Here is a 226,922-nt window from a genome sequence, read left to right on the forward strand (position 1 = left end):
ACGGTCGGGTACGGGTGGAGTGCGTGGATGCCACGGTGTCGGTGTCGTACGTCCCCGGGTGGACCGTCATCGCCGTGACACGAGAATACGGGCGCATCGGCGTCGATGCGGTTCCGGCGGACGCCGCGGGACTCGAACGTGTGCTGCCCGGTGAAGCGGATGCACAGGCCTGGGCGCGTGCGGAAGCCGTGCTCAAGGCCGACGGACGGGGTCTGACCGTCGACCCGGCACAGGTCGTCGTCGAAGAGGGCGCGGACGGGTGGCGGGCATGGATCGTCGAGCACCCGGGCGACCGGGACTCGACGGCCGAATGGCGTGGGTGGGACCTCGACGGCCCCGAGGGTGTCGTGGCGGCGGTCGTCGTCCCCCGATGACGTTGTCGAGGCTATAGGGCCGACACACCGGCCCGCGGCCCGACGAGGTGCTGAGCCCGGCGAGGTGCTGAGCCCGGCGAGGACACCGGCCCGCGGCACCCGCCCGCGGCACCCGAGGTGGCTGAGCCCGTCAACGCCACCGGCTTACCGCGGCCACGCTGACCCTTGCGTCCGACCCCTCCTCCCCACCGCCGCGGATTACCCATCTGTCCCCGCCCATCCCTCACGACCCGGTCCAATGTCGGAGGTCGTCGCTAGCATGCACACATGCACTCCGACACCGTCTCCGCACCCCCGCCAGACCCTCCCCCACCAGACCCACCCCGCTCATCGCGACCCCTCACCGCGGTGCTTGACGACGTTCTCCGCACGGGCGCTGCCCTCGCCGCCGCCGAGGTCGCCCGCACCCGCGCGCTGGCGGAAGCCGGGCACCTCGCCCTCGACGTGATGGCCGACCAGCGCGCCACCGCCCGCGCCGCGGAGCTGGCGTTACGGGAGGTCGCATCCGAACTCGCCGCCGCCGAGCACCTCTCCGACCGCACGATGCAGACCCAGATCGGGCGGGCGATGATCCTCGTCGACGACTACCCGCACACCCTCGCCGCATGGGAGGCGGGGGCGATCACCCGCGCCCACGTGCACGCGATCCTCGACATCGGGGCCCCGCTCCCCGTCGACGCCCGCGGGGAGTTCGACCTGCTCGCCGTGACCACCGCCGAGAGCCTCAGTCCCGGCCGGTTGCGCTCCCGCCTGGCGATACTCGCCGAACGCCTCCACCCCACCACGATCACCGAACGCCACCACCGCGGCCGCGACACCCGCAGCGTGCGCATCGTCACCGGCGAAGACGGCATGTCCGACCTCATCGCCACCCTCCCCACCGTCCTCGCCGTCAGCATCTACGACCGCCTCACCCAACAGAGCCGGGCGATCATCGACGCCCGCACCGGGGGAACGTTCGCGCTTCCCGACACACAGGACACCGCACGCCACAGTGCCGGAAGACCGGCGGCACCAACCGACACCACGACCCGCGGAGAAAGCACCGCCACCGTCGTAGCGACGGATGAGCGCACCACCGCACAGCTACGCGCCGACATCCTCACCGACCTGCTGCTCACCGCCGCACCCGAAGCCGACCCCACCCGCACCGACGACGGCCCCGGCACCCTCGGCACCATCCGCGCCCGCATCCAGGTCATCGTCCCCGCCCTGACCATGCTCACCCCCGACCGCGAGAACCTCGACCCCGCCGAACTCGTCGGCCACGGCCCCCTCGACGCCGACACCGCCAAAACCCTCGCCGACACCACCCCCCTCCCCTGGGACCGCGTCATCACCCACCCCCTCACCGGGGCCGTGCTGCACACCGACACCTACCACCGCACCACCGCCATCGACCGCCACCTCCGCGCCCGCGACCGACACTGCCGCTTCCCCGGCTGCACCGTCCCCGCCACCCGCAGCGAAGTCGACCACACCCACGACCACGCCCTCGGCGGCGAAACCACCATCACCAACCTCGCCCACCTCTGCCAACGCCACCACACCCAAAAACACCTCACCCACTGGACCGTGAAACAACTCCCCGGGGGAGTCCTCGAATGGACCAGCCCCACCGGCCGCACCTACACCGACGAACCCCTCCCCTACTCCCCCGCCGTCCGCTTCCTCCCCGACAACCCACCCCCACCCGACCCAGAACAGGGCCCCGCACCCTTCTGACACCCGACATCCGCTTCTGCCTAGGCGCACGAACGACACGCCCGCGCCCGAGGGACGCCGCGGCTCGCCGCCATTCCCGCGCAGCTGGGTGAAGGGTTGTCCCGGCGTCCGGCGTCCGGCGTCCGGCGTCCGGCGTCCGGCATCCGGCGCGCTGACACGCCGGCGACCCGACATCCCCGCATCCGGCGCGAAGGCGCGGAGGCGCGAAGGCGCGAAGGCGCGAAGGCGCGAAGGCGCGGAGGCGCGAAGGCGCGAAGGCGCGGAGGCGCGAAGGCGCGGAGGCGCGGAGGCGCGGAGGCGCGGAGGCGCGGAGGCGCGGAGGCGCGGAGGCGCGGAGGCGCGGAGGCATTATGAATGGTGCATGCTCCTCCCGGACGAAGCCCTCCCCGCTCTCCCGTCGCGTACGGCCGACCTCGACGACGACTTCGCAGAAGGGTTCCCCGATCCCTCCCGCTGGATCAGCTCGTACCTGCCGCACTGGACCGATGCCGAGCGGGCAGCGGCCCGGTGGAATGCCGAGGCCGACGGCGTCCGGCTCCGGATTGACCAAGATCAGCGCGACTGGCGTCCCGAGGACGCTCCCCTGCGAGTGTCCAACCTGCAGACGGGGCTGTTCGCGGGAGAGAAGGGATCGCATCGCGGCATGCACCGCCACCGCGACGACCTGACGGTACGCACGGAGGTGCCCACTTCGCTTCTGTTCATCCCCACCCGGGGTCGCGTCGACGTCACACTGTCTGCCACCCGGGACAGCGGATGCATGGTCGCCGCGTGGCTCGTCGGGACGGAGCACCTCTCACCACGCGATGCGGGCGAGATCTGCCTCTTCGAGATCGACGCCGACGCCGTCACCGACACCGAAACCCGCGCCCGCAGCGGAATCAAGGCGCATCACGACCCTCGATTGGCGACCGACATGGCCGAGGTCTCGCTTCCCTTCGACGCGGGCCGGCCGCACACGTGGACGGCCGTTTGGGGCGACGGCGAGACGATCATCGGGTGCGAGGGCGTCGTCGTCCGACGCATCGCCCAGGCCCCCGACTACCCGCTGGCGCTCATGATCGACATCTTCGAGGTCGATGCCGCCGTCGGCCCGTACCCGAAGTCCTTCGTCGTGCACCGGGTTCGTGGCTGGAACGGGTGACCCGCCCGGAATCCCGCGCGAGTCAGGGTCGCGACGGCAGAGCTTCGGAATCGATCCAGCGCGACAGCACCGCGGCGGCATCCGGTCCGCCCGCTCTCTCGACGGCGACGCGGAAGTCGTCGGTCGTGACCAACCCGTGCCGGTGCTCCGACGTCCACGAGCGCACCAGGTCGAAGAACGCCTGGTCGCCCAGAGTCCGACGAAGAGCGTGCAGTGTCAGTGCTCCGCGCTTGTAGACGCGGTCGTCGAACATGTCGTCGGGACCGGGGTCGGCCAGGAGCAGATCGCGGGGCTTGGCGGCGAGGCGCGCGTAGTGCTCGGCGACACAGGTCTCGACGGGGGTGCCGCCCGAGGCATCCGACCACAGCCACTCGGCGTAACAGGCGAAGCCCTCGTTGAGCCAGATGTCGCGCCAGCGCGCGATGCCGACGCTGTTCCCGAACCACTGGTGTGCCAGCTCGTGCGCCACCAGACGCTGAGCCGCCGGTACGAGATGGTTCATGCCGAAGACGGCGAGCCCCTGCGCCTCGAGCGGGATCTCGAGCTCGTCGGCCGTGACGACCAGCGAGCAGGTGTCCTGCGGATAGGGCCCGAAGAGCCGGTCGAACACGCGCAGCATCTCGGGCACCGCTGCGAACGCACGATCGACCGCCGCGCTCAGCGACGGGGGCGCGGTGACGCTGATCGACGGCACGGCATCCACTCCCCCACCGACGAGCGGTCGGGTGCGGTAGCGGCCGACGTGGACGGCTGCGAGGTACGTCGCGGTGGGCACGTCGGAGGTGAACGTCGCTGTCACGCGTCCGCCGCGCCGGGTCGTGGGACCCGCGACCCCCGTCGCCGCCACCGTGTAGCCGTCGTCGACGGTGATCTCCATGCGCATGCGCGCTCGATCGTCGGGACGGTCGTTGCACGGGAACCAGGTCGGCGCACCGATCGGCTGGCCCGCCACGAGCGCGCCGTCGGTCAACTCCTCCCACCCCACCGCTCCCCAGCGCGAGCGTCGCGGGGCCGGAGCGCCCGCGTACGCCACCTCCACCTCGAACACGTCGCCCGCGGCGAGCGGTCGCGGGGGCGTCACGCGCACCACGCGCGGACCGGCGGCGAATCGGGCCGCCGCCCCGTCGACGCGGACGCGCGACGTGCGCAGCCCCACGAGGTCGAGCGCGAACGAGGTCAGCGGCTCTCGCGCGACGGCCACGATGGTCGCCGTCCCCTCGAGGCGGTTGGTACGCACGCGATAGCCGAGCGCGAGGTCGTAGGACCTCACGTCGTACGACGCGTCACCGCTCTGCGGGGCGTAGGGGTCGGTCGTGCTCACGTCGTCGACTGGTAGGCGCGAACCTTCACCGCGCGCCAGGGTCCGATGGGGTTGCCACTCCAGCGCGAACCGACCGGAACGGTCTCGCCGCGCATGACGAGGGAGGCGGGGCCCACGGTGGCGTGCGCCCCCAGCGTGGATGCCGGCAGCACCACGCTGTGCGGGCCCAGGGTCGCCCCGGGTTCCAGCTCGACGGTGTCCATGCTCATGATTCGATCATGGAACAGATGCGTCTGAACGACGCATCCGCGGTTGACGGTTGACGCATCGCCCAACGTGACCAGGTCGGGTTCGGGCAGCCAGTAGCTGTCGCACCACACGCCCCGTCCGATCTTCGCGCCGAGGGTCCGCAGCCACACGGCGAGCGCCGGCGTCCCCGACGCCGCGCGGGCGAACCAGGGCGCCGCGACCATCTCGGTGAACGTGTCCGACACCTCGGTGCGCCACACGAAGCTCGACCACAGCGGCTGCTCCCCCGCGCGGATGACGCCGACGATCGCCCACTTCGCGGCGGTCGACACCCCGGCGGCGACCGCTCCGGCGGCCAGCAGGACGACGCCCGACAGCAGGAGCGTCCACACCGGTCCCGCGGTCTCCCACAACGCCGCGAGGGTGAACAGCACACCCAGACCGATGCCGCAGGTCACCACGACCGGCACGAAGCGGCAGAGTTCCCACAGGGTACGAGCCAGGCGCAGACCCGGTCCGGGGTTGTACGTGCGGGAATCGTCGACACCGGCCGACAACCGACGCAGCCGCACCGCCGGCGAACCGAGCCACGACGACCCCGCCTTGGCTTTCAGCGGAGCGGCCGACAGCACGGCGACGAGCCCGTCGCGCGGAACGCGGTGGCCGGGGGCGGCCATGCCGGAATTACCGAGGAACGCGCGCTTGCCGATGCGCACCTGTCCGATCCGCAACCATCCGGCGCGCAGTTCGTAGGAGGCGACCATGGTGTCGTCGGCGAGGAACGCACCGTCCTCGATGCGCGCCATCGAGGGGATGAGCAGGACGGTGGATGCCTCGACGTCGCGGCCGACGCGCGCGCCCAGCATCCGGAGCCACACGGGGGTGCACAACGACGAGTAGAGGGGGAAGAGGATCGTGCGGGCGGCATCCAGCAGTCGTTCGATGCTCCACGCCTGCCACGCGACCCGGCTGCGTACCGGATGCGTGCCCTCGGACAGACCGATCGAGAGCAGGCGGACGAGCAGGACGACGGATGCCGCGAAGACCAGGCCCGTGAGGGCGACGCCCGGAACGAGCCAGATGAAAGCCCGACCCGCCGCCTCGGCGAGCGAGTCGGCGCCGCGCATACCCTGGGCCACGACGAGTCCACCCACGGTGAATGCCGCCAGCGGCAGCAGGGCGAGCGCGACCGCGGACGCGGCGTAGGCCCACAACCAGCGCGTCGGCGCCGGCGGACGCTCGGTCGGCCATCCCTTCGCGGTGCCGCCCACGCGCACGGCGGGCGAGCCCGCCCACGACTGATCGGCCTTGACTCGACCGAACACCGCCGAACCGGGCGCGATCTCGGCGCGACGGCCGATACGGGTGCCGGGGGCGAGGGTCGAACGCGCGCCCACCGTGGCATCCGCCCCGATCCGCACCTCGCCGATGCGCACGAGGTCACCGTCGATCCAGTACCCCGTCAGATCGACCTCCGGCTCGATGGACGCACCGTCGCCGACCTCGAGCATGCCCGTGACGGGCGGCAGGGCGTGCAGGTCGACGTTGCGGCCGATCCGTGCGCCCAGTGCCCGGGCGTAGTACGACACCCAGGGGGCTCCGGCCAGGCCCACGGCGTCCACCTGATCGGCGATCTGCTCGGCCAGCCAGAGCCGGATGTGCACCCACCCCCCGCGGGGATAGTCGCCCGGACGAACGTCCGCCAGCAGAAGACGAGCGGATGCCACGGCGATCGCCATGCGCCCGAACGGGGTCGCGAACACCAGCAGACCGCCCACGAGCACGGGCCAGGGCACGCTGGGCAGCACGTCCAAGCCCGGGACGAGCTCCAGGATCGCGGAGGCTGTCAGCAGGTAGAGCAGCCAGCGCACCCCGGAGAGGATGAACAGGGGCGCGCCGAGGAGCGTCTGCGCCCACTGCGTCGTGCGGGGTGTGGGCGCGGCACGGTGGAACTCCGCAGGCGCCTCGTCGGCGAGCTGCGGCCCCAGCGCCTTGGCCATGGCGCCCAGACGCGGTACGTCGTAGATGTCTGCCACCGAGAACTCCGGCACCCGCGTACGGATGCGCGAGACGAGTTGCGCTGCGGCGAGCGAGCCGCCGCCGAGGTCGAAGAAGTCCGTCTTGCGCTCGGTCACGGGAAGACCCAGCACCGCCTGCCACTGCTCGGCGAGCCAGCTCTCGTCGGCGGTGAAGTCGGTGGCGGCGGGGGCATCCACACCCGGCAGGGGCCACGGCAGCGCGGCGCGATCGACCTTGCCCGACGTGCGGACGGGCAGGGCGTCGACGACGCCGAGGAGGGGGATCGTCGCCGCGGGGAGCCGCTCGGCGAGCGCCGCACGGGCGGCCCCCCGGTCGAGCTCCACGCCCTCGTCCATGACGAGGTAGCCCACGAGCACCGGCACGCCGGCCTCGGTCGAGCGGACGGCGACGGTGGCTGCGCTGACCCCCGAGAGATCCTGCAACGCCGACTCGACCTCGCCGAGCTCGATGCGGCGCCCGCCGACCTTGACCTGGTCGTCGGCGCGCCCCTGGAAGACGAGTCCCTCGGGCTCGAAGCGCACGAGGTCACCGGAGCGGTAGGCGCGGTCCCAGCCGAGGGTCGGCATGGGCGCGTACTTCTCGGCGTCCTTCGCCGGGTCGAGGTACCGCGCGAGGCCGACGCCGCCGATGATCAGCTCGCCCACCTGGCCCTCGGCGACCGGGAGGCCCTCGGCATCCACCACGGCGAGCGCCCATCCGTCGAGCGGCAGGCCGATGCGCACGGGCAGGGAACCATCGAGCGGGGCGGCGCAGGCGACGACCGTCGCTTCGGTGGGGCCGTACGTGTTCCACACCTCGCGCCCGTCGGCGACGAGCCGCGCGGCGAGTTCGGGCGGGCACGCCTCGCCGCCGAAGATCAGCAGCCGCACGTTCTCGATGGAGTCCGCCGGCCACATCGCCGCCAACGTCGGAACGGTCGACACCACCGTGATGCCCTGGCGCAGCAGCCAGGGCGCGAGATCCTCACCGGAGCGCACGAGCGACCGGGGCGCCGGCACGAGGCACGCCCCGTGCCCCCACGCCAGCCACATCTCCTCGCACGAGGCGTCGAACGCCACCGACAGACCCGCAAGCACGCGGTCGCCGGGGCCGAGGGGCTCCTGCTGCAAGAAGATGCGGGCCTCGGCCTCCACGAACGCCGCGGCCGAACGGTGCGAGACCGCGACGCCCTTGGGAACGCCGGTGGAGCCGGAGGTGAAGATGATCCATGCGTCGTCGTCGACGGTGGGCGGGGCGACGATGGGCACCGCGTTGGTACTCGGGTGGGGCGCGTCGCCGTCGTACAGCCGCACGAGGTCGGCATCCTGCGCGACGAACTCCCCCTCCCCCGCGACGATGCCGCGAACGCCCGCCTCGCCGAACACGAGGCGGGCACGGTCGTCGGGATCGTCGGCATCCACCGGGACGTAGGCGGCCCCGGCCGCCATCACCGCGAGGATCGAGACGTACAGCTCCTTCGATCCGGAGGGCATACGCACGCCGACCCGGTCGCCGCGGCGGACCCCCGCCTCGTGCAGGGCCGCCGCAGTCCGCCACACGCGCGCCAGGAGCTCGCGATAGCTCAGGGCGCCCGAACCGTCGTCGATGGCGGAGGCCTCCGGATGCCGAGCGGCGACGTCGGCGAGGAGGTCGATGAGGGTGCGCGCGGCGGGCGCGGCACCGATGCGATCGAGGGAAGCCTGGGCGGCGGAGGCGGGGATCGTCACGGAGGTGAACAGTACAGCGCCGAGGGAAACACCCCGGAATGGCGGGGCTGGTTCACCGCCCGTTCACCCGAGGGGCGCACTCTCTTAAGGATCGCTGTTTAGCGTTCCCGGCGAGTCCCCAGCGGGGCTCACCTCACAGCTCCCGATATCCCGAAGGACTTTCATCGTGAAGATCACTCGCTTCGCCCAGCTCGGCGCGCTCACCGCCGTCGCAGCTCTCGCCCTCGCCGGCTGCGCCGCGAACGAAGGCGGCGGCAGCACCGGCGGCAGCAGCAGCGACACCGGCTCGAACCTCTCGGGCGAGGTCGCCAGCGGTGGTGCGTCGTCGCAGGAGGTCGCCGTCCAGGCGTGGACCGCCGGCTTCCAGACGGCCAACTCGGGCGTCACCATCACCTACGACCCCTCCGGCTCGGGCGCCGGTCGCGAGTCCTTCCAGGCGGGCGCCTTCCCGTTCATCGGTTCGGACCGCGCATTCAACGACGAAGAGGTCGCGGCGGGCGGCTTCGGCGCCTGCGCCGACGGCTCGGGCATCGTCGAGCTCCCGACGTACATCTCCCCGATCGCGGTCATCTTCAACCTCGAGGGCGTCGACTCGCTCAACCTCGACGCCGCCACCGTCGCGGGTCTGTTCGCGGGCACCATCACCAACTGGAACGACCCGGCCATCGCCGCCCTGAACCCGGGCGTCACGCTCCCCGACCTGGCCGTCACCCCGGTCCACCGTCAGGACGACTCGGGCACCACCCAGAACTTCACCGACTACCTTTACCAGGCCGCCCCCAGCGTCTGGACGTCGGAGGCCGACGGCGAGTGGCCGCTCACCTCCGGTGAGGCCGCCAACGGCACCTCGGGCGTCGTCTCGGCCGTGTCGGGCGCCAACGGCACCATCGGTTACGCCGACGCCTCGCGCGCCGCGCAGGAAGGTCTGTCGACCGTCGCCATCAAGGTCGGCGACGACTTCGTCTCGTACTCGCCCGAGGCCGCTGCCGCGATCGTCGACGAGTCGCCGTTCGTCGAGGGCCGCGCCGACGGCGACCTCGCCATCGAGCTCGAGCGCACCTCGCAGGAGGCCGGTGTCTACCCCATCGTCCTGATCAGCTACATGATCGCGTGCGAGCAGTACAGCGACAACAACACGGCCTCGATCGTGAAGTCCTTCCTCGAGTACGTCGCGAGCGAAGAGGGTCAGACCGCCGCCGCCGACGCCGCAGGTAGCGCCCCCATCAGCGACTCGCTCCGCGAGCGCGTCAACTCGGCGATCGACCTGATCGTCACCCAGTAATACCCCTGAGACCCGGCCCGGAGCACACGAAGGCTCCGGGCCGGGTTCTCGCCCGTTCTAGACCCGAGACAGGACGACATGACCACCACCACGGCTCCGGCGCCACAGAAGCCGAAGCAACGCCCGGGAGACCGCGTCTTCTCGGGTACCGCCCTCTTCGCCGGCTCCATGATCCTCGTCACACTCGCCGCGGTGACGATCTTCCTCGTCGCCCAGTCGATCCCTGGATTCACCGCCACCAGCGAGAACGCGTCGATCCTCAGCAGCGACTTCTGGTCGTACGTGGGCCCCCTCGCCTTCGGCACGATCTGGGCGTCCATCCTCGCGCTCATCATGGCCGTGCCCCTTTCGGTGGGCGTGGCGCTCTTCATCTCGCACTACGCGCCCCGCCGCTTGGCACAGGGCCTCGGATACGTCGTCGACCTCCTGGCCGCCGTGCCCTCCGTCGTCTTCGGCCTGTGGGGCATCCTGGTGCTCGCGCCGGCCATCCAGCCGGTCTACGCCTGGCTCAACACCAACGCGGGCTGGTTCCCGTTGTTCTCCGGAACGGTCTCGGCCACCGGCCGAACGATCCTGACCGCCGCTGTCGTCCTCGCCGTGATGATCACCCCGATCATCACCGCCATCTGCCGCGAGATCTTCCTGCAGACGCCCGTCCTCCATGAGGAGGCGGCCCTCGCCCTCGGCGCGACGCGCTGGGAGATGATCCGCATGGCCGTCTTCCCGTTCGGTCGCAGCGGCATCGTTTCGGCGTCGATGCTCGGCCTCGGCCGCGCGCTCGGCGAGACGATGGCCGTCGCGCTCGTCCTCTCGGCATCCGGAGTCGTCACTCTCCAGCTGTTCACGTCCGAGAACCCCAGCACCATCCCCGCCAACATCGCCCTGACGTTCCCCGAGGCCTACGGCTTCAACGTCAACGTGCTCATCGCAACGGGTCTCGTGCTCTTCATCGTCACCTTCGCGGTCAATGCGCTGGCGCGCTACATCGTCAGCCGCCGCAAGGAATTCTCGGGAGCGAACTGACATGACCGCCACGTCCACTGCGCCGCGCACCCCGGCGACCGCGACACCCACGCGTTCGACCAACAACCTCACCAGCGGTCGCCTCCCCTCGTGGGCTCCGTGGGTCACCCTCGCCGGCAGCGCGGGCCTCTCGGCCCTGCTCCTGGGCATCGTCTCCCTCGCCGCCGGCGGCCCGTTCAACATCGCGGGATGGGCGGTCGTCGCCGCCATCCTGTACCTGGTCCTGATCACCACCATCTCCACGATCATCGAGGGGCGACGCAAGGGCGTCGACCGTCTGGTGACGGGCGTCGTGGTCATCGCCTTCGGGATCGCCATGGTCCCGCTGGTCTCGGTGGGAGTCACGGTCGTCACCAACGGCGTGAGCGGCATCAGCGCCGAGTTCTTCAACTCGTCGATGCGCAACGTCGTCGGCGAGGGCGGCGGTGCCCTGCACGCCATCATCGGCACGGTGCTGATCACGCTGGCCGCAGCCGTGATCTCGATCCCGATCGGCATCTTCACCGCCATCTACCTGATCGAGTACGGCGCCGGCAAGCGTCTCGCGCACGCGATCACCTTCCTCGTCGACGTCATGACGGGCATCCCGTCCATCGTCGCGGGCCTGTTCGCCTACGCGCTCTTCGCCCTCTTCCTCGGCCCCGGAATCCGCATGGGCATCATGGGCGCGATCGCTCTGGCGGTGCTGATGATCCCTGTCGTCGTGCGCTCGACCGAAGAGATGCTGCGGCTCGTCCCCAATGAGTTGCGCGAGGCGTCGTACGCGCTCGGCGTGCCCAAGTGGCTCACGATCAGCAAGGTCGTCCTGCCGACGGCCGTGGCGGGTATCACCACCGGTGTGATGCTCTCGATCTCGCGCGTCATCGGCGAGACCGCACCTTTGCTGCTGACCGCGGGTGTGGCCACCTCGGTGAACTACGACCTTTTCAACGGCCGCATGATGACGCTGCCGGTGTTCGCCTACTCCCAGTACATGAACCAGGGCATCCCCGCGTCGGCCTTCATCGACCGCGCCTGGGGCGCGGCCCTGGTGCTCATCGTCATCGTCATGGTGCTGAACCTCGTCGCGCGCGCCGTGGCGAAGTTCTTCTCCCCCAAGCTCGGCCGCTGACCGCGGCACGTCGACCCGACCAGAAATCACCCGAGGAATCGTGTCCAAAAGCATCGAAGTAAACGACCTGAACGTCTACTACGGCGACTTCCTCGCTGTCGAGGGCGTGTCCCTCGACATCGAGCCCCGCACCGTCACCGCCTTCATCGGCCCGTCGGGTTGCGGCAAGTCGACCTTCCTGCGCACCCTCAACCGCATGCACGAGGTCATCCCCGGCGCTCGCGTCGAGGGTTCCGTGCTGCTCGACGGCGACGACCTGTACGGCTCGGGCGTCGACCCCGTACTGGTGCGTCGTCAGGTGGGCATGGTGTTCCAGCGCCCGAACCCGTTCCCGACGATGTCGATCCGCGAGAACGTGCTGGCCGGGGTGAAGCTGAACAACCGCCGCATCGCCAAGTCCGACGCCGACGCGCTGGTCGAGAAGTCGCTCAAGGGCGCGAACCTGTGGAACGAGGTCAAGGACCGCCTCGACAAGCCCGGCTCGGGCCTGTCGGGTGGCCAGCAGCAACGTCTGTGCATCGCACGCGCGATCGCCGTGTCCCCCGACGTCATCCTGATGGACGAGCCCTGCTCGGCACTCGACCCCATCTCGACCTACGCGATCGAGGAGCTCATCGGCGAATTGAAGAGCGAGTACACCGTCGTCATCGTCACGCACAACATGCAGCAGGCATCGCGCGTGAGCGACAAGACGGCGTTCTTCAACATCGCCGGCACCGGCAAGCCCGGCAAGCTCATCGAGTACAACGACACGTCCACGATCTTCACCACGCCGTCGGTGCAGGCGACCGAGGACTACGTCTCGGGCCGCTTCGGGTAAGCACCCGACCCCACGCGAAAGCCCTGCTCCGGCGGGGCTTTCGTCATTTCCGGATGCCGAGCACCGGCGTCACCTGACGACGACGCCCTGCCCCGGGCGGCGGGCGCGGCGGATCAGTCCCGGGGACTCAACAGGTAGGCGTTGAGCTCGTCGCTGAAGGCCCGGTCGATCGGGAGAGCCCGCCCGTCCACCGCGGAGACCGGGGCTGCGAGACGCACGCTCGACAGCAGCCACGCGGCCTCCGCGTCCGCGAGCTCGGCGACCGAGACCGTGGCGTAGTCCGTGGCGAAACCCCGCCGTTCGAGGTGCGCGAACAGACTCACCTGCGTGGTGCCGTGCAGGATGCCGACGCTCGGCGCGGGTGTCACGAAGCGCTGACCGACGCGCAGGACGACGGATGCCGTGGGTGCCTCGAGCACGAAGCCGTCGCTGCTGACGAAGACCGCATCGTCGGCCCCGCGGCGTTTCGCCTCGCGGATGGCGGCCATGTTCGTCGCGTACGACAGGGTCTTGGCCCCGAGCAGCAGCCACGGCGCGCGGGCGGGCACGTCGAGGGCGTAGCCGCGGTCGAGGGTCGCGACGCGGACGCCGTCGATGCGCGCCGCCGTGTTGTCGGGCGCGTCGGCGAGGGTGATCCAGGCGGTCGGTGCGTCGGTCCCCTCGACACCCCGGCTGAGCAGGAGCTTCATCACGTTCTCGCCCCGGCCCGCCTCACGGGCCACCGTCACGATCGCCTGTCTCCATTGCGCGAGATTCGGCGCGGGCAGATCGCACAGCTGGGCCGAGTGGGCGAGGCGCTCGAGATGAGGCTCGACCTCTTGCGGGTGGGCGTCGACGACGCCGAGCGACTCGAAGACGCCGTCACCACGTTGGGCGCTGAGCTCGCCGATGGGAAGAGCGGGAGCGAACGGGTCGATCGCGCGGAACGTGTCGACGAAGGACTCCCTCCGCTCGACGGATGCCGCGGGGTCGATGCGGAGAGCGGAGCGCCAGGCCATGCAGCGAGCCTACGCGGCGGTTCTGACACGCCCGGGGCTTGTCAACGGGGCCGCGAGTGGGAATGACTCGGGCTCGCCCTTGTTACACTTTCCTAGCCGGGCCGCAGTAACCCCGGGCTCCATCTTTTGCCGCTCTGAGCGGCCATGCGCCGAGAGGCGTTCTGCGGTCCGGCACCCAATCCCCTCCAGGTAGGACCCTGTGCGAATCTCGCACCCGGCTCGCCGACCCGTCGAGAAGACCGCGAGCCCCCGTCATCCGGTGCGCTGCCGCTCGAAAGCCCCGCCGAGTCAGGTGAGCGCGTCGCGACGCCACAGCGCCGCGCATGCCGACAGGTCTTCGGCGTAGGTCGCCAGGCGCAGGGCTCGCGTGGTCAGCGCGCTCGCGCGCTCCGACTCCGTGTTCTCGTAGTCGTCCGCGAGGTGGGTGGAACCCGCTGCCTGCACGCGACAGAAGGCGGCCGCGCGATCGAGAGCGACGGCGAAGTCGCCCTCGAACAATCCGCGCAGGATCGTGTCGATGAGGCGCACCAGCTCCTCGGGCCCCGCGGGTGCCGGGGCGCCCGCCACCACGGCATCCACCGTGGCGATCTCGACCCGGCCGCGCTCGTACAGCAACGCCGCGGTCGCCGCGTCGTCATGGATCATGAGCTGCAGCAGGTACAGCCGCCAGAGCGCGCCCGGAAGCGAGCGGGCGGGCGAACGCGACCACAACTCGGCGATGTCGTCGATGCCGTGATCGTCGGTGAAGGCTACGAGGCGCTCGACGACGTCGACCGAGGGATCGGCACGCACGCAAGACAGAAGCGCGTGAGCCGTGCTGTGGGCCACCCGCGACACCTCGGCGGGATCGTCCGCCGCGAAGAGGCGGTCGAACAGTTCGGCGGGGCGCCGCACCGGCTTGTGGAACTCGCGAGAGGAATCGCTCATCCATCCAGGCTAGGCGGTCCCCCACCGCCCGCGGGTCGGGACCCGCCCCCCGGCCGGGCCCCGCCTCGGGTGGTCGTGTCAGGCCGTGGCGACGGCGACGACCGGGTCGGTGCTCGGTGTTCCGTCGGGCGACCCGCCCGCCGGCTCGATCGTGACCGCGATCACGTCACCGGCGTGCATTTCTCCCTGCAAGACAGCGGTGGCCTTGCCGTCGGCGTCGGGCTGGAACGTCCCTGCCGCGATCGGGGTCTCACCGCGGACGAACCACAGCTCGTACGTCGTGCCGTCGGCAAGCTCCGGCATCCCGTCGGTCACCAGCACACTCTGCCCCGTCGACGGCGACCAGTGCGCCGTCGCGACGGTTCCGTCGGACATCGTCGCCGAGGCCGACTGCGCGTCGGGGGTGTCCTCGATCTGCTGCAGGGCGACGACCGCTGCGGGAGGCGCGAAGAACTGACTGACGGTCACCGCACCGAATCCGAGCACCAGCACGGCCGCGAACGACGCGGCGAGGGCGAACCATCGCTTCGTCCCCCATCCCGTGCGGCCGGACGAACGGAGGGCGACGGGCTCACGCACCGTCGCCGCCGGGGCGATGCCCAGAGCAGCGAAATTCTCGTCTTCCGCGGAGCTCCGCACCTCCCGTGGCTCTGCTGACTCCTGCGGGAGCTCCGAGATGCGGGCGAACAACGACGCGCGCACGGCGGACGGCGGCTCGACCGGTTCGACGGAGGCGCTGAGAGCGGCGACGGTGTCGACCGCTCCGCGGACGTGATGGTCCCACTGTGGATTGCCCGCGAGAGCCTCCTGGTACGCGCGTTCATCTGCCTCGGATAGCGCATTCAGCGCATGTCCGACGGCGAGGTCGGCGAAATCCCTCTCGTTCACTTGTCCACCCCCATCTCCATCCTCAAACGCGACAGACCGTCACGCATCCTGGTCTTGACCGTACCGAGCGGCGCCCCGACGAGGGTCGCGATCTCACTTTGGCTGTACCCACCGAAATAGGCCAGCGTGAGCGCTTCCTTCTGAGCTTCGGGGAGCGTCGCCAGTGCATCGACGACGCGCCGCCCTTCCATTTTCAGTTCGACTTTCTCGGACACGTTGTCGTAGGCGACATCCATATCCCGGAAGCCCGCGCGTACGTCCCGATCCACGCTCGACTGCGACGACCGCACGCGGTCCACCGCTCGTCGATGCGCGATCGTGAGTATCCACGATCTTCCCTGGCCTCTATTCGGAGTGAACTTCGCAGCGGATTGCCAGATCTCGAGGAAGACCTCCTGCAGCACCTCTTCGCTCTGCGACCGGTCGACCAGGACGCGCCGGATGAGACCGAAGGCGCGGGCGGCGAGGGAGTCGTACACCTCGGCGAAAGCAGCACGGTCGCCGTCCGCGACACGCAGCAGCAGGGTGCCGATGTGATCGACCTTCTCGAGCCCCTCGTCGGGCAGGTCGAAACCGTCGATCACCATGGCATCCATCATTCCGTACTGCCGGGACGATTCCTGTACGCGCGCGCGAGCACGCGAAAGGTCTGCCCGAACCGTTACATAGGCCATCCCCTCGGCGATTCCCACGAACCGAGAAATATTCCAAAGAGTATTTTCAGCACTCTGATCTGGGTTTTCCCGATCTCAGGATGCCGAGGAACGACCGGATGGGAAACATTCCGCAATCCGTTCCCCGAGGGGTCCCGAAGACCCTGTGTAAGCCGCTCCACGGCGAACCGCCCCTCGCACCGGGGTGTCCTTGACGGGTCGCAGACGCGATCCGAACGATTTCGGAGGAATGTCATGCTCACCAATAAGAAGCCTGTCGTCGCCGGTCTCGCCCTCGTTCTGGGCTCGGCCTTCGCTCTCACCGCATGTTCGGGCGGCACCACCTCGGGTGGCACGACCACCGAGGAGAGCACCGCCCCCTCGATGGAGGCGTCGCCTTCGATGTCGGCCTCGGCATCCGCGATGGACCCGGCCGCCAACCTCGTCGGCCCCGGTTGCGCCGGTTACGCCGAGACCGTCCCCTCGGGTGCCGGTTCGGTTGCGGGCATGGCCGCTGACCCGGTCGCCGTCGCCGCCTCGAACAACCCGCTGCTCACCACGCTCACCGCGGCGGTCAGCGGACAGCTGAACCCCAACGTGAACCTGGTCGACACGCTGAACGGTAGCGAGTTCACCGTCTTCGCACCGGTCGACGACGCTTTCGCCAAGATCGACGCCGCGACCATCGAGACGCTGAAGACCGACACCGACCTGCTGACCTCGATTCTGACCTACCACGTGGTCCCCGGCCAGATCGCCCCCGACGAGATCGACGGCACCCACACCACGGTCCAGGGCGCCGACGTCACGGTCGCCGGCTCGGGCGACTCGATCACGGTCAACGGCACCTCGAACGTCATCTGCGGTGGCGTTCAGACGGCCAACGCCACGGTGTACCTCATCGACACGGTGCTGATGCCCCCGATGTAATTCCTCGACGCGTGAGCGATCACGCGCTCGACCGATCGATGACCGATCGGATCTGACGGCGAGAGCCGGACCCCAGGCGAGGGGGTTCGGCTCTCGCTCTTTTCGTGCGTCAGTCGGCGCCGACGACGCGCACCATCTCGTCCTGCACGATGCGTGCCGCGGTGGGGCCGGCGTTCATGAACCACGGGTCGAAGTCGACGGCGACGGTACGACCGCCCACCACGGCGTCGAGCGTGGGCCACAGCGGCGCCTCCTCGATGAACGCGATGCCCTGGCCCGTGCCGGCGTAGAACACGTGGTCCGCATCGGCGAGGTCGATCTGCTCCGCGCTGACCTCCTGCGACGTCTCGTCGAACTGCTGGGATGCCGGGCGACCGAGCCCGAGGTCTTCCGCGAGACCACCGGCGAAGGAGGGCACGCCCATGATGCGCGTGCGATCGCCCGTCGACTGCAGGAATGAGACGGTCGGCTCGCCCTCCGCGTGGGTCGCGGCGAACGCCGCGCTGTCGGACTGGAGCGAATCCAGGATGCCGCGCGCCGCGCCTTCGTCACCGAGCGCGTCGGCGATGAGCAGGAAGTCGCTTTTCCAGTTCACCCCGTTGCCCTTCGTCACCACCGTCGGGGCGACCGCGGACAGTGCGTCGTAGAGCTCCGCGCCCCGCGTGGCGTTGATGAGGATGAGGTCGGGGGCGGCCTGGGCGATCGCCTCGAGGTCGGGCTCCGTGCGCTGACCGATGTCGGTCATGGCGGCGAGCGCCGAGGCATCCTGGGGGAAGGCGTCGAGCAGGTACTGCGGCACCAATCCGCTGTTCTCGGCGCGGGTGGCAGCGGCGGGCACCGTACCCAGCGTGAGGAGCGCGTCGAGCTGGCCGGTGGACACGATGGCGATGCGGGACGGCCGTGTGGGGATCTCGGTCACCCCTTCGAAGTGGGTGACATCGCGGGGGTAGACACCGTCGGGCTCGGTCGAGCCCATGCCGGGCTCCAGGTCGCGCGACACGACCCACTCCCCCGTGGCGCCGGCTTCGGCGTCGACGGTGGATGCCGGAGCGGCGGCGCCGGCGCAGCCGGCGAGCGCAAGGACGGCCACTGCTCCGAGGGCGGCGGCGAGTGGACGAAAACGGGCGGCGATGGACGGGGAACGAAGCTTGGTCACCTACTGAGGGTATCCTTACCTTCGTGATCGATCTGTCCGCGGCCGCTCAGCCGGCGACCGCGGCGCATCTGCTTCACCGCCGCCGGAGGGCGCGGCGGCGTGCGACCGGGCTGACCCTCGTCGCGCTCGTCATCCTGGTCGGGCTCGTCGTCGCGAGCCTCGCGGTGGGGTCGCGCGCTCTCGCCCCGACGGATGTCATCTCCGCGCTGTTCTCGGGTCAGCGGGACGCTGTCGGCGTCATCGTCTTCGACCTCCGCATCCCCCGCACGCTCACTGCGCTGCTCGCCGGATCGTGCCTGGGGGTCGCGGGAGTGCTGATGCAAGCCGTCACCCGCAACCCCCTCGCAGATCCCGGTCTGCTGGGCGTCAATGCCGGGGCGGCGGTCGGCGTCGTCGTCGCCATCGCGTTCTTCGGCGTGGGCACCGCCGCCGGATACGTCTGGTTCGCTTTCGCCGGAGCGGCGGGAGCGGCTCTCCTGGTGAACGCCGCCGCACGGCCGGGGCGGCGCGGCGACACGGTCGGCCTCGTTCTGGCGGGGGTGGCGCTCAGCGCGTGCCTCGGCGCGGTGGTCCGCATCATCACGCTCGCCGACGACGACACGTTCGAGTCGTTCCGTTTCTGGGCGGTCGGGTCCTTCGAGCGACGCGACCCCGACGTCGCCGCCCAGCTGCTGCCGTTCGCGATCGCGGGGGTCGTCCTGGCCGCGGCGGTCGCCCGCGGGCTCGATCAGCTGCAGCTCGGCGCCGACCTGTCCCGTTCGCTCGGGGTGTCTCCCGCGCTCGTCGTCGTCGTGGCCGGTACGGCCATCACCCTCCTCTGCGCGGCAGCGACGTCGGCCGCGGGTCCCCTGGCGTTCATCGGACTACTCGTCGCCCACATCGTCCGCGGTGTCGTCGGCCGCGGTGTGCGCACCTCGCTCCCCCTGGCCGCGTCGGCCGGCGCCGCGCTCACCCTCGCCAGCGACGTGATCGGTCGGGTCATCGCTCTTCCAGGCGAGGTCGAGGCGGGTATCGTCGCCGCATTCGTCGGCACTCCCCTGCTGCTGTGGCTCGTCGTACGGAAGTCGTCGTGAGGCGCCCTGCCGTCGCGTCGCGACACCGTCGGTACGCCATCGCCACGGCGGCGACCGTCGTCGTGGCGGTGCTCGCCGCCGCCGTCGGCGTGACGACCGGGTCGTTCCAGGCGTCGCTCGGCGACGTCGCCTCGGCTCTCACCGGCAGTGCCGACGGCCGCACGAACGTGGTGGTGATGGGGCTGCGGGTGCCCCGAGTCGTCGCGGCCCTGTCGATCGGTGCGGCCCTGGGGCTGGCCGGCGCGGTCTTCCAGACGCTCGCCCGCAACCCTCTCGCGAGCCCCGACATCGTGGGCTTCACCGCCGGATCCGCCACCGGCGCCCTGGTCGGTCTCATCGTCATCGCCCCCACCGCTTCCCCCGCCGCCGGCGCGTGGATGGGCGGGCTGCTGACGGTCGTGGTGGTCATGCTCCTGGCGCGCAGCGTCGGCGTCTCGCGAGAACGGACGATCCTCGCGGGTATCGCGCTCTCGACGCTGCTCGGGGCGGTCAACGACTACCTCCTCACCCGCGCGCCCGTCGAGATCGCGCGCAACGCCGACCAGTGGTTGCACGGGAGCCTCGCCGCCACCTCCCTGGATGACGTCGCCCTTCTGCTCGGCGCCCTCGGCATCCTGAGCCTGGTGCTCACCCTCGTGCACCGCGACTTCCGCGCGCTGGAGCTCGGCGACGACACGGCGCGCTCCCTGGGCGTGCGGACCGGCCGCGTGCGCCTGCTCCTGGTCGTGGTGGCGGCACTGCTGACGGGAACGGCCACCGCGGTCTCCGGTCCGATCGGCTTCATCGCTCTGGCGGCGCCGCAACTCGCCCGCCGCACGCTCGGCACCAGCGGCATCCCCCTGTTCGGTTCGGCGCTGACCGGTGCGGCGATTCTCGTTATCGCCGACGTCGTCGCCCAACGCGCACTCGCGCCCCTGCAGATCCCGGTGGGTCTGCTCACCGGCGTCGTGGGGGGCGCCTACCTCTTCTGGATCGTCGCACGCACCCGTCGATGAGCACGAAGCCGCGGCCGCTCCCGGTAGGCTGGGTGCATCAGGGCCTGTAGCTCAGTTGGCAGAGCATCGGACTTTTAATCCGCGGGTCGAGGGTTCGAGCCCCTCCGGGCCCACCACTTCCCCCACTCGCACACGAGTTCTCGGGATCGGCGCGAGACCAGCCGCTACGCAGCTAGAGACAGAAGCCACGCGTAGAGGCCCATCGAGGCCCCGTAGACGGCGATCAGGATGCCGAAACCCAGAGCCTGCGCGCGCCAGCCCGGCTTCGGCTTCAGCCACCACGCGAACATCTTGAACACGCGCGGCATCACGAACCACCCGAGCAGCTGGGTGCTGACGAAGTTGCCGACGAACAGCGACAGCCAGAACGGGATGGCGTGCGGACCGTCGAACAACGGCGTGCTGACGAAGTAGCCCCACCCGAACACGATCGGATACAGCGCCGCCAGCACGAGCAGGTTGTTCTTCATCACCGATTCGCGAGCGGTCTCACCCGCCGGCGTCCAGAAGTCGAAGCCGAAGCTCGACGCGGCGACCGACAGGTCGGCGTTGAACCGCTCCCCCTCCTCGAGGAGACGCTTGCGCTCCGGCGAGTCGATCCAGGTCGCGAGGTTCTCCGCCGTGTCGAACGTGAGGATGACGACCCACGCGTCTTGCACACCGGGAACGGGACGCTGGATCCGGTGGCCCCGGAAGCCGCGGAATTGCGCCTCGACGTCGGAGATGCGCTTCTGCCACGCCAGGTAGTCCGCCTCGAGAGCCGGGGGAACCGTGGACGAGATGAGCACCGAGACGTCATCGCCGGATGACGGGTTCTCACGGAACAGCGTCACCTCTTCGTCGATGACCTCGACGTCGGAGATCTGCTCGTAGAGTTCCCGCCGGGCGGAGCTGTCGAGCCACGCTCGTGCGGCAGCGGCGTCGGTGAAGCGCTGGACGAGTGTCCAGTCGTCCCTCGACTCGCTCGGGGAGATGACGGTGCTGCCGAGATACCCCGGCGTACCGGTGAGGGCTCGGCCCGATCGCTCCAGCCACCCCTCGAACGCCTCGACGTCGCGGGCGGCGACCTTTCGGTGGGTGACGAGGGTGACCGCCGTGTCGTCGGCGCCCGACACCTCCCCCGACGTGGGCCGTTCGTCCGCGACGGCGAGGCGTTGCACCGTCAGCCCTTCTTATAGAGACGTACGCCGGACACCCAGGTCTCGTCGACGTTGCGGTCGTCGCCGACCATCATCACCGCGAACAGCGCGTGCGCGGCCTCCGCCATCGTGGTCGGCCCCGCTTCGTCGAAGAAGAGGGACTGGTGCCACGGCATCGCCGAAGGACCCGCGTTCCAGTCGAGTGCCACGAAGTCCGCGGACTTCCCGACCTCGAAGTTTCCGACCTGGTCGTCGATGTACAGGCCCTCCGCGCCACCTAGGGTGACCGACCAGAACGCCCGGTAGGGCGAGAGCTTGCTGCGCTCGGACGCGGCGAGGTCTTGCGTGACGCGGTTGGTCGTGCCGTCGAGCAGGGTGTTGCCCAGCATCCCGACCTTGTAGGCCTCGTCGAGGACGTGGATCATGCTGAACCGGTTGCCGCCGCCCATATCGGTACCGAACGACATCTTGACGCGCCGGTCGGGGTCGGTCGCCTTCCCCAGCCGGAAGATCCCGCTGCCCAGGAAGAGGTTCGAGCACGGGCAGAACACCACCGCGCCGCCGCTGTCGGAAAGGCGTCCGAATTCATTGTCGGAAAGCCAGACCGCGTGTCCGCCGGAGAATTTCGGGCCGACGAGATCATATTTCTCGTACACGCCGAGATAGTCCGTGCAGTCCGGGTGCGCCAGGAGGAGGTTGGAGATCTCCAACGGATTCTCCGAGATGTGCGTGTTCACCCAGAGATCGGGATGCTCCTGCTTCAGCCGTTGGCAGGCCTTCAGCAGCTCTTTGCTTGCACCGAGGGCGAATCGCGGGGTGATCGCATAACGGCTGCGACCCACGCCGTGATATTTCGCGATCATCGCCTTGCTGTCGTCATAGAACTGTTCGGGCGTGCTCGTCGAGCCTTCCGGCGCGAACTGATCGATGCCGGTCACCCCGCTGATCACCAGCATGTCGCGCCGCGCGGCGGCCTCGAAGAACTCCTCGACGGCAACGGTGGAGGTCGTCGTGAACGCCTGCACGGTCGTGGTTCCGCCAGCGAGCATGTTCTCGAGGAACCGCTCCGACCCGGCGCGCGCGTATTCACGGTCGCTGTAGCGGGCCTCCTCGGGGAACACGGTGTCGATGAGCCACGGCAGGAGCTGCTGCCCGAAAGCACCCAGGGCCCGCGTCTGCGGAACGTGCACGTGGCCGTCGATGAAGCCGGGAGTGATGATGCGCCCGCGGATCTCCGTGATGTCGAGGTCGGGATGCAGGGGGGACACTTCGTCGAACGGGCCGAATGCGACGATCAGACCGTCCTCGATCACGAGGAGACCATCACGGAGGAATCGAGCCGATTCCTCTTCTCTGCCGACGTGCTTCCACGGGTCGTCGATGAAATCGAAGAACGTACCGCGAATTCCAGAAGTGACGATGATCGCGCCTTTCACAGAGGTCCAATTAATGTCCGCGCCGGATGCCCCAATACTCTCGGCAGGCCAATCGGGCGCCTAGCGTCATAGTGGCATAGAACCGCTTAGGCCCGGGAACAAATTTGGGCGAACGATGTACGACCGCCGCGACTCACCGTGGAGGCGAGGCCGACCGCGGCGGGACCCTAACGAACGACGACCGCCGTCGGCGCCGACGTCTGCTGCGCCGAGGTGAAGCCGATCTTGCTCCCGGTGACGGTGACGGTGATCCGTTTGCCGACCTGCGTCATGGCGACCTTCAACGTCTTACCCGTCGCACCGGCGATGTCGACACCGTTCGCTCTCCACCGGTAGGTCAGGGTGACCGGGCTGGGTGTCCACGTGCCCGGCGACGCGGTCAGGGTCGACCCGAGCCTCGCGGTGCCGCTGATGGTGGGGGTGACCGCGCCGAGTGTGCCCGCCGTGACGCGCGCCGTCGGCAGCGACGTTGCGGCATCCGCTCCGTCCGGAGCCGAGACCGTGACCGAGATGCGCTTGCCGACCAGCGTGCCCGGAACGGCGAACGAGGCGCCCGTCGCGCCGGAGACGGCGGCGCCGTCGGCCCGCCACTGGTACATCACCGCCACATCGCGCCCGGAGACCGCCACCAGGGTCGAACCCGCCGTGGCGGTGCCCGTGATCGTCGGGATCGACGGCGCCGGAGGGTCGGAGCGGTACACCGCGACGTGCTCGACCGACATCGTGCCCCCGGAGGTCTTCGGCACCGACGCGCTGTCGCACCCGCAGACGCCGTTGGGCAGCCCCCCGCCGATGGCGAGGTTGAGGATGAGGAAGAAGTCGTTGGGGATGGCGGCATCCCACGCGCTTTCGCCGACCTCCGCCTCCTCCACGACGTGGGTGCTGACGCCGTCGACGAAGAACTCCAGCCGTTCCGCCCCGGGCTCCGTGCGATCGATGAGCGTCGAGTACGTGTGGAATCCGGTAAGGCAGGATGCGCACTCCAGGAGGCCGCTGGTGATGCCGAAGGGCTCGTCGCAGGCGCCCCCGTCGGGAAGGTCGCAGTGCAACGTCTGAATGAGCTGTGGCGTGCCGTTCACCGCCTCGAGCATGTCGAGCTCTCCCGTGCGCGGCCAATCGATCTGCGCGTTCGCGTCGCGACCGAGAGCCCAGAAGGCCGCCCAGTACCCGGTCGGATCGGCGACAGCGGGCAGACGAACGGATGCCGTCATCAGCACGCGTCCGCCCGCAGGTGCCGAGAAGGACTTGTCGGCGGTGATGATCCGCCCCGAGGTCCACGCACCGGACGCGTCGCGGAGAGCGCGGATGCCGAGGGCACCGGTCCCGTCGAGGAACACGTTCGCGGTGGACGCGGTGGTGCGGTCGATGGCACCCGTCCCCCACGTGCCGATCTCATGCTGGCGCGGGAGCGCTGGCCATGACCGGCTTCAACTCGGTGTGGCTCGGTCTCGCAGCCTTCGCCCTGATCGCTGCCGGCACCGCGGTCATGCGCATCGTCCCCCGCCGCACGCGCGAGTCCTGAAGACACGACCCCACCACTCTTAGACGGCCGTCGGCGCTCCCGCGTCGACGGCCGTCGCTCTGTGGACTGCCGCGCCCGGCATCCACCGGTTCTGAAAGCCAATACCCCCCCCGATTCGGCGACGACCACCGCGTTGTTCGAAGCGGGCCTTCGTCAGCAGCCGACTCTCACTATCCGAGACACGGGCGAAGCAAGGGACTTCTCGAATACGGGTCACTCGGGCGGCGGTGCGAGGATGTGGGCATGGCATTCGGGATGGCCCGGAACGTGCTGCGCCCCGCGGACTCCGCACGCGCGGATCGCGTGACGTACGTCGAGCTGTTCTTCGACCTGGTCTTCGTCCTCGCGTTGACTCAGCTGTCCGCCTACCTCTTCGAGAATCAGACCCTGCTGGGGGCCTTGGAGGGCGCCGTCATGGTGTGCGCCCTGTGGTGGGCATGGGTGTCGACCACCTGGGTGACGAATTGGCTCGACCCCATGAAGCTGCCCGTCCGCGGGGCCGTGATCGTGCTGGCCTTCGTCGCCCTCGTGGTGAGCGTCTCGATCGCCGAGGCCTTCGGCGACCGCGCGTGGGCATTCGCAATCGCTTACGTCATCCTTCAGGTGGGGCGCACAGGGTTCATCGTCTGGGCGACAATCCGCCACGACCGCGCGGTCGCCCGCGACTTCGCTCTCGTGCTCGGCTGGACGGTCGCCAGTAGCGCCCTGTGGATCGTCGGCGCGCTGCTGCCCCTCACCTGGCAGTTGCCGTTCTGGGCCGCGGCACTCGCTGTCGAACTGGCCGGTACGGTTCTGGGGTTTCCTGTCCCGGGCCGAGGCAGAGTGATGCTGCAGTCCTGGGATCTGTCCGGCCCCCACATCGCCGAGCGCACAGCGCTGTTCGTCCTCATCGCCCTGGGCGAGGGGTTGCTCGTCACGGGCTTCGCTTTCGTCGAGAAGGAGTCGTCCACGTCATCGATCGCCTCGATGGTGACGGCGTTCATCGCCGCAGCGGCCACCTGGTGGATCTACTTCGACCACGGCGAGCGCGTCGGCGCCGAAGCCATCGAGGCGTCCGATGAGCCGGGCCGGCTCGCCCGCACCGCCTACACCTGGGTGCATCTTGTGATCATCGCGGGCATCGTGCTGATGAGCGTGGGCGACAAACAGATGCTCACGCTCCCCGACCAGCGCGGTCTCGCGACCACGGTCGTGATCGTGGGCGCGCCGGTCCTCTTCCTCTTCGGCACCGTGGCGTTCCGTCGCGTCCTCGAGGGCCGCTGGTCGCGACCTCAGCTCCTCGGTCTCCTCGCTCTCGCCGTGCTCGCAGGTGTGGCATCCGTCGTCCCGGTCTTCGATGCGCTCAGGCTGTCGATCGTGACCGCGATGCTCCTGGTGGGTGTCGCTGCGGGCGAGACCGTCGAGCGCGTCCGTCGCGGCCGTCGCGCCGGCGGATGAGTCATCACCCGCTCGCGGAGACCGACCGGACGACTCATGCCGCTCCTCAGCCGAGCAGCGCCACCCCGAACGCGGCGACCACCTCGCGCACCTCCCCCAGGTAGCGCTGAGCCTGGTCGGTCAGCGGGATGGCGCTGCGTCCGATCCAGCCGATCTCGATACGCTCGTCGACCTCCAGCGGCACCGCCACGATCTCTGGATCGAGGTCGTCGCTGATGATGCCCGTCGAGATGGTGTAGCCGTCGAGGCCGATCATGAGGTTGAAGATCGTCGCGCGGTCGGACACTCGGATCTCTTGAGGGCTCGACAGGGTCGAGAGGATCTCCTCGGCGAAGTAGAACGAGTTGTTCGCCCCCTGGTCGAACGTGAGTCGCGGTAAGCCGACGAGGTCGGCGAGGGTCGCGCGCGAACGGGATGCCAGGGGGTTCCGCCGCGAGACGAAGATGTGCGGCGCAGCGACGAAGAGCGGGTGGAAGAGCAGCCCCGAATCGCGCAGCAGCTTGTCGAGCACGTTGCGGTTGAAGTCGTTGCGGAACAGGATGCCGAGCTCGCTGCGCAGCGTCCGGACGTCTTCGATGATGTCGAACGTCCGGGTCTCGCGGAGTGAGAACTCGTACTCCGCGGCATCCGTCGCCTTCACCATGCGGACGAACGCGTCGACGACGAAGGAGTAGTGCTGCGCCGAGACGCCGAGGAGTCGCCGCGACGGCGGGCGGCCGAGATACCGCTGCTCGAGCAGCTCCGCCTGCTCCACCACTTGACGTGCGTACCCGAGGAACTCCACGCCGTCGACGGTGAGCGTCACCCCGCGGGCGGATCGGGTGAGCAGATCGCGCCCCACCCGCGTCTCGAGGTCGCGCATCGCCGCCGACATCGTCGGCTGGGCGACGAACAGCAGGTCGGCTGCGGCGCTGATCGATCCCTCGGCGGCCACCTCGATGAAGTACTGGAGCTGCTGCAGCGTGATGCCGCTCATCCGCTTGGCCATAGGTTGAGGCTATAGCAGGGCATAGCGTCACGGAATTACCCGATGCCCCCTCTCACGCTGCACGATGTGGGGACCGACTTCTTCGAGACCGGGCCGGTCTCCCCATTCCCCGGATTGGCATCCCCATGTCGAACGACATCACGTTCCGCATCACCACCACCCGTTTCGACGAGGACTACGCACCCGCCGAGGGGTCGCGTGTCACGACGAACTTCGCCAACCTCGCCCGCGGGGAGGGTCGTCAGCAGAACCTGCGCACCGCCCTGTCGATGATCGACCGTCGCCTCAACGACCTCGCGTCCGACGACCCGGACGGCGAGCGGTATCGCGTCGAGCTCGACATCGTGTCGGTGCAGCTGCAGTTCGCCGACGGCGCCGACGAGGAGTTCCCGGTCATCGAGGTGCTCGACGTGCACATCCTCGATACGCACACGGGCGAGCGCCACCAGGGCATCGTCGGCAACAACTTCTCGTCCTACCTGCGCGACTACGACTTCAGCATCGTGCTGCCCGCAGCGCAGGCAGCCGCGGGCGGATTCTCGGTGCCCGGTGACTTCGGCGACCTCCACGGCAAGCTGTTCTCGCACTTCCTCGACTCCGCGGCCTATCGCGAGCGCTTCCCGCTCGCGCCCGTCATCTGCATCAGCGTCTCGACGAGCCGCACCTACCACCGCACCGGCGTCGTGCACCCCGTGCTGGGCATCGAGTACGCGCAGGATGCCACCTCGTCGCTGACCGACGAGTACTTCGGCAAGATGGGGCTTCAGGTGCGGTACTTCATGCCGCGCGGCAGCGTCGCGCCCCTGGCGTTCTACTTCCGGGGCGATCTGCTCGCCGACTACACCGACCTACAGCTGATCGGCACGATCAGCACGATGGAGACCTTCCAGAAGATCTACCGCCCCGAGATCTACAACGCCCGCACCCCCGCCGGCGACGTCTACCGTCCCAGCCTCGAGGCACCGGACTTCGAGCCGACCGAGGTGACCTACGACCGGGAAGAGCGCAGTCAGCTCGCCGTCGTCCAGGGACGCTACGCCGAGGAGCATTTCGTGAAGCCGCACCGCGCGATCCTCGACCAGTGGGCCGCCGACTACGCGCTGGCCGCCCGATGACCCGCGAAGGATCCACCGTCGTGTCGACGCTCCTGCCCACCTCGACCGTCGGAAGCCTCCCCAAGCCCGCGTGGCTCGCCAAGCCCGAGGTGCTGTGGTCGCCCTGGGAGCTCGAGGGCGATGTGCTCGTCGAGGGGAAGCACGACGCCCTCCGTTCCGCGGTACAGGAACAGGAGCGCCGTGGCCTCGACATCATCAGCGACGGCGAGCAGACCCGTCAGCACTTCGTCACGACCTTCATCGAGCACCTCGAGGGCGTCGACTTCGAACACCGCGAGACGGTTCGCATCCGTGACCGGTACGACGCGAGCGTGCCGACCGTCGTCGGGGCCGTCAGTCGTCGTGGTCCCGTCTTCGTCGACGATGCCGCCTTCCTCCGCGCGCAGACCGATCGGCCCATCAAATGGGCGCTCCCCGGCCCCATGACGATGATCGACACGCTCGCGGACCGCCATTACCGCAGCCGCGAGAAGCTGGCGTGGGAGTTCGCCACCATCCTCAACCAGGAGGCGCGCGAGCTCGAGGCCGCCGGGGTCGACATCATCCAATTCGACGAGCCCGCCTTCAACGTCTTCTTCGACGAGATGAAGGACTGGGGCGTCGCGGCCCTCGAGCGTGCGGCCGAGGGCCTGAACGCCCAGACGGCCGTGCACATCTGCTATGGCTACGGCATCAAGGCGAACACGGACTGGAAGGCCACGCTCGGATCGGAGTGGCGACAGTACGAGGAGTCGTTCCCGCTGCTGCAGCAGTCCACCCTCGACATCGTCTCGCTCGAGAGCCACCGCTCGAACGTGCCGATCGACCTGATCGAGCTCATCCGCGGCAAGAAGATCATGCTCGGCGCCCTCGATGTCGCCAGCGAGCGCATCGAGACGCCCGAGGAAGTCGCCGAGACCCTGCGCCGCGCGTTGCGGTTCGTCGACGCCGACAAGCTCATACCCAGCTCCAACTGCGGTATGGCGCCGTTGCCGCGCCAGGTCGCGTTCGACAAGATCAGCGCCCTCTCCGCGGGCGCGCAGCTGCTGCGCGACGAGGTCACCGGCGCGGCATCCTGACCGACGCCTCGATCGAAGCAAGCGAGGGATGCCGCGGTATCCGCGCCGGGGGCGGGCTCCGCGTTCGGGGTCGACAGGATGCCGTGGCGCCCTGGGCCGCCGGAGAGCGCGGACCGGGACCGGCATGGCAGAGTCGAGGCATCCCGCTTACGCCATTCGAGGAGCACCATGCCCATCGACGCCGACGACCCCCGCCTGACCTCTCCGTTCGAGGCCGCCACCACCCGCTACGACGACGTGCCTTTCCTGCGCGCAGGCTCCAGCGGCATCCCGCTCCCCCGCATCTCGCTCGGGCTGTGGCAGAACTTCGGCAGCGCGCGTCCGCTCGACACGCAACGCGAGATCCTGCGGCACGCGTTCGACCGGGGCGTCGTGCACATCGACCTCGCCAACAACTACGGTCCGCCGTACGGGGCGGCGGAGTCGACCTTCGGAACCGTGCTCGACAGCGACCTGCGCCGGTACCGTGACGAGCTGTTCGTCTCGACCAAGGCCGGATACGACATGTGGCCCGGTCCCTACGGCGACGGCGGGTCGCGCAAGTACCTCGTGCGCTCGCTCGAACAGAGCCTGATGCGCATGCGCACAGACCATGTCGACGTGTTCTACTCGCACCGCGTCGACCCCGACACGCCGATCGAAGAGACCGTGCACGCGCTCGCCGACATCGTGCGCAGCGGCAAGGCCCTCTACGCCGGCATCTCCAACTACCCCGCCGACCTCACCCGCCGCGCGCACGAGTTGCTGGCCGCCGAGGGCGTGCGCCTGTTCATCCACCAGCCGCGGTACTCGCTGTTCGACCGCACCCCGGAAGCCGAGCTGTTCCCGACACTGCGCGAGCTCGCCGTCGGCAGCGCCGTGTTCTCGCCGCTCGCGCAGGGCCTGCTCACCGCGAAGTATCTCGACGGGACGGTGCCGGCCGACTCCCGCGCCGCCGACAGCCGGTTCCTCGACGCCTCAGCGCTCACCGACGACTATCTCGAGCGCATCCGCGGCATCGACGGCGTCGCCCGTGAGGCGGGCCTCTCGATCCCGCAGCTCGCCGTCGCCTGGGTGCTGCGCGATCCGGTCGTGACCACAGCGATCATCGGAGCCTCGCGCACGAGCCAGATCGACGACGCGGTCTCCGCCAGCTCCACGCCCCTGGCCGACGACGTGGTCGCAGCCCTCGAGCCGTTCGCCGCCGGAGCGGGCGAGCGCATCGCCTGAGTCCCGGCACAGCACACGCGAACGCCAGGCGCAAGCGTGGCGGCGTCCGTCGTCCGATCCTGTCTGCTGGAGTCTCCAGACGCGACAGAAGGAGGCGCCATGGGTGTCGGACGATGGATCGGAACCGGAGCGGTAGGACTGGCCGGGGCGGTGCTGGCACGCACGGCGATCGGGCGTGCGGTCGCCGCGGGCACCGTCGCGTATCGGGTGTGGAACGACCCGAAGGTGCAGAAGGTGCGGCGCCGGGTGGTGACCAAGCTCGCCAAGCAGCGTCGCGCGCGCTGACCGGGCGGTGTTCCCCTCGCGTTCACCACGGTCTCGTAACCTGAGGCCACCGGAACGCGAGGGGAGCCACGGATGCCGAGGTCGCTGGGGGCACGGATCGGCATCGGCGCGGCGGTGGCCGGTGTCATCACCCTGGGAGGGGCGGGGGTGGTCCTCTTCGGCTGGGCGGTCGATGAGACCCATTTCGATCGCCCGAGCGCGGAGTTCGACGCCCTTCGCGCGGAGATCGCGGCGGTCGAGGGCGTTGATGTCGCTCACAGCGAGCGATGGGTGGAGGCGCCCACCTTCTCGGATCCGTCGTCGGCGGTCTTGCTGAAGGTTCGCGCCGACGCATTGCCCGACCTGCTCGCCCTCGCCTGTGCCAGCACCTACCCCGACCCCGTGTCCTGGGCCGTCGAAGTGGACACGCTGGCTCGGACGCGCATATCGCTCTTCTCCGACGCGGGGCGCGGCTGCCTCGATGTCGGCTTCGACCCCCTTCCCGCGGTCGCGGAGATCGACCGCTCAGCTCCGGGGGCGCAGGTGCAGGCGGCCGTGATGGAGAACGGGATGTTCACGCTGTACTCGCTCGACGACGCCTTCGAAGAACTGATCCCGCTCGTATCGCGCGCGGAAACAGTGCGCGACGCGGCCGGTCTGCCCCGCGCCGGGGCCATCGAGGTGGCGGGGTCGCGTCTGGGCGTCGCGGTCGGGCCCGGAGAAGGGCCGGCTTACGAGCAACTGCTGACCCGTCTCATCGACGACCACGACGTCACGTCCTTCTTCTCCCCCGCGGGCGGAACGCCCATCGACGGCGTCGAGAAGGTGCAGGTCACCGCACCCGAACGGCATCACGCGGCCGTCGAGGCCGCGATCGCCCGCTCGACTCTGCCCATCGCCGGACTGCCGGTCACGTTCCTTCCCCAATGAGGGCGGGCCGCGATGGCCGGGATCGTCGTGGCCATCCCGCCCGATGAGGAGGAGCATGCCGGTCGCTTCAGTCGACCGCGTCGCGATGAGGCGTCAGGGCACGCGATTCGCGCCGTCGCGGTGGACGGGCAGTGGCGTCAGGGGTTTGGTCACCCCGAAGGCGAAGGTCGTGTCGATCGACGACAGTGCGGGGATAGCCCGGAGGTGCTCGCGTAGGAGACGCTCGTACTCCTCGAAACTGGGGGTCACCACGCGCACGAGGTAGTCCCAGTCGCCGGCGAGCAGATGCGCTTCGACGATCCACGGAATGGCGCGCAACCGATCCTCCACCGCGTCGACGGTCGAGCCCTCGTGCGAGGCCAGACGCAGCCGCACGAAGGCCGTGATCTCGAGGTCGACGGCCTTCGGCGAGACCACCGCGCGGTACCCGGAGATCACGCCCGTATCTTCGAGACGCCGAACGCGGCGCAGGCATGGCGATGGCGAAAGCCCGACGCGATCGGCGAGTTCCTGATTGGTCAGACGGCCGTCGCGTTGCAACTCGGTGAGGATGAGTAGATCGATCGCGTCCAGGCCGCTCATAAAGCAGATTCTGCCAATCTGATCGGCTTAGAAGCAATATCCGCAATCGTGTGCCGCCCCTCTTTTCCTACGCTCACAGGGTGACGACGTTCGCCTTCCCGAGCCCCTCCGCGTTGTCGCGGCGGACGATGGTCGGTGTCGCCGCCCTCGCCGCCGTCGTCTGCCTGTGGTCGTCGTTCGCGTTGTCGACCCGCGCGCTCGAGACGACCGGGATGAGCATGGGGGATGCCGCGATCATGCGCTTCGGGGTGCCCGCGATCGCCCTCGCGCCCTGGATCCCCCGGACGATGCGGCACCTGCGCGGCGAGCACGCGAGCGTCATCGCACTGGTGCTGCTCGCGGGACTTCCCCATTTCCTGCTCTTCGCGTGGGGGGCGCACCTGACCTCCGCGGCGCTGACCGGCCTGCTCGTGCCCGGCACCGTGCCCCTGTTCGTCACGGTGCTGCTCTTCCTCGCGTTCCGTTCACCGATCCCCCGCCGCCGTCTGGTCGCCCTCGGTGCCATCGTCGCCGGCGTCGCCGTGAGCGCCACCCTCACCGGCGGCCCCGCCGGTGAGGGTGGGATCGCCGTGCTGATGGCCGCGGGATTGGTCTGGGCGGCGTACACGATCGGGCTGTCGCGCACGCGACTCGATCCGCTCGGGGTCATCGCCCTCGTCTCCCTCACCTCTCTCATCGCGGCACTCGTGCTCGCCGCGGCGGGAGCACTGCCGTCTCAGCTGTTCAGCGGCACCGTCGACGTGCCCGCGTGGGGGGCGTATGCCCTCGTGCAGGGCGTGGGCACCGGGATGCTGTCGACCGCGTGCTACGTCGTGGCGGTGAAGAACCTCGGAAGCAGCATCACCGCCGCAGCCGGCGCCCTCAGTCCCGTCCTCACCGCGGTGGTCGCCGTCCCCCTCCTCGACGAGCCGCTCACGGTCGGACTCGCCGTCGCGCTCGTGCTGATCGTGTCGGGGGTCGTGGCGTTCGCGCTGGCCCCGGCCGGCGCGGCGCGGCCCCCGGCCGCCGACCGCCGGCGCTGACCCCGCCACGCCGACGACAGCGCGAGCGAGCGAAGCGCGGGCCGCGGGCACGGCATCCGATCACCCCTCCGCTCCGAACAAGATACGAGGCGGGGTCGCGCGTGCGTGGCACCCGGGAACGAGGATGAAATGACCACCGACACCGCGGCTCGCACCGACGACGTGACCAGAGTGCGCCGCCCGCACGCGTGGATCTGGGCAGCTCTCGCCGGCATCGCATCCGCCGCCGTCCTCCTGGCGGTCGCGGAGCTGTTCGCCGCCCTCGTCGCCCGCTCGGCCAGCCCGGTGCTCGCTGTCGGTTCGTTCATCGTCGACATCGTGCCGCGCCCACTGAAAGAGCTCGCGATCACACTGTTCGGCGAGACCGACAAGATCGCCCTCCTCGCGGGCGTCGGCGTGGGTGCGGCCGTCGCCGCAGCCGTGGCCGGGATCGTGCAGTACCGCTTCCGCCCGGTCGGCGCGGTACTGATCGGCATCGGCGGAGCGCTCGCCACCGCCGCCATCATCACCCGCACCGGAGCCGGAGCCCTCGCGTGGCTGCCCCCGGTGCTCGGTACGGTCGCCGGGATCTTCGTCCTCGTCTTCTCCGTCGCGCGCCTGAAGCGGTGGGTCACGGCGGCCCGCGAGAGCGACGCGCGGACCGCCGGCACGAACCGCCGCCAGTTCCTGCTCTTCACCGGCATCTCGACCGTCGGCGCCGTCATCGTCGGCGTCGGTTCGCGCATCCTCAACGCCACCACCTCGTCGGTGGCCGCGGCACGCGATGCGCTACGGCTCCCCGCGGCTCGCTCCACCGTCGCGGTTCCCGACGGGGCGAGCTGGCAGATCGACGGCCTCACGCCGATCATCACCCCCAACGACGACTTCTACCGCGTCGACACCGCGCTGACCGTGCCCAATGTCGACCCCACCACGTGGAGTCTGTCGATCGACGGCATGGTCGACACCCCGATCGAGCTGAGCTTCGACCAGCTGGTGGGAATGGGCCTCGACGAGTACGGCGTGACCCTCACGTGCGTCTCGAACGAGGTCGGCGGCGGTCTCGTCGGGAACGCCATCTGGACCGGCGTGCCCATCCGTGACGTCCTGCGCATGGCGGGCGTGCAGGCCGACGCCGACATGGTGCTGTCGGAGAGCGTGGACGGGTACACGGCATCCACCCCCCTCTCGTCACTGACCGACGACAACCTGGACGCCATCTTCGCGGTCGCGATGAACGGCGACCCGCTGCCGTTCGAACACGGCTTCCCCGTGCGCATGGTCGTTCCGGGCCTGTACGGGTACGTGTCGGCGACGAAGTGGGTCACCAAACTCACCGTGACGCGCTTCGATCGTGACGAGGCGTATTGGACTCCGCGCGGGTACTCGGCCGAGGCGCCCATCAAGATGTCCTCGCGCGTGGACACCCCCAAGATCGGTGCGCCCGTCACCGCCGGTGCGATCGTCATCGCCGGCATGGCCTGGGCACAGCCCGTGGGTGTGGCGAAGGTCGAGGTCAGCATCGACGACGGCGACTGGCAGGAGACGCAGCTGTCCACCCCCATCAACGACCAGTCGTGGGTGCAGTGGAAGCTGGACTGGAACGCCGACCCCGGATCGCACTACATCGCGGTGCGCGCGACCGACAAGCAGGGCAACCTGCAGGTCCAGGACCAGGCCCCGATCGCCCCTGACGGATCGAGCGGCTGGCAACGCACGCTGGTCACCGTCTCGTCGTAACGGAGCAGACGGGCACCGGCGTCACGGTGTCAATCGCTGTCGGACGAAGCGGCCGCTCGGGCATGATCGCTGTATGCCTTCCGTACGCACCCTCCTGACCGGCGGTGTGCCCGCGTGAGCGCCGTGCCCGGCGGAGAGCCCGGTTCGACCGTCCCCGCCCCGCACGCTCTGACCAGCATTCGTCGATCGATCCCACGCGATTGGGACGAGCAGGTCGACCTGTTCGCGATCGTCAAGCTCGACAGCGGCGGGTTCGTGCGCGGATGGAACTTGGGCGCCGAACGCATCAAGGGCTACACCGAAGAGCAGATCATCGGATGCCACTTCTCGCAGTTCTACCGCGAGGACGCCCGTCACCGCGGCGTGCCCGACCAGCTGCTCGCCGCCGCTCAGCGCGACGGACACGTCGAGGACACGGGCTGGCGTGTCCGCAACGACGGCAGCGAGTTCTGGGCGCGCGTGACCATCTCGGCGATCCGCAACGACCAGGGCCAGGTACTGGGGTTCGTGAAGATCGTGCGCGACCTCACGAGCGAGAAGCGGGCGTCCGACGACCGCGCCGCCGCCCGGCGTGCCGTCGCCCATGATCTGCTCTCCCCCGCGACGGCGCTGCATGAACACCTGGCGCTGCTCGGCGAAGAACTGGGTTCCGACCATCGCGTGCTGCGGCTCGCGGCGGAGGCCGCCGATCGCATCCTCGCGGTGGCCGAGACGCTCGGGGGCGTCGCCGACGCCCACGCACGGCAGGGCCGGCGGAGCGAGACCTTCGCCGTGGTCGCGCGCGACGCGGTCTCGATCGTGCTTCCCGGTGACACCCACGGCCGCGTCGTGTTCGGACAGATGGATGCCGTACCCGTCTGCGCCGACGTGCGGGGACTGCGCAACGCCGTCGCGCACGTGCTCGAGAACGCCGCCAAATACTCCGACGACGTCATCGACGTCGACGCTTACGAAACCGACGAGGGCGCCGCCGTGCGCGTGCACGATCGCGGCCGCGGCATCCACGCCGACGATCTGGTCACCATCATGCAGGGGGGCCGCCGCGGACGATCCGTCGATGCGGAGGACGACGGTCACGGAAGCGGGCTGACGAACGCGCAGCGCATCGTCGGCGAGCACGGTGGCATCCTGCGCATCACCAGCGTTCCGGGCGAGGGGACGACCGTGACGATCACGATCCCCCGCACCGACGACTCGCTGTCGTGCTGACCGGGGTTCAGCCCTCGGACACGGCCAGTTGTGCTCCTGCGGCGGCGATCTCGGCCAGTGCAGCGTCACTCGATTCGGCATGGACGCCCGCGACGAGATCGGTGAGCACGCGCACGCGGCGTCCGGCCGCCAGCGCGTCGAGAGCCGACGCCCGCACGCAGTAATCGGTGGCGATACCGACGACGTCGATGTCACGGATGCCATGGGCGCCGAGGATCTCCGCCGCGGTCTCGCCGTCGTCCGACACGCCCTCGAAGAGCGAGTAGGCGGGCTTGCCCTGCCCCTTCTTGAGGTGGTGGGTGACGCGCGTGGTGTCGAACACGTCGTCGTACGCGGCGCCATACGTGCCGCCGACGCAGTGCACCGGCCACGTGTCGACGAAATCGGGCTCGGCCGAGAAGTGCCCGCCGTTGTCGTCGTCGCCGTTGTGCCAGTCGCGCGAGGCGACGACGAGCGCGTACTCGACGGCGTGGGCGTCGAGGTAGCGCGAGATGCGCTCGGCCACCGCGTCGCCTCCCTCGACCCCGAGGGCGCCGCGCTCGGTGAAATCGTTCTGCACGTCGACGATGAACAGGGCACGGGTCATGCGTCGAGCCTACGCGCGCGCCGTCCGGTCACGCCCCGCCCGGGGACGTCGCGGTCGGCCGCGTCGGCATCCCTCCGGCCCAGCTTCGACGGCCACCAGATCCGGCGGCCGAGGTCGTAGGCCAGCGCCGGCACGAGCAGGGAGCGCACGACGAAGGTGTCGAGCAGCACTCCGAAGGCCACGATGAAGGCGATCTGCGCGAGGAACAGGATCGGGATGACGCCGAGGGCCGCGAAGGTCGCGGCCAGCACGAGTCCTGCCGAGGTGATGACACCGCCGGTGGCGACGAGTCCGCGCAGGATGCCGGGCCGTGTGCCGTGCACGACGGATTCCTCTCTCACGCGCGACATGAGGAAGATGTTGTAGTCCACGCCCAGGGCGACGAGGAAGACGAACCCGTACAACGGCACCGACGGGTCGGCGCCGGCGAAGCCGAAGACGCCGTCGAACACCACCGCGCTCACCCCGAGCGCCGCACCGAACGACACGATCACCGTGCCGATGAGGATGAGCGGCGCGACGACCGACCGCAGCAGTGCCATCAGGATGAGCAGGATGACGACGAGCACGATCGGGATGATGAGCGTGCGGTCGCGGATCGACGTGTCGACCGAGTCGATGTCGGTCGCCGTCACACCGCCGACGGTCGCGGTGTCCTCGCCGAGCTCGGCGGTCAGGGTCGCGCGCAGTTCGCGCACCGTGTCGTCGGCGGCCGCCGAGTCGGCGGTGTCGGCCAGTGTCGCCGCCACCAGCACCTCCCCGTCGGAGACGGTCGGGGCGGGAGCGGGGGTTCCGGGCGGACCGAACGCGGTGGTCTGCAGAGTGCCCTCGGCGGCCGTGACGGGCGCCTGGCCGCCGGGCGCATCGGACGAGAGGATCCCGATGCTGTCGATTCCCGAGGTCCGCTCGAGCACGGCGACCGCCTCGGCGGCACGGTCCTCCGGCACCAGCACGTAGGCCGGGCTGCCCGAACCGCCCGGGAAGTGCTCGGCGAGGGCGGTCTGGCCATCGCGCGCCTCCGAAGCGCCGAGCACCAGATCGCTGGCGGGAACGCCGTCGGCGCGCAACTGCGTGACGCCGACGCACGCGGCCAGCAGCACGAGCGTGCACACGATCCACACCGGGCGCGCGCGTCGCGCGACGAAGCGCGCCTGGCGCGGCCAGAGACCCTTCGCGGGTGCGGTGAGATCGGCGGGCAGCGCGGCGGCTCCGGGCTTCGGCGCGAAGGGCCAGAAAGCGGCACGGCCGAAGAGCGCGAGCAGCGCGGGCAGGAAGGTGAGGGCCGAGAGCACGGCGAACGCGATGCCGATCGAGGCGATCGGGCCGAGCGCGCGGTTGGTCGCGAGATCCGACAGCAGCAGGCAGAGCAGTCCCGCGATGACCGTTCCCCCCGACGCGAGGATGGGCTCCACTGCTCCCTTCCACGCTCGCACCGTTGCATCCCATCGACGCTCGCCCGCCCCGATCGCCTCACGGAACCGCGCGACGTAGAGCAGGGCGTAGTCGGTGGCGGCGCCGATGACGAGGATGAACAGGATGCCCTGCACCTGTCCGTTCAGAACGACGATGCCGGCGAAGGCGAGCCACCACACCGTCAGCAGCGCGACGCACAGTGCGAACACCGATGTCAACAGCACGAGGATCGGCAGCAGCGGCGAGCGGTACACGATGACCAGGATGACGAACACCGCCACGAGCGCGACGATCAGCAGAAGACCGTCGATGCCGAGGAAGCCCTTCACGAGGTCGGCCGTGAAGCCGGCGGGGCCGGTGACCCAGGCATCGAGACCGCCGGGAACGTCGTCGGCGACCACCTCCCGCACCCGTTCGACCACCTCACGGACCTCGCCGGAGCTGTCGATGGGCACGAAGATCTGCGCCGCCTGCCCGTCGTCGGAGACGACCGGCGGTGAGGCGTCTCCCGCCACCCCGTCGATGCCGGCGATATCGGTGGCCAGCGTCTGAAGGGACGCGACCTGGGAGTCGCCGAGGACGCTGCCGTCTGCGGTGGCGGCCACGACGATGGCGGGAATGGTGTCGCCGCCGGTGAAGTCCGTCAGCCGCTCGCTCACCCGCGTCGCGTCGGCCGACTGCGGCAGGAACGACGACTGATCGTTCGTGGCGACCTCATCGACCTTTCCGAAGAACGGCCCACCGATCGACCCTCCGATGACCCACAGAAGCACGAGCAGGCTCGGGATGCCGATCCGGAGCCAGCGCGAGACGCGCACGGCGCCGTCGGCGCGCCGCGATCGGCGGAGGGTGGGGCGGAGCGAGTCGGACATATCACTAGCTTATCTAGCGACATGCGCGTCGCGCCAATTTCTCAGCCGCGGACGAACAGCATCACGATCGACACGATGAAAGCCACGAGTCCCAGCGCCAGGACCCCCGCCGCCAGGAGAGACATGAATCGCACGAGCGGCGACGAGCGCGTCAGGCGCATCCGGTGCTCGCTCCCCCGCCGGTAGAAGATGTCGATCATGTCGACGGGTCCGATCTTGGCATCGTCGTGCGCCGACAGTGCCGCCTCGTTCACGCCCCCGTCGTGGTCGAACCACCGCACGACCCGGCCTTCGTCGACATGCTCCACCACGGCCCGGGCGGGGAGCCACGTGCCGTCGGCGAGCAGGAGGAACACCGCGGCGAGGGCGAGCAGCAGCCCCGCGCCCAGGCCCACCCACGTGAAGATCTCGATGAGGGCGTCGATCGCATTCGACACGGGGACTCCAGCGGGTAGCGGACGGGCACGACCGTCGTGGGGGCGGGTTGTCAGCCTATCGGTCGGGTTGGCCGGTCCCCGGCGCGGCCCGGCGCGGGGCCTGCGGTCGCGCGCAGGAGCAGAAGCTGCGACGTACGGTCGCCCGTCGGGATCACAGCCACCGCTCGCCGGGCGCGCGCCGGGGCGGAAGGCCGGATGCCGGACCTCGCCGACGAGAAAAGGCCCCCACCCGGTGGAAGCGGGTGAGGGCCTTCGGAGCCGCCTAAGGGAATCGAACCCTTGACCTATTCATTACGAGTGAATCGCTCTGCCGTCTGAGCTAAGGCGGCACGTGCGCGCTGTCGCGTGCACGATCATCGAGTTTACATGCTCCAGCGCGCTCGGACGCACACGCCCGGTAAGGCGATCAGTAGTCGCCGCTCGCGGACCTGTCGGCGAGGATGTCGCGGCTGGACGACAGGCCCAGGCGCGTCGCTCCGGCGGCGATCATCTGCTCGGCGGCGCCGCGCGTGCGCACGCCACCCGACGCCTTCACCTCGGCCCGATCGCCGACCGTGCGCTTCATCAGCTCGACCGCGTGCACGCTGGCGCCGCCGGCCGGGTGGAACCCGGTCGAGGTCTTGACGAAATCGGCTCCTGCGGCCACCGCCGCCTCGCACACGGCGACGATGGCCTCGTCGCTCAGCGCCGCGGACTCGATGATGACCTTGAGCACGGTCGGCGCCGGGGCGGCGTCGCGCACGGCGCGGATCTCGGCCTCGACGAGGTCGTAGCGCCCCTCGACGGCGGCACCCACGTCGATCACCATGTCGATCTCGTCCGCTCCGTGCGCGACCGACAGCGCCGCCTCGGCCGCCTTGATCTCGGCGTGGTGCTTGCCGCTGGGGAAGCCGCAGACGACGGCGAGCTTCAGACCCGCGGGCACTTTCACCGGCAGGAACGACGGCGAGATGCACACGCTGTAGGTGCCCAGCTCGGCGCCCTCGGCGATGAGTCGCTCGACGTCGGCGCGAGTGGCCTCGGGCTTGAGCAGGGTGTGGTCGATGTACGTCGCCAGGTCGGCGGTGGGCGCGGTCATAGGGGTCTCCTCGGGGTGTGACGAACCAAGCGTAGGTGAGGTCGCTACTCGCAACGCAGCCCCGCCTCGGGCACAGTGCCGTCGACGAGGTAGTCGTCGACCGCACCGTTCACGCAGGCGTTGCCCTTGTTGTAGGCGAGGTGGCCCTCGCCGACGTAGGTGACGAGCACGCCCTGCGAGAGCTGCTCGGCGAGCGCCTGCGCCTCGGTGTAGGGGGTGGCCGGGTCACCGGTGGTGCCGAGGACGACGATGGGCGGCGAGCCGGGCGCGGTGATCTCGGCGCGCGTCCCCGTCGGGGGCGCGGGCCACGCCGCGCAGGGGTCGGGACCCACCCAGTAGGGTGCGACGACGGGGGCCTCCCGCTCGAGTTCCGCCTCGAGCGCCTCATCGTCGGTGTCGGCTTCGTCGGGGTAGTCGACGCAGTTGTATGCACGCAGCGCCTGAAGGGTGTTGCTCGGGTACTGCCCGTTCTCACGGCCGTTGTAGAAGTCGGCCAGTTGGAAGGCGACCGACGCGTCGCCGTTCTGCGCGTCGGTGAGGGCGATGCGCAGATACGGCCAGCTCTGGTCGCTGTACAGCGCGGCGAGGACGGCCGTCACGAGGGTGTCCGCGCCGAGTATGCGGCCGTCGCCATTGGTCAGCGGCCGGACGTCGACCCGCTCGAGCAGCGCGGTCAGATCGCTCATCGCGTCGTCGACGGAGCCGGCGAACGGGCAGTCCGAGCGCGTCAGGCAGTCGGCCATGAAGGAGCGCAACGCGTTCTCGAAGCCCACGGCTTGAGCGATGCCGCTCGCGCTCCCGGGAAGGCTCGGATCGATGCCGCCATCGAGCACCATCCGCCCGACCCGTTCGGGGAACAGGCCGGCATAGGTCGCTCCGAGCAGCGAACCGTACGAGAAACCGAGGTAGGAGAGCCTCGCATCGCCCAGCACCGCGCGCAGCAGATCCATGTCGCGCGCGGCGTTCTCGGTCGAGATGTACGGGAGGATGCCGTCGCTCCCCGCCTCGCACGCCTGGGCGAAGTCAGCCTGCCGCTTCTCGAGGGCCGCGTTGCGTTCGTCGCTCCCCCGCTTCCCCGGAGGGATGTCGTAGAGGAAGGCGTCCATACCGGACGCGTCGTAACAGGTCACGGCCGAAGACTGCCCGACACCCCTCGGGTCGAATCCGATCACGTCGTAGGAGGCGGTGAGGGTCTCATCGGCAACGAGCGAGAGCGAGTCGCGCACGGTGTCGACTCCGCTCACGCCCGGTCCCCCGGGATTGGTGAGAAGCGATCCCCGCGGCTCACCCGACGTCGCACGGTGGCGGATCACCGCCAGCTGCAGGTCGCCGGCCGACGGATCGGCGTAGTCGCGGGGGGCGGTGACCGTCGTGCAGTCGAAGCCGACACCGCCGCAGTCGCTCCACGCCAGCGCCTGGCCGTAGTACGGCAGGAGGGACGCCTCGACGCCGTCGGTCTGCGGGGCGAGCGAGCGCCCCGTGTCTGGCGCCATCGGCGGGATCTGGGCGTAGAGACACCCGCTCAGCGCGAGGGCCAGACCCGCCATCCCCGCGATGACGGCGGTCATTCGGCGGCGCAGGCTCACGGCGCCGAGCCGTTCGCCACGGTGATCATGAGGCTCTCGAGTGCCAGCAGCGGGGCGGCGTTCTGTTCGAGGTTGCGGCGCGTGACCGAGATGCGATCGAGCACCCCGAGAGTGCGGGAGGGCGTCCACTCGGCCGCGAGGGCGCGCAGGGCGTCGATCCGCTCGCTGTTGACGAGATCACCCTCTCGGCCGTACTGGATCATCACGACATCGCGGAACAGCGACTGCAGGTCGGTGAGCACCCGGTCGATACCGTCGCGGAGGCTGCGGGTGGCCCGGCGCTTCTGGTCGTCTTCGAGGGCGTTGACCTGCCCGCGCACCGACGGCGGCACGGCGGCGCCCTCGACGACGCCGAGCATGCGCAGCAGCGACCGGCGCTCCTCTTCGTCGCGGGTGGCCGTGAGGGCCTTGGCGTCGTCGGTGGCCAGGCGCACCATACGACCCGCGACGTCGACGGCGTCGCCGATGCCCCGCACCGCGAGGACGGCGGCGAGCGTCTCGGCACGGCGTGCCCGTGCGTCGTCGTCGGTCGCGAGACGTTGGGCCATACCGATGTGGCGCTGCGCGTGGCGAGCCGACTCTTCGGCGATCTCGGCGGACACGCCGGTGCGCTCGACGATCAGCGCCGCGACGTCGGCGACAGACGGTTCGCGCAGTCGGAGTACCCGCACCCGTGAGCGGATGGTGGGCAGCAGGTCGGCGTCGCTCGGCGCGCAGAGCACCCAGACGGTCTTCTCGGGCGGTTCCTCGAGCGCCTTCAGAAGCACGTTGGATGTGCGCTCCGACATGCGATCGGCGTCTTCGACCACGATCACGCGGTGCCGACCGAGTGACGGCGCGAAGGATGCGCGCTCCACGAGGCGACGGGCCTCGTCGATCCTGATCACGACCTGTTCCGTGCGAAGTGCCGTCAGATCGGGGTGCGTGCGCGCGAGCACCTGCCGTTGGGCGCGCTCGTCGCCCGGGTCGGCGATGAGCGCGGCGGCGAACGCGTAGGCGAGGGTGGAGCGCCCCGACCCGGGTGGACCGGTGATGAGCCACGCGTGCGCGAGGGAGGCGGGAATGGACGCCGCCGCACGCAGCGTCGCGACGGCCTCGTCTTGCCCCCACACGGCGTCCCACGGGAAGGGCGCCGTGCCGACGGCCTGCGGGGACGTATCGAGGGCGACGGACATGGGCTCCAGCCTAACCGCGGGGTCCGACACCGCCGCTGGCGTTCGGCTGTGCAAACCCTCGGCGACGTGGGCGGGCCGTGGTCTGCGGACCTCAGCCCAGACGCTCTGCGACCGCCTCGCGCACGAGGGCGGCGAGGTCGTCGGGGGCCGCTTCCGCGTCGAGCACGAGGAAACGCCGGGGCTCGGCGTCGGCCAGGGCGAGGAAGCCGGCGCGCACGCGCGCGTGGAAGTCCTCTTTCTCCGCCTCGAGCCGGTCGAAGGGTTTGTCGTCGGCGTCGAGACGGCGGCGCGCAGCGGCCGGGTCGAGGTCGAGGAGCACCGTCAGGTCGGGGAGAAGCCCGTCGGTCGCCCACAGCGAAAGCGCGCGCACGTCGTCGGCGTCCAGGATGCGGCCCGCCCCCTGGTAGGCGACGGAGGAGTCGAGGTACCGGTCCTGGATGACCACGTCTCCGCGTGCCACGGCCGGCCGCACGTGCGTGGCGATGTGATGCGCGCGATCAGCGGCGTACAACAGGGCCTCGGCGCGTGCATCGATGTGGCCGCGGTGATGAAGGACGATGTCGCGAATACGCACACCGACCTCGGTTCCGCCCGGCTCGCGGGTACGCACGACCCGTCGGCCCTGCTCTGCGAGCCACCGCTCGAGAAGCGACGCCTGTGTGGTCTTTCCCGCGCCGTCTCCGCCCTCGAAAGTGACGAACAGCCCCGGCCCCCCGGCCGCCGCCGCCCGGGGGGCGTGCAGCGGCCGGGTGAGGTCGTCGGTCACGAGGTCTTCGCCGGCGCCCTGCGCGGGGTCGTGGTCGCCGCAGCCGTGGTCGCGGCAGCCTTGGTCGCCGCAGCCGTCTTGGCCGCCGCCGTCTTGGGCGCCGCCGTCTTCGCCGCCGCGGTCTTCGTCGCCGCGGTCTTCGCCGCCGCGGTCTTCGTCGCCGTCGTGCGAGTCGCCGTCGTCTTCGTGGCCGCGGTCTTCGCCGCCGCCGTCTTCGTCGCCGCCGTCCGAGTCGCTGTCGTCTTGGTCGCCGCCGCCGTCTTCGTCGCCGCCGTCTTGCGCGCCGGGGCCGCCTTCTTGGGAGCCGGACCCTTCGCCCGCTTGTCGGCGATGAGTTCGATCGCACGCTCGAACGTGATCTCCAACGCGTTCTCACCGCGGGGCACCGTGGCGTTGGTCTCACCGTCGGTGACGTACGGTCCGAATCGGCCGTCCTTGAGCTTGATCGGCTTGCCGCTGACGGGGTCGGCGTCGAACTCCTTCAGCGCGCTCGATGCCCGGCGTGCGCCGTACTTGGGTTCCGCGTACTTGGCGAGCGCCTCCTCGAGGGTGATGTCGAAGATCTGCTTCTCGTCGTCCAGCGAGCGGGAATCCGTCCCCTTCTTCAGGTACGGACCGAAGCGCCCGTTCTGCGCGGTGATCTCCGCGCCCGTCTCGGGGTCGGTGCCCACGACACGCGGGAGCGAGAGCAGCTGCAGCGCGGTGTCGAGGTCGATGGTGTCGACCGACATCGAACGGAACAGCGACGCGGTGCGGGGCTTGGGAGCCACTTCCTTCTTCGCCCCACGCTTCTTGGGCTGCTCGACGACCTCGCCCGTTGCCTGGTCGACCTCCTCGGGCTCCTCGGCATCCACTTCTTGCACGTAGGGGCCGAAGCGGCCGTCTTTCACGACGACGAGCTTTCCGTTCTCCGAGTTCTCCCCCAGCACCCGGTCACCCGCTACGGGAGCGTCGATGAGTTCCTGCGCCTTGGTGGGGGTGAGTTCGTCGGGTGCGAGGTCTTCGGGGATGTTGACGATCCGCGGCTTCGCCTCGGCATCGGCCGCCGGATCGGTGACCTCGAGGTACGGCCCGTACTTGCCGAAGCGCAGGGTCGCGGTGTCGGTGATGCGCGTGGAGTTCAGCTCACGCGCATCGATCTCACCGAGGTTGTCGACGATGTGCCGCAGACCCACCTGCTTGTCCGAGCCGAAGTAGAACGACTTCAACCACTCGGTGCGGCGCTGCTCTCCGCGCGCGATGGCGTCGAGGTCGTCTTCGAGGGCGGCGGTGAAGTCGTAGTCGACGAGGTCGGCGAAGTGCTCCTCGAGCAGCCGCACCACGCTGAACGCGAGCCAGCTGGGAACGAGGGCCTGACCGCGCTTGGTGACGTACCCACGGTCGAGGATCACGCCGATGATGCTGGCGAAGGTCGACGGGCGACCGATCCCCTTCTCCTCGAGCGCCTTGACCAGGCTCGCTTCGGTGTAGCGGGGCTTCGGCGACGTGCTGTGGCCCTTGGGCTCCACGTCGCTGACGGCGAGTTCGTCGCCCACGGCGACAGCCGGGAGCGACTGGTCGGCGTCGTCGTCGTTGCGCTTCTCGTCGGCGCCCTCTTCGTACGCCTCGAGGAAGCCCTTGAAGGTGTACACGGTTCCGGATGCCGTGAACTCGGCGACCTGGGCCCCGGCATCCACCGTGAGGGTCACCGTGGTCGTCTCGTACTTGGCATCCGCCATTTGGCTGGCGACGGTGCGCTTCCAGATGAGGTCGTACAGCTTCTGCTCGTCGCGGTCGAGCGACGACGCGAGCGACGCCGGCGTGCGGAAGGTCTCACCCGAGGGACGGATGGCCTCGTGCGCCTCCTGCGCGTTCTTCGACTTGCTCTTGTACACGCGGGGGTTCGCCGGCACGGCTTTGTCGCCGTAGAGGGCGACGGCCTGCGCGCGCGCCGCCGAGACGGCCTGACCCGAGAGGGCGACCGAGTCGGTACGCATATAGGTGATGAAGCCCTTCTCGTAGAGCCGCTGAGCGACGCCCATGGCGTGCTTGGCGCTCATGGAGAGCTTGCGACCGGCCTCCTGCTGCAGAGTGGAGGTGGTGAAGGGCGCGCGAGGGCTTCGCGTGCCCGGCTTCGCCTCGACCTTGGCGACGGTGGCGCGCCCGGCCGCGGTGATGGCGTCGGCGAGTGCGCGGGCCCGCGTCTCGTCGAGGACGACGACGGCCTTCTTGAGCTGACCGAGGTCGTCGTAGTCGCCGCCGCGCGCGATGGGTGCGCCGTCGAGGCGGTTCAGTCGCGTGGTGAACGATGAGCCCGATCGCGAGGCCAACGCCTCGACGTCCCAGTACGAGGCCGAGACGAAGGCCATGCGCTCGCGCTCGCGCTCGACGACCATGCGCGTCGCCGCCGACTGCACACGACCGGCGCTGAGCGCGGTGCCCTCGCGGCCGGAACCGACCTTGCGCCACAGCACGGGCGAGACGTCCCAGCCGTAGAGGCGGTCCAGCACACGACGCGTCTCCTGCGCGTCGACGAGAGAGACGTCGAGGTCGCGCGTGTGCTCCGCGGCGTCGCGGATGGCGTCCTTGGTGATCTCGTGGAAGATCATTCGACGGACGGGCACCTTGGGCTTGAGCACCTCGAGAAGGTGCCATGCAATGGCCTCGCCCTCGCGATCACCATCAGTGGCGAGCAGGACTTCGTCGGCGCCCTTGAGTGCGCGCTTCAGCTCGGCGACCGTCTTGGTCTTGCGGTCGTTCACGACGTAGAAGGGATCGAAGTCGTTCTCGACGTCGATGGAGTACTTGCCGTACGCCGCCTTCTTGTCGGCCGGGATCTCTTTCTTCGACGCCAGGTCGCGGATGTGACCGACCGAGCTGAGCACCTCGTAGTCGTCGCCGAGGTATCCCTGGATCGACTTCATCTTCGTCGGGGACTCGACGATGACGAGCTTCTTGCCGTTTGCCACTGGGGTCCTTTCGTCGATGCACACCATACACACGCCTCCCTGTTCGGGTTCCGGGAGGTCTCACGGGGCGGACGCGTCGGGGGGTCCGGCCCGGGAGCGCGCATCGAATGGAATTCCACCGTACGCCCCACCGACGGAGATGGTGGCGATGAGACCCTCCAGATCGCACCGGACCAGACGGACCGCGTGCGCCGCGGCGATCCGTCCGGCCTGCTCGCACGGCGCGCCGGGCACCGCCCCGCTCGCGGCGTCGGCCGCAGCGAGCGCGGCGGCGTCGGCGACGCCGGCCACCCGCTGGGCTTCGATCGCCGCGGCGCCCGCGATCCCGAGCGAGACGGTCACGGCCACCAGCGTCGCGACGACACCGACGACCGAGACGCTACCGGCCATCACCGGCCTCCATCGAGCGCGCACGCACGTGCCGTGACGGCCGGCAGCGCCGGTCCCGCCGGAACCGGTGCCACGGCCGCCACGCACACCAGCCCGTCGTGACGTTCGACGGACGCCGTCCCTCCGGTCTCGGCGATGCCGACGAGGGCGTCGGTGTCGCCGCGACCGAGCAGGCGGGCGGCTTCCGTCGCGGCGTGTTGCAGACGCACGGTCGCCGCCGCCGATCCGAGGACCCCGACGCCGAGCGCGAGAACGATGATCACGGCCGGGAGGGCCACCGCGAATTCCGCGGCGACGGCTCCCCGGTCGTCGAGCAGCCGCCGCGTCATTGCACGGTGAGGGCGCGGCGGACCAGATCGGTCAGGATGCCGCGGACTTCGTCGCTGCGCATGATGACGACGAGCAAGCCGGCGAAGGCGACGGCCGCCATCGTCGCGATGGCGTACTCGGCCGTCGCCGCACCGCGATCGTCGAGGAACAGCGCGCCGGCGCGCGCGGTCGTCAACAGCGGCACGTCCGCTACCGGGCGCTGCGGACGGAACGGGTGGGGAAACGCGGTCATGGAGAACTCCTGGGGTCGAAGTGAGGGAGGTGAGGGAGGTGCGTCGGGGGGGCGATGGGGGTGAGAAGTCACGGAAGGGCCCCGGACCTCAGGATGCCGAGCATCATCGGGGCGACCGCGAGAAGGAGGAACGCGGGAAGCGTGCAGATCCCGAGAGGAAGCAGCAGCCGCGTCGACAACCGTGCCGCCGCCGTGCGTCCCGCTGTTCGTGCGCGCTGTCGGGCGAGCCAGGCGTCGGCGCGAAGCAGCTCCGCGGCGGGGACCCCGGCTCGGTGGGCGAACGCGACCGTCTGCGCCGCGGCATCGGGCGAGTCGACCGGCGGGCGAGAGCGCAGCGCGCTGTCCACCAGCGAGCGTGCGCGGTCAGCGGACACTCCGGCGGAGAGGGCGACGGCCCACAGTTCGGCGCGGAGCCCCGGGACCGCCGTGGGCGGCCGGGCGCGGCGCAAGAGCCGTCGTGACCACGACTGCGCGATCACGATGAGAGTGCTGCCCGATGCGAGGCAGGCCATTCCCGCCGGGTCGGAGAGCAGGATGCCGACGGAGTCGAACCCGAGGGCCATCCCCATCGGCACACCCAGGACGGGTAACCAGCCCAGGAGCTTGGCCGTGGCGGCAGGCTCCGCCAGGGCGACGCTCACATCGGCCACGACCTCGGTGGCGTCGCGGAGGGCGCCGCCCACCGCCCGGAGCGTATCGGCGAGGGGTGCGCCCGTGTGAACCGCGACCGACCAGACCGCAGCGACGTCGGTCCATGACACCCCAGCCCCAGCAAGCACGGCGCCGACGTCGTCACCTTCGGCGGCGGCGCGCGCGGCCGCGCGGCAGACGGGGTCTCCGGTGTCGGCGAGGTGCCTCCAGGCATTCGCCGGGGTCAGGCCGGCCGACAACAGGACCGCGAGGCGCATGATCGTCTCGATCGGGTCGGCCGGAGTCGCGTCGAGGCCGTCGCGTGCGGCGGTTCTCACGGCCATCGCTCGGGCTCGATCGTGATGCGTCCCGCGTGCGCGGCGGGGCGCCCCCACCCGCTCACGCGCCGCCGCCCGGCGATCCGCTCGACGTGGACGACCGCGTCGATGGCGCTGACCGTCTGTCGCGCCGTGGCCGCGGCATCCATTCCCGCGAGCGCTCCGAGTGCCTCGAGCCGGGCCGCCACGTCGGTGAGGCCGCTCGCGTGCAAGGTTCCGGCCCCTCCGTCGTGACCGGTGTTGAGCGCCATGAGCAGCTCTCGCAGTTCCTCGCCGCGACACTCGCCCACGACCAATCGGTCAGGTCGCATCCTCAGGGCTTCACGGACGAGACGGGCCAGCGGTATGCCGCCGGTACCCTCGATGTTCGGCTGCCGAGCCTCGAGGGCGACGTGGTGCGGGTGCGCGGGGCGCAGTTCGGCCACCTCCTCGACCGTGATGATGCGCTGCGTGGACGGCACGTGCGAGAGCAGGGCCGACAGCAATGTCGTCTTCCCGGCCCCCGTGGCTCCCGTGATCAGCACGTTCTCGCGACGCTCCACCATGCTCTGAAGGTGTTCGCGTTGGCCCCGGGAGAGCATGCCGCTGCGTTCGAGGTCAGACAGATCCGGCGCGTCCCAGCGCGGTACGCGCACCGACAGCGTGGTTCCGCTCGCGGCGACGGGGGCGAGGACGGCATGCACGCGCACCCCTCGATGGAGGCGGACGTCGACGCACGGCGAGGCGTCGTCGAGGTGCCGCCCGCCCAGCGCGATGAGGCGGACGGCCACGTGGCGCACCTCTATTTCGCTCGCGCGCCACGACGACACGCGTTCGGCTCCGTCGCCCCGGTCGACGAAGAGGCCACGGTCACCGTTGATGAAGAGATCGGTGACGGCGGGATCGTCGAGGAACGGGCGCAGGAACGCCAGCGCCGGATCCCGCCAGGCGGCGGAGGCGGGGTCGGGGTCGATCGGATGGACCGGAGCGAGCGAGGGCATGCCGACGACCGTAGGGACCATGCCTGGCCCGCCGTCGGCGAAGACATGCCATCCGTGGACGGCCGCGAGAATGCGACACCTGGGGAGGGGCCTCGGCGAACCACCCACCCCGCCGACGCAGAATCAGGGACGGAGCCGCAAAAGGAGGAGGCGGCATCCCGTCAGTGGGGGGCGAGGGATGCCGCCGTGCGGCCGGAGGAATATTGGGGGGCTCCCCCCGGACGCAAATGCCGGAAGCGATGTTCGGGCTCGTTTAGATTACGCGTGCCGAAAACTCCGCACCAACTCGACGCACCTATTCACCGCGATATATCACCTGTTTCGCCGAACTCGGGATGCCAACTATCGGAGGTGGCCCCCGTCGGAGGGGCTCGATAGCGTGACCCAGGTGAAGACGCCGTGCGCTGACGCGGGCGTCACGTAACGCGAAGGAGCGCCGCGATGAGCAGCCAGATCGACCACCTCCTCTCCGAATCCCGCCGGTTCCCGCCGTCGGCCGGATTCGTCGACAACGCCGTGGGCGACCGCGCCCTGTACGAACGCGCGGCCGCCGACCGCGAGGGATTCTGGGCCGAACAGGCGCGCGACCTGCATTGGCACAGGCCTTTCACGCAGGTGCTGGATTGGTCGAATCCGCCGTTCGCCGAGTGGTTCGCCGACGGCGAGCTGAACGTCTCCTACAACTGTCTCGACCGACACGTCGAGGCGGGCCACGGCGACCGCATCGCCCTGCGGTGGGAGGGAGAACCCGGCGACTCGCGCAACGTCACCTACGCCGAGCTCACCGAAGAGGTAAAACGCCTCGCGAACGTGCTCACCGGTCTCGGTGTCGAGAAGGGCGACCGCGTCGCCCTCTATCTGCCCATGATCCCCGAGGCGATCGCCTCGATGCTGGCGGTTGCCCGCATCGGCGCGGTCCACTCGGTCGTCTTCGGCGGATTCTCGGCCGACAGTCTCCGCGCCCGTATCGACGATGCCGGAGCGAAGGTCGTGATCACCGCCGACGGCGGCTGGCGCAAGGGCAAGGTCTCGCCCCTCAAACCCGCAGTCGACCAGTCGCTCTCCGACCGCAACGGCTCCGGCATCCAGGAGACCGTCGAGCACGTCATCGTCGTCAAGCGCGGGGGCAACGAGGTCGAGTGGACCGAGGAGCGCGACCTCTGGTGGCACGACGTCGTCCCGCAGGCGTCGTCCGAACACGAGGCGCAGGCCTTCCCCGCCGAGACGCCTCTGTTCATCTTGTACACCTCGGGTACGACGGGGAAGCCGAAGGGCATCCTGCACACGTCTGGCGGATATCTCACGCAGGCGGCGTTCACCAACCGCGTCGTGCACGACGTCCACCCCGAGACCGACGTCTACTGGTGCACGGCCGACATCGGCTGGATCACCGGCCACACCTACGTCACGTACGGCCCCCTCGCCAACGGGGCGACGCAGCTGCTGTACGAGGGAACCCCCGACACGCCGCACCCCGGTCGCTGGTGGGAGCTCATCGAGAAGCACGGCGTGACCATCTTCTACACGGCGCCCACGGCCATCCGCTCGTTCATGAAGATCGGCCGCGACGTTCCGCAGAAGTTCGACCTGTCATCGCTGCGTCTCCTCGGGTCGGTGGGCGAACCCATAAACCCCGAGGCGTGGGTCTGGTACCGCGAGATCATCGGTGCCGATGAGACACCGATCGTCGACACGTGGTGGCAGACCGAGACGGGCGCGATCATGATCTCGGCCCTCCCGGGGGTGACGGAGACCAAGCCCGGTTCCGCACAGGTGCCGCTGCCCGGCATCTCGATCGCCGTCGTCGACGACAGCGGCGAACCCGTCGCTCCCGGCAGCGGCGGCCTGCTCGTCGTCACCGAGCCGTGGCCCAGCATGCTCCGCGGCATCTGGGGCGACCCCGACCGCTATCGCGAGACGTACTGGGACAAGTTCGCCGACAAGGGCTACTACTTCGCCGGCGACGGCGCCCGTCTCGACGAGGACGGCGACGTCTGGCTGCTCGGACGCGTGGATGACGTCATGAACGTCTCGGGACACCGCCTGTCGACGGCCGAGATCGAATCCGCGCTCGTGGGGCACGAGGGCGTGGCCGAAGCGGCCGTCGTGGGGGCCTCCGACGAGACCACGGGTCAGGCGGTGGTCGCATTCGTGATCATCAAGAGCCGCTACCTCAAGCAGAAGCCCGTCGACGGTCTCGGCGACGAGCTCCGGCGGTGGGTCGGCGAGCAGATCGGGCCCATCGCCCGCCCGCGCGACGTCTACATCGTCGGCGAACTGCCCAAGACCCGCTCGGGCAAGATCATGCGCCGCCTCTTGCGCGATGTGGCCGAAGGCCGCGAGGTCGGCGACACCACGACGCTGGCCGACACCGCCGTGATGAGCGTGATCAGCGGCCAGGTGAAATGACACCGTCGTTGCGTGGATGCCGGGTGACCGGGCATCCACGCAACGACGAGCCGCGCGGCATCACCGCCCGCAGACACGAAGACGGGGCCGTTCATCCGAACGGCCCCGTCTCGTCGTTATCAGATCGAGCGGCGGCGACGCAGCAGCAGGATGAATGCACCGGCGGCGAGGACACCGGCGGCGATCAGCGCGATCGGCAGCAGCGAGGCGCCGGACATACCGGTCGTCGCGAGCGAGCCCTTACCGGACTGACCGTTGCCGGCCGGCACGGGAACCGCGGTCGCGGTGGCCGTCGGCGAGGCGGTCGGTGCAACCGTCGGCGTCGAGGTGGCCGTCGGCGTGGCGGTCGGCGTCGGGCCACCGGTCGGGGTCGCGGTCGGCGTCGGCGTGGACGTCGGCTGAGCGGTGGGCGTCGCGGTCGGCGTAGCCGTGGGCGTGGCCGTCGGCGTCGCGGTGGGCGTCGCGGTCGGCGTGACAGTCGGGGTGGGCGTCGGCGTCGGCGGCAGGTCGCAGCCGATCACGGTGACGCGCGAGTCCCACGCCGTGATGACGCCCGAGGTCCACTCCGGGTCGCCGCCACGCGAGGACGAACCGAAAGCGACACCCGCGGTGGTGTCGAGGTCGCTGCAGTCGTACCCGTCGAACGACGCCGACCAGGTCCACGTCTCACCGGGCGCGAAGCGCTTCTCGCTGAAGGTCTCGATCCACCCGTTGGTCTGGGCGACCGTCGCCGAGCCGTACGCGGTGACGGCCGAAGTGTTCTTCGCCCAGACCGCGACGTCGACCTCGTTGGGCGTGGTGAAGTCCAGCGTGACCCGAACATCACCCGTGATGTCGGCCGCGTAGGCAGCGGGGACGCTGATCCCGGCACCGACCGCGAGGGCGAGCGCCGTTGCGCCGGCCGCCCAGAATTTCGTCGTCTTCTTCATGTTTCCCCGTTTTCCCCTAAAGAATGTGCCCCCCACAGCACGTGGAAGGCGAGCGCAGGTGCGCTTCCCCGTAAATACCCTAATCATTCGATGGGCATATTCTGAAAACCGAAATGACACGCTAGGTTACGCTTTCGCTTCCTGGCACTGCCGTCGGTGATCAGGCGACGGTGAAGACGACCTCGACCTCGACCGGGCTGTCCAGGGGAAGGACGGGCACACCGACCGCAGAACGCGCGTGCGCGCCGGCCTCGCCGAAGACCTCGCCGAACAATTCGCTCGCCCCGTTGATGACGGCCGGCTGGCCGGTGAACTCGGGAACGGATGCCACGAAGCCGGTGAGTTTGAGCACGCCGCCGAGGTTGTCGACACCCCCGACCACCGCGGCCGCCGCCGCGATGGCGTTGAGCGCGCACTGACGGGCGTACGACCTGGCATCCGCCGGCGAGACGAGGCCCTCGGACTCACCGACCTTGCCCGTCGCGGGGAGGGCGCCCTGCACCATCGGAAGCTGGCCCGAGGTGTACACGAGATCGCCGTGGCGCTTCGCCGGGATGTAGGCGGCAACGGGGGGAACGACGGCCGGCAGGTCGACGCCGAGTTCGGCGAGGCGCTCGGAGACGGTCACTGCTGGCCTTCGAACTGGCGCGCGGCGACCTCGGCGGCGCCCAGGCCGGCGTTGGCGGTACCGCCGCCGGTCGGACGCTTGAGATAGGCCACGAGTCCCCCCTCGGGGCCGGGCACCACCTGCACGAGCTCCCACCCCTGCTTGCCCCAGTTGTTGAGGATGGCGGCGGTGTTGTGGATCAGCAGCGGAGTGGTGAGGTATTCCCACGTGGTCATTGTCGGGCTCCCGGCGATGGCTCGGCGCGCAACGATCGTGCGCGCGGACGGATGGCGTACGCGCGCGAGCGCACGCCTTCAAGGCATCGCCCAGCAACGTCGCTTAGCATCAAGCCTATGCCCGAGAACAAACGTACGGCTAGCGGTGCCCTCGGCGGCATCCTGGGCCTCGTCGGACTCAGCGCGGTCGCCGGACTCCTGGTCACCGCAGCCGTCACGCCGGCCATCGCCGTTTCCGGTGCCGCTGCCTCCAGCGCCATCACGATCTTCGACAAGATGCCGAGCTATCTGCAGCCCGACGAGCTCATGCAGCCCACCACGCTGACGGCCGGTGACCGGGTGCTGGCGAAGTTCTACGACCAGAACCGCTCCCCCGTCACCTTCGAGCAGATCGCGCCCGTCATGTACGACGCCGTCCTGTCGTCGGAAGACCCCCGCTACTACCAGCACGGCGGTGTCGACCTGATCGGCACCACGCGCGCGCTGCTCAACAATGCCGCCAGCGGCGACACGCAGGGTGGCTCCTCGATCAGCCAGCAGTACGTGAAGAACGTGCTCGTGCAGCGTTGCGAACGCGACGCGAAGGCCGTCGAGCCGACCGAGACCGACCCGGTCGGCAAGACGCGTGATGAAGCCCTCATCGAGTGCGCGTCCGCCGCCGTACAGGCCGAGGGCGCGGCGGGCTACCAGCGCAAGCTGCAGGAGATGCGCTACGCGATCCAGCTCGAGAAGGAGTACTCGAAGGACCAGATCCTTCTGGGCTACCTGAACATCGCGAACTTCGGCGGTGTGACCTACGGCATCGACGCCGCCGCCAAGCGTTACTTCAACATCTCGGCGTCACAGCTGAATGTCGGACAGTCAGCGGTCCTCGCCGGCATGGTGCAGAACCCCAACCGCTTCCGTGTCGACAAGCCGGACGGCTCGATCATCGATGGAGACGGAACGGCGTATAACAAGCAGCCCGACGGCTCGATCGACGACGTCGATCAGAGCACCATCCAGGCGCTGTACACGCTGCGCGACAACGGCGAGATCACGCAGGAGCAGCTCGTCGCCGCGGCCGATGGATACAGCGAGACCAAGGGGCGTCAGCTCTACGTGCTGAGCCGCATGGAGGCCGACGGCAAGATCACGCACGAGCAGTACGTGCAGTTCGCGGTCGAGCCCATCACGCCGCAGCTGTCCGAGACCGAGCAGGGCTGCGGCTCGTCGGGTGCCGCGTACTTCTGCCAGTACGTCGTGTCGACGATCCTCAACGACCCGGCCTTCGGCGCCGAGGTCGACGACCGCGTGCGCGCGCTCCGCCAGGACGGTCTGACCATCCAGACGACACTGGACTGGCGCATGCAGGATGCCGCGCAGAACACGATGAACGAGAACACCCCCGAGAGCATCGACGGCATGAAGTTCGGGTCGACGGCGGTGAGCCTCGAGGCCAAGACCGGCCGCGTCCTCGCCATCGCGCAGAACACGAAGTTCACGCAGGACCCCGAGCTGGCCCTGTCCGACCCGTCGTACAACTCCATCGTGTTCGCCGGCGACTCCACCAATGGCGGTTCGATCGGTTTCCCGGTCGGATCGACATTCAAGCTCTTCACACTCGTCGACTGGCTTGAGAAGGGCCACTCGCTCAACGAGTCACTGAACGGTCGCCTGCGACCGGTGCCCAACATGACCAACTCGTGTTCCGGAAACTGGGTGAACCAAGAGAACACGACCATCAACAACTTCGCGCGCAACCAGGGCTACGTGGGCACGCCGATGATGTTCACCCGTGACTCGCTCAACACCGGCTACCTCGCGATGGCGGCGGAGCTCGACCTCTGCGACATCGCCAAGGTTGTGAAGAAGCTCGGCGTGCAGTCGGGAACCGGCGAAGACATCCGGATGGAGAACGCCAACGAGGTGATCGGCAGTGACAACGTCTCGCCCCTCGCCATGGCCGGAGCCTTCGCGACCGTCGCCAACGGCGGCACCCACTGCCAGCCGAAGGTCATCGACAAGGTGACCACCGCTGAAGGCGAAGAGAGGCCCGTCCCCGAGCGGAAGTGCGAGGCGGCCCTCACCCCCGAGATCGCCGCGACCACCGCGTACGCCCTCCAGGGCGTCATGCAGCGCGGTGGCACCGGCGTCGACGCGAATCCCGGCGACGGTACGCCCGTATTGGGCAAGACCGGCACGCACGAGGGCTTCCAGACCTGGATGATCGAATCGTCCACGAACGCGACGACCGCCGTGTGGGTGGGCAACTGGGACGGCGACAAGGACCTGTTCGGCGAATACGCCAAGGGCAACCAGCTCAGCAGCATGCGTTACGTGCTCGCCCGCGACATCCAGAGCGCCGCGAACGAGTTCTACGGCGGCGACCGGTTCCCTGACCCGGTCTCGAACCTGCTGCGCACGCAGCAGCGCGATCTGCCCAACGTCGTGGGTCAGAGCATCGACAGCGCCCGGTCGACTCTGACCGGCGCCGGCTTCCGCGTCAGCGTGGGCGACCCCGTCGACTCCTCGTCCGGTGAGGGAACCGTGGCCGCGCAGAGCCCCAACGGGGGCTCCGCTCCGGCCGGATCGACCATCACGATCAACCCCGGCAACGGCCAGACCGGCACCGTGCCGAGCGTCGATGGACAGACGGTGAATGCCGCCCAGGCGGCGCTCTCCAGCGCGGGGTACACCAACATCTCCATCGGAGCGTGCCAGCGCGACGCCAACGCCCCGGCCGAGGGTCAGGTCGTCAGCACCAACCCGGCGGGCGGCACCGCCGCCAACAGGAACACGGCGATCGCTCTGTCGGTCGTGGCGCGGGAATGCCCGTGACGCGTCCCCTGGTGACCGCCGCCCTCGCACCCCTCGGGGTCGCGGGGGCGGCGGCCGTCGGGGCCGCCGTCTGGGGCGTCGGCGTCGAGCGTTACCTCTTCACGGTGCGCTACCACGCGCTCCGGCTGTTGCCGAAGGGTGCCGAGCCTGTCCGCGTGCTGCACGTCTCCGACGCTCACATGGCGCCGTGGCAGCACCGTAAGCAGGAGTGGATGGCGCGCCTGGCGGAGCTCTCCCCCGATCTCGTCATCAACACCGGCGACAATCTCGGACACCGCGACGGACTCACCGGCATTCGGACGGCCCTGTCCCCCCTCCGCGGTGTGCCGGGTCTCGTCGTGCACGGCTCGAACGACTACCAGGAGCCGGCTCCGCGCAACCCGTTCCGTTATTTCATCGGACCGTCAGGGCACCTGCCGGCGCACAAGCATCTCGACGTCGACGCGCTGGATCGGTTCTTCACCGACGACCTCGGGTGGAGCATCCTCGACGACACGGCCGTGTCGCTGGAGATCAAGGGACTGCGCGTGACCGCCTTCGGCGTGAACGACGGCCACCGCGGCTGGGATCACCCCGAGCTGATCCCGCCCGTCATCGAGACCCTGGATGCCGCCGACATCACCCTCGGCGTGATGCACGCGCCCTACCGGCGCACGCTCGACACGTTCACCGACTTCGGTGCCGACGTCCTGCTGGCGGGCCACACGCACGGTGGGCAGGTGCGCGTGCCGTTCAGCCGGAACGCGCTCGTGTCCAACTGCGACATCCCGCTCGACCAGGCCCGAGGTCTCAGCGAGTGGACGCACGATGGACGCACGGTGCCGTTGAACGTGAGCGCGGGTCTCGGCCATTCGATCTACGCGCCCGTGCGGTTCGGGTGCCGCCCCGAGGCGACCCTCCTGACGCTGCTGCCCCGCTGAGGCATCCTCCCCACCCGCGCAAGGGGCCGATCCATTCACGGATCGGCCCCTTGCCTCGTTTCCGCGCGTGCGACCTGATGGACGATCGAGTCTCTTCGAACGAAAGGGACTCCTCGCATGCATCACCCACCTCCGTCACATCGACGAACTCTCGCCGCGCTGACCGTCATCGCGGCGCTGCTGGGCGGTCTCGGCCTCACCCCGGCCGCCCACGCCGCTGATCGTGGCACCGGCTTCGGCACCTGGGCACCGCTGTCGCGCACCGGCTGGCACGGTTCGATGCGGGTCGGCGATGTGCACACCTACTGCATCCATCCCGGTCTCCCCGTCGCCACCGATCCCACGACCGACCGCGGTGTCTCGTCGGACGTCAACGGCCTGAGCCCGCAGCAGCTGGTGTCGATCAACCACCTGGTCAGCACCTACGGACAAACCGACGATCCCGTGCAGGCCGCCGGTGTCGGGTGGGCCGTCAAAGCGATCGTCGACCGTGACACCACCCTTCACTCCTGGGGCTACACCGGCGACAGCTTCCCCGAGGCGATCGACTACATCATGCGTCGAGCCAGCCCCGAGAACAGCGTGGCCGTGCAGGACCGGGCGGTGCACTACCTCGCCGAGGCCGAAAGCATCGCCGTTCCACGCGTCGGAGGTGCCCTGGCGGTGACGACGAGCGACGACGACGCGACCCGCGGCACCGTGACCGCCGATGTGGATCCGTCGGCCACGGGCACCCTGCACCTCGACAACGCCGTGTTCGCCGACTCCGGTCGAGGCGATCGTACGGACGTGCGCGCCGGACAGAGCTACGACATCATCGCGCCCGCGTCCTCGTCCGACGACGGCCGTCCGTACAGCGTTCGGGCGACGGGGACCTTCTCCGTGCGCTCCGCCGCGATCCACTACTTCTCCACGCCCGGACAGCAGGAATCCGCGGGGCCCGCCGGCCCCACGACCTTCACGCTGTCGGCAGAAGACGCGGAACCCCGACTCGTGCGCTTCTCCCCCCGCATCGAGACGACCGCGCGCATCAAAGACGGTCGTTTCATCGATCGCGTCAGCGTGTCGACCGCCGACGGCGTGTGGCCACGCCATGCCGACGGTTCGTTCGTGGCGATAGCCGCGACCGCCGACGTGTATCGAACGGGCGCCTATCCGGCCGAATCGACCGAGATCCCGTCGAACCTCGACCCCGTGATGCGTCTCGACCTGCGAACGGACCCGAGAACCGGGCCCGGCGCCTACGAGGTCACCTCGGAGCACCTGCCCGGACCGGGTGTCTACACGGCCGTGTGGCGCGTCGATCGAGCGGATCAGGATGCCGACGCCCTCGCACATCTCCCGCTCGATTACCTCTGGCAGGAGCGATTCGCCTCCCCCGCGCAGACCGAACAGCTCACGCCCACGCCCCCTCCGAGCGATCCGACATCGTCTCCCACCCCGCCGCCCGCTGCCGCGATCCCGCCGGCTCCCGTGGCCTTTCCGTCCGCCGCGCCCACGGCCCTGGCGATGACCGGTATGTCCGCGGCGTCGCTGGGAGGGGCGGGAGGTGCGGCCGCCGCGGCGATCGGGATAGGGATCATCGCCTGGAGTGTGGCGCGGCGCCGATCCACTCCGAGGATCTGAACACGTCGGGCGCCTGGTCGGGCCCCGCGATCTGATCCCTCTCGGTGCCCCTGCGGCCGCCATGATGGGCCGCATCGATCATGCCGACGGCTCCCCGTTCGCGGCCGTCCTCGTCACCCCGCGTCGAGGACGGCCGCGAACCGCCTCCCCCGCGGCGGGCGTGGCCCAGATCGGGGCCTCGCGAATGTCCCGCGACTCGCCCGAACCTCGGCTCTGGTTCGGAACCGGGCCGGAACAGGGTAGACTTTTCAAGTTGCTCACGGGGTGTGGCGCAGCTTGGTAGCGCGCGTCGTTCGGGACGACGAGGCCGCAGGTTCAAATCCTGTCACCCCGACCAATTGAGAAATCTCCAGCCGCTCGTCGAGGGGTTGTGAGGTTCCAGCAACAGAGAGCCTCCCGCGGATCGCGGGGGGCTCTTCTGCTCAGGTAGGTAAGCCATCGGCATCGATCGGGACGGTCGACTTCGGCGGGGACTGCAGCACCCCTCAGCCGACCATCGCCATGATCACCCTCGGTCCGACGAAGGCGGGTGAGCCCGCCTCACTCTCGGTCACCCGGGATCCACCCGACGGGGTCGTGACACGCTCCCCCGTAGAATCATCGTGGGCCGTCTGCGGCTCCGCGCCGTGCGCGCCCGGATGGGCGTCGACCGCACCGCGACCCCGAGACCTCCAGGAGAACCGTGTCCGACGCCTCGCCCCGCCTCGTCGCTTTCGACCTCGACGACACCCTCGCCCCGTCGAAGTCGGCCATCGACCCCCGCATCGGCGATCTGTTGCTCGCCCTGGCGGAGCGCGTCGAGGTCGCGATCATCTCGGGGGGACAACTGCAGCAGTTCCGCACGCAGGTCGTCGAGCGTCTGCCGCAGGCCGCGCCCGCACTGCTCGCGCACTTCCACCTCATGCCCACCTGCGGCACGCAGTACTACCGCCTGACCGCCGAGGGCATCGAGACGGTCTACGCCCATTCCCTCACCGACGACGAGAAGCAGCGCGCACTGTCGGCCGTCCGCGAAGAGGCCGAGCGACTGGGCCTGTGGGAGGCGGAGCCGTGGGGCGACATCCTCGAGGACCGCGGCTCGCAGATCACCTTCTCGGCCCTCGGGCAGTCCGCTCCGCTCGAGGCGAAGATGGCGTGGGACCCCACCGGCGAGAAGAAGAACAGCCTGCGTGAGGCGGTGGCCGCCCGTATTCCCGACCTCGAGGTGCGCTCGGGCGGTTCCACGTCGGTCGACATCACCCACCGTGGCATCGACAAGGCCTACGGCATGAACAAGCTCGTCGAGGCGACGGGCATTCCCCTCGACGACATGCTCTTCGTGGGCGACCGCCTCGACCCCGACGGCAACGACTACCCGGTACTCGCCATGGGCGTCGAGTGCCAGGCCGTGCACGGATGGGAAGACACCGCCGCGTTCCTCGAGAAGCTCCTGCCGACGCTTCCCGAACGCGCCGGAGAGTAAACGCGACGACCACGGCCCGGGTGCGCCGCCGCGGTCCGACTGCTCGCGGCCGTTCCATCCAGCCCCGCGATCCCGGTCGCGGACACTCGACGGCTCCAGTCCACCCGCGCAGTCGTCGAACCACGCAGGAGTCCACCCGCGCGGTCACCGGACGGCGCCGCGGCCGGCGGGATGGCGTGGCATCGCCAGCCCGCCCGCGGCGCGAAACCCTCGACTACCTCAGAGGATCTGACCGATCGGCTCGCGCTTCTCAGCCTGGAAGCGGTCTTCGGTGCGGCCATAGGCCCAGTACCCCGACAGCGACACCTGATCGCGCGCCAGCCCCCACCGGCCGAAGACGATGTCGCGCAGCGCCTTCATGCTCTCGCGCTCCCCGTGCGCGAACACTTGACCCCGCCCGTCGGACGGTTGCCATTCGGCCACCGCGTCCGCCAGGACCGGGGTCGCACCGGCCTCCGCTCGACCGCGATGCACCCACACGATGCGCACCCCGGCCGGGGCGACGAGATCGAGCTGCTCTTCGGCGTTCTGCACCTCGAGGAACGCCACCCCGGTGGCATCCGGTGCCAGGGCTTCGAGAGCCGCCGCGATGGCCGGGATGGCCGACTCGTCACCGATGAACAGGTGCCACGCCGCGGCCCTGTCCGGCGCGTAGCCCCCGCCGGGCGACGACACCACCAGACGGTCGCCGGGTTGTGCGCGCGCGGCCCAGGGGCCGGCCAGCCCCTCGTCTCCGTGCACGACGAAGTCGATGGCGACCTGATCGCCGTCCACCGCGCGGACCGTGTAGGTGCGTGTCACGGGGAGGTCTTCCGGAGGGAGGGTCTCGCGGAGCGCGGCGAGATCGTAGGGCGGTTCGAGACCGAGCTCGGGCTTGGCGAAGGTGATCTTCACGTAACGATCGGTGTGCGGGCTCTCGCGGAACGCGGCGAGGTCATCGCCGCGGGCGTGGATGCGCACGAGGTGCGGACTCAGTCGCTCGGTCGAGACGACGTGCAGGATGTGCTGGGGACGCGGCGGACGCGCGGGTCGATCTGTCACGGGGGTCCTCCTCAGGCGGTGGTCACGATGGCGGAACCGGCGACGTCGGCACGCTGAGCCTGCGCCACCTCGGTGTAGTAGCGGGTGATGTGGGAGCGGACGGCCTCACGTGCTTCGTCGGCCTCGCCGCGCGACACCGCGTCAACGATGTGCCGGTGCTCGCGCCGCAGCCGGTCCACCACCGTGGGCCACGCATCCAGGCGGGAGGCGCCCGCCCCCGTGTACGCCTCGATGGAGCTGCGGAGTCCGGCCATCATGGCCGAGATCACGGCGTTTCCCGACACCTCGGCGAGGATCTGGTGGAAGCGCGCGTCGAGGGCGAGGAACTCCTCGGGTGTCAGGCCGTCGGCATCCATCGCCCCCAGCACGTCGTGAACGCCGGAGAGGTCGACGTCCGCCTGCGCGAGGCGCTCGGCGACGTCGCATTCGAGCACGATGCGCGTGCGCACGACGTCGGCCAGAGGGAAGCCGTTGGCCGCCACCTGCAGCCGCAGGAAGGCCGCGAGGCCCCCGCGGGGAGTGGTGACGATCATGGCCCCCGCCGTGGGCCCCGAGCCGGTCGCGGTGCGAACGACGCCGAGCACCTCGAGCACACGGACCGCTTCGCGGACGCTCGATCGGCCGACGCCGAGCTGTGTGGCGAGTTCTCGTTCCGGTACCAGCCGGTCGCCGGCCGTCAGACGTCCGTCGCGCAGATCGCTCTCGATCCGCTCGAGGACGACCTGCCACGCTCGCGGTGCGGTGCTGGCCATGGCATCCCCTGTTCGACCGGTCGTGCGGTGTGGCCGGACCACACCACCCTACGCGCGGCTGATCAGGCGTCGGCCGCCGTGACGTACCCGGCGGGGTTGGTGGTCTGCCAGTTCCAGTAATCGCGGCATGCGTCGTCGATGGACAGGCGCGTACGCCACCCCAGCAGCTCGCCGGCCTTCGTCGGGTCGCAGTACGTGGCGGCGACGTCGCCGGGGCGGCGGTCGAGGATCTTCTTCGGCAGGTCGTGGCCCACCGCCTTCTCGAAGGATGCGACGAGCTCGAGCACGCTCACCGGGCGGCCCGTGCCGAGATTGAACACCTGGTGTCCGGGCTGCGCGCGCTCGAGGGCGGCGACGTGCCCCTCGGCAAGGTCGACGACGTGGATGTAGTCGCGCAGCCCCGTGCCGTCGGGGGTGTCGTAGTCGTCACCGAAGACGCCGATCTCGTCGAGCGTGCCGATCGCGACGCGCGAGACGTAGGGCATCAGGTTGTTCGGGATGCCGGCGGGATCTTCGCCGATGAGGCCCGACGGGTGCGCACCCACCGGGTTGAAGTAGCGCAGGACCGTGACGTTCAGCTCGGGGTTCACCCGCGCCACGTCGGCGAGCACGACCTCGTTCATGCGCTTGGACTTGCTGTACGCGTTCGAGAGGTCGACGCTCGTGCTCGACTCCTCGGTGAACGGCAGGTCGGCCGGATCTGAGTAGACGGTTCCGGTACTGGAGAATACGAACGAGCGGATGCCGTGGGCGAGACCCACCCGCAGCAGCGCGAACGTGGTGTCGAGGTTGTTGGAGTAATAAGCCAGCGGCTTCTGCGTCGACTCGCCGACGGCCTTGAACGCGGCGAGGTGGATGATCGCGTCGATCGGGCCGTGCTCGTCGAACGCGGCGGCGACGACGGCATCATCGGCAGCGTCTCCGACGACCAGCGGTGCGGGCTTTCCGGTGATTTGCTCCACCCGTTCGGCGGCGACGGCGTGCGTCCCCGACAGGTCGTCGAGCAGGACGACGTCGTGGCCGGCCTCGAGCAGAGCCACGGCCGTGTGAGTTCCGATGTAACCGGCACCGCCGGCCAGGAGTACGCGCATGCCCCCAGGCTATCGGTCAGCGGCGACACCGCTCGCAAGCGTCGGCTCCGCGAGACCGATGACGAGATCAGCGCCCGTCGAGCCGCCCGCCGGATTCGCGCAGGTAGCAGACGGCGCACATGGATTCGTACGTGACCTCGCCCTGGATCTGCCCTTGGTCGATGGCGACCTGGTCGCCGTCGAAGACGAAGCGACCGCCGACCAGACGGGCGTTGAAGATCGCCTTGCGACCGCACCGGCAGATGGTCTTGAGCTCCTCGAGGCTGTGAGCGATCTCGAGCAGTCGTGCCGAACCGGGGAAGGCCTCGGTGCGGAAGTCGGTGCGGATGCCGTAGGCGAGCACCGGGATGCCGTCGAGCACGGCGACGCGCAGAAGGTCGTCGACTTGCGACGGGGTGAAGAACTGCGCCTCGTCGACGAGCAGGCAGGCTACGGGTGCGTGTCCCGCGGCCGCCTGGAAGACCTCGCGGAGGTCGTCGTCGGGGCCGACGAGGAAGTCGACCGCACGCATCACCCCGAGACGGCTCTCGATCTGGGCGGCACCCTTGGTGTCGATCTCGGGCTTGGCCAGCAGCACGCGCTGACCGCGCTCCTCGTAGTTGTACGCCGCCTGCAGCAGGGCCGTGGACTTGCCCGAGTTCATCGCCCCGTAGCGGAAGTACAGCTTCGCCACGTTTGCCTCAGGGGTTGATCGCGAGCGCGCGGGCGGTGGCATCGAGCTCTTTACGAGCCACCTCCGGACGCGTATTCAGCGTTTCGCCGTAGCTGGGGATCAGGTCGCGCAGGCGCGGCTCCCACTCGGGCATGCGCTCGGGGAAGCACGTCTTGATCAGGCCCAGCATGATCGACACGGCCGTCGACGCGCCCGGAGACGCCCCGAGGAGCCCGGCGATCGAGCGGTCCTCGGAGGTGATGACTTCGGTGCCGAACTGCAGCACGCCACCCTTGGCCTTGTCGCGCTTCATGACCTGGGCGCGCTGACCGGCGTCGAGCAGCTCCCAGTCCTCGTCCTTCGCGGCGGGCATGAAGACGCGAAGGCTCTCGACCTTCTTCGCGTGCGTCTTGAGCAGCTCGCCGACGAGGTACTTGATGAGGCTGGGATTGTCGATCGCCACCTTGAGCATGGGCCCGATGTTGTGCGGGCGAACCTGCGTGACGATGTCGAGCATCGAGCCGTTCTTCAAGAACTTGGGGCTGAAGGTGGCGAACGGGCCGAAGAGCAGGGCCGACTCGCCGTCGACGACGCGGGTGTCGAGGTGGGGCACCGACATGGGCGGGGCTCCGACCGAAGCCTGCGAGTAGACCTTCGCCTGATGCTTCGACACGATGTCGGGGTTCGAGGTCTTCAACCACTGCCCCCCGATGGGGAAGACGCCGTAGCCCTTGATCTCGGGGATGCCGGAGCGCTGCAGAAGCTTCAACGCCCAGCCGCCCGCGCCGACGAAGACGAACTTCGCGTTGATCGAGCCCGGGGTGCCGCCGATCACGTGGCGATACGAGACCTCCCAGGTGCCGTCCTTCTGCTTCTTCAGCTTCTTGACGTCGTGATTGGTGACGACCTCGACGCCCTTCTCACGGAGGTTCGCGAAGAGTTGCCGCGTGAGCGAGCCGAAGTCGACGTCGGTGCCGGCGGGCACACGGGTCGCGGCGAACGGCTCCCCCTTGCGACGCTTCTGCATCAGCAGTGGCGCCCACTGATTGATGACGCGGGAGTCCTCGCTGTACTCGATGCCGGCGAACAGCGGCTGCTGCCTGAGCACTTCGTAACGCTTGCGGAGGAACGCGACGTCTTTCTCGCCGCGGACGAACGTCATGTGCGGGGTCGCGTTGATGAACGTCGACGGCTCGTCGAGCACTCCCTCGGCCACGAGAGACGCCCACAGCTGACGGCTCTGCTGGAACTGCTCGTTGATCGTGACCGCCTTGGCGGGGTCGATCACGCCGTCCTTGCCCTCGGGCGTGTAGTTGAGCTCGCACAGCGCCGCGTGACCGGTGCCGGCGTTGTTCCACGCGTTCGAGCTCTCCTGCGCGACGTCGCTCAGGCGCTCCAGCACCGCGATCTTCAGATCGGGCTGGAGGTCCTTCAGCAGCGTGCCGAGAGTGGCGGACATGATGCCGCCACCGATGAGGAGAACATCGACGTTTTCAGTCACCCGTTGATTCTAGGTGCGAGCCGTGAGGTGTCTCGACATCGAGAGATCGGTCGGTTCGATGTCGAGACAACCCCGGTTCACGGCATCCGGATGCCGTCTGCTCAGACGCGCGTGGAGAGCTTGTGCGCGACGATCTCGGCGATCTGCACCGCGTTCAGCGCCGCACCCTTGCGCAGGTTGTCGTTGCTGATGAACAGGACGAGACCCTTGCCCTCGGGCGCAGACTGGTCGGCGCGGATGCGGCCGACGTAGCTGGGGTCGGTGCCGGCGGCCTGCAGCGGCGTCGGCACCTCTTCGAGCTGCACGCCAGGAGCGTCGGCAAGGAGCTCGCGGGCGCGCTCGGGCGTCAGGTCGCGGGCGAACTCCGCATTGATGCTGAGCGAGTGGCCCGTGAAGACGGGGACGCGGACGCACGTGCCCGCGACGCGGAGGTCGGGCAGCTCGAGGATCTTGCGGCTCTCGTTGCGCAGCTTCTTCTCTTCGTCGGTCTCGTTCTGGCCGTCGTCGACGAGGTTGCCGGCGAAGGGGATGACGTCGAACGCGATCGGCGCGACGTACTTCTCGGGCGCGGGGAAGTCGAGAGCGGAGCCGTCACGGACGAGTCGCTCGACGTCGCCCTGGGCGAGGACGCCCTCGACCTGGCCGAGGAGCTCCCGGGCTCCGGCGAGACCCGATCCGGACACGGCTTGGTAGGTGCTGACGATCAGGCGCTCGAGGCCGGCCTCGGCGTCGAGCACCTTCAGCACGGGCATGGCGGCCATGGTCGTGCAGTTGGGGTTGGCGACGATGCCCTTGACGGCCTGGTCGATCGCGTGCGGGTTGACCTCGCTCACGACGAGGGGCACCTCGGCATCCATGCGCCATGCGCTGGAGTTGTCGATGACGAGAGCGCCCGCCTCGGCGAAGCGGGGGGCGTGCGCGCGGCTGCCGGTGGCGCCGGCCGAGAAGAGCGCGACCTCGACACCCGCGGGGTCAGCCGTGGCGACGTCTTCGACGATCACCGAGTGGCCACCGAAGTCGATCGCGGTGCCGGCTGAGCGGGCCGTGGCGAACAGGCGCAACTCGCGGATCGGGAATGAGCGTTCGCTGAGGATCTCGAGCATGACGGTGCCGACCTGGCCGGTGGCGCCGACGACGGCGAGGGAGATTCCGGAATCGGAGATGCGGGTCATGCGAAGTACCTCGGGTGTTCGGGGGCGGATGCCGCGACGACGGCGTTCGGGTCAGGGTAGCGCGGGGGGCGGTGGGACGCCGACCAGACCGACACAACGCAGGAGAACTGTCGCTCCGCTGCCCCAGATCGGCGGGAATCCACCGTCGTGCGCGGCCTCGGAGGGAGAGAGTCCTGCGTGGTGTCCGCGCGGTGCGGTACCCGGGCGACGGGCGCTACTCCGGTTGGGACCCCTGGCGGGGGTGAGTGGGGCGGCGGACGCGACGCCGGCGTCAGCGACCGGTGCCGGCGTGGACGGTCACTTCGTCGTCGCCGTCGAGACCGTACGCGGTGTGCACGAGGCGAGCGGCCTCGGCGAGGTCGACGCCGCGCACGACGACCGAGATGCGGATCTCGGAGGTCGAGATCATCTCGATGTTCACGCCCGCCATGCTCAGCGCCTCGAACAGCGTCGCCGAGACACCGGAGTGCGTGCGCATGCCGGCACCCACGACCGACAGCTTGCCGATCTGGTCGTCGTGCACGAGGCTCTCGAACCCGACCTCGGACTGCTCGGCGGCGAGAGCGCGAAGGGCGGTCGCGGCATCGGTCTTGGGGAGCGTGAAGGAGATGTCGGTGCGGCTCGTCGCAGCAGCGGACACGTTCTGCACGATCATGTCGACGTTGGCGCCGGACTTGGCGACGATCTTGAAGATGTCGGCCGCCTTGCCGGGGACGTCGGGAACGCCGATGACGGTGATCTTCGCCTGGCTGAGGTCGGTGGCGACGCCGGCGACGATGGGCTCTTCCATGGTGTCTCCCTCGGGGACGAGCGGTGAGGTCTTCGAGGCGTCGAGCACCCAGGTGCCCTCGCCCGAGCTGAAGGTGGAACGCGCGTGGATGAGCACGCCGTGGCGGCGGGCGTACTCGACCGCGCGGATGTAGAGGACCTTCGCGCCGTTGGCGGCGAGCTCGAGCATCTCTTCGCTGCCGACGCGGGCGAGCTTGCGGGCGAGGGGGACGACGCGCGGGTCGGCGGTGAAGATGCCGTCGACGTCGCTGTAGATCTCGCACACGTCGGCCTTGAGCGCCGCGGCGAGCGCGACGGCCGTCGTGTCGGAACCGCCGCGGCCGAGCGTCGTGATGTCGCGGGTATCGCGGTTGAAGCCCTGGAAGCCGGCGACGATGACGATCGCGCCCTCATCCAGCGCCTCGCGCAGACGTACGGGGGTGACGTCGACGATGCGGGCCGCGCCGTGCGTGGCGTCGGTGATCATGCCGGCCTGGCTGCCGGTGAACGAGCGGGCTTCGAACCCCATCGAGTGGATGGCCATGGCCAGCAGAGCCATCGAGATGCGCTCACCGCTGGACAGCAGCATGTCGAGTTCGCGGGGCGCGGGGATCGGCGCCACCTGAGCCGCGAGATCGAGCAGCTCGTCGGTGGTGTCGCCCATGGCGCTGACCGCGACGACGACCTCGTGACCGGCGCGACGCGTGTCGACGATGCGCTTGGCGACCCGCTTGATGCTCTCGGCGTCGGCGACGGACGAGCCACCGTACTTCTGGACGATCAGAGCCATGAGGGGAACTCCCGGGAGGGGCGTGCGTCGGAATACCACGACGGGGCGCCCGGATGCCGCGCCCGAGGGTTCATCTTACGGAACGGCGTATACGCGCCCGTACATGATCCACCATCCCCGCCATGCGATCGACCTCGTGCGCCCCCGGGCCGACTCCCGAGCGGTCGCGACTAGGATCGACGGGTTCCACCCCCTCCCCCTGGAGCGATCACATGCCGCTCACCCCCGGCCACTGGCTGTCCTCGCTGCGTCGCCTCACCCATACGGCCGACGCGGCATCCCTCGACACGACCCTCCTCCCGGTCATCGACGAGGCGCTGGCCACCCGCATCCTCGACCTCGCCATCCGCATCGGCGAGACGATGCTCGTCGTCGGGGCACCCGCGAACGAGGTGACCCTGACGATCGTGCGCGTGTGCGGGGCGTACGGGCTCGACCCCGTGCACGTCGACGTGACGTACAACTCGATCACCATCGCGCACAGCCGCCCGGGGGCGAACCACCCGACCACCTTGCTGAGGGTAGTCCGCGGGTCGGTGCCCGACCACGCGAAGTTGCAGCGCCTGCAGGCACTGGTCACCGAAATCACCGGCGGACTCGCTCTCGACGACGCCATCACCCGCTGCCGCGCGATCAGGCGACTGCCGTTCCGCTACCGCCCGGCCATCGTGATCGTCTCGCAGGCGTCGCTCGCCGCCGGCGTCGCGATCATGTTCGGCGCCAACTGGCTCGCGCTGGTGCTGTCGTTCATCGCCGCAGCCCTCGCCGCCACGACCCAGCACGTGATGGCCCGTGCGCGAATGCCGTACTTCTTCGCGCAGATCGCGGGCGGTTTCGTGCTGACCGTCGTCGCCGCCCTCTCTCCCCTGCTGCGCTACACCGGCCTGGATGCCGCCATAGACATCCGTCCGTCGGTGATCGTGGCATCCGGGATCGTCCTCATGCTCGCGGGGCTCACCGTGGTGGGAGCGGCACAGGATGCCATCGACGGGTTCGCGCTGACGGCGACCGGGCGCATCCTGGAACTCACGACGCAGACCCTCGGTGTGGTGCTGGGCATCCTGGCCGGGCTCGAGACCGTGCGCGTGATCGGGCTCGGCATGTCGCCGCCCTCCAGCGCCCTGCCGCTGGGACCCCTCACCGTGCAGTTCGTCGGCGCCGCCGTGATCGCCATCGCCGTCGCCGTCTACAACGGCGCCGGTACCCGGATCATCGTCGTCTCCGCCGCCCTCAGCCTCGTCGCGTGGGCCGGGTACGTGGGCGCGACGTCATTGGGCTTCGAGGTGGCCGCCGCCAGCGGTGTGGGCGCATTCGTCGGCAGCTTCGCGGGCATCGTGGTCGCCTACCGCCTGCATGTGCCGTCGGTGGCCATCACGACCGCCGCCATCCTTCCGCTCGTGCCCGGTGCCGCGGTGTTCCGCGGACTGCTCGGCATCGTGGAGTCGGGCGACGACGCAGCCGTGCTCATGACCGGCGTCACGACCCTCGCCGGCGCGGCGACCATCGGCATCGCCCTCGCCGTGGGGGCCTCGCTCGGCATCTACCTCGGCCAGCCCGTGCGCGCGACGCTGTCGAGCGTCACCCGGGTCAGAGCGCGGGCGCGCGGGTAGTCGCCGAGGCTTCGGATCGGCCGGAGGCGTCGGCGTCGGTGCGATGCCGCTTCGTCGTGCACAACGGCGGGTGGCACCCCCGACGCGCCGCGAACAGGCCCCGCGGCAGGGCGTGTCGGTCCAACGGCCCGCTGTCGTGCACGGATTAGCCGAACGGAGTGGCGGCAAAGCACAACGACGGACGGCACCGGCGACACGCCACGACAGGGCGGACCGACACGGCGTGTCGGTGAAACGACCCGCTGTCGTGCACAGCGGAACGGCCGGAGCCGCGGGGCGCACCGGGACGGGCCTGTCGGGATCGGAGGAAGAGTCTGCCGGCCCGAGGAGTGACACCGGTCAGAGCGTGCGGCGACCCTCGAATGCGCGACCGAGGGTGACCTCGTCGGCGTATTCGAGGTCGCCGCCGACCGGCAGGCCGGATGCCAGGCGGGTGACGCGGATCTCGAGGGTGTGCAGCAGGCGGCTGAGGTAGGTGGCCGTGGCCTCGCCCTCGAGGTTGGGGTTGGTGGCGAGGATGACTTCCTGCACCGTTCCGTCTGCGAGTCGTTTCATGAGTTGCGTGATGCGCAGGTCGTCGGGGCCGATGCCGGCGATGGGGCTGATCGCCCCGCCGAGCACGTGGTACAGCCCGCGGAACTCACGCGTGCGCTCGATCGCCGCGACGTCTTTCGCGTCTTCGACGACGCAGATGAGGACCGGATTGCGTCGCGGGTCGCGGCAGATCGAGCAGCGATCCTGCTCGGACACGTTGCCGCAGATCTCGCAGAACTTCACCTTGTCGCGGATCTCGCCGAGCAGCGTGGACAGGCGTGAGACATCGAATGACGGTGACTGCAGGATGTGGAACGCGATGCGCTGCGCCGACTTCGGGCCGATCCCCGGGAGTCGGCCGAACTCATCGATCAGGTCTTGCACGATGCCGTCGTACATCAGCTGAACCTCGTCGGGGGCTCGTAGGGCTCGTCGCGCACGTAGGTGGCACTGAGCACCTGGCGGACGACCGCCTCGCCGTACCGCTGGACACCGCCGCGGAGCGGGGCCATGCGCGGGACGACCACGGGGGGCAGGGGTGCCTCGACATCGTCGGCCGGCGGGATCACGTCGTCGTCGTCGACCTCGTCGGGTGCGGGCACCGAGGGGGTCACCTCACGCGGCGGGAGCACCACACCGGGGTGAACGGCGAAGGTCTCGGGCGTCGCGGCGGCCTCGTCGGGCTCGTCGTCGACGGCCAGAGCCGTCGACGCGAGACCGGCGGACGCAGTGTGGCCGCCGAGGGGGGATGCGGCAGAGGGCGCGCCCGTCGTGGGGGCACCTGCCCCGGCGACGTCGGCGGACGGAATCGGGGCGACAGCCCACTCGGTGACCGATGCGGTGTACGGCGCCGCCGATCGTGGAGCGGAGGGAGCGCTCGCGGATGCCCCGCCGCGAGGGGCGTCGGATCCGGCCGCGGGGCCGCGCGGCGGTGCCCCGGGACCGGAACCCCCCGGACCGTCGCCGTCGAGGCGCGCGAGATACTTCACGCGGACGCCGAGCACGGTCTGGATGGCATGGCGCAGGTCTTCGCTCGCACCCCCGTCGGGCGTGCGCGTCTTGAAGGCGTTCAGGTCGCCGGCGGCGCGGAACGACAGGGTCAGCACGTCATCGTCGAAGGCGCGCACGGTGGCCGTCGACACGACGAGCCACGACGCACGGCTCGCGACCTCGAGCTGGGCGAGGATCTCCGGCCATGCGTCGCGAAGATGCCCGAGCTCGATCGGGCCGACGGGTGTGACCGGCGGGGTCGGGGCGGTGGCCTCGAGAGGTGAGACGTCGTCGGTGGCTGCCTCCGACGCCGCGGGCGCGGGAACTGATGCAGTGTCGTCGGCGGCGGCGGGCGGTGCGGTGTCGTCGGCGGCGGCGGGCGGTGCAGTGTCGTCGGCGGCGGCGGGCGGTGCAGTGTCGTCGGCGGCGGTGGGCGGTGCGGCGGCTGCACGCGCCCGCGCCGCAGCCGGTTCGAGGTCGCCGGACGCGGGCGCCGTGGAGTCGGGATCGGCCGCCTTCTGCGGCGCCGAAACCGCGGGATCGGGAGTGCGGCCGGAATTCGCCGTGGTGTCGGGAGTGGGCGCGGCGCCCGAGTTCTCGGTCGTCTCGGGAGTGGGCGCTGTGTCGAACGGGTGCGCGTCGGCGGCAGCGGCTCGTGGGGCGGGCGCTCGCCCGCGGCCCCCGGGCTCGGCCACCGGTTCGGGATCATCGAACGGAGGCGGCGCGTCGTCGTCGGTGAGCGGCGGCGCGTCGTCGTCGAACGCGCCCCGCCCGGGCGTCGTCTCGGGACGCGCGGGTGCCTCCGACGGACGCGAGGATGCGTCCGACGGCTGCGGGGAAGCCGGCGAAACGGTCTCGGCAGCGGTGGCCGGCGCGGAAGAGGGCGGTGCGGTTGCGCCGGGCGACGCGATCGCCGGCGTGGCGACACCCGAAGTGGCGACACCCGGCGAGGCGACGGCGGGCGCCGCGACGCGAGGCGCGGCCGGAGCGGCGGTCGACGCACCCGGAGAGGCGATCCCGGTCGACGCGAAGGAGGGCGACGGGCCGGACGGCGAAGCCACGCGCGGAGGCGACACGCGCGAGGCACCTGACTGGGGCGCGGCCCCACCGGGCGACGCGATCGCCGGAGTCGCGACGCGCGGCGACGCCGGTGCGGCATCCGTTCGTCCGGGTGCGGCGATGTCGGCGGCGGGTGAGGCGGGTCGGCCGGTGGCCGGAGCGAGCTGCGGCGCGGACGACGTGGTGCCGCGCGCCGCCTCGAGGTCGTGGGCCGCAGCGGGCGAGGTGCCCTGCGACACCCCCGCGTGGGTGAGCACGCGAGCGACGAGCAGTTCGAGTTGCAGGCGCGGGGAGGTGGCGCCCGTCATCTCGTCGAGCGCGGCCACCACGAGGTCGGCCGTGCGCGAGAGGCGATGGACGCCGAAGGCCGTCGCCTGACGCGCCATGCGCTCGAGTTCGTCGTCGGGCACCCCGCGCAGCACGGCGGACGCCCCGGCGCCGGTCGCCGCGACGATGATGAGGTCGCGGAGCCGCTCGAGCAGGTCGTCGACGAAACGGCGCGGATCTTGCCCGGTCTGAACGACCCGGTCGACCGCGGCGAAGGCTCCCCCGCCGTCGTTCGACGCGAATGCATCGACGACCTCGTCGAGGAGCTCGGAGTGGGTGTAACCGAGCAGGGCGACGGCCCGCTCGTAGCGGACGAGGACGTGGCCGGCCGGTTCAGTCCCCGAACCTGTCGACGGGTCGGAGCCGGCGATGAGCTGATCGAGAAGCGAGAGCGTGTCACGGGGCGATCCGCCGCCGGCGCGCACGACGAGCGGCAGCACACCGGCTTCGACCCCGACCCCCTCGGTCTCGCACAGCTCGTTGACGTACTCGAGCATGGCCGCGGGCGGGACGAGGCGGAACGGGTAGTGGTGCGTGCGCGAGCGGATCGTGCCCAGCACCTTCTCGGGCTCGGTGGTGGCGAAGATGAACTTCACGTGAGCGGGGGGCTCTTCGACGAGCTTGAGCAGGGCGTTGAAGCCCTGCTGCGTGACCATGTGGGCCTCGTCGAGGATGAAGATCTTGAACCGGTCACGAGCGGGAGCGAAGATCGCGCGCTCGCGCAGATCGCGGGCGTCGTCGACACCGTTGTGGCTGGCCGCGTCGATCTCGACCACGTCGAGCGATCCGCCGCCGCCACGACCCAGCTCGACGCAGCTGTCGCATGTGCCGCAGGGGGTGTCGGTGGGGCCGGCTGCGCAGTTGAGGCAACGGGCGAGAATGCGGGCGGACGTGGTCTTTCCGCAGCCGCGCGGACCCGAGAACAGGTACGCGTGACCCACGCGATCGCTGCGCAGCGCGGTCATCAGCGGCTCCGTCACCTGCGACTGCCCGATCATCTCGCCGAACGCCTCGGGGCGGTATCGGCGGTACAGGGCTGTCGTCACCCGAACAGCCTACGGCGTCCCTCCGACATCGCCTCCGCGGCCTCGTCCGACCGGGTCAGAAGTCTCGACAACGCGCCGCGAGCGCAGGCCCCGCGACCGCGCGGCTCGAAGGCGCAGCGACCGCGCGAGGCGAACGCCCAGCGACGCGGGGCTAGCGGAGGACGAGGGACGAACGGAGGACGCCACAGGCACCCAGGTCCTCCCGCGGCCCCCGACCCTCCGCCTCTCACTGACGCGGGCGTCCTCGCGCATCCGCGGCCACCCGCACCTCACGGCCCGACCGCCCGCCCCTCACGCCCGGAGACGCGGCACGCCGGTAACGCCGCACGCGGTGACCCCCCGAGCAGGGAGCCGCCACGTGCGCGGGTCAGAAACCCCCGTCGAGGCCGACCGCGATGGGGCCGTCGTCGTCGTTCACGACCGGGATCGTCGCCGTGACGATGGGCACCGACGCCGACAGCAGCGTGCCGTCCTCGCGCACCGAGCCCTCGAGCTGACGGATCGAGGGGCGGCCCGGACGCACCGGACCCTGCCCGTGCAGCGCCACGCGCACCGTCTCTCCGGGAGCGACGGTGTAGTCGACACCGCGCACCGCGAACGCGACGGGCGCGCCTTCCTCCCCCGCACGCAGCGTGAGCGCGTTCGTCGTGAGGGTGACGTTGAGCCGCGTCCCGTGCCAGTGCAGCACGTACGACAGCTCGGGCCAGTCGGCGGGGAGGCGCGGATCGAATGTGAGCCGTCCGAAGTGGTCGCGCATACCGCCGAAGCCGCTGACGAGCGCCGTCCACACACCGCCGGCCGACGCCACGTGCACGCCGTCGGCAGCATTGTGGTGCAGGTCGCCGAGGTCGACGAACGCGGCCTGACGGAAGTACTCCAGAGCCAGGTCCTGGTAGCCCACCTCGGCGGCCAGGATCGACTGCACGACCGCCGACAGCGTCGAGTCACCGGTGGTCAGCGGGTCGTAGTACTCGAAGTCGGCGAGCTTCTCGGCATCTGTGAAGTGATTGCCCTGCAGGAACAGAGCAAGGACCACGTCGGCCTGCTTGAGCACCTGGTAGCGGTAGATGACCAGCGGGTGGAAGTGCAGCAGCAGGGGGCGCTGGTCGGGAGGGGTGTTCTCGAGGTCCCAGATCTCGCGCTCGAGGAACACGGCGTCTTGGGGGTGGATGCCGAGGGCCTCGCTGAAGGGGATGTGCATCGCCTCGGCGGCGCGCTCCCAGCGTTCGGGTTCGGAAGGGTCGAGGTTCATGCGCTCGGCCATGTTCGCGTACGCGTCGGGGTCGTTGTCGGCGAGGTAGCGGACCGTGCGGGCGGCGAAGCGCAGGTTGAAGCGCGCCATCACGTTGGTGAAGAGGTTGTCGTTGACGACGGTCGTGTACTCGTCGGGACCCGTCACGCCGTGGATGTGGAACGAATCGTGCTCGCCGTCGTCGGCCGCGTCGCTCGAGCGCCAGAAGCCCAGCGTCGACCACAGGCGCGCGGTGTCGACGGCGATGTCCACGCCCTCGCGGGCGAGGAACTCCTCGTCGCCCGTGGCTCGCACGTACTTCGCCAGGGCGAAGGCGACGTCTGCGTTGATGTGGTACTGCGCGGTGCCGGCGGCGTAGTAGGCCGATGCCTCTTCGCCGTTGATCGTGCGCCAGGGGAAGAGCGCCCCGGCCTCGTTGAGCTGGTGAGCGCGCTTGCGCGCCGCGGGCAGCATCAGATAGCGCATGCGCAGGGCGTTGCGTGCCCAGAGGGGCGACGTGTACGCCAGGAACGGCAGCACGTACACCTCGGTGTCCCAGAAGTAGTGCCCGCTGTATCCCGACCCGGTCACGCCCTTCGCGGGAACGCCCTGGCCGTCGGCGCGGGCCGCCGCCTGCGCGAGCTGGAACAGGCACCAGCGCGTGGCCTGCTGCAGATCGCCGTGTCCGCCGATGCGCACGTCGGAGCGCTCCCAGAAGTCGGCGTACCAGTCGATCTGCTGGGCGAACAGGCCCTCGATGCCCGTCTCGACCGCACGGTCGAGCGTGCGGCGGCACCGATCGAGCAGTTCACCCGTGGGGACGCCCCGCGACGTGTGGTAGCTGACCAGCTTGGTGATCGTGGTGGGGACGCCCGCGCGCGCCTGCACGCGGTAGACGTTCTTGGCGATGTCGGGCTCGATGAGTCGCCGCGCGGTGTACTCGTTCTGCGTGTCGATGAGGTGGTCGGCGATGACCGCGAGCGTCATGTTCGACTCGCTGACCTCGTAGCTCAGGGCCGAGCGATCGCCGTCCTGCCAGTACTCGCGCGGCTGCAGCACCCGATCGCTGAGCTTCTCGGTCTTCCGCGGGTCGAATCCGGCCTTCCGGGACGCCATCGGCGAGCCGCCGTAGATGCCCTCGCCGTCTTGCCGGTTCAGCAGCTGGCTGCTGACGGTGACGGGCGCGTCGGCGTCGAGCACGGTCACGGTGAGCCGCAGCACGGCGAGGTGCTTCTCGTCGTACGAGACGAAGCGCTCGTCTTCGATGCGCACGCGCTTGCCCGAGGGGGTGACCCACAGCAGGCTCCGGCGCAGGATCCCCTGGCGCATGTCGAGCACGCGCTCGTACTCGCGGACGTCGGCGACGTCGAGCGAGAGCGGCTCGTCGTCGACGTAGACGCGCAGAACCTTGGCGTCGGGCGCGTTGATGATGGTCTGGCCGACCTCGGCGAAGCCGTAGGCCTGCTCGGCGTGGCGGATGGGGAACGTCTCGTGGAACCCGTTGATGTAGGTGCCCTGCTCGAGGGCGAACCGGCCCTCGATCGAGTTGCCGCGCAGGCCGAGATAGCCGTTGCCGACGGCGAAGAGGGTTTCGGTGACCCCCACGTCGTCGAGCGAGAACTGCGTTTCGACGAGGCGCCACTCGTCGACGGGGAAGCGATCGCGATCGATCATCGGGGGTGCCTTCCGGTGGCCGGTTCTGAGTCGGCGCGAGACGGCGGCATGCCGCTCGTGCGGGTGGAGCTCGGGTTCGCCGCTCGGGGACGGCGAGGGGGTGTCGCGTGCAGGCGACGGCTCAGTCTACGAACGCGGCGAGGTCGTCGACGACCACCGTCGCACCGGCGGCGGCCAGGTCGTCGGCACCGACACCTCGATCGACGCCGACCACGACGACGTAGCCGGCCGCCGCAGCGGAGCGCACCCCGCTCAGGGCGTCTTCGACGGCGGCCGAGCGGGCCGGGTCGACGCCCAGCATGCGGGCGGCCTCGGCGAACACGTCGGGGGCGGGCTTGGATGCCAGGTGGTCGCGCTCGGCGACCACGCCGTCCATGACGACGGGGAACCGGTCGCGGATGCCGGCGGCCTCGAGCACCTCGACGGCGTTCTTGGAACTGGAGACGACGGCGATCGGCGTGCCCGCGGCTTGCAGCACGTCGAGCAGGGCGATCGAGCCCGGGTAGGGCTGGATGCCCTCGCTGCGCAGGATGCGCGAGAAAACCACGTTCTTGCGGTTGCCGACGCCGCAGACGGTGTCTTCGGACGGGTCGTCGGAGGGGTCTCCCCAGGGCACCTCGACGTCGCGGCTGCGCAGGAGCGAGGCGACGCCGTCGTAGCGCTTCTTGCCGTCGACGTACTCGAAGTAGTCGCGATCGGTGTACGCCGGCTCGATCCGCCACGCGGTGAAGAGCTCGTCGAACATTTCTTTCCACGCCCGCATGTGCACCTCGGCGGTGGGGGTGAGCACCCCGTCGAGATCGAACAGGACGCCTTCGAAGGTCGTGAGGTCGGGCAGGTCGCGGCTGTCGGTCACGGCGGGCTCCAGATCGGGGTGCGGTGGCGCGGGCGCCCGGAGCGCCGCCTCCCCAGCGTACTGGCGGGTGCGGCGCCCGGGCGTCAGCGGGTCGGCACCGACAACGCGCGTCCGCCGATCCAGACCTGCGACGGATGCCATCCGGCATCCCACTGCACGAGGTCGGCGACCGCGCCCTCGGCGACGTGGCCGATGTCGGAGCGCCCGAGCGAGCGCGCGGCGTTCTCGGTGCAGGCGGCCAGCACGACGGCGGGGTCGATTCCGGCTCCGATCATGCGACGCACGCCCTCGTCGAGGACGATGCCGGCCCCGGCGATCGTCCCGTCGCGACGACGACCCAGGCCGTGTTCGTCGTTGGCCACCGGCTGCCCGCCGAAGTCGAGCCACTGGCCGGCGTCGAGGCCCGCCGTGGCGATCGCATCGGTGACGCCGACGGTACGCCGACCGGCCGCGGCGAGCACGAGCGAGACGACGCGGGGTTCGAGGTGCTGCCCGTCGATGATCGTGCCCACGAAGAAGCGGTCGTCCGTCAGCACGGCTCCGGGGACGCCCGGTTCGCGGGGCTTCAGCGGCCGCTGCGCGTTGAACACGTGCGTGGTCATGGTGGCACCCGCGTCGCCCGCCGCGTGCACCTGCGCGGCGGTGGCGTCGCTGTGGCCGACCGCGACGATGTACCCCTCGCCGGTCAGACGGCGAATGGCGGCGAGGGCGCCGGGCAGCTCCGGCGCAAGGGTCACCGTGCGTAGCGCGTCGCGCGCCGCCGGGCGTTCGAGCAGGGTGTCGAGGTGCGATCGCTCGGGCATGAGCATGCACTCGGCACGGTGAGCGCCTTTGCGCGCGGGCGAGAGGAACGGCCCCTCGAGGTGCGTACCGAGGATCCTGGCGACGGGCTCGTCGGCGAAGGCGTCGCGCGCCCGTCCCACGCGCTCGAGGGCGGTGACGGTCTCGGGCAGGGGTGCGGTGATGACGGTGGGCTCGATGCCGGTCACGCCGCGCGCGGCCAGACCCGTCAAGAGCGTCTGCCAACCGGACTCGTCGGCTCCCGCGACATCGACGCCGAACGAGCCGTTGACCTGGAGGTCGAGCAGGCCCGCCGTCACGACCCCGTCGACGACGTCGTGATCGACGCTCTCGTCCCCGGTCGCGGGGCGGATGCGGTCGATGCGTCCGGCGGCGACCTCGATGACGACGGGACCCACGAACGCTCCGCCGATCAGGGCGCGAGCGGCCCGCAGGCGCATCACAGCCCCTGTCCCACCGGCTTGCCGGCGTAGGTCGTGCGGTAGTAATCGACGAAGGCGAGCTGGCGGGCGGCATCCTCATCGACCACGACGGTCGCGTGCGGGTGGAGCTGCAGCACCGACGCCGGCCACCGCGACGACAGCGGACCCTCGACGGCCTCGCGAACCGCCTGCGCCTTGGCGCGGCCGAAGCCGAGCATGACGGCGTGGCGGCTGTCGAGGATCGTGGCCAGCCCCTGTGTGAGGCAGTGGGTGGGGACCTGCTCGACATCGCCGCCGAAGAAGCGCGCGTTGTCCTGTCGGGTGCGCGTGGTGAGGGTCTTCACGCGGGTGCGGCTGGCCAGGCTCGACATCGGCATGTTGAAGGCGAGGTGCCCGTCGGATCCGATGCCGAGGATCTGCAGATCGATGCCCCCGGCATCCCGGATCATCCGTTCGTACACCGGCCCCGCGTCGAGGGGGGCGGCATCGAGATCCCCCGGTCCGACGATCGCTCCGAGTGCGAAGTCGACATGCTGCTCGAGTTCGGCGCGGATGAACTCGCGGTACCTCTCGGGGTGCCCGGGGGGCAGGCCCACGTATTCGTCGAGCAGGAACGCCCGCGCCTCGGCGAAGCTGAGCCCCTCCTCGCGGTGACGGCGCGCGAGCTCGCGGTAGATCGGCAGCGGGGTCGAGCCGGTGGCCAGGCCCAGCACCGCCGTGGGCGTCCGCTCGAGGAGGGCGGTGTAGGCGTCGGCGACGACGCGCGCCGCCTCTTCGGGGGTCTCGACGACGACGACCTCCATCAGAGCGCCTCGAGGATGTCGTTCTTCAGCGCCTCCGCGCGGGGGCCGAATACGGCCTGGACGTTGTCGCCCACCTCCAGCACACCGGCGGCACCGAGCTGCTTGAGACGCGCATGGTCGACGAGGGCGCGGTCGGCGACCTCCATGCGCAGTCGCGTGATGCACGCGTCGACGTGCACGAGGTTGTCGCGGCCGCCGAACGCGGCGATCAGCTGCTCCGTCGTCGACGGCTCCGCGACCGCCGCGGCCGATGCGGCGCGCGTCTCGGAGGCGGATGCCGTGACCGGCTGCGATGCGCCCGCCACGGAGCCGGTGGTGTCGGCGTCCACCGCGGGAGCATCCCCCGTCGGGGCGGAGAGGTCCTCACGACCGGGGGTACGCAGGTTCCACTTCTTGATGACGAAGCGGAACAGCAGGTAGTAGACGGCGAAGTAGACCACGCCCATGACCACCAGGAGCCAGACGTTGTTGGCCGCAGGGGCGGTGCCGTAGAGGAGCAGGTCGAACAGGCCCGCCGAGAACGAGAAGCCGAGGTGGATGTCGAGCAGGTAGGCCACCGCGAGCGAGATGCCCGTGAGCAGCGCGTGGACGACGTACAGCGGGAATGCGGCGAACATGAAGGCGAACTCGAGCGGCTCCGTGACGCCGGTGAGGAAGGCCGTCAGGCCCGCCGCGCCCAGGATGCCGATGGCCGCCTTCCGCTGCGAGGGGTTGGCGAGGTGGATCATCGCGAGCGCCGCGGCCGGAAGACCGAACATGAGCACGGGGTAGAACCCCGCGGTGAGCGCCCCGGCGGTGGGATCCCCCGCGGCGAAACGCGTGAGCTCCCCCGTGACGACGCTGCCGTCGCTCTCGGTGTACGACCCCTGCAGGAACCAGACGTAGGAGTTGAGGATGTGATGCAGACCCACCGGGATCAGCATGCGGTTGGTGAAGCCGTAGACGAAGGCCCCGATCGCGCCGGTGCCGCCGATGAACGCTCCCAGGCCCGAGAGCCCGGTGTTGAAGATCGGGTAGAAGTAGCTCAGCCCGAATGCGACGACGAGGCTCGCAAGCGAGACGACGATGGGAACGAACCGGCGTCCGCCGAAGAAGCCGAGATAAGAGGGCAGTTCGATGGTGTGATACCGATCGAACAGCCACGCGGTGAGCAGCCCGATGACGATGCCGCCGAAGACGCTGTAGTTGATCTGCACCTGGTCGCCGGCCGCCGTCGTCTGACCCGCGAGCACGACCGGCGACATCACCGTGAAGACATTCGCCAGCACGAGGTATCCGACCACGGCCGAGAGCGCGGTGGAGCCGTCGGCCTTCTTGGCGAAGCCGATGGCGACACCGACCGCGAACAGCAGCCCCAGGTTGTCGAAGAGTGCGCCTCCCGCGGCGCTCATCGCCTGGAAGAACGGGCCGATGACCGGCAGGTCGATCCGACCGAGCAGGTCGGGTTGGCCGAGTCGGAGCAGGATGCCGGCCGCGGGCAGCACGGCAATGGGCAGCATCAGGCTCTTGCCGAGGCGCTGCATCTGGGCGAATCCAGGGATGCGGCGGCGGGCGACGGGGGCGGTGGCGGTCATGGAGGGTTCTCTCTCGACGGTGAAGGAGTGGATCAGACGGACAGGAGCCGGGCGCCGGGCAGGACCTCGGCGCCCTCGGCGCCTACGACCGTGACCTCGTCAGCCGAGCGCTCGAGCACCACGACCGGGACCACGCTGGAGAGCCCCGCGGCGCGGATGGCGGGGACGTCGTAGGCGATGACCGGGGTGCCCGCGCTCACGCGGTCGCCCTTGGCCGCGAAGGCCGTGAAGCCCTGCCCCTGGAGCTGGACGGTGTCGAGGCCCAGGTGCACGAGGACGGCGAGTCCGTCGTCGGCGACGACGACGAAGGCGTGCGGGAACACCTGCAGGAGGGTGCCGTCGATGGGGGCGACCGCATCGACCACCTCGGCCGGCGGGTCGATCGCGACACCGGGCCCCATCGCGCCCTGCGCGAAGAGCGGGTCGGGAACGGCCGACAACGGAAGGACGGTTCCCACGAGCGGGGACAGGATGTCGGGCATGGACACTCCTCGATGAGACGGCGGGTCAGCGGTACGCACCACCGAACGCGCATAGGCTGGGAGGTGAAACACTTGCCCGCCCCATGGTCTGCTCGCTGGGTCGTACTGGTACGTACCAGTGAAAGTAGTCGCCGGAGCCGACCGTGTCAACACCGAAAGCCGACGTCGTCATGACCCGTCTCCGCGAGGCCGACGCCCCGACCGCCGCCGTCACGCCCGGACCCGTCCCCAAGCACGCCCAGCTGCGCGCCATCCTCCTCTCGGACATCGGCACCACGTGGCCCGCGCACGCGGTCATCCCATCGGAGCGAGAGCTCTCCGCCCGACACGGCGTCAGCCGCGCGACCGTCCGCGAGGCGCTGCGTCAGCTCATCGAGGAGCAGAAGCTCTACACCGTGCAGGGGAAGGGCACCTTCGTCGCGGGCGAACGTGTGCAGTCGCACCTGCACCTCGCCTCCTTCACCGAAGACATGCGCCGCCGCGGCATGGTGGCGACGACGCTCGTGCGGCACATCGAATCAGCCGTGCCGCCGCTCGACGTTCGCGCAGCTCTCGCGCTGAACGACGGCGAGACGGCCTGGTGCATCGAGCGCCTGCGTCTGGCCAACGGCATCCCGATGGCTCTCGAACTCGGCTGGTACTCGCCTCGCGTCGCACCGGACCTCGGCGAACGGGAACTGAGCGGATCCCTCTACGGCGTGCTCGCGGAGCGATACGGCGTGCGCATCGACGCCGCCGAGCAGACGGTGTGGGCGGAGACCGTCAGCGGCGACACCGCCACCTCGCTCGACGTCGTCCCGGGGTCGGCGGTGCTGGTGTTCCGGCGCACGTCGCGCGCGAGCGGCATCCCCGTCGAACACGTCACGTCGTGGTACCGCGGCGACCGCTATCAAGTGCATATGGCGCTGGCCGGCGTCTGACGGCTGCCACCGGCCGGATCGATCGTCGGGCTGGTCCGGCGTCAGGCCGTGACCGACAGCGTCTGCCGGGCGATCTCGAGTTCTTCGTCGGTGGGCACCACGAGGACCTCGACGCGCGAGGCGTCGGTGGAGATGCGACGGATGCCGCGCTCGCGGCGGGCGTTGCGCTCGGGATCGATCTCGACGCCGGCGAATCCGAGCGTGGCCATCGCCTCAGCCCGCACGGCGGCCGCGTTCTCGCCCACACCGGCCGTGAACGAGATGACGTCGACACCGTCGAGCTGAGCGAGATAGGCGCCCGCGTAAGCACGGAGGCGGTGGATGTAGACATCGAAGGCGAGCTGGGCGGCCGGGTCGCCGGCGTCGCGTCGCTCTCCGATGTCGCGCATGTCGGACACCCCGGCGAGGCCCAGCAGGCCCGAACGCTTGTTGAGGAGGGTGTCGAGATCGGCGGTCGACATGTCGGCGCGACGCGCCAGCTGCAGGAGCACCGCCGGGTCGAGGTCGCCCGAGCGGGTGCCCATCACGAGGCCCTCGAGCGGGGTGAGGCCCATCGACGTGTCGATGGATCGGCCCCCCTCGATCGCGGCGACCGATGCGCCGTTGCCGAGATGGAAGACGATCTGCTTGAGCTCGCCCAGCGGCCGCCCCACGAAGGCGGCAGCGGCCTCGCTGACGAACTTGTGACTCGTGCCGTGGAAGCCGTAGCGACGGATGCGATGGGCTTCGGCGACCTCGCGGTCGATGGCGTACGTATAGGCCTCGGGCGCGAGCGACTGATGGAACGCGGTGTCGAAGACCGCGACGTGGGGGACGTCGGGGAACGCCTTCTTGGCCGCGACGATGCCGGCCAGGTTGGCCGGGTTGTGAAGCGGTGCGAGCACCGAAAGCTCGTCGATGTTGATCTCGACGAGCGGGGTGACGACGGTGGGCTCGAAGAAGCGCGCTCCGCCGTGCACGACGCGGTGCCCGACGGCGACGGGAGCCCGCTCCTCGAGAGAGGGGCCGTGCGCGGCGAAGGCCTCGAGCATGACGGCGAACCCCGCGGTGTGGTCGGGGATCTCGCGCTCGATCGTGTACGTGGCGTCGGTCACGGTCGGCGCGGGGCCGTCGGCGTCGGCCAGCGCGGCCGCCTTGACGGTGTGCGTCGCCGTCCCCCCGGACCCAGAGCCCGTCGAGGGTTCGCCGATGCGCTCGACCAGCCCGGATGCGAGCACGTGCTCGTGCTCCATGTCGAGCAGCTGGTACTTGAACGACGACGAACCGCTGTTGACGACGAGGACGACGCTCACGACGCGCTCCTTTCTGCGGGAGCCTCGGTGGCCGGGCTTCCCTGAGCCTGGATCGCCGTGATCGCGATGGTGTTGACGATGTCGTCGACGAGCGCGCCGCGCGAAAGGTCGTTGATGGGCTTGTTCAGGCCCTGCAGGACGGGACCGATGGCCACCGCGCCCGCGGAGCGCTGCACGGCCTTGTAGGTGTTGTTGCCGGTGTTCAGATCGGGGAAGACGAACACCGTCGCGCGTCCGGCCACCGCGGAGCCGGGCATCTTGGCCCGTGCGACGGCCGCGTCGGCGGCCGCGTCGTACTGGATGGGCCCTTCGACCAGCAGTTCGGGGGCCCGTTCGCGCACGAGAGCGGTGGCGCTGCGCACCTTCTCGACGTCGGCGCCCGTGCCGGACTCGCCCGTCGAGTACGACAGCATCGCCACGCGGGGGTCGATACCGAACTGCTCGGCCGTCGCCGCCGACGAGACCGCGATGTCGGCGAGCTGCTCGCTGGTGGGGTCGGGGATGACGGCGCAGTCGCCGTAGACGAGCACACGGTCGGCGAGCGCCATCAGGAAGACGCTCGAGACGACCGAGACGCCCGGGGCGGTCTTGATGATCTCGAAGGCCGGCCGGATGGTGTGGGCCGTGGTGTGCGCCGCACCCGAGACCATGCCGTCGGCGAGACCCAGGTGCACCATGAGGGTGCCGAAGTACGACACGTCGGTGACCGTGTCGGCGGCCTGGGCGTGGGTGACGCCCTTGTGGGCGCGCAGCCGCGCGTATTCGGTGGCGAACTTCTCGACGTACACGGCGTCGAAGGGGCTGAGCACCTCGGCATCACGGATGTCGATACCGAGCTCGATCGCCCGCCCGCGCACCTCGATCGGCTCGCCGAGGATGGTCAGATCGGCGATGCCGCGCGCGAGCACGGTGGCCGCGGCGCGGAGCACCCGGTCATCGCTTCCCTCGGGGAGGACGATGCGGCGCTTGTCGGTGCGGGCGCGGTCGACGAGGCCGTACTCGAACATCAGCGGGGTGACCACGCTCGGGCGCGCGACGCCCAGCTCGCGGGTGAGCTGCTCGGTGTCGACGTGGCGCTCGAACAGCGCGAGGGCGGTGTCGTAGCGGTGCTGGGAGTCGGCGGCGAGGCGCCCGCGGGTGTTCATGATGCGCACGGCGGTGTCATAGGTGCCGAGGTCGGTGGCGATGATCGGCAGGGGCGAGCCGAGGCCGTCGATGAGGCGCACGATCGCGTCGGGCAGCTCGAACCCGCCGTTGAGCACGATGCCCGCGAGCGAGGGGAAAGTGCCCGAGGCGTTGGCGAGCAGGGCTGCCAGCAGCACTTCGGTGCGGTCGGCGGGGATCACGACGACCGCGGATTCCTTCAGACGCGGCAGCACGTTGACCATCGACATGCCCGCGACCACGACGCCCAGCACTTCACGGGTGAGCAGCGCCGGATCGCCCTTGATCAGCTCGCCCTCGACCGAGCGCAGCACGCCGCGCATCGAGGGGGCGATGAGGAAGCGGTCTTCGGGCAGCGCCCACACCGGCACGTTGCGTCGCTCGGCGGACCCGCCCGCGACGGCGGAGTCGACTACCGCGGTGTCGACGACGTGACGCACGGATGCCACGACCTCGTCGAGGAGATCGGCGTCGGCGCGGTTGGCGATCACCGCGAACAACGCCGCGCGCTCGTGCTGCAACTCGGAGATGGCGAGCGAGGCGATCTGCCCGACCTCTTGCGGGGTGCGGGCCACGGATAGGCCCAGCGTCTCGCTGTGTCCCTGCTGCGCGCGGCCTCCGAGCACGAGCAGTACCGGCGCCCCGAGGTTGGCGGCGATGCGGGCGTTGTACGCGAGCTCGGCGGGGCTGCCCACGTCGGTGTAGTCGCTGCCGATGATGACGACGGCGTCGCACTGCGCCTCGACCGCCTTGTAGCGCTCGACGATGCGCGCGAGCGCCGCATCGGCGTCGTCGCGCACGTCGTCGTAGGTGACGCCGACGCAGTCGTCGTACGCGAGGTCGACGCTGTCGTGGTCGAGCAGCATCTCGAGCACGTAGTCGCGCTCGGCGGTGGAACGCGCGATCGGCCGGAACACCCCCGCGCGCGGCGTGACGCGGCTGAGCGCGTCGAGCACGCCCAGCGCCACGGAGGACTTGCCCGAATGACCTTCTGCCGACGTGATGTAGATGCTCTGCGTCACGTGCCCCAGCCTATTGCGGGGGCCCGACATCGCTCGGGGGTTGTTTCGTCGTCGAGTGATCAGGGGTGCCGCGCGTCTAGGCTCGCGAGCGTGACCCCCTCGGCTCCCCTCCCCGGCACCACCGTCCCCGACCACCGCGGCCGGAGCGGCCTGCACCTGACCGGTCGCGACCTCGACCGCAACCCACGGGTGATCGTCGATGACGTCGAGTTGCTGGCCGCCGGCTGGCACGTGCTGCGCGCCACGACGTACCGTTACCGCGGCGACGACGGGGAGTGGGTCACCCAGAAGCGCGAGACCTACGACCGGGGCAACGGCGCGACGGTCCTCCTCTACGACCCCACGCGGCGCACCGTGCTGCTCACCCGGCAGTTCCGCTATCCGGTCTACGTGAACGATCACCCCGACGGCATGCTCATCGAGACGGCCGCGGGGCTGCTCGACGACGACGACCCGGTCACGGCGATCCGTCGCGAGGCCGAAGAGGAGACCGGTGTGCGCGTCGACGACGTGCAACACGTCTTCGACGTCTACATGAGTCCGGGGTCGGTGACCGAGCGACTGCACTTCTTCGCTGCGGCCTACGACGGCTCCACGCGACGCGGCGACCGCGGCGGCCTCGTCGAAGAGGGCGAGGAGATCGAGATCATCGAACATCACATCGACGACGCGCTGACGATGATTCGCAACGGCTCGATCCAGGACGCGAAGACGATCATGCTGCTGCAGTGGGCCGTACTCGAGGGGCCCTTCGCCCGGGGCTGAGGGTTCGACATCCCTCCGCGGGCAAAGAAAAAGACCCTCCGCGCACCCGGTAGAGCCTGGTTACCCTTGCTACGTTTCCGTCCTGGGGGAGTTGGCCTGGATGCCGCCACGCGGAGAGCCGAGTACAGCCTACCCGACCCGCGGCGCTCGTCCCGCCCGCGGCATAGGGCGGAGAGCACCGGGCGGGTCGAGTACCGGGCGCGGACGCCCGTCACACCACGAGCGGAGCGAGGGCGTCGGCTGCCGGACGCAGGGCCGCCAGCACCGTGTCGGGCTCGTCGACGCGATGACGTGGTCCCGAGAAGCCCAGCGCCCCCGCGAGTCGACCCGCGTCGTCACGCAAGGGAACCGCCAGACAGCCGGAAGCCGCCGCCAGCTCGCCGCTCTGGCGCGTCGCCCCCCACCGCGCGAGATCCGCACGGGCGGCCTCGGCGGCCGCGCTCTGCGCGGAGGGATCGTCGACCAGCATCAGGCGCCCGAGCGCGAAGCGCCCCGGCTCCCGCGTGAGACGGGCGTGGTCGGACAGCGGGAAGTCGGGGTCGGCATCGACGACCACGATGCGTCCATTGACGAAGAGGACGACGTGCACTCCGCCGCGCACACGGTGACGGGCGTCGTCGACCACCGCCCGCGCGGCCGACGACAGGCGCACGGGCGGAGCGGCCACCGCGGCCAACTGCGCGACCTTGGCCCCCAGCGCGAAACCCGCGAGATCCGGAGTGCGCACGAGGAACTCGTCTTCGACCAGCAGGTTCAGCAGCCGGTAGGTCGTCGCGCGCGGCAGACCCAGCTCGGCCGATAGGCGTTGCGCGGTGACGCCCGCCCCGAGGTGCGCGACGGCCTCCAGCACCGACAGCGCCGAGTGCACGGCGCCCGGTTGGCGAGCGCTGAGCGCCGGCGCCGTGCGCTCACGCATCGCTCGACGGCCTCGGCGACGGCACTCCCCCGAGGACCTCGGACGCGGTCGGCTCGTCGTACGCGCCGATCGATCCCGACCCGTGCCGTCGCCGCAGCACGATCACGATCACCCCGAACACCACCGCGATCACGCTGACCACGGCGAGGCCCACGCCCCCGGTCGCGGTGTCGTCGACGAAGAACGCGATCAGGGCCGCCGTGAGGGCCGCGGCCGAGAAGGCGGCTACGACCGTCGGGAGAAGCGTGAGCTCGCCGATCCGGCGCAGGAACACCGGGGCGGCCACGCACACCAGGATGTAGGCGACGATGTAGCCCGCGGCCCCGACCGACAGTGTCGCGTGCATGGCGTCACGCATGTCGACACCTCCGCCCATCAGCAGCAGCGGCACGGCCGCGATGAGCGGGAGGGCGAGAGAGACGGCGGCCGCGGGCGTGCCGAAGCGCCGGTGCGTGGCGCCGAAGCGCGTCGGGAGCACACCGTCGCGGCTCAGCGCGAACAGCACGCGTACGAGCGCGGTGGTGGAGCCGATGGCGCACGCGACGAACGACGCGGCGATGCCGACGTCGGCGATGACCCCCCACCCGCCCAGGCCGTAGGCGGCGGCGAGGTCGTTCAGCGGCGAGGCGGACGCGGCGAGGTCAGCCCCCAGCGCATCGAACCCCGCGACCTGCGTCACGGCCGCGAGCACGAAAAGCGCACCCGAGATGACGACGGTGCCCGTGATCGCCCGCGGAACGTTGCGCAACGGCGAGACGGCCTCGACCCCCAGCGTCGTGGCCGACTCGAACCCGACGAACGCGGTGACGGCGACGACCGCTCCGGCGGCGAGGGCGACGGCCTCGCCGCCCGTCGAGGGCATCGCGAGCACCGAACCGACGTCGAGCGGGCCGACGTACAGCAGGAGGACTCCGAGCAGAACCACGATGAGCGCCACCGACAGCACCTCCACGACGAGAGCGACGCGCGCCGACACATGGATGCCGCGGACGAGCACGAACGCCACGATCGCCGTCTCGACGACGACGGCACCCGCCGCGACGAGCGGTCGATCGAGCGCGGGCCAGAGCCCGGCGAGCAAGTACGTGCCGTAGTAGGCGCCGCCGAGCAGGGCGAACATGGCCACGGCCGCGTAGCCCGTGACGATCGCGGCTCCGGCGGCCAGACCCGCGCGGGTTCCGAGGCCGCGGGCCGTGTAGGTGTACAGCCCGCCGGCCGCGGCGAACCGTCTCGCGAACTGCGCGACAGTGCGGGCGACGCCCAGGCTCAGCACCGCTGCGGCGACGATGGCCGCCACGGTCATGCCCGGTGCCACCCCGGCCACCAGCAGCACCACCGTGGTCGCGGCGGCCGCGGGAGCCACGGCTGCCACCGACTGCGCCGCCAGGTCGAGGACCCCGATGCGCCGCCGCTCCAGGCCGTGCAACGGCGAGCGCTCGCCGAAGCCGGCGACGGGAGCGGGCCGCGCGATGGCGCGGGAGAGTGCGGTCATGTCATCTCCGTCGGGATGAGCCGACGGTACGCCGCGGCGGTTGCGGCTCGGCGACACCCGTGTTTCAGGGGCGTGTCCCCCGAATGAGACGACCGCCGCCGTCGGTCTCAGTCGCGGGAACGACACCTTCACGCGCCCCTCACGGTCGCGCAACGGCGGAGGAGCACTGTCGGTTGCACACCCGAACCCGGAGGAACCGATATGACCCAACTCGAATCGCAGGGGGTGGCGGCGTCGGCGAAGCGGACCCTGCAGGGCTCCCTCGGCGTCACCGCCATCGTCTTCATGGTCGTCGCCGCGGCCTCACCGCTCACCGTCGTCGGCGGCGCCGCCCCCCTCGGCATCCTGATCGGAAACGGTGCGGGCTTCCCGACGCTGTACGCCGTCAGCGCCGTCATCCTGCTGCTGTTCGCGGTGGGCTTGGCCGCGATGACCCGGCACGTGCCGCGGCCCGGCGCCTTCTTCACCTACATCGGCTACGGCCTGGGCCGGCCGTCGGGCCTCGCCGCCGCGTGGACGGCGATGCTGACCTACACGACCATCCAGGTGTCGGTGTACGGCTACATCGGCTACCTCTTGAGCATCACCGTCGTGTCGCTCGGCGGACCCGCGGTGGCGTGGTGGCTCTACGCGCTGTTGACCGTCGGACTCGTCGGCATCCTGGGCTACCGGCACATCGACCTCTCGAGCAAGGTGCTCGGCGTGCTGCTGGTGGCCGAGGTCGCCATCGTGCTGGCGCTCGTCGCCGCCGTGGTGGTGAACGGCGGACCCGAAGGGTTGAGCGCCGCCCCCTTCGAGCCGGCCAACGTCTTCAGCGGCTCCCCGGGCGTGGGTCTCATGTTCGCCATCGCGGCCTTCATCGGATTCGAGGCGACGGCCATCTTCCGCGACGAAGCGCGCGATCCCGACCGCACCATCCCCCGGGCCACGTACGGCGCGGTCATCGGCATCGGCATCTTCTACACGCTGGCCTCGTGGGGCCTGGTGATGGCCTGGGGGCCCGGCGGGATCATGGAGGCCGCCGCCGATCCCGGCACCCTCATGCTCCGCACCGTCGCGATCTATCTCGGCACCGTAGGCGAGATCGTCGTCAACGTGCTGCTGCTGACGTCGATGTTCGCGTGCGTGCTGTCGTTCCACAACGTGCTCACCCGCTATCAGCACGCGATGGCGGGCGCGGGGGTGCTGCCCGACCGCGTGGGCGCCGTGCACGCGCGCCACCTGTCGCCCCACGTCTCGTCGATCGTGCAGACCGCGACCGCGGGCGTGCTCACGGTGGTGTTCGCCGTGCTGAACCTCGACCCGCTGCTGCAGGTGTTCACGTGGTTCGCCGGGGTGGCGACCCTCGCCATCGCGGTGCTGATGGCGGCGACCTCTGTCGCGGTGATCGTCTACTTCGCCCGCACCCGCGCCGATCGCCGGGTGTGGAACACGATCGTCGCCCCCGCGCTGGGCTTCCTGGGGCTGCTGGCGTCGGCGGTGATCATCGTCGTCTACTTCCCGATCATGGTCGGCGACGTCGACGGCGACGGGGCTCCGGTCTTCGGCGCCGTGACGTGGTCGCTGCTCGGACTCGTCGTCGTCTTCCCGCTGCTCGGATACGCGCAAGCGGCGTGGATCCGTCGCCGGCGCCCCGCCGCCTACGCGAAGCTCACCGACACCATCGCCGGGTGATTCCGGATGCCGCGGCGCCCGCGGCGCCTCCCCCGACGCCGCGGCATCCGGCGCCGCTGTTCCCCCCGACCCCGTTCCGACCGTTCCACCCGAGAGAGACACCATGACCCTCACCGATCCGACCGCCACCGCTTTCGTCGCCCCCGCCGCGCCCGCCCACCCCCTCGCCTCCCTCACCTCCGCCGAGATCACCGCCGTCCACGCCATCGTCGCCGGCCTTCCCGGCGTCGACGAAGCCACCCGCTTCGCGTACGTCGGCCTCGAAGAGGCCCCCAAGGGCGCGGTGCTGGCGTGGGAGCGCGGTGAGGCTCCGTCGCCCGAGCGCCGCGCCCGCGTGCAGCTGCTGAACCTGCGCACGGCGCACTCGCTCGACCTCGTCGTCTCGCTCGCGTCGGGCGCCGTGCTGCGCGAGACCGAGCTCGACGGCTCCGACGGACAACTCCCCATCCTCGACGCGGAGTTCGAGGAGGTCGGCGTCATCGCGAACGAGAGCGAGGTCTGGGTCTCCGCCCTCGCCGCGCGGGGCCTGACCACCGCCGACGTCGTGCTCGTACCGCTGTCGGCGGGGCACTACGGCTACGAGAACGAGGTGGGTCGACGGGTGCTGCGCACCTTCGCGTTCCGGCAGGATCACCCCGCCGACCACCCGTGGGCCCACCCCGTCGACGGCCTCACCGCCTACATCGACGTCGCCGACCGCCGCGTGATCGAGGTCGTCGACACCCCCGGTTTCACCGTGCCCGAGACGCACGGCAACTACGACGACCCCGAGTTGCAGGGCCCGGCGCTGGAGGGCCTGAAGCCCATCGTCATCACCCAGCCCGAGGGGTCGAGCTTCGCCGTCGACGGCGAGCACGTCACGTGGGGCGAGTGGGATCTGCGCATCGGCTTCGACACCCGCGAGGGCCTGATCCTGCGTCAACTCTCGTTCGCGGGGCGCCCGGTGATGTACCGCGGTTCGATCAGCGAGATGGTCGTGCCCTACGCCGACCCCGCCCCGAACCGGTTCTGGCAGAACTACTTCGACACCGGCGAGTACCTGTTCGGCCGCTACACGAACGAGCTCGAACTCGGATGCGACTGCGTCGGCGACATCACCTACGTCGACGCCGTGCTGTCGGACGAGAACGGGATGCCGCGCACCGTCCGCAACGCGGTGTGCATGCACGAGGAGGACTTCGGCACCCTCTGGAAGCACACCGACATCTTCACCGGAGCGAGCGAGGTCCGCCGGGCCCGCCGCCTGGTCATCTCGTTCTTCACCACCGTGGGCAACTACGACTACGGCTTCTACTGGTACCTCTACCTCGACGGCACGATCGAATGCGAGGCGAAGCTCACCGGCATCCTGTTCACGTCGGCCTACCCGGGCGAGGGCTACCCCTACGCGTCGGAGGTGGCACCGGGACTCGGCGCCCCCTACCACCAGCACCTCTTCTCGGCCCGGCTCGACATGACCGTCGACGGCGTGGCGAATGTCGTCAACGAGATCGACGCGGTGCGCGTGCCGATCTCGGCGACCAACCCCGCCGGCAACGCCTTCACCAAGAAGGTGACGGCGATCACTTCCGAGAAAGTCTCGGGTCGTCTCGCCGACGGCGCGGTCAGCCGTGTCTGGCAGATCGCCTCGACCGAGAAGACCACCGAGCGCGGGCAGGCGACGTCGTACATGCTCTTCCCCACCGAGACGCCCGTGCTGCTCGCCGACGACGACTCCTCGATCGCCGCGCGCGCCGCCTTCGCCACGAAGAACCTGTTCGTGACGAAGTACGACCCCGACGAGCGCTACGCCGCCGGCGATTTCGTCAACCAGCACCCGGGCGGTGCCGGCATCCCGGCCTTCATCGAGGGCGACGAGCCGCTCGTGGGCGAGGACGTCGTGCTCTGGCACACCTTCGGCCTGACGCACTTCCCGCGTAACGAGGACTGGCCGGTCATGCCGATGGATTACGCGAAGTTCACGTTGAAGCCCTACAACTTCTTCGAGCGCAACCCGGTGCTCAACGTGCCGGCACCGGCGAGCACGCACTGCGCCCCGATGGCCCACACGGACGCGCACGGGCACGGTCCCCACGCGTCCGACGAGCCCGCTTCCGGATGCCACTGCTGAGGCGATGAGCGAGATCCTCCACGCCTGGGCGGTCGCGCCCGCCGCGGTCGGCGCCTGCTGTCTGGCAGCCGACCGCGCGCGGGTGCGGCCGCCCGAGGTCGCGGCATCCGTGCTCATGCTGCTGGCGATGCTGGATGCGGCGGTGGCGGGCCTCGTCGCGCCGGTGTACTGGACGGTGGTCCTGCTCGCGGCCGCGCTGGCCCTCGCCATCTGGCGGCGGCCGCGTCAGAAGCGGGCACCGAGGGTGTCCGCGCTGATGACCGCGCACACCACCCTGGGGATGGTGGTGATGGCCGCGCTGCAGCTCGGCATGGGCGGGCCCGCCGCGTCCCACGCGCATGGTCCGGGGCTCGGACCCGTGCTCGCGGGCGCTGTGATCGGGTACGTCGGCTTGTCTCTTGCGGCCGTGCTGAAGATGCCGGCGCGGCTCGATCGGGCCCAGATCGCCGCGATGGCGGCATCCGTGGTCCTGATGGCGGTCGCGGCCGTGTGACCCCGGTCGCGCGGAGGCCACGGCAACGCTTCGGCCGCTCAACGCACGGCGTCGGCCGCGACGAGGGGAGGACCCGGGACGAGTGGAGGAAGCCGCCGCCGCATCCCTCCTCCCCGCACCCCCGTCCTCCGCCGGTCACGCGCCGGCGCGACACGACACGCAGCCGAGGAGAAACCGGGAACGGAGGACCGTGCCCACGGCAACCCTCCTCCGCTCCCGGAATCTCCTCCCGCGCGCCGAAGGGCGCGGCAGAGACCAGCGGAGGAACAGGAGCGGCGCCCCCACCAAGCGGTGACGCGCACGCGCCACGGAACGGGCGCGGCGGGCGTACGACGGTGCGACCGGGGGCGTCGCGCTCCCCGGTCGCACCGGTCTCGTTCGCGCCCGCGGGCGCCGGCGGTCAGCGCTTCAGCCGCAGCGTCACAAGCTGGAACGGACGCAGGTCGAGCTCGACGGCGCCGCCCGAGACGCTCGTCACCGCCGCGGCGTCGACCTCGCGCTCGAGCAGGTCGGTCTCCGTGACGCCCGACACGTCGAAGCCCGCCTCGAGGTGCGCCCGCGTCCGCTCGCCCAGCGCCTCGTACAGCCGCACGACCACGTCGCCCGAGCCGTCCTGCGCGAGCTTGACGGCCTCGACGACGACGCCGGGCACGTCGATCGCGACCAGAGGCGCGACCATGGTCTCGGCGGCATCCGTCACCACGCGCGTCGGCAGATTGGTGCGATAGCCCTCGGCGACCGCGTCGACCACGTCGGCTCCCACGACGATGCCGACCTCGAGGTGATGCGCGCCCTGATCCTGGCCCGGGTCGGGGAACATCGCCGAACGGATGATCGACAGCCGCACCAGGGAGTACGTGCCACCGGCCTCGCGTTCGTGGCGGGTGATGTCGTGTCCGTAGGTGGAGTCGTTCGTCACGGCGACGCCGAAGCCCGGCTCGGCCACGCGCACCCAGCGGTGCGCGGCGGTCTCGAAGCGCGCCGAGTCCCACGACGTGTTCGTGTGCGTCGGGCGCACGATGTGCCCGAACTGGATCTCGGATGCCGCCCGGTCGGTGTGCACGTCGACGGGAACGCCGAGCTTGAGCAGCTTCTGCCGCTCATGCCAGTCGACGTCGAGCGACAGGCGCACCGTGCGGGAGCCTTCGGCGAGAGCGATGCGCTGGCCGATCGTGGAGTCGCCGACGGTGCGCTCGACGACGATCGCGTCGCCGTCGACCCGCACGCTGTCGGCGGAGTCGAGAGGCGTCGCATGACGGCGGTAGGTCTCGTCGATGTCCCACGCGTCCCACTGGGTGGGGGTGTCACGGAACACCTCGAAGAGGCCGGCGGTCCGGCCCGCGGGAACGACCTCTCTCCCGGATGCCAGATCCACGAGCGAGACGATCAGCCCGCGGCCGTCGATCTCGGCGCGGACGATGCCGTTGTCGAGGACGAAACCCTCGCCCTCGACGCGCGGGGCGACGTCGGCCGCGGGGGTCGCCGGGGCGATCGCGAGGGCCGGAGCCCCGGCGCGGCGGTGCGGGGCCGCATTGGCGACGATCGCACGGTCACCCGTGCCGACGAGGGCGCGGAGACTGGCGGAGATGACCTGCTCGAGCTCGGCCGCGATCGCTTCGTAGTTGCGCTCGGCGTCCCGGTGCACCCAGGCGATCGAGGTGCCGGGCAGGATGTCGTGGAACTGCTGCAGCAAGACCAGACGCCACAGCCGCTGGAACGTCTCGGCCGGATAGGCCGCTCCCGTGCGCACGGTCGCCGTGGCCGCCCACAGCTCCGCCTCGCGCAGCAGGTGCTCGCTGCGACGGTTGCCCTGCTTGGTGCGCAGTTGGCTCGTGTAGGTGCCGCGGTGGAACTCGAGGTACAGCTCCCCCGCCCAGACGGCGGGATCGGCGTATTCGGCCTCGGCCGTCTCGAAGAACTCCCGCGGGGTGGAGTGCTTCACGATCGGGGCACCCTCGAGGGAGTGCGTGCGGGCGATCGTCGCGGTCATCTCTCGGGTGGGCCCGCCGCCGCCGTCGCCGAAGCCGTAGGGAAGCAGCGAGGTGCGGGCGCGGCCTTTGTCGGCGAAGTTGCGCTCGGCGTGCGCGAGGTCGGCCGCGGTCACCTCGGAGTTGTACTTGTCGACGGGCGGGAAGTGCGTGAAGATGCGCGAGCCGTCGATGCCCTCCCAGCGGAAGGTGTGGTGCGGGATGCGGTTGGTCTCGTTCCAGGAGATCTTCTGCGTGAGGAACCAGCGGGCACCCGCGGCCTTCATGATCTGCGGCAGGGCGCCGCTGTAGCCGAACGAGTCGGGCAGCCATACCTCTTCGGTGTCGATGCCGAACTCGTCGAGGAAGAACGTCTTGCCCTCCACGAACTGGCGGGCCATCGCCTCGCCGCCGACCATGTTGGTATCGGACTCGACCCACATGCCGCCCACGGGCACGAAGCGCCCCTCGGCGACGCGGGCCTTCAGCCGCTCCCAGAGGGCCGGGTAGTGCTCCTTCATCCACGCGAACTGCTGCGCCGAGGAGCTCGCGAAGACGAACCCGGGGTCTTCGTCCATGAGTGAGAGCACGTTGCTGAACGTGCGTGAGACCTTTCGGGCGGTCTCGCGCACGGGCCAGAGCCACGCGGAATCGATGTGGGCGTGACCGACCGCGTGCAGCACGTGGGCACTGGATGCCGCGGGCGCGGCCAGCAGAGGGGCCAGCACGTCGCGACCGGCCTGTGCCGTGCCGGCGACGTCGTGGGGATCGACTGCGTCGATCGCGGCATCCATCCCCTCGATCAGGGTCGCGCGGCGGGCGGAGGTCGCATCGAGCTCGGCGATCAGCCCGTGGAGCAGGCGGAAGTCCTGAAGCAGGTCCCACACCGCCATGTCGCGCAGGCCGATCGACATCTCGCGGAGCGTGTAGAGAGGCGCGTCGCCGGCGGTGGCGGGATCGCCCACCGCCGTGGGCTCGAACGTGAAGAGGCTGCCCACATCGGGGTTGGAGGCGGCCTCCACGAGCACGTCGACACGTCCCTCGGCGTCGATGGCCGCGGGGGTGGCGTTGTTGAAGGGTGAGATGCCCTTGATGGGGGCGCCCTCGCGGTTCCAGATCAGCGCCTCGCACTGGAAGCCGCTCTGGCCGGCCGTGAAGCCGAGGTCGACGACGAGCTCGGCGACCGTACCTTCGGGCAGGGCGCCGTCGGCGTCGCGCCAGTCGGCGGGGACCTCGCCGGAGACGGCGAACCACGTGGTCCCCCACGCCCGGCCCCACGGCGTTCCGATCGTGAAGGGGCGGTAATCGGCATCCCGAGCCTCGTCGAAGGGAACGGGCTCGCCGGGCGCCTCCCACGCGGAGACGGTCAGGGGACGGCGGGCGCGATAGACGGCCGGGGCGAGGCGCTCGCGGATGAAACGGTCGATGCGCATCTCGGTGAGCGCGGTGCGGTCATGCATGAAATGTTCCTTGTCTGGGGGGACGAGTCAGCCCTTGACCGCGCCGGCGAGAGCCGACGGGCCGCCGAGTCCGCGCTGCACGAGCACGTACAGGCCGAGGACGGGCAGGGAGTAGACGATCGAATAGGCCGCGAGCTGGCCGTAGGCCACCGCCCCGAACGACCCGAAGAAGTTGAAGATGCTGACGGCGGCCGGCTGGTAGTCGGGGCTGAGCAGCAGCACGAAGGGCACGAAGAAGTTCCCCCACGCCTGGATGAACGTGAAGATGAACACCACGGCGATCCCGGGACGCATGAGCGGCAGCACGATCTGCACGAGCGTGCGCAGGGAGCCCGCGCCGTCCATCCAGGCCGCGTGCTCGAGCTCGACGGGCACACCGTCCATGAAGTTCTTCATCATCCAGATCGCGATCGGCAGGGCGCTCGCGGTGAGGAAGAGGATCGTGCCCCCGATGGAGTCGATGAGGTTCAGCTGCACGAACAGGCTGTAGACCGGCACCATGATCGCGGTGATCGGAAGGCACGTGCCGAAGAGCACCGCATAGAGGAAGGGCTTGCCGACGCGCATCTTGTATCGCGACAGCGGGTACGCGGCCAGCGACGCGAGCACGACGGTGGCGACGGCCGTGCCGCCCGCGAGCAGCACGCTGTTCCACAGCGGCAGAAACAGCAGGTCGGGCTTCATCACGGCCGCGAAGTTGTCGAGCGTGACGACCTCGGGCATCTTGATCGCCAGCGTCGGCTGCGCGTCGAGCGACGCCGTGACGAGCCAGATGAGCGGGACGACGAACAGGATGCCGACGACGATCAGCAGCGTGTTGCTCAGCACGCTCAGCGCGCGCGTGCGCGGCGACGACAGAGACGCCTTGGTCTTCTTCGGGGCCCGCGAGACGGACCGGCTGCGACCCGTCACTTCGGGGAGTGTGGTGGTGGCACTCACGACGAGACCTCCTCGCGCAGCGCGCGGACGTAGAAGAACGAGAACACCGCACCGATGAGCAGCATGATCGTGGCGATGGCCGTGCCGTAGCCCAGCTCCCCGAATTTCAGACCCTGCTGGTAGGCGAGGATCGGCAGGGTCGTGCTCGCGTTGCCGGGGCCACCGCCGGTCATGACGAAGATCAGTGTGAAGACCGAGAGGGTCTGCAGGGTCACGATCATCGAGTTGGTGCCGATGGTGGAGCGGATCATGGGGATGGTGATGAAGATGAGGCGCTTGATGCCACTCGCGCCGTCGACCTCGGCGGCCTCGGTGATCTCGGGCGGCACGTCGGCGAGGGCCGCGGAGTAGACCATCATCGAGAACGCCGTGCCACGCCAGATGTTCGCGAAGATCACCATGAGCACGGGCATCGTGAACAACCAGCTCACCGGTTCCGCGCCGAAGAGGGCGAGGATGCCGTTGAGGGTGCCGTTATCGCGGAAGAACGCGTACGCGGCGAACGCCGCGACGATCTCGGGGAGCACCCACGCCGTGACGACGATGGTGCCGACGACCGCGGTGACGACGCGGTTGCCCGAGCGCATCATGAGCGCCAGGGCGAGGCCGAGCACGTTCTGCCCGATGACGGCGGAGAAGAACACGAAGACGATCGTGTTGATGACCGAGACGGGGAAGTCGGGGGCCTTGAAGAGCTGGGTGTAGTTGTCGAGTCCGATGAACTCGCTCGCGACGGCCGTCGAACCCGAGAGGGTGGCGTTGGTGAGCGAACCCCACAGCGACACGAGGATCGGTCCGAGCAGGAACACCGCGAGCAGAAGGGCTGCGGGGAGAAGGGGGAGCGCCCGGGCCGACGACCGGAGGCCGCGCGTCTTCACGCGCGACCCCCGGCCGGTTCCGGTCGCCCCGGTGGAAGCCAGGGCGGTCACGGTCAGCCCTTCTGGGTGTTCTCTTCGCCGACGATGCCGATGACGGCCTGGTCGTAGGCGGCGGCAGCGTCCGAGACGCTGGACTGACCGGTCATGACGGCCTCCATGGCGACCTGGATCTGGTTCGAGATCTTGTCGTAGTCCTCGGTCGCGGGACGGAAGTGCGTGGTGTCGACGAAGCTCGAGAAGGTCTCGAAGCTCGGGTTGGCGTCGAGGTACTCGCTGGACTCGGCGACGTCGGCGCGCACGGCGATCTGGCTGTTGTCGATGCCGTAGGCGGTGGCGTTGTCCTTGTTCACCGCGGTCGAGAGGAAGTCCCACGCGGCGTCGGCGTTCTTGGTGTTCTTGCCGATGGCGAGGGTCCAGCCACCCGACATGCTCGTCGAGCCGGGAGCCTGGCCGTCCTGGGTCGGCATGGCGGCGATGCCGAGGGCGTCGCTCCACTCGGGCCACGCGGCCGAACCGCCTTCGACCCACGCGGCAGACTGCCATGAGCCGTCGAGCGCCATCGCGAGCTTGCCCGAGGGCAGCCAGTCGGCGGTCACGCTGGTGAAGATGTTGGGGTCGAGAGCCTGCTGCAGCGACGGGCCGAGGCCGCCCTGGTAGACGTCGGAGACGAACTGCAGCGAGTCCTTGAAGCCCTGGCTGCCGACGACCCACTTCTTGCTGTCGGTGTCGTAGAGGGTGTCCTCGGTGCCGTAGAGCAGCATCTCGAGGCCCTGCATCGACGCTGCCTCACCGGCGGTCTTGCCCGAGTAGACGTTGAGCGGGATGACGTCTGGGTTCGACGCCTTGACCTTCTCGGCGGCGGAGAGCACATCGTCCCAGGTCTTCGGCTGCCACGGCACCGAGATGCCGGCGGCGCTGAAGATGGCCTTGTTGTACCAGAGGCCTCGGGTGTCGGTTCCGAGCGAGACGCCGTAGGTCTTGCCGTCGGGACCGAGGCCGGCCTGCTGGGCGCCCTCGGCGAACTGCGACCAGTCCTCCCATGAGGCCAGGTAGTCGTCGAGGGGCAGCAGGTAGCCGGCGGCCGCGTCGGACTGGATCTTGAACGTGTCTTCGTACTGCACGTCAGGAGCGGTGCTGGCCGACTTGTTCATCAGCGCGAGCTTCGTGTAGTAGTCGGCGCCCTCGGCCTGGATCGGGACGAGCTCGACGGTCATGCCCTCGTGCGCGGCCTCGTACTGCTCCTTCGCCGTCTCCATCAGCGTCTGCATCGCGTTGAAGGTCGCCGTGGTCTGGTAGGCCACTCGGATGGTCGTGCTGTCGCCCGCGTCGGCGCTGCCGCCGGAGCAGCCGGCCAGAGCCACGGTCAGGGCGGTGGCGGTCAGAAGACCGCTCGCCATCGTCAGTTTCTTCATGGAAGCTCCCTTGCTCGGGTGGAGACACCGCGTCGCCAGGAACTTTTATAAATCAAATGGACTAACTCGGCAAGTCCGCGTGTGGTCCTCTCGGTAACGATCCAGCCACGGACGCCTGTGAACCGCGGAAAAACGCCTCAGAGGGCGATCATCATGCGAGCGGGTCGCGCCGCGAACGCGCCGTCGAGCAGGAGACAGGCGGCGCCCACCGCGGCCACATCGAGGCCGACGAGAGAGCGGCGGACCACGATCGCCCGCGTCGAGGTCGACACCGGATCGCTGGCCACCCGGGCGGCCACCGTGTCACCGAGCACCCCGGCGAGACGCTCCCAGACCGGGCCGCCGAGCACGACCTCGTCGACGTCGAGGAGGTTGTTGGTCACTACGAGGGCGCGCGCGATCCGCTCCCCCGCGCGCTCCAGCACCTCCACCGCCCGCGAGTCGCCCCGGCGCGCACCGTCGACCAGGCGGTCGAGGTGGGGGCGCGTGTCCCCCGCGTCGCCCGGGTCGTACCCGGCTTCGGCGAGGAGCACGCGCGGCTCGATCGACACACCGAGGCACCCTCGCGACCCGCACGCGCATCGCGGTCCGTCGGGGTCGACGACGACGTGGGCGATGCCGCCGGCGTTGCCCGTACGCCCGCGCACCGGCGCACCGGCGATGGCCACGCCGAGCCCCACGCCGGCGCCGTAGTACAGGAACATCGCGTCGGCCAGCCGGTCGGAGCGGTCGAACCACATTTCACCGATCATCGCCGCGGTGACGTCCTTCTCGACGAGGACCGGCAGCCCGGTCACCGCGCCGAGGTCCTCGCGGACGTTGACGTTGTGCCACTGCGGCAGGAGGGGAGGGTCGAGCAGGCGCCCGCCCCGGGCGTCGAAGGGGCCGGGAGCGGCCACACCCACACCGAGCACGAGATCGCGGGAGATGCCCGCGCGCTCGACGATCGTGTCGACGGCAGCGCCCACGGCATCCACCAATTCGGCGGGGGTGGCGTGAGGTGTGCGCGGGATCTCGTCGTGCACGATGACCTCGCCCGCCATATCGACGACGACGATCGTGTCGACGACGGGGTCGAGGTGCACCCCCACCGCGAAGCGGGAGCGGGGGTCGAGCTTCAGCAGCGTCCGGGGCTTGCCGGGGCCCGAGATGACCTTGCCCGCCTCGACGATGAGCCCCTCGTCGGCGAGACGCCGGGTGACGTTGCTCAACGTCTGGGCGCTCAGACCTGTGCGGGCGGAGAGTTCCACCCGGCTGAGCCCCTCGGGCGAGCGGCGGATCAGGTCGAGCACCAGCGTCTGGTTGTACTCACCCACCGCGGGCAGGTTGGATCCCGTACGCATGGCCCCCGCCTTCGTTCGCCGGTCCGCGGCGCGGCCCTCGCCATTCAGGGTACGCCCGCCCTGCCGGGGCGCAGGGCTGCCCTGCGGGGCGCCGGGCCGCCTGCGGGGCGCCGTGCCGCCCTGCGGGGAGGAGGCTGCGCGTCAGGACTGCAGAGCGAGGGCGGCGGCCCCCAACAACGGGCCGTCGCCGTCGAGGCCGGAACCGACCACACGGCAGCGACGCGCGTACGCGTGCAACGACGCCGCCTGGGCTGCCTCGCGCACCTGATCGATGTAATCGGGCGCCACGTGCGAGAAACCGCCGGCGATGGCGACGGCCTCGAGGTCGCACAGGGTCGCGGCCGAGGCGATGGCCTGACCGACGGCGGTGGCCGAACGCGATACGGCCGCGAGGGCGATGGGGTCGCCGGCCGCGTGCGAGGCGGCGAGGTCGAGCCCCGTCTCGCCCTCCCAGCCCTGTGCGCGGGCCCACGCGACCGTGCCGGGGCCGGCGGCGACGGCCTCGAGAGTGGATGCCACGACTTCGTCGCCCTCGATCGTGCGCACGAAGATCTGACCCAGGTGCCCGGCGTTACCGCTCGCACCCGTGGTCGGCTGCCCGCCCATGACGAATCCGCCGCCCACGCCCGTCGACACCACGATCGCCATGGCGTCATCGCAGCCGACCAGGGCACCCCGCCAGTGCTCGGCGAGCGCGATGCACGTGCCGTCGAGGGCGAGATGGATCGGGCCGTCGACGAGGCCCGCGAGCACGTCATCGATGGCCAGGCCCGCGGCCAGCGGGAGGTTCAGCGGCGACACCGAGCGCGAGGGCAGGTCGACCGGGCCGGCGCTGCCGACGCCGATCGCGCCGACTCGGGCGTCGGGGGCGGCGGCAAGGGCTGCGATCGCGGCCTCCCGGACATGGCGCGCGACCTCGTCGCGGTCGGCCTTCCGCCCGGTCGTCCGCCGCGAGACGCTCTCGCGAACGACCTCGCCGTCGAGGGAGACGAGGGCCGCATCGACTTTGGTGCCGCCGATGTCGACGGCGAGCACGTGCGTGTAAGCGGGAAGGGACGGGGTGGCTTCGGACATTCGCGGGGCTCCTCGGGTGGACCAACGCTCCCCGATCCTAGGGGCCGGTGCATACGCCGAGTGACGCCTGAACGTCCTGCGCAATCGAGCCCCGGTGCCCGCAGCGCGGGTTACGATCAGGTCACGGTTGCAAGGGGGCGCCTCTACCCGCGACACACCTCTGCCCCGCGAGACAAGGGATGCCATGGACGAGACGGTCACGCCCGAAGCGGCATCGCGGCTGCGCCGCAGCGATTCCGCCCCCGCCCGAGGGGTGCTGGACGCCCCGCTCGACGCGGACGAGTTCGCCCGCCTGACCGGGAAGATCCTCGCCTCGGTGGGGCAGGTCATCGACGGCAAGCCGCACGCCGTGCGCAGCGCCCTCATCGCCCTCCTCGCCGAGGGACACCTGCTCATCGAAGACGTGCCGGGAGTCGGCAAGACGATGCTCGCCCGGGCGCTGGCGGCCACGATCGACGCCGACGTGCGTCGCATCCAGTTCACCCCCGATCTCCTGCCGGGTGACATCACCGGCGTATCGGTGTTCAATCCGGTGCAGCGGCACTTCGAGTTCACGCCCGGCGCGGTGTTCGCCCACATCGTCATCGCAGACGAGATCAACCGCTCCTCCCCTAAGACGCAGTCGTCGCTGCTCGAGGCGATGGAAGAGCGCCAGGTGACCGTCGACGGACGCACGCACGTGCTCCCCTCGCCGTTCCTCGTCGTCGCGACCCAGAACCCGTTCGAGATGGAGGGCACCTACGCCCTCCCCGAGGCGCAGCGCGACCGGTTCCTCATGCGCATCTCGATGGGGTACCCGGATGCCGCGGCCGAAGCGCTCATGCTCCGCCAGCGCGACGCGGTCAACCCGCTCGACGGCCTGACCCCGGTCGCCTCGGCACGAGAGGTCACCGCGATGATCGCCTGGGCGCGCGGCGTGCACCTCGCCCCCGCGCTCGAGGAGTACGTCGTCGCCCTCGCGCAGGCCACGCGCAGCCACCCCGACATCCGTCTCGGCGCGAGCCCGCGCGCGACCCTGCAGCTCGTGCGCGCGGCGAAGGTGCGCGCCGCGCTCGACGCCCGCTCGTATGTGATCCCCGACGACATCACCGAGCTGCTGTCGCCGGTTTTCGCGCACCGCCTGATCCCGAACCGGTCCGCCGCGGGCGGGCGAGCCGGGGCCGCCGTCGTGGTCGAGGCGCTCGAGCGTATCGCCGCGAGCGTGCGGGTGCCCCTCGCGCCGCGTCCGTGAGGTCGGTGGTGCGACGCCGGTGGCCCTTCACCCTGCGCGGGACGGGGGCGCTGCTGCTCGCGGCCGCGGCGTTCATGATCGCCGAACGAGCCGGCATCCCGGAGCTGCTGTATTTCGCGACCCTGCTGACAGCCCTCCTGGTGGCCGCGGCGATCGCCCTCCTGCTCACGCGCGGTGGGGGCGCCGTCACCCGCGTCGTCTCCCCCGACGTCCCCGAGGTCGGCGGCACCGCGACGGTGACCGTGCGAGCGGGGATGCGCAGCGCCCTGCCGAGCGGCCCGGGCCGGTGGTCCGATGCTCTTCCCCCGGGCCTCGCGGGCCGCGCTGAGGGCACCTCTCCGGCCACCGGGTCGGCACTGTCGGGCACCGGCGCCTCCGTGCAGGTGCGCTACGACATGGTCGGCGTGACGCGTGGCATCCATGCTCTGGGGCCCCTCGAGGTGACGACCACCGATCCGTTCGGACTGCTGCGGCGACGCCTCGCTCTGGGACGCACGACGCCCGTGACGGTCGCGCCCGCCATCGTCGACCTCGCCCCGCTTCCCCGCGCCTCGGGCGAGGCCGGTGGCGGCCGGCAGACGACGACGCTGCAGCTGGGGCAGGGGTCTGACAACCTCGTCGCGCGCCCGTACGCCCCGGGTGACTCGATGCGCCGCATCCACTGGCGCGCGACCGCTCACCGCGACACCCTCATGGTGCGCCAGGAGGAGCAGGAATCGAGCCCGGCGGCCACGGTGGTGCTCGACCGCGCGCTCTCGCGATGGACCCCGCTCGCAGCGAGCGCCCCGGGCGCCGATGAGGCCTTCGAGACGGCGGTGACGGCCTGCGTCTCGGTCATCGCGCGCCTCGTGCACGAGGGGTACACCGTCGACGTCGTCGACAGCGACGGCAGTCTGCTGATCGATCCGGTTGAGGGCGGCGACGACGGAGAAGCGCGGGCCGCAGCGGCCGGTTTCGCCACCCTGCGCGCTCGTACCGACGATCCCGCACGCCGCGTGGTGCCGGCATCCGCCGCCGCCCTGACGGGTCCCGTCGTGGTGATCACGGGCACGCTCGAACCCGACGACCGCACCGCACTGGGGGCCGTGGCCCACCACTCGGCGCTGCCGGTGCTGCTCGTGGTCGCCGAGCGGGCAGAGATCGAGGGCCTGCGGGCCGGAGGATGGAAGGCCGCCGTCCTGTGGCCCGGGGGCGACGTGGCTGCGGCGTGGGACGACGCGATGGAAGAGGGGTACGCCCGTGTCGACAGCTGACGTCACGGTGCTGCGCACCCCGCGACGGCGGCGCGACGCGATGCTTCTGACCATCGGACTGTTCGCCGCGATCGCGAGTGCCCTGCTACCGGTGTTCTCGGTCATCGCCCCGGGGCCGTGGGTCGCGGGGGCCGTGTTCGTCACGGCCGCCGTCCTCGGGGCGGGACTGCTCGTACGCGTCGGACGACTGCCGGCGGTGCTCGCGAGCGTCATCGAGGTCGCGGTGGGCATCGTGCTGCTGACGGCGATCTTCGGCCGCTCCACCGCCCTGCTCGGGGTCATCCCCACCCCGGCGACGTTGGCGTCGGTGCCCGACCTGCTGGCCGCGGCGTCGGAGGAGATCCGTGTCGGTGTCGCGCCGGTGGACGCGCAGACGGGTCTGTCGTTCCTGTTGGTCGGCGCCATCGCCGGCCTCGCGGTGGTGCTCGACCACGTCGTGCTGACCGCCCGGATGCCGCTGCTGGCCGGTGTCGGCCTGGTCGCGGTGTCGTTGATCCCCACGATCGCCATCCCCTCCGACATCGACATCGCGGGATTCGTGCTGCTGGCGGCGGCGCTGCTGTTCCTGCTGCGCATCGACACGCGCGCCCGCGCGGCGACCGCGTCGTCGCGATCGGAGTCCCCGCGCGTGCGGGGTGTCTCGGCGACCGCTCTGGGCGTCGCCGCCGTCGCCGTGATCGTCGCGGTGGTCGCCACCCCGCTCCTGCCCCAACCGGATCTGCGCTTCGCGACCGGGGGCAGCGGCGGCATCGGCACGACCATCAACCCCAACCTCGAGCTCGGCAACGACCTGCGTCAACCGCGCGAGGTCGAGGTGCTCTCCGTGCGCACGACGGCACCCACGGCTCCGTACCTCCGAGCGGTGACCCTCTCGCGCTTCGACGGCGCCGTGTGGCAACCCGACAGCTCCGACACCGTGCCCGTTCAGGCCGAGGGCGCCGTATTCGACCCGGTCGCCGTCGCCGAGGGCGTGACCGTCGAGGACTACGACACCACGGTGACCGTCGACCAGCTCGACAGTCCGTGGCTGCCGGTGCCCTACCCCGCCTCCACCGTGACCGGACTCACCGGGGACTGGCTCGGGATGCCGCAGAACCGCACGGTCGTCACGCGCGCGGGGTCCACCCGCGAGCAGGTCTACGAGGTGCAGGCCGACGTGCCGCGGCCGACGCTCGAGCAGATCCGCTCGAGCGCGGTGGGGGGACCCGGTCTCGACCCGTCGCTGACGTCGTTGCCGGACGACGTGCCCGCCGTCATCGGTGACACCGCGCGCGAGGTCACCGCGGGCGCGCAGTCCCCCTACGACCAACTGCTGGCATTGCAGACGTGGTTCCGCAGCAGCGAGTTCCGCTACTCGCTCGACGCCCCCGTCGAGTCGGGCTTCGACGGCGCGGGAGTGGATGCCGTCGCCGACTTCCTCGAGGTGCGCGCGGGCTATTGCGTGCACTACGCCTCCGCCTTCGCCGTGATGGCCCGCTCGCTCGGCATCCCCGCGCGCATCGTCATCGGCTACCTCCCGGGAACCGCGTCGAGCACCGCGCAACAGGGCGGCACCGAGTACACGGTGAGCTCCAGCCAGTTGCACGCGTGGCCCGAGGTGTCGTTCGAGGGCATCGGATGGGTGCCCTTCGAACCCACCAACAGCCTCGGCGTGCCGACGAACTTCGCGTCCGGATCGGGTTCGGGCGGATCGGGGACGACCGACACCCCCGAGCAGGATGCCGCCTCCCCCGACGCGCAGCCCTCGACGGCGCCGTCGCAGGCCGGGCGCCCCGACCTGGGCGAGCAGGACGGCCCCGGCGTCTCCGCCGGACAACGGTCGTCGACGACGTGGGTCGCGCCGACTCTGGTCGCCCTCGCGTTCGCGCTGCTGGTGTTCGCACCCTCGGTCGTGCGGGTGTTGCGGCGTCGTCGCCGGCTCACGGCCGCCGGCGCGGGCGACCCCGTCTCGGCGTGGCGGGCCCTGCAGGAGGAGGCGGTGGACCTCGGCATCCCGGCCTCCGGAGCCGAGTCGCCCCGCGCCTTCGCCGCGCGTCTGACGAGCGATCACGGCGTCGACGCCGACGACGTCGGTGTGCTGCGTTCGGCGGTGGAACGCGTCAGCTACGCCGAAGACGCCGTGGACCCCGCGAGCGGACCCGCCCTGGTCGCCGCGGTCGACCGAATCCGCGTTCGTCTGCGAGCGGATGCCTCACGGACGCGGCGCCTGGTGGCGAGCCTGTTCCCGCGCTCGCTCGTCGTGCGCCCGGGTGCGGTCGAGGCGGAGCGCGAGACCGTCGGCAGCTGACGGCGCTGGGCCCGCCGAGAGGAGGGTAATCGGCATCCGGGGCGGGGCGCCAAGGGAAAGGCGATGAGCCCCACCCCCTGCGGGGTGAGGCTCATCGGGTGGCGGAAGTGACAGGATTTGAACCTGCGAGGCGAGTTACCCCGCCTACATGGATTCCAGCCATGCTCCTTAGGCCGCTCGGACACACTTCCAACAGGAGAGCTTACACGGCGACGGACCGTTACCCCGCCGCAGCCGGGACCGCGTCGTCAGACGGGATCGACCGATCCGAGGCCGGCCACGATGCCCCGCACGTCTTCGGGATCGAAGGCGTCGTCCGACGCGGCGAGCTCCGCCGGCGTGAACCAGCGCACGTCGACGATGTCGTCCTGCTCACTGGCGGTCCAGGCATCCCGGGCGATCTCGAAGCGCGAGGTGCGCAGCACGAAGTACACCGCCGTACGGCGCTCGTACTCCTCGGCCGGGGGGAGCTCGATGTCGCGGAAGGCGACCGGCTCGCCCACGCCATCCACCCGGAGACCCGTCTCCTCGTGCAGTTCGCGCACGGCAGCGGTCGCGGCATCCTCTCCGGGGTCGATGCCCCCGCCGACCGTCAGCCAGCGCGCGGGACGCACGCGGCGGCCCCAGTGCTGCTTCATCAGCAGAAGCGCCCCGTCCTCGTCGAAGACGAGGACTCGGGCCGTTCTGCGGGTCTTCGGCTCGCTCGCCGTCGTGTCGTCGCTCACGTCAGAAGTCTTGCAGAGCGCGTGCGGGGACGCGCCGAGGAGCTGCCCGGATGCCACGGTCGCGCCCGGGACGGGAGGAGAACCCGCGACGGGAGGACCGAGCGACTCCGCGGCATCCTCCCCTGGCCGGGTCTCCTCCTGGGCGGTACGCGTGCCGGCACGGTCCGGCCCGGGACACGGCCAGCCGCACGGGCTCAACCGCGCAGGCGCTCCTCGAGCCCGGCGCGAACCGCCGGCCATGGCCGGTACACGGCCAGCCGCACGGGGTCAGCCGCGCAGGCGGTCCTCGAGCCCGGCGCGAACCGCCGGCCACTCCTCGCGCAGGATCGAGAAGTACAGCGTGTCGCCGACGCTGCCGTCGGACGCGATGCGGTGGTGGCGCAACCGCCCCTCGGGCGTGGCCCCGAGACGCTCGATGGCCCGGGCGCTCCGCGCATTGCGCGCGTCGCAGCGAAGCGCCACGCGGTTCAGACCCCACGCGTCGAAGGCCTGCCCCAGCAGCAGCATCTTCGCCGCCGGGTTCGTCCTCCCGCCCTGGAAGGCGCGGCCGTACCACGTCGTCCCGACCTCGACCCGCCCCTGCGTCGGCGCGAAGTCGTAGAACGTGGTCGACCCGCGGATGCCGCCGGTCTCGGCATCCCGCACCGTGAACGCGAACATTCCCGGCGTCTCGCGCTGCTGCGCGACGCGGTCGGCATAGACCCGCGCCGAGTCGGGCCACGACGTCGTCATCCCGGCCCAGATCGCGGCGTCGGTGAGCGCCCACGCCTCGGCGGCGTCATCGGGATGCGCGGGGGTGAGACGGATGCCGTGGCCCTCGAGCACGAGGTCGTGGGCGGTCACCGCGCCTCCAGTTGCGCGACGAACTCGTCGGCGGCGTCGAGCTTGCGGCGCAGATCATCGCGGCGCGTGACGGCTTCGTCGCGGATGTCGGTCAGGCGGGCGGCGAGGACCGCATCGGAGGGGTCGGCGTCGAGCCCGTCGACGACGGCGAGCAGTTCGCCCATCTGCTCGAGCGAGTACCCCAGCGGCTTCATCCGGCGAATGAGCAGCAGCCGCGACTCGTCGTCGGGGGTGTAGAGCCGGAATCCGCCGTCGCTGCGCGCAGAGGGCCGCAGCAGGCCGATCTCGTCGTAGTGGCGGAGCGTGCGGATCGACAGCCCGGTGCGCTCGGCGAGTTCGCCGATCTGCATCGGTCGGTGGGCGGTCATGGCATCCCCCGTTCCGCAACCCTCTCGTTACGGTAGAGTTCGTAGCGGTCGCGATCGCGACCCCCCTATTCTTCCCCGTGCCGACGCGGGTTCCCTCCCACCTCTCGGAGCATCCTCATGACCGACGTCCTCGCGCGCCCGCGGCCGGAACCCACCGTGCTGCAGGCCCTGCGCTCCCCCCGCCTGCTCACCCGCGAGGTCCTCGCGGGTCTCGTCGTCGCCATCGCCCTCATCCCCGAGGCGATCGCCTTCTCGATCATCGCCGGGGTCGACCCGCGGCTCGGTCTGTTCTCGTCGTTCGTGATGGCCGTCGCGATCGCCTTCCTCGGCGGACGGCCCGCCATGATCTCGGCCGCGACCGGGGCGATCGCCCTGGTCATCGCCCCCGTCGCCCGCGAGCACGGGGTCGACTACCTTCTCGCCACCGTCATCCTCGGCGGCCTCCTGCAGGTGGTCCTGGGGCTGCTGGGCGTCGCAAAGCTCATGCGCTACATCCCCCGCAGCGTCATGGTCGGCTTCGTCAACGCGCTCGCGATCCTCATCTTCACCGCCCAGGTGCCGCAGCTCATCGGCGTGCCCTGGGCGGTCTACCCGATCGCCGCGGCGGGGCTCCTGATCATGTATCTGCTCCCCCGCCTCACCAAGGCGGTGCCGGCGCCGCTCGTCGCCATCGTGCTGCTGACGGGCGCGGCCGTGGTGTTCGGCATCTCGGTGCCGACGGTGGGCGATCAGGGCGCGCTGCCCGAGAGCCTGCCGGCGCTCCTGATCCCGAACGTGCCCTTCACCCTCGACACCCTCGCGATCATCTTCCCGTTCGCGGTGGCGATGGCCATCGTGGGGCTGCTGGAGTCGCTGATGACCGCGGCGCTCGTTGACGACATCACCGACACCCCCTCCTCGAAGACGCGGGAGTCGCTCGGTCAGGGCGCGGCCAACGTACTGTCGGGTCTCTTCGGAGGGATGGGCGGCTGCGCGATGATCGGCCAGACCATGATCAACGTCAAGGCCTCGGGCGCCCGCACCCGCATCTCGACCTTCCTCGCCGGCGTCTTCCTGCTCGTGCTCGTGCTGGTGTTCGGTGACATCGTGGCCATCATCCCGATGGCGGTGCTCGTCGCCGTGATGATCGTCGTCTCGGTCGCGACCTTTGACTGGCACAGCATCCGTCCGTCGACGCTGCGCCGGATGCCGCTGAGCGAGACCGTCGTGATGGTGCTGACGGTGGCGGTCACGGTCTGGACCCACAACCTCGCGATCGGGGTCGGTGTCGGCGTGATCGCCGCGGCGGTACTGTTCGCCCGGCGCGTGGCGAACCTGACCACCGTGACGCGCACGGTCGAGGCCGACACCGCCCGCTATGTCGTCGAGGGCGCACTGTTCTTCGCCTCGAGCAACGACCTCACCACGAAGTTCGCGTACCACCACGACCCGGGGCGGGTGGTCATCGACCTGACGCGCTCGCACGTGTGGGACGCCTCGACGGTGGCGGCACTGGATGCCGTGCAGACGAAGTACGCGCATCTCGGCACCACCGTGGAGCTCGAGGGTATGAACGCCGCCGCTCGGCGGTTCCACGGGCGCCTCACCGGGGGGCTCGGCGCGGGCCACTGACCGCGGCCACCCACGGGTGTCGCGGAGCCCGTCGAGAGGACCGGTACCGGACGCGTCGGTGACGGGAGGAGATACCGGGACGGGAGGATGCCGACACCCGGCAGCACCCTCCGCTCACCGGATCCCCTCCGCTCCGCCCCGCCGCACCCGTTCCGAGCCGGGGCGGCGGCCGATGTCAGGAGCGCAGCGTGGTGGAGGGCGTTTCGCCGAACTCGCCGCGGTACATCGCGGCGAAGCGTCCGAGGTTCGAAAAGCCCCAGCGCGCGGCGATGGCGGCGACCGTCTCGACCGACGGGTCCGCGCTGCGCAGTTCCGCGCGCGCGGCGTCGAGGCGCACCCGGCGCAGGTACTGCATCGGCGTGCGGCCGGTCGCCGCGCGGAAGGCGTACTGCAGTCCCCGAGGAGACAGCCGCGCCGCCTGGGCGATGTCGGCCAGCACGACGGGCTCGGCGGCATGCGCCTCCACGTAGGCCTTGGCACGACGCACCGGGGCGGGCAGCGGGCGCGACGGACGGCCCGCGGCGAGCGCATCGGTGAAGGTGGTGGGGAAGGCGAGAAGCGACGCCTCGAGCATGAGGGTGCGGGCCTGCTGCTCGATGATCGGGGTGCGCTCGGGCGAGCGAAGCAGCACGTCGCGGGTGTACTCCCACGTGCGCGTCCAGTAGCGCAGCCGCTGCTCGTTGACCGGCGCATGCCCGGTTGCCCGCACACGCAGCGTGTCGTCGCCGGAGAGCCGGCGTGCGGCCTCGTCGAAGTCCGATCGGGCGAACGACACGGCGGTGCCGGCGATACGACCGGCGAACGTGAACTCGATCGGGCGATCGACCACCATGAACGGCACCGCGGTGTCGATGCGTTCGCGCCGGTACGTCCCCGTCACCCGGGGACCGGCGAGACGTCCGACCACGACCTGGTCGAGCGGGTCGGACTCGACCAACATCGTGGAGCCCATCGTCCAGTCGCAGAATCCGAAACCCGGCTCGGAGGCGGCATGCCAGGCGAGCGCCGGCTGGATGGCCTCGGCTCGCGCGATTCGCGCACCGGGGACGATCGTCTGCCATAGGTGCTCGACGGTCTCAGCGTCGCGGGTTTCGATGTTGGTGTGCTCCACGAGTGTTTCCTAAATCGTCCGAGAATGTGCGGCAAGACCATTGCGTCGTCCGACGCGAGGACATATGGGAACGCTCTCACGCGGTCGGCGAAGCGGCCCGCGATCGACATCGATGCCCCCGCACCCGCACTCCACCGTAACCTTTGAAATGGCTGTGGTGCGCATTCGGCATATGTGGCCGCAACGCGCGCCATTCCGTCCGCCAGGCGCATTGTCCGTCCGCCGTCTTCGCGCGCACGGCGAGGAGGAGAAGGCTCCGTAAGCCGTGAGAGCGGCACGGACCGTGTCGTCGTCGTTACCCGGCGTGGGTGGTCGCGCGAGCTTTTCGGCGCGGCTCCCGTGACCCCGCGCAGACACGCTCGGCGCCCGCCATAATGAGGGGGGTTGCCCGTCAGGGCCCGCTCTCGAAGGGATGCCGATGCCGTTTCGCACCATGACGACGCTGCAGTCCTGGGTCGATGATTTCCGCGCCCTCGGATACGACGACGCCGACATTCTGCGCGTCATTCCGCAGGACGTCGGAGAAGGCGAAGACGCGGGCTTGATCGCGGCTCGTCTGCGCAGCGTGTCGACGACGTTCTACGTCGCACCTGGCGCGGCCGAGGGGTCGACGGAGTGGTCTGTTACCTTCGAACCGCGCGAAGACGCCGCGCCCCTTCCCGCGGGGCGTGTGATGGCGCTGTCGGGTGAGCTCGCGACGCTCGCGGCACTGTGCTCCTTCCTGCAGGCGCGGTCCGAGGCGTTCCTCGCCGCACGCGGCGCCTGAGGACGCCCGTGCGCTGACGCGCTGACGACCCGTCGGTGCTGCCCGCCGGAGCAAGCGACGAGGCGGTACCGTGCGGCGACGACGGCCTGGTCCACAGGCCGGTCCGGACTCCCACCGATCGAGATCCGGCGGCTCAGCCCGCAACCGTGGCGACGATGCGCTCGATCAGCTGCGCCATCCGTCGCGCCTCGGCCGGATCCACCGCGGCGATCGCGGACTCGATATCGGCGTCGAACGCCCGCAGTGACGACCATGGCGGCGCGTCGAGGTCGACGGTCGCGGTGATGTGGTTGACGCGACGGTCGTCGTCGTCGAGGTCGCGACGCACCGCGCCGCGCTGAACGAGACGATCGATGAGGGTCGTCACCCCCGCCGACGTGATGCCGAGGTGGTCGCGCACGTGGGAGGGCCGGGCTCCCGGATTCTCCGCGACGAAGAGCAGAGCGCGCGCGTCGAGCTCGTTCAACCCCAGTGCGCGACGCGCCTCGGCCGCGGCCGTTCGTCGCGCTTCGTCGTAGGCCAGCAGGGATCGACCGAGTGCCGACCCGGTCACGGGCGACGAGGAGGTCTCGGATGAGGTCTGCACGACCCACGATCGTACCCAGTTCGTACAAGTACGCGCGCGTCTTCCGTTCCGCGCGTCGCAAGCGGGAGCGGTCGGTGAACGGACCGACACCACGTCGGGCGGTGCAGAGACGCCATGCGGACGCGGGGCCAGGGCGAAACGGCCGCTCCGTCCCGTATCCCAGACCGCGCGCACGCACGAGGACGCGACCACCTCGCGATGCCCCGCGCCGCTTCGCGCAGGGGCCGCTTCGCGAACGGGCCTCTGCGCAGCTCGCCGCCGATGTCAAGCGGGCCGCGGGCGGCCTCATCCGGGGATATGACTATGACCAACAGCGCCCCGCGACAAGACGGGGACTCGACCCGTCGGGAGACGGGCGGACATCCCGTCGGGAGACGGGAGCGAGGAGAACACCATGATCTACGGACAGCACGGCGGACAGCAGGCACGCTCCGGGTGGAGCACCGCCATGTCGGCCGCCATGGGCAGCGGCATCGTCCCGCGTTCGACCGAAGAGCCCGGGGAGCGCACCACGGCGCGCTGGCCCTGGTCGCGCATGCGCGACGCGGGCACGGCGACGGAGGCAGCGCCCCGCGCCTGAACACCGCAGGCCCCATCCCCGGCGCGTCGACTCCCACCCCCGCGGAGTCGGCGCGTCGGCTCGTTATGGGGAGGCATCGAGCGCGGCTCCGGCGGGTGTCGACGTCTCGCCCCGCGTGTTGTCCCTCGCGGCGACCGTCCGCGGGCGTGCGGCCCGCCCATCGGTCCGTGCGTCTATCCGCGGAGAGCGGCGACGATGCGCGAGCGCGCGGCTGCGCCTGCCCGAGTGGGAAGGAGCGGGAAGTCATGCACGGCGCCTGCGCGTTCGAGGGAGGTGACCTCGACTCCGGCCGCCCGGGCCTTCTCCACGAGGAGGCGGGCGTCGGGGTTCAGGATGTCTCGCGTGCCCGATGCGATGAGCAGGGGGCCGAGGGCGTGCAGATCACCGAAGAGCGGGCTGACGACGGGGTCCGTGAGGGGGAGGTCGCCCGCCCACTTCGCCGCGAGGACGCGGCAGCCGTCGACGCCCAGCCAGGGATCGCTGGGCAGGACGTCCGGGATGCGGGGATTCGAGATCGTGAGGTCGAGGGCCGGAGCGATGAGGACCGTGCGGATTCCCGCGATGCCGGCGTCGCGAAGCGCGAGTGCGGCCGAGAGCGCGATCTGACCCCCGGCCGAGTCCCCGGCGAGGTGCACGAACGGGCCCGATCGCCGCAGCGCCGTGTGCAGACGGAGCATCAGCGCGTTCGCCTCCTGTGCGTCGCCGTACGGGAGCAGGCGCCAGATCGGCACGGTCACGGTGACCCGCGCCTCGGCAGCGATCTGGAAGATCAGGGCCCAGTGCTGTGATCGGATGGTATTGATCCACCCTCCGCCGTGGGCGTAGATGACGTGCCCCGAGGAACCCCCCGACCTGGGCGACACGGTGTACACCGGTGTCGCTCCGTCGCGATCGACGGTGATCGAGACGTCGGATCGCACCCGTGCGGGCGGGCCGTAGGCAGCCGGCCGCAGAGCTCGCTCACGGATGGCGTCGTGAGCACCCTGGACGGTCCGGAACGGCCTGTTGGCGTGAGTGAGGCGCAGAAGCGCGGGGAAGATCGCCTCGGGAAGGTACATCGGCCGTCTCCTTCATCGGGGGTGCCATGGTCCACCCCTGGGCGTGCGAGGGGTGCGAGCGTGCGCTGATTGTGTCAGACCATCGCGCGGATCACCCGTCAGCTCGTCCAGGCGCCGTGCGGCGCGGTCGGTCGACCGGGGCGGGAGCGCGCAGCCGGTAACCACGTGCGCGGGCGTTCATTCGATGGTCGCCCAGGCGTAACCCACGACCCGGGTCGGACCCTTCAGCATGGGACGACCGCGACCGCGGTGCTGGCATCCCGACCCGGAGGCGACCCGATGACCCGACCCGTCCGTGTGCTGTCGCTGTACGAGGGCTTCTTCGCCGGTGGAGCGCGCATCCTGCACTCCGACGTCGTGGCGGGTCTGACCCGCGACGGGTCGCAGCAGCATCGCGTGCTGTCGCTGACCTCGGCCGCGCGCCGCGACGCTTCCCTGCAGCTCGCTCGTGACGACGGTCGCTTCCGCCGCCTTCGCACCGCGGGCGTGCGGATCGACACGTTCGATCGCGTCGCCGGGGATCGTCCCCTCGCACCCGAGGACTTCACGGCCGCCGAGTTGGCCCGCGCGGCGTCGCTCTTCTCCGAGGCCGACGTGGTGCTCTCGCTCAAGGAGCAGCCCCTGAGCCTCGTCGTCGCGCTGCAGCGTGCGGGTCTGCTGCCCGACCGCCCGATCGCGGCGTGCCTGCACCGCTCCGACCCGACCCACTCGGGCCCGGCTCTCGGATGGCTGGCCGATTCGGCCGCGTCCGGTGCGGTGACGGCGACGATCGCGTGCGCCGAGTCCACCTCGGACGCCTACGCACGCGCCGGGGTCGCCGCCGCGACCTCGTGGGTCATCGACAACGGCATCGACACCCGCCGTTTCCGTCCGGGGACACGCGCCGAACGCGCTCGCATCCGTGCCGGCCTCGGCATCCCGGAGGCGGCGCCCCTGATCGTCCTGGCCGCGCGGTTCGACGCGATGAAGGACCCGGGTCTGTTCCTGCGGACCGTCGCCCAACACGCGCGGCGCACCCCCGACGCGCACTACGTCGTGTGCGGGGCGGGCATGACGTCCGACAACCCCGCCTTCCTCGCACTGCGGGCCGAGAGCGGTGTGGGGCCGGAGGTACCCGTCCACGCCCTGGGCCTGCGCGAAGACGTGCCCGAGCTGTACCGCGCCGCCGACATCGTCGCCCTCACCAGTGCGTACGGTGAGGCCTCGCCCCTGTGCCTCGTCGAGGGTGCGGCATCCGGAGCCGTGCCGGTGACCACCGATGTCGGCGACGCCGCGCGCGTCGTCGCGGGCTTCGGTGTGGTGACCGCGCGCGACGAAGCGGCGATCGTCGCGGCGTGGGACGACGTGCTGGAGCGGCGGACGATGCTGCGCGCGGCAGCGCTCGCCGCGCGTGGGCGTCTCGACCGGCGCCGCATGATCGACGACTACCGCGGGGCGATCACGGGCCTGCTCCAGCCCGCGGCCCTGGCCGCCTGAACCCGGCACCCCCGGCGCAGCGGCGGCGTCACGGGGTGGGCGCGTTGATACGCCGGATGCCGCGGCCCGCCACCGCGGTGCAGAGCGCGCACACGACCGCCGTCGCCCCGAGCAGTACCCACATCGGCGCGAACGCGCTGAGGGCCGCCAGCGCCGCCGGCAGGAGGAACCCCAGATACGTCAGCGAGTAGTACGCCGCCGTGATGCCCGCAAGATCCTGAGGTTTCGCAAGCGTCTGGGTCGTGGACAGGCCGAAGACCATCGCGAGCCCGTAGCCGGCGCCGAAGACGGGCGCGGCGGCGAGCACGATCCACACCTGCTGCGAAGACGCGGCGACGAGCAGCAGGAGCGCACCCGTGGCGATGAGGGACCCTCCGACGAGGCCCATTCGTCCGCGCAAAAGCGCTGCGAGGTGACCGGAGAAGAACTGCGTCACCCAGCCGACGCCGAGCGTCATGACCGTCACGACGGTGGCGAAGCCGACGGTGAACCCGGGGATGCGTCCACTCACCAGGCTCGGACCGACCGCGAACGACAGCGCCGGCGCCGCGAACACCCAGGGAGCGAGCGGGAGGACGACCCTCAAGAACGTCGATCGTGCCGGTCGGGGCACGCGGAGGTTGCCGAACAGCCGCGTCACGCCGGGGTCGAACGGACGGGTCTCGGACGCCCGCAGCACGAAGAGAACCGCGACGACGCACGCGGCGATCTGCACGAGGTAGGGCAGCACCGCGGGCCAGGGGGCCCATTGGGCGAGGGCCCCGCCGATGCCGGCGCCGCCCCCGAAGCCGATGGTGAGCATGCCCGCCGCGCGCCGGGCGCCCGCGGTGGAGCGACCCTCCGCGATGGACAACTCCTTGATCCACGACGTGCCGACGACCATGCCGGCCGCGACGCTGAGGCCGCAGATGAAGCGTCCGACGCAGAGCCCCGCGAAGCTCGCGCTGGAGCAGGCGAGCACGATGCTTCCGACGACGCCGAGCGCCAGACCCGCCAGCAGCACCGGTCGCCGACCGTACCGGTCGGACCAGGCACCCGACAGGGCGAACCCGGGGATGATTCCGACGACATAGGCACCGAGCAGGATGTCGACCTGCACCTGAGAGAACCCCTGCACGAGCCGGTAATACTGCATGAGGGGCAGGAAGTGGTTTCCACCCCAGCCGAGGACGATGAGCGCCGGGGCGACGAGCAGCCACGACCGGGCGGGGCGGACGTCAGTCACGGGGCCTCTCACGTGGTGTTTCTCGGGCGCCGACTCGCACCGGCGCGGTCGCGCGCAACCCGTGCGCGCCCGGCAGCCGCCGGTCGATCAATCCTGCGAGTCGGGCTGGTAGACCTTGCGGAACGCATCTTTGCGCGCGATCTTGCCGCCGCGGAACTCGTAGATGTCGCAGCCGCGCGTGGTCAGGATCGTTCCGTCGGGGCCGGGTCCGGTGAACGACCAGGTGGCCGCCCCTCGGCGCCCCGCGATGATCGGGTGCTCCTCTTCGTGACGTTCCTGCCCGGTGTCGAAGGCCAGCATGAGCGCGAACCCCTCGCGCACCTGTTCCCGGCCCGTCCACGTACGCCCGGGCTCGGGCCCGACCGATGCGCTGTAGACGCAGTCGTCGGTGACGTGGCTCATCAGCGCCTCGAGGTCGCGACGGGTCCAGGCGTCGCTGAACGCCGCCAGGACGTCCGGGGTCATGTCGCTCAGGCTGTTGTCGGGGGTGGAGTCGCTCATGAGTGAACTATGGCACCGGCGCGGCGTGATGTCCGTGAGAAGTTCGCGGCGAAACGGGATCGGCGGCGCCCGCTTGCGGACATGTCCGCACTCGGACGCGTCCGGGGTCGTCGGTTCGTACCGGGGGCGCCCCCGAACCGGCCCTCCCCGGCCCCATCGTGCGGATGCGTCGCCGCCACGGCTCCGCGACTTCGCGGCACCATAGACGCCGTGCACACGGCGCGCCATCCCCGCACCGGGTGTCCCAAGTCGTGCCTATGGTGAGTCATGACCGCGCGCATCCTCTCGATCGGCACGGCCCTCCCCGATACGCGCGTCGAGCAGTCCAGCCTGCGCGACCTGTTCGCCGCACAGCCCGGCTTCGACCGCATGAGCCGGCGGCTGGTGGGGGCGGCGTTCGACGCCGCCGCGATCGACACCCGTCACGTGGTGCTGCCGCAGCTGGCCGGACGCGACGGCGACGGCCTCGGCGTACGCGAGGGCGACACCCTGCTCATGCCCTCCACCGGCGCCCGCAACGACGAGTACCGCCGTACCGCACCGGGCCTGTTCGCGGAGGCGTCGCGCCTCGCGATCGCCGGATCGGGGTACGACGCGGATGCCGTGACGCACGTCGTGACGGTCTCGTGCACCGGCATGTTCGCCCCGGGCCCCGATTACCACCTCGTGCGCGACCTCGGCCTGACGCCGACCGTCGAGCGCTACCACCTGGGCTTCATCGGCTGTGCGGCGGCCATCCCCGCGCTGCGGCTGGCGGCGCGCATCATCGGCGCCGACCCGGCGGCGGTCGTGCTCGTCGCCTGTGCGGAGCTGTGCTCGCTGCACTGGCAGACCTCGTCGCACCCCGACCAGATCGTCGCCGCATCCGTGTTCGCCGATGGCGCGGGCGCCGCGGTCGTGGCATCCGGAGACTCCTCCCACGACGGCCTCGACCTCGACGTCTTCGCCACCCACGTGACCGACGAGGGCGAGAAGGACATGTCCTGGACCGTGGGCGACTCGGGGTTCGAGATGACCCTGACCCCCGAGGTGCCGCGCATCATCGGACGAGAGATCTCGGCCATCGCCGCCGACGTGGTGGGCGACCTCGCCGACGTCGACGCGTGGGCCGTGCATCCGGGTGGGCGGAGCATCCTTGATCGGGTGGAGAACGCCCTCGGGTTGGATGCCAGCGCGCTCGCCGCCTCGCGCGACGTGCTGCGCCGGCACGGGAACATGTCGAGTGCGACGCTGCTGTTCATCCTGCGCGACCTGCTCGCCGACGCCACCCGCATCGAGGGCGACCGGGTCGCGGCACTGGCGTTCGGTCCGGGCCTGACGGTGGAGGCGGCGAAGATCACCGTGCGCCGCCCGTCGGTGTGAACCCCGCCGCCCGTCCGCGGGGGCTCTCGCGGCGCGACACCGAGCTCGTGGAGCTCATGGACGACCCCGACTGCGACCCGCAGGCCCTCGCCGCCACCTACCGCCGGTTCGATGTGGTCAACCGTCTCGTATCGGCGTGGGGGCGGGTCTATCGCACGCGCCTGGCGCCCGAGCTGCGGGCGCTCGGTCGCCCGGCCCGCGTGCTCGACCTCGGCTCGGGCGGAGGCGATGTCGTCGTGCGCTTGGCCGCCCTGGCCGCGCGCGACGGTCTCGACGTCGAGTGGGTGGGCGCCGATCCCGACCCCCGCGCGCACGAGGCCGCCCGGGCACGGCAGCGATCGGGCGTACGGTTCGTGGCCGCGGGCTCGCGCGAACTGTTGGCGGCGGGTGAGCGGTTCGACCTCGTCGTGAGCAATCATGTGCTTCACCATCTCGACGCCGGGGGGCTGCGCTCGTTCGCCGACGACTCGCTCGCCCTCTCGCGCGGCTCGGTTCTGCACGCCGACATCGCGCGCGGGCGACGGGCGTACGCCCTGTACGCCGTGGGTATCACCCCTCTCTCGGTCGGCACCTTCCTGCGCGTCGACGGGCTGCGCTCCATCCGGCGGAGCTATCGCGCGCCCGAGCTGGCCGCTGCGCTCGGCCCCCCGTGGAGGGTGGAGTCGCCCGCACCGTTCCGGGTACTCGCCGTCGCACGGGGACTGGCGGATGTCGATGCCTGAGGTGCTCGTCGTCGGCGCGGGGCCCGTGGGCCTCGCCCTGTCAGCCGATCTCCGCTCCCGCGGAGTCGACGTCCAGGTCGTCGAACGTCGCGTCGATGTGGGCGGCGGAACACGCGCCATCGGTATCCACTCCCCCGCCCTGACGCTCCTCGAGGCGTGCGGCGCGACCGACGGCATCCGGGCCGAGGCCGTGCGGATCGACCGCGGCGAGGCGCGCGCCGACGGACGGGTGCTCGCCGAGATCCGGTTCGAGAGTCTGCGCGCTCGGCATCCCTATGTCGCCGCGCTCCCCCAGGGCGACACGATGCGCGTGCTGACCGGCCTGGCGCCACCGGTCCGAGGCGGGACCGCCGTCCAAGCGCTGCGGCATGACGGCGGCGGCGTGCGGGCCGAGGTGTCGGGTCCGGACGGCCGGAGCGAGATCCGGGCCGCGGTCGTCGTCGTGGCATCCGGGTGGGCGGGGCGCGAGCTCGTCTACCGCGAGGGCGCCGTTCGGACGCACCACTACCCCGACCGCTACGTCATGGCCGATGTCTCGGCATCCGGGGGTCCGGTGGCGCGGGTGCACCTCGAGCGCGGAGGCGTCGTCGAGTCGTTCCCGCTGCCCGGCGGTCGCCGACGACTGGTGGCGTGGGCAGGGTCGAGCGAGGTGACGGATGCCGACGCCTTCCTGCGCGACGCGGTGGCCGCCCGCACCGGGGTCGATGTCGACATCGCCGCGGCCTCCACGTTCGGCGTGCGCCGTGCCGTCGCCCCGGCCCTGCGGCGAGGGCGCATCGTCGTCGTGGGCGACGCCGGACACGAGGTCAGCCCGATCGGCGGGCAGGGGATGAACCTCGGGCTGCTCGACGCCCTCACCCTGTCGCCGCTGCTCACACCGTGGGTGCGTCGGGGCGACGACACCGGACTCGCCCGGTGGGAGCGCGACCGCCTCGCGTCGGCCCGGCACGCGGCACGGCTGGCGTTCCTCAACACCCTGCTCGGGCGCGCGGCGGGGCCGATGGCGCACGCCGTGCGGACGGGCACGCTGCGGTCCCTGCTGCGGGGACCCGGTGGCGCGGCCTTCACGCGCGCGTACGCGATGCGCTTCGACCGGGCGGCGCGGGGTACCTGACGGGTCTCGGGATGCCACGTCGTGCACAACGGCGGGCAGTCAGGGCGACACGCCGGAGACCGGGACGCCGGAGCGGCGTGTCGGGGACCCCGCCCGCGGTTGCGCACGCGGCGGCGTGCCCAGGGCGACTCAGACGACGACGAGCTGAACGGCCAGCAGCAGGGCGGCCAGCATCGTGAGCTGGAAGACGGCGCGACCGGGACGCTTCACGATCACCAGCACGGCGGTCGCCAGCGCCACGGCCACGACAGCACCGAAGAATAGGATGCCGATGAGGCTCGAGCCCCCACCGAGCAGCACCGCCATCGCGCCGACGACGATCCCCGCGGCGGCGAGCAGCACCGACGTGCGAGCGCCGAGCCGGTGCGGAAGGCCACGGACGCCGGTGCGGCGGTCGTCATCGAGGTCGCGCACGACGTTGGTCAGGTGGACGGCCGCCCCCAGCGCGGCGCCCGCGGTCGTCGCCCACGGCGCCGCGAGCGCGGGCATCGATGACGACAGCGTCGCGAACGACGGGAACAGCCCGAAGCTCAGCAGGAACGGCACGATCGAAAACGGCGTCGACTTCAGGCCCGCGTTGTAGGCCCACGCCGAAGCCAGGGCGATCGCGTGGGCGGCGACGAATCCGGGCCCGAGCGGCAGCGAGAGGAGCAGCGCGACGCCGACCGCCCCCCCGCCGACGGCCAGCGCCCGGTCGGCGGTGACCGCTCCCCCGGCGATCGGTTTGTCGGTGCGGCCGACCGCGGCATCCCGCGTCGCGTCGATGGCGTCGTTCGAGAGGCCCACCGACACCTGACCCGCGAAGACCGCGGCCACGAGCAGCACAAGGCGTCCGGGGGCGACGCCGGCGGCGACGCCGAGCGCGAGCGACAGGATCGTGACGACGAGCGTGGGGCCGGGGTGCGTCGACGCCCACAGCGCCCCGAGGACACCCGCGCGCCCGCGGGGCGTGCGAGCGAGGGGCGGCTTCGCCGCGGCATCCGTCACCCGATGACGCTACCGCGGGCGAGCGGAGGAGCGGGCGGTAGCCGGTCCGGCATCCCGCCGCGGTGTCCGCGCGGAGGCGCTCCCCGCCGCAGGTTGTAGGGGGCGCTCGCGTCCAGGCCCGCACGTACCACCGGCGGGGCCGCGCTTCGCCCACACGTGCCACCGGCGGCGCCGCGCCCCGCCCACACGTACACAACCGCGGGGACCGCGGGCGACACGCCGCTCCGGCGAACCATTGCACGGCGTGTCGTCAGAACACACCGCTCCTGTGCACCGGACGGGCGCATACGAAGCGATGCCCCGGGAGCCGCCGCGGCGAACCCCCGAGGCGTCGGAGGTCTCTCAGAGGTCCTCGGGGGCGAGGTCGCCCTGGCCCTCTTCGCCGAGCTCGACGACGCCCGGGTCCTGACCCTGAGAGTCGGTGCCGGTGTCGAGGGGGTGGATGTCCTCCAGCGGGATGTCGCTGTCGTCGGCGGGGATCTCAGCGGGGTCGGCACCCGTGGCGGTGGCCGGGTTGATGTCCTCGGGGTCGGCCCCCTCGTCGAGGGCCGTGGTCGCGTCCCACTCGGCCTGCGCCGGGTCGAGCGCGGGGTCGGGCTCGATGGACGTGTCGCCGTCGCGCAGGGGCTGCACGCCCGCGAGCCCCGCGTCGGCGGCGGGGGTCGTCTCGGCGGTGGTCGGGTCGATCGAAGCGTCGCTCATGGGGGGTCCTTCCGTCGGACGCGGGTCGCCGCCAGGATCAGCGGTGCTCTCATCCCACACGCCGGGCCCGGCTCCCCCCCGCCCCTTGACACGCGCCGGGCGCGGTCCGTCATGCCCGGACCACCCCACCGGTCGCGCGCCACAGTCGGCGGCGAGGTCGCTGTCAAGGCGCTGGCGCCGCGCGGCACCGCAGACGAGCGTGAGGGAGACGAGAGGATCCCCCATGAACGACTCCCGCCCCACCGCGCCTGAACAGATCGTCATCATCGGCGGTGGCAACGCCGGGCTGTCGGTCGCCGGCCGCCTGCATCGCGCCCGCGTCGGAGAGATCACCGTGATCGAGCCGCGCGAGCAACACGTGTTCGCGCCCCTGCAGTCCCACATCGCCGGCGGTGCCGCGCGCGCCTCCGAGGCTGTCCGTCGTCAGGCCGACGTCATCCCTTCGGGGGTCCGGTGGGTGCGCGACGAGGTCTTCACCGTGGATGCCGACGCGCAGCGCGTGCACCTCGTCTCGGGCGAGCACCTCGATTACGACCAGCTGGTGGTCTGCGCCGGCATGCGCATGGCCTGGGAGCAGGTACCCGGTCTCCCCGAGGCCATGTCTGAACCGACCGGTATCTCGAACTACGACTACGACCTCGCCGCGAAGGCATCCCCGGTGCTCCGCGACCTGCGCGCGGGAACCGTCGTGTTCACGCAGCCGCCGGAGCCGGCGTCCTGCGGCGCCGCGGCACAGAAGCCGATGTACCTGGCATGCGACTGGTGGCGATCGATCGGCGTGCGCGACGACATCCGCGTCGTGTTCGTGTGCCCCGACCCCGTGCCCTTCGGCATCCCCGCCATCGATCGGGAACTGCAGCGAAAGCTCGACGAGTACGGCATCGAGGTGCGCTACAGCCGCGAACTCCGCTCGGTGGATGCCGGAGCGGGCACGCTCGTGATCGGTCATGGTGACGCGGAGGAGACGCTGTCGTACGACGTTCTGCACGCGGTCCCGCCGCAGCGGGCGCCGGAGTGGATCGCGGGGAGCGGTCTGGCGGCATCCGACGATCGGCACGGGTTCGTCGACGTCGACCCCGAGACCTTCCAGCACGTGCGCCACCCCGAGGTGTGGTCGGTGGGGGATGCCGCCGCCGTCGCCACCCGACGCTCGGGCGGGGCCATCCGGCAGCAGGCGAAAGCGCTGGTGAAGAACATGAAAGCCGTGCGCGACGGTGGTACGCTCTCAGCGAAGTACAACGGCTACAGCGTCGTGCCCTTCACGGTGTCGCGCGGCACCGTGGTGTTCGCGGAGTTCGACCGGGAGGGACGGCTGCAACCGACGGTTCCGTTCTGGCGCTCGCTGTACCGTGAGCGCCGCCTGTCGTGGATCGCCGACCGCCGCATCCTGCCGTGGGTGTACTGGCACCTGATCCTGCGCGGCCTCGCCTGACCAGGATGCCCCCGTCCCCGCCGCCGCGGTCTCGGTAGGGGCCGTCGCTGCATGCACGCAAGGGGTACGCCGTCAACGCGACGCCTGTGGGTGCCCCGCCGCTGCCACGCTGGGTGCTCGGGCGGCCCACGCACGCTGACGGTGCTCGACCGCTGCCACGCTGGGGGTGCCCGGGCGTCGCACGCACGCTGTCGGTGCCCCGCCGCGGCCACGCTGGGGGTGCCCGGGCGTCGCACGCACGCTGTCGGTGCCCCGCCGCGGCCACGCTGGGGGTGCCCGGGCGCGCACGCGCGCTGACGGTGCTCGGCCGCCGCTCCCGCCGAGGGTGCCCCGCCACTGCCACGCATAAACGCGATTCGCGTCCATAAACACGCGCACATCGCGTTTCCACGCGCAGATCGTGTTTATGCGGGTGACCACCGCGGCACCGCCGCTCCCGCCGGGCGCGCCCCACCGCCGTTCCCTCGGGCGCGCCCCACCGCCGTACCCGCGGGGGTGGCGCACCGCCGCTCCCGCCGAGGGTGCCCCGCCACTGCCACGCATAAACACGATTCGCGCCCACAAACATGCTCACACCGCGTTTACACGCGCAGATCGTGTTTATGCGGGTGACCACCGCGACACCGCCAATCCCGCCAGGCGCGCCGCACCGCCGTTCCCGCGCGCGCCCCACCGCCGTTCCCGCAGGGCCGGCGCGCGTATAGGGCACGAACGCCGATCCCTCAACCCCGGGGGGCGTCTGCCGCACCGCGCGAAGACTGGGGGCAGCCCCGGAACCTATACGAAAGAGGACACCATGGCACAGGTCATCGAAACCATCGACGTCAACGTTCCCGTGCGCGTCGCGTACAACCAGTGGACGCAGTTCGAGGAGTTCCCTCACTTCATGAGCTTCGTCGAGTCGATCACGCAGAAGACCGACACCCTCACGCACTGGAAGGTGAAGATCGGCGGAGCCGAGCGCGAGTTCGACGCCGAGATCACCGAGCAGCACCCCGACGAGCGCGTCGCCTGGAACAGCGTCGGCGGAGACGAGAACCACGCCGGTGTCGTGACCTTCCACCGTCTGTCCGACGACGAGACGCGTGTCACCGTGCAGATCGACTGGGAGCCCACCGGCCTCCTCGAGAAGCTCGGCGCCGTGTTCGGCGCCGACGACCACTCGGTGAAGAAGGACCTCGACAACTTCAAGGAGTACATCGAGTCGCGTGGTGCCGAGTCCGGCGCCTGGCGCGGCGACGTCAGCTGACGTCACCCCTCCACGCAAGCCGGGCCCGTCCATAATGGACGGGCCCGGCTTCTGTCATTCGGGGATCACCACTGCGGGTGGATCTCCGCCCGCAGGCGCCGGTCGTACACCTCGCGCACGACCGCATCGAACGCGGCCAGGTCGAAGTCGCCGTCGAGAAGGTCGGCGGCCGCGGCGTTCGACGCCGCCTGGGCCACCGAGCGCGCGCCCGGGATGACCGAGGTGATCCCCTCTCGCGACGCGATCCATGCCAGAGTCGCGGCGGGCAGCGTCACACCTTCGGGCAGCGACGCCTTCAGCTCGTCGGCCGCGGCCACGCCCTCGTCGAACGGCACCCCCGAGAACGTCTCGCCCTTGTCGAAGGCCTCGCCGTTGCGGTTGTAGGTGCGGTGGTCGTCCTTGTCGAACGTCGTGTCAGCGGTGTATTTGCCGGAGAGCAGGCCGCTCGCCAGGGGAACGCGTGCCAGGACGGCGACGTTCTTCTCGACCGCGAGCGGGAGCACCTCGTCGAGGGGCTTGAGGCGGAACGGGTTGAAGATGATCTGCAGATTCGTCAGGTTCGGCCGGCGAAGCGCCGACAGAGCCTGGTCCATCGTCTCGACCGACGCACCGTACGCCGCGATGACCCCCTCGGCCACGAGCTGGTCGAGCGCCTCCCAGGTGGCGTCGTCGTCGATGACGGCCGAGGGCGGGCAGTGCAGCTGCACCAGGTCGAGCGTCTCGGTGCCGAGCAGGCGCCGCGATCGGTCGAGCCAGCCGCGGTAGTTCTCGATCGTGAAGTGCTCGGGCGACTGCTCGGCGCGCCGGCCCATCTTGGTCGCCACGGTGATGTTCGCGGCATCCGTGCCGCGCAGGAACTTTCCGATGATCTCTTCGGAGCGCCCGTCGCCGTAGACGTCGGCGGTGTCGAACAGCGTCACCCCCGCGTCGGCCGCCGCCGCGAGCACCGCGAGCGCGTCGTCTTCGCTCACCCCGCCCCAGTCGGGGCCGAGCTGCCAGGTGCCGAGGCCGATGGCCGAGACCTCGCGGCCGGTACGGGAGAGGGGACGCTGCTGCATTGCGGTTCCTTTCGATGCTTCGTCGAGCCTATCCAGCCCCTCCGATACCAGGGCCGCGCGGGAACGGATGCCGCGGTGCGACCCAGCGCAACCCCGGCCCGCCCCACCGGCGCCGCGCCTAACGTTGCGGCACACCCACGGAAGGACGACCATGAACACTCCCGCCGACCGCCTGCCCGGAGCAGACGAAGAGAACCTCGTCCCCGAATCGGACGGCCTCACCGCCGACGTGCCCGCGGGCGCCGCCGGCGCGGACTCGGGTGCCGTCGGCGCCGTCGGGATCGATCCCGACGACGAAGCGAGTCTGCAGAACATCTCGAGCCAGAACGACCTTCCCGGCGTGGGGACGCGCGCAGCGGACGGTCTGACCGAGCGCGGCACGGATCACGGCGACGGCGGCTCCACCTCGCGCCACACCGAGGACACCGACGGCGAGGCGGACGCCGCCGATGCGGACGACGATCCCACCGACCGCGACCGCACCCCGGCTTCCCCGCCGGTGCGCGACGGGGGCGAGCCCCACGTCGACGCCGACGACCCGATCGCGAAGTTCCAGCCCGGTGTCGGCCGCGATTCCGCGGCCTCCAGCAAGATCGCCCAGGGACTCGGCGACTCCGACGACGACTGAGCCCTCGCGGGGCGAACACCTCTTCGCACGGGCGTGCGGGGCGGGCACCTCCCCGCGCAGGGCGGCGACCTATCGCGCCAGGCGCAATGCGTCCTCCGCGAGGTGGAACAACGTCGGCGTCGCCGCCGAGACGGCCGCCACGTCCGCATCCGCCATCATCAGCACCACCGTCGCCTCGCTCGCCTCGTCGCGAACGAACCAGCTGCCGGTGACCACACCGCGACTCGACCCGCCCTTGAAGGCCACGTACGGCCAGGATCCGACGTCCAGCCCCTGACCGGGGTTCTCGCTCAGGATGCCGAGCACCTCGGCATCCTGAGTCTCCTGGAGCGCGCGGTGCACGGCGGCGACGTCGGCGGAGGAGGCGAACCACTCGAAGCCCTGCTGCCACACCGGGGTCGTCACGTCGGCCACCGCGACCGCCAGTGGCGCGGCATCGATGCGGTCGAGGAGCGCGCGCCTGCCCGCGTCGTCGGCGGCATCCCACTCGGAGCGCACGGCGGCGTCGCCGTAGCCGAGCGTGAACAGCTCCTTCGTCGAGAGGAACGGCGCGAGCGCCGACGGGTCCGCGTGGCCGCTGCGCGCGACCGCCGCCTCGACGCGCTCGCGCCCGAGACGGCCGATGAGCAGGTCGGTGGCGGTGTTGTCGCTGATGCGGATCATCGCCGACGCCGCCTCGCGCACCGATACCTCGGTGCCGGTCGGGGCGTCCTGCAGCTCACCCGAGGGCAGGCTCCGATCGGTGTCACCGAGCACGAGCGTCTCGTCCCAGGCCAGGTCGCCGGAGGCCACGGCATCCGCCACCGCCAGCAGGACGTACAGCTTGAACACCGAGGCCAGCGGCGCCGACCGGTCGGGGTCGATCGAGACAACGTCGGCGTCTCCGCGCCGCACGAGCGCGCTCACCTCGCCCGGGAGTTCGCGGAGGCGCTGCTCCAGCTCCTCCCACGACGTCGAGGGCTCCCACGGCGCGGCGACGGGGCCGAACACCATGCCGGTGATGCGGTCGTTCCCATCGATCGAGAGCGAGAGGTCGAAGGGGTCGCCGACCGACCCGGCGAGCGTCGCCACGGCCTGCGTCTCGGTGCCCTGGTAGGCCGTCACGGTGAACGGGGCCGCCGGACGGATCTGTCGGTTGAGAAGTTCGGCGACGTCCTCGGCCGACACCTGGGACCGGAAGTCCTCGTGCAGCACACGTGCCCATTCGCTCGCCGTCGTATCGGCCTCGGCTTCGAGCACGTCGATGATCCAGGTGACGCGCTCCCCCACCGGGGTCGACGGCACCTCCACGGATGCCGCCGCGGAGGCGGGGGCGTCGGAGGCGGCGCTCGTGCACGCGGTGAGGGCGGCGACGGCGACGAAAGAGAGGGCGGCGGCCAGGCGACGGGCGAGAGTCACGGGGATCCTTTCCGGGGGGGGGGGACGTCCCACGCTACGGAGCGGCCGGCGGCCGGACCTCCCTCGCGAGACGGAGATGCGCCAGGCTGGAGCGATGGACGATCTGCGGCTGGAACCGCTCGCCCCGAGCCTCGACGACTATCTCGAGCTGCGCCGTGAATCGGGCCTGACGCCCAAACGCCCTGAGCAGGGGGCACCGGCTCTGGTGAACAGCTGGGCCTGGCGGCGCATCGTGGATGCCACGGGCCGATCCGTCGCGATGGGCCGCGTCGTGGGCGACGGCGGGTGGTACTTCCTCGTCGCCGACATGGCGACCCTGCCCTCGCACCAACGGCGTGGACTCGGGCGCCGCATCCTCGAGGACCTTCTCGCGGAGATCCGCGCGAAGGCCCCCGAGGGGGCGTACGTGACGCTGCTGGCCGATCCGCCGGGTCAGGCGCTGTACCGGAGCCTGGGTTTCGAGCAGCCGACCAACGGCTCCGTGACGATGCACATGCTGCTCGCCTGACCCGCCGGCGGCCACATCGCACCGTGCCAGCGCGAAACTCCGCGGGGCAGCTCCCAGAGCCGGTGCCGCGGCGGAACGAGCCGGTGCCGCGGACGCGAGGGCCGGTGCCGACTCAGCGCGACGCGGCCTCACGCCGCTCGGACGGCGACACGCGTCTGGCGCGCCACCCGAGCAGCAGGTCGATCGCGACGAACACCGCGAGGGTGAAGCCGACCAGCGGCAGCACCAGCCCGATCGCCACCGCTGCGACGAGCACCGCACCGATACCCCACCACGGCGCATGTCGCAGCATGCCCCGCGCGGGCGCGGTGGCGAGCCCCCGCGTCGGCCGCCGCTTCCACCACATCGCGTAGCCCAGCACGACCAGCGCCGCGATACCGATCGCGAGGGCGAACAGCACGAGCTGGTTGGCGAGCCCGAACATCGTGCCCATATGCAGATCGACGCCCCAGCGGGAGAGCTTGGCGAGCAGGGGGTAGTCGGCGAAATCGACCCGGTCGGTCACCCGCATGGTCGAGGCGTCGATCGCCACGGCATCCACCTCGGTCGGGAAACTGCGGTGGATCTCCTGCACGACCCACGCCATCCCCTCTGCCGCGGGCGGGCGGATCTCGAGGTCGCCGGAGGTCACGTTGACCGTGCGGGCGACCGCGAGGACCTCGTCGAAGGTCTCGGCGTCCGCGGCGGAGGCGGGCTCATGCGCTCCCCCGTGATGGGCGTGCTCGCCGGCCGCGGCCGAGCCGTCGAGGGTCGTCACCAGCGCCGGTGTCCCCGACCCGACCGCCGCGCGCAGGTCGGCCACGTTGGCTCCCGCGTACGTCGACCACGTGATCCCGGTTGCCGAGAGGAACAACGCGCCCAGCACGACCCCGACCCCGATTCCCGAGTGCCAGCGCATCAGTCGCCGATAGCCCCGCACCCGACGGGTCGATCGCCGGCGCGTGGCCAGGAACCGCCCGATCCACAGGCCGAGCCCCGCGAGCGCGACGATGCCGAGCCAGGATGCCGCGAGCTCGCTGTACCAGCGGCCGACGTCGCCCAGGTGCAGCGAACGGTGCAGGTCGCTGATCCAGTGCCGCAGCGGCAGCGCGCCGCTCGTACCGTAAGCGGGGAGGTCGCCCCGGATCTCCGTGGTCGCGGGATCGACGAAGACCGCCCGCGTCGTGCTCTCGGGCAGGGCGTCGTCGGCGAACATCACCCGGGTGGTGTCACCCGCCGCGGGTGCCGGGCGCACGGCCACGGGCGTACCGCCTCCGACGTACGCCTCGGCGGCGTTGATCTGATCGGCCAGGGGCCTGACGGTCTGCGTCGACGACGCGGTGAGCTCGTGCGCGTACATCGCTTTCTCGAGGGTCGGCGTGAGGGCGTACAGCGTCCCGCTCAGAGCGGCGACGAGGATGAACGGCCCGACGAAGAGCCCGGCGAAGAAGTGCAGGCGCCGCAGGAACGGGAGGAACCAGCCCGAGCGGGGGTGGTCGGGCGAGACGGCGGCACCCGTGGACGGGGAGTGGGTCGCGGTCACGGGAGGACCGCCGGGATGGGGAACAGAGGAGACATCTGCGAGATCACTTTCCAGGTGCGGAGCACCCGTCATCCGGCGGCCACGAGGGCAGCACCGGGACCGCGCCGCCCGCGCGATGACACGCGGGTCATCGCGGACGGCGGGCACTCATGGGTCGAATTGCGCCCGGTGAGGACGCGGAACAGCCCCCGCGGGCGCACGACGGCACCCGGCACGGCGACCGACCGCCCCACCGCTCGAACGGGCGGGGCGGGACTCAGGATGCCGCGACCGGTGGTCCCCGACGAGCGCTCGCTCGCACGACGACCGTCGAGACCGGAGTGACGACGGCGACGATCGCGGCGCGCACGCACCGCACCGGGACCGGAACGAACGCGCTGACGCGGACGCGCGCCCGCACCCAGGCGACGCAGGCGCACGCCAGCGCCCGCAGCCCCGCCAGTGCCCGTTCGCCGCGGTGCAGGGCCAGCGTCGTCACGACGGCGGCGACGAGGTGCCCCACCGCCATGTCGGCATCCATGGCGAACGCCGGGGCCGACGAACCGCCCGCCACGACGGGGATGACACCGCCGTGCGCGTGGACACCGGCAGCGAGGTCGTAGCTGCCGAGCACGAAGAGGGCGTGGAACAACGCTTGGCTGACCGCGACCGACAACCCCAGCCGCCACGCCGACAGCCGCCGACCGGCGAGCGCCACGCAGACGACGAACGACAGGGCGAGCGGCACCACGATGCCGACCGGGCCCGGGACCGCTCCCCCCGCCGACACGTGCGACACGAGCGCGACGAAGCTGGCGAGGGATGCGGCGACAGCTCCGCGCGCGACGCGCGCGCCCCGGTCGTGTCGTCGCATGGCATCCATTGTGTCAGCCGGGTCGGCGGCATCAGGAGCGCGCGCCGCGGGGGCCTAGGCTGAATCCACCGACCCCAGGAGGACGCCGTGACCCGACCGCCCACCGCGCGCCGCGTCGTGATCGCCGGGGCGAGCGGCTTCGTCGGACGGGCGCTGACGCGGGCGTTCGAGGACGACGGGTACGACGTCTTCACCGTCGGCCGGACGGGGTCCGCCGTGTGGGGAGACGCCGCCGCGATCTCGCGTCTCGTCGACGGCGCCGACGTGCTGGTGAACCTCGCGGGCAAGATCGTGTCGTGCCGGTACACCGACGCGAACCGCGACGAGATCCTGCGCTCCCGCGTCGACACGACCCGTGAACTGCACGCGGCCGTCGCCGCGGCCGCGCATCCGCCGCGCGTGTGGATGAACGCCTCCACCGCCACCGTCTACCGGCACGAGACCGAACGCGGCAACGACGAGATCGACGGGGTCATCGGCGAGGGCTTCTCGGTCGACGTGGCGACGAGCTGGGAGCGCGCCCTCTTCGCCGGCGACCTGCCCGCGACCCGGCGGGTGGCGCTGCGCATGGCGATCGTCCTCGGAGACGGGCCCGCGACCCGCATGCTCTTCGCGCTCGGACGCCTGGGGCTCGGCGGACCGCAGATCGACAGCTGGTGGTTCCCGCACCGCCGTTACCGCGGCATCGGCGCCCACCCCACCGGCGCGGTGTTGTCGAGCTGGCACCGCACGTCGGGGAGACAGCGCTTCAGCTGGATCCACATCGACGACGTCGTGGCATCCGTCCGCTTCCTTCGCGACCGCGACGACGTCTCGGGACCGATAAATCTCGCAGCACCCGGCGTCAGCGACAACCGCACTTTGATGCGCGAGATTCGGCGCGTGGCCCGGATGCCTCTGGGGCTCCCGGCCTTCCGGTGGATGCTCGACCCCGCCATGGCCCTTCTTCGCAACGAACCGGAACTGGTCCTGAAGAGCCGGTGGGCGGTTCCGCGCGTGCTCACCGAGGCGGGCTTCTCCTTCAGCTACCCGGAGCTCGGTTCCGCGCTCGACGCGGTTGCCGCCTCGCGCAGGCCGCGGGCACGCGACTTGTTCTCGGTCTGAATCGATTCCCCCTGACCCGAAGGAGCCGACCCCGCGTTCGCGGTCGGTGAGCCCGGAGGACAGCGAGAACGACGGATGCCGTGTCCGCGGCGGGCCGCGTCAGACCTTCCGGCGGACGAAGCGCAGGACCGCCATGACGGCCCCGACGATCAGGATGATGAGGCCGATCCACAGCAGGAACTTCACGGCCTCGACGAAGATGCCGAGGAAGAGCAGCACGAGACCGACGATGACGAGAAGGATGGCGAGAGCAGGCATGACCACAGCCTGCGCCGACGCAGATTCCTCTTCCATGGCCTTGACACCTCGGCACGTGCGCCACAGGGCACCTGTCAAGACCGCTGCGGCGGCGCCCGGGCGGGTCTAGCGTCGACCCACCACGATCTAGGAGGCGGCAATGGCTGAACGCGATGTCAACGGACACGGCACGGGACCCGAAGAGGGCGAGTACACCGATCTGCAGCTGCCGGACGGGACGGCCGATCGCGGGAGCGCCGACCTGCCGGGCGAGTACGTCGACCGTCAGAACGTCGACGGCACCCAGGAGCGACCCCGGTCCGACGAGGCGGGCGCGTATACCGATGTGCAGCTGCCGGGCGGCGACGAGTCGCGCGAAGACATCGACGATCCCGGCGAGTACACCGACCGCGATCGGTGAGCCGCTCAGCGGTCCAGCGTGGTCTCGGGCGCTGAGCCGTATGCGGCGCGGTACGCCGCGACGAACGCGGCGCGGTCGAGGAAGCCCCACCGAGTGGCCACCTCGTCGACCGTGACGCAGGTCGGATCCGCATCGATGAGATCGGCGTGCGCCGCGCTCACGCGGGCGGCCGCGAGGTACTCCTCCGGGTTGTCGGCGAGTTGGCCGTTGGCGACGAAAGCGCGCCGCAGGCCCAGGGTCGATGTCCCCACGGCCCGAGCGGCGTCGTCGACCGTGATGGCCAGCGACGCATGATCGTCGATCCACGCCATCGCCGAGGTGTAGATCGACGCCTGCTCCAAGGCCGAGGCACGGCGTTCCCGGGGGTCGCCGGCAAGGGGGAAGGCCTCCAGGGTCGCGGCTACCAGCGACCGTCGCACGTGCGCACGAGCGAGGGGCTCCGCCATCACCGGCAGTTGGGTCTGCGCCCAGCGGACGGTGGCGAGCCAGTAGTCCCGCATGCGCCGCGACACCGGCTCGGCTCCGGCGAAACGCACGTTCAGAGACTCGTCGCCGTAGATCGCTCGCGCCGACTCGGTGAGCCAGGCCACGTCGAAGGCGACGAGCTGCACCGTGGTGTGGCGCGGGCGTCCCACGAGCTCCTGCCCGGGTTGCACGAGGCCCGGATCGACGCTGTAGTCCCCCGACTCCGAGCCGACGACCCAGGCGTAGCCGGGGGTCGAGGTCGCGAAGTAGAAGCGATCCGCCTCGTAGACCACCTCCGCCCGGCACGCCCACGTCAGTCGGCGCATCGAGAACGCGCCGTCCCCCACCGCATGCTCGGCGAACGACGCCCGCTCCGCCTGGACATCGACGCGGCCGTAGTGCTCCTGCAGCCAGGCCTGCGTCGCGGCGAGGTCGGCGGTTCGGACGCTCGTGTCGAAGAAGTCGTTCATGGGGAGATTGATCGACCGGCGAAATGCCGGTGCTTCGGTGCCCATGATAGTTAACCTGACACCTCATCCCCTTCCGGAGGAACTCGCATGTCGAACTCGCCGTCCATCCGCCCCGTCACCCCTGACGACGCCGGGGAAGTGCTCACCATCCAGCGCGCCGCCTTCGTGAGCGAAGCCCTCATCTATGGCGACCCCGATATGCCGCCGCTCACGCAGACCCTCGAAGAGCTGCGGGCCGAACTCGTCGAGAACCTCGGCTGCGTCGCCGTGACGGAGCAGCGCATCGTCGGGGCGGTGCGGGCGCGCCTCGATGGCAGGCTCCTGCTCATCGGGCGCCTGGCCATCGCACCCGATCAGCAGGGCGAGGGCCTGGGAACGCTACTCCTCGACGCGGTCGAGCAGCGCGGCCGCGAGGCCGGCGCGACCGAGGCCGAGCTGTTCACCGGGGGGTTGAGCGAGGCCAATCAGCGGCTGTACGAGCGGGAGGGCTATCACCGCACCGAGGAGACGGCCGACGGCGAGATCTTCTACCGCAAGGCTCTCGCCTGACTCCACCGGTGGCTTCGACAGGCTCAGCCACCTGTCCATGCGCGGCCCCGGGCCGGGCGCCGCTCCCCCGAGCCGCACACAGGTCCCCGGGCCGCGCATGAGGCCCTGAGGCGCGCACAGGTCCCCGGGCCGCGCATGAGGCCCTGAGGCGCGCACAGGTCCCTGAGCCCGTCGAAGGGACCGAGAGCCCGTCGAAGGGACCGAGACCCGCGCACGCAGAAAGGAGCCGCCGCCCGCACCCGGACGACGGCCCCTTCCTGCGCGGCACTTACGGCGTCGGCATCCCGCCGTTGACGTTGAGCGTCTCACCGATGACGTAGCTCGACTCCGCCGACGCGAGGTACACGAACGCCGGCGCGAGTTCGGCGGGCTGGCCCATGCGCCCGAGCGGGGTCTCCTCGCCGAACTCGTCGACCTTCTCGTCGGGCTGACCGTCGGTGACCTGCAGGGGCGTCCAGATCGGTCCCGGCGCCACCGCGTTCACGCGGATGCCCTTCGGCGCGAGCTGCTGGCCCAGCGCCTTGGTGAAGGTGTTGATGGTCGACTTCGTCGAGGCGTAGTCGACGAGGATCGGTGCCGGCGAGTACGCCTGGATCGACGTGGTGTTGATGATGGTCGAGCCCGGTGCGAGATGCGGCACGGCCTCTTTGCAGATCCAGAACATCGCGTAGACGTTGGTCTTGAACGTGTCGTCGAACTGCTCGTCGCTCAGCGTGGTGATGTCTTCGTTGAAGATCTGCTTGCCGCCGTTGTTGACGACGATGTCGAGGCCGCCGAGGCCCTCGACCGCTTCCTTCACGAGCGTCCGGGCGTACTCGCGCTCGCGCAGGTCGCCGGGGATCTGCACGACGGTCGCGCCTGCCTCGCGGAGGATGCCGGCGATGCGGTCGGCATCCACCTTCTCCTCGGGCAGGTACGACATCGCGACCGAGGCACCCTCTCGGGCGAAGGCGATCGCGGTGGCGGCACCGATGCCCGAGTCGGCGCCGGTGATGAGGGCCTTGCGACCCTTCAGGCGCTCGCTGCCGACGTAGGTGTCCTCACCGAGGGCGGCCTTGGGCGTGAGCTCGGCGTCGAGACCGGGCTCTTTCTGGTCCTGCGACTGCGGGTCGATGTCCGCGTAGAGCTTCGTCGGGTCGGTGAACGTGTACTGCGTGCTCATGGCGAGTCCTTTCAGGGGGATGCCGGGGCGGAACCGCACCGGCGGGGGTCAGTGTCCGCGGAGGTCGGCGTCGTCGACGAGATCGCGGATGACGAGAGCGGCGTTGATCAGTGCGAGGTGGCTCAGCGCCTGCGGCAGATTGCCCCAGAATGCGCCGTCGGCCTCGGCGATCATCTCCGAGTAGATGCCGACGTCGTTGCCCTGGGCGACGAGCGCGTCCATCGCATCGATCGCTTCGCCGTGGCGCCCGACGCAGGCCAGGGCCGTGGCCCGCCAGAAGGCGCACGCGACGAACGTCTGCTCCTCCTGGTCCATACCGGTGTAGCGGTACACGAGATGGGTGTCTGTCGTCAGGCGCTCGGTGATGGCGTCGATCGTCTTCGACATCCGCACGCCGCGGTCGAAGCCGGTGGGGGCATGCAAGAGCACCGACGCGTCGAGGTCGTCGCTCCCCGGCGCGAGCGTGTAGGCCTCGAGCTTCTCCGACCAGCAGTGCTCCTCGACCCAGCGGTGGATGCGGTCGCGCTCGGCGCGCCACCGGTCGCCATTGTCGGGGATGTGCCCGCCGTCGGCCAGCCACTGGGCATCGTCGAGCGCCTTCCAGCAGCCCATCTTCGAGGAGGTGTAGTGGCGCAGCTCGGGCAACTCCCACATCCCGGAGTCCTCGCGACGCCAGAGGTCGCAGGTGCGGTCGGCCACGTCGGCGAGCAGGCGCCCGGTCTGCGTATCGAGGCGGTTTCCGGCTTGGACGTACGTGCGGCACAGCGCGATCAGGTCGCCGTAGACGCCGAGCTGCAGCTGTCCCTGGGCGGGGTTGCCGGTGACGACGGGCTGGTTGCCGTTCCATCCCGGAACCTCGTGCTTCTCGAGGCCGATCTCGGCGTCACCGTCGAGGGTGTACATCACCTGCACCTCGGGACCGTTCTTGCGGATCGTGCGCAGCAGCCACGAGATCGCGGCATGCGTCTCTTCGCGAAGGCCGAAGCCCACCCACGCGTGCGCGGTGTACGCGAGGTCGCGCACCCAGGCGTAGCGGTAGTCCCAATTCTTCCCGCCGCGGGGGTTCTCGGGGAGCGATGTCGTCGCCGCGGCGGCGATCGCGCCGGTCGGGCTGAAGAGCAGCAGTTTCAGCGCGAGGGCGCTCCGCTGCACGTCATCAGCCCAGGGTCCCTCGTACGAGAACTCGTCCGACCACATCGTCCACCCGTCGACCGTGCGGTCGATGCCGCGATCGACGTTCTTCGCGTCCGGAACACGAAGGGGCTCGCCCTCGGTCGCGGCGATGACGAGCAGGTGCCGCGACCCCTTCGAGGTGGTGAAGCCGCCGTCGATGCTCTCGTTCCGCGAATCGGGTGCTCCGTGGATGCCATGCTCGTGCCCGACGACGGCGAGCGAGACGTGGCCGATGCGCATGATCGAGAATCCGTCGATACGTTCGGTCCAGGGCGACGCCGATCGCAGCATCGTCCCCGGCTGCACGCACCATGCGAACTCGACCTCGCCCTTGACCCCGTCGACGCGTCGGGCGAGTTCAGCCCACGGGAGGCGACCGGCGATGCCGGTGACCATGGCATCCGTGAGGGTGGCCACGCCCGTCGCCGTGGTGAAGGTCGTCTCGAGGACGTTGGTGCGCGGGATGTAGCGTCGCGTGACTTCGTACTCGCCCACCGGCGCCAACTGGATGCAGCCGCCGGCCGACTCGTCGACGAGTCGCGCGAACACCGGCCGGGAGTGGATGTTGGGAAGCGGCAGCCAGTCGACCGACCCGTCGAGCCCGATCAAGGCGACCGTTCGACCGTCGCCGATGGCCGCGTAATCGCGCAGCGGTCGAGACGGAGCAGGAGGGGTGGTTGTCACGTACTCACGCTAGGAACGGCTCGGCGGCCCCGAGGCGGGGTTGTCGAATCGATTCCGAGCGGCTACGGAGACCCCGGGCGGCGCCGGTACTCCGCCGCGCTGGACCCCGCAACCCCCGCCGCAGGGCCCGCAACGCCGCCTAACGTCGCTGATGACTGTGAGTGAAAGGAACGCGCATGTCCACCACTACCAAGGACGCCCCCACCAAGAACCGCCGTCGTCCCGCCCGAGGCGGGAGCGGCCCCGAGACCACCGACGAGCAGAACGCCGAGAAGGGCTTCCAGGCGTCGGAGCAGTTGACGGACGCCCTCCAGGCCGTCCTGGTCGACCTGATCGAGCTGTCGGTCCAGGGCAAGCAGGCCCACTGGAACGTCGTCGGCAAGAACTTCCGCGACACCCACCTGCAGCTCGACGAGATCATCGACGCCGCGCGCGAGTTCGGTGACGAGGTCGCCGAGCGCATGCGCGCCCTGCACGCTCTGCCCGATGGCCGCAGCGACACCGTCGCCGAGACCACCACGCTCCCCGAGTTCCCGCAGGGCGAGGTCGACACCGCCGAGGTCATCGACCTCATCACGGAACGTCTCGACGCGACCGTGGGCACCGTTCGCGACGTGCACGACGATGTCGACGACGAAGACCCCACGAGCGCCGACATCCTGCACAGCGTGCTCGAGCGCCTCGAGCAGCTGTCGTGGATGGTCAGCGCCGAGAACCGCGTCGCCCGCAAGTCGTAAAAGCGACCGAGGACACCGGATGCCGGGGCCCCAGGGCCTCGGCATCCGTCGTCGTTGCGGTGCCTCCGGGGACTTCGACGGGCTCAGTCCCCTTTGTCATGCGTGAAGGGCGGCCCCTGAGCCCGCCGAGGGGTCAGCCCCGTGCGATGAGGAACGGAGGGTGAGGACCTTCGATTCGCGCCAACGTGATCTTGACGTCCATGAGCGTCGCACCTACCTCCGCGATTCGGCGGTCGACGTCCGCGAATCGTCGGTCGACCTCGGCGAATCGTCCGTCGACCTCCGCGAATCGGCGGTCCACCTGCGCGAATCGCTCGTCCGTGCTCGCCTCGAGACGATCGAAGCGTCGATCCACGCGATCGAAACGCTCGTCCGTGCGCCGCTCCAGCCGTGCCAGCATCCATTTCATTCCGCCCAGGATGGCGACGGCGAATGTGAGGAAGAACGCGGCGAGCGCAACGAACGCCTGCACGGTATCGAGGGTCACGGGCGGTCCTTCCTGTTCACGGGATGCGTCGAATGTATGTCACTCCGCCGACGACGAGTCATGTGCACGTGCGATGTGCGGAGAATTTCACCCGAACCGTGCGTGTGGAGGAACCGTCAGAGCCGCAGCACCTCGGTGACCCGCACCATCGCGGTGCCCTCCTCCTCGGAAGCCGCGAGGTCGACCTCCGCCCGGATGCGCCAGTCGTGGTCGCCGGCGGGGTCGTCGATGATCTGCTCGACCCGCCAGAGGCCGTCGGCGGCCAACGACTCGTCGATGACGACGAGGGCCGAGGAGCGCGCCGCTCCCCCGGTGCCGATGCCGTCGTGCTCGTCGAAGTACGCATCCAGCTTCGCGGGCCAGTCGACGTCGGGGTCGAGCTCGACGAGCTCATCGTCGCGTTGGAGCGCTGCGAGTTGCACCCGGCGGAACATCTCGTTGCGCACGAGCACGACGAACGCGCGCCGGTTCGTGAGGATCGACGGCGGCGCCGGCGGGACCACGGGGGCGGTCGGGTCGTCGGCCGGGTTGATGAGCTGCTCCCACTCGTCGACGAGGCTCGAGTCCACCTGGCGCACGAGCTCTCCGAGCCAGGCGATGAGGTCGAGCAGGTCGGGCGTCTGCGCGTCGACGGGGACGGTCTGGCGGATGGCGCGGTAGGCGTCGCTGAGGTAGCGCAGCACGAGCCCCTCGCTGCGGGCGAGCTGGTACAGCGAGACGTACTCGCCGAACGAGCAGGCCCGTTCGAACATGTCGCGCACGACCGACTTGGGGGACAGCTCGAAGTCGCGGATCCAGGGCTGGCTGGATGCGAACACCTCGTACGCCTGCGCGAGAAGGTCGTCGAGGGGCTTGGGCCAGGTGATCTCCTCGAGCAGCTCCATGCGCTCGTCGTACTCGATGCCCTCGCGCTTCATCGCCGCCACGGCTTCCCCGCGCGCGCGGAACTGCTGCTGCGACAGGATCGGGCGCGGATCGTCGAGCGTCGCCTCGATCACGCTGACGACGTCCAGCGCGTAGTGGCCCGTGCCGACCGACGACGCCGGGGGCGTGGCATCCGGTGCCCATCCGAGCTCGACCTCGGGGTCGAGCATCTCGATCGCCGCGAGCGCGAACGGTGACAGCGGCTGGTTGAGGGCAAAGTTCGGCTGCAGGTCGACGGTGAGCCGGATGCCGTCGGGCCCCGCTTCGACCACTCCGGCCTGGACGAGCGTGCGGAAGATCGCGATCGCTCGGCGGGCGAGCTCGTACCGGCGGGTGGGCGACTCGTGGTTGTCGAAGACCAGGGAGCGCACGTTCGCGAACACGTCGCCGCCGCGCGCGATGACGTTGATGAGCATGGCGGCCGACAGCTTCATCTGCGGCTGCAGCGGCTCGGGTTCGGCGGCGACGAGACGGTCGTAGCTCTGCTCGGTCCAGTTGACGAATCCCTGCGGTGCCTTCTTGCGCACGATCTTCTTCTGCTTCTTCAGGTCGTCGCCGGCCTTGAGGATCTGAGCGGCGTTCTCGATCTCGTGATCGGGCGCCATGACCACCACCGTGCCGGCGGTGTCGTATCCGGCACGGCCCGCGCGACCTGAGATCTGGTGGAACTCGCGCGCCGAGAGCTGGCGCATGCGGGTGCCGTCGTACTTGGTCAGCGCGGTCATGAGCACGGTGCGGATGGGCACGTTGATGCCGACGCCGAGGGTGTCGGTGCCGCAGATGACGCGCAGGAGCCCGCGTTGCGCGAGCGTCTCGACGAGCCGTCGGTACCGCGGCAGCATGCCGGCGTGGTGCACGCCGATGCCGGCACGGACGTACCGCGACAGCGTCTTGCCGAACCCGGTGGTGAAGCGGAACCCGCCGATCGCCTCCGCGATCTCGTCGCGTTGCTCGCGGCCGATGATGCGGATCGACGACAGCGCCTGTGCACGCTCCATCGCCGCGGCCTGCGAGAAGTGCACGACGTAGATCGGCGCCTGCCTCGTGTCGAGCAGCTCCTGCACGGTCTCGTGCACGGGAGTGCGCGCGTACTCGAAGTGCAGGGGCACCGGACGCTCGACGCCGGTCACGCGCGCGGTCGGCCGGCCGGTGCGGCGCGAGAGGTCGTCGGCGATGTCGGTGACGTCACCGAGGGTCGCCGACATCAGGATGAACTGCGCGCGCGTCAACAGGAGGAGCGGCACCTGCCACGCCCAGCCGCGGTCGGCCTCGCCGTAGTAATGGAACTCGTCCATGACGACCTGGTCGACGTGCGCGTCGGCCCCCTGGCGGAGGGCGAGGTTCGCGAGGATCTCGGCGGTGCAGCAGATGATCGGCGCATCCGCGTTGACCGACGAGTCGCCCGTGACCATACCGACGTTCTCGGCTCCGAAGATGTCGACGAGCGCGAAGAACTTCTCGCTCACGAGCGCCTTGATCGGGGCGGTGTAATAGGTGCGACCTCCCCGGGAGAGGGATGCCGCGTGCGCCGCGACGGCGACCAGCGACTTGCCCGTGCCGGTCGGGGTCGACAGGATCACGTTCGCCCCCGACACGATCTCGATGACCGCCTCGTCTTGCGCGGGGTAGAGCGTCAGCCCGCGGGAGGCCGCCCACTCGACGAAGCCGAGGTACACGGCATCCGGATCGCTGCCGGTGGGCACGTGCTCGAGGAGGGGGGTCACTCCCCCACCCTCTCATCCGCCGGGTGGCGGGGCCCTTCGACAAGCTCAGGGACCACCCCCTCCCGCAAAATCAGGGACCAACCCTTCGACAAGCTCAGGGACCATCCTGCCGAGGTGGCTGAGCCCGTCGAAGCCACCGATCCGCTTCCCCGCCTCAGCCTCCTTCGGCGAAGACGCCCACGTTCTCACCGTCGAAGACGAACTGCACGCTGGTGCCGATCGGGAAGCGGTCGATGAACGGCTCCGGCATCCCCTCCGCCACGACGAACTCCACGGTCGCAGGGAAGATCCCCGCACCGCACCCGCCGTAGACGAAGTTGCCGCTGACCCCGCGCGCGCCGCGTTCCGCGACCTCGGAGGAGTCGAGGAGGTACACGCACGGACTGCGGTTCTCGGTTGCATCGACCTGGGCGAATCCCACGAACGCGGTCACGCCGTAGAAGTCCTTGAACGCGCGCTCCGCGCCCGTGCGCTGGCCGAAGATCGATGGGGTCTCGGTGTCGGGATCCTCCTCGAGCGTGCCGACCTGCGGAGCGCCCACCGAATTCGACACGGGCAAGAAGGTCACGCTGAGCGCCGTCCCGGCGCTCGCCAGCGCGGTGACGACCGCGAGCGAGATCGCCCACGCCCACACCTGACGCCGCGATCGCACGAGGGGGCGACGCTCGCGCGGCACCTCGTCGTCCTCGACCTCGGATTCTCCGGGGCCTTCCGCACCGTCGTCTGCACCGGACGCCGTCGGCTCGGCCGGGTCGTGCGGCGCCGGTGTCTGCGGCGGGGGCGAAAAGCGCTCGCGCCGCTCGAGTTCTTCGAGGGCCGAGAGCCGCTCCGACGCCGCCGGGTCGCCGGCGATGTCCGCGTCGGGACCGTAGGCCCGGGCACGCAGGCGACGCAGCTCGTGGCGTACGTCGTCGTCCATGCTCTGAATGGTTCCACACCTCGAAGGGGCCGGGGCCATCTGGCGGTCCATGCGCGGGAATAGACCGAGACGACCCGCGTTGCACCTCGTATGCGCTCCTTCGGCACACTCTCCTTCGGCCATTACGGCCCCCTCGGCGGCGGGCACCACCTGACCGCCGGTGACTCGATGCTGCAGGCGATCGACCTCGCCCAGGGCATGGACGACCTCGGCGTCAACGGCATCTCGTTCCGCGTGCACCACTTCGCCCGTCAGCAGGCGGCTCCTATGCCCCTGCTCGCCGCGATCGCCGCCCGCACCTCACGTATCGAGGTCGGCACCGGTGTCATCGACATGCGTTATGAGAACCCGCTCATGCTCGCCGAGGAGGCGGCATCCGTCGACCTCATCAGCGGCAACCGACTCGCGCTCGGCGTGAGCCGTGGTTCACCCGAGAGCGTCGTGCGTGGCTACGAGGCGTTCGGCTACACCGGGTCCGACGACCCGCGCGGCGGCGACATCGCCCGCAAGCACTTCGACCTCTTCCTCCGCGCGATCGACGGCGAGGGCCTGGCCGAACGCGACCCGCACAGCCCCTTCGGCGGCGGAACCGGCCTGCAGCGCATCGAGCCGCACTCCCCGGGATTGCGTAAGCGCATCTGGTGGGGCGCCGGCACGACGGCCACCGCCGAGTGGGCCGGTCGCCTGGGTGTCAACCTGATGTCGTCGACACTGCTCACCGAGGCCGACGGCACGCCGTTCGACCTCCTGCAGGCGCAGCAGCTCGACGCCTTCCGTGCCGCCTGGCGCGAGGCCGGCCACGAGGGCGAGCCCCGCACGTCGGTGAGCCGCAGCATCTTCCCGATCGTCACGGCCGAAGACGAGATGTACTTCGGCGGATCGGCGGGCAACGACCAGATCGGCGTCATCGACGGCATGCGCTCGACCTTCGGCAAGACCTACGCGGCCACCCCCGACAAGCTCGTCGAGCAGCTGCTGAACGACGCGGCGGTGATGAGCGCCGACACCTTGATGCTGACGATCCCGTCGCAGATGGGCGTGGAGTTCAACCTGCGCCTCGTCGAGAACTTCGCCACGCACGTCGCCCCTGCGCTCGGATGGCAGTCGACGCTCGCACCCGTCTCCGTCTGAGCGCCGTCGACGGCATCCGGTTCTCACACGAGCCTCGGATGCCGTCGGTGGCCCCATCGTGACAACCTGGAGAGATGGACGCACTGACTCAGCTCGTTCTTCTCGTCACACTCGCGGCCGTCGCGCTCTACGCCCTGTATTGGACCGTACGCCGGGCCATCCGCGACGAACTCACGTCCACCGGCGGGCGGGACGATCCGCCCGCCGGTGGACCGGGGACATGACCAGCCTGGCTCAGCGCTGGCCTGCAGCGGCGCGCGAGCGCGCGATGGTCTGCGTCACGAGGTACTCGCCCCACGCCACGGCGTAGGCCCCGAGGGCCGCCCACGTCCAGGTCGACGGGAGGAGCCCGACGAGGCCGAGCAGGGATGCCACGGTGAGAGCCGTGACGACGATGAGCACCGGCAGCACGACCCGCTCCCCGACCGAGGGTCCGGCGACCCACCAGGTCGCGAAGATCGCACCCGCCGTGGCGACGAGGAGGATGACCGGGGTCCACCACGACCCGAGCGCACCCATGGTCATGGCCGCGCCCACGCCCGCGATGGCGAGCGAGGCCGTCCGAAGCGACCGGGTGGTCATGGACCGGTCGGCGGGCGTGCGGGCGGCAGGGGTGCGGGACGCAGAGGGAATGACGGGCTCCTTCACGAAACGGGGTCGCTTCCCAGCGTAGACAGGATGCCGACGACGGGGCTGTCTACGGTGGACGAATGACCCTCACCCTGACCCGCGTCGAGGCCGGTGTGCGAGACCGTGACGCGTTGACCGCCTTTCTGACCGGGAACATCTTCCCCTTCCACGTGCGCGAGCGACTCACCGTCGCGCAGGTCACGGCGGACATCGACGCCGGACGCTGGGGCGATGACCGCACCGAGGCGTTCTGGATCGACGACCATGAGCGAGGCCACATCGGTCTGCTCCGCCTCGACGACCTCGGCGATCCGACGGCGGTGGTCGACCTGCGTCTCGCGGAGCGGTGGCGCGGCAGGGGCGTAGGCGCGGGCGTCCTCACGCTCGCCGTGGAGCACACGTTCCGCACGCATGCCGGCGTCGTTCGCGTCGAGGGTCATACGCGCGAAGACAACATCGCGATGCGCCGCACGTTCGAGAAGAGCGGGTGGGTGCGCGAGGGCTGGTTCCGAGACGGCTGGCCCGTGATGGGCGGCGCGCCCCTGGCATCCGTCGCCTACGGCGTGCTGCGTCGCGACTGGGCGAGCGGTGAGACGACGCTCGTCCCCCGCGATCCCGGGGTGGGTGCCCTGAGCCCGCGCACACGGGATGCCGAGACCCTCATCACTGACGCGTGGGCGGCCGAGGAAAGTCTGCTGGATCCTGCTGTCAGATCCGACGCCGACGAACTGCGCCGTCTGCTCGCCGACGACTTCACCGAGATCGGTCGGTCCGGACGACGGTGGACCCGTGACGACATCATCGTCGCCCTCGCCGCTGAGACGACGAGTGCCCGTCCGCCGACCATCGAGGAGCGGGAGAGCCGGCTGCTCGGACCGGAGACGGTTCTGCTGACTTACCTTCTACGAGCCGACGACCGCGTCAGCCGGCGATCATCGGTGTGGCAGGGCGATCCCCGTCCCCGCTGCGTCTTCCACCAGGGAACAGCGGTGCACGACTGACTCAGGGAGCAGAGGGGAACGAGGGCCGCGCGACAGGCGCGGCCTCGGGGTTCGCCCGGCGAAACGCGGCGAGATCGCGCACGTTCTTCTGCACGGCGACAACGGCGAACAAGCTCATCGCGAAACCGATGCCGTAGAAGCCCTTCTCAGAGAGAAGGAGCTCGGCGTTCCAGAGGCCGATCACCATCAGGGTCAACGACACCAGCAGCATCCCCCATGCCACGCCGAGGTACGCGCCGGTGACGGGAACGTCTTCGGCGCGGTCGCGCACCGCCTTCTGCACGCTGATGGCGGCGAAGAGACCGAGTAGGAACACCGCCAGGAAGAACCCCTTCTCCGACAGCAGCATCCGGGCGTTGTACAACCCGACGAAGTACACGGTGGCTCCCAGTCCGAGCGCCACCCACGACGCTCCGACGAACGCTCCGGTCGGTCGACCGAGCATCTGCTGCTTCTGGATATCCGACATGGTCCCCACCCTTCATCCGTCCCCCACGGGAGACATATTCCGTGGCGGAGAACCTAGCGCTGGCCACATGCTGGTGGAGACATACGAGCGAATCTGTGGATAGACCTGGGTGGGGGGAAACGGTCTGCTCCCGTCCGCCGTCCGCGAACTCCGTTCGCGAGGCGGCGGCGACGGTGGTTGGCTGGCGCGCATGCGACGCATACTCATCCTCGGTGGAACCGCATGGCTCGGCCGCGCGATAGCGGCGGCCGCGGTCGCGTCCGGCGCCGACGTGGTTTGTCTCGCCCGCGGTGAGGCCGGTGCGGTCATCCCGGGCTCACGACTCGTGCGCGCCGATCGACGCTCCCCGGATGCCTACGACGCGCTCGACGGCGAGTGGGACGACGTCGTCGAACTGTCATGGGACCCGGAGTTCGTGGCATCCGGACTCGACGCCCTCGCCGACCGCGCGAAGCACTGGACGCTCGTCTCGAGCGTCTCGGTGTACGCCCGCTCCGACATCCCGTTCGCCGACGAGGATGCGGATCTGGTGGAGCCGGCCGATCTGTCGCAGTACGCGGATGCCAAGGTGCACGCCGAGCGGCTCACCGCGGCGCGCCTGGGTGATCGCGCTCTGCTCGCCCGCGCGGGCCTCATCGTGGGTCCGGGCGACCCGACCGATCGCTTCGGCTACTGGCCGGCCCGCTTCGCCCGGGGAGGACGGGTGCTCACCCCCGATCCGCACGGGCGGTACGTGCAGGGCATCGACGTCGACGACCTCGCCGCCTGGATCGAACGCGCCGGCACAGCGGGCGTCACCGGGCCGATCAACGCCGTCGGCGAGGAGTACCCGCTGGCCGCGGTCCTCGCGGCGGCCGCCGACGCAGCGGGAGTCCCCGGCGACACGGCTGCGCTCGACGACGCCACGCTGACGGCCCGCGGTGTGCAGCACTGGATGGGTGCGCGCTCACTGCCGCTGTGGCTCCCCGCCGAGGCGCGGGGCTTCTCGCGGCGCAGCGACGCCGCCTTCGTGGCATCCGGTGGTCTGCGGCGGCCGCTCGCCGAGACGATGCGGCGCACGCTCGCGGATGAACGGGCGCGCGGTGTGGATCGCCCCCGCCGCGCGGGTCTCACGCTCGGCGAAGAGGCGGAAGTCCTGGCAGCGACGTCTCGCTGACGGCGGTCACCTGAGACGTCCCCCGAAGCGGTCGGGTGTCGGCACGGCGGTGCCGACGGGGTGATCGCCGGTCAGCGCCCGATACGGTCGGCGGCGGAGCGCGGCGGCGCCGAGGCCACCTCGAGTCGGTCGAGACCACGCAGCGACGTCCAGATCAGCTCCTCGCCCTTGGCCGCGTGCTGCGAGGCCCGCACGGCCCGCTCGTCGGCCCACGAGTTGAGCACGTGGCCGCTGTGTCCCCGGACGTGCTCGAGGACGACGTCGGGGAGCCCGGCGGCGCGGCGGGCGTCTCGAGCGGCGATGAGGGCCTCGAGGATGCCCTGGTTGGCGACGGGCTTCTTCGCGCTGGTGACCCACCCGCGACGGCGGTGACCGTCCATCCACGACGAGTACGTGTCGATGGCGTACTTCGAGTCGGCCTGCACGACGAGTTCGCGCACGTCCGCGTGATCGGTGATCGCGTGCAGCAGGCCGAGGAGTTCGCCGATGTTGTTGGTCCCCGCGGGGATGGAGCCCGCCGCCCAGTGCCCGTCCTCGCCGACCCAGGCCCAGCCGGCCGGTCCGGGATTGCCCTTGCAGGCTCCGTCGGTGGCGACGACATAGCGATCGGAAGGGGCGGGGGTGAGGGGTGCGGACGCGGGCGAACTCATCCCCCTAGTCTCCCCTCTCCCCCGGATCGACCCAGCCAGGTGACCTCGGGGGTGAATGGTGCCGCCCCTCCGCGGGCGGGGTGGGCGGACGGCGACCGCGCACCTTCATGCCTGTGGAAACCTGACCCTTCCGCGCCCGCCGCCCCGTCGAGAAGGACCGCCGTCATGTCGCCCGATTCCCCCGCGCGCCCCCATCTGCATCCCGCCGCCGTCACCGCCCTCGCGATCGCCGGTGCCGCCATCGTGGGCGCCGTGGGATTCCTCGTCTGGCTCCTCGCCCAGCCGGTCGACCCCAATGCCGAGGCGACGCAGCGACTCGTTCAGTGGGAGGAGGTCTTCGAGAGGTATCGGGCCGCCCACGGCGCCCTCCCCGACATGCCGTTCGGCGGGTACTGCCTGGGCGACGGCTTCCCCGTCGGCACCGGCAGCACGGCCAACTGCCGCGACTACGAGAGCACGACGTACTACACGCAGGACGCCAGCGCCTCGCTGATGGACGCGCTCCAGTCGGTCGGCGAGCTCCCGCGCGGCGCGACGACACCGGTGCGCGGCACGGTCGGGCCCTACGCGATCTACGACGAGGCGGGCGTGCGACTGCTCACCTCGGAGAACGGCACGTGCGAAGCCCCCGCCGCCGAGGTGTGGAACGACGGCGAGGGCCTCTTCGTGTGTCAGATCCTGTTGGAGCGCTGAGGCTCCGGCTCAGTCGCGCCCGCTCTCGGCCTTCTTCTGGCCCGCCTCGAGCACGTCACCCGCGGGAAGCTCCTGGTGACCGCCGAACTGCAGGCGCATCGCCGAGAGCACCTGGTTGGCGAAGTGGTCCTCGCCGCGCGAGGCGAAACGCTCGAACAATGACGCGGCCAGCACGGGCACGGGAACCCCGGTGTCGACCGCGGCCTTGACCGTCCAACGGCCCTCGCCCGAGTCGGATACGCGACCGGCGAGCCCGTCGAGAGTGGGGTTCTGCGAGAGAGCGGCTGCGGTGAGGTCGAGCAGCCACGACGAGATGACCGACCCTCGTCGCCAGAGCTCGGTCACGCGGGCGGTGTCGATGTCGAACTGATAGTACTCGGGCTCTTCGAGGGGGGCGATCTCGGCCGAGTGCTCGCCCTGGTGGAGGCCCGCATCGGCGTTGTTCAGGACGTTGAGGCCCTCGGCGAGCGCGGCCATGATGCCGTACTCGATGCCGTTGTGCACCATCTTCACGAAGTGACCGGCACCGGAGGGACCGCAGTGCAGATAGCCACGCTCCTCGGTCGTGAACTCGCCGGTACGGCCCGGCGTACGCTCGACCTCACCGGGTCCGGGGGCGATCGTCCGCAGCACGGGCTCGAGGTGCGTGACCGCCTCCTCGTGACCGCCGACCATCAGGCAGTAGCCGCGTTCGAGACCGAAGACACCACCGCTGGTTCCGACGTCGACGTAGTGGATGCCGCTGTCGTTCAGCTTCGCCGCGCGGCGCACGTCGTCGCGGTAGTTCGAGTTGCCGCCGTCGATGATGATGTCGCCGGGCTCGAGCACCTCGGCGACCTGGTCGACCACCTTCCCGGTGAGACCGGCGGGGATCATCAGCCACACGGCACGGGGCTTGTGCAGTTTCGAGGCGAGGTCGGCGATGCTCGTCGCTCCGGTGGCGCCCTCTGCGACGAGTGCGGCCACGGCATCCTGATTCACGTCGAACACGACGCAGTCGTGACCGTCCTTCATGAGCCTGCGGACGATGTTGGCGCCCATTCGTCCGAGTCCGACCATGGCGAGTTGCATCCGTACCCCGTTCGTCGTGGATCACGGACCGCGCCGCGCGGCCCCTCCGCGAGTCTAGGAGCCGACCGGGGGGCCGGGCATCGGTGCTAGCCCTGGAAGTCGTCGGGGTCGACGTCGTCGAGGAAGCGGCGGAACTCCTCCACCCTCTTCTCCTCGGCCGATGCGTCGACCTCGACCGCCTCGTCGGGCACGCCCGCCTCGGCGAGGACGTCGTCGGACACCCAGATCGGCGCGTCGACGCGGGCGCCGAGGGCAATGGCATCCGAGGGGCGGGCATCGAACGTGCGCTGTCCCGCCGGGGTGTCCAGCACCACGCGGGCGTGGAAGGTCCCCTCGTCGAGGTGGGTGACCTCGACGCGATCGACGGATGCCGACAGCTCGCCCAGCATCGCCGTCATGAGGTCGTGCGCGAGCGGACGCGGCGACGGCGTGCCCTCGATCGCGACGAGGATCGACATGGCCTCCTGCGGGCCGATCCACACAGGCAGCACCCGGTCGCCGTCCGCGTCGGTGTCGACCGGCTTCAGCAGGATCACGTGCTGCTGGGCCGGGTCGAGGGCCACTCCGACCACACGCACCCGGATCATCCGCCCATCGTACGGTGCTCCCCCCGCTCCGCGGTGCGGGCCCACGCACCGCACGGGGCGACCTCAGCGCAGGATGCCGAGCGCCCGCGCCGCCGACACCGCCGCCGTGCGGGAGGACACGCCGAGCTTCGAGAACACGTGCGCGAGGTGCGACTTCACCGTCGCATCGGTGATGTGCAGACGACGGGCCACATCGGCGTTGGACGCTCCGCGGGCGACCAGACGCAGCACCTCGATCTCGCGCGCCGACAACGTCACCCGCGGTTCGCGGAGGCGCGCGAGCAGGCGGCCGGCGATGGAGGGGGCCAGGGCGCTCTGGCCGGAGGCCGCCGCGCGGACGCCCGCGAGCAGCTCGTGGGGAGGGGCGTCTTTGAGGAGGTACCCGCTGGCCCCGGCCTCGACGGCCCCGAGGATGTCGCCGTCGGTGTCGTAATTGGTCAGGACGAGCACGTAGGGCGGCGCGTCGAGAGCGCGCACGCGCCGGGTGGCCTCGGCACCCGCGGCGCGATCGCCGAACTGCAGGTCCATGAGTACGAGCTCGGGTGCGAGCTCGTCGGCGAGGGCCACGGCCTCATCGGGCGTAGCGGCCTCGCCGACCACGTCGATGTCGGCCTCGGCATCCAGGAGCGCCCGCACGCCCGCCCGCACCACCGGGTGGTCGTCGGCGATGACGACGCGGATCACGGCGCACCGGCCGGCAGCGTCGCCATGATCGTCGTCCCCGCGCCGGGGGCGCTGACGACGTCGAGGCGACCGTCGAGCTGGTCGACGCGTTCCCGCATGGCGCGCAGGCCGAAGGAATCGGTCGCGGATGCCGCCCGCTCGGCCACGCGCGGATCGAACCCCGCGCCGTCGTCGGCGATCTCGAGACGCACCGCGTCGTCGGTCCGCTCGAGTCGGATGCCGACGCGGCCGGCGCGAGCGTGCTGCGCGACGTTCGCGAGAGCACCCTGCGCGACGCGCAGCAGGGCCGTCTGCGCATCCATGGGCAGCGCCGGCTCCCGCGACACCTCGACGGTGACCGCCACGCCCTCGCGCGCACCCCAGCCCTCGGCGAGGCGGTCGAGCGCCGCCCCCAGTCCGCTGTCGAGGCTCGGGGGCGCGAGCTCGCGGATGAAGCGCCGGGTCTCGGCGAGCCCGTCGGCAGCCGTCCGCCGTGCGAGGCGCACGTGCCCTATGCCGGGGCCCGTGGCATCCGCCCGCTCCGCCGCGTGCAGCAGCATCTGGATGCTCGACAGGCCCTGCGCCACGGTGTCGTGGATCTCGCGGGCCAGGCGCGCGCGTTCGGCGAGCACCCCCTGCTCGCGTTCCGCCGCGGCGAGCCGGTCGCGCGTGGCGATCAGTTCGGTCATGAGCGCCTCGCGCTCGGCCGCACGGCGCTCGAGGGCGGCGTAACCGAGGCCGATCAGCAGGGCGACCCCCGCACCGACCACCGGCCCCACGACGCCGCCGACCGTCAGGCCGCCGTGCACGGCGAAAGCCCCGATGGTCAGCGCGGTGGTGGCCACGACCGCGAGCGGACCGCCCACCCCGGGGAGCAGGTGCAGGTAGAGGAAGAAGAGCGGGAAGACGAGGTAGGCCGCCTCGGGAACGAGCCACACCAGCGCCGCCCACACGACGGTCAGCGCCGCGAGCCATGCGATCGCGGCGGCGGAGCGGCCCGTGCGCGAGAGCGCGATGCCGAAGAGGTAGAGCACGCCGAGCACTCCGGCGAGCAGCAGGGCGATGACCGGCGCACCCGTCAGCAGCACCCGCACCACGACCAGCGCGAGCAGTCCGCCGAACAGCACGTGCAGACCCGCGCGAAGGCCCGCGAAGACGGCGGCGAGGGTGCGGTGGGGCATGTCGGAGTCCAGGCTACGGATGCCGCGGCCCCGGCGGATCATCCGAAAGGTGGAGAGGGAGTTCGCCCGGGCCGCCGATGACCCGCTGACGTCTCACCACGAGGCTGGGGGAAGCCGGCGAGATCCACCGGCGGAAGGAGGCGACGTGTACGTCGCATGGCGCGATCTGCGGTTCGCCCGCGGGCGATTCGCCCTCATCGGGGCGGTCGTCGCCCTCATCACCCTGCTCGTCGGCTTCCTCTCGGGGCTCACCGGGGGACTCGCCGCGCAGAACGTCTCGGCCGTGCTGGCGCTGCCCGGTGACCGGCTCGTGCTGCAGCCCGACGGGGACGCCGCGGCCACCTTCGCCGACTCGGCGATCGACGACGCCACGGTCGCCGCGTGGCGAGACGCCGCGGGCGTCGATCGCGTCGACGCGGTCGGTATCCGGCAGACACGCGCCGAGGGCCCGGGGGCCGCGGGCGCCGTCGCGCTCTTCGGCATCGACGCGGGGACCCGCTTCCCCGCCCCCACCCGCGACGGCGAGGTCGTGCTCTCGGCGGGAGCCGCCGAGACGCTGGGAGCCGCCGTCGGCGACACGGTCGCGGTCGCGGGGTCGACCTATGCGATCTCGGCGATCGGCGACGACCTCTCGTACAGCCACACCCCGGTCGTCTCTCTCACCCCGTCGGCCTGGCGCGCGCTCGACGAACGCCTCGGCGGCACGGGTACCGCGACCGTGCTCGCCGTCTCGGGGGAACCCGCGTGGGACACCGTCGCCGCCGACACCGGCACGGTGGCATCCACCCCGCTCTCGAGCCTGTCGGCGTTGCCCACCTTCCGCTCCGAGATCGGTTCGCTGGCCCTGATGATCGCGATGCTCTTCGGCGTCTCGGCGCTCGTGGTCGGGGCGTTCTTCACGGTCTGGACCATGCAACGCGCGGGTGACATCGCCGTGCTGAAGGCCCTTGGGGCGAGCACCCCGGCGCTCATGCGCGACGCGCTCGGTCAGGCCCTCGTCGTGCTCGTGCTGGGGGTCGGGGTCGGCATCGGGCTCACCGCAGCCCTCGGGGCGCTCGCCGGTGGAGCGCTGCCGTTCGTCCTCGGTCCGCTCACGACCCTCGCCCCCGCGCTCGTCATGATCGCGCTGGGACTGATCGGTGCGGCCGTGTCGCTGCGCACCGTCACCAACTCCGACCCCCTCACCGCTCTCGGGAGCACACGATGATCCTTCTCGACGACGTCACCCTCACCTATCCCGACGGCGATGCGCGCGTCACCGCGGTCGACCACGTCACGCTCGAGGGCCGCCCGGGGGTCCTCACCGGAATCACCGGCCCCTCGGGCTCCGGCAAATCGAGCCTTCTCGCCCTCGCCGCCACCCTGGTGCGTCCCGACTCCGGCCGCGTCGTCGTCGACGGCGTGGATGCCACCGACCTCAGCGCCGCGGGGCGCACGACCCTCCGCCGCGAGCGCATCGGAATCGTCTTCCAGCAGCCGCAGCTCCTGCCCGCCCTCACCGTCCGCGAGCAGCTGCGCGTGATGGCCGAGCTCGGCGGGCGGGGCCGACGGGAGCGGCGCGCCGAGGTCCGCGGACGCGTCGACGAGCTGCTGGATGCCGTGGGCCTCGGCGCCCACGGCGATCGCCGACCCGCCCAGCTGTCGGGCGGGCAGCGCCAACGCGTCGCCATCGCCCGCGCGCTCGTGCACGACCCGCGCGTGCTGCTCGTCGACGAGCCGACGAGTGCGCTCGACACGGCACGCGGCGCCGAGATCATGGCGCTGATCGCCCGCCTGACCCGCGAGCGGGAGACGGCGACGCTTCTCGTCACCCACGACCTCGTGCACGCGGGGACGCTCGATGAGACGGTGGAGGTCGTCGACGGACGGGCCCGCCTCGTCGCCGCGCCGGTCTGAACCCGGCGCGGTGGACTTCACCAGCCGAAGCTGTTGAACCAGTCCCGCCGCCGGTCGGCCTCTTCACGCGTCTCGTCGCCGCGCCATGAGTCGTGCGCGGCGAGCACACCGTTCACGGGCACGACGAACGCCCAGCAGACCGGGCAGAGCGCTCGCCCGCCGGGATAACCGTCGGGCAGGGTGGGAGCCGGCGCCGCCGTCTCCCCCGCCCCGGTGCACGCGGGCGGGTCGGCCTGCAGATCGCTCCACAGCAGACGTCCGCCCGTGCGGTGGTGGAGGCCGCGGTGGCCGTCCTCACGGGTGCAGATCTCGCCGTTTCTTCTGCTCAGGCACAGCCTCCGCGCGGCGCCCGGCAGTGCCGCCAGCGTTCTCGTCATCCTCCGATTGTCTCCGCTGAGAGCGCAGCGGGGGCAAAGCCGGGATGCGCACGGGGGGATGTGGTCCGGTAGGGAAAGGTTCGGTGGTCATCTCCGACCACCACGGGTACGACGATTGTGCATGTCGACCTCCTGACGTCCCGAGCATCTCTCGTCGGGAGTCGGGAACCGAGGGGGTTGACAGAATGAGGGACGACGTCAGGCATACCCCACGGGGGTATCATTGCCGCCATGCACGGATACGAGGGCAACAAAGACGACCTCTTGAAGCGCCTCCGCCGCGCGGAGGGACAGGTGCGCGGCATCGCGCGCATGGTGGACGACGACCAGTACTGCATCGACATCCTCACCCAGGTGTCAGCGGTGACCAAGGCTCTCGAGAACGTCGCCCTCTCGCTACTCGACGACCATCTGTCGCACTGCGTCGCCGAGGCTGCGGCCCAGGGCGGGCCCGTCGCCGAAGAGAAACTGAAAGAAGCCAACCAGGCCATCGCCCGGCTGGTCCGTTCGTGAAGGAGACTCCTATGACCGAGCAGCGTATCGACCTCGGCCTGACCGCCACGACTCCCGCGTCCGGCGGATGCGGCGACGGGTGCGGGTGCGGCGCCGGGGGCGTGGCATCCACGCCGACGACGCAGGCCGCGACGAGCGAGCTCCGCGTCGAGGGCATGACGTGTGGCCACTGCGTGCGCGCGGTCACCGAAGAGCTGACCGCGCTCGACGGCGTCGAAGTCGTCGACGTCGAGCTGCACGACGGAGGCGTTTCGGTGGTACGCATCGCATCGACGGGGGCGGCGAGCGAGAACGACCTCGCGGCGGCGATCGACGAGGCCGGTTACACACTCGCGCGCTGAGCGGCCGCGCGCCGGCGTCAGAGGACGCGGCGAACCAGCACGTCCACGGCCGCGTGGAAGGTGACGTGTTGCGACACTTCGACCGCCCTGTCGTACCGTGCTCCGCCGAGGGCGACGAACACCGCGCCCACGACCTCGACGTAGCCGACGATGTAGCCGCCGCGGCTGACCTCGTAGAGGTCGAGGTCGATCCGCGTCCAGGGGATCTCCGTCGGAGCCACAGTCGACACCGTGGGAACGGGACCGGAAACGAGGGGACGGGCTGCCTTCGACGAACCCCGGCGGCTGAGCGGTACTTCCATGACCATGCGAGAACTCCTTCGGTCGTCCGGGGTGTTCTCAGAGTGGATCGTCGCGCTGGAAAGTGTCCCGGGCTTGACGGATTCTCACCACCGCGTTAGCCGTGCGCTACCCGGCTGAGCGGGCCGGTCGGCCGCGACGGGGACGGTCCTCGGACAGCTCGAACGGGGTCGCTCCGGCCGTGAGCGCCGCGACCTCGTCGAGCCATCGCAGGTCGGCGTCGAGCCGCGCGCGCCGGGCCGCACGAACGATCGCCGCGGGCACGGCATCCGGGTCTTCGGTCTCGGACTCGGCCAGGGCCGCACGAACGGCCGCGCGCTGGATGGACAGGATGCCGTTGATGTCGGCACCCGGCAGCGTCACCGCCAGGGCGATCTTCAGCGCGACGTCGTCGCGTCCCTCGGCGAGCGATGCGGTGGACAGCCACGCGCGGGCCTCGATGCGCCCGGCTTCTGTCGGCTCCCACAGCACGCGCGCCTCGTCGTCGACGCCGGCGCCGGTCACCAGCCCGTCGCGCTCGAGGCGCTCGAGCGTCGTGTACACCTGCCCGACGTTGACCCGCGCGCCCGTGCGCCGCTCGTACTCGGCGCGCAGCTGGGAGCCGTAGCAGGCGCCGCGATCGAGGATCGCGAGCAGGCTCTGACGGACGGACACGGACGCCTCCTGGCGGGTCGGAAATGACTTGCCCAGTATATCGTTCGATGCCGAGGGATCCCCCGACGCGCCGCAGAACCCCGGCGTACCATGTGGTCTGACCACACAATCCGGTTTGATCGGAGGCTCCCGATGGAGTGGCTCGACCCCCTCGCCCTCGCCCGCTGGCAGTTCGGGTTGACGACGCTGTATCACTTCCTGTTCGTGCCCCTGACGCTGGGGATGTCGCTGATCGTCGCCGTCTTCCAGACCGTCTGGTACCGCACGGGAGACGTGCGCTGGCTGCACATCACGCGCTTCTTCGGGAAGATCTTCCTGATCAACTTCGCCATGGGCGTGGTCACCGGGATCGTGCAGGAGTTCCAGTTCGGGATGAACTGGTCGGCGTACTCGCGCTTCGTCGGCGATGTCTTCGGCGCACCGCTCGCCTTCGAGGGGCTGCTCGCATTCTTCCTCGAAGCGACCTTCATCGGCCTGTGGATCTTCGGGTGGGACAAGCTCCCCCGCCTCGCCCACCTCGCGAGCATCTGGATGGCGTCGATCGGCGCCACCCTCTCGGCGTACTTCATCATCGCCGCCAACGCCTTCATGCAGAACCCGGTCGGCTACCAGATGTCGGCCGAGGGCCACCGGGCCGAACTCGTCGACTTCTGGGCCCTGCTCACCAACCCCGTCGCCCTCGCCGCCTTCCCGCACACGATCTTCGCGGGCTGGATGTTCGCCGCCATGATCGTCGTCGCCATCTCGGCCTGGCACGTGTCACGCGGACGCAACACCGACATGATGCGCAAGACCCTGCGCTTCGGCCTGTGGTCGACGGTGGTGTCGTTCGTGCTCGTCGCGATCGTCGGCGACCAGCTGAGCCTGGTCATGGTGGCCACCCAGCCGATGAAGATGGCCGCGGCCGAGGCGACCTTCAACACCGTCTGCGGAGCGGATGCCTCGTTCTCGATCTTCACGCTCGGAACCCCCGACGGCACGAGCGAGCTGTTCTCGATCCGGGTGCCGTTCCTGCTGAGCCTGCTGTCGACCCATTCGCTCGACGGGTGCGTCGAAGGCATCAACGACCTCAACACCCTCTACAGCCAGCAGCTGTTCCCCCAGTTCGCCGACCAGGTGGACGGCAACTTCGCCCCCGTGCTGTGGGTCACCTACTGGGCGTTCCGCTGGATGATCGCGCTCGGCGGCGTCGCCGCGCTGGTGTGCGTCGCGGGCCTGTGGGTCACCCGCAAGAAGGCCACCCGCCCGGTCGCGCCGTGGATGTGGCGAGTCGCCATCTGGGCCGCCCCCCTGCCGATGCTCGCCAGCCTCGTCGGCTGGGTCTTCACCGAGATGGGTCGTCAGCCCTGGATCGTGTTCGGGCTCATGCTCACCGAGGACGGCGTCTCACCCAGCGTCCCCGGCTGGAGCGTGCTCATCTCGCTCGTGGCCTTCACCCTCGTGTACGCCACCCTGGCCGTCGTGGAGTTCGGACTCATCAAGACCTACGCACAGAAGGGCCCCGACCCGCTGCCCAACCCGGATGCCGTGCGCGACGACTCCGTCGAGAACACCCCTACCACGGTCTACTAGGAGCACCTCATGGACCTCGCATACCTCTGGTTCTGGATCGTCGCCTTCCTCTTCGTCGGCTACTTCGTTCTCGACGGTTTCGACTTCGGCGTCGGCATGTCGATCCCTTTCCTCGGCAAGGACGACATCGCCCGCCGGCAGATCATCAACACCATCGGCCCCGTGTGGGACCTCAACGAGACGTGGGTCATCGTCGCCGGTGCCGCCCTGTTCGCCTCGTTCCCGGAGTGGTACGCGACGCTGTTCAGCGGGTTCTACCTGCCGCTGCTGGCGATCCTCTTGGCCCTCATCGCCCGAGGGGTGTCCTTCGAGTACCGCCATCAGCGCGACTCGCTTCGATGGAAGCGCGGCTTCGACCGCATGATCGTCGCCGGCTCCGCCGTGCCCGCGTTCCTCTGGGGCGTCGCGTTCGCGAACATCGTGCAGGGCGTACCCCTGGATGCCGACCACGAGTACGTCGGCACCGTGCTGACGCTGCTGAACCCGTACGGCATCCTGGGCGGGCTCACGACCCTCTCGCTCTTCTTCCTCCACGGCCTGTACTTCGTGGCGCTGAAGACCGACGGGCAGGTGCGCGCCGACGCCCGACGCCTGGCCGGTCGCGCCGGCCTCGTCACCATCGCCCTGGCCGCGCTGTTCCTGGTGTGGACGATCACGAGTGCCGCGGACGCGCCGCTCTTCCTCGGGGTGGTGGGCCTGTCCGGACTGGCCGCGCTCGCTCTCGTCGGCTCCTGGGTCGCGAACACCCGCGACCGCGAGGGCACCGCCTTCACCCTCGGCGCGGTGACGATCGTCGCGGCCGTCGCCGCGCTCTTCTTCGCCCTCTTCCCCAACGTCATGCCCTCGACCCTGGCCGAGGGGTCGAGCCTCACGATCGACGACGCCTCGAGCACCGACTACACGTTGACGATCATGAGCTGGGCGGCCCTGATCTTCCTGCCGCTGATCCTGGCCTACCAGGGCTGGACGTACTGGGTGTTCCGCAAGCGCGTGACCCGCGCCCGCATCGAGAAGGCCGCGCTGGTGGCGCATTGAAACCCGTCGACCCGCGGCTCCTCCGCTATGCCACCGCCTCCCGCGGCTTCCTCGCCGTCACCGCGGCGATCGTGCTCGCGCAGACCGGCGTCGTCGTCGGGTTCGCGTGGACGCTCACCCACGCGCTGGTCGGGGCGATCGAGGGCCGGCCGCTCGGCGAGCTGTGGGGCGACGTCGGGGTCGCGGCATCCCTCGTTCTTCTGCGCGGGCTCCTCATGGCGGCCTCGGAGCGCGTGTCGGCGCGGGGAGCCGCTGCGGCATCGCTGCAGCTGCGCGCGGCGATCATCTCGGCGGTCGGCAGACTCGGTCCCGGATGGCTCGCGCGGCGGAACACGGCCTCGCTCTCGCTCACCGCGGGGCACGGCCTCGAGGCGCTGGACGCGTACTTCGGCCGGTACCTTCCGCAACTGGTCGCCACCGCGATCACCATGCCTGTGCTGATCGGCGCGATCGCCCTGGCCGATCCGCTCTCGGGTCTCACCGTCGCCTTGACGATCCCGCTGATCCCGCTCTTCATGGTGCTGATCGGTCTCGCCACCCGCGGCGTCCAGCAGCGGCAGTACCGCACGCTCGGGCGCCTTGCGGCGCGCTTCGCCGACACCGTCGAGGGCCTCGGCACACTCAAGGCGTTCGGCCGGCAGCACCGGGCCGCCGACTCGATCGAGACGATCACGCGCGATTACAAGCGCGAGACGATGACGGTGCTGCGCGTGTCGTTCCTCTCCGGGTTCGCGCTGGAGTTCCTGGCATCCATCTCGGTCGCCATCATCGCCGTGACCATCGGCTTCCGCCTCCTCGCGGGGGATCTCTCGCTGCTCGTCGGGCTCTTCGTGCTGCTGCTGGCGCCTGAGGCGTACCTGCCGCTGCGTCAGGTGGGCGTGCAGTTCCACGCGGCCTCGGAGGGGGTTGCTGCGACGGAGGAGATCTTCGACGCGCTCGACGCCGCGCAGGTGGCCCCGACCCCGGATGCCGCGGACTCGGCGCCCGGATCGACGCTGGAGCTCCACGAGGTGAAGGTCGACCGAGAGGGGGTCGCCCTTCCGCGGGTGTCGCTGTCGGTCGGTCCGGGCGAGGTCGTGCTCGTGACGGGGCGGAGCGGCGTGGGGAAGTCATCGTTGATCGCTGCCGTGCTCGGCTACGCCGCGCACGACGGCGAGATCCGCGTCGACGGGGTCGCCGTGCCGCACGCGCGCTCGTCGGTGGCGTGGGCCGGGCAGCGGCCGGGGCTCGTCTCGGGCACCGTGGCCGAGAACGTGGCTCTCGGATCCGACGCCGATGCGGACGCGATCGCCGCCGCCCTGGCCGGTGCCGGAGCCGCGGGCATCGATCCCGCCGCGGTCCTGGGCGCCGGTGGCTCCGGCCTCTCGGGCGGCGAGGCGCAGCGCGTGGGTGTCGCCCGCGCGCTGTACCGGGCCCGGGTCGTGGGGGCGCCGGTGCTCGTGCTCGACGAGCCCTCGAGCGCCCTGGATGCCGCCGCCGAGGCGCACCTGTGGGCGACGCTCCGCCGCGAGGCCGACCGCGGCCGCGGCGTGCTGCTCGTATCGCACCGTCTGTCGGCGCGGGCGATCGCCGACCGCGTCCTGGAGCTCACCTCTTCGCGTGAGGGGTCGGAGATCGTCGCTCCGGAGGGGCTTCAGGCGGCGATATGCGACCCTTCGCGCTCAAGGGCGGGCGCGGGGGCGGGGGTGCGGTCGTGAACGCCCGCGTCCGCGGCATCCTGAGATCCGCGATGCCCTCGCGTCGGCGCTTCGCTCCCGCGGTGCTCGCCGGCTTCGGCACCGCGGCGAGCGCGATCGCGCTGCTCGCGGCGAGCGCGTGGCTCATCGCCCGAGCGGCGGAGCAGCCGCTGGTGATGTACCTGTCGATGGCCGTGGTCGGGGTGCGGGCGTTCGCGCTGTCGCGGGGGGTCTTCCGCTACCTGGAGCGCCTCACCGGCCACGACGCCGCCCTGCACCAGCTCGCCGGGGTGCGCGCCGACCTCGTGCGCGAGATCGTGCCCCTCGCCCCCGACGGTCTGGGGCGTGCCCGTCGAGGCGGGCTGCTCTCCAGCGTCGTCGACGACGTGGAGGAGCTGCAGAATCTGCCGCTGCGCGTCGTGCTGCCGCTTTCGGTCGCCGTCGTCACCTCCCTCGCCGCCGTCGTCTTCACGGCGCTCATCTCGTGGCCCGCCGCCCTCGTGCTGCTCGGGTGCCTGGTCGCCGCATTCGCCGTCGCGGTAGCCGTGGGCTGGGCGGCCGGAGCGCGCGCCGAGCGGTCGATCGCGCCGCTGCGCGCCGCCGTCGCCGACGCCGTGCACGACCTGCTGACGAACCTCGACGTGCTCACCGCGTACGGGGCTCTGGATGCCGCGACCGCCCGCATCCGCGCCGCAGACGTGGCGCTACGCCGGGCGGTCGTCCGCCGCGGCGGGGCGCAGGGGCTCACCTCCGGAGCCGTGTCGGGGCTCGCCGGCATCGCATCCCTCGGCGCCCTGCTCGTCGCCGCCCCCGCGGTGACCGGCGGCACGCTGTCGGGGCCGGGGCTGGCGGTCGTCGTGCTGCTGCCGATGGCGGTGTTCGAGGTGTTCGGCCCCGTGCCGCTCGCCCTGGCGTCATGGCGGCAGGTGCGGGCCGCCGCCGGTCGCATCGCCGAGGCGGTGCCCGAGCGAGTCCCCGACGGTCTCCCCCAGGACGAACCGACCCCGACGGGCGAGGCCCCCTCCCTGGGCCGGGGGCTCGAACTCCGCGGCATCCGGGCCCACTGGCCGGCGCGGGGCGACGCCGACGGTGACGCCGGGCGTCTCGTCGGCGTCGACCTGAACGTCGACCCCGGCGAATGCGTGCTCGTCACCGGACCCAGCGGTGCGGGCAAGACGACGCTCGCTCACGTGCTCGCGCGCTTCCTCGACTACGAGGGGTCGTACACGATCGACGGCGTCGAGGTGCGCGACATCTCGGGCGACGATCTGCGCCGCACCATCGGGCTCGTCGAGCAGGCACCGCACCTCTTCGACGAATCGGTGCGGCAGAACCTGCTCTTCGCCCGCGAGGCGGCGAGCGATCCCGACCTCTGGGACGTTCTCGCCCGCGTCGGCCTCGACTCCTGGGCGCGCGAGCGCGGCGGACTCGACATCCCCGTCGGCGACCGCGGCGCCCTCGTCTCGGGAGGGCAGGCGCAGCGCCTCGCCCTGGCTCGCGCGCTGTTGCGCGGGTTTCCGGTGCTCGTGCTCGACGAGCCGACCGCGGGCGTGGACCCCGCGGCATCCGATGCCCTTCTGCGCGACCTGCTCGGCGCTGTGGGGCGCGAGCAGGCGGTGGTGCTCGTGTCGCACGTGGAGGTGCCGGCAGGGCTCGTGGATCGCGAGGTGCGTCTGGAGGGCGGGCGGGTTGTGAGTACGCGCAGCATCCTTCGCCGCTGACGGCGCCGAGACTCAGCGCTGCGGCGGGAGCACGAACCCCTCGGGGAACTCGTTGCTCGAGACAGAGCCGTTCTGATCACCCACGCTGAGGATGGTGTGCGCGTCGATGTTGAGCGTGTCGCCGACGTACAGCGCCTCTCCGTCGCGGCGCGCGAAGTTCACCCAACGCAGCCACTGCTCTCCGACGCACAGGCGAGCACCCACCGTCGAGAACACATCGTTCTCCGCCACGACGTAGGCGACCGGTACCCCGGTGGCGTTCACGATCGTCTCCCCCGACGCGTGCGGCATCGGCCCCCGATCGAAGGGGACGGCGAGCGTCGCTCCGCCGAGCTGTTCGATCTGGCCCGGGTCGGACAAGACCTCCGGGAACCGGGCCGCCTGACACGGGTCCGGCTCACCCGGGAGGGCGAAGTCCGTCTCGACCGGCATTGCGGGCACCTGAGCTGCGCGGGTGATCTCGGGCCTCGCCGTGACGGGCGGCTGGGCTGCGGGCGGGGTAGGCGTACACCCGGTGACGATCAGCCCGATCGCGCACACGGCGAGCACCGCCCCACCTCGCCTCATCCCCATGCGTTGAGTGTAGGGGCGCGCCTGTGCGACACGACGCCCCCGTGTCAGGATGCCGCCCGGCCCTTCACTCCGACCCACCTCAGGATGCCGGCACGAACCGCACGCACTCCGGCGCGATCGACCACCGCACGTCGTCGCCGGGGCGGAGCCCCACCGCCTCGCGCGGTGAGACCTCGGCCGCGCCGACGTCGAGCACGACACGCACGCCGGTCGGGGTCGACTCCAGGTGCGAGACCCTGGCCGGCGCCCCCTCCCCCAGGCGTGCGTCGGCCGCGCGGAAGACGGCGGCCAGCGAGAGGCCGTCTCTGGCGGCGAGCGCGCGTGACGCGGCATCCGTCGACTCGAGCCGCAGCCCCTCCCGCACGAATGCTCCGCCCCGGGCGACCCCGACCACGCGCTCCAGCCCCGCGATCTTCGCGGCCACCTCGGTCGCCGCCGCCGCCAGCACCTCGCGCACCGGTCCCTCCTGCGTCACCCGCCCCCGCTCGACGATGAGGAGCCGGTCCGCCAGGGCGGCGGCGTCGACGGCGTCGTGCGTCACCGCGATCGTCGTGACCCCGTCGAGGCGCTCGCGCAGCATCGCCCGGATCTCCGAGGCCGTCACCGCGTCGAGGGCCACGAGCGGCTCATCGAGCAGCACGACCCGCGGCGCAGCCGCGAGGGCTCGGGCGACCGCAACGCGCTGCTGCTCGCCGCCCGACAGCTGCGTGGGACGACGATCGCCCGCGCCCGGGAGCCCCACCCGCGCCAACCACTCGTCTGCTGAGGTTCGAGCGACGGATGCCGAGACCGCGGCCGCCCTCGGACCGAAGGCGACGTTCTCGCGCGCGGTGAGGTGCGGGAAGAGCCGGGCATCCTGCCCGAGCAGCACGATGCCGCGGTGCATCGGGGCGGTCCGCACACGCGGAGGGCGGTCGAGCACCCGTCCGTCGAAGACGATCTCGCCGCCGTCCAGCGGCGTGAGCCCGGCGAGCGCGCCCAGCACCGTCGACTTGCCGGCGCCGCTGCGGCCCATGAGGGCAACGGTCTCTCCTGCGGCCACCTCGAGGAAGACGTCGACCTCGAAGTCCCGACGACGCACGACGACGTGGGCGCGGAGCGCCGCGGCATCCCGATCACCCTCGTCAGCACGCGCGGGCGACCCGGGCACCGCGGCATCCGGAGAAGATCCCGCGCCGCCGTCGACGCGACCGCCGCCGCCATTCATCGCCCCACCCCCGGCCGCCACCCGCGCACGAGCAACAGCACCGCGACCGCCGTCACCAGCAGCAGCAGCGACAGCGCCACGGCCGTGCCCTGCGAGACCCCCGCGCCGTTGAACGCGGTGTAGATCGCGAGCGGCATCGTCTGCGTCACGCCGGGGCGGTTTCCGGCGAACAGCGCGGTCGCGCCGAACTCTCCGATCGCGCGGGCGAAGCACAGCACGACACCGGCGACGATCCCCGGTGCGGCGAGCGGCAGGGTCACGCGCCGCAGGATCGTCGCGCGCGACGCGCCGAGCGACGCCGCGGCACGCTCGAACTCGACCCCGGTGCTGCGCAACGCGCCCTCCACGGCGAGCACGAGGAACGGCAGGGCGACGAACACCTGCGCGAGCACCACCGCGGGAGTGGTGAAGGGCAGCCCGAGCGCGCCGAACCAGCCGTTCCGCCCGAAGAGATAGAGCAGCGCGACGCCACCGACCATCGGCGGCAGCACGAGCGGCACGGTGACCAGCGCCCGAAGCAGCGCCGCGATGCGAGCGGGGCTCCGCGCGATGACAACGGCGAGAGGGACGCCGACGATCGCGCAGAGCGCCGTCGCCACCGCCCCCGTCGACAGCGACAGACCGAGGGCCGACAGCGAGGCATCCGAGGTGATGTCACTCCACAGCGTCGCCCACTCGACGCGGACGATGAGCGCCGTCAACGGCACGAGCAGGAAGAGCAGCCCGACGACCGCCGGCGCGATCAGCCAGCGCGGGACGTACCCCGCCGCTCTCATGGTGCTTGGAAACCGGCGTCGGCGAGGATCTGCTGCCCCTCTTCCGACAGCACGAAGGTGACGAACGCGGACGCCGCATCGGGGTTCTGCGCCTCGGTGAGCGCAGCGATCGGGTAGCGGTTGACGACCGCGTCGGCGCCCTCGGGCACGATCGCTTCGACGTCATCGCGCCCGACGACGTCGGTGGCGTAGACGAGCCCGGCGTCGGCTTCGGATGCCGCGACCTTCGTGAGCACCGCGGTCACGTTCTGCTCCGAGCTCGCCGCGCTCACGCTCACGCCCGCGTTCGACAGCAGCGTCGCCGAGGCCGCACCGCAGGGGACCTCGGGCGCGCAGAGCACGGTCGTGACGCGCGCGAGGTCGGCGAGGGTCCGGACACCGCCGGGGTTCCCCTTCGGCACGGCGATGACGAGGGTGTTCCCCGCGAACACCTGAGGGTCCGGCGCCTGGGCGGTGACCTTGGCCATGTTCTTCTCGTCGGCCGAGGCGAAGACGTCCGCGGGAGCACCCTCGCCGATCTGCGTGGCGAGCGTGCTCGATCCGTCGTAGACCGCGCTCACCGTGACGCCGGGGTGCTCCTGCTCGAACGCCGTCGCGATCTCATCGAACGAGCGCTGCAGGGAGGCCGCGGCGTAGACCTCGACGGTTCCCGACAGCTCACCGGACGACGCGGCGGATCCGGATGCCGCGGGGGCGGCGGGAGCGGCGGCGGCGCACCCGGCGAGGAGAGCCGCCGCGCCCAGAAGGGCGAGAAGACGGACAGAGCGAGACATGGCATCCTTCCGGCGACGCCGGAGGACCGCCACCGCCCCCATTATTCCGCATATGCGGACTCTTGGCCGCTACGAGGCCGCTTTCACAGCGAAGTGCATTTCGCTGACATCTCGGTCGCAAGCTGAAACCGCTCCGTCAGCCGGGTGCACCCTCGCGGGCCCGACCACGGAGCCGCCACTCCGAGCGCGAGGGGTGGACCGGCGAGTCCTGGCACGACCCCGCGCAGCGCGGTAGGAACAAGAGATGCGAGCGACGATATGAGCGACCTGACCGGCCTGGGCGACTTCCTCCAACGCCGCCGCGAGTCCCTGCAGCCCGAGGATGTCGGGCTCGCGCGCGGCGTGCGACGACGGACGGCGGGCCTGCGTCGCGAGGAGGTGGCCCTGCTCTGCCACATGTCCACCGATTACTACGCCCGTCTCGAACGCGGCACGGGTCCTACCCCCTCGGAGCAGATGCTGATCTCCCTCGCGCAAGGCCTGCACCTCAGCCTTGCCGAGCGCGATCACCTCTTCCGGATGGCGGGACATCAGCCGCCCTCCCGCCACTCCGGCACCGAGCACGTCAGCCCCGGGATGCTGCGCGTGCTGGACCGTCTCGACGACACCCCCGCCGAGATCGTCTCGGAGCTCGGCGAGACCCTGCGCCAGAGCCGCCTCGGGGTCGCCCTCCTCGGCGACGCGTCGCGGCGCACGGGTCCCGCGCGGAGTCTCGGGTACCGCTGGTTCACCGATCCGACCACTCGCATCGCCTACCCTGCCGACGAGGTCGCGGTCCTCTCGCGGGTCTATGCGGCGGGGCTGCGCGAGCTCGTCGCCGCGCGCGGACCGCACTCCCGACCGGCGCGATTGGCCGACGACCTCCGCGCCGTCAGCGAGGAGTTCGCGGCGCTGTGGGACGCGCACGAGGTCGGCGCCCGGCCGCCGGAGATCAAGCGGTTCCACCACCCCGACGTCGGCCATCTCGATCTGTCGTGCCAGACCCTGCTCGACCCCGACCACTCGCACCGCCTGCTCGTCTACACCGCCCAGCCCGGAAGCGAGAGCGCCGAGAAGCTCCGCCTGTTGGCCGTCATCGGCGCGCCCTCCACCGCAGCGCGCTGAGGCTGCCCGGTTGCGCTTCCCCACGACGTGCGGCGCTGAGGGGTGGACCGCCGATCAGCGGCTGAGCGGGCACTGGCCCGCTCAGGGCGCGGGCGAGAGCATCGAGACATAGACGCGAAAGGACCGACCATGTCCCCCACCTCTCCTCCCCTCCGCGGCCGTCTGGCCGTCGTCACCGGTGCCAGCGACGGCATCGGCACGGTCATCGCGACCCGCCTCGCCTCCCTCGGCGCGGAGGTCGTCCTGCCCGTCCGCTCCCCCGAGAAGGGCCGCCGCGCGCTCGACGCTCTGCGCAGAGAGGTCCCGGATGCCGAGGCCTCCACGCGCACGCTCGACCTCGCGAGTCTGGACTCGGTGCACGCTCTCGTCACCGAGCTCCGCGGGGAGGGGCGGCCCGTGCACCTGCTCGTCAACAACGCCGGCGTGATGACCCCACCCGACCGGCAGACGACCTCCGACGGCTTCGAGCTGCAATGGGGCACGAACCATCTGGGTCACGCGGCCCTCACTCTCGGCCTGCTCCCGCTGCTGCGCGAGGGTCGCGCGCGCATCGTGCACCAGACGAGCATCGCGGCCCGCCGGGGGCGTCTGCGCGAGGATGCCATCGACGCCACTCCGTACGACGCGATGGCCTCGTACACGCAGTCGAAGATCGCCATCGGTCTCTTCGCCCAGGAGCTCGAACGCCGCAGCCGCGCCCAGGGATGGCAGATCACCAGCACCCTGGCGCACCCCGGCGTCTCGCCCACCAACCTGCTCGCGGCACAACCAGGTCTCGGCCGCTCGCGCGAACTCGGCGCCCGCCGTGTCATCCGGCTGCTCTCGCGCCTGCACGTCACCGGCACCGTGGCATCGGCCGCCGAACCCGCCGTGCTCGCCGCAACCGCTCCGGCATCCAGCGGCACCTTCTTCGGGCCCTCACGGCTCGTCGGCGGCCCGGCCCGCCCGATCGCGCTGTGGGAGCCCTTCCGCGACGCCGGCGACGCGCGGAAGCTCTGGGACCTCACCATCGACGGCATCGGTCCGCGATTCGCCGTCTGACGCTCGAGCGCGCGGCTGCGCCGGTACCCCGCCGCGCGGGCCTTGCCACGCACCACCTCGGTTGTGGGTGGCGTGATGCGCGCCTCAATCGCGCGGAGCCTCCACCGTCACGACCGTCGCCTTGACCGACGCCACCGCGAGCGAGCCGGGCTCGAGCGCCAGCTCGTTCGCCGCCTCGGCCGACATCAGCGACACCACCCGGTGCGGACCGCACTGCAGGTCGACCTGCGCCATCACCCCGTCGATCTGCACGCGGGTGACGATCCCGACGAACCGGTTACGAGCGCTGGAGGCGATGCCGGTCGGGTCATCGGGCTCGTCGGCGAGAGCGACCGCGCGCTTGGCCAGGGCGGCGCCGGGGATCTCCACCGGCGAGGACCCCGTCGTCGGAAGCACGCCCTGGTCGATCCACCGACGCACCGTGTCGTCGCTCACTCCGAGCAGTCGAGCGGCCGTCGCGATGCGGAAGGTGTTCGGCATCCCCCGACCGTAGCGCCTGAGTCCGCCGGGGCGTGGGACGGTCACGGGGATGACACAGGGGGTGCGTTCGGGGCTCCTGACGTTGTGCGCCGCCTCGGGTGTGGCGACGGGGTTTCGCACCGAGGGGACTCGCAGTATCGGTCTGCCGCCGACCACTCCGCCGGTGAGCGCCGGGAGGCTCAGCCCGCTCTCGGGTATGACGGGGAGGCGTCCCACAACCCCCACTCGATGGTGAGTGTGGGACGTACGGTTGCCGCGAAGCTAACCGGTGATGAGGGGGAACGATGAGCGCGCGTGGTGTGGCGGTAGTAACGGGAGGGTCTGCGGGCCTGGGGCGGGCGATCAGTCGGGAGCTGGCGGATCGGGGGTGGGATGTCGCCGTGCTGGCGCGAGGCGAGGACGGCCTGGCCGCCACCGTGCGAGAGATCGAGGCGCGGGGACGCCGGGGATACGCCGTCAGCACTGACGTTGCGGACTGGGACGCCGTCGACGCGGCCGCGTCGGCGATCGAGGACCAGCTCGGTCCTATCGACCTGTGGGTGAACAATGCCATGGCGGGCACCATCTCGGAGTTCCTCGACACGTCCGTCGAGGACTTCGATCGAGCCACACAGGTCACCTACCTGGGGGTCGTGAACGGCACGCGTGCGGCGCTCAGCCGGATGACTTCTCGCGGGACGGGGCACGTCATCCAGGTCGGTTCGGCCCTCGCCCATCGCGGGATCCCGTTGCAGGCGGCCTACTGTGGCGCGAAACACGCCGTCCATGGCTTCACCGATGCCGTTGTCGCGGAACTCACGCACAATCACAGCGACGTAGCGGTGTCACTGGTGGACATGCCCGCGCTGAACACGACGCAGTTCGGCTGGGTCAAGTCGAACTTCCCCGAACACCCCCAGCCCGTGCCTCCCATCTTCGAACCCGAAGTCGGCGCACGTGCGATCGCGGACGTTGCGGACGTTCCACGTCGACGCACGTGGGTGGGCGAACCCACGGCGGCCACCATCCTCGGCGCGCGATTCGCCGGCCGGTTCCTCGACTGGTTCCTCGCGAAGACCGCGTACAGCGGGCAGGTTGAGACGGGCAAGCCTCGCTCTACGCAGCCCGCGAACTTGTGGGAGCCCGTCGCAGGCGACCACGGCCCTCGAGGCATATTCTCCGACGACGCCCACTCCTTCAGCCCCCAGACGTGGGCCATCCGCCACCGCCGGCCCGTCTTCTCCACCCTCGCCCTCACTCTGGCCACCGCGGTCGGGGTGACGGCCGCGGCAGCCAGACGACGCTAGCCACCGCATCCGGGGATCCCCCGACCGACGTTCTCAGCGCGTCCGTCAACCCACGAAGTTCCCCCACTCCGTCTCGACCCGCCCCCGCCCCCGCGCGGCTGACCTAGGCTCAAGCCATGGATGCCGACCACGCACACGCGACATCGCGTCCGGTGTCCGTGCCGCTCGGCGCCACCGTCACCGCGGCGGCAGGCCCGGCCGCGCAGCTCGGCGCGATCCGTTCCACCGGAGGGCCCCGACCGGCAGATCCACAGCGGCCCGGACCGCAGCGCGAACCCGGCCCTGTCCGCGCCACCGGCGCCCCGACCGACGGCGGCCTGCAAGACCGCTTCGGTCGCGTCGCGACCGACCTGCGCGTCTCTGTGATCGACAAGTGCAACCTGCGCTGCACGTACTGCATGCCGGCCGACGGGATGCCGTGGCTCCCGCAGTCGCAGTTGATGAGCACCGACGAGATCCGCCGCATCGTCCGCGTGGCGGTGCAGTCGCTCGGTGCCGAAGAACTGCGCATCACCGGCGGCGAACCGCTCGTGCGCAAAGACCTCGAGTTCATCATCGCCGGCATCCGCGCCGACAACCCCGACCTGCCGATCTCGATGACGACCAACGCCGTCGGCCTCGACCGCCGCGCGCAGGCGTTGAAAGACGCGGGGCTCACGCGCGTGAACGTCTCGCTCGACACCCTGCACCCCGAGACCTTCGCCGAGCTCACCCGCCGCCCCCACCTCGACAAGGTGCTCGCCGGCCTGCAGGCCGCCCGCGCGGCCGGCCTCGGGCCCATCAAGATCAACGCGGTGCTGCTGCGGGGCATCAACGACACCGAGGTCGTGCCGCTCGTCGACTGGGCCGTGTCGAACGGCTTCGAGATGCGCTTCATCGAGGACATGCCGCTCGACGGCGATCGTTCGTGGAGCGCGACCAACGTCATCCCGGCGCGTGACATCCGCGCGGCCATCGAGCAGAGCTTCAGCCTGACCGCCGATCCGCGTGGCCGGGGCGCCGCCCCCGCCGAACGCTGGGAGGTGCGCCGCCACGGCGAGACGACGCTGGCCGGACACGTGGGCATCATCTCCTCGGTCACCGAGCCCTTCTGCGCCGCCTGCTCGCGCACGCGGGTCACCGCCGACGGTCGCATCCGCTCGTGCCTGTTCTCGCACGACGAGACCGACCTGCTCACCGCGCTCCGCGACGGCGCCGACGACGAGGGGCTCGCGCAGATCTGGCGGGACGCCATGTGGGCCAAGCCCCGCGCCCACGGCTCCGACCGCGTTGGACTCGCACGCCCCGATTTCGTGCAGCCCGAGCGCACCATGAGCGCGATCGGCGGATGAGGCCGCTCGTCGAGCCCGTGGCCGACCTCGCCCCGGAGGAGCTCATCCGCACCGCCCGTCACGCCGTGCTCACGGGCATCGGCGAGGAGGGGCAGCGTCGCCTCGCCGCCGCCCGCATCGCCGTGGTGGGTGCCGGCGGCCTCGGCTCCCCCGTGCTGCTCTCGCTCGCCGCGGCCGGGGTGGGCGAGCTCGTGATCATCGACGACGACACGGTCGAGCGGACGAACCTGCAACGCCAGCTCGCGCACCGCGTTGCCGACATCGGCACCGCGAAGACGGCATCCGCCGCCCGCGCCGTTCGCGACCTGTCGCCGCTCACCGTCGTTCACGAACGAAACCTCCGGCTGACCTCCGACAATGCCCTCGAGCTGTTCGCGGGTGCCGACCTCGTCATCGACGGCAGCGACACGTTCGACACGCGCGAGGCCGTCGCAGCGAGCGCCGAAGCCCTCGGCATCCCCCTCGTCTGGGGCGCGGTGCAGGAATGGGCGGCGCAGGTGACGGTGTTCTGGTCGCATCCGCCCGAGGGATACGCGGCAGTCGTCCTCGGCGACCTCTTCCCGCCCGGTTCTGCCGGTGATCCCCCGACGTGCGCCCAGGTCGGCGTGCTCGGCTCGCTGTGCGTCCAGGTCGGCGGGCTTCTCGCGACCGAGGCGATCAAGCTCGTCACGGGAGCGGGCGAGCCCCTCCTCGGGCGCCTCGTCGTCATCGACGCGCTGCGCGCCCGGCACGACGTCCTCCCGCTCGCCGGGGCGCGGCGACCGTGACCCGCCGGTTTCGCTCGCTGACAGTCCCGGCATCCGTCTCATCTCCGTCCGGAAGGTTCCCCTCGTGACCGCCCTCCTCACCGTCGAAGAGCACCGCGCCCGCGTGCTCACCGCCGTCGCCCTGCTGCCCGCCGAGTCGGTGCCGCTGTCGGAAGCGTCGGGCCGGACCCTCGCCGAACCGGTGCTCGCGGCGCACGACCTACCGGGCTTCGACAACTCCTCGATGGACGGTTTCGCCGTGCGCTTCGCCGACGTCGAGGGAGCGGATGCCGGGAACGCCGTGACTCTGCGCGTGGTCGCCGACCTCCCCGCCGGCACCGCCGACGACCCCGCGCTCGCCCCCGGCGAGGCCGCCCGCATCATGACGGGTGCCGTCGTCCCCGCCGACGCCGACGCCATCGTGCCGTTCGAGGACACCGTCGGCGGACTCGCCGATTCACTGGGCGCCGTGACCGTGCTCCGCGCGCCGACGGCCACCGGCGCGTTCATCCGCCGCCGAGGCGGCGACACCCGCACCGGCGACACGGTGCTCTCTCCCGGTGAGCGTCTCGGCGCGTTCGCCCTGGGTGCCGCTGCGGCCGCGGGCGTCGACACGGTCACCGTCACGCGCCGCCCCCGCGTGGCGATCATCTCCACCGGTAGCGAGCTGATCGCGCCCGGCCACGCGCCCGGCCGCGGTCAGACTCCCGACTCGAACGCGACGCTGCTCGCGGCCGTCGTCGCCGACGCCGACGCCGACATCGAGCTCGTCGACCGTATCGGCGACGATCCCGCGGGCATCGACGCCGTGCTGGCGCGCGCCACCCGCGCCGATGTCGTCGTGTTCACCGGCGGAGTGAGCGCCGGTGCCTACGAGCCCGTTCGTCTGGCTCTGGCTGATCGCATCGCCTTCGACAAGGTCGCGATGCAGCCCGGCAAGCCGCAGGCCTTCGGTGTTCTGGATGACGGCCGGTTGGTGTTCGGGCTCCCCGGCAATCCCGTGAGCGTGGCGGTGTCGTTCGAGGTGTTCGTGCGTCCGGCGCTGCTCGCCCTGCAGGGGCGCACCACCGTCGATCGACGTCTCGCCCGGCTCACGGCATCCGAGAGCTGGACGACCCCGCCCGGCCGCCGCCAGTACCTCCCCGCCGTCGTCGATCTCGTCACCGGCACCGTCCGCCCGGCCACCGCGGGTGGTTCCGGATCGCACCTGGCCGCCTCGCTCGCGCGCGCCGGGGCGTTCGCGATCGTGCCCGCCGACGTCTCCGCGGTGTCGGCGGGCGACCCGCTCGATGTCATGCTGATTCCATGACCTTCACCCACCTGGATGCCGCGGGCCACGCCCGCATGGTCGACGTCACGCTGAAGCAGCCCACCGTCCGCACCGCGACCGCTCGCGGTTTCGTCCGGTGCGCACCCGAGGTCGTCGAAGCCCTCCGCGGCGGCACCGCCCCCAAGGGCGACGTGCTGGCCGTGGCCCGCATCTCCGGCATCCAGGCCGCGAAATCCACGCCTGCCCTCCTCCCCCTCGCGCACGTCATCGGCGTTCACCGCGCCTCGGTGGATCTCGCGATCACCGACGAAGGGGTCGAGATCGAAGCCACCGTCGGCACCGCCGACCGCACGGGCGTCGAGATGGAGGCGCTCACGAGCGTCTCGGTCGCCGCGCTCGCGATCGTCGACATGGTGAAGGGCATGGACAAAGGCACCTTCATCGAGAACGTGCGCATCGTGTCGAAGACCGGCGGCAAATCCGGCGACTGGGTGCGTCCTGGGGAGGAATCGTGAGCGTTCGCGTCCGCTACTTCGCCGCCGCCGCCGAGGCCGCCGGCACCGATGCCGAGGACCGCACCGAGTCGACCCTCGTGGCCCTGCGCACCGCGGTCGTCGTCGACCACCCCGCGCTCGGCGGCATCCTGGACCGCTGTGCGGTGCTCGTCGACGGCACCCGGCACGACGACGACGCCCCGCTCGCGGATGTCACCCACGTCGACGTGCTGCCGCCCTTCGCCGGCGGCTGAGTCGCGCGGCGGACGAGTGCACCGCCGCCTCCACGCGCACGTTCCACGCACAAACGCGCGGATCTCGCACGACACGGCCGAAAGCCTGCGAGGAAGACGCGCCTTACGGGCAGCGCAGCGCTATCCCCCCAACCCCTTCCACGCCGTCGTGCCGTCGGCTTCGACCTGCCGCTTCCACACGGGCAGGTCGGTCTTGATGGTCTCGATCACACGTCGGCAGACCTCGAACGCCTCCGCGCGGTGACCGGATGCCACGGCGATCACGACCGCCGCCTCGCCGACGCCCAGGCGCCCCACCCGGTGGCTGACCGCGACGATCGCGTCGGTCCCCTCGGCCGCCGCGGCGGCGATGCGGTGCAGAGCCTGCTCGGCGTCGGGGTGCGCGCTGTACTCGAGCGCGATGACGGCGTCGGACGCGTCGGGGTCGGTGTCGCGCACGCGCCCGACGAAGGTGGTCACGGCTCCCGATGACGCGTCTTCGACAGCGTCGAGGTGCGCGTCGAGATCGAGCGGCGTCTCGGAGAGGCGCGCGATGCGCACGGAGCCCCGAAGAGGAAGGTCGGACGGCGAACCGCTGTCGGGCGTGGTCATGCGTGGTCTCCTCCGGCGAGTTGGTCGAGCACGTGCGGCGCGACCTCCGCGATCACCGCGACCCCGGATGCCACGGCTCGGGTCGACCCGGGCAGGTTGACGATCAGCGTGCCCGGGTCGACGATGCCGGCGAGCCCCCGGGAGATGATCGAGAGAGGGGTGTCGGACAGGCCACGACGGCGGAGCTCTTCGGCGATGCCGGGAAGCTCGCGGTCCAGCACCCGGGCCGTGCCCTCGGGTGTACGGTCGCGCGGTGCGATGCCCGTGCCGCCGGTGGTGACGACGAGCCCGGGGCCCGCCGAGACGGCTGCGCGCACGGCGCTCTCCACGCTGTCGGCACCGTCGGGGACGACGATCGCATCGGCGCAGTCGAACCCTGCCTCGCGCAGCAGCGAGACGGCGAGCGGACCACCCCGGTCTTCGCGGAGTCCGGCGGCGGAACGGTCGGAAACGGTGATCACCCGGGCGGCATGCGGCACGGGATCAGCCTAGGCGCGCCAGGATGTCACAGGCCCCGCGGGCGGGCGACACCGCCGTCACCCGCCGATCGTCTCGACCTCGGGCACCTCCGGTGCGATGCGGCCCGCCTCGGACTGCGGCTCGGGGTCTTCGCGCTGCACGTGCTCGGCGGCAGCGGTGATGCGTCGCGCCATGCCGCTGAAGATCAGCCCGTGGAACGGCAGGACCGCGAGCCAGTAGAGCCGCCCGGCGAGACCCGTGGGGAAGAACAGTGCACGCTGGTCGAAGCGGGCTCCGTCACCCTCGGGGGTCGCACGCAGCTCGAGCCATGCCCCGCCGGGGACCTTCATCTCGGCACGCAGCCGCAGCAGGCTGCCGGGTTCGATGGCCTCGACGCGCCAGAAGTCCAGCGCGTCGCCGACGGTGACGACCGAACGGCTGCGGCGTCCGCGCGCGAGGCCCACGCCGCCGACGAGCCGGTCCATCCAGCCGCGGATCGCCCAGAGCAGCGGCGAGGAGTACCAGCCGTTCTCTCCGCCGATCCCCTCGATCACCGACCACAGCTGCTTGGCGTTCGCCGTCGTCGTCATCGAGCGCTTGTCGGTGTAGACCAGACGGCCGGCCCAGTCGGGGTCGCTCGGCAGCGGGTCGCTCGGAACGCCCGAGACCTCGGCATCCAGCCAACTGGTCTCGATGTCGTCGTTGTTGACGCGCCTCATCGCCAGGCGGACCGCCTCGCGGTAGGGCATGAGTCCCGCCTCGGGACGCGGGATGAGGTCGTCGACCGCGCGGTCCTTGACCACGCAGTCGTTCTGCAGCGACTCCACGAGCGGGCGCGCGATCGCCTTCGGAATCGGTGTGACGAGGTTGACCCAGTGCGACGCGAGCCGCGGCGTGAGCACGGGCAGCGACGCGATCGGACGCTGGTTCAGGCCCGCTTCGAGGGCGTAGCCGTTCATCATCTGCCCGTACCGCAGCACGTCGGGTCCGCCGATGTCGACGGCCCTGTTGACGTTGGGCGCCACGCGCGCCGCCCCCAGCAGGTAGTGCAGCACGTCGCGCACCGCGATCGGCTGGATGAAGTTGCGCACCCACTTCGGCGCGGGCATGTACGGCAGCACGTCGGTGAGGTGACGCACCATCTCGAACGACGCGGAGCCCGAGCCGATGACGACACCGGCCTGCAGCACCAGGGTGGGCACCCCGCTGGCGAGCAGGATGTCGCCCACCTCGACGCGAGAGCGCAGGTGGGCCGAGAGGGGCGTGTCGAGCGGGTGCAGGCCACCGAGGTACACGATGCGACGCACGGATGCCGCGGCGGCCGCATCCGCGACGGTCTGCGCCGCGCGCCGGTCGGTGCTCTCGAAGTCGCGGCCGCCGCCCATCGAGTGGATCAGGTAGTAGACGACGTCGACGTCTTGCACGGCCTCGGTGACGGCCGAGGTGTCGGTCGCATCACCCTGTACGACCTCGACGTCGCCGCCCCACGGGAACGCCGTCGCGCGCCGGGGGTCGCGCGCGAGTACGCGCACGCGGTAGCCCGCCGCGATCAGGCGCGGAACGAGGCGCCCACCCAGATATCCGGTGGCGCCGAGCACGAGGGCGCGCGGTGCCGAGCCGTCGTCACGGGGCTGCGCGACGAGGGCGGGTTCGCGGCCGGTGGGTGTGGTCAGCTCGCTCATGCCCGTCACCGTACGCCGGGCCTCCGACATCCCCGGGGGCTTGACGGCGGCGCTAGGGTGGGCGCGTGATCGACGCGTCCCCCGGCCCGCTCGCCGAGGCCCCCGCCGGATCCTTTCGCGGTCGCGTCGGAGCAGGGGCTCGCCGGTGGCTGGGCATCCGTTACGGCCGGGCCCCCGTCGGGGACCTCCGGTGGCGCACGCCGCGCGCCGCGCACGACGCGGTCGAGGAGGTCGACGCCGTTTCCTTCGGCGCGGCGTGCCCGCAGCCGCCCAGCCCCCTGCCGCTCGGCGACGGCATCGCGCAAGATGAGGATTGCCTGTTCCTCAACGTCTGGGCTCCGGATGCCGAGACACCGTCGCCCCGCCCGGTGATGGTATGGGTGCACGGCGGCGCATACGTGTTCGGTGCCGCGAGCCAGCGCACCTACGACGGCGCTCGTCTGGCCGTGGCGGGCGACGTGATCGTGGTGACCCTGAACTACCGCCTGGGCACCCTCGGCTTCCTCGGTATCGACGCGGCTCTCCCGGGCGCCGGGTTCGAGGGCAACCTGGGCCTTCGCGACGTCCTCCTCGCGCTGACCTGGGTGCAGCGCAACATCACCGCGTTCGGCGGCGACCCCGATCGGGTGACGCTGTTCGGCGAGTCCGCGGGCGGCGGCGTCGTCACGACGCTCTTGGCCACACCGTCGGCATCCGGACTCTTCCACCGCGCCATCGCCGAGTCGTCGCCGGCGTCGAGCGTCTACGGCCGCGAGCGCGCGGGCAAGGTCGCGACGCGGTTCGTCCAGTCGCTCGGTGTCGACCCTGATGCGCCCGACGCCGCCCGCCAACTGCGGGAGATGAGCCCCGCGACCCTGGCGGCGGCCGGTCAGCGCCTCTTCGCCGAGGTGCCCGAGCACGACCCGGGGACCCTCGCGTTCGCCCCGACCATCGACGGCGACCTCGTGCCCGAGGCGCCCGTGACGGTGCTGCGCGAGGGACGTGGACTCCCCGTGCCCCTGATGATCGGCACGAACAAAGACGAGGCGTCGCTCTTCGTCTACATGAAGTCGCCGCTCATCCCCGTCACCGGCGACCGCATCGAGCGGATGTTCGCCGACATGGCCGCCGAGAACCCCGACGTCGTGCTGCCGGAGCGCTCACAGGTGCTCACCGCGTACGAGCACGTCCGCCATCGCGCGCTGGGCCTCGGCATCGCCGGCGACATCGGCTTCCGCCTGCCCACGCTGTGGGTGGCCGAGGGTCACGCCGCCGTCGCGCCCGTGCACCTCTACCGCTTCGATCACTGCACACCGTTCTTCCGTCTCGTGCGCCTGGGCGCCACGCACGGCAGCGAGCTGATCTACGTGTGGGGCACCCTCGACGGTGGTCCGAAAGACCCGACCTTCCGCCTCGGAGGGCGCCGCGCCGGAGAAGAGCTGTCGACGCGGATGCAGCAACGCTGGAGCGCGTTCGCGTACGGTCGGGCGCCATCGGCATCCGGTGCCCCCGACTGGCCCGCGTACACGGTCGACTCCCGCGCAACTCTCGTCATCGACCGGAACGACCGCGTCGTCGACGACCTCGACGCCGACCTCCGACGTGCGTGGGGTGACGGCGTGCTGGCCTTCCGCTAGCACGACCCCGCCCCCGGTGCCCCGACTGGCGACCTCGCGGCGATCGGGGTAGGGGTAGAAGAATGAACGAGAACACTCCCTCGGCATCCCCCTCCCCCCGTCTCGAGGTCGACGACGTCATCGTCGTCGACACGAAACGCGTGCGCACCGCCATCGGCGGCACCGTCGTCGGCAACTTCATGGAGTGGTTCGACTTCGGTATCTACGGTTACCTCGCGTTGACGCTCACCGCGGTGTTCGCCTCGGACGTCCCCGACCCGTGGGGGCTGCTGGTCACCCTCCTGGGTTTCGCGATCTCGTTCCTCGTGCGTCCTTTCGGCGGTTTCGTCCTCGGCCCCCTCGGCGACCGCATCGGTCGGCAGAAGGTGCTGTTCCTCACGATGGCGATGATGGCCACGGCGACCGCGCTCATCGGCATCCTGCCCACCTCCGCGCAGATCGGGCTGTGGGCGATCGTGCCGCTGTACCTGTTGAAGATGGTGCAGGGCTTCTCCACGGGCGGCGAGTACGCCGGAGCGACCACCTACGTCTCGGAATTCTCCCCCGACCGCCGCCGCGGCTTCTGGTCATCGTGGCTCGACGTGGGCTCCTACGTGGGCTTCGCCGCGGGCGCGTCGGCGGTGGCGCTGACCACGGCCATCACCACCTCGATCTCGGGCGAGAACGCCATGGTCGAGTACGGCTGGCGTATCCCGTTCCTGCTCGCCATCCCGCTGGGCGTCGTGGCGATCTACTTCCGCCTGCGGATCCCCGAGACGCCGGCGTTCGAACAGGCCGGCACCCACGAGGCCGACGCCGACGACCCGATGGCCCGCCAGGGCCTGGTCGGCATCGTGCGCCACCACTGGCGCGCGCTGCTCATCGGCATCGCGCTGGTGGCCGCCACCAACACCGCCGGCTACGCACTGACCAGCTACATGCCCACCTACCTGGAGAAAGAGGTCGGCATCTCCAACATCGCGGCAGCCGTTGCGACGGTCCCCGTGCTGCTGGTGATGTCGGCGACGCTCCCGCTCATCGGGCGCCTCAGCGATCGCATCGGTCGCAAGCCCGTCTACGCGATCGCCGCGGGCTCCGCGCTCGTGCTGCTGGTGCCGGCGTTCCTGATCATGCAGATCGGCGAGCTGTGGGCGGTGATGATCGCGCTGTGCATGGCGGCGGTGCCGGTGGCGTTCTACGTGGCGATCTCGGCATCCGCCCTGCCTGCGCTGTTTCCCACGGCATCCCGCTTCGGAGCCATGGCCGTCGCCTACAACGTCGCCGTCTCGCTGTTCGGCGGAACGACCCCCCTGTTCAGCCAGGCCCTCATCGACTGGACCGGAAACACCCTCATGCCCGCGTTCTACATCATGTTCTTCGCGGCGCTGGGGCTCATCGCCCTGCTGTCGATGCGCGAGACCGCCCGACGGCCGCTGCTCGGCTCGATGCCGACGGTGGAGACCCCCGCCGAGGCGGAGGCCATCGTCGAGCGGCAAGACCACGACCCGCTCATCGACACCTCGACGATGCCGCTCGCGGTCCGCCGGCCCTGAACCGCACCCCGCCACCACGGGAACCGGTCGGATCGGACGGAATCGGATGCCACACCCCTGGCATCCGATTCCGTGATCACGCCCCGACACGATGACGTCCGCACTACCGCCCCCGGCACGCGAGCCGGCGGCGCGACGCGTTCAGCGCCGGCGACTGTTGCCGAACAGGCCGCGGATCACGCCCGACACGATGCTCTTGGTCGCCCCGCGCCCCAGCAGCCCGTCCAACCCGGGCGTGGGTGCGCTCGCTCGGGATCGCGGCGCCGACGTGGACTTCAGGATCCGCTCGTACTCACGCTGCGCCTCCTTCTGCGCGGCGGCGTTGCGCTTGTCGATCGCGGCCTTCTGCTTGGCGTACTCGGCCTCGTCGGCGGCGGCCTTCTTCGCCCGTTCCTCCGCCTCGCGGGCCTCGGTCGCCGCCTGCATACGCGCGCCGAGGATCTCGCGCGCCGACTCGCGGTCGATGGGTGTTCCGTAGGTGGAGAAGAGGGGGGATGCCGACACGGCCGAGGCCATCGCGTCGGCGGCGATCGGCGACATCGACGCCCGCGGCGCGAAGATGCGCGTCCAGGCGACGGGGGTCGGAGCCCCCCGCTCGCTCATCACCGTGATGATCGCTTCCCCCGTTCCCAACTCCTGCAGCACGCGCTCGAGGTCGTAGCCGGAGTCCGGGTAGGTGCGCACCGACGCGCGCAGCGCCTTCGCGTCGTCGGGGGTGAAAGCGCGCAGGGCGTGCTGAACGCGCGAACCGAGTTGGGCGAGGACGTCACCGGGCACATCCTTCGGCGTCTGCGTGACGAAGAACACGCCCACGCCCTTGGAACGGATCAGGCGCACGGTCTGCGTGATGGCGGAAAGGAACGCCTTCGATGCGTCACGGAAGAGCAGGTGCGCCTCGTCGAAGAAGAACACCAGCTTGGGCTTGTCGACGTCGCCCACCTCGGGCAGCACCTCGTAGAGCTCGGCCAGCAGGTACATCAGGAACGTGGAATACAGCTCCGGACGGGATGCCACATTCGGCACCTCGAGCAGACTCACGATGCCGAGGCCCGCGGCATCCGTCCTCAGGAACACGCGCACGTCGAGTTCGGGCTCGCCGAAGAACGATTCCGCGCCCGCGGCGGAGAAGGCGACCAGCTCGCGCAGGATCACCCCCGCGGTGGCGGCCGACAGCCCACCGATCCCCTTGAGCTCCACCTTGCCCTCGTCACCGGTGAGGTAGGTCAGCACGGCGCGCAGGTCCGACAGGTCGACGAGGGCGAGGCCCTTCTCGTCGGCGTAGTGGAAGACGAGTCCGAGGCTCGACTCCTGGGTGGCGTTCAGGCCCAGCACCCGGCTGAGCAGCAGGGGCCCGAAGCCCGATACGGTCGCCCGCACCGGGATGCCCGAGCCCACGTCGTCGCCCAGCGCGTAGAACTCGGTCGGGAATGCCCGCGGCGACCAGTCCTGGCCGAGGGCGGCCGTGCGGGCGGCGAGTTTCTCGCTCGGGGTGCCGGGGGCGGCGACACCGGAGAGGTCGCCCTTGATGTCGGCCGCGAACACGGGCACACCGTTGTCCGACAGTTGTTCGGCGAGCAGTTGCAACGTGCGCGTCTTGCCGGTGCCCGTCGCCCCCGCCACGAGGCCGTGGCGGTTGACCATGGCCAGCGGGATGCGGACGGGAACGGATGCCACCGGCCCCCCGTTCATCAGCACCCCGAGGTCGAGCGCGGCGCCGTCGGCGGCGTACCCCGCGGCGATGCCGGCGACCTGCGCCGGGGTGAGCGGAGCATCGGATGCCGCGGACGCAACCGGTGCGGACGCGGCGGGGGCCGTTGATGCCGATGTCTCATCTTCGGAGCGCTGTGCGTCGGCCGTCGGCTCAGGTGCCGTGTCGCTGCTTCCCTCCGCTCGCCCCGCGCGATCCGCCGCGCCGCCGGCCACCGCGCCGCCGTCCGAGGCGCCGCCAGCCACCGCGCCGCCGTCCGAGGCGCCGCCAGCCACCGCACCGCCGTCCGAGGCGCCGCCGCCCGTCACGCCGCCGCCCGCCGCGCGCACGCGTGCGGCCGCCGCTGCGGCCTCCGCCGCGGCGAGATCGGCACGCGCGCGGGCCAGGCGCAGTTCGGCCTCGGCCGCCTCCGCCTCGGCCCTCAGCCGTGCCACCTCGGCATCGGCTGCGGAGGGAACGGGGGCTGCGTCGCCGGGCTCGCTCATGGGCGTCAGCCTACGGCGAGGCCGCCGCCTCGGCATCCGTTCTCCGGGCGCGTCGAATCGTCAACCGATCCTCATCACGGGCGCGCAGGCGCGAGAAAGCCGCCGCGAACACGAGGGCTGCTCCGGCCCCCACCAGCGCCCCGCCGATCGTGTCCGACAACCAGTGCGCGTGCAAATACGTCCGACTGAATGCCATCAGCACGACCCAGGCGACCCCGACGATCCGCACCCACACGTGGGGGAACAGCACCGCCGCGACCACCGCGATGGTCGCCGCGTTCGCTGTGTGGCCCGAGGGGAAGGAGCCGTAGTCGCTCAGGATGAGGATGTCTTCCGGGCGCGCCCGGCCGAAGGTCTGCTTGATCACCTGCACGAGCAGGGCACTACCCACCGACGCGGCGAGGAAGTACACCGCCGACCATCGTCGTCGCGACAGGAACAGTGCCGCAGCCCCCAGCAGCGGCACGATCAGCACCGCGGTGAGGTGGCCTCCCACGGTGTCCATCACGAGGGCGAACACGTACACCGGCTGCGAGGGCGCCGCAGCGAACAACTGGTTCCACCACACGTCGATGGCGAACGGGCTGGGTCCGCGGAAGAACACCCACGCCCCGAGTCCGCACGCGAGAGCGATGAGCACGACACCCACTACGGCTCGGAAGCGCTGCGGACGCATGTCGAGCACGACCTCGATCGCGCTGTCGCCTATCGACCTGTCATCCATCGACTCATGATGCCGTCTCGGGCGGCGCCGCGGAATGGTCGCGCGCGCGGGCGGGCACTCGCTCGTGCTCTGCTACTGTTCGCCGCGGCAAGAGGTGCCTTCGACAACGGATGCCCGAAACCGCACGTGCCGACGGCGCTTCACGACAATCGACCCGCGCGGTGGCGGGCACCTCATCCACCGACGATCGCCCGACCCGGTGGATGCCGGGAACCGCGCGTGCGGCTCGTGCACCCGCCCCGGCCGGATGCCGGCACGCACTCCGTGCGACCCCGCACGTCTCAGGGCGTCAGACGCTCCACCGTGCGCGGACGCACGAGCGTCCACAACGCGATCACGCCGATCACGGCGCAGCCGACCATGACCGACGCCATCGTGGTGGCGGTGATACCGGAGCCGGTTGCGAGCAGTCCGACGAGCGGTGAGATGACACCCGCGACGCCGAAGTTGGCGGCACCGATGATCGACTGCGCCGTACCCGCCGCCTTGCCGTGCCGGTCGAGCGCGAGCACCTGCGCGCAGGGGAAGGTGAACCCGCACGCGGTCATGAAGAAGAACAGGGGGATGATCGTGCCCCAGAGGCCCAGTCCGAGCTGGTCGGTGAGCACGATCGTTCCACCCGCGAGCACCAGCACCGCGGTCGACACCGCGAGCACCCACTGCGGCCCGAAGCGGGCGGCGAGGCGCGACGCCACCTGCACACCCACGACCACGCCCACCGAGTTGGCGGCGAACAGCACGCCGTACTGCTGCGGGTTGAAGCCGTACGTCACCTGGAAGAGGAACGAGGATGCCGAGAGGTACGAGAACAAGCCGCTGAAGGCCATCGCGCCGATGACGAGCACGCCGATGAACACCCGATCGCGGAAGACGCTGCCGTAGCGCTGCCAGACGGTCGTGGCGCCCGGGCCGCCGCGGCGAGCCGGCGGCAGGGTCTCGGGGATGAAGATGATGGCCGACACGAGCATCACGAAGCCGTAGATCGCGAGCACCACGAAGATCCCGCGCCAGTTCATCACCAGCAGGAGCGCCGAACCCGCCAGCGGCGCAAGCACGGGAGCGACGCCCGAGACCATCGCCATGCGCGAGAGCATGACGACCAGGCGGCGGCCACCGAACAGGTCGCGGATGATGGCCGCGGCCACGACGCCACCGGCGGCGGCGCCGGCGCCCATCAGCACGCGAGCGACCGAGAGGGTGCCCAGGGTCGGTGCGAGCGCTGCGAAGACGCTGGCGGCCACGTGCAACGCGGTGACCGAGAGCAGGGGCAGTCGCCGCCCCACCTTGTCGCTGAGGGGTCCGACGATGAGCTGCCCGAGGGCGAAGCCGATCATCGTGCCGGTCAAGGTGAGCTGAATGGCCGCGGCCGTGGTCTGGAAGTCGGCCTCGAGCACGGGGAACGCCGGCAGGTACAGGTCGATCGTGAACGGACCGAGGGCGGTGAGCGCGCCGAGCAGCACGATGTACAGCACCCGCCGCGACGACGGGATGGCGTCGCCCGGATGCAGCACGATCGGCGCAGTGGCCGGGTTCTTACCCAGCGTCCGGATGGCCCCGGTGGTGGTGGGGGCGGGGCGCGAGGGCGCCGTGGAGGGAGTGATGACGGGGTGGGAGGAAGTATCGAGCACGCGTCTGGTTTCGTTTCGTCACGCCGGACAGCCCGACGCTGTCGGGCTGAGAAAGTGGGGGGATCATCGAACCTCGAATCGATTCGACATCGTCATACTATCGCGACTCCCCCGCCTGCCACCATCCCGGCTCGGGGGTTCCTCCCAGGCCATCGGCCCATTCGCCCGAATAGGCTGGACGTGTCGGCGGACGCCGATGTGTCCCGCCCCGAAGAGAGACAGAACACAGCGCATGACCTCCCCCTCCGATAAGCGAGCGAGCGGCAACCCCGCCAAGCAGGCTCAGATCGACCTCACCGTCAAGCAGCAGCGCGAGCAGAAGCGCCAGGAGAAGCTGGCCGAGTACCAGAAGCAGGTGGCGCGTCGTAAGCGCGGCAAGCTCGTGTGGTGGGTCGTCGGCTCCGTGGCATCCGTTGCTGTGATCGGTCTGGTCGTGGCATCCTTCGTCTTCGCCCCCGCTCCCGCTCCCAGCTACGAGGCGGGCAATTCCACGGGGCAGGAGATCGGCGGCGTGGAGACCTTCGAGAACCGCTCCGACCACGTGCAGGGCACGGTGACGTACGAGCAGAACCCGCCCGCCGGTGGCCCCCACAACCCGTACTGGCTCAACTGCGGTGTCTACACCGAGCCCCAGGCGAACGAGAACGCGGTGCACTCGATGGAGCACGGCGCCATCTGGGTCACCTACGATCCGGCACGCGTCGACGAGGCCGGTATCGACGCCCTGAAGGCCGTGATGCCCTCCAGCTACGTCATCCTCTCGCCGTACTCCGGTATGGACACCGCCGTCGCGGTCAGCGGTTGGAACCACCAGCTCAAGGTCGACGACCCGGCAGACCCGCGCATCAAGGACTTCTTCACCGAGTTCTGGCGCAGCCAGAACGTCCCCGAGCCCAACGCCTCCTGCTCCGGCGCCATCGACGGACCGGGCAAGGCCTGAGGTGAGCGACGACGCTCCGGCGGCGCGTCCCGCGGTCCGTTGGATCGTCGTCGCGGTCGTGGCCGTCGCGGTTGTGGCCGTGGCCTTCGCGATCGGACGCTTCACGGCGTTCGGCGCGACGGCCGCGCCCGCGCACCCGTCCGAGACCTCGGCCGACGCGGGCTTCGCCCGCGATATGCAGGTGCATCACACGCAGGCCGTGCTCATGGCGATGGAGATCTACCGCAAGACCGACGACGACGAGCTGCGCACCCTCTCGTACGACATCGCGACCGGTCAGGCCGGTCAGCGCGGCGAGATGTACGGGTGGCTCGTCGAGTGGGGCCTGCCGCAGGCGTCGAGCCAACCCCTCATGACGTGGATGGAAGCGTCGGGCGAACACAGCCACGGCGACACCGCGGCGCTCACGCAGGAGCAACTGCTCGCCGAGATGGGAATGGCCTCGGACGCCGAGCTCGATGAGCTCAGCGCTCTCCAGGGCCAGCCCGCCGACTGCCTGTTCCTCGGCCTGATGATCCGCCACCACCAGGGCGCGATTCCCATGGCGCAGGCCGTCATCGAGCTCGGCGACGACCCGCGGGTGAAAGAGGTCGCTGGCACGATCGTCAGCGGGCAGTCCGCCGAGATCGACGCGATGACCGACATCCAGTCGCGCCTCGGCTGCAGCGCCTGACCCGCCCACGGCGTCGGCCTCCGCGGCCCCGGTTCGTCGCCCGCGCGTCCGCGGTGCAAGACGCCCCGCCCCTTCACGCATAAACACGATTCCTGCGCAGAAACACTGCGCCACCGTGTTTATGCGCACGGATGCCGTTATGCCTGCCCCAGCCGCTACGGCCCGCCGCCGGCCGCGCGGGCGCCGCAAGCCGCAAGCCGCGCGCCGCAAGCCGCGCGCCGCACAAACACGATCCCTGCGCAGAATTACTGCGCCACCGCGTTTATGCGCACGGATGCCGTTTACGCCTGCCCCAGCCGCCACGGCCCGCCGCCGGCCGCGCGGGCGCCGCAAGCCGCAATCCGCGCGCCGCAAGCCGCGCGCCGCGCGCCGCACAAACACGATCCCTGCGCAGAAACACCGCGCCACCGCGTTTATGCGCACGGATGCCGTTTATACGGGCGTAAGACCGGTCGAAGCCGCCGCGTCGGAGCCAGTTGGGGAACCGCCTGGCGCACACGTCGGAGCTCGTCGGCGGTACCGCCCCGAGCACACGTCGGCACCCGGCGCGGAGCACCGCACACGCGAAGGGCGCGGCATCCCCTCGGATGCCGCGCCCTTGGCGTGTAGTCGCGCCTCAGCCCTTCGTCGCGCCCGCCAGCAGACCGCGCACGAAGAAGCGCTGCAGCAGGAAGAACACGATCAGCGGCACGAGGATCGAGATGAACGTTCCCGCCGACTGCAGGAACCACTGGTCGCCCCAGGTTCCCGACAGAGAGTTCAACGACTGCGTCAACGGGAGAGAGGACGATGGCGCGAAGATCGTCGCCACCAGCAGGTCGTTCCAGACCCAGATGAACTCCAGCACCGCGAACGAGGCCAGGGCGGGAGCAGCCAGCGGCAGGATGAGGCGGAAGAACACCTGCCCGTGACCGGCGCCGTCGACGCGCGCGGCCTCGATGACCTCGGCCGGGATCTCTGCGATGAAGTTGTGCAACAGGAAGATCGCCAGCGGCATCGCGAAGATCACGTGCGCGATCCACACGGTGGCGAAGCTGTGCTCCACACCGCGCAGGTCGAAGCCCGGGAAGATCGTGACGTCGTTGATGGTCAGTCCTCGCGAGAACAAGCTGAGCAGCGGCACGAGTGCCATCTGCAGCGGCACGATCTGCAGCGCGAAGATGAAGATGAAGAAGAAGTTGCGACCCTTGAAGTCGATCCAGGCGAAGGCGTACGCGATGAGCGAGGCGATCGCGAGGGCGAAGAGCACGACCGGGATCGTGATCGCCAACGAGTTCAGGAACGACTGCGCCAACGTCAGGGCGGTGCCGCCCGATGTGAGTGCGAGGCGGTAGTTGTCCAGCGTGAACGCCGGGTCGACGAAGACCGTCCACCACCCGGTGGACTGCGTGTCGGATCCGGGACGGAACGACGTGATGAAGAGACCGAACGTCGGGATCGTCCAGAAGAAGGCGATCACGACGGCGGCGATCGTCGCGCCCTTCGAGGTCAGGCGCTTGCGCGCCATCGCCTCGTGCTTGCGCGTGTCGCGGGCGACCTGACGCGCGGTGCGGGTGTCGGTCGTGGGTTCGAGCACCACGGTGGAGGTGGTCATCGCACTTCCCTCTGCTTCCGGATCTGGCGCACGTTGAAGATGATCAACGGCAACACGAAGACGAACAGCACCACGGCCAGCGCCGCGGAGTGTCCGTAGCTCTGGAACCGCTGCTGCTGGTTGACCATCTCGAAGGCGAGCACGGTCGAGTCGTTACGACCGCCGGTCATGACGGCGACGATGTCGTAGATCTTCAGCGCGCCGATGGCGATGGTGGTGAGCACCACGATGAGCGAGGAACGGATGCCGGGGACCGTGACGTTGATGAACCGCTCCCAGGCGCTCGCGCCGTCGAGCTCGGCTGCTTCGTTCTGCTCCGGCGGCACGGCCTTGATGGCGGCCGAGAGGATGACCATCGCCAGGCCCGTCTGGCTCCAGATGAACACGACCACGAGCAGGAGGGTGTTCACCAACGGCGCCGCCGACAGCCACGAGATCGGCTGCCCGCCGAAGGTGGTGACGATGGCGTTCAGGATGCCGAGCTGGTCGCCCTGGCGGAAGTCGTAGACGAACTTCCAGATGATGCCGGCACCGACGAACGAGATCGCGAAGGGCATGAAGATGAGCACCTTGAGGTACTTCTCCCCCGCGGCGCGGTCGATGAAGACGGCGTACGCGAGACCGATCGCCGTCGCGATGGTCGGCGCGAGCAGCACCCAGATGAGGGTGTTGATGACCGACCAGAACCCTTCGGGGTTCGTGAAGGTCCAGATGTAGTTCTCCAAGCCGACGAAGTTCTCACCGGTCTTGTCGAAGAACGACTGGAAGAAGGTCGTGATCGCCGGGTACACCAGTCCGAGCAGCAGGAGTATCGCCGCGGGAGCGGCGAACAGGATGAGCTGGAACAGGTAGCCCGCGCCCTGGCGGGAGCGGTAGTCGGCGTAGAACAGGATCGCCCCGAGGAGGATCGCGATGCCCAGCACGTAGATGACGGCGTTCTGGTAGGGGCGCAGCAGCATGAATGCCAGCACGGGGATGACGAAGCACGCCGCCAACCGCAGCCAGAAGTATCCCTTGCCGGATCGCGGCGCGTATTCGATGAGCAGCAGCAGGATGCCGACGACGGCACCGAACGCCACGAGGACGAGCGGGATCTGCACGATGGGGCTGAGACCGCCGAGCCAGATGAAGAAGCTGTTGAGCGAGAACCCGAGCGTGGTCGGCCTGGTCTCCGCCGGCGCGCGGGTGACCATGAAGAGGAAGAGGGCCACCGCCAGGATGAGGCCGACGAGGACCACGAGCAGCGTGGTGCGATGAGTGGCCGCGGAGCCGCGTGACGCGGGCTTACCCCGTCCCGTCGGCGGTGGCGACGCCGCCGGCGTCGTCTCCGCGTTCTTGATGTCGGTCATGACGTCCCTCCCGAACACGTCTTCGTGCTCATCGATCAGTGCCCGGATGCCGCGTCGGGCAGGTTAGAAGTATGGACCGGATGGGCCGCCCGCGCACCGCGGGCGGCCCATCGATCGGTCACATCGATCAGTTGTTGTAGCCGGCCTGGATGTCGCTGAGCACCTGGTCGGTCGGCGTACCGTCGATCCAGCTGACCATGCCCTTCCAGAACGAGCCCGAGCCGACGGTCGCCGGCATCAGGTCAGAGGCGTCGAAACGGACCGTGGTGCTCGGGTCTTGCAGCGTCTGCATCGCCTCCGTGAGGAACTCGCTCGAGGCGAGCGACGGGTCGGCTCCCTTGTTGGCGGAGATCACGCCGCCGAGCTTGACGCGGGCGTCGGCGAACTCGGGCGTCGACATGAACTCGACGACCTTCTGCACGCTCTCGTCCTCGGAGAAGGCCGCGACGAACTCGCCGCCACCCTCGACCGCGAGCTCACCCTCGGTGACGCCCGGGGTCAGGAACGCGTAGACGTCTCCGTCGGGCGCGATGGTCGGGGTCTGACCGGCCGCGTTGGTGACCGTCAGGAAGTTGGCCGAGAGGAACGACGCCTGGTGCGTCATCGGGCAGCTACCGTCGGCGACCTTCGCGGCGACGTCGGCGAAGGCGGTCGAGTTGATGCTGCTGACGTCGCCGAAGCCGGCGTTGACGTACGCAGGGTTGAGCAGGATGTCGCCCACCGCGTCGAAGGCCGCCTTGATCTGCGGGTCGGTGAATGCTACCTCGTTGGCGACCCACTGGTCGTAGACGTCGGGGCCCGAGAGACGCAGCACCATGTCTTCGACCCAGTCGGTGCCCGGCCAGCCCGAAGCGGCGTCGGAGGCGAAGCCGGCGCACCACGGGGCGGCGCCGGTCTTCTGCTGGATGGTCGCGGTGAGGGTCATGAGCTCGTCGAGCGTCTTGGGGATCTCGACGCCCCACTCGGCGAACTTCGCCGGCGAGTACCAGATGTAGCCCTTGAGGTTGGCGAGCATCGGGGCGGCGTAGAACGTGCCGTCCTCGGTGCCGTACGACTTCCAGTCCTCGCCCCAGTACTCGTCGACGTTCGCCGAGACGGCGTCGGAAGCCGGCTGCACCTCGTTGGTGCCGATGAGGGTCTTCAGCAGACCCGGCTGCGGGACGATCGCGATGTCGGGGGCGTCGCCACCCGAGACCTTCGTGACGATGTTGCCTTCGAAGCCCTTGTCACCGGTGTAGACGACCTCGATGCCCGTGTCCTGCGTGAACTGCGCGAACGTCTCGTTCAGCGCGTCGGCCTCGGTGCCGGTGATTCCGCCGGAGATGCGGACCGTGGTCGCGCCCCCACTCGATCCGCTCGTGCCGCCACTGTCGCCTTCGGCGCAGCCCGCGAGCGCGATCGCACCGATCGCCAGCAGCCCGACGGGCGCCAGCATGCGAGTCCGCTGTGACATACCCATGTGGTCTCTCCTCTTTGAGTTCTATGGTGCATCGGATCCAGTAGGGAACCGATTCCAGGCAACCGTAGAGGCAATTCACAAGAGTCGCAACCAGCGTCAGGTCACGAACCGATAACTGGCGTATTTCCGCCGCCCACATCGTGCACGCGCCCCCGGAACCGGTTCCACTTTGCCGCGATGTTGGATACTCTTCTCGACGTCGACACGGACGTCGACCCATCACGAGGAAGTCCACGCATGAGCGGAATCGCTGAGGTGGCACGCCTGGCCGGCGTGTCCAAGTCGACCGCCAGCCGCGCCCTCACCGGCGGCGGCTACGTCTCCGACGGCACGCGCCGACGCGTCGCCGACGCGGCGGCATCCCTGGGATACGTCCCCTCCACGAGCGCGGTGAGCCTGGCCACCGGCCGCACGCGCACGATCGCGCTGATCGTGCCCAAGGTGAACCGGTGGTACTTCGGGGCGATCGTCGAGGGCGTCGAACGCACCCTCATCCCGCTCGGCTACGACGTGACCCTGTACGTTGCCGAACCCGGCTCGAACGACCGGGAGAGCCTGTACTCGACCTACCTGGCACGCAAGCGCTTCGACGGCATCATCGCGGTCGCCCTCGAGCCCGACGACGCCGACCTCGAGCGCCTCGCCAACATCGGCAAACCCGTCGTCAGTATCGGAAACGCCCTCTCCGGCGTGCCGACGCTCGGGCTCGACAACATCGCGATCACCCGCATCATCACGCAGCACCTGATCGCACTGGGGCACACCGACATCGCCTTCGTGGGCAGCACTCCCCCGACGGACGCCCCTGCGAAAGACGTCGACGAGCGCTCCATCGGGTATCGCAACGCAATGAACGACAACGGCCTGGCCGTGCGTATCCGAAACGTCCCCTCCACCCTGACCATCACCGATGCGTACGCCGCGGCGGCCTCCTTCCTCGCCGACGCGGCGTCGCGTCCGACGGGGGTGGTCGCCGCGTGCGACGAGGTCGCGATCGGCGTGATCATCGCGGCACGGCGCATGGGGATCTCGGTGCCGACCGAGCTGAGCGTCGTGGGCATCGACGGGCACGATTACGCCGAGATGTTCTCCCTCACCACGGTCGAGCAGTTCCCCCTGGCACAGGGCATCGCCGCGACACGCATCCTCGTCTCCCTGATCGAGGGCACCGGCGACGCCCCCCGTCGCACCGAGGCCGAGACGCGCCTCGTCGTGCGCGCGTCCACCGCGCCCCCGCGCTCCGCCTGAGACGACGGAGACCCCGGATGCCACGGCGTCCGAAGCCCCTCGTGCGAGACGACGAAGACCCCGGATGCAACGGCATCCGGGGTCTCCGCATCGTTTCGGATCAGTCGCTCTGGCGTACCGCCCGGCGACGCGCGAGCACGCCGAGCCCGAGCAGCGCGAGCGCTGCGAGGAGGCCGGCACCCATCCAGCCCGTGTCGGTACCGGTCATGGGGAGCGAGCCACCCGTGCCCGGTGTGCCGCCCTGGCCCCCGCCGCTGCCCGTGCCGGAGCCCGCGCCAGAGCCCGGACCGTCGCCGCCCGCGAGCGCGCCGACCTGGATCGGAACCGTCACGTCGGTGCCGCTCGGCTGTGCGCTGAGCTGCAGCACGACCTCGCCCGTGGCGTCGGCGGGAACGCCGAGGGTGACCGTCGCCGCACCGTTCACGACGGGGAAGTCCGCGGCCGCCCGCGCCCCGGCTGCCGGACCCCACGTCGCCGACAGCGACGTGTTGGCCGGAGCGCCGAGCGAGGTGAGGTCGAGGTTCGAGACAGCGACGGTGACGTCGCCGCCCGGCTCGACCTCGGCGGGCACACCCGAGACCTGCACCGCACGCGCGGTGAAGTCGGGGGTGAGGCCGGGGTTCGCCTCGAGATAGGCGATCCACCCGTCGCGGTCGATGAGGCCGGAGTCGCGCGTGTCGGCGCCCTGTCCGAGGACCGCGAAGGCGTCACCGCCCTGCAGGAGGAAGCTGAACGAGCCGACCCGGTACGTCGCCGCCGGGTCGACGGGAGCCCCGTCGATCCAGATGCCGGTGATGCGCTGACCCGCGCCCCGTGAGACGTCGTACGTGACGCGCACGTTCTCCGAGACACCGAGGGCGAGGTCGCGGTCGCGGCCGGCAGTGTCACCCCACTGCTGCTCGAGAGCGAGTCGCAGCTGTTCCCCGGTCAGGGTGGTGGTCCACAGGTTGTTCACGAACGGCAGCACGGCGTTCGCCTCGGCCAGTGTGATGACCCCGTCGCCGGCGTACAGGAGTTCGGCGCGCAGACCGCCCGGGTTGACCAAGGCGATCTCGGCCCCGCCGCGCGCGGGGTCGGCGAGGGTGTCACGCAAGGCATCGGCGACCAGGCCACCGAGTGCCGACTGCTTCGAGCGGTCGTCGCGCTGGCCGCCGGTGTAGACACCGTCGACGTACGAACCGCCCCGGAAGGCCGTGGTGATGTCGGCGGTGACCGACCCCACGGGCTGAGCACCGACTCGGTCGGCCTCGGTGCGCGCGAGCTTCACGATACGGTCGACCTCTTCCACGCGCGGGTAGGTGGCGATCAGCTCGGCATCCAGGGCAGCGCTGTTCGCGGCGGTCTGCTCGGGATTGTTCGGCACGGTCGCCGCGGCGAGGCGCGGCACGTTGCGCGCGGAGTAGTCGACAACCTCGCCGTTCTCCTCGTCGACGGTCAACACGATCTCTCCGATGTTCTCGCCGTAGCTCCCGGTCTGAACGATGGGGCGTGTCCCCTCACCGCCCGGGATCGGGGCGTTCCACGCGTACTTCTGGTGGGTGTGACCGGTGAAGATCGCGTCGACCGCGGCATCCGTGTCGTTCACGATCTTGGCGAAGGCGCCGCCGGCGGCCACCGCTTCTTCGATCGTCTCGCCCGTGGAGTCGCCTTCGGCGGCGCCCTCGTGGTACTCGGCGACGATGACGTCGACCTGGTCCTTGATCTCGGCGACGACGCGGTTCACCTCGGCCACGGGCTCGCGGAACTCGATGCCCTCGATACCGCCGGGCGAGACGAGCTGCGCCGTCTCCTGCGTGACGGCGCCGATGACGCCCACGCGCACCCCGTCGACCTCGAAGATCGCGTACTCGTCGAGCAGTGGCCGCCCGTCCTTGTAGACGTTCGCCGCGAGGTACGGGAAGTCGGCGGAGTCGGACACGCGCCCGGTGAGGTCGGCGGCGCCCTTGTCGAACTCGTGGTTGCCCGCGGCGGATGCCGCCAGCTCGAGCGCGTTCAGCACCTCGATGGTCGGCTCGTCGTCGAAGTACGCCGAGGCGAACAGCGACGCCCCGATGTTGTCGCCATTGGAGAGGAACAGCGTGTTGTCCTCACCGGCTTCGGCGCGTAGTTGCTCGATGGTGCCGGCGAACTTCACCGTGTTGGCGTCGATGCGACCGTGGAAGTCGTTGATGCCGAGCAGTTTGACCTGTGTGACGCCGAGATCGAGCCCGACGACGACCGGGTCGTGGTCGCTGGAGCGGTAGGGCGAGGCCTCGTAGAAGTTCAGCACGTTGTAGTTGAAGCGGCTGTACTCGAGGGCGAGCGCCTCGACGGCGTTGATGCTCCAGATGTCGGTACCGGTGACGAGCTCCCGTGCCGACGGCGACGCCAGCACGTGGTCGAGCGAACCGGACTGACCGCTGAACGAGTACGAGTACTCGCCCGTGCCCGCTTCGAGGGGCTCGAAGCCGTACTCGCGGAGCTTCTGGATCGGGTCCTCCTGCGTGTACGCGTTGAAGTCGCCGAGCAGGAACACCTCGTCGGTGCCGACCTCGGCCGCGCGGGCTTCCGCGAACTTCCCGAGGGCGTCCGCCTGGCGCACGCGGTCACCGTTGAAGGCACCCTGGACGCCATTGGCGTTGTCACCGGTGGCGGCGGGACGACTGTCGCCCTTGGACTTGAAGTGGTTCACGATCGCGAGGATCTTGGCATCCGGAGCGGAGACCGGGGCGAAAGCCTGCGCGAGCGGCTGACGAGCATTGCGGAATGCCGGGTCATCGAGGATGACGCTGTCACCCGACGGCGCGACGACGGCCTTCTTGTAGATGAAGGCGGTGCGGATGACGTCTTCGGATGCCGGAAGCACGGCGGCCGAGGGAACGAACGCCCACTCCGACGAGCCGAGCGCGGCGTTGAGCGCGTCGACGAGGGTCGACAGCGCCTCATCGCGGTCCTTGCCGAAGGCGGCGGAGTTCTCGATCTCTTCGAGCGAGACGACATCGGCACCGAGTCCGTTGATCGCCGCGACGATCTTGTCCTGCTGACGTTGGAGGTTCTCGGCGTCGGCGGCACCACGGGGTCCCGGAGCGGGGCACGTGTCGGCCGTGATGGGGTTGCCCTCGCGGTCCTTGTACGTCGAGGTGCAACCGACGTTCTCGGCGGTGGTCGTGAAGTAGTTGAGCACGTTGAAGCTCGAGATCTTCACGTTTCCGCCGACGTCCTCAGGCGCCGCGGTGCGGGTGTTCCCGAAAGTCGCCGGCTGCACACCGCCCGCGTTGTCGACGGTCAGCTGCTGCGTCGGCTGGAACTTCCACGCGTTGTTGCGGAAGTCGAGGATGATCGGCGTCTCGAACGACACGGGGGCACCGACGCGCACCGGCTCGGTGAGCGAGACGTACGGCAGCGGGATGCCCTTGTTGGCGTCGTTCAAGAAGTTGATCGACGCACCATCGTCGAGGACGACCGCGCGCGCGTTGTTGTCGGCGACGGCCGCCACGTAGGCGGGTGTGTCGGGGCGCGCCACGTCGGTGGGGGTGCGCAGCGGCGTCACGCCGGCCGCCAGACCCACCTCGGCGTACTGATTGGTCGAGTAGGTGTTGGTGACGGTGAAGTCGCCCTGCGGCTCGAGGAGCATGCCCTCGAAGCGCTCGCGCTCCTCGTCGGTCTTCGGCCATGAGACCTTCGCGGGCTGCACGGCGGCGGCCTGCTCCGTCAGGATGCCGACCGCGGCGCCGTCGGCGGTGATCTGGGTCTGGCCGGCGAATTCGGTCGCCGTTCCCGTGACCTCGACGTGCTGGCCGATCGATACCTTCATGGTGGCGTCGGAACCGTAGACGAAGACGGCGTCGGAGGCGGTGTGGGTGGCCGGGTCGAGCGGGCCCCCGGTGCCGGGTGTCTGGATGTAGAACCCGTTGTATCCGCCGGTCGGGTAGGCGGCGGTGACGATACCGCGCGTGGTGACGACGGCGCCCGCGAGCGGCGTCGTGGCTCCGGTGCCCTGGATGTCACGGATCGGCGTGACCGCGCCGGGGGTGACGGTCGCGGTGGGTGCCGGCGTCGGCGTGGCGGTCGGCGTCGCCGTGGGGGTGGCCGTGGCGGTCGGCGCGGGCGTCGGCGTGACCGCGCCGCCCGAGCCCTGGGGCGTCACGGTGGTGGTGTTGGTGAAGTCGAGGGAGTTGTCGTTCGTGTCGACGAAGCCCGTGCGCACGAGCGCGTTCGCCGTACCGTTGGGGCCGTCGACGGACGCCGCCGTGGTCTCGAAGCTCGCCGCGCCGCCGTATCCGAGGAAGTCGACGACGCGAGTGTCGGCGACGGAGCCCGCGGGCACCGCGAGCGACTCCGCGACGTTGGCGAGGAACAGCTGGCCGGTGGTGCCCGAGGGGTTGAGGCCCCCGCTCGTGATGTCAGCGGCGGGCAGGTCCGCCCCGTTCGCGCCGTTGCCCGGCAGTCCGATGAGGTAATAGCCGCCGGGGGCGATCGACCCGGTCAGCGGCTGCGTGTTCGCACCGGTCGGAGCCACCACGCTGCTCGCGGAGCGATACTGCAGCGACCATCCGCTGAGGTCCTGAGCGGTGTCGCCGGCGTTGTACAACTCGACGAACTTCTGGTTGAAGAAGGCGCCGTTGCTTCCACCCTTCAGGTAGGCCTCGTTGATCACCACCCGGGGGCCGTCTGCGGCGAAAGCCGGGAGCGGAACGAGTGCGGAACCGAGCAGAGCGACGCCGAGGGCGGCGCTCAGCGCGGTCGTGAAGCGGCGTGCGGGTACGCGCGAAGCAGCGTTGGGCATGAGTCTCCAGGTACCGACGCGCGAACGATCGACGTCGGATGGGGGGATCGACGGGGGTTCTCAACGACCGTAAACGATGGGCATACGGTTTTCCCAGGCTTCAACGTTTCGATCTGGTGAACATCGGTCCCTCGACCGGTGAAACCGGGTTCCACGCTGCGCGCACCGTCCAGATCCCGGATGCCACGCCCCGGCGTCGGAGGGCACCGGTGCCGAGCAGCCCCTCAATGTCGCTCCCCCGGCCGCAAACGACGAAGACCCGGATGCCAGCGGCATCCGGGTCTTCGTGTATCGCGTTACCGCGACCGCATGAAGCGTTATTACTTCAGGGTCACCGTGGCGCCGGCACCCTCGAGCGCCTCCTTGGCCTTCTCGGCGGTCTCCTTGTTCGCGCCCTCGAGCACGGCCTTGGGAGCGCCATCGACGACGGCCTTGGCCTCGCCGAGGCCGAGCGAGGTGAGCTCGCGGACGACCTTGATGACCTGGATCTTCTTGTCACCGGCGGCCTCGAGGACGACGTCGAACGAGTCCTTCTCCTCGACCTCTTCGGCGGGGGCGGCGCCACCGGCGGCGGGGCCGGCGACGGCCACGGGGGCGGCAGCGGTGACGTCGAAGGTCTCCTCGAACGCCTTGACGAACTCGGACAGCTCGATGAGCGTGAGCTCCTTGAACGCGTCGAGCAGCTCTTCGGTGCTGAGCTTAGCCATGTTGTATCTCCTTGATCGGGTTAATCAGCCGGGCCGGGTCAGGCCGCGGTGTCCTGCTTCTCGCGCAGCGCGTCGACCGTGCGAACGGCCTTCGACGGAAGCGCCTGGAAGACGTATGCCGCCTTGGTCATCGTCGCCTTCATCGCACCGGCGAGCTTCGCCAGCAGGACTTCACGGCTTTCGAGATCGGCGAGCTTGTTGACCTCATCCGCGGTCAGAGCGGCGCCATCGAAGTAGCCGCCCTTCACCACGAGCTGAGGGTTAGCCTTGGCGAAGTTACGCAGGCTCTTCGCGACGGCGACGGGGTCGCCGTGCACGAACGCGATGGCAGACGGGCCCTTGAGCTCGTCGTCCAGTCCCGTGACCCCCGCGTTGGACGCGGCGATCTTGGTCAGCGTGTTCTTCACCACGGCGTAATCCGCGTCCTGACGGATGTCGTTGCGCAGCTGCTTGAGCTGGGCAACCGTCAGACCGCGGTACTCGGTCAGCAGAACGGCGGTCGAGTTCTCGAAGTTCTTCGTGAGCTCGGCGACCGATGCATCCTTCTGCGCCATGGCCACTCCTTGTGTGTACGAGGCGCTCCGCGATGACGGGGCGCCAGCCGAAGACACCGGGTCTGGGCAAAAAGAAGAGCTCCGGCGCAGGCGCACGGAGCTCGGATTCCCTTTCGGGAGGAGTTCAAGTGACCTGCGTAGGTTCTCTGCTTCTCAGCAGACGCTTCGACCGGAGTGCGAGCACTCCGATAACCGACGGTCTTTGGCTTGACGTCCACTGTACCCGACGCCCGCCCCCTTCGCCAATCCACCCGCACCCCGCCCGCCGCCCCTCCGCCCGGCCCGCTGGCCCGCCGGCCCGCTGGCCCGCTGGCCCGCTCCGCGATGCTCGAGCGCCGAGAACGCATCGCTTCGTCGAGGACGCATCCGATCGACGCCGAACGGATGCGTCCTCGGCGACCGACTACGTCCTCGCCGATCATCGCGGCGGCTTCACCCCAAACGCAGCCAGGCGGGCGGCGAGCGCCTCCGGCGAGGCAATGTAGGCGAAGCCGCCGCGACACAATCGCCATTGCGTGACACCGCGGATCCAGTCTTCGCGTCGCTTCTCGTCCAGGACGACGTCTTCGACGGAACGACCTCCGCGGAGGGAGGGGTCCCGGTACTTCACCTCGCCGTCGAACTCCCAGAACGTCCGCACGTCGCGCAGCGCGATGTCGACGAAGTACGTGGAACCCCGCGGGCCTTCCACCGCCACCTGCAGGTCAATATCGCGGAACCCGAGCCGGTGCAGTTGCAGTCTGCTCACACTCTCGCCAGGCAACTCCGCCCTTCCATCGGCGAACTCGACGACCCAGCCAGCCTCGCGCACCCCGCGACGCCCCCGTGCGCACGCGACGCGCTCGCGCATGGCGTCACGCCAGAGGGTCTGCGCGTCGGAGTCGAACCGCCGGCCGTGCACAGCGACGCGACGAAGAGCCCCATCGGCGCAGCTCAACGCCACCTCCCGCGCCTCGGTGCAGGCGATGTCGAAGACCGTCCGCCCGAGCGAGGTGCAGCGGATCCCATCGACGACGACGACATCCTCGGGGTCGAGGGCGCCGGTGTGTCGGCGCAGTGCGCGACCGCTCGGTGGATGGGCGGGGCGTGGCACAATCGCGTGCACGGGCCCGCCGGGGAAGCGGTAAAGCGGCAGACCGTAGAGGACGGCCGCCGAGAGGTGGGAGACCACCCCAACGGCATCACGCGCCCTGCGGACAGCGGCGAGGATCGCGAAGCGGTGGCGATCGGCTGGCCGGGCCGCTGCCCATTCGTCGCGGGCGATGTACACCCCGGGCTCGATTCGTGACCACGCGCCGCCGACGCCGGCCTTCCTGAGCTCCGATTCCGAAACACCGCGCTCGCGCAGTTCCGATCTGGAGAAGAGCGACCGACGAGCGTGTTCGATCGGTGATTCCGCCTGCATGCGTCCACCCTGCCGACTCCGACATCCGGGCGTCGGCGTCTTTCCACAGGCGCGCGCGGGAGCAGGCCCACCGACCCTCGCGAGGACGCACTCGATCGACGAAGACGCATCGCCTGGGCAACGATTGCGAGCGTCCTCGGCAATCGCGTGCGTCCCCACCGGACCACCGCTACCACCCGCGCCCCGCCGAATCGCGGCCACCACGTTCGCGTTCCGCCGAGGCCGTGGGCATCCCGGCCGGCAAGCCGGACTCCCCAGCGTCAGGACACGCGCGGCTCCGGCAGCAGCGCCCGGGTCATGCGCACGATCCGCGACGGTGTGCGTGCGCCCAGCCAGACCGTGCAGACCGGGTCGTCGCCGCAGGCCCACTCGGCGCACCACGCATGGATGGCCTGCGCGAGACGTTCGCCGCGCGGGCGGAGCCCGCCGTCGAGCGACCGATCGAGCCAGCTCACCCGCCCCTCGCGCGCGTCGATGACGCCGACCTGGTCGGATCCGCGCACCTCCACCAGCACCGTCACGTGCGCGGAGGGCGACAGGGCGGCGGCGATGCGGCGCATCTCGGGCAGGTTATGCGCGTCGCCGCCGAGCAGCACCGCTCCCTCGAGATCGCACCAGCGGCCGCCGTCGGGGCGGCGCAGCGAAGCGGCATCCGGAGTCATGCCCCTCAACTTAGGGCACCCTTACCTGCACCACAAGACCCCGGATGCCGACGCGCCGAGGTTCGCATCCGGTCCACGCGCGAGCGGGGTTAGGGTCGAACGCATGTCCCCCGAGTTCGTCGCCTCCCGAAGCGCCGACCTCGACGCACGGATCGTCGCCGACTCCCGCGATCGGGTGGCCTGGATCCGCGCGCGGTCCCGCGGGATCACCGCCACCGATGTGGCGACCCTGACCAGCCCGAACGCGATCTCCCGAGCGGCGGATGCCAAGCTCATGGGCTCGAACTTCTCCGGCAACGCCTTCACCGCCCACGGTCGTCGGCGCGAACCCGAGATCGCCGCCTGGGTCGCAGCGACGCACGGCATCCGCCCCTCCTCCGCGCTGTACCACGCGGTCGTCGAGAAGCGTCACCTCGCCACCCCCGACGGCGTGGTCGTCGACGGCGAAGGACGTGTGGTCCTCGCCGAGATCAAGACCACCAACAAGGCGTGGCGCTCGATCCCCCGCACGTACATGAGGCAGATCTGGTGGCAGCAGCACGTGCTCGGCGCCGAACGCACTCTCGTGGCATGGGAGCAGCACGACGGTTTCGTGCCCCTGCACGACGAACCCCGCTGCCAGTGGATCGACCGCGACGAGCGCGAGATCAGCAAGCTCGTGAATCTGGCGACGTCCCTCATCGACGAGCTCTACCGCCGCACGATGCAGGCGCGTCAGCCGCGCCCCGAGCCCGTGCGGCCGGAGCCCACCGAGAGGTACCGCGCCCTCGCGCTCCTCGATTAATAGTTGACGCAAGTCAAGCATTCGGCGTATCGTTGACATCAGTCAACTAATCGCGCCACCGTCGTCGCGGCATCCGTCCCCCACGTGGAGTTCCGCATGACAACCGTTTCCCCCGAGACCGCCGCCCCGCGGCGTGTCCTCCCGGCCCTCATCGGGCTGCTGCTCGGCACCTTCGTGTCGATGCTCGCCTCGACGGTCGTCTCGACGTCGCTGCCGGTCATCGTGCACGACCTGTCTGGCGATCAGAACGCCTACACCTGGGTCATCACCGCGACCCTCCTCACCACAGCGATCTCGACCCCCATCTGGGGCAAGCTCGCCGACCTGTTCAACCGCAAGGTGCTCATCCAGGTCGCGATCGCCATCTTCGTGCTGGCCACCGCCGCCGCCGGGTTCTCGCAGAACACCGAGATGCTCATCACCTTCCGTGCCGTGCAGGGTCTGGGTGCCGGCGGTCTCGCCGCCCTCAGCCAGGTGATCATGGCCGACATCATCAGCCCCCGCGAGCGCGGCCGGTACATGGGCCTCTTCGGTGCGGTCATGGCCGTCGCGACCGTCGGCGGTCCGCTCCTCGGCGGCGTCATCACCGACGCCTTCGGCTGGCGCTGGAACTTCTTCGTCGCCCTCCCCTTCGCCGTTGCCGCCCTGCTCATCCAGCAGCGCACGCTGCACCTGCCGGTCCGTGCCACGCGCAAGGTGAAGATCGACTACGTCGGCATCGTCCTGCTGTCGACCGCGGTCTCGCTGCTGCTCATCTGGGTGACCAATGCCGGCACCTCCTACGAGTGGGCCAGCGTTGAAACGGTGCTCATGGTCGGCGGAGCCGTCCTCGCCGCCGTCCTGTTCGTCATCGTCGAACTGCGCTCCTCGGAGCCGCTCGTGCCCCTCACGCTGTTCCGCGACGCCACCTTCACCCTCGCCACGATCGCCTCCATCGCGACGGGACTGGCGATGTTCGGCACCTCGGTGTTCCTCAGCCAGTACATGCAGATGGCCCGCGGAGCCACGCCGACCGAGGCGGGTGTCATGACCATCCCCATGATCGGCGGGCTCCTGGTGTCCTCGATCGTGGTGGGTGCGCTCATCTCGCGCTTCGGCAACTGGAAGCCGTTCCTCATCGCGGGTGGCGCGCTGCTCATCGCGGGCTCGTTCCTGCTGTCGACCATCCACTACGACACGAACTTCGCCCTCGTCTCGCTCTACATGGCCCTCCTCGGCGCGGGCGTCGGCATGACGATGCAGAACCTCGTCCTCATCGTGCAGAACACCGCCAACCCGGAGCAGATGGGAGCGGCGAGTTCGGGAGTGACGTTCTTCCGCAGCCTGGGCGGCACGATCGGCGTCTCCGTCATGGGTGCCGCGCTCGCCAGCATGGCGACGAGCTTGTTCACCGACCGCGCTGCCGACCTGCAGGCGGCGATCACGGGACTCGGCGCGAACGGCGCCGCGGTGGCCGAGTCGCTGCAGTCGGGCACGATCCCGCAGGTCTCGGCCCTCCCCGAGACCGTCCGTGTCATCGTCGAGGACATCTACGCCCAGGCCATCGCGCACTCGTTCCTCATCGCGGTGCCCGTGGCCGTGATCAGCCTCATCGCCATCCTGTTCCTGCCGAACCGTCCGCTGACCCGCATGACCACGAGCGAGCGCGTCGCGGCCAGCGAAGCCGATCTCGCCACCGTCTCCGTCCCCGCGGCCATGGCCACCCTCTCCGCGACCGGCTCGGTGCGGACCCTGGATGCCGCAGCCGAACGCCGTGCCGACGACGGCGCCCTCGCCGCCACCGGTTCGGTGCCGACCCGGGATGCCGCAGACTCCCGCCGCACCCACCGCGGGGCCGAGATGGGAGAGGATGGCTGACGTGATGAGCGACGTGACCGATGACCGCCGAGTGGCCGTGCAGGCCCTGGAATCGTCGTTCTCGGAGCTCATGACCGTGTTCCGCCGCTTCGTCTCCGAGGCGGCGGAACGCGTGAGCCCAGGAATGCTCCCGGCCACGTTCAAGGCTCTCTCCGTCGTAAGCCGATTCGGACCGCTGACACTCTCGGCCCTGGCCGAGCGCCTGGCGGCCGACAAGGGCTTCCTCAGCCGGTCGATCACCGAGCTCGAAGAACTCGGGCTCGTCACCCGCACCCCCGATCCCAACGACGGCCGCTCGCGCCTCATCGCCGTCACCGAGGTCGGTCATCGCCGGCTCGCCGACGCTCGAGCCCCGCACGAGAGCCGACTCTTCGATGCGATCGCCGACTGGTCGATCGACGACATCCGCCACCTCTCGACGCTGCTGCACGCGCTGGCGGTCGGCGAGGTACCGGTCCGGGACTGACGGCTCAGCGGCGTCGGCCGCTGTTGCGGCCCGGGCGAGCGCGCGATGGCCGCAGTGATCGCTCGAGAAACATGGTTCGCGGCGAGAAACCGTGCGACGAGGCGTTTCTTCGAGCGGACCGCGTTTCTCGCGGCGCGCGAATCCCGTACCCCGGGGCAGACGGGGTGCCACTGGGCGCGGACTTCGCGACACGGTGACGGCGGCGAAACACCATCGAGACAATGACGCGCTTGACTGGGACCGTCGGGGCGGGGCCGCCTCGACTGCGAACACCCCGCGAGAGAGAGCGCCCGATGAGATTCCGATCGACGCGTCCTGAGACCGCCCTGCACCCGGCTCCCCCGGTGCCCGAGACGATGCATTCGGTGGTCTACGACGCGCCGGGCGCAGCCGACGTGCTGCACATCGCCGAGACCGCGGTACCGCAGCCGGTGCTGAGCGAGGTGCTCGTGCGCGTGGTCGCGGCGGGCATCAACCCCATCGACGCCAAAACGCGCGCGGGACGCGGGATGTCGGCATCCATCGACGCCTGGCCCGCGGTGCTGGGGCTCGACGTCAGCGGTGTCGTCGTGCGCGCCCCCTTCGACGCGCACCCGTTCCCGGTCGGCACGGAGGTGTACGGCATGGCCGCCGTCCCCCGCACGGCGGGCACCTATGCCGAGTACGTCGTCGTGCCGACACTTTCGCTCGCCCGCAAGCCCCTCTCCCTCTCGCACGTCGAGGCCGCGGGAGTGCCGGTCGCTGCCCTCACCGCGTGGGGGCTCGTCGTCGAGACGGCGCTCGCCCATCAGGGGCAGCGCATCCTCATCCACGCGGGCGGCGGCGGGGTGGGTCACTTCGCTGTGCAATTCGCCGCGTACTTCGGCGCGCACGTCATCGCCACCGGGTCGCCGCGGAATCTCGACTGGCTCCGCGAGCTCGGCGCGGCGGAGGTGGTCGACTACACCTCGACACGATTCGAAGACGTGTTGGACGATGTCGATGTCGTCATCGACCTCATCGGCGACGTCTCCGACGACACCGGCACCCGCTCGCTCGACGTCCTCCGTCCGGGCGGGCTGCTGATCGAGGTCCCCACCGGCGCGTGGCCCGGGTTCCGGGAGGCGGCCGCGGCCCGCGGCATCCGCTGCACCGACTACAAGACGATCCCCGACGGCAGCGCCCTCGCGACCATCGCGCGCCTGCTGGATTCGGGTGCTGTGCGGGTCTACATCGACCGCGTGTTCGAGCTGGCCGACGCGGCCGCAGCTCACTCCGAGCTCGAACGCGGGCACACCCGCGGCAAGATCGTGCTGCGGGTCAGCGACGACTGACCCTAAGCCGCGAGCACACGGCGCCCCTCCCCGACGATCTCGTCGGCGACGTCGTCGAGCAGCGGCGAGGTGAGATTCCACTGCTGCCAGAACAGCGGCACATCGACGGGGTCCGCGCCTAGACGCACGAGCGCACCCGCGGCGAGGCCCGCTGCGGACTGGAAGCCCGGCAGCAACCCCCACCCGAGTCCCAATTCGATCGCGGTGGCGAAGTCCTGGGATGCCGGCACCCGGTGGCGCGGTGGCCCCGCCGCGGCCACACCTCGACGGGCGAGCCAACGGGACTGGAGGTCGTCGCGCCGGTCGAAGTCGACCACCGGCGCCGCGCCGAGGGCGTCCGAGCGGGCGCCGGACGCGAACCACCGCGTCGCGAAATCCGCCGTGGCCACCGCCTCGTAGCGCAGCACCCCCAACCGCCGCACGCGGCACCCGGCGACCGGGGCTTCACGCGACGTGACGGCGGCCATGACCGTCCCCGATTCCAGCAGTCCCGCCGTGAAATCCTGGTCGTCGCGGTGCAGGTCGAACACGACGGGGCGGCGGGCCGCGACGCGGGCCAGCGGCGGCAGGAACCAGGTGGCGAGCGAGTCGGCGTTCACGGCGAGGGGCACGGATGCCACCGACCCGCCCTCCGCCCCCATCGCCGCGAGCGCGTCGTGCTCCAGCAGGGAGAGCTGGCGAGCGAGCCGCACCACCGCATCCCCGGCTTCGGTGGTGCGCACGGGCTTGGAGCGGACGAGCACGACCCGCCCCAGCTGATCCTCGAGGGCCCGGATTCGCTGACTCACCGCGGAGGGGGTGATGTGCAGACGACGGGCGGCGGCATCCAGTGTCCCCTCCTCCACCACGACGGCGAGGGTGCGGGCGAGGTCGAGCGGGATAGACATGAAGCGATGCTAATGGTCCTACAGAATCTTGAGCTGGTCTTGTGCACCGCGTCGCCCTAGCGTCGGAACGTGCTCACTCCCCTGCTCGCCGGTCTCGGCCTCGGCTTCTCGCTCATCGTCGCCATCGGCGCTCAAAACTTGTTCGTGCTGCGGCAGGGCGTCCGGCGCGAGCACCTGCTCGCCGTCGTCGCAGTGTGCGCGATCTCCGACGCCGTGCTGATACTGCTCGGCGTCTCGGGGATCGGTCTCGTTCTGCAAGCCGTTCCGTGGCTGATCGTGGTCGTGCGCTGGGCGGGAGCCGCATTCCTCGTCGGCTATGGCGCGCTCGCGGCTCGGCGGGCCCTGCGCCCCAGCGGCGAGACCCTGCGGGCGAATACGGCGACGCCCGAGACGACGGATGCCGGCGGCACCGCACTGCGCACCCGCACGACGCTCACCGCCACCGTGCTGACGTGCCTCGCGCTCACGTGGCTCAACCCGCACGTCTACCTCGACACCGTCTTCCTGCTCGGCTCCGTGGCATCCACTCACGGCGAAGACCGCTGGGCGTTCGCGATCGGTGCCTGCATCGCGAGCCTCGCGTGGTTCTCGGCGCTGGGATTCGGTGCACGCTACCTCGGCCGGTGGCTCGACACCCCCCGCGCGTGGCGGATCCTCGACGCGGTCATCGCCGTGGTGATGTTCGCGATCGCCCTCTCGCTCGTGCTCCCGCACTGACGCGTTGGGGCCGCTCGGATCGCGTCCTTCGCCTCGTCGGGGCGCGGTCCAGGGTTCGGGGGCAGATCCGCCGCTCGAGCACGATCCGCGGTATCGGCGGAATCCGCCCGCCCCGAAGCGCCGAATCCGCCCTCAACCCGCAAAGCCCCTCGCACCGTCCGCGAGAATGACGGTATGCGAGCGGTGACGATCATGGTGCACGGGCGAGTGCAGGGCGTCGGCTTCCGCTACGCCCTGCAGAACGAAGCGCAGCGCGCGGGCGCCCGCGGCTGGGTGCGCAACCGTCGAAACGGCTCGGTCGAGGCGCTCATCGCGGGAGATGCGACAACCGTCGACACCGTGGTCGCCTGGGCCCACGTCGGGCCACCATCAGCGGGGGTCGACCGCGTCGACGCCGTGGAGAGCAGCGAGACACCCCCTGATGGGTTCGAGATCCACGCGACAACCTGACCAGGCGCCGCGTCCGGGAGCGGGCTCGCGAGACGCGGAGGATGACGCGAAACTCGCCTCTCTCGGCGAGAACCCTGCGAGATCGCCACGATGCTGCGAAATCCAGGCGGCGCCGGGGTGGTCAGCCGGGAACCCCGGCGCGCAGTTCGGCGAGGACCTCCGCGGCGTCGTCGAGACGCGCCAGCGCCGCCGCCTGCCCGGCCCACATCGATACCAGATCGGCGTCACCCGACGCGGTCGCGGCGGCACGGAACACCCCGGTGAGCCAGTTCTGCGCGGGAAACGGTGCGATCATGCCCGACGCCTCGAGCTCGCGCATCGCGCGATTGGGGATGCCACGGGCCAGCCGTCCGCTCATCGCCCGTGTCAAGACCGTGTCGGTGTCGGCGGCCGTGCCGATCGCCGCCCGGTGGCCGTCCGTCGCCGCGGACTGCCGGGTACGGAGGAACGCCGTGCCGACCTGGACGCCCTCGGCTCCCAGCGCGAACGCCGCCGCGACGCCCCGACGGTCGGCGATGCCGCCCGCCGCGATCACCGGGATGCCGACGGCGTCGACGATCTGGGGCACCAGTGCGAAGGTGCCGACGAGCGAGTGCGCGGGGTCGCGGAGGAACGACACCCGATGTCCCCCCGCCTCCGATCCCGTCGCGACGACGGCGTCGACGCCTGCGGCCTCGAGCGCCACCGCCTCGGCGACAGACGTCGCAGTTCCGATGACATGGATACCGAGTGATTTCGCGCGGGTGAGGGTGCCGGCATCCGGAACGCCGAAGACGACGCTCAGCACGTCGGGGCGGGCGTCGAAGACCGCGTCGAGCTGGTCGGCGAGCGTCGGCATGAACGATGCCGGGGGCGCGGGCGGGGTGACACCGGCGGCGGCGAAGAGCGGGGCGGCGGCGAGGAGGAACGGGGCCATGTCGACGTCGGCGGGTGAGGCCTCGTCGCCTCGGGGCCACCAGAGGTTCACGGCGATGCGGCCCGGAGTCGCCGAGCGCAGCGCGGTGATCGTGTCGTGGATGCGTTCGGGCGCGTACCCGTACAGCCCGAACGATCCGAGACCGCCGCCGTCGCTGACCGCCGCGCACAGAGCGACGGACGAGAGACCGCCGAACGGGCCGAGCACAACGGGCATGTCGATTCCGAGCAGACCTTCGAGGCGTCGCATGCTCCGACGCTACTCCGCGCCGTGATCGTCGCGCGGCGGGTTCGTCCGTCGACGCGCTATCGCGGGGGTCGTGCAGCCGCCGGCGTCAGGACCCGTCATCCGACGCGGGGTCGGGGCCGTCGAGGGGACGCAGCAGGCGGTTGAGGAAGCGCCGCGTGCGCTCCTTCTTCGGCTGACGCAGCAGCTCGGACGGAGCTCCGCGCTCGACGATCACGCCCTCGTCGAAGAACAGCACCTCGTCGGCGACCTCGCGGGCGAAGCCCAGTTCGTGCGTGACGATGACCATCGTCCACCCCTCGTTCGCGAGTTCGCGGAGCACCGTCAGCACCTCCCCGACCAGCTCGGGGTCGAGGGCGCTGGTGGGCTCGTCGAACAGCAGCAGCTGCGGCTCGAGCGCGAGTGCACGCACGATCCCGACCCGCTGCTGCTGACCGCCCGACAGCTCGGACGGGTAGGCGTTGCGCTTCTCCGACAGACCGACGCGGGCGAGCAGCCTCTCGGCCCGCTCCGCTGCCGCGGCCCGAGGGACGCCGTGCGCCTGCACCGGCCCCTCCATGACGTTCTGGATCACCGTCAGGTGCGGGAACAGGTTGTGGTGCTGGAACACCATCGCCGAGCGATCGCGGAGCGCCGTCCGATCGCGCTTGGTGACCTTCGCCCCGAAGTCGACGCGCGGCCCTCCCTCGAACGCCACGACTCCGGCATCCGGGGTCTCCAAGCCGTTCAGGCAGCGGAGCACCGTCGTCTTGCCCGACCCCGACGGTCCGATCAGCACGAGCACGTCGCCGCGGCGCACCTCGAGATCGACGCCGGCGAGCACACGGTTCGCCCCGAAGCTCTTCTCGAGCCCCGTGACGTGCAGCAGAGGGTTCTCAGTGGGCGACATGGCGGTCCAACCTCTTCTCGAGGGCGTTCTGCCCGAACGACAACACCAGGCAGAACAGCCAATAGATGAGCGCCGCCTCCAGATACACGGCCATGAACTCGTAGGAGAAAGCGGCGATGTTCTGGGCCTGGCGGAACAGTTCCGAGACCAGGATGAGGGATGCCAACGAGCTGTCCTTCACGAGCGAGATGAACGTGTTCGACAGGGGCGGCACCGACACGCGCGCCGCCTGCGGCAAGATGATGCGCGTCAGCGTCTTGGCGGGCGAGAGGCCCACGGTGTGGGCCGCCTCCCACTGTCCACGGGGGACCGACAGGATGGCCGCGCGGATGACCTCCGCAGCGTAACCGCCGACGTTGAGCGAGAAGGCGATGACCGCCGCCGGGAACGGGTCGATCGTGATGTTCAGCGACGGCAGGCCGTAGAAGATCACGAACAACTGCACCAGCAGCGGTGTGCCACGAATGATCGAGATGTAGAACCGGGCGATGCCCGACAGCAGCACGTTGGGCGACAGGCGCAGCAGCGCCATGAACAGCGCGATCACGAGACCGATCACGAACGAGGCCAGCGACAGGGGGATGGTGCCCCGCAGTCCCGCCAGAACCATCGGCCAGAACGAATCGAGCATCAGCGTCCAGATGTCGTTCATGGGCCTCCTTCCTCCTGCGGGCGCACCGCCCGGATCCTGCCCGCGGACGCCGGCGCACACGCGGACGCGGACCGACCGACTCCCACGCTAGGGGCGGGAGACGATCGATCCGCGGGGCTTTACAGCGGGTCGTTACTGCGTGACGTCGTCGCCGAAGTACTTCTCGCTGATCTCTGCGAGTGTGCCGTCGGCGCGGAGCTCTTCGAGCGCACCGTCGACGGCCTGGGCGAGGGCGTCCTGGCCCTTCTTGAAGGCGAAGGCGCTCTCCGAGGTGTCGTCGGTCTCGGCGGCGATCTTCAGGCCCGTGGGGCTGTTCGTCTTCTCGTAGTCGAGGTAGGTGAGCTGGTCATTGACCGTGGCATCCACGCGCCCCTGCTTGAGCAGGGCGACGGCCTGCGCCCAGCCCTCGACGGCCTCGACCTGGGCGCCGCTCTCGGTGGCCAGCTCGTACCAGTTGCTCGTGAGCGACTGGGCGGTGGTCTTTCCCGACAGATCGGCGAAGCTCGAGATCGAGTTGTCGGTGTCGGCGGTGACGACGACGCCGCGCGACACGGTGTAGGGGGTGCTGAAGGTGTACTTCTCTTCACGCTCCGGGTTGATCGACACCTGGTTGGCGATGACGTCGAAGCGTCCCGCGTCGAGGCCGGCGAAGATGGCATCCCACTGGGTTTCCTGGAATGTGACCTCGAGGCCGAGTTTGTCGGCGACGGCCTGCGCGATCTCGACGTCGAAGCCGGTCAGGTCGCCCGCGCCCTCGTGGTACGAGAACGGGCGGTAGGTGCCTTCGGTGGCGACGGTCAGGGTGCCGTCGGAGACGAGACCATACTCGGATCCCGCTCCCGGGGTGGCCTCGGAGGTCGCACCGCCGCTGCAGGCGGTCAGCGCGAGGGCGCTCAGGCCCAGGGTGGCGGCGAGGACGGTCAAACGGCGACGGGGCATAGCTGTTCCAGACATGGTGATGGGGGGGAGGCGCGATCGGCGCCCTCAAGCAGAACACGGCCGCGTACCGGTCTCTTCCCGGATGACGCCGTGTTGCACATTCGTGCGGGATCGGGGCACGTGATCGTCAGGCGACGGAGGTCGTCGAGCCCGTCGAGGGGACCGGTGCCGGGGACCCGCGGAGGCGGAGTTTCCGCAGCCCGTCGCAGGCACCTGTCCGCTGTGCCGGTCGGAGATCCGAGAGTGCGGGTGCGCTTCGGTTGGGCGGTGCGGGTGCGCGTGCCGCGCGATCGGGCAGAGCATGCGGAAGCCCCGCTGGCACGAGGCGCGGCGGGGCTTCCGGGTGACGCAGACGTCAGGCGATGACGTTGACGTCCAGCGGGATGCCGGGACCGAAGGTGGTCGAAACGGCGCCCTTCTGGATGTAACGGCCCTTCGAGCTCGACGGCTTGAGACGGACGATCTCCTCGAGCGCTGCGGCGAGGTTCTCGTCGAGCTGCTCAGCGGTGAACGACGCCTTGCCGACGACGAAGTGCACGTTGGCGTGCTTGTCGACGCGGAACTCGATCTTTCCGCCCTTGATCTCCTCGACGGCCTTGGCCGGGTTGGGGGTCACGGTGCCGGTCTTGGGGTTCGGCATGAGGCCGCGGGGTCCGAGGACCTTCCCGAGGCGACCGACCTGACCCATGAGCTCGGGCGTGGCGACGGCGGCGTCGAACGACGTGTAGCCGGCGGCGACCTTCTCGATGAGGTCGGTGCCTCCGACCTCATCGGCGCCGGCGGCCAGAGCCGCCTCGGCCGCGGGGCCGTTGGCGAAGACGATGACGCGCGCGGTCTTACCCGTGCCGTGGGGCAGGATGACCGTGCCGCGGACCATCTGGTCAGCCTTACGGGGGTCGACCGAGAGCTTCAGCGCGACCTCGACGGTCGAGTCGAACTTCTTCGAGCCGGTCTCCTTCGCGAGGGCGACGGCCTCGGTCGGGGTGTAGAACGTGTCGGCCGCGATCTTCTCAGCAGCGGCGCGGAATGCCTTGGACTTGGTAGCCATTGTTATCTCCCTCAGTCCTCGACCGTGATGCCCATGGAACGGGCGGTGCCGGCGATGATCTTCGAGGCGGCCTCGATGTCGTTCGCGTTCAGGTCGGGCTGCTTCGTGGTGGCGATCTCGCGGACCTGGTCCTTGGTGAGCTTGCCCACCTTGACCGTGTGGGGCGTGGACGAGCCCTTGGCAAGCCCGGCCGCCTTCTTGATGAGCTCCGCCGCGGGCGGGGTCTTCAGGATGAAGGTGAAGCTGCGGTCTTCGTAGACCGTGATCTCAACGGGGATGACGTTGCCGCGCTGGGCTTCGGTCGCCGCGTTGTAGGCCTTGCAGAACTCCATGATGTTGACGCCGTGCTGACCGAGCGCCGGACCGATCGGCGGCGCGGGGTTGGCCGCGCCCGCCTTGATCTGGAGCTTGATCAGGCCGGTCACCTTTTTCTTGGGTGCCATATCCTTTTCCTCTCTCGAGCGGGGGCCTCGCGGCTCCCTCTCTCCCGCACACCCGGCGGTTCCGGGCAGCGGTCGTCACGCGCTGACGCACGCAACCTCCCCATCATACGCGACGCCGTGCCCTCCGGCATCCACCGTCCTCCGCCTCCCTGCGACGGTGGCGGCCAACCCGCTCCCCCGTCCAGCTGATCGGCGTGGGCGCGGTCCTGCGGTCCTGCGGTCCTGCGGTCCGGCGGTCCGGCGGCCCGGCGTCGCACTGTGCCACGGCATCCATCCGCCACCGGGATTCAGTCACGTTGGGTCTCCCCCAGTTTCCATACGCATAAACACAGTTCGTGCGCGCAAACGTGACGACGTAGTGTTTCCGCGCATCAATCGCGTTTGCGCGTGAGCGGGCGGGGCAGTTATCCACAGGGCCCACCGGTGACGCCGACAAAGCTGCCACCCTCACCGCATGGATGTCACTCCTCGGTCGCTACGCGCATCGCCGACGCCGTTGGTGCTCGCTTCACGTGTACCGCTCTCTGGGCCCCCGCCGTCACGCGACGAAGGGCTGGTCCGTGTCCGTTCCGGTGTCTACACGGCGCGCGTCAGGTGGGAGGGATTGTCCCCATGGGAACGTTATCTCGTCCGCGTCCATGCGTTCGCGACGGCGCGACGCGATGCCGTGTTCTCACACGAGTCGGCCGCCGCGCTTCTCGGCCTGCCGACGTTCGGGCATCCGCGATTGATCCACATCTTCGACGGACGCCGCTCACGCTCGGCCAGGTACGGCGACGTCGCCGTACACACGAGCGCGGACCCGCGCACGACGCAGGAGACGGCCGGCATCCGGACCACTGCGATCGAAGATGTCGTCGTCGACCTCGCCCGCGTCTTGCCTCCCGCACTGGGGGTCGCCGTCGCCGATGCGGCGTTGCGATCGTTCGGACTGTCCGCAACGGATCTCCTCGAGCGGGGCTCGGTCCAGCGCAACAGATTCGGCCTTCGACGCATGGCGTGGGTGGTGAACCACGCAACGCCGCTTTCGGAATCTCCCGGAGAGTCCATCAGCCGGATCGTCATCGAGTGGTGTGGATTCCCCCGTCCCGCGCTCCAAGCAGAGCATGAGATCGACGGCCGCGTCTATCGATCGGATTTCTGTTGGCCGGAGCGCCAGGTCATCGGTGAGTCCGACGGGTGGCTCAAGTACCAGGGAGACGGCGCCGTCGACGCTGTCCGTGCCGAGAAACGACGAGAAGACGCGCTCCGCCGAGCGGGCTGGCGTATCGCCCGGTGGGACTACGCCGGGGCCATCGGCGTCGAGGGGCTGAGATCCGCCCTTCTCGCCGCGGGGTTGACTCAGGTGAAGCGCGACGAGACGGCGGCGCTGGCATCCGTCGCTCGCAATGCGCGCTCGGTGTGACGAGCAGGAACACAATTCGTGCGGATAAACAGGCCGACGGCGTGTTCCCACGCAGAGATCGTGTTTATGCGTGGGTGCCGCGCGCGAACGTACGCCCACGCCAGCGGCGCGGCGCGAGCCGAGGGATCGATGCCTTCACCCGCCCGGTCAGACGCGAGCCCCACACGATCGGCATAAACACGGTTCGTGCGGATAAACGGGCCGACAGCGTGTTTCCACGCACAGATCGTGTTTATGCGTGGGTGCCGCGCGCGAACGTACGCCCACGCCAGCGGCGCGACCGAGGGGACGGTGATCCAACGGCGCCGGCGAACCGACAGCGACGACCGACGGGCGACAAGCGAGACGACCGACGGGACCGACAGAGACGACCGGCGGGACCGACAGAGACGACCGGCGGGACCGACGGGGACGACCGGCGGGACCGACGGGGACGACCGAGGGCGGCACGCGAGACGACCGACGGGCGACAACGACGAACGCCCCGCCGGCGGAAGCCGGGCGGGGCGTTCGGGAGACGCGCGGGGCGTCAGACCATCTTGGTGACCTGGTCGAACGACAGCTCGACGGGGGTCTCGCGCTCGAAGAGCGACACGAGCACGGTGAGCTTGCCGCTCTCGGGCTTGATCTCGCTGATCGTGCCGGGAAGACCCGCGAACGAGCCCTCCTTGATCGTGATCGTCTCGCCGGTCTCGAAGTCGACCTCGGCGGGGATGACGCGCTGGGTCGTCGCCGACCCCTTGGCGGCACCGGCCTTGGAGGGAGCGGACTCCTTGATCTCGACCAGGCTCTTCAGCATGTTGAACGCCTCATCGAAGCGCAGCGGCGTGGGGTTGTGGGCGTTGCCCACGAAGCCGGTCACACCGGGGGTGTGACGCACGACCGACCAGGTGTCTTCGTTGAGGTCCATGCGCACCAGCACGTAGCCGGGGATGCGCACGCGGTTGACCATCTTGCGCTGGCCGTTCTTGATCTCGACGACGTCCTCCATGGGGACCTCGACCTGGTAGATGTCATCCTCGACCTCGAGCGTCGATTTGCGCTGCTCGATGTTGGCCTTCACCTTGCGCTCGAATCCGGCGTAGGAGTGGATGACGTACCACTTGCCCGGAAGCGACCGCAGCTCGGTGCGGTAGGCCTCGTAGGGGTCGGCGTCCTCGTCGTCTTCCGAGTCGAGGTCGGTAGGCGCGTCGGCGGCGGACTCGCCGGCCTCGACCTCGTCGACCACGCTCGCCGCGGCGGAGACCTCGTCGACGAAGTCCTCGTCGAGCACGGGCTCGTCGGGCTCGCCGTTGACGTCGGGGCCGTCGTACGGGGTGACCTCGTCGGCGGCTTCGGCGGCCTCTTCGGCCTGCTCTTCGGCGAGGGAGTCGTTCAGGACCTCGGCGGCCGCCTCGGCCTCGCTGGTCTCGTCGATCTCGAGAGCGTCGTTCACGATCGCGTCCGCCTCCGGGTCGGTGATGTCGATGTCGCTGAGGTCGGCGTCGTCGACCTCAGCCTCGTCGTCCACGATGTGAACGGCGGAATGCTCGGCCGAGTCGGAGGCGCGCTCCTGGGACTCGAGCACGTTGCCCTCTTGGGCTTCGTCGTCCTCGCTGGACTGCTCGGCTGCCGTCGCCCAATCGGCGTCGTCGACATATCTTTCAGACACTGTGATCTCTTCCGTTCAGAGGCGGCCGCTCTTGGCGCCGCACGTCCGCACGAACGCCGGTCAGGCGCCGGCGGTACCGGGGACGCCGAAGACGGCGGTGGTGATCCACACGAACAGCACGTCGAGGCCATAGACGATCGCCATCATGACGACGACGAAACCGAGGACCACGGCGGTGAACTTCAACAGCTCCTGCCGCGTCGGCGTGACGACCTTGCGGAGTTCTGCGAAGACCTGACGGATGAAGAGGGCGATCCGCGCGAAGAAGTTCAGCTTCTTCTCGCGGGGGGCGCCGCGGTCGGCGACGATCTCGCCGCTCGCCTCGTCCTGCGTCATCGAACCACCTTGGTCTGTGTCTGTGCCAGCGTGCGCTGTGCGCAGGGCGGACAGGAATCGAACCTGCAACCTGCGGTTTTGGAGACCGCTGCTCTGCCAATTGAGCTACCGCCCTAAGATCCCGAGGGATCCAGGAAACGAAACCGCGCGCTTCCGCCTGGAATCTCTCGGGGGAGGATGCCGCGTACCCGAGGGCACGGCGAAAGAATGCAGATTTCGACTGCACTATCCAGTCTATGTCATGGACCTCGGCCTGGCGAACCGAGGCCGGTGTCGAGGGCCGGGAACCGGACCGCGGATGTCCCCCGGCCCACCCGACCAGGCCGGGGGGACGCGGTCCCGATCACACCGTGCGGATGAGCTTCTTGTTCACGAACTCGTCGGCCGCGAGCAGGCCCATCTCACGCGAGGTGCCGCTGCGCTTGACGCCGCCGAACGGCAGCTCGGGCGAGTCGGCGAGCACGACGTTCACGTAGACCATTCCGGCCTCGATCCGGTCGGCGATGCGCTGTGCCTGCTCGGCATCGGTTGTGAAGACGTAGGAGCCGAGCCCATAGCCCGTGCCGTTCGCGATCTCGATCGCCTCCTCCTCGTCGGCCACCCGGTAGACGGTGCCGACGGGGCCGAAGAACTCCTCGCCGTACGCGTCCATGTCGGGCGTGATTCCCGTCAGCACGGTGCCGGGGTAGAACGCCCCGTCGCGCGTGCCGCCGACCTCCACCGTCGCGCCCTGCGACACGGCGCGCTGCACCTGCTCGTCGAGGCGCTCCGCGGCCGCGAGTGACGACAGGGGCCCGAGGACGGTGTCGTCGGCGAACGGGTCGCCGACCTTCGCCTCGCCGAGGGCCGCGGTGAACTTCGACAGGAACGCGTCGTACAGGTCGTCGATCACGATGAAGCGCTTGGCGGCGTTGCACGACTGGCCGTTGTTGTCGAGGCGCGCATCGACGGCGGCCTGTACGGCGGCATCCAGGTCATCCGTGGACAGCAGGATGAAGGGATCGGAGCCGCCGAGCTCCAGCGCGACCTTCTTGAGGTTGCGGCCGGCGATCTCGGCGACGGCGGCACCGGCGCGCTCCGAGCCGGTGACCGACACGCCCTGCACGCGCGAGTCGGCGATGATGGTCGCCGCCTGATCGTTGGTCGCCCGGATGTTGACGTACGCGCCGTCGGGCAGCCCCGCGTCACGGTAGATCGCCTGCAGCGCCTCCGCCGACTCCGGGCATTGGGGGGCGTGCTTGAGCAGGATCGTGTTGCCGACGGCGAGGTTCGGCGCGGCGAAACGGGCGACCTGATAGTAGGGGAAGTTCCACGGCATGATGCCCAGCAGCACGCCCAGCGGCGAGCGGCGGATCACCGCCGAGCCCTCGCCCAGGATGTCGAGCGGGGTGTCACCGGTGATCTTGTCGATCACGTCGGCGTAGTACTCGGTGATGTCGGCGGCGAAGTCGACCTCGCCGAGGGCCGCCTCGAGCGGCTTGCCCATCTCTCGCACGATGATCGCGGCGAGGTCGTCCCGGCGCTCGCGGTGCAGCTCGGCCACGCGGCGGAGTGCCTCGGCCCGCTCGGCCGGAGCGGTCCGCGACCAGGAGCGGTACCCCGCGTCGGCGGATGCCAGGGCGTGCTCGACCCCGGCGTCGGTCAGCGTGTCGTACTCGGCGAGGGTCTCCCCCGTGGCGGGGTTGACGACGGCGTAGTCGCTCATGGTGCTCCTTGTCGTTTCGATGTCAGGACGTGCGGCGGCGGCGGGCACGGGCGGGTGCCTCCCGACCCAGGGTCTCACCGCGGAAGAAGGCCGGGCTCGCCACCCTCTGCGCCACCATCAACACGATGCCGGTGACGATGATGACCACGGTGATGACGAAGACCAATCCGACACCGCCGATGTTGGACCCCGATCCGTACTCGGGATCGGCGCTGTCGATGAGGGTGGTGACGAACAGCACGGCCAGGATGCCACCGCCCACGAGCGGGGCGAGGAGGGTCAAGAAGAAGTTGCGCACCGAGTCGAACCACTGCTTGCGGAAGTACCAGACGCACGCGAACGCGGTCAGGCCGTAGTAGAAGCAGATCATCGCGCCCAGCGCCGTGATGGTGTCGGTCAACACGTTCTCGCTCAGCACGCGCATGATCGCGTAGAACGCCGAAGCGACCACGGCCGACACGATGGTGGCATAGCCGGGGGTGAAGAATCGCGGGCTCACCTTCGCGAAGTTCTTCGGCAGTGCGTCGTAGTGCGCCATGGCCAGCAGGGTCCGTGCCGGCCCCACGAAGGTGGCCTGGAGCGAGGATGCCGAGCTGGTGAGGACCGCGAGCGACACGAGGAACGCGAGGGGTCCGAGGATGGGTCCCGAGAGGTGGAAGAAGACGTTCTCCTGGATGTCCTCGTTGCCGAGCCCCAGCTCACCGGCACCGTTGCCGGCGAACATGAGCAGTGCCACGGCGATGAAGAGATACAGGGCCACGATGAGGAAGACCGTGACCGTGGCGGCGCGCCCCGGGGTGCGGTCGGGATCCTTCGTCTCCTCGTTCATGGTGAGGATGACGTCCCAGCCCCAGAAGATGAAGATCGACAGCGACAGCCCCGCGGCGAAGGAGCTGAACGAGTCCACCTCGAAGGGGTTGAACCATGACGCCTCCACCGGGCTGGCGTCGAAGGCGTTACCGCTCATCATCTCGACCACGGCGGCGCCGGCGAAGACCAGCAGCACGAGGATCTGGAACCCGACCAGACCGTACTGCAGACGCTGCGTCGTCTGCAGGTCGCGGTAGGACACCACCGTCGCCAGGAACATGAACAGCAGGCAGACCGCGATGTTGATCGGGACGACGCGGGTGAGTTCGGCGATCTCGGCGTTGCCGCTGACCTGCGCGATGAGAAGGAACAAGAAGTCGACGGCGATGCCCGCCAGGTTCGACAGCACGATGACGGTGGCCGCGACCAGACCCCAGCCCGCCATCCAGCCGACCCAGGGTCCGAAGGCGCGCGACGCCCAGGTGAACGAGGTGCCGGCATCCGGCATCCGGGAATTCAGCTCGCGATAGCCGAGCGCGACGAGCAGCATCGGGATGAAACCGACGAGGATGATCGCCGGCACCTGGAACCCGACGGCCGAGACCGTGGGGCCGAGGGCGCCGGTCAGTGTGTACGCCGGGGCGATGGTGGAGATGCCGATGACGACGGCGCCGATCATGCCGATCGAGCCGACGCGCAGGCCCTTGTTGGAGATGCCGGTGGTGACGGCGCTGTCGGGGGACGCGCTCGCACCGTGGGATGCATCGGTCATGACGAGACCTCCTGGGTGCGGGGCACCACGATCATCGGGACGGGCAGGGCACGCAGGATCCGCCCCGCGGTGGAGCCGAGGAACAAGCGACGGGGCTGGGCGAGGCGACTCGATCCGACCAGCGCGATCTCGCCGGGCTGCCACTCGATGTGCGAGACGGCGTCTTCGATGTCGCTGCCGGTGCCCACGACGGCCTCCGCCGGCACTTCTGCGGGGAGCGTCGCGCGTGCCGCCTCGAGCACGCTCGCGGCGTGCGTCTGGCCGGTGAGGCGGGTGAGGCCGGCGTCGACGCGGTTCGGCAGATCGACACCGGCGAGGGAGAGCAGCCGGAGCGGCGCGTGGGTGCGGCGCGAGACGGTCGCCGCGGTGTGCAGGAGCACGTCGGCGCCCGGGCGGGTGCCGATCGCGGCGGTGACTCGCGGGAGGCCGACGCCCGGGTCGATCGCGCGCGCCCCTTCCTGCGCGAGGGCGACGGGGACCGGAGCCGAGTGAACGAGCTCCTCGGCCGTGGTGCCGAGGCGGTGACGACCGCGCGGTCCACCCCCGCCGGTGCCGACGACGATGACGCCGGCGTCGAACTCCTCCGCGGCGGCGACGAGACCGTCCGAGACGGCGGAGGCGTGTCGGACGTGGCCCCGGATGCCGGGGAACGACGCGAGCGCGTCGCGCAACCATCCGCGCGCGGTGTCTTCGACGAGACGCTCGTACGACGCGTCGGTCGGGATCGAGACATTGCCCTCGGCCGACGGCAGGACGACGACGGCGTGGACGGGGGCGTCGAGCACAGCTCCCAGGCGCGCACCGAGCGCGAGGGCGTCGGCACCCGCGTCGGTGGCCGCGTAGCCGACGACGACGCGGTCGCCGGTCATCCGCGCGTCCGCTCGAGGATCTCGTCTGCGGCGCGGTGCCCCTGTCGGATCGCCCCGTCGACGTGCTGGTAGCCCGCTCCGGCCATGTCGCTGCACGCGAGATGGATCGCACCCATGGGCTGGCGCTGGTCGGCGCCGTAGCGATGCAGGCCACCGAGGTCGAAGCTCGCCGCGTACGCGCCACGGGTCCACTCCTCGGTGCCCCAGTCGCTCTCGTAGTAGACGACCGGCGTCTTCGCGGCGGGCCCGTAGTAGCGCGACAGGGATTCGAGGATGCGCTCCTTGCGCTCCTCGGCGCTCAGACGGAACAGGTCGTCGGCGTTCTGGTCCGACACGAAGCCGACCAGGGTGCCGCGCTCGTCTCCGTGATTGGTGTTGTCGTACGCCTCGTGGCACAGCTCGTAGGGGCTGAACGCCGTGCCCGACAGGCCCTGCTCGCGCCAGAACGGCGTGTCGTACACCGCGTGCACCTTGATGACGAAGCCCATCGAGATGTGCTGGTGCATCTGGTGCTGCAGGCGCGGCAGCGGCGGCTCGAACGAGATGCGCGAATACAGCACGGGGGCCAGGGCGAGGATGGCGAAGCGGGCGCGGACGGTGACGCCATCGGCGATCACCGTGACGCCGTCGGAGGAGGATGCCGCGGCCTCGACGCGAGCCGTCAGCGCCCGGAGGTCCGCAACCCGCTGACCCGTGTCGGCCGGGCGATCCGGCGTCGCCGAATCGGCGCCCCAGACGATGCGGCGCACCGGCTGGTTCAGGTAGACGTCGTCACCGAGCCGCTCGGCGAGCAGTTCCGGCACCTGCTGCAGACCGCCCGCAACACGCTTGTCGAGGATGAAGTCGGCGTCGACGAGGTGCGAGTACGACCCCGCGGATGCCGCCATGAGCAGCGACTGCAGCAGCGAGAAGGTGTGCGTGGGCTTGGTGAGCATCGCAGAGCCCGTGGCGAAGGCGAGGTTGCGCACGGCCTCGTCGTCGTCGGTCTGCTGGCGGAGCCACGCGTCCCATGAGACCTTGTCCCACTCGGCGGCGCGGGGGTGCTCCCACGGCTTGTCAGGGTCGATCTCGGCCACCATGGCATCCAGTCGCGCGGTGATCTCGTCGATGGTCTGCTCGGTCGAGGCGGCCACGGGGAACATCTCCCCCGTGAAGCGCTTCGCCTCGCCGTCGGCGCCGACGTAGACGCTCTCGCCGTCTCGATAGCGGCTGTACGTCGACAAGCCCAGGTCGGCGACGGTGTCGATGAGCGCCTGCTGGTCGGGCGAGACCCACTGTCCACCGAGCTCGAGCATCGCGCCCTCGATCACGTCGGTCCACAGGCGCCCGCCCACGCGGTCGCGCGCTTCGAGCACGGCGACCGAGAGGCCGGCCTTGCGCAGGTCGTTGGCGGCGGTGAGTCCGGAGGCGCCGGCTCCGATGACGACCACATCGCGGGTGATCTCGTCCATGGGCTCTTCTTCCTTCTCGTTCACGTCTACGTGTGCTGGGGGCCGCTCGGGTTCGGCGGGAGCCCTCGCCCCGACGGCGGTGGAGTCCGCCGCCGGGACGGTCGTCAGTTGCGGGCGAGGGCTGCCGCCACGACGTCGAGCCCCTCGTGCAGCAGCTCGTCACCGATCGACAGCGGGGGCAGGAACCGGATGACGTTGCCATAGGTGCCGCAGGTGAGGACGATGACGCCCTCCGCGATCGACGCCTTCGCGACGGCGGCGGTGAGGGCGGCGTCGGGGGCGCCGGTGGTGGGGTCGACGAACTCGGCGGCGATCATCGCACCGTGACCGCGCACGTCGCCGATACGGGGGTCGTTCGCCTGGAGGGCGCGGAGACGGTCCTTCAGCATCTCGCCGATCTGCTGCGCGCGCTCGATGAGCCCCTCGTTCTCGAACGCATCGATGGAGGCCAGAGCCGCGGCGCACGCGACCGGGTTACCGCCGTAAGTTCCGCCGAGGCCGCCCGTGTGGGTGGCATCCATGATCTCGGCTCGTCCCGTCACGGCCGCCAGCGGGAGACCCGCGGCGATGCCCTTGGCGGTGGTGACCAGGTCGGGGACGATGCCGAAGTGCTCGCTGGCGAACATCGCTCCCGTGCGGGCGAAGCCGGACTGCACCTCGTCGGCGATGAAGACCACGCCGTTGTCGCGGCACCAGTCCACGATCGCGTTCAGGAACCCGTCGGCGGGCACGATGAAGCCGCCCTCGCCCTGGATGGGCTCGATGATGACGGCGGCGAGGTTCTCGGCACCGACCTGCTTCTCGATGAGCGAGATCGCCTTGGCGGCGGCCTCGGGGCCCGACAGTCCGTCGCGGTACGGGTACGACAGCGGAGCGCGGTAGACCTCGGCCGCGAAGGGCCCGAAGCCGCTCTTGTACGGCATGTTCTTGGCCGTGAGCGCCATCGTGAGGTTGGTGCGGCCGTGGTACGCGTGGTCGAACGCGACGACGGCCTGGCGCCCCGTGAACTTCCGGGCGATCTTCACGGCGTTCTCGACCGCCTCGGCGCCGCTGTTGAACAGCGCGCTCTTCTTGGCGTGATCGCCGGGCGTGAGGCGGTTCAGGGCCTCGGCGACGGCGACGTAGGAGTCGTACGGCGAGATCATGAAGCACGTGTGGGTGAAGGAGGCGACCTGCTCCTGCACGGCGGCCACCACGGCGGGGTGGGCGTTGCCGACGCTGGTGACGGCGATGCCCGAGCCGAGGTCGATGAGCGAGTTGCCGTCGGCGTCGACCACGACTCCGCCACCCGCGGCGACCGCGTGGATGGGCACGGTGTGTCCGACACCGGATGCCACGGCCGCGGCCTTGCGGTCGAGCAGTTCCTGCGAACGGGGGCCGGGAATGGCGGTGACGAGGCGGCGCTCCTGGGCGAGGGACGGACCGCCGACGGTGGGGAGGGTGTCGAGGCTCATGGCGGCGATGCTACGGACGGCGCGACGCGCCCCGCACTCTCCTGGTTGTACAGTCGCTCGCACCGTCGTATACGTCTCGTACAGGAGGAAGCATGGTCGACACCGCCGCCACTCCGCCGAACCTGCGCGCGCTGCTCGCACGGCGCGACCTGCACCTGCGCCTCGTCGTCGACGAGCACGACCTCACCCCCGGCAGCTTGGACCGACCCGTGCGCTGGGTGCATTCCAGCGATCTCGCCGACCCGACCCCCTTCCTCAGCGAGGGGCTGGTGCTGCTGACCACCGGCACGCAGTTCGCCGGCGCGGTCACCGCGGACTACGTCGCGTACGTGGGACGGCTTGTCGCCCGCGGCGTGCGTGGGCTGGGGTTCGGCACGGAAGTCGTTCGAGACGGGATCCCCCCGGCCCTGACCCAGGCGTGCGTGGCAGCCGGGATGCCCATGTTCGAGGTGCCGTACCGCACGCCGTTCATCGCGGTGGCACGCGCGGGCGCCGAGGCCATCGCCGCCGACGCCTACGCCCGCCGCAGCTGGTCGCTCGCGGCGCAGCGGGCCGTGTCGCTCGCCGCCCTGCGCCCCGACGGCCTCTCGGCCACCCTCGCCGAGCTGTCTCGCCAGCTCGGTTGCTGGGTGGGGCTGTTCGATGCCGCGGGGGCCCTCCGCGATGCCCACCCCGTGGGCACCCTGGCGTCGGCGGCAGTGGATGCCGTCGCGGCCGAGGTGACCGCGATGCTGCGCCGGGGAACGCGGGCCGCCGGCGCGATCCGCGTCGGAGACACGTCGGTGACCGTGCAGACGCTCGGTCGCGGCGGCCACCTCCGCGGCGCCCTCGCGATCGAAGCCTCCGACCTCGATCACGAAGCACGCAGCGTCGTGACCGCGGTGGTGGCGATGGCCGCGCTCGCGCTGGAGCAGCAGGACGGTCTCGGTCGCGCGATCAGCCTGTTCCGCGCGGGCCTCGTCCAGTCGCTGATCGGCGACGACCCCGCGCTCGCGCGCCGCGCTGCGCGCGACCTCTTCGGCCCCCTGCCCGCCGCTCCCGTCATCGTCGCCCTCACCCCCGCGGCATCCGCCCGCTCCACCGCGCTCACAGAATGGCTGGAGCACCGCGGACAGGAGCACCGCGGCGAGATGTTCTTCGGCCGGGGCGACGACGGCCTGGTCATCGTGGTGCCGGCGGGCGCACGCGAGTTGCTCGCCGACATCGCCGATCGGTTCGAGACGGTGATCGGGTGCTCGGCCGCGACGGGATACGACGGGTTCTCACGCGCCCTCACCCAGGCGCGCACCGCGCGGGATCGGGTCTCGACGCCCGGTATCGCCGACTTTGCCGACACCGCCCGCGCCGGACTCATCGCCGCCCTCGGCTCGGAAGCGGCGCGGACGGTCGCCGCGGGGAGCCTCGCACCGCTCCACCTTCACGACGCCGAACAGGGCTCCGCGCTCGTCGACACGCTCGACGCCTGGCTCGCGAACGACTGCTCGCACGAGGCGACGGCGCACGCCCTCGGTATCCACCGCCACACCGTGCGCGCCCGCATCGCCCTGGCCGAGCGCGTCGCCGAGCGCGACCTGTCGTCATTCGCCGCCCGTGCGGAGCTGTGGGCCGCGCTGCGGCTGTCGGAGTAGCCCCCCCCCCCCCCCCCCCCCCCCCCCCGGGTCAGCGTCGGGCCAGTGCACAACGGCGGGGAGTTCTCCGACACGCCGAGTCGCCGGCATCCCGGTCCGGCGTGTCGACGAGAGGGCCCGCCGTTGTGCCCCGATTCCCCCGGCAACCCCACCCACCGTCTCCGCCGCACGGCCTCCTCGTGGGTGCACAACGGCGGGGGGTTTTCCGGCACGCCGAGTGGTCGGGGTCCCGCTCCGGCGTGTCGACGAAAGGGCCCGCCGTTGTGCTCGGGATGCCGTCTGCACCGCTCGACTCCTCCCCACGCGGCGGCCATCCACAGATCCCCGCGCCCCAGGCCGGGAGCGACGGGGCAGCGGCCATCGTGGAGGCATGTGCGAGAGCGGTCATGGCATCCGGACCTTCGCCGGCCTTCGCGGGGCGGGGTTGTCGCGTCGGGACATCGGCGCGGCGACGGCATCGGGCTCCCTCGTGCACCTGCGACGCGGGGTGTACGCCGACAGCGGCGCCTGCGACCCGGTCGTCGTCGCGGCGCGACACGGGGGAGCCGTGGCGTGCGTGACGGCGGCACGGCATCTCGGGCTATGGGTCCTGAACCCCGGTGAGCAGTCACACGTCTGGCTCCGTCGTGGCGGGCACGACCACGCCCACGACGACTGCGACTGCGCTGTCCACCGAGATGACGCCGTCGTCGACTCCCCCTTCACGATTCCCTCCATCGCACGCGTGCTCCGGCAGATCCTGCGGTGCCGCGGCGTCGAGGAGTTCTTCGTGGCGGTGGAGTCGGCGCTGCGTCAGGGCCGGCTGACTCCCACCGCATGGGCGTGGCTGCGAGATCACCTCAACGAGGCGGGGAGAGACGCGATGACGTTCGCCCGATCCGACGCCGACAGCGGGCTCGAGTCCCTCGTGCGATGGCGGCTGCGTCGATTGAACCTTCCGGTGCGGACGCAGGTCGGGATCGTGTCGGTGGGCCGCGTCGACCTGCTCATCGGGGATGCACTCATCGTCGAGGTGGACGGCGCGGCGCACCACGACGCGCCGGCGGATCGACACCGGGATCTGCAACGGGACGCTCATGCAGCCGCGTGGGGTTTCATCACTCTGCGGTTCGACTACGCCCTCGTCGTGCACGATTGGCCGACGGTCGAGCTCGCCATCCTCGCCCACGTCGACCGCGGCCGGCACCGCTTCCGTTGACGCCGCCGACCCTGTTCCCGGCGCACCAGGCGGCCGCACGAGAACCCCGCGTGCTGACCCGCGCACAACGGCGGGCGAATTCACCGACACCCCGCTCTCGGGCGTCGCGAACCGGCGCGTCGAAGAAAGGCCCGCCGATGTGCACGGCCCCGCCGATGTGCACGGCCCCGCCGATATGCACGGGCCCGCCGATATGCACGGGCACGCCGATGTGGCCGGAGCGCGCTACGCCCGCGCCGGATCCATCGGCGCGAAGCGCCGCAGGCTCTCGCGCGAGGTCAGGCGAGAGGCAGCGAGCGAGCCCGCGACGGCGAGGAAGATCGGCACCAAGAGGGTGAAACCGGTGTCGGTGAACTCGATGACGAGCGCGATCGCGGTGAAGGGCGCACGCATCGTGGATGCCAGGAAGGCGGCGGCCGCCACGATCGCCAACGCCGTGCCATCGGCTCCCGGCCACACGAACGCCCAACCGGCGGCCGCTGCGGCGCCCAGTGCCGCGCCGATCGCGACCGACGGCTGCAGCGTGCCGCCGATCGCCCCGGCACCGAGCGAGACGGAGGTCGCGACGTACTTCATCACGGCGAGCGCGATGAGCAGGATCGCGGGCTGGGAGAGGTCGAAGCCCGCCGCCGCCAACGCGCGACCGTTGCCGAGGATGAGAGGGAAGACCGCGCCGAGCGCTCCGACGGCCGCGAACGCGACGGGCAGGGCCACGAGCAGCCGCCACCCCTCGGGACGGAACCGCGCGAGCGTCCTGGTCACGGCGGAGAAGCTCGACGCGCCCCACCCCATCAGCGGCCCGATGAGGATCGCGGCGACGATGAGCGAGGCGTTCACCTCGACGGATGCCACGGAGTACAGCGATCCGTCGCCGACGAGCGGCCGCGCGACGAGCGTCGCGATCGAGCTGGCGGCGAGCGCGACCACCGCAGCGCCGACGCTGAACTGCGCGAGCAGGATCTCGATGGCGAAGAGGGCACCGCCAAGGGGCACGTTGTAGACGGCGGCGAGACCGGCCCCGGCGGCTGCGGCGATCAGGATGCGGGACCATCGGGCGTCGAGGCGGAACCACCGCACGATCTTCGACCCCGCCATCGCCGACAGTTCGCGCGGCGCGACCTCCTTGCCGATCGATGCTCCCATCGCCACCGACGCCACCTGCAGGACGGTGTCCGCGAGTGTCTCCCACCAGGGCATCCGCGCCCCGTCTACGCCCTGCTCGACCGTGGCGAGACGTCGACCGAACCGGCGGAGCAGATACCACCCCACGGCGACGACGGCGCCGGCCCCGCCCACCGTCGCTATCGGAAGCCACCAGGGGTCGGGAAAGGCGACGCCGTCGAGGAACGGCCCCTCCTCGTGACCCCATACGAGGTGCTCCAGGCTGTGGACGGTCCAGACGAGCAGCAACACGGCGAGACCCGCGCCGACGCCGACGAGTGCGGTCGCAGCTCCCAGCCGGACGAGCGAGCCGAGTCCACGGCGTCGGGAGCGGAGGGGCGTGGTGAGCGCTGTCACCCGCTCACGGTAACCGACCCGTGTGTCGCGCCGACGGCGCGCTAGCGTGACGGCATGACGCCCCCGCCTCCCCCGCTGCCCCGGCGCGGCATCGACGTCCTCGGCATCGTCGCAGTGTGCCTCGCGAGCCTCGTGGTGTTGCCGACGCTGGCGGTGATCCTGATCGGCCTGATCCCCGAGATGAACGCCATCTGGTGGCTCGGGATCGTGCTCCTTCCGCTCCTCGTCCTCGACGGTGCCCTCGTCGTGGTGCTGGGGGCGATCGGTGTCGTGGTGGGGGTGAGACGCCGCGGCCCACGGGCGATCTCGATCGTGGCGGTGGTGGTCGGCATCCTGCTGCTGCTTCCGCCCTTCCTGCTGTGGGTGGGATCGGCGATCTGACCCTCGGCGCGCCGGGATCGGAACACTAGGCTCGGGTCCGTGACTTCCCGTGCTCCTCTCTCCCGCAAGCTGTCCGCTATCGCCGAGTCCGCGACCCTCAAGGTCGACGCCAAGGCCAAGGCCCTCCAGGCCGCCGGCCGTCCGGTGATCTCCTATGCGGCCGGAGAGCCCGATTTCGCGACCCCTTCGTTCATCGTGGATGCCGCAGCCGACGCATTGCAGAACCCGGCGAATTACCGCTACACCCCCGCCGCGGGTCTCCCGGTGCTGCGCGAGGCGATCGCGGCCAAGACGCTCCGCGACTCGGGCCTCGAGGTGACCCCGTCGCAGGTCATCGTGACCAACGGCGGCAAGCAGGCGGTGTACCAGGCGTTCCAGACCGTCGTGAACCCCGGCGACGAGGTGCTGCTGCCGGCTCCGTACTGGACGACATACCCCGAGGCCATCGCGTTGGCCGACGGGACCCCGGTCGAGGTGTTCGCCGGCGCCGACCAGGATTACAAGGTCACCGTGGCCCAGCTCGAGGCCGCCCGCACCGACAAGACGACCGTGCTCGTGTTCGTCTCGCCGTCGAACCCGACCGGCTCGGTGTACACCGCCGAGGAGACCGCCGAGATCGGCCGCTGGGCCCTCGAGCACG

Annotated in this window: 203 protein-coding genes, 5 tRNA genes and 1 other RNA gene (1 of these 209 only partly in view); 87 read left to right on the top strand and 122 right to left on the bottom strand. The window is 70.6% G+C overall.

What is annotated here, in order from left to right; genetic code table 11:
* Positions 1 to 23 precede the first annotated feature (23 nt).
* From ACXKZF_RS11585 to ACXKZF_RS11595, 3 genes are all read left to right on the top strand, one after another.
* Positions 24 to 374, top strand: a complete 351-nt coding sequence (locus tag ACXKZF_RS11585; protein WP_488984286.1) for a 4'-phosphopantetheinyl transferase family protein — start codon at positions 24 to 26, stop codon at positions 372 to 374.
* 348 nt (positions 375 to 722) lie between these two features.
* Positions 723 to 2,099 (top strand): HNH endonuclease signature motif containing protein, encoded by a 1,377-nt coding sequence (locus ACXKZF_RS11590; RefSeq protein ID WP_488984287.1) that lies wholly within the window; start codon positions 723 to 725, stop codon positions 2,097 to 2,099.
* Between the two features lie 361 nt (positions 2,100 to 2,460).
* Positions 2,461 to 3,243: a hypothetical protein gene (locus ACXKZF_RS11595; RefSeq protein WP_488984288.1), complete on the top strand. Its 783-nt coding sequence runs from the start codon at positions 2,461 to 2,463 to the stop codon at positions 3,241 to 3,243.
* A gap of 22 nt (positions 3,244 to 3,265) precedes the next feature.
* Here the strand turns inward: ACXKZF_RS11595 and ACXKZF_RS11600 are convergent, their stop codons facing one another.
* The gene (locus ACXKZF_RS11600) at positions 3,266 to 4,564 is read right to left on the bottom strand and encodes a M1 family metallopeptidase (protein WP_488984289.1); all 1,299 of its coding nucleotides are present in this window, start codon (positions 4,562 to 4,564) and stop codon (positions 3,266 to 3,268) included.
* The gene (locus ACXKZF_RS11605; RefSeq protein ID WP_488984290.1) at positions 4,561 to 8,499 is read right to left on the bottom strand and encodes a Pls/PosA family non-ribosomal peptide synthetase; all 3,939 of its coding nucleotides are present in this window, start codon (positions 8,497 to 8,499) and stop codon (positions 4,561 to 4,563) included. The genes ACXKZF_RS11600 and ACXKZF_RS11605 overlap by 4 nt, the downstream gene beginning before the upstream one ends.
* A 166-nt stretch (positions 8,500 to 8,665) precedes the next feature.
* Between ACXKZF_RS11605 and pstS the strand changes: the two genes are divergently transcribed.
* From pstS to pstB, 4 genes are all read left to right on the top strand, one after another.
* Complete coding sequence (gene pstS / locus ACXKZF_RS11610; RefSeq protein ID WP_055956512.1) at positions 8,666 to 9,781, top strand: phosphate ABC transporter substrate-binding protein PstS; 1,116 nt, start codon at positions 8,666 to 8,668, stop codon at positions 9,779 to 9,781.
* A 78-nt stretch (positions 9,782 to 9,859) separates the two neighbouring features.
* On the top strand, positions 9,860 to 10,804 hold the full coding sequence (gene pstC, locus ACXKZF_RS11615; RefSeq protein ID WP_055956509.1) for a phosphate ABC transporter permease subunit PstC: 945 nt from the start codon (positions 9,860 to 9,862) through the stop codon (positions 10,802 to 10,804).
* Position 10,805: 1 nt separating this feature from the next.
* Complete coding sequence (pstA, locus tag ACXKZF_RS11620) at positions 10,806 to 11,915, top strand: phosphate ABC transporter permease PstA (RefSeq protein ID WP_055956506.1); 1,110 nt, start codon at positions 10,806 to 10,808, stop codon at positions 11,913 to 11,915.
* A 40-nt stretch (positions 11,916 to 11,955) separates the two neighbouring features.
* Complete coding sequence (pstB, locus tag ACXKZF_RS11625; RefSeq protein WP_055956505.1) at positions 11,956 to 12,735, top strand: phosphate ABC transporter ATP-binding protein PstB; 780 nt, start codon at positions 11,956 to 11,958, stop codon at positions 12,733 to 12,735.
* Between the two features lie 113 nt (positions 12,736 to 12,848).
* Here the strand turns inward: pstB and ACXKZF_RS11630 are convergent, their stop codons facing one another.
* The 4 genes from ACXKZF_RS11630 to sigK form a co-directional block, all read right to left on the bottom strand.
* Positions 12,849 to 13,733, bottom strand: a complete 885-nt coding sequence (locus ACXKZF_RS11630) for an aminodeoxychorismate lyase (RefSeq protein ID WP_488984291.1) — start codon at positions 13,731 to 13,733, stop codon at positions 12,849 to 12,851.
* A 288-nt stretch (positions 13,734 to 14,021) separates the two neighbouring features.
* The gene (locus ACXKZF_RS11635) at positions 14,022 to 14,660 is read right to left on the bottom strand and encodes a DNA-directed RNA polymerase subunit beta (RefSeq protein ID WP_488984292.1); all 639 of its coding nucleotides are present in this window, start codon (positions 14,658 to 14,660) and stop codon (positions 14,022 to 14,024) included.
* Between the two features lie 78 nt (positions 14,661 to 14,738).
* A complete protein-coding gene (locus ACXKZF_RS11640; RefSeq protein WP_488984293.1) occupies positions 14,739 to 15,548 on the bottom strand; it encodes an anti-sigma factor in 810 nt (269 codons plus the stop codon).
* Positions 15,545 to 16,147 (bottom strand): ECF RNA polymerase sigma factor SigK, encoded by a 603-nt coding sequence (gene sigK, locus ACXKZF_RS11645; protein ID WP_488986001.1) that lies wholly within the window; start codon positions 16,145 to 16,147, stop codon positions 15,545 to 15,547. The genes ACXKZF_RS11640 and sigK overlap by 4 nt, the downstream gene beginning before the upstream one ends.
* A gap of 309 nt (positions 16,148 to 16,456) precedes the next feature.
* Between sigK and ACXKZF_RS11650 the strand changes: the two genes are divergently transcribed.
* Positions 16,457 to 17,131, top strand: coding sequence for a fasciclin domain-containing protein (locus ACXKZF_RS11650; RefSeq protein ID WP_055956492.1), 675 nt, complete (start codon positions 16,457 to 16,459; stop codon positions 17,129 to 17,131).
* A gap of 109 nt (positions 17,132 to 17,240) precedes the next feature.
* On the opposite strand, the gene ACXKZF_RS11655 is transcribed toward ACXKZF_RS11650, so the two are convergent.
* Entirely contained in the window at positions 17,241 to 18,287 is a 1,047-nt protein-coding gene (locus tag ACXKZF_RS11655; protein ID WP_488984294.1) for an iron-siderophore ABC transporter substrate-binding protein, read from the bottom strand.
* A gap of 23 nt (positions 18,288 to 18,310) precedes the next feature.
* On the opposite strand from ACXKZF_RS11655, the gene ACXKZF_RS11660 reads away from it, so the two are divergent.
* From ACXKZF_RS11660 to ACXKZF_RS11670, 3 genes are all read left to right on the top strand, one after another.
* Complete coding sequence (locus tag ACXKZF_RS11660) at positions 18,311 to 19,360, top strand: FecCD family ABC transporter permease (protein WP_488984295.1); 1,050 nt, start codon at positions 18,311 to 18,313, stop codon at positions 19,358 to 19,360.
* Positions 19,357 to 20,355 (top strand): FecCD family ABC transporter permease, encoded by a 999-nt coding sequence (locus ACXKZF_RS11665; RefSeq protein ID WP_488984296.1) that lies wholly within the window; start codon positions 19,357 to 19,359, stop codon positions 20,353 to 20,355. The genes ACXKZF_RS11660 and ACXKZF_RS11665 overlap by 4 nt, the downstream gene beginning before the upstream one ends.
* A gap of 40 nt (positions 20,356 to 20,395) precedes the next feature.
* A tRNA-Lys gene (locus ACXKZF_RS11670) sits at positions 20,396 to 20,471 on the top strand.
* Positions 20,472 to 20,519: 48 nt separating this feature from the next.
* Here the strand turns inward: ACXKZF_RS11670 and ACXKZF_RS11675 are convergent.
* The 3 genes from ACXKZF_RS11675 to ACXKZF_RS11685 all read right to left on the bottom strand — a co-directional run bounded on the left by ACXKZF_RS11675 (position 20,520) and on the right by ACXKZF_RS11685 (position 24,267).
* Positions 20,520 to 21,515 (bottom strand): antibiotic biosynthesis monooxygenase, encoded by a 996-nt coding sequence (locus ACXKZF_RS11675; RefSeq protein ID WP_055956473.1) that lies wholly within the window; start codon positions 21,513 to 21,515, stop codon positions 20,520 to 20,522.
* A 2-nt stretch (positions 21,516 to 21,517) separates the two neighbouring features.
* Entirely contained in the window at positions 21,518 to 22,930 is a 1,413-nt protein-coding gene (gene guaD, locus ACXKZF_RS11680; RefSeq protein ID WP_488984297.1) for a guanine deaminase, read from the bottom strand.
* Between the two features lie 167 nt (positions 22,931 to 23,097).
* Positions 23,098 to 24,267, bottom strand: coding sequence for a hypothetical protein (locus ACXKZF_RS11685; protein ID WP_488984298.1), 1,170 nt, complete (start codon positions 24,265 to 24,267; stop codon positions 23,098 to 23,100).
* Between the two features lie 428 nt (positions 24,268 to 24,695).
* Here ACXKZF_RS11685 and ACXKZF_RS11690 point away from each other — a divergent pair, with 428 nt between their 5' ends.
* On the top strand, positions 24,696 to 25,889 hold the full coding sequence (locus ACXKZF_RS11690; protein WP_488984299.1) for a low temperature requirement protein A: 1,194 nt from the start codon (positions 24,696 to 24,698) through the stop codon (positions 25,887 to 25,889).
* A gap of 46 nt (positions 25,890 to 25,935) precedes the next feature.
* Here ACXKZF_RS11690 and ACXKZF_RS11695 read toward each other — a convergent pair whose 3' ends face one another.
* Positions 25,936 to 26,877 (bottom strand): LysR family transcriptional regulator, encoded by a 942-nt coding sequence (locus tag ACXKZF_RS11695; RefSeq protein ID WP_488984300.1) that lies wholly within the window; start codon positions 26,875 to 26,877, stop codon positions 25,936 to 25,938.
* A gap of 125 nt (positions 26,878 to 27,002) precedes the next feature.
* Between ACXKZF_RS11695 and ACXKZF_RS11700 the strand changes: the two genes are divergently transcribed.
* From ACXKZF_RS11700 to ACXKZF_RS11720, 5 genes are all read left to right on the top strand, one after another.
* The gene (locus ACXKZF_RS11700; protein ID WP_055956464.1) at positions 27,003 to 27,992 is read left to right on the top strand and encodes a putative oxygenase MesX; all 990 of its coding nucleotides are present in this window, start codon (positions 27,003 to 27,005) and stop codon (positions 27,990 to 27,992) included.
* A 20-nt stretch (positions 27,993 to 28,012) separates the two neighbouring features.
* Positions 28,013 to 29,050, top strand: coding sequence for a methionine synthase (locus tag ACXKZF_RS11705; protein ID WP_243223695.1), 1,038 nt, complete (start codon positions 28,013 to 28,015; stop codon positions 29,048 to 29,050).
* A gap of 168 nt (positions 29,051 to 29,218) precedes the next feature.
* Complete coding sequence (locus tag ACXKZF_RS11710) at positions 29,219 to 30,259, top strand: aldo/keto reductase (protein WP_488984301.1); 1,041 nt, start codon at positions 29,219 to 29,221, stop codon at positions 30,257 to 30,259.
* Positions 30,260 to 30,358: 99 nt separating this feature from the next.
* Positions 30,359 to 30,544, top strand: coding sequence for a hypothetical protein (locus ACXKZF_RS11715; RefSeq protein WP_055956458.1), 186 nt, complete (start codon positions 30,359 to 30,361; stop codon positions 30,542 to 30,544).
* A 72-nt stretch (positions 30,545 to 30,616) separates the two neighbouring features.
* A complete protein-coding gene (locus ACXKZF_RS11720) occupies positions 30,617 to 31,453 on the top strand; it encodes a hypothetical protein (protein WP_488984302.1) in 837 nt (278 codons plus the stop codon).
* Positions 31,454 to 31,546: 93 nt separating this feature from the next.
* On the opposite strand, the gene ACXKZF_RS11725 is transcribed toward ACXKZF_RS11720, so the two are convergent.
* Positions 31,547 to 32,035, bottom strand: a complete 489-nt coding sequence (locus tag ACXKZF_RS11725) for an Lrp/AsnC family transcriptional regulator (RefSeq protein ID WP_488984303.1) — start codon at positions 32,033 to 32,035, stop codon at positions 31,547 to 31,549.
* An 80-nt stretch (positions 32,036 to 32,115) separates the two neighbouring features.
* On the opposite strand from ACXKZF_RS11725, the gene ACXKZF_RS11730 reads away from it, so the two are divergent.
* The 3 genes from ACXKZF_RS11730 (at position 32,116) to ACXKZF_RS11740 (ending at position 35,985) form a co-directional block, all read left to right on the top strand.
* The gene (locus ACXKZF_RS11730) at positions 32,116 to 33,057 is read left to right on the top strand and encodes a DMT family transporter (protein WP_488984304.1); all 942 of its coding nucleotides are present in this window, start codon (positions 32,116 to 32,118) and stop codon (positions 33,055 to 33,057) included.
* A 129-nt stretch (positions 33,058 to 33,186) separates the two neighbouring features.
* Entirely contained in the window at positions 33,187 to 34,776 is a 1,590-nt protein-coding gene (locus ACXKZF_RS11735) for a molybdopterin-dependent oxidoreductase (RefSeq protein WP_488984305.1), read from the top strand.
* Positions 34,777 to 34,890: 114 nt separating this feature from the next.
* Positions 34,891 to 35,985: a PAS domain-containing sensor histidine kinase gene (locus ACXKZF_RS11740; protein ID WP_488984306.1), complete on the top strand. Its 1,095-nt coding sequence runs from the start codon at positions 34,891 to 34,893 to the stop codon at positions 35,983 to 35,985.
* Between the two features lie 7 nt (positions 35,986 to 35,992).
* Here the strand turns inward: ACXKZF_RS11740 and ACXKZF_RS11745 are convergent, their stop codons facing one another.
* The 14 genes from ACXKZF_RS11745 to ACXKZF_RS11810 all read right to left on the bottom strand — a co-directional run bounded on the left by ACXKZF_RS11745 (position 35,993) and on the right by ACXKZF_RS11810 (position 49,746).
* The gene (locus ACXKZF_RS11745) at positions 35,993 to 36,571 is read right to left on the bottom strand and encodes an isochorismatase family protein (RefSeq protein WP_488984307.1); all 579 of its coding nucleotides are present in this window, start codon (positions 36,569 to 36,571) and stop codon (positions 35,993 to 35,995) included.
* Positions 36,568 to 38,856 (bottom strand): MMPL family transporter, encoded by a 2,289-nt coding sequence (locus ACXKZF_RS11750; protein ID WP_488984308.1) that lies wholly within the window; start codon positions 38,854 to 38,856, stop codon positions 36,568 to 36,570. The genes ACXKZF_RS11745 and ACXKZF_RS11750 overlap by 4 nt, the downstream gene beginning before the upstream one ends.
* Positions 38,857 to 38,897: 41 nt before the next feature.
* Positions 38,898 to 39,293 (bottom strand): hypothetical protein, encoded by a 396-nt coding sequence (locus tag ACXKZF_RS11755; RefSeq protein WP_488984309.1) that lies wholly within the window; start codon positions 39,291 to 39,293, stop codon positions 38,898 to 38,900.
* Positions 39,294 to 39,549: 256 nt separating this feature from the next.
* Positions 39,550 to 39,622, bottom strand: a tRNA-Thr gene (locus tag ACXKZF_RS11760).
* A 77-nt stretch (positions 39,623 to 39,699) separates the two neighbouring features.
* A complete protein-coding gene (deoC, locus tag ACXKZF_RS11765) occupies positions 39,700 to 40,371 on the bottom strand; it encodes a deoxyribose-phosphate aldolase (protein WP_055956438.1) in 672 nt (223 codons plus the stop codon).
* A 44-nt stretch (positions 40,372 to 40,415) separates the two neighbouring features.
* The gene (locus ACXKZF_RS11770; RefSeq protein WP_488984310.1) at positions 40,416 to 41,939 is read right to left on the bottom strand and encodes an alpha/beta hydrolase; all 1,524 of its coding nucleotides are present in this window, start codon (positions 41,937 to 41,939) and stop codon (positions 40,416 to 40,418) included.
* Positions 41,940 to 41,953: 14 nt separating this feature from the next.
* Positions 41,954 to 43,132, bottom strand: a complete 1,179-nt coding sequence (locus ACXKZF_RS11775; protein ID WP_488984311.1) for a DNA polymerase III subunit delta' — start codon at positions 43,130 to 43,132, stop codon at positions 41,954 to 41,956.
* A 91-nt stretch (positions 43,133 to 43,223) separates the two neighbouring features.
* Positions 43,224 to 43,898 carry a dTMP kinase gene (gene tmk, locus ACXKZF_RS11780; RefSeq protein ID WP_488984312.1) on the bottom strand — a complete coding sequence of 225 codons (675 nt, stop codon included), beginning with the start codon at positions 43,896 to 43,898 and terminating at the stop codon, positions 43,224 to 43,226.
* Entirely contained in the window at positions 43,895 to 46,846 is a 2,952-nt protein-coding gene (gene topA, locus ACXKZF_RS11785) for a type I DNA topoisomerase (protein ID WP_488984313.1), read from the bottom strand. The genes tmk and topA overlap by 4 nt, the downstream gene beginning before the upstream one ends.
* A 60-nt stretch (positions 46,847 to 46,906) precedes the next feature.
* Complete coding sequence (locus ACXKZF_RS11790) at positions 46,907 to 47,236, bottom strand: Rv3654c family TadE-like protein (protein ID WP_055956429.1); 330 nt, start codon at positions 47,234 to 47,236, stop codon at positions 46,907 to 46,909.
* Positions 47,236 to 47,565 (bottom strand): TadE family type IV pilus minor pilin, encoded by a 330-nt coding sequence (locus tag ACXKZF_RS11795; RefSeq protein ID WP_488984314.1) that lies wholly within the window; start codon positions 47,563 to 47,565, stop codon positions 47,236 to 47,238. The genes ACXKZF_RS11790 and ACXKZF_RS11795 overlap by 1 nt, the downstream gene beginning before the upstream one ends.
* Positions 47,562 to 47,798 (bottom strand): DUF4244 domain-containing protein, encoded by a 237-nt coding sequence (locus ACXKZF_RS11800; RefSeq protein ID WP_488984315.1) that lies wholly within the window; start codon positions 47,796 to 47,798, stop codon positions 47,562 to 47,564. Before ACXKZF_RS11800 ends, ACXKZF_RS11795 begins: the two co-directional genes overlap by 4 nt.
* A 68-nt stretch (positions 47,799 to 47,866) precedes the next feature.
* On the bottom strand, positions 47,867 to 48,772 hold the full coding sequence (locus tag ACXKZF_RS11805) for a type II secretion system F family protein (RefSeq protein ID WP_488984316.1): 906 nt from the start codon (positions 48,770 to 48,772) through the stop codon (positions 47,867 to 47,869).
* A complete protein-coding gene (locus tag ACXKZF_RS11810) occupies positions 48,763 to 49,746 on the bottom strand; it encodes a TadA family conjugal transfer-associated ATPase (protein ID WP_055957175.1) in 984 nt (327 codons plus the stop codon). Before ACXKZF_RS11810 ends, ACXKZF_RS11805 begins: the two co-directional genes overlap by 10 nt.
* A 441-nt stretch (positions 49,747 to 50,187) precedes the next feature.
* Between ACXKZF_RS11810 and acs the strand changes: the two genes are divergently transcribed.
* On the top strand, positions 50,188 to 52,155 hold the full coding sequence (acs, locus tag ACXKZF_RS11815) for an acetate--CoA ligase (protein ID WP_488984317.1): 1,968 nt from the start codon (positions 50,188 to 50,190) through the stop codon (positions 52,153 to 52,155).
* Between the two features lie 119 nt (positions 52,156 to 52,274).
* Here the strand turns inward: acs and ACXKZF_RS11820 are convergent, their stop codons facing one another.
* The 3 genes from ACXKZF_RS11820 to sp36 all read right to left on the bottom strand — a co-directional run bounded on the left by ACXKZF_RS11820 (position 52,275) and on the right by sp36 (position 53,927).
* A complete protein-coding gene (locus tag ACXKZF_RS11820) occupies positions 52,275 to 53,084 on the bottom strand; it encodes an LPXTG cell wall anchor domain-containing protein (RefSeq protein ID WP_488984318.1) in 810 nt (269 codons plus the stop codon).
* Positions 53,085 to 53,244: 160 nt separating this feature from the next.
* Positions 53,245 to 53,712 (bottom strand): RidA family protein, encoded by a 468-nt coding sequence (locus ACXKZF_RS11825; RefSeq protein WP_488984319.1) that lies wholly within the window; start codon positions 53,710 to 53,712, stop codon positions 53,245 to 53,247.
* Positions 53,709 to 53,927, bottom strand: coding sequence for a Sp36 family protein (gene sp36 / locus ACXKZF_RS11830; protein WP_055956407.1), 219 nt, complete (start codon positions 53,925 to 53,927; stop codon positions 53,709 to 53,711). Before sp36 ends, ACXKZF_RS11825 begins: the two co-directional genes overlap by 4 nt.
* Positions 53,928 to 54,044: 117 nt before the next feature.
* Here sp36 and ACXKZF_RS11835 point away from each other — a divergent pair, with 117 nt between their 5' ends.
* The 5 genes from ACXKZF_RS11835 to ACXKZF_RS11855 all read left to right on the top strand — a co-directional run bounded on the left by ACXKZF_RS11835 (position 54,045) and on the right by ACXKZF_RS11855 (position 60,755).
* The gene (locus ACXKZF_RS11835) at positions 54,045 to 56,747 is read left to right on the top strand and encodes a transglycosylase domain-containing protein (RefSeq protein WP_488984320.1); all 2,703 of its coding nucleotides are present in this window, start codon (positions 54,045 to 54,047) and stop codon (positions 56,745 to 56,747) included.
* Positions 56,738 to 57,667, top strand: coding sequence for a metallophosphoesterase (locus tag ACXKZF_RS11840; protein ID WP_055956400.1), 930 nt, complete (start codon positions 56,738 to 56,740; stop codon positions 57,665 to 57,667). The genes ACXKZF_RS11835 and ACXKZF_RS11840 overlap by 10 nt, the downstream gene beginning before the upstream one ends.
* A 117-nt stretch (positions 57,668 to 57,784) precedes the next feature.
* A complete protein-coding gene (locus ACXKZF_RS11845; RefSeq protein ID WP_488984321.1) occupies positions 57,785 to 59,293 on the top strand; it encodes a hypothetical protein in 1,509 nt (502 codons plus the stop codon).
* Positions 59,294 to 59,553: 260 nt separating this feature from the next.
* Positions 59,554 to 59,630 (top strand) — tRNA-Pro (locus ACXKZF_RS11850).
* Positions 59,631 to 59,975: 345 nt separating this feature from the next.
* Entirely contained in the window at positions 59,976 to 60,755 is a 780-nt protein-coding gene (locus tag ACXKZF_RS11855; protein WP_488984322.1) for an HAD-IIB family hydrolase, read from the top strand.
* Between the two features lie 219 nt (positions 60,756 to 60,974).
* Here ACXKZF_RS11855 and ACXKZF_RS11860 read toward each other — a convergent pair whose 3' ends face one another.
* The 7 genes from ACXKZF_RS11860 to ACXKZF_RS11890 all read right to left on the bottom strand — a co-directional run bounded on the left by ACXKZF_RS11860 (position 60,975) and on the right by ACXKZF_RS11890 (position 68,522).
* Positions 60,975 to 61,796, bottom strand: coding sequence for a siderophore-interacting protein (locus tag ACXKZF_RS11860; RefSeq protein ID WP_243223665.1), 822 nt, complete (start codon positions 61,794 to 61,796; stop codon positions 60,975 to 60,977).
* An 11-nt stretch (positions 61,797 to 61,807) separates the two neighbouring features.
* Entirely contained in the window at positions 61,808 to 62,548 is a 741-nt protein-coding gene (locus tag ACXKZF_RS11865; RefSeq protein WP_488984323.1) for a FadR/GntR family transcriptional regulator, read from the bottom strand.
* A gap of 62 nt (positions 62,549 to 62,610) precedes the next feature.
* Positions 62,611 to 63,639: a UDP-glucose 4-epimerase GalE gene (gene galE, locus ACXKZF_RS11870; protein WP_488984324.1), complete on the bottom strand. Its 1,029-nt coding sequence runs from the start codon at positions 63,637 to 63,639 to the stop codon at positions 62,611 to 62,613.
* Positions 63,640 to 63,706: 67 nt separating this feature from the next.
* Positions 63,707 to 64,312 (bottom strand): thymidine kinase, encoded by a 606-nt coding sequence (locus ACXKZF_RS11875; RefSeq protein WP_055956382.1) that lies wholly within the window; start codon positions 64,310 to 64,312, stop codon positions 63,707 to 63,709.
* Positions 64,313 to 64,319: 7 nt separating this feature from the next.
* The gene (locus ACXKZF_RS11880; RefSeq protein WP_488984325.1) at positions 64,320 to 65,792 is read right to left on the bottom strand and encodes a malate:quinone oxidoreductase; all 1,473 of its coding nucleotides are present in this window, start codon (positions 65,790 to 65,792) and stop codon (positions 64,320 to 64,322) included.
* 101 nt (positions 65,793 to 65,893) lie between these two features.
* Entirely contained in the window at positions 65,894 to 66,964 is a 1,071-nt protein-coding gene (locus ACXKZF_RS11885) for an aspartate-semialdehyde dehydrogenase (protein WP_488984326.1), read from the bottom strand.
* 271 nt (positions 66,965 to 67,235) lie between these two features.
* On the bottom strand, positions 67,236 to 68,522 hold the full coding sequence (locus tag ACXKZF_RS11890; protein WP_055956374.1) for an aspartate kinase: 1,287 nt from the start codon (positions 68,520 to 68,522) through the stop codon (positions 67,236 to 67,238).
* Positions 68,523 to 68,734: 212 nt separating this feature from the next.
* On the opposite strand from ACXKZF_RS11890, the gene ACXKZF_RS11895 reads away from it, so the two are divergent.
* A complete protein-coding gene (locus ACXKZF_RS11895; RefSeq protein ID WP_488984327.1) occupies positions 68,735 to 70,132 on the top strand; it encodes a threonine/serine exporter family protein in 1,398 nt (465 codons plus the stop codon).
* Between the two features lie 339 nt (positions 70,133 to 70,471).
* Here ACXKZF_RS11895 and recR read toward each other — a convergent pair whose 3' ends face one another.
* From recR to ACXKZF_RS11935, 8 genes are all read right to left on the bottom strand, one after another.
* Entirely contained in the window at positions 70,472 to 71,065 is a 594-nt protein-coding gene (recR, locus tag ACXKZF_RS11900; RefSeq protein WP_055956367.1) for a recombination mediator RecR, read from the bottom strand.
* On the bottom strand, positions 71,065 to 74,088 hold the full coding sequence (locus tag ACXKZF_RS11905; RefSeq protein WP_488984328.1) for a DNA polymerase III subunit gamma and tau: 3,024 nt from the start codon (positions 74,086 to 74,088) through the stop codon (positions 71,065 to 71,067). Before ACXKZF_RS11905 ends, recR begins: the two co-directional genes overlap by 1 nt.
* A gap of 367 nt (positions 74,089 to 74,455) precedes the next feature.
* A complete protein-coding gene (locus tag ACXKZF_RS11910) occupies positions 74,456 to 76,993 on the bottom strand; it encodes a glycoside hydrolase family 65 protein (protein ID WP_488984329.1) in 2,538 nt (845 codons plus the stop codon).
* A gap of 121 nt (positions 76,994 to 77,114) precedes the next feature.
* Positions 77,115 to 77,849: an HAD family hydrolase gene (locus tag ACXKZF_RS11915; protein ID WP_055956359.1), complete on the bottom strand. Its 735-nt coding sequence runs from the start codon at positions 77,847 to 77,849 to the stop codon at positions 77,115 to 77,117.
* An 83-nt stretch (positions 77,850 to 77,932) separates the two neighbouring features.
* Positions 77,933 to 79,090 carry an N-acetylglucosamine-6-phosphate deacetylase gene (locus tag ACXKZF_RS11920; RefSeq protein ID WP_055956356.1) on the bottom strand — a complete coding sequence of 386 codons (1,158 nt, stop codon included), beginning with the start codon at positions 79,088 to 79,090 and terminating at the stop codon, positions 77,933 to 77,935.
* Positions 79,090 to 79,875: a glucosamine-6-phosphate deaminase gene (gene nagB, locus ACXKZF_RS11925; RefSeq protein ID WP_488984330.1), complete on the bottom strand. Its 786-nt coding sequence runs from the start codon at positions 79,873 to 79,875 to the stop codon at positions 79,090 to 79,092. Before nagB ends, ACXKZF_RS11920 begins: the two co-directional genes overlap by 1 nt.
* Positions 79,875 to 81,449, bottom strand: a complete 1,575-nt coding sequence (locus tag ACXKZF_RS11930; protein ID WP_488984331.1) for a PTS transporter subunit EIIC — start codon at positions 81,447 to 81,449, stop codon at positions 79,875 to 79,877. The genes nagB and ACXKZF_RS11930 overlap by 1 nt, the downstream gene beginning before the upstream one ends.
* Positions 81,450 to 81,481: 32 nt before the next feature.
* Complete coding sequence (locus tag ACXKZF_RS11935) at positions 81,482 to 81,931, bottom strand: PTS sugar transporter subunit IIA (protein WP_488984332.1); 450 nt, start codon at positions 81,929 to 81,931, stop codon at positions 81,482 to 81,484.
* Positions 81,932 to 82,101: 170 nt separating this feature from the next.
* On the opposite strand from ACXKZF_RS11935, the gene ACXKZF_RS11940 reads away from it, so the two are divergent.
* On the top strand, positions 82,102 to 82,851 hold the full coding sequence (locus ACXKZF_RS11940) for a GntR family transcriptional regulator (RefSeq protein ID WP_488984333.1): 750 nt from the start codon (positions 82,102 to 82,104) through the stop codon (positions 82,849 to 82,851).
* A 41-nt stretch (positions 82,852 to 82,892) separates the two neighbouring features.
* On the opposite strand, the gene ACXKZF_RS11945 is transcribed toward ACXKZF_RS11940, so the two are convergent.
* Together ACXKZF_RS11945 and pta are read right to left on the bottom strand one after the other, a co-directional pair.
* A complete protein-coding gene (locus tag ACXKZF_RS11945; RefSeq protein WP_488984334.1) occupies positions 82,893 to 84,143 on the bottom strand; it encodes an acetate/propionate family kinase in 1,251 nt (416 codons plus the stop codon).
* On the bottom strand, positions 84,140 to 86,329 hold the full coding sequence (gene pta / locus ACXKZF_RS11950) for a phosphate acetyltransferase (RefSeq protein WP_243224180.1): 2,190 nt from the start codon (positions 86,327 to 86,329) through the stop codon (positions 84,140 to 84,142). Before pta ends, ACXKZF_RS11945 begins: the two co-directional genes overlap by 4 nt.
* A 90-nt stretch (positions 86,330 to 86,419) precedes the next feature.
* Here pta and ACXKZF_RS11955 point away from each other — a divergent pair, with 90 nt between their 5' ends.
* Complete coding sequence (locus tag ACXKZF_RS11955; RefSeq protein ID WP_055956336.1) at positions 86,420 to 87,094, top strand: NUDIX domain-containing protein; 675 nt, start codon at positions 86,420 to 86,422, stop codon at positions 87,092 to 87,094.
* Between the two features lie 26 nt (positions 87,095 to 87,120).
* On the opposite strand, the gene ffs is transcribed toward ACXKZF_RS11955, so the two are convergent.
* From ffs to ACXKZF_RS11970, 3 genes are all read right to left on the bottom strand, one after another.
* Positions 87,121 to 87,217: signal recognition particle sRNA small type (ffs, locus tag ACXKZF_RS11960), an RNA gene on the bottom strand.
* 88 nt (positions 87,218 to 87,305) lie between these two features.
* Positions 87,306 to 88,010 carry a helix-turn-helix domain-containing protein gene (locus tag ACXKZF_RS11965; RefSeq protein ID WP_488984335.1) on the bottom strand — a complete coding sequence of 235 codons (705 nt, stop codon included), beginning with the start codon at positions 88,008 to 88,010 and terminating at the stop codon, positions 87,306 to 87,308.
* Entirely contained in the window at positions 88,003 to 89,502 is a 1,500-nt protein-coding gene (locus ACXKZF_RS11970) for an APC family permease (protein WP_488984336.1), read from the bottom strand. Before ACXKZF_RS11970 ends, ACXKZF_RS11965 begins: the two co-directional genes overlap by 8 nt.
* Positions 89,503 to 89,703: 201 nt before the next feature.
* On the opposite strand from ACXKZF_RS11970, the gene ACXKZF_RS11975 reads away from it, so the two are divergent.
* The 3 genes from ACXKZF_RS11975 (at position 89,704) to ACXKZF_RS11985 (ending at position 93,779) form a co-directional block, all read left to right on the top strand.
* On the top strand, positions 89,704 to 91,176 hold the full coding sequence (locus ACXKZF_RS11975) for an APC family permease (RefSeq protein ID WP_055956329.1): 1,473 nt from the start codon (positions 89,704 to 89,706) through the stop codon (positions 91,174 to 91,176).
* Positions 91,177 to 91,279: 103 nt separating this feature from the next.
* The gene (locus tag ACXKZF_RS11980; protein WP_488984337.1) at positions 91,280 to 93,286 is read left to right on the top strand and encodes a primary-amine oxidase; all 2,007 of its coding nucleotides are present in this window, start codon (positions 91,280 to 91,282) and stop codon (positions 93,284 to 93,286) included.
* A 4-nt stretch (positions 93,287 to 93,290) separates the two neighbouring features.
* On the top strand, positions 93,291 to 93,779 hold the full coding sequence (locus ACXKZF_RS11985; protein WP_243224174.1) for a hypothetical protein: 489 nt from the start codon (positions 93,291 to 93,293) through the stop codon (positions 93,777 to 93,779).
* Between the two features lie 400 nt (positions 93,780 to 94,179).
* On the opposite strand, the gene ACXKZF_RS11990 is transcribed toward ACXKZF_RS11985, so the two are convergent.
* The 6 genes from ACXKZF_RS11990 to ACXKZF_RS12015 all read right to left on the bottom strand — a co-directional run bounded on the left by ACXKZF_RS11990 (position 94,180) and on the right by ACXKZF_RS12015 (position 102,852).
* Entirely contained in the window at positions 94,180 to 97,206 is a 3,027-nt protein-coding gene (locus tag ACXKZF_RS11990) for an alpha-mannosidase (protein WP_488984338.1), read from the bottom strand.
* Positions 97,207 to 97,233: 27 nt separating this feature from the next.
* A complete protein-coding gene (locus ACXKZF_RS11995) occupies positions 97,234 to 98,145 on the bottom strand; it encodes a carbohydrate ABC transporter permease (RefSeq protein ID WP_374108669.1) in 912 nt (303 codons plus the stop codon).
* Positions 98,142 to 99,074 carry a carbohydrate ABC transporter permease gene (locus tag ACXKZF_RS12000; protein WP_055956318.1) on the bottom strand — a complete coding sequence of 311 codons (933 nt, stop codon included), beginning with the start codon at positions 99,072 to 99,074 and terminating at the stop codon, positions 98,142 to 98,144. Before ACXKZF_RS12000 ends, ACXKZF_RS11995 begins: the two co-directional genes overlap by 4 nt.
* Before the next feature lie 2 nt (positions 99,075 to 99,076).
* The gene (locus tag ACXKZF_RS12005) at positions 99,077 to 100,435 is read right to left on the bottom strand and encodes an extracellular solute-binding protein (protein WP_055956316.1); all 1,359 of its coding nucleotides are present in this window, start codon (positions 100,433 to 100,435) and stop codon (positions 99,077 to 99,079) included.
* A gap of 137 nt (positions 100,436 to 100,572) precedes the next feature.
* Positions 100,573 to 101,778 carry an ROK family transcriptional regulator gene (locus ACXKZF_RS12010; protein WP_055956313.1) on the bottom strand — a complete coding sequence of 402 codons (1,206 nt, stop codon included), beginning with the start codon at positions 101,776 to 101,778 and terminating at the stop codon, positions 100,573 to 100,575.
* Between the two features lie 141 nt (positions 101,779 to 101,919).
* Positions 101,920 to 102,852 (bottom strand): ROK family protein, encoded by a 933-nt coding sequence (locus ACXKZF_RS12015; RefSeq protein ID WP_488984339.1) that lies wholly within the window; start codon positions 102,850 to 102,852, stop codon positions 101,920 to 101,922.
* A gap of 184 nt (positions 102,853 to 103,036) precedes the next feature.
* On the opposite strand from ACXKZF_RS12015, the gene ACXKZF_RS12020 reads away from it, so the two are divergent.
* Genes ACXKZF_RS12020 through ACXKZF_RS12030 form a run of 3 tightly spaced genes read left to right on the top strand, consistent with a single transcriptional unit; the run spans position 103,037 to position 107,623 of the window.
* A complete protein-coding gene (locus tag ACXKZF_RS12020; protein WP_243224171.1) occupies positions 103,037 to 104,083 on the top strand; it encodes an AAA family ATPase in 1,047 nt (348 codons plus the stop codon).
* Positions 104,080 to 105,336, top strand: a complete 1,257-nt coding sequence (locus tag ACXKZF_RS12025) for a DUF58 domain-containing protein (protein WP_235561270.1) — start codon at positions 104,080 to 104,082, stop codon at positions 105,334 to 105,336. Before ACXKZF_RS12020 ends, ACXKZF_RS12025 begins: the two co-directional genes overlap by 4 nt.
* Positions 105,323 to 107,623 (top strand): transglutaminase TgpA family protein, encoded by a 2,301-nt coding sequence (locus tag ACXKZF_RS12030; RefSeq protein WP_488984340.1) that lies wholly within the window; start codon positions 105,323 to 105,325, stop codon positions 107,621 to 107,623. The genes ACXKZF_RS12025 and ACXKZF_RS12030 overlap by 14 nt, the downstream gene beginning before the upstream one ends.
* Positions 107,624 to 107,722: 99 nt before the next feature.
* Here ACXKZF_RS12030 and ACXKZF_RS12035 read toward each other — a convergent pair.
* From ACXKZF_RS12035 to ACXKZF_RS12050, 4 genes are all read right to left on the bottom strand, one after another.
* Positions 107,723 to 107,814, bottom strand: a tRNA-Ser gene (locus ACXKZF_RS12035).
* A gap of 57 nt (positions 107,815 to 107,871) precedes the next feature.
* Positions 107,872 to 108,348, bottom strand: a complete 477-nt coding sequence (locus ACXKZF_RS12040; protein ID WP_488984341.1) for an NUDIX hydrolase — start codon at positions 108,346 to 108,348, stop codon at positions 107,872 to 107,874.
* A gap of 267 nt (positions 108,349 to 108,615) precedes the next feature.
* Positions 108,616 to 109,191, bottom strand: a complete 576-nt coding sequence (locus ACXKZF_RS12045) for a GNAT family N-acetyltransferase (RefSeq protein ID WP_488984342.1) — start codon at positions 109,189 to 109,191, stop codon at positions 108,616 to 108,618.
* The gene (locus tag ACXKZF_RS12050) at positions 109,188 to 109,559 is read right to left on the bottom strand and encodes a MerR family transcriptional regulator (protein ID WP_055956302.1); all 372 of its coding nucleotides are present in this window, start codon (positions 109,557 to 109,559) and stop codon (positions 109,188 to 109,190) included. Before ACXKZF_RS12050 ends, ACXKZF_RS12045 begins: the two co-directional genes overlap by 4 nt.
* 117 nt (positions 109,560 to 109,676) lie before the next feature.
* On the opposite strand from ACXKZF_RS12050, the gene ACXKZF_RS12055 reads away from it, so the two are divergent.
* Positions 109,677 to 111,170: a SulP family inorganic anion transporter gene (locus ACXKZF_RS12055; RefSeq protein WP_488984343.1), complete on the top strand. Its 1,494-nt coding sequence runs from the start codon at positions 109,677 to 109,679 to the stop codon at positions 111,168 to 111,170.
* Positions 111,171 to 111,345: 175 nt separating this feature from the next.
* Here the strand turns inward: ACXKZF_RS12055 and ACXKZF_RS12060 are convergent, their stop codons facing one another.
* The gene (locus ACXKZF_RS12060) at positions 111,346 to 112,281 is read right to left on the bottom strand and encodes an AraC family transcriptional regulator (RefSeq protein ID WP_488984344.1); all 936 of its coding nucleotides are present in this window, start codon (positions 112,279 to 112,281) and stop codon (positions 111,346 to 111,348) included.
* A gap of 418 nt (positions 112,282 to 112,699) precedes the next feature.
* Here ACXKZF_RS12060 and ACXKZF_RS12065 point away from each other — a divergent pair, with 418 nt between their 5' ends.
* On the top strand, positions 112,700 to 113,047 hold the full coding sequence (locus ACXKZF_RS12065; protein ID WP_243224163.1) for a hypothetical protein: 348 nt from the start codon (positions 112,700 to 112,702) through the stop codon (positions 113,045 to 113,047).
* Positions 113,048 to 113,180: 133 nt separating this feature from the next.
* Here ACXKZF_RS12065 and ACXKZF_RS12070 read toward each other — a convergent pair whose 3' ends face one another.
* Positions 113,181 to 113,633 carry a MarR family transcriptional regulator gene (locus ACXKZF_RS12070; RefSeq protein ID WP_055956287.1) on the bottom strand — a complete coding sequence of 151 codons (453 nt, stop codon included), beginning with the start codon at positions 113,631 to 113,633 and terminating at the stop codon, positions 113,181 to 113,183.
* A 394-nt stretch (positions 113,634 to 114,027) separates the two neighbouring features.
* Here ACXKZF_RS12070 and ACXKZF_RS12075 point away from each other — a divergent pair, with 394 nt between their 5' ends.
* The gene (locus ACXKZF_RS12075; protein ID WP_243224162.1) at positions 114,028 to 114,213 is read left to right on the top strand and encodes a hypothetical protein; all 186 of its coding nucleotides are present in this window, start codon (positions 114,028 to 114,030) and stop codon (positions 114,211 to 114,213) included.
* Between the two features lie 173 nt (positions 114,214 to 114,386).
* On the opposite strand, the gene ACXKZF_RS12080 is transcribed toward ACXKZF_RS12075, so the two are convergent.
* Positions 114,387 to 115,271, bottom strand: coding sequence for an alpha/beta hydrolase fold domain-containing protein (locus tag ACXKZF_RS12080; protein WP_243224161.1), 885 nt, complete (start codon positions 115,269 to 115,271; stop codon positions 114,387 to 114,389).
* 279 nt (positions 115,272 to 115,550) lie between these two features.
* On the opposite strand from ACXKZF_RS12080, the gene ACXKZF_RS12085 reads away from it, so the two are divergent.
* Entirely contained in the window at positions 115,551 to 116,747 is a 1,197-nt protein-coding gene (locus ACXKZF_RS12085; protein WP_055956279.1) for a glycosyltransferase, read from the top strand.
* Positions 116,748 to 116,775: 28 nt separating this feature from the next.
* Here the strand turns inward: ACXKZF_RS12085 and ACXKZF_RS12090 are convergent, their stop codons facing one another.
* Together ACXKZF_RS12090 and ACXKZF_RS12095 are read right to left on the bottom strand one after the other, a co-directional pair.
* The gene (locus tag ACXKZF_RS12090; protein ID WP_055956276.1) at positions 116,776 to 117,972 is read right to left on the bottom strand and encodes an MFS transporter; all 1,197 of its coding nucleotides are present in this window, start codon (positions 117,970 to 117,972) and stop codon (positions 116,776 to 116,778) included.
* An 87-nt stretch (positions 117,973 to 118,059) separates the two neighbouring features.
* Entirely contained in the window at positions 118,060 to 118,473 is a 414-nt protein-coding gene (locus ACXKZF_RS12095; RefSeq protein ID WP_162240813.1) for a nuclear transport factor 2 family protein, read from the bottom strand.
* A 267-nt stretch (positions 118,474 to 118,740) separates the two neighbouring features.
* Between ACXKZF_RS12095 and ACXKZF_RS12100 the strand changes: the two genes are divergently transcribed.
* Genes ACXKZF_RS12100 through ACXKZF_RS12110 form a run of 3 tightly spaced genes read left to right on the top strand, consistent with a single transcriptional unit; the run spans position 118,741 to position 121,671 of the window.
* Entirely contained in the window at positions 118,741 to 119,835 is a 1,095-nt protein-coding gene (locus ACXKZF_RS12100; protein WP_488984345.1) for a type III polyketide synthase, read from the top strand.
* Positions 119,832 to 120,557, top strand: coding sequence for a methyltransferase domain-containing protein (locus tag ACXKZF_RS12105; RefSeq protein ID WP_488984346.1), 726 nt, complete (start codon positions 119,832 to 119,834; stop codon positions 120,555 to 120,557). The genes ACXKZF_RS12100 and ACXKZF_RS12105 overlap by 4 nt, the downstream gene beginning before the upstream one ends.
* Positions 120,544 to 121,671, top strand: coding sequence for an FAD-dependent oxidoreductase (locus ACXKZF_RS12110; RefSeq protein WP_488984347.1), 1,128 nt, complete (start codon positions 120,544 to 120,546; stop codon positions 121,669 to 121,671). The genes ACXKZF_RS12105 and ACXKZF_RS12110 overlap by 14 nt, the downstream gene beginning before the upstream one ends.
* A 129-nt stretch (positions 121,672 to 121,800) precedes the next feature.
* Here ACXKZF_RS12110 and ACXKZF_RS12115 read toward each other — a convergent pair whose 3' ends face one another.
* Together ACXKZF_RS12115 and ACXKZF_RS12120 are read right to left on the bottom strand one after the other, a co-directional pair.
* Positions 121,801 to 122,658 carry a UbiA family prenyltransferase gene (locus ACXKZF_RS12115; RefSeq protein ID WP_488984348.1) on the bottom strand — a complete coding sequence of 286 codons (858 nt, stop codon included), beginning with the start codon at positions 122,656 to 122,658 and terminating at the stop codon, positions 121,801 to 121,803.
* Positions 122,659 to 123,000: 342 nt separating this feature from the next.
* Positions 123,001 to 123,360 (bottom strand): sugar ABC transporter ATPase, encoded by a 360-nt coding sequence (locus tag ACXKZF_RS12120; protein WP_488984349.1) that lies wholly within the window; start codon positions 123,358 to 123,360, stop codon positions 123,001 to 123,003.
* Between the two features lie 223 nt (positions 123,361 to 123,583).
* Between ACXKZF_RS12120 and ACXKZF_RS12125 the strand changes: the two genes are divergently transcribed.
* Together ACXKZF_RS12125 and ACXKZF_RS12130 are read left to right on the top strand one after the other, a co-directional pair.
* On the top strand, positions 123,584 to 124,792 hold the full coding sequence (locus tag ACXKZF_RS12125; protein WP_488984350.1) for an NAD(P)/FAD-dependent oxidoreductase: 1,209 nt from the start codon (positions 123,584 to 123,586) through the stop codon (positions 124,790 to 124,792).
* Between the two features lie 796 nt (positions 124,793 to 125,588).
* Positions 125,589 to 126,041 (top strand): SRPBCC family protein, encoded by a 453-nt coding sequence (locus ACXKZF_RS12130; protein ID WP_243224066.1) that lies wholly within the window; start codon positions 125,589 to 125,591, stop codon positions 126,039 to 126,041.
* A 65-nt stretch (positions 126,042 to 126,106) separates the two neighbouring features.
* Here ACXKZF_RS12130 and ACXKZF_RS12135 read toward each other — a convergent pair whose 3' ends face one another.
* Entirely contained in the window at positions 126,107 to 127,099 is a 993-nt protein-coding gene (locus ACXKZF_RS12135) for an aldo/keto reductase (protein WP_488984351.1), read from the bottom strand.
* 151 nt (positions 127,100 to 127,250) lie between these two features.
* Between ACXKZF_RS12135 and ACXKZF_RS12140 the strand changes: the two genes are divergently transcribed.
* Entirely contained in the window at positions 127,251 to 127,727 is a 477-nt protein-coding gene (locus ACXKZF_RS12140) for a hypothetical protein (protein WP_488984352.1), read from the top strand.
* Positions 127,728 to 127,796: 69 nt separating this feature from the next.
* Here ACXKZF_RS12140 and ACXKZF_RS12145 read toward each other — a convergent pair whose 3' ends face one another.
* Positions 127,797 to 129,125, bottom strand: coding sequence for a Cpe/LpqF family protein (locus ACXKZF_RS12145; protein ID WP_488984353.1), 1,329 nt, complete (start codon positions 129,123 to 129,125; stop codon positions 127,797 to 127,799).
* Between the two features lie 94 nt (positions 129,126 to 129,219).
* Between ACXKZF_RS12145 and ACXKZF_RS12150 the strand changes: the two genes are divergently transcribed.
* A complete protein-coding gene (locus ACXKZF_RS12150) occupies positions 129,220 to 129,633 on the top strand; it encodes a GNAT family N-acetyltransferase (RefSeq protein ID WP_488984354.1) in 414 nt (137 codons plus the stop codon).
* Between the two features lie 112 nt (positions 129,634 to 129,745).
* Here the strand turns inward: ACXKZF_RS12150 and ACXKZF_RS12155 are convergent, their stop codons facing one another.
* Both ACXKZF_RS12155 and ACXKZF_RS12160 read right to left on the bottom strand, forming a co-directional pair.
* Complete coding sequence (locus ACXKZF_RS12155) at positions 129,746 to 131,155, bottom strand: PepSY-associated TM helix domain-containing protein (RefSeq protein WP_488984355.1); 1,410 nt, start codon at positions 131,153 to 131,155, stop codon at positions 129,746 to 129,748.
* Between the two features lie 256 nt (positions 131,156 to 131,411).
* Positions 131,412 to 132,008, bottom strand: a complete 597-nt coding sequence (locus ACXKZF_RS12160) for a hypothetical protein (protein WP_488984356.1) — start codon at positions 132,006 to 132,008, stop codon at positions 131,412 to 131,414.
* Between the two features lie 87 nt (positions 132,009 to 132,095).
* On the opposite strand from ACXKZF_RS12160, the gene ACXKZF_RS12165 reads away from it, so the two are divergent.
* The gene (locus ACXKZF_RS12165) at positions 132,096 to 133,112 is read left to right on the top strand and encodes an epimerase (RefSeq protein ID WP_488984357.1); all 1,017 of its coding nucleotides are present in this window, start codon (positions 132,096 to 132,098) and stop codon (positions 133,110 to 133,112) included.
* A 99-nt stretch (positions 133,113 to 133,211) separates the two neighbouring features.
* On the opposite strand, the gene ACXKZF_RS12170 is transcribed toward ACXKZF_RS12165, so the two are convergent.
* Positions 133,212 to 133,370: a hypothetical protein gene (locus ACXKZF_RS12170; protein WP_488984358.1), complete on the bottom strand. Its 159-nt coding sequence runs from the start codon at positions 133,368 to 133,370 to the stop codon at positions 133,212 to 133,214.
* A 139-nt stretch (positions 133,371 to 133,509) separates the two neighbouring features.
* Here ACXKZF_RS12170 and ACXKZF_RS12175 point away from each other — a divergent pair, with 139 nt between their 5' ends.
* Entirely contained in the window at positions 133,510 to 133,770 is a 261-nt protein-coding gene (locus ACXKZF_RS12175) for a hypothetical protein (RefSeq protein ID WP_055956241.1), read from the top strand.
* A gap of 5 nt (positions 133,771 to 133,775) precedes the next feature.
* On the opposite strand, the gene ACXKZF_RS12180 is transcribed toward ACXKZF_RS12175, so the two are convergent.
* On the bottom strand, positions 133,776 to 134,705 hold the full coding sequence (locus ACXKZF_RS12180) for a helix-turn-helix domain-containing protein (protein ID WP_488984359.1): 930 nt from the start codon (positions 134,703 to 134,705) through the stop codon (positions 133,776 to 133,778).
* An 87-nt stretch (positions 134,706 to 134,792) separates the two neighbouring features.
* On the opposite strand from ACXKZF_RS12180, the gene ACXKZF_RS12185 reads away from it, so the two are divergent.
* On the top strand, positions 134,793 to 135,254 hold the full coding sequence (locus ACXKZF_RS12185; protein ID WP_488984360.1) for a GNAT family N-acetyltransferase: 462 nt from the start codon (positions 134,793 to 134,795) through the stop codon (positions 135,252 to 135,254).
* Positions 135,255 to 135,522: 268 nt separating this feature from the next.
* On the opposite strand, the gene ACXKZF_RS12190 is transcribed toward ACXKZF_RS12185, so the two are convergent.
* Both ACXKZF_RS12190 and ACXKZF_RS12195 read right to left on the bottom strand, forming a co-directional pair.
* Positions 135,523 to 136,416 (bottom strand): SDR family oxidoreductase, encoded by an 894-nt coding sequence (locus ACXKZF_RS12190; RefSeq protein WP_055956233.1) that lies wholly within the window; start codon positions 136,414 to 136,416, stop codon positions 135,523 to 135,525.
* 48 nt (positions 136,417 to 136,464) lie between these two features.
* Complete coding sequence (locus ACXKZF_RS12195; RefSeq protein ID WP_488984361.1) at positions 136,465 to 138,273, bottom strand: glycoside hydrolase family 15 protein; 1,809 nt, start codon at positions 138,271 to 138,273, stop codon at positions 136,465 to 136,467.
* A gap of 176 nt (positions 138,274 to 138,449) precedes the next feature.
* Here ACXKZF_RS12195 and ACXKZF_RS12200 point away from each other — a divergent pair, with 176 nt between their 5' ends.
* A complete protein-coding gene (locus ACXKZF_RS12200; RefSeq protein WP_055956227.1) occupies positions 138,450 to 139,010 on the top strand; it encodes a Dps family protein in 561 nt (186 codons plus the stop codon).
* A 133-nt stretch (positions 139,011 to 139,143) separates the two neighbouring features.
* On the opposite strand, the gene ACXKZF_RS12205 is transcribed toward ACXKZF_RS12200, so the two are convergent.
* The 3 genes from ACXKZF_RS12205 to ACXKZF_RS12215 all read right to left on the bottom strand — a co-directional run bounded on the left by ACXKZF_RS12205 (position 139,144) and on the right by ACXKZF_RS12215 (position 143,064).
* On the bottom strand, positions 139,144 to 139,497 hold the full coding sequence (locus ACXKZF_RS12205; RefSeq protein ID WP_243224080.1) for a hypothetical protein: 354 nt from the start codon (positions 139,495 to 139,497) through the stop codon (positions 139,144 to 139,146).
* 116 nt (positions 139,498 to 139,613) lie between these two features.
* Positions 139,614 to 142,145: a DEAD/DEAH box helicase gene (locus ACXKZF_RS12210; protein WP_488984362.1), complete on the bottom strand. Its 2,532-nt coding sequence runs from the start codon at positions 142,143 to 142,145 to the stop codon at positions 139,614 to 139,616.
* A gap of 154 nt (positions 142,146 to 142,299) precedes the next feature.
* Complete coding sequence (locus ACXKZF_RS12215) at positions 142,300 to 143,064, bottom strand: hypothetical protein (RefSeq protein ID WP_055956210.1); 765 nt, start codon at positions 143,062 to 143,064, stop codon at positions 142,300 to 142,302.
* A gap of 90 nt (positions 143,065 to 143,154) precedes the next feature.
* Between ACXKZF_RS12215 and ACXKZF_RS12220 the strand changes: the two genes are divergently transcribed.
* Together ACXKZF_RS12220 and ACXKZF_RS12225 are read left to right on the top strand one after the other, a co-directional pair.
* Complete coding sequence (locus ACXKZF_RS12220; RefSeq protein ID WP_488984363.1) at positions 143,155 to 144,195, top strand: LLM class flavin-dependent oxidoreductase; 1,041 nt, start codon at positions 143,155 to 143,157, stop codon at positions 144,193 to 144,195.
* A 74-nt stretch (positions 144,196 to 144,269) separates the two neighbouring features.
* Positions 144,270 to 144,419, top strand: a complete 150-nt coding sequence (locus ACXKZF_RS12225) for a hypothetical protein (protein ID WP_200936101.1) — start codon at positions 144,270 to 144,272, stop codon at positions 144,417 to 144,419.
* Positions 144,420 to 144,429: 10 nt separating this feature from the next.
* Here ACXKZF_RS12225 and ACXKZF_RS12230 read toward each other — a convergent pair whose 3' ends face one another.
* Complete coding sequence (locus tag ACXKZF_RS12230) at positions 144,430 to 144,777, bottom strand: hypothetical protein (RefSeq protein ID WP_055956203.1); 348 nt, start codon at positions 144,775 to 144,777, stop codon at positions 144,430 to 144,432.
* Between the two features lie 128 nt (positions 144,778 to 144,905).
* Between ACXKZF_RS12230 and ACXKZF_RS12235 the strand changes: the two genes are divergently transcribed.
* A complete protein-coding gene (locus ACXKZF_RS12235; protein ID WP_488984364.1) occupies positions 144,906 to 145,826 on the top strand; it encodes a GNAT family N-acetyltransferase in 921 nt (306 codons plus the stop codon).
* Position 145,827: 1 nt separating this feature from the next.
* Here ACXKZF_RS12235 and yiaA read toward each other — a convergent pair whose 3' ends face one another.
* Positions 145,828 to 146,295, bottom strand: a complete 468-nt coding sequence (yiaA, locus tag ACXKZF_RS12240; RefSeq protein ID WP_488984365.1) for an inner membrane protein YiaA — start codon at positions 146,293 to 146,295, stop codon at positions 145,828 to 145,830.
* A 190-nt stretch (positions 146,296 to 146,485) separates the two neighbouring features.
* Here yiaA and ACXKZF_RS12245 point away from each other — a divergent pair, with 190 nt between their 5' ends.
* Positions 146,486 to 147,451 carry a Rossmann-fold NAD(P)-binding domain-containing protein gene (locus ACXKZF_RS12245; protein WP_488984366.1) on the top strand — a complete coding sequence of 322 codons (966 nt, stop codon included), beginning with the start codon at positions 146,486 to 146,488 and terminating at the stop codon, positions 147,449 to 147,451.
* A 71-nt stretch (positions 147,452 to 147,522) separates the two neighbouring features.
* On the opposite strand, the gene ACXKZF_RS12250 is transcribed toward ACXKZF_RS12245, so the two are convergent.
* Positions 147,523 to 148,101 (bottom strand): ribonuclease H family protein, encoded by a 579-nt coding sequence (locus tag ACXKZF_RS12250; protein WP_055956194.1) that lies wholly within the window; start codon positions 148,099 to 148,101, stop codon positions 147,523 to 147,525.
* A 165-nt stretch (positions 148,102 to 148,266) separates the two neighbouring features.
* Here ACXKZF_RS12250 and ACXKZF_RS12255 point away from each other — a divergent pair, with 165 nt between their 5' ends.
* Complete coding sequence (locus tag ACXKZF_RS12255) at positions 148,267 to 148,794, top strand: hypothetical protein (protein ID WP_243224089.1); 528 nt, start codon at positions 148,267 to 148,269, stop codon at positions 148,792 to 148,794.
* Between the two features lie 9 nt (positions 148,795 to 148,803).
* Here ACXKZF_RS12255 and gnd read toward each other — a convergent pair whose 3' ends face one another.
* From gnd to ACXKZF_RS12275, 4 genes are all read right to left on the bottom strand, one after another.
* On the bottom strand, positions 148,804 to 149,865 hold the full coding sequence (gene gnd / locus ACXKZF_RS12260) for a phosphogluconate dehydrogenase (NAD(+)-dependent, decarboxylating) (RefSeq protein WP_055956188.1): 1,062 nt from the start codon (positions 149,863 to 149,865) through the stop codon (positions 148,804 to 148,806).
* Positions 149,866 to 149,951: 86 nt separating this feature from the next.
* Positions 149,952 to 150,452, bottom strand: a complete 501-nt coding sequence (locus ACXKZF_RS12265; protein WP_055956185.1) for a bifunctional nuclease family protein — start codon at positions 150,450 to 150,452, stop codon at positions 149,952 to 149,954.
* A 63-nt stretch (positions 150,453 to 150,515) separates the two neighbouring features.
* The gene (locus tag ACXKZF_RS12270; protein ID WP_488984367.1) at positions 150,516 to 151,136 is read right to left on the bottom strand and encodes a response regulator; all 621 of its coding nucleotides are present in this window, start codon (positions 151,134 to 151,136) and stop codon (positions 150,516 to 150,518) included.
* A complete protein-coding gene (locus ACXKZF_RS12275; RefSeq protein WP_488984368.1) occupies positions 151,133 to 152,296 on the bottom strand; it encodes a sensor histidine kinase in 1,164 nt (387 codons plus the stop codon). The genes ACXKZF_RS12270 and ACXKZF_RS12275 overlap by 4 nt, the downstream gene beginning before the upstream one ends.
* Before the next feature lie 145 nt (positions 152,297 to 152,441).
* Between ACXKZF_RS12275 and ACXKZF_RS12280 the strand changes: the two genes are divergently transcribed.
* On the top strand, positions 152,442 to 153,503 hold the full coding sequence (locus ACXKZF_RS12280) for an ABC transporter permease (RefSeq protein ID WP_243224094.1): 1,062 nt from the start codon (positions 152,442 to 152,444) through the stop codon (positions 153,501 to 153,503).
* A complete protein-coding gene (locus ACXKZF_RS12285; RefSeq protein WP_055956174.1) occupies positions 153,500 to 154,192 on the top strand; it encodes an ABC transporter ATP-binding protein in 693 nt (230 codons plus the stop codon). Before ACXKZF_RS12280 ends, ACXKZF_RS12285 begins: the two co-directional genes overlap by 4 nt.
* 17 nt (positions 154,193 to 154,209) lie before the next feature.
* Here the strand turns inward: ACXKZF_RS12285 and ACXKZF_RS12290 are convergent, their stop codons facing one another.
* On the bottom strand, positions 154,210 to 154,569 hold the full coding sequence (locus ACXKZF_RS12290; protein WP_055956171.1) for a hypothetical protein: 360 nt from the start codon (positions 154,567 to 154,569) through the stop codon (positions 154,210 to 154,212).
* Positions 154,570 to 154,800: 231 nt separating this feature from the next.
* Here ACXKZF_RS12290 and ACXKZF_RS12295 point away from each other — a divergent pair, with 231 nt between their 5' ends.
* Both ACXKZF_RS12295 and ACXKZF_RS12300 read left to right on the top strand, forming a co-directional pair.
* Complete coding sequence (locus ACXKZF_RS12295; protein ID WP_055956168.1) at positions 154,801 to 155,082, top strand: metal-sensitive transcriptional regulator; 282 nt, start codon at positions 154,801 to 154,803, stop codon at positions 155,080 to 155,082.
* A gap of 11 nt (positions 155,083 to 155,093) precedes the next feature.
* Positions 155,094 to 155,423, top strand: a complete 330-nt coding sequence (locus ACXKZF_RS12300; RefSeq protein WP_082484947.1) for a heavy-metal-associated domain-containing protein — start codon at positions 155,094 to 155,096, stop codon at positions 155,421 to 155,423.
* Positions 155,424 to 155,440: 17 nt separating this feature from the next.
* On the opposite strand, the gene ACXKZF_RS12305 is transcribed toward ACXKZF_RS12300, so the two are convergent.
* Positions 155,441 to 155,731 (bottom strand): hypothetical protein, encoded by a 291-nt coding sequence (locus tag ACXKZF_RS12305; protein WP_488984369.1) that lies wholly within the window; start codon positions 155,729 to 155,731, stop codon positions 155,441 to 155,443.
* A gap of 100 nt (positions 155,732 to 155,831) precedes the next feature.
* A complete protein-coding gene (locus ACXKZF_RS12310) occupies positions 155,832 to 156,377 on the bottom strand; it encodes a PadR family transcriptional regulator (RefSeq protein WP_488984370.1) in 546 nt (181 codons plus the stop codon).
* 132 nt (positions 156,378 to 156,509) lie between these two features.
* Between ACXKZF_RS12310 and ACXKZF_RS12315 the strand changes: the two genes are divergently transcribed.
* The 4 genes from ACXKZF_RS12315 to cydC are packed head-to-tail and all read left to right on the top strand — an operon-like array spanning position 156,510 to position 162,381.
* On the top strand, positions 156,510 to 157,949 hold the full coding sequence (locus tag ACXKZF_RS12315; RefSeq protein ID WP_488984371.1) for a cytochrome ubiquinol oxidase subunit I: 1,440 nt from the start codon (positions 156,510 to 156,512) through the stop codon (positions 157,947 to 157,949).
* A 9-nt stretch (positions 157,950 to 157,958) separates the two neighbouring features.
* Positions 157,959 to 158,984, top strand: coding sequence for a cytochrome d ubiquinol oxidase subunit II (gene cydB, locus ACXKZF_RS12320; RefSeq protein ID WP_488984372.1), 1,026 nt, complete (start codon positions 157,959 to 157,961; stop codon positions 158,982 to 158,984).
* On the top strand, positions 158,981 to 160,681 hold the full coding sequence (cydD, locus tag ACXKZF_RS12325) for a thiol reductant ABC exporter subunit CydD (RefSeq protein WP_488984373.1): 1,701 nt from the start codon (positions 158,981 to 158,983) through the stop codon (positions 160,679 to 160,681). The genes cydB and cydD overlap by 4 nt, the downstream gene beginning before the upstream one ends.
* Positions 160,630 to 162,381: a thiol reductant ABC exporter subunit CydC gene (cydC, locus tag ACXKZF_RS12330; protein WP_488984374.1), complete on the top strand. Its 1,752-nt coding sequence runs from the start codon at positions 160,630 to 160,632 to the stop codon at positions 162,379 to 162,381. Before cydD ends, cydC begins: the two co-directional genes overlap by 52 nt.
* A gap of 12 nt (positions 162,382 to 162,393) precedes the next feature.
* Here the strand turns inward: cydC and ACXKZF_RS12335 are convergent, their stop codons facing one another.
* The 4 genes from ACXKZF_RS12335 to modA all read right to left on the bottom strand — a co-directional run bounded on the left by ACXKZF_RS12335 (position 162,394) and on the right by modA (position 165,710).
* A complete protein-coding gene (locus ACXKZF_RS12335; protein ID WP_243224101.1) occupies positions 162,394 to 162,954 on the bottom strand; it encodes a hypothetical protein in 561 nt (186 codons plus the stop codon).
* Between the two features lie 79 nt (positions 162,955 to 163,033).
* Positions 163,034 to 164,161: an ATP-binding cassette domain-containing protein gene (locus tag ACXKZF_RS12340; RefSeq protein ID WP_488984375.1), complete on the bottom strand. Its 1,128-nt coding sequence runs from the start codon at positions 164,159 to 164,161 to the stop codon at positions 163,034 to 163,036.
* A complete protein-coding gene (gene modB / locus ACXKZF_RS12345) occupies positions 164,158 to 164,937 on the bottom strand; it encodes a molybdate ABC transporter permease subunit (protein ID WP_488984376.1) in 780 nt (259 codons plus the stop codon). The genes ACXKZF_RS12340 and modB overlap by 4 nt, the downstream gene beginning before the upstream one ends.
* Complete coding sequence (modA, locus tag ACXKZF_RS12350; RefSeq protein WP_488984377.1) at positions 164,934 to 165,710, bottom strand: molybdate ABC transporter substrate-binding protein; 777 nt, start codon at positions 165,708 to 165,710, stop codon at positions 164,934 to 164,936. Before modA ends, modB begins: the two co-directional genes overlap by 4 nt.
* Before the next feature lie 258 nt (positions 165,711 to 165,968).
* Here modA and ACXKZF_RS12355 point away from each other — a divergent pair, with 258 nt between their 5' ends.
* Positions 165,969 to 166,814 carry a helix-turn-helix transcriptional regulator gene (locus ACXKZF_RS12355; RefSeq protein WP_488984378.1) on the top strand — a complete coding sequence of 282 codons (846 nt, stop codon included), beginning with the start codon at positions 165,969 to 165,971 and terminating at the stop codon, positions 166,812 to 166,814.
* A 129-nt stretch (positions 166,815 to 166,943) separates the two neighbouring features.
* On the top strand, positions 166,944 to 167,855 hold the full coding sequence (locus tag ACXKZF_RS12360; protein WP_488984379.1) for an SDR family oxidoreductase: 912 nt from the start codon (positions 166,944 to 166,946) through the stop codon (positions 167,853 to 167,855).
* Positions 167,856 to 167,939: 84 nt separating this feature from the next.
* Here ACXKZF_RS12360 and ACXKZF_RS12365 read toward each other — a convergent pair whose 3' ends face one another.
* On the bottom strand, positions 167,940 to 168,335 hold the full coding sequence (locus ACXKZF_RS12365; RefSeq protein WP_488984380.1) for a TOBE domain-containing protein: 396 nt from the start codon (positions 168,333 to 168,335) through the stop codon (positions 167,940 to 167,942).
* Positions 168,336 to 168,619: 284 nt separating this feature from the next.
* On the opposite strand from ACXKZF_RS12365, the gene ACXKZF_RS12370 reads away from it, so the two are divergent.
* From ACXKZF_RS12370 to ACXKZF_RS12395, 6 genes are all read left to right on the top strand, one after another.
* Positions 168,620 to 169,621: an SDR family oxidoreductase gene (locus tag ACXKZF_RS12370; RefSeq protein ID WP_488984381.1), complete on the top strand. Its 1,002-nt coding sequence runs from the start codon at positions 168,620 to 168,622 to the stop codon at positions 169,619 to 169,621.
* A gap of 116 nt (positions 169,622 to 169,737) precedes the next feature.
* Positions 169,738 to 170,952 carry a GTP 3',8-cyclase MoaA gene (moaA, locus tag ACXKZF_RS12375; RefSeq protein WP_488984382.1) on the top strand — a complete coding sequence of 405 codons (1,215 nt, stop codon included), beginning with the start codon at positions 169,738 to 169,740 and terminating at the stop codon, positions 170,950 to 170,952.
* Complete coding sequence (locus ACXKZF_RS12380; protein WP_488984383.1) at positions 170,949 to 171,719, top strand: HesA/MoeB/ThiF family protein; 771 nt, start codon at positions 170,949 to 170,951, stop codon at positions 171,717 to 171,719. Before moaA ends, ACXKZF_RS12380 begins: the two co-directional genes overlap by 4 nt.
* Before the next feature lie 64 nt (positions 171,720 to 171,783).
* Complete coding sequence (locus ACXKZF_RS12385) at positions 171,784 to 173,007, top strand: molybdopterin molybdotransferase MoeA (protein WP_488984384.1); 1,224 nt, start codon at positions 171,784 to 171,786, stop codon at positions 173,005 to 173,007.
* Positions 173,004 to 173,483 (top strand): cyclic pyranopterin monophosphate synthase MoaC, encoded by a 480-nt coding sequence (gene moaC / locus ACXKZF_RS12390; RefSeq protein WP_488984385.1) that lies wholly within the window; start codon positions 173,004 to 173,006, stop codon positions 173,481 to 173,483. Before ACXKZF_RS12385 ends, moaC begins: the two co-directional genes overlap by 4 nt.
* Positions 173,480 to 173,716 (top strand): MoaD/ThiS family protein, encoded by a 237-nt coding sequence (locus ACXKZF_RS12395; RefSeq protein WP_488984386.1) that lies wholly within the window; start codon positions 173,480 to 173,482, stop codon positions 173,714 to 173,716. Before moaC ends, ACXKZF_RS12395 begins: the two co-directional genes overlap by 4 nt.
* 120 nt (positions 173,717 to 173,836) lie before the next feature.
* On the opposite strand, the gene ACXKZF_RS12400 is transcribed toward ACXKZF_RS12395, so the two are convergent.
* From ACXKZF_RS12400 to ACXKZF_RS12410, 3 genes are read right to left on the bottom strand one after another with little or no spacing between them, the layout of a single operon-like run.
* The gene (locus ACXKZF_RS12400) at positions 173,837 to 174,307 is read right to left on the bottom strand and encodes a molybdenum cofactor biosynthesis protein MoaE (protein WP_488984387.1); all 471 of its coding nucleotides are present in this window, start codon (positions 174,305 to 174,307) and stop codon (positions 173,837 to 173,839) included.
* Positions 174,304 to 174,786 (bottom strand): MogA/MoaB family molybdenum cofactor biosynthesis protein, encoded by a 483-nt coding sequence (locus ACXKZF_RS12405; protein WP_488984388.1) that lies wholly within the window; start codon positions 174,784 to 174,786, stop codon positions 174,304 to 174,306. The genes ACXKZF_RS12400 and ACXKZF_RS12405 overlap by 4 nt, the downstream gene beginning before the upstream one ends.
* Positions 174,787 to 174,843: 57 nt before the next feature.
* A complete protein-coding gene (locus ACXKZF_RS12410; RefSeq protein ID WP_488984389.1) occupies positions 174,844 to 176,448 on the bottom strand; it encodes an SDR family oxidoreductase in 1,605 nt (534 codons plus the stop codon).
* A 65-nt stretch (positions 176,449 to 176,513) separates the two neighbouring features.
* Between ACXKZF_RS12410 and ACXKZF_RS12415 the strand changes: the two genes are divergently transcribed.
* Complete coding sequence (locus ACXKZF_RS12415) at positions 176,514 to 178,064, top strand: carboxylesterase/lipase family protein (protein WP_488984390.1); 1,551 nt, start codon at positions 176,514 to 176,516, stop codon at positions 178,062 to 178,064.
* 62 nt (positions 178,065 to 178,126) lie between these two features.
* The gene (locus ACXKZF_RS12420) at positions 178,127 to 179,596 is read left to right on the top strand and encodes an MFS transporter (RefSeq protein ID WP_055956105.1); all 1,470 of its coding nucleotides are present in this window, start codon (positions 178,127 to 178,129) and stop codon (positions 179,594 to 179,596) included.
* Between the two features lie 141 nt (positions 179,597 to 179,737).
* Here ACXKZF_RS12420 and ACXKZF_RS12425 read toward each other — a convergent pair whose 3' ends face one another.
* From ACXKZF_RS12425 to ACXKZF_RS12435, 3 genes are all read right to left on the bottom strand, one after another.
* Entirely contained in the window at positions 179,738 to 181,789 is a 2,052-nt protein-coding gene (locus ACXKZF_RS12425) for a helicase HerA-like domain-containing protein (RefSeq protein WP_488984391.1), read from the bottom strand.
* A gap of 10 nt (positions 181,790 to 181,799) precedes the next feature.
* Positions 181,800 to 182,513 carry a phosphatase PAP2 family protein gene (locus ACXKZF_RS12430; protein WP_488984392.1) on the bottom strand — a complete coding sequence of 238 codons (714 nt, stop codon included), beginning with the start codon at positions 182,511 to 182,513 and terminating at the stop codon, positions 181,800 to 181,802.
* A 281-nt stretch (positions 182,514 to 182,794) separates the two neighbouring features.
* Positions 182,795 to 184,141: a multidrug effflux MFS transporter gene (locus ACXKZF_RS12435; RefSeq protein ID WP_488984393.1), complete on the bottom strand. Its 1,347-nt coding sequence runs from the start codon at positions 184,139 to 184,141 to the stop codon at positions 182,795 to 182,797.
* A gap of 232 nt (positions 184,142 to 184,373) precedes the next feature.
* Between ACXKZF_RS12435 and ACXKZF_RS12440 the strand changes: the two genes are divergently transcribed.
* Together ACXKZF_RS12440 and ACXKZF_RS12445 are read left to right on the top strand one after the other, a co-directional pair.
* Positions 184,374 to 185,081, top strand: a complete 708-nt coding sequence (locus ACXKZF_RS12440) for a thioredoxin-like domain-containing protein (protein WP_055956100.1) — start codon at positions 184,374 to 184,376, stop codon at positions 185,079 to 185,081.
* A gap of 1 nt (position 185,082) precedes the next feature.
* Positions 185,083 to 185,754, top strand: a complete 672-nt coding sequence (locus tag ACXKZF_RS12445; protein ID WP_488984394.1) for a DUF305 domain-containing protein — start codon at positions 185,083 to 185,085, stop codon at positions 185,752 to 185,754.
* Between the two features lie 616 nt (positions 185,755 to 186,370).
* Here the strand turns inward: ACXKZF_RS12445 and ACXKZF_RS12450 are convergent.
* From ACXKZF_RS12450 to ACXKZF_RS12460, 3 genes are all read right to left on the bottom strand, one after another.
* Positions 186,371 to 187,348: a carbohydrate ABC transporter permease gene (locus tag ACXKZF_RS12450; protein WP_243224231.1), complete on the bottom strand. Its 978-nt coding sequence runs from the start codon at positions 187,346 to 187,348 to the stop codon at positions 186,371 to 186,373.
* A complete protein-coding gene (locus tag ACXKZF_RS12455) occupies positions 187,345 to 188,697 on the bottom strand; it encodes a carbohydrate ABC transporter permease (protein WP_488984395.1) in 1,353 nt (450 codons plus the stop codon). Before ACXKZF_RS12455 ends, ACXKZF_RS12450 begins: the two co-directional genes overlap by 4 nt.
* Positions 188,698 to 188,824: 127 nt before the next feature.
* A complete protein-coding gene (locus ACXKZF_RS12460) occupies positions 188,825 to 190,156 on the bottom strand; it encodes an ABC transporter substrate-binding protein (protein WP_488984396.1) in 1,332 nt (443 codons plus the stop codon).
* Positions 190,157 to 190,393: 237 nt separating this feature from the next.
* Here ACXKZF_RS12460 and ACXKZF_RS12465 point away from each other — a divergent pair, with 237 nt between their 5' ends.
* Positions 190,394 to 191,404 carry a LacI family DNA-binding transcriptional regulator gene (locus ACXKZF_RS12465; RefSeq protein WP_055956085.1) on the top strand — a complete coding sequence of 337 codons (1,011 nt, stop codon included), beginning with the start codon at positions 190,394 to 190,396 and terminating at the stop codon, positions 191,402 to 191,404.
* 100 nt (positions 191,405 to 191,504) lie between these two features.
* On the opposite strand, the gene ACXKZF_RS12470 is transcribed toward ACXKZF_RS12465, so the two are convergent.
* The 5 genes from ACXKZF_RS12470 to ACXKZF_RS12490 form a co-directional block, all read right to left on the bottom strand.
* A complete protein-coding gene (locus ACXKZF_RS12470; protein ID WP_488984397.1) occupies positions 191,505 to 196,169 on the bottom strand; it encodes an ExeM/NucH family extracellular endonuclease in 4,665 nt (1,554 codons plus the stop codon).
* Positions 196,170 to 196,489: 320 nt separating this feature from the next.
* Complete coding sequence (gene rplL / locus ACXKZF_RS12475) at positions 196,490 to 196,876, bottom strand: 50S ribosomal protein L7/L12 (RefSeq protein ID WP_055956082.1); 387 nt, start codon at positions 196,874 to 196,876, stop codon at positions 196,490 to 196,492.
* A 38-nt stretch (positions 196,877 to 196,914) separates the two neighbouring features.
* A complete protein-coding gene (gene rplJ / locus ACXKZF_RS12480) occupies positions 196,915 to 197,430 on the bottom strand; it encodes a 50S ribosomal protein L10 (RefSeq protein WP_055956078.1) in 516 nt (171 codons plus the stop codon).
* A gap of 418 nt (positions 197,431 to 197,848) precedes the next feature.
* Positions 197,849 to 198,994 carry a type IV toxin-antitoxin system AbiEi family antitoxin domain-containing protein gene (locus ACXKZF_RS12485; protein WP_488984398.1) on the bottom strand — a complete coding sequence of 382 codons (1,146 nt, stop codon included), beginning with the start codon at positions 198,992 to 198,994 and terminating at the stop codon, positions 197,849 to 197,851.
* 101 nt (positions 198,995 to 199,095) lie between these two features.
* The gene (locus ACXKZF_RS12490; protein WP_488984399.1) at positions 199,096 to 199,497 is read right to left on the bottom strand and encodes an SIP domain-containing protein; all 402 of its coding nucleotides are present in this window, start codon (positions 199,495 to 199,497) and stop codon (positions 199,096 to 199,098) included.
* Between the two features lie 103 nt (positions 199,498 to 199,600).
* On the opposite strand from ACXKZF_RS12490, the gene ACXKZF_RS12495 reads away from it, so the two are divergent.
* The 4 genes from ACXKZF_RS12495 (at position 199,601) to ACXKZF_RS12510 (ending at position 203,917) form a co-directional block, all read left to right on the top strand.
* Positions 199,601 to 200,281 carry a YqaJ viral recombinase family protein gene (locus ACXKZF_RS12495; protein WP_055956069.1) on the top strand — a complete coding sequence of 227 codons (681 nt, stop codon included), beginning with the start codon at positions 199,601 to 199,603 and terminating at the stop codon, positions 200,279 to 200,281.
* A gap of 96 nt (positions 200,282 to 200,377) precedes the next feature.
* Complete coding sequence (locus tag ACXKZF_RS12500; protein ID WP_055956066.1) at positions 200,378 to 202,138, top strand: MDR family MFS transporter; 1,761 nt, start codon at positions 200,378 to 200,380, stop codon at positions 202,136 to 202,138.
* Positions 202,139 to 202,142: 4 nt separating this feature from the next.
* Complete coding sequence (locus ACXKZF_RS12505; protein WP_055957140.1) at positions 202,143 to 202,604, top strand: MarR family winged helix-turn-helix transcriptional regulator; 462 nt, start codon at positions 202,143 to 202,145, stop codon at positions 202,602 to 202,604.
* A gap of 293 nt (positions 202,605 to 202,897) precedes the next feature.
* Positions 202,898 to 203,917 carry an NADP-dependent oxidoreductase gene (locus tag ACXKZF_RS12510; RefSeq protein ID WP_055956063.1) on the top strand — a complete coding sequence of 340 codons (1,020 nt, stop codon included), beginning with the start codon at positions 202,898 to 202,900 and terminating at the stop codon, positions 203,915 to 203,917.
* Between the two features lie 2 nt (positions 203,918 to 203,919).
* On the opposite strand, the gene ACXKZF_RS12515 is transcribed toward ACXKZF_RS12510, so the two are convergent.
* Positions 203,920 to 204,804, bottom strand: coding sequence for a LysR family transcriptional regulator ArgP (locus ACXKZF_RS12515; RefSeq protein ID WP_488984400.1), 885 nt, complete (start codon positions 204,802 to 204,804; stop codon positions 203,920 to 203,922).
* Positions 204,805 to 204,873: 69 nt separating this feature from the next.
* On the opposite strand from ACXKZF_RS12515, the gene ACXKZF_RS12520 reads away from it, so the two are divergent.
* Complete coding sequence (locus ACXKZF_RS12520) at positions 204,874 to 205,521, top strand: LysE/ArgO family amino acid transporter (protein ID WP_055956057.1); 648 nt, start codon at positions 204,874 to 204,876, stop codon at positions 205,519 to 205,521.
* Positions 205,522 to 205,695: 174 nt separating this feature from the next.
* Entirely contained in the window at positions 205,696 to 205,971 is a 276-nt protein-coding gene (locus ACXKZF_RS12525) for an acylphosphatase (RefSeq protein WP_488984401.1), read from the top strand.
* Between the two features lie 121 nt (positions 205,972 to 206,092).
* Here ACXKZF_RS12525 and ACXKZF_RS12530 read toward each other — a convergent pair whose 3' ends face one another.
* The 6 genes from ACXKZF_RS12530 to rplK form a co-directional block, all read right to left on the bottom strand.
* Entirely contained in the window at positions 206,093 to 207,136 is a 1,044-nt protein-coding gene (locus ACXKZF_RS12530) for an NAD(P)H-dependent flavin oxidoreductase (protein WP_488984402.1), read from the bottom strand.
* Positions 207,137 to 207,221: 85 nt separating this feature from the next.
* Positions 207,222 to 208,022, bottom strand: coding sequence for an amino acid ABC transporter ATP-binding protein (locus ACXKZF_RS12535; RefSeq protein ID WP_055956048.1), 801 nt, complete (start codon positions 208,020 to 208,022; stop codon positions 207,222 to 207,224).
* Positions 208,009 to 208,674, bottom strand: coding sequence for an amino acid ABC transporter permease (locus ACXKZF_RS12540; protein ID WP_488984403.1), 666 nt, complete (start codon positions 208,672 to 208,674; stop codon positions 208,009 to 208,011). The genes ACXKZF_RS12535 and ACXKZF_RS12540 overlap by 14 nt, the downstream gene beginning before the upstream one ends.
* A gap of 132 nt (positions 208,675 to 208,806) precedes the next feature.
* Positions 208,807 to 209,613, bottom strand: coding sequence for an amino acid ABC transporter substrate-binding protein (locus tag ACXKZF_RS12545; protein ID WP_488984404.1), 807 nt, complete (start codon positions 209,611 to 209,613; stop codon positions 208,807 to 208,809).
* Positions 209,614 to 209,968: 355 nt separating this feature from the next.
* Positions 209,969 to 210,661: a 50S ribosomal protein L1 gene (gene rplA / locus ACXKZF_RS12550; RefSeq protein WP_055956040.1), complete on the bottom strand. Its 693-nt coding sequence runs from the start codon at positions 210,659 to 210,661 to the stop codon at positions 209,969 to 209,971.
* An 11-nt stretch (positions 210,662 to 210,672) separates the two neighbouring features.
* Positions 210,673 to 211,104, bottom strand: a complete 432-nt coding sequence (gene rplK, locus ACXKZF_RS12555; protein WP_013585556.1) for a 50S ribosomal protein L11 — start codon at positions 211,102 to 211,104, stop codon at positions 210,673 to 210,675.
* 667 nt (positions 211,105 to 211,771) lie between these two features.
* Between rplK and ACXKZF_RS12560 the strand changes: the two genes are divergently transcribed.
* A complete protein-coding gene (locus ACXKZF_RS12560; RefSeq protein ID WP_488984405.1) occupies positions 211,772 to 212,509 on the top strand; it encodes a hypothetical protein in 738 nt (245 codons plus the stop codon).
* A 529-nt stretch (positions 212,510 to 213,038) separates the two neighbouring features.
* Here ACXKZF_RS12560 and nusG read toward each other — a convergent pair.
* The 8 genes from nusG to gabT all read right to left on the bottom strand — a co-directional run bounded on the left by nusG (position 213,039) and on the right by gabT (position 221,557).
* Positions 213,039 to 214,160, bottom strand: coding sequence for a transcription termination/antitermination protein NusG (gene nusG / locus ACXKZF_RS12565; RefSeq protein WP_243224244.1), 1,122 nt, complete (start codon positions 214,158 to 214,160; stop codon positions 213,039 to 213,041).
* Positions 214,161 to 214,220: 60 nt separating this feature from the next.
* Positions 214,221 to 214,496, bottom strand: coding sequence for a preprotein translocase subunit SecE (secE, locus tag ACXKZF_RS12570; protein WP_055956031.1), 276 nt, complete (start codon positions 214,494 to 214,496; stop codon positions 214,221 to 214,223).
* Between the two features lie 42 nt (positions 214,497 to 214,538).
* A tRNA-Trp gene (locus tag ACXKZF_RS12575) sits at positions 214,539 to 214,611 on the bottom strand.
* Between the two features lie 228 nt (positions 214,612 to 214,839).
* Entirely contained in the window at positions 214,840 to 216,201 is a 1,362-nt protein-coding gene (locus ACXKZF_RS12580) for an NAD-dependent succinate-semialdehyde dehydrogenase (protein WP_488984406.1), read from the bottom strand.
* A gap of 22 nt (positions 216,202 to 216,223) precedes the next feature.
* Complete coding sequence (locus ACXKZF_RS12585) at positions 216,224 to 217,783, bottom strand: APC family permease (RefSeq protein WP_488984407.1); 1,560 nt, start codon at positions 217,781 to 217,783, stop codon at positions 216,224 to 216,226.
* On the bottom strand, positions 217,780 to 218,652 hold the full coding sequence (locus ACXKZF_RS12590; protein ID WP_055956022.1) for a universal stress protein: 873 nt from the start codon (positions 218,650 to 218,652) through the stop codon (positions 217,780 to 217,782). The genes ACXKZF_RS12585 and ACXKZF_RS12590 overlap by 4 nt, the downstream gene beginning before the upstream one ends.
* Positions 218,649 to 220,103, bottom strand: a complete 1,455-nt coding sequence (locus tag ACXKZF_RS12595; RefSeq protein WP_488984408.1) for a flavin monoamine oxidase family protein — start codon at positions 220,101 to 220,103, stop codon at positions 218,649 to 218,651. The genes ACXKZF_RS12590 and ACXKZF_RS12595 overlap by 4 nt, the downstream gene beginning before the upstream one ends.
* Before the next feature lie 104 nt (positions 220,104 to 220,207).
* Entirely contained in the window at positions 220,208 to 221,557 is a 1,350-nt protein-coding gene (gene gabT, locus ACXKZF_RS12600) for a 4-aminobutyrate--2-oxoglutarate transaminase (protein ID WP_488984409.1), read from the bottom strand.
* Positions 221,558 to 221,649: 92 nt separating this feature from the next.
* On the opposite strand from gabT, the gene ACXKZF_RS12605 reads away from it, so the two are divergent.
* Positions 221,650 to 223,185, top strand: a complete 1,536-nt coding sequence (locus ACXKZF_RS12605) for a PucR family transcriptional regulator (RefSeq protein WP_488984410.1) — start codon at positions 221,650 to 221,652, stop codon at positions 223,183 to 223,185.
* 370 nt (positions 223,186 to 223,555) lie between these two features.
* A complete protein-coding gene (locus ACXKZF_RS12610; RefSeq protein ID WP_488984411.1) occupies positions 223,556 to 224,383 on the top strand; it encodes a DUF559 domain-containing protein in 828 nt (275 codons plus the stop codon).
* Between the two features lie 225 nt (positions 224,384 to 224,608).
* On the opposite strand, the gene ACXKZF_RS12615 is transcribed toward ACXKZF_RS12610, so the two are convergent.
* A complete protein-coding gene (locus tag ACXKZF_RS12615) occupies positions 224,609 to 225,901 on the bottom strand; it encodes a chloride channel protein (RefSeq protein ID WP_488984412.1) in 1,293 nt (430 codons plus the stop codon).
* A gap of 54 nt (positions 225,902 to 225,955) precedes the next feature.
* On the opposite strand from ACXKZF_RS12615, the gene ACXKZF_RS12620 reads away from it, so the two are divergent.
* Both ACXKZF_RS12620 and ACXKZF_RS12625 read left to right on the top strand, forming a co-directional pair.
* On the top strand, positions 225,956 to 226,282 hold the full coding sequence (locus tag ACXKZF_RS12620) for a hypothetical protein (protein ID WP_488984413.1): 327 nt from the start codon (positions 225,956 to 225,958) through the stop codon (positions 226,280 to 226,282).
* A gap of 39 nt (positions 226,283 to 226,321) precedes the next feature.
* Positions 226,322 to 226,922: the 5' portion of a pyridoxal phosphate-dependent aminotransferase gene (locus ACXKZF_RS12625; protein WP_055956006.1), read on the top strand. Its footprint extends 599 nt past the window's final position; only the first 601 of its 1,200 coding nucleotides appear in the window; it begins with the start codon at positions 226,322 to 226,324; its stop codon lies off the right edge, out of view.

This window comes from Microbacterium sp. ABR10, assembly GCF_057812175.1.

Bases quoted from the DNA above. Each gene is read 5' to 3' on its own strand.
- ACXKZF_RS12370 (WP_488984381.1), top strand. From the start codon at position 168,620: ATGAGCGCGCGTGGTGTGGCGGTAGTAACGGGAGGGTCTGCGGGCCTG.
- ACXKZF_RS12515 (WP_488984400.1), bottom strand. From the start codon at position 204,804: ATGTCTATCCCGCTCGACCTCGCCCGCACCCTCGCCGTCGTGGTGGAG.
- ACXKZF_RS12200 (WP_055956227.1), top strand. From the start codon at position 138,450: ATGTCCACCACTACCAAGGACGCCCCCACCAAGAACCGCCGTCGTCCC.
- secE (WP_055956031.1), bottom strand. From the start codon at position 214,496: ATGACGCAGGACGAGGCGAGCGGCGAGATCGTCGCCGACCGCGGCGCC.
- ACXKZF_RS11890 (WP_055956374.1), bottom strand. From the start codon at position 68,522: ATGGCTCTGATCGTCCAGAAGTACGGTGGCTCGTCCGTCGCCGACGCC.
- ACXKZF_RS12010 (WP_055956313.1), bottom strand. From the start codon at position 101,778: ATGCGTACGGGATCCAACCTGCCCGCGGTGGGTGAGTACAACCAGACG.
- ACXKZF_RS11700 (WP_055956464.1), top strand. From the start codon at position 27,003: ATGTCGAACGACATCACGTTCCGCATCACCACCACCCGTTTCGACGAG.
- gnd (WP_055956188.1), bottom strand. From the start codon at position 149,865: ATGCAACTCGCCATGGTCGGACTCGGACGAATGGGCGCCAACATCGTC.
- ACXKZF_RS12180 (WP_488984359.1), bottom strand. From the start codon at position 134,705: ATGAACGACTTCTTCGACACGAGCGTCCGAACCGCCGACCTCGCCGCG.
- ACXKZF_RS11940 (WP_488984333.1), top strand. From the start codon at position 82,102: ATGACCCGTCTCCGCGAGGCCGACGCCCCGACCGCCGCCGTCACGCCC.
- ACXKZF_RS11980 (WP_488984337.1), top strand. From the start codon at position 91,280: ATGACCCTCACCGATCCGACCGCCACCGCTTTCGTCGCCCCCGCCGCG.
- ACXKZF_RS12400 (WP_488984387.1), bottom strand. From the start codon at position 174,307: ATGACCACGCCCGACAGCGGTTCGCCGTCCGACCTTCCTCTTCGGGGC.
- ACXKZF_RS11650 (WP_055956492.1), top strand. From the start codon at position 16,457: ATGCTCACCAATAAGAAGCCTGTCGTCGCCGGTCTCGCCCTCGTTCTG.
- ACXKZF_RS11810 (WP_055957175.1), bottom strand. From the start codon at position 49,746: ATGCCCTCGCTCGCTCCGGTCCATCCGATCGACCCCGACCCCGCCTCC.
- ACXKZF_RS12300 (WP_082484947.1), top strand. From the start codon at position 155,094: ATGACCGAGCAGCGTATCGACCTCGGCCTGACCGCCACGACTCCCGCG.
- ACXKZF_RS12005 (WP_055956316.1), bottom strand. From the start codon at position 100,435: ATGAAGAAACTGACGATGGCGAGCGGTCTTCTGACCGCCACCGCCCTG.
- ACXKZF_RS11770 (WP_488984310.1), bottom strand. From the start codon at position 41,939: ATGACCGCCGTCATCGCGGGGATGGCGGGTCTGGCCCTCGCGCTGAGC.
- ACXKZF_RS11975 (WP_055956329.1), top strand. From the start codon at position 89,704: ATGACCCAACTCGAATCGCAGGGGGTGGCGGCGTCGGCGAAGCGGACC.
- ACXKZF_RS11990 (WP_488984338.1), bottom strand. From the start codon at position 97,206: ATGCATGACCGCACCGCGCTCACCGAGATGCGCATCGACCGTTTCATC.
- ACXKZF_RS11865 (WP_488984323.1), bottom strand. From the start codon at position 62,548: ATGGCCAGCACCGCACCGCGAGCGTGGCAGGTCGTCCTCGAGCGGATC.
- ACXKZF_RS11800 (WP_488984315.1), bottom strand. From the start codon at position 47,798: ATGACCGCGTTTCCCCACCCGTTCCGTCCGCAGCGCCCGGTAGCGGAC.
- ACXKZF_RS11750 (WP_488984308.1), bottom strand. From the start codon at position 38,856: ATGTCCGACTCGCTCCGCCCCACCCTCCGCCGATCGCGGCGCGCCGAC.
- ACXKZF_RS12585 (WP_488984407.1), bottom strand. From the start codon at position 217,783: ATGACCGATGCATCCCACGGTGCGAGCGCGTCCCCCGACAGCGCCGTC.
- ACXKZF_RS12530 (WP_488984402.1), bottom strand. From the start codon at position 207,136: ATGCGACGCCTCGAAGGTCTGCTCGGAATCGACATGCCCGTTGTGCTC.
- ACXKZF_RS12085 (WP_055956279.1), top strand. From the start codon at position 115,551: ATGACCCGACCCGTCCGTGTGCTGTCGCTGTACGAGGGCTTCTTCGCC.
- ACXKZF_RS12430 (WP_488984392.1), bottom strand. From the start codon at position 182,513: ATGGATGACAGGTCGATAGGCGACAGCGCGATCGAGGTCGTGCTCGAC.
- ACXKZF_RS12460 (WP_488984396.1), bottom strand. From the start codon at position 190,156: ATGGGTATGTCACAGCGGACTCGCATGCTGGCGCCCGTCGGGCTGCTG.
- ACXKZF_RS12470 (WP_488984397.1), bottom strand. From the start codon at position 196,169: ATGCCCAACGCTGCTTCGCGCGTACCCGCACGCCGCTTCACGACCGCG.
- ACXKZF_RS12140 (WP_488984352.1), top strand. From the start codon at position 127,251: ATGAACACTCCCGCCGACCGCCTGCCCGGAGCAGACGAAGAGAACCTC.
- ACXKZF_RS11885 (WP_488984326.1), bottom strand. From the start codon at position 66,964: ATGACCCGCATCTCCGATTCCGGAATCTCCCTCGCCGTCGTCGGCGCC.
- ACXKZF_RS12020 (WP_243224171.1), top strand. From the start codon at position 103,037: ATGGACGAGACGGTCACGCCCGAAGCGGCATCGCGGCTGCGCCGCAGC.
- ACXKZF_RS11795 (WP_488984314.1), bottom strand. From the start codon at position 47,565: ATGACGCGGCGGCTGCTCGACGACCGGGGAGCCGTCGCCGCGGAATTC.
- cydB (WP_488984372.1), top strand. From the start codon at position 157,959: ATGGACCTCGCATACCTCTGGTTCTGGATCGTCGCCTTCCTCTTCGTC.
- rplA (WP_055956040.1), bottom strand. From the start codon at position 210,661: ATGGCTACCAAGTCCAAGGCATTCCGCGCCGCTGCTGAGAAGATCGCG.
- ACXKZF_RS12225 (WP_200936101.1), top strand. From the start codon at position 144,270: ATGGACGCACTGACTCAGCTCGTTCTTCTCGTCACACTCGCGGCCGTC.
- ACXKZF_RS12285 (WP_055956174.1), top strand. From the start codon at position 153,500: ATGATCCTTCTCGACGACGTCACCCTCACCTATCCCGACGGCGATGCG.
- ACXKZF_RS12335 (WP_243224101.1), bottom strand. From the start codon at position 162,954: ATGGGGATGAGGCGAGGTGGGGCGGTGCTCGCCGTGTGCGCGATCGGG.
- ACXKZF_RS12290 (WP_055956171.1), bottom strand. From the start codon at position 154,569: ATGACGAGAACGCTGGCGGCACTGCCGGGCGCCGCGCGGAGGCTGTGC.
- ACXKZF_RS12135 (WP_488984351.1), bottom strand. From the start codon at position 127,099: ATGCAGCAGCGTCCCCTCTCCCGTACCGGCCGCGAGGTCTCGGCCATC.
- ACXKZF_RS11985 (WP_243224174.1), top strand. From the start codon at position 93,291: ATGAGCGAGATCCTCCACGCCTGGGCGGTCGCGCCCGCCGCGGTCGGC.
- ACXKZF_RS12315 (WP_488984371.1), top strand. From the start codon at position 156,510: ATGGAGTGGCTCGACCCCCTCGCCCTCGCCCGCTGGCAGTTCGGGTTG.
- ACXKZF_RS12255 (WP_243224089.1), top strand. From the start codon at position 148,267: ATGTCGCCCGATTCCCCCGCGCGCCCCCATCTGCATCCCGCCGCCGTC.
- modA (WP_488984377.1), bottom strand. From the start codon at position 165,710: ATGTCTCGCTCTGTCCGTCTTCTCGCCCTTCTGGGCGCGGCGGCTCTC.
- ACXKZF_RS11690 (WP_488984299.1), top strand. From the start codon at position 24,696: ATGGCATTCGGGATGGCCCGGAACGTGCTGCGCCCCGCGGACTCCGCA.
- ACXKZF_RS12050 (WP_055956302.1), bottom strand. From the start codon at position 109,559: ATGACCGCCCACCGACCGATGCAGATCGGCGAACTCGCCGAGCGCACC.
- ACXKZF_RS12465 (WP_055956085.1), top strand. From the start codon at position 190,394: ATGAGCGGAATCGCTGAGGTGGCACGCCTGGCCGGCGTGTCCAAGTCG.
- ACXKZF_RS12495 (WP_055956069.1), top strand. From the start codon at position 199,601: ATGTCCCCCGAGTTCGTCGCCTCCCGAAGCGCCGACCTCGACGCACGG.
- ACXKZF_RS12410 (WP_488984389.1), bottom strand. From the start codon at position 176,448: ATGAGCGAGCTGACCACACCCACCGGCCGCGAACCCGCCCTCGTCGCG.
- ACXKZF_RS11895 (WP_488984327.1), top strand. From the start codon at position 68,735: ATGCCGCTCACCCCCGGCCACTGGCTGTCCTCGCTGCGTCGCCTCACC.
- ACXKZF_RS12620 (WP_488984413.1), top strand. From the start codon at position 225,956: ATGACGCCCCCGCCTCCCCCGCTGCCCCGGCGCGGCATCGACGTCCTC.
- ACXKZF_RS12160 (WP_488984356.1), bottom strand. From the start codon at position 132,008: ATGCGACGACACGACCGGGGCGCGCGCGTCGCGCGCGGAGCTGTCGCC.
- ACXKZF_RS11930 (WP_488984331.1), bottom strand. From the start codon at position 81,449: ATGACCGCCACCGCCCCCGTCGCCCGCCGCCGCATCCCTGGATTCGCC.
- ACXKZF_RS11845 (WP_488984321.1), top strand. From the start codon at position 57,785: ATGCATCACCCACCTCCGTCACATCGACGAACTCTCGCCGCGCTGACC.
- ACXKZF_RS12055 (WP_488984343.1), top strand. From the start codon at position 109,677: ATGACCGACGTCCTCGCGCGCCCGCGGCCGGAACCCACCGTGCTGCAG.
- modB (WP_488984376.1), bottom strand. From the start codon at position 164,937: ATGAGAGCGGCGGGGTACGTCCCGCGCTGGCTGATCGCGCCGGCGGTC.
- ACXKZF_RS12100 (WP_488984345.1), top strand. From the start codon at position 118,741: ATGACCGCGCGCATCCTCTCGATCGGCACGGCCCTCCCCGATACGCGC.
- ACXKZF_RS12355 (WP_488984378.1), top strand. From the start codon at position 165,969: ATGAGCGACCTGACCGGCCTGGGCGACTTCCTCCAACGCCGCCGCGAG.
- ACXKZF_RS11725 (WP_488984303.1), bottom strand. From the start codon at position 32,035: ATGAGCGGCCTGGACGCGATCGATCTACTCATCCTCACCGAGTTGCAA.
- ACXKZF_RS12130 (WP_243224066.1), top strand. From the start codon at position 125,589: ATGGCACAGGTCATCGAAACCATCGACGTCAACGTTCCCGTGCGCGTC.
- ACXKZF_RS11695 (WP_488984300.1), bottom strand. From the start codon at position 26,877: ATGGCCAAGCGGATGAGCGGCATCACGCTGCAGCAGCTCCAGTACTTC.
- ACXKZF_RS11745 (WP_488984307.1), bottom strand. From the start codon at position 36,571: ATGACCCGTGCCCTGTTCATCGTCGACGTGCAGAACGATTTCACCGAG.
- ACXKZF_RS12170 (WP_488984358.1), bottom strand. From the start codon at position 133,370: ATGCCTGCTCTCGCCATCCTTCTCGTCATCGTCGGTCTCGTGCTGCTC.
- ACXKZF_RS12230 (WP_055956203.1), bottom strand. From the start codon at position 144,777: ATGACCACCCGGTCGCTTCGGACGGCCTCGCTCGCCATCGCGGGCGTG.
- ACXKZF_RS12275 (WP_488984368.1), bottom strand. From the start codon at position 152,296: ATGCCCCACCGCACCCTCGCCGCCGTCTTCGCGGGCCTTCGCGCGGGT.
- ACXKZF_RS12580 (WP_488984406.1), bottom strand. From the start codon at position 216,201: ATGAGCGACTACGCCGTCGTCAACCCCGCCACGGGGGAGACCCTCGCC.
- ACXKZF_RS12610 (WP_488984411.1), top strand. From the start codon at position 223,556: ATGTGCGAGAGCGGTCATGGCATCCGGACCTTCGCCGGCCTTCGCGGG.
- ACXKZF_RS12265 (WP_055956185.1), bottom strand. From the start codon at position 150,452: ATGATCCGGGTGCGTGTGGTCGGAGTGGCCCTCGACCCGGCCCAGCAG.
- ACXKZF_RS12450 (WP_243224231.1), bottom strand. From the start codon at position 187,348: ATGACCACCTCCACCGTGGTGCTCGAACCCACGACCGACACCCGCACC.
- ACXKZF_RS12305 (WP_488984369.1), bottom strand. From the start codon at position 155,731: ATGGTCATGGAAGTACCGCTCAGCCGCCGGGGTTCGTCGAAGGCAGCC.
- ACXKZF_RS12340 (WP_488984375.1), bottom strand. From the start codon at position 164,161: ATGAATGGCGGCGGCGGTCGCGTCGACGGCGGCGCGGGATCTTCTCCG.
- cydC (WP_488984374.1), top strand. From the start codon at position 160,630: ATGCGACCCTTCGCGCTCAAGGGCGGGCGCGGGGGCGGGGGTGCGGTC.
- ACXKZF_RS12540 (WP_488984403.1), bottom strand. From the start codon at position 208,674: ATGAACGACATCTGGACGCTGATGCTCGATTCGTTCTGGCCGATGGTT.
- ACXKZF_RS11970 (WP_488984336.1), bottom strand. From the start codon at position 89,502: ATGACCGCACTCTCCCGCGCCATCGCGCGGCCCGCTCCCGTCGCCGGC.
- ACXKZF_RS12110 (WP_488984347.1), top strand. From the start codon at position 120,544: ATGTCGATGCCTGAGGTGCTCGTCGTCGGCGCGGGGCCCGTGGGCCTC.
- ACXKZF_RS12190 (WP_055956233.1), bottom strand. From the start codon at position 136,416: ATGAGCACGCAGTACACGTTCACCGACCCGACGAAGCTCTACGCGGAC.
- ACXKZF_RS12525 (WP_488984401.1), top strand. From the start codon at position 205,696: ATGCGAGCGGTGACGATCATGGTGCACGGGCGAGTGCAGGGCGTCGGC.
- yiaA (WP_488984365.1), bottom strand. From the start codon at position 146,295: ATGTCGGATATCCAGAAGCAGCAGATGCTCGGTCGACCGACCGGAGCG.
- pstC (WP_055956509.1), top strand. From the start codon at position 9,860: ATGACCACCACCACGGCTCCGGCGCCACAGAAGCCGAAGCAACGCCCG.
- gabT (WP_488984409.1), bottom strand. From the start codon at position 221,557: ATGAGCCTCGACACCCTCCCCACCGTCGGCGGTCCGTCCCTCGCCCAG.
- galE (WP_488984324.1), bottom strand. From the start codon at position 63,639: ATGCGCGTACTCCTGGCCGGCGGTGCCGGTTACATCGGAACTCACACG.
- ACXKZF_RS12490 (WP_488984399.1), bottom strand. From the start codon at position 199,497: ATGACTCCGGATGCCGCTTCGCTGCGCCGCCCCGACGGCGGCCGCTGG.
- ACXKZF_RS11835 (WP_488984320.1), top strand. From the start codon at position 54,045: ATGCCCGAGAACAAACGTACGGCTAGCGGTGCCCTCGGCGGCATCCTG.
- ACXKZF_RS12235 (WP_488984364.1), top strand. From the start codon at position 144,906: ATGACCCTCACCCTGACCCGCGTCGAGGCCGGTGTGCGAGACCGTGAC.
- ACXKZF_RS12595 (WP_488984408.1), bottom strand. From the start codon at position 220,103: ATGGACGAGATCACCCGCGATGTGGTCGTCATCGGAGCCGGCGCCTCC.
- acs (WP_488984317.1), top strand. From the start codon at position 50,188: ATGAGCAGCCAGATCGACCACCTCCTCTCCGAATCCCGCCGGTTCCCG.
- ACXKZF_RS12185 (WP_488984360.1), top strand. From the start codon at position 134,793: ATGTCGAACTCGCCGTCCATCCGCCCCGTCACCCCTGACGACGCCGGG.
- pstA (WP_055956506.1), top strand. From the start codon at position 10,806: ATGACCGCCACGTCCACTGCGCCGCGCACCCCGGCGACCGCGACACCC.
- ACXKZF_RS12080 (WP_243224161.1), bottom strand. From the start codon at position 115,271: ATGTACCTTCCCGAGGCGATCTTCCCCGCGCTTCTGCGCCTCACTCAC.
- ACXKZF_RS11630 (WP_488984291.1), bottom strand. From the start codon at position 13,733: ATGGCCTGGCGCTCCGCTCTCCGCATCGACCCCGCGGCATCCGTCGAG.
- ACXKZF_RS11965 (WP_488984335.1), bottom strand. From the start codon at position 88,010: ATGCGTGAGCGCACGGCGCCGGCGCTCAGCGCTCGCCAACCGGGCGCC.
- sigK (WP_488986001.1), bottom strand. From the start codon at position 16,147: ATGATGGATGCCATGGTGATCGACGGTTTCGACCTGCCCGACGAGGGG.
- ACXKZF_RS12590 (WP_055956022.1), bottom strand. From the start codon at position 218,652: ATGACCGGCGACCGCGTCGTCGTCGGCTACGCGGCCACCGACGCGGGT.
- rplJ (WP_055956078.1), bottom strand. From the start codon at position 197,430: ATGGCGCAGAAGGATGCATCGGTCGCCGAGCTCACGAAGAACTTCGAG.
- sp36 (WP_055956407.1), bottom strand. From the start codon at position 53,927: ATGACCACGTGGGAATACCTCACCACTCCGCTGCTGATCCACAACACC.
- rplL (WP_055956082.1), bottom strand. From the start codon at position 196,876: ATGGCTAAGCTCAGCACCGAAGAGCTGCTCGACGCGTTCAAGGAGCTC.
- ACXKZF_RS12535 (WP_055956048.1), bottom strand. From the start codon at position 208,022: ATGTCGCCCACTGAGAACCCTCTGCTGCACGTCACGGGGCTCGAGAAG.
- ACXKZF_RS12015 (WP_488984339.1), bottom strand. From the start codon at position 102,852: ATGTCCGAAGCCACCCCGTCCCTTCCCGCTTACACGCACGTGCTCGCC.
- recR (WP_055956367.1), bottom strand. From the start codon at position 71,065: ATGTACGACGGCATCGTGCAAGACCTGATCGATGAGTTCGGCCGACTC.
- nagB (WP_488984330.1), bottom strand. From the start codon at position 79,875: ATGGAGGTCGTCGTCGTCGAGACCCCCGAAGAGGCGGCGCGCGTCGTC.
- ACXKZF_RS12250 (WP_055956194.1), bottom strand. From the start codon at position 148,101: ATGAGTTCGCCCGCGTCCGCACCCCTCACCCCCGCCCCTTCCGATCGC.
- ACXKZF_RS12365 (WP_488984380.1), bottom strand. From the start codon at position 168,335: ATGCCGAACACCTTCCGCATCGCGACGGCCGCTCGACTGCTCGGAGTG.
- ACXKZF_RS12295 (WP_055956168.1), top strand. From the start codon at position 154,801: ATGCACGGATACGAGGGCAACAAAGACGACCTCTTGAAGCGCCTCCGC.
- ACXKZF_RS11910 (WP_488984329.1), bottom strand. From the start codon at position 76,993: ATGATCGATCGCGATCGCTTCCCCGTCGACGAGTGGCGCCTCGTCGAA.
- ACXKZF_RS11840 (WP_055956400.1), top strand. From the start codon at position 56,738: ATGCCCGTGACGCGTCCCCTGGTGACCGCCGCCCTCGCACCCCTCGGG.
- ACXKZF_RS11790 (WP_055956429.1), bottom strand. From the start codon at position 47,236: ATGGCCGGTAGCGTCTCGGTCGTCGGTGTCGTCGCGACGCTGGTGGCC.
- ACXKZF_RS12505 (WP_055957140.1), top strand. From the start codon at position 202,143: ATGAGCGACGTGACCGATGACCGCCGAGTGGCCGTGCAGGCCCTGGAA.
- ACXKZF_RS11820 (WP_488984318.1), bottom strand. From the start codon at position 53,084: ATGAAGAAGACGACGAAATTCTGGGCGGCCGGCGCAACGGCGCTCGCC.
- ACXKZF_RS11920 (WP_055956356.1), bottom strand. From the start codon at position 79,090: ATGCGCCTGCGGGCCGCTCGCGCCCTGATCGGCGGAGCGTTCGTGGGT.
- ACXKZF_RS12150 (WP_488984354.1), top strand. From the start codon at position 129,220: ATGGACGATCTGCGGCTGGAACCGCTCGCCCCGAGCCTCGACGACTAT.
- ACXKZF_RS12215 (WP_055956210.1), bottom strand. From the start codon at position 143,064: ATGGACGACGACGTACGCCACGAGCTGCGTCGCCTGCGTGCCCGGGCC.
- ACXKZF_RS12545 (WP_488984404.1), bottom strand. From the start codon at position 209,613: ATGCCCCGTCGCCGTTTGACCGTCCTCGCCGCCACCCTGGGCCTGAGC.
- rplK (WP_013585556.1), bottom strand. From the start codon at position 211,104: ATGGCACCCAAGAAAAAGGTGACCGGCCTGATCAAGCTCCAGATCAAG.
- moaC (WP_488984385.1), top strand. From the start codon at position 173,004: ATGACCTTCACCCACCTGGATGCCGCGGGCCACGCCCGCATGGTCGAC.
- ACXKZF_RS12220 (WP_488984363.1), top strand. From the start codon at position 143,155: ATGCGCTCCTTCGGCACACTCTCCTTCGGCCATTACGGCCCCCTCGGC.
- ACXKZF_RS12095 (WP_162240813.1), bottom strand. From the start codon at position 118,473: ATGAGCGACTCCACCCCCGACAACAGCCTGAGCGACATGACCCCGGAC.
- ACXKZF_RS11775 (WP_488984311.1), bottom strand. From the start codon at position 43,132: ATGTCCGTCGCCCTCGATACGTCCCCGCAGGCCGTCGGCACGGCGCCC.
- ACXKZF_RS12500 (WP_055956066.1), top strand. From the start codon at position 200,378: ATGACAACCGTTTCCCCCGAGACCGCCGCCCCGCGGCGTGTCCTCCCG.
- ACXKZF_RS11710 (WP_488984301.1), top strand. From the start codon at position 29,219: ATGCCCATCGACGCCGACGACCCCCGCCTGACCTCTCCGTTCGAGGCC.
- ACXKZF_RS11935 (WP_488984332.1), bottom strand. From the start codon at position 81,931: ATGCCCGACATCCTGTCCCCGCTCGTGGGAACCGTCCTTCCGTTGTCG.
- ACXKZF_RS12125 (WP_488984350.1), top strand. From the start codon at position 123,584: ATGAACGACTCCCGCCCCACCGCGCCTGAACAGATCGTCATCATCGGC.
- ACXKZF_RS12175 (WP_055956241.1), top strand. From the start codon at position 133,510: ATGGCTGAACGCGATGTCAACGGACACGGCACGGGACCCGAAGAGGGC.
- ACXKZF_RS11595 (WP_488984288.1), top strand. From the start codon at position 2,461: ATGCTCCTCCCGGACGAAGCCCTCCCCGCTCTCCCGTCGCGTACGGCC.
- ACXKZF_RS12360 (WP_488984379.1), top strand. From the start codon at position 166,944: ATGTCCCCCACCTCTCCTCCCCTCCGCGGCCGTCTGGCCGTCGTCACC.
- ACXKZF_RS11720 (WP_488984302.1), top strand. From the start codon at position 30,617: ATGCCGAGGTCGCTGGGGGCACGGATCGGCATCGGCGCGGCGGTGGCC.
- deoC (WP_055956438.1), bottom strand. From the start codon at position 40,371: ATGACCGCGCCCACCGCCGACCTGGCGACGTACATCGACCACACCCTG.
- ACXKZF_RS12605 (WP_488984410.1), top strand. From the start codon at position 221,650: ATGGTCGACACCGCCGCCACTCCGCCGAACCTGCGCGCGCTGCTCGCA.
- ACXKZF_RS11735 (WP_488984305.1), top strand. From the start codon at position 33,187: ATGACCACCGACACCGCGGCTCGCACCGACGACGTGACCAGAGTGCGC.
- ACXKZF_RS12425 (WP_488984391.1), bottom strand. From the start codon at position 181,789: ATGAGCGAGCCCGGCGACGCAGCCCCCGTTCCCTCCGCAGCCGATGCC.
- ACXKZF_RS11805 (WP_488984316.1), bottom strand. From the start codon at position 48,772: ATGGCCGTGAGAACCGCCGCACGCGACGGCCTCGACGCGACTCCGGCC.
- ACXKZF_RS12455 (WP_488984395.1), bottom strand. From the start codon at position 188,697: ATGACCGACATCAAGAACGCGGAGACGACGCCGGCGGCGTCGCCACCG.
- ACXKZF_RS12120 (WP_488984349.1), bottom strand. From the start codon at position 123,360: ATGAGCGACGCTTCGATCGACCCGACCACCGCCGAGACGACCCCCGCC.
- ACXKZF_RS11635 (WP_488984292.1), bottom strand. From the start codon at position 14,660: ATGAGCGATTCCTCTCGCGAGTTCCACAAGCCGGTGCGGCGCCCCGCC.
- ACXKZF_RS11715 (WP_055956458.1), top strand. From the start codon at position 30,359: ATGGGTGTCGGACGATGGATCGGAACCGGAGCGGTAGGACTGGCCGGG.
- moaA (WP_488984382.1), top strand. From the start codon at position 169,738: ATGGATGCCGACCACGCACACGCGACATCGCGTCCGGTGTCCGTGCCG.
- ACXKZF_RS12440 (WP_055956100.1), top strand. From the start codon at position 184,374: ATGACCTCCCCCTCCGATAAGCGAGCGAGCGGCAACCCCGCCAAGCAG.
- ACXKZF_RS12420 (WP_055956105.1), top strand. From the start codon at position 178,127: ATGAACGAGAACACTCCCTCGGCATCCCCCTCCCCCCGTCTCGAGGTC.
- ACXKZF_RS12380 (WP_488984383.1), top strand. From the start codon at position 170,949: ATGAGGCCGCTCGTCGAGCCCGTGGCCGACCTCGCCCCGGAGGAGCTC.
- ACXKZF_RS12245 (WP_488984366.1), top strand. From the start codon at position 146,486: ATGCGACGCATACTCATCCTCGGTGGAACCGCATGGCTCGGCCGCGCG.
- ACXKZF_RS12075 (WP_243224162.1), top strand. From the start codon at position 114,028: ATGATCTACGGACAGCACGGCGGACAGCAGGCACGCTCCGGGTGGAGC.
- ACXKZF_RS12065 (WP_243224163.1), top strand. From the start codon at position 112,700: ATGCCGTTTCGCACCATGACGACGCTGCAGTCCTGGGTCGATGATTTC.
- ACXKZF_RS12510 (WP_055956063.1), top strand. From the start codon at position 202,898: ATGAGATTCCGATCGACGCGTCCTGAGACCGCCCTGCACCCGGCTCCC.